Raw genomic sequence first — 230,686 nt, 5'->3', positions numbered from 1 at the left:
GCTAACGATGCCAAATTATACGTTCCGGTCTCCTCCCTGCATCTTATTAGCCGCTACGCCGGCGGAGCGGAAGAGAACGCGCCCCTGCACAAGCTGGGCGGCGATGCCTGGACCCGGGCGCGGCAAAAAGCGGCCGAGAAGGTACGCGACGTCGCGGCCGAATTGCTGGATATCTACGCCCAGCGCGCAGCGAAAGCCGGTTTTGCCTTTAAACACGACCGCGAACAGTATCAGCTGTTCTGCGACGGTTTCCCGTTTGAAACCACGCCGGATCAGGCGCAGGCGATCAACGCCGTCCTCAGCGATATGTGCCAGCCGCTGGCCATGGACCGCCTGGTGTGTGGCGATGTGGGCTTCGGCAAGACCGAAGTGGCCATGCGCGCCGCCTTCCTCGCTGTGGAGAACCACAAACAGGTGGCGGTACTGGTGCCGACCACCCTGCTGGCTCAGCAGCACTATGACAACTTCCGCGATCGTTTCGCCAACTGGCCGGTACGCATCGAAATGCTCTCCCGTTTCCGCAGCGCTAAGGAGCAGGCGCAGATCCTCGAGCAGGCCGCGGAAGGCAAAATCGATATCTTGATCGGCACCCACAAGCTGCTGCAGAGCGAGGTGAAGCTCCGCGATCTGGGGCTGCTGATCGTCGACGAAGAGCACCGGTTTGGCGTGCGGCATAAAGAGCGTATCAAAGCGATGCGCGCCGATGTCGATATCCTGACCCTCACCGCCACGCCGATCCCGCGAACGCTGAACATGGCGATGAGCGGGATGCGGGATCTGTCGATCATCGCCACGCCGCCGGCGCGCCGCCTGGCGGTAAAGACCTTCGTTCGCGAATACGATGCGCTGGTGGTGCGCGAGGCGATCCTGCGTGAAACGCTGCGCGGCGGCCAGGTTTACTACCTGTTTAATGACGTCGAGAACATCCAGAAAGCCGCCGACAAACTGGCGGAGCTGGTGCCTGAAGCGCGGATCGCCATCGGCCACGGTCAGATGCGGGAGCGTGAGCTGGAGCGGGTGATGAATGACTTCCATCACCAGCGCTTCAATGTGCTGGTGTGCACCACCATCATCGAAACCGGGATCGACATTCCCACCGCCAACACCATCATCATCGAACGCGCCGACCATTTTGGCCTCGCCCAGCTGCACCAGCTGCGCGGCCGCGTTGGCCGCTCCCATCACCAGGCCTATGCCTGGCTGCTGACGCCACATCCAAAGGCGATGACCACCGATGCGCAAAAGCGCCTTGAAGCCATTGCCTCGCTGGAAGATCTCGGTGCCGGCTTTGCGCTAGCTACCCACGATCTGGAGATCCGCGGCGCCGGGGAACTGCTGGGCGAAGATCAGAGCGGTCAGATGGAGACCATCGGCTTCTCCCTGTATATGGAGCTGCTGGAGAATGCGGTGGATGCGCTGAAAGCCGGGCGCGAGCCGTCGCTGGAGGATCTCACCAGCCAGCAGACGGAAGTCGAACTGCGCATGCCTTCCCTGCTGCCTGACGATTTCATCCCCGACGTCAATACCCGCCTGTCGTTCTATAAGCGCATTGCCAGCGCCAAAAACGAACAGGATCTGGAGGAGATCAAAGTCGAGCTGATCGATCGTTTTGGCCGCCTGCCCGACGCCGCCCGCAACCTGCTGGATATCGCCCGTCTGCGTCAGCAGGCGCAGAAGCTGGGGATCCGTAAACTGGAAAGTAACGAAAAAGGCGGAGTGATCGAATTTAACGAGAAAAACAACGTCAATCCGGTGTGGTTAATTGGCCTGCTGCAGAAGCAGCCGCAGCACTTCCGCCTGGACGGGCCGACGCGCCTGAAGTTCATGCAGGATCTCGAGGAGCGTAAGACGCGGATGGACTGGGTTCGCCAGTTCATCCGCCAGCTGGAAGAGAACGCCGTCGCCTGATCGCGGGGGGATATGGCCGTTACGCCGTATCCCCCTTTCCACATATCTGGCAATCTTTACAAACATTTTGCAATCCGCCTGGATTTCCCCACACAGACTCACGCCATAATCTCATCTCCTTTTTCATATAAAAATAACCACTTATATATTTTGGAGTTATGGTAATGAGAATCCGTTTCCCCTTGATGCTGGCGCTGGTCGCGCTGGTTGCTGCGCTGGCGCTGCCCGCGCGCGCTAACACCTGGCCCCTTCCCCCGCCGGGCAGCCGACTGGTGGGGCAGAATCAGTTCCATGTGGTGCAGGATAACGGCGGTTCGCTGGAGGCGATTGCCAAAAAGTACAATGTCGGCTTCCTGGCCCTGCTGCAGGCCAATCCCGGGGTGGACCCCTACGTTCCGCGCGCCGGCAGCGTGCTGACCATCCCCCTGCAGACGCTGCTGCCCGATGCGCCGCGCGAAGGGCTGGTGATTAACCTTGCCGAACTGCGCCTCTACTATTACCCGCCGGGCAAGAATGAAGTGACCGTCTACCCGATAGGCATCGGCCAGCTGGGCGGAACCACCATCACACCGACAATGGTTACCACCGTGTCCGACAAGCGGGCCAATCCGACCTGGACGCCAACCGCCAACATTCGCGCGCGCTACAAAGCGATGGGGATTGAGCTGCCGGCGGTGGTGCCTGCCGGTCCTGACAACCCGATGGGACATCACGCCATCCGCCTCGCCGCCTATGGCGGAGTCTATCTCCTGCACGGCACCAATGCCGATTTCGGCATTGGTATGCGCGTCAGCTCCGGCTGTATTCGTCTGCGCGACAACGATATCAAGGCGCTGTACAACGCCATCTCGCCGGGCACGAAGGTGAATATTATCAACACGCCGATCAAGGCGTCGGTAGAGCCGGACGGTCGCCGTCTGGTTGAGGTCCATCAGCCGCTGTCTGAGCATATCGATGACGACCCGCAGACCCTGCCTATTACGCTTAACGCGGCCATGAAGGCGTTCAAACAGGCGCCGCAGACCGACGGAACAGTGATGGAGCGCGCGATGAATTACCGCTCGGGCATGCCCATTGACGTCACCCGTCATGCGGACCCCGGCCCGCAGTCGCTGTAACCTCACACCGCAGAAAACAAAAAACCCGCCTGAAGGCGGGTTTTTTGTTGGCAAGGGTCAAACAGGGGTACAACAGGGTTTTACTCATCGCTGACCGGTGAAGGGGGCCGGGCAGCGACGCATCGGGTTTACTTGTAGATAACCGCGGTACCGTGAAGGGTATTCGGACCGGTTACCGAAGTAATACGGTATGAGGTGGCGCCCATCTCATCCGCTTTCTGCGCCAGCTGGTCTTCCAGCGAACCCAGGTTAGTCCCTGCGGAAGCTGAGATAGTACCCACTTTATGCTGGCCGGCTGGGGTGGACTGCACCTCAACAGCGGCAAAGCTGGCGAAAGAGAGGGAGCTAAGAACGGCGGCAATAGCCAGAGTATTAACGGTTTTCATGATTATTATACCTATGCAGATGAATTTTATAGTAGGGTCGTAAGCATTAACTTAACGATCGATAGGTAAATATTAATGTGATCTAAGTCACACGTCAACGCATTTTTATAACGATCGTTTAACTATTTATAAAATGCTTAATTTTCATACGCATATGAATTATTTATTTTTGAACCAACAGCGCTGGCCCCGGCGATCGTTTATTTTTATAATGACGATTCACCAAACCAACATAGGTACAACGGCATCATGACAACTGACGTTCAGAGTTGCGCCAAAAAAAGCCGTGGCCGACCGAAGGTGTTCGACAGGGATGCGGCGCTGGACAAAGCCATGACACTCTTCTGGCAGCACGGCTATGAGGCGACCTCGCTCGCCGATCTGGTCGAGGCGACAGGAGCAAAAGCCCCCACCCTGTATGCGGAATTTGTGAATAAAGAAGGACTGTTCCGCGCAGTATTGGACCGTTACATTTCGCGCTTTGCCGCGAAGCACGAAGCCGTGCTGTTTGCTGAGGGAAAATCCGTCGATCGGGCGTTGCGCGACTACTTCACCGCGGTCGCCACCTGTTTTACCAGCAAAGAGACACCGGCCGGCTGCTTTATCATCAATACCTCCGCCGCGCTGGCCGCCTCCTCGACGGATATCGCCAATACCATCAAATCCCGCCATGCGATGCAGGAGCAGGCGCTAACCCAGTTTCTGCAGCAGCGGCAAGCGCAGGGCGAACTGCCCGCGGGCCGCGACGTGGGGCAGCTGGCGCAGTTTCTCAACTGTGTCCTGCAGGGGATGTCCATCAGCGCACGGGAAGGCGCCGATTTTGACAAACTGATGCAAATCACTGACACCACCCTCCGTCTCTGGCCGCTGGTCCTCGAGTCCTGATGCGCCCCGCTTCCGGCGGTGTTCAACCGCCGGAACCGCCAGCCGTTTCGCTTTATCCCCACAAAATAGATTGATTTTTATTACCTTTTCTCGCGCAAGATAAACGCAAATGATATTGATTGCGATATTCATTATGTGCAAAATCCTTTTTTGAGTTTTTCCAGATGTTTCGCATTGTAACGAATACCGGCCCGACGCCGGCCCATAACAACGACAAAACAACTTGCTCATAAAAGGAATGGATATGAAAAAGCGCCTCTGGGTGCTCCACCCTCTGCTGCTGGCCAGCGCTCTGCCTGCGCTGGCGGCTCAGTCTGAAGAAGACAGCATCATCGTTAGCGCGAACCGCACCCATCGCACCGTAGCCGAAATGGCCCAAACCACCTGGGTCATTGAGGGCCAGGAAATTGAGCAGCAGGTCCAGGGCGGAAAAGAGTTCAAAGACGTGCTGGCGCAGCTGATCCCGGGCATCGACGTCAGCAGCCAGGGGCGCACCAACTATGGGATGAACATGCGCGGGCGCGCCATCGTCGTGCTGATTGACGGCGTCCGGCTCAACTCTTCACGCACCGACAGCCGCCAGCTCGACGCCATCGACCCGTTCAACATCGAGCATGTCGAAGTGATCTCCGGGGCAACCTCGCTGTACGGCGGCGGCAGTACCGGCGGACTTATCAACATCGTCACCAAAAAAGGGCAGCAGGATCGCCAGGTCGATCTTGAGGTGGGCAGCAAGAGCGGGTTTGCAAACAGCAACGATCATGATGAGCGTGTCGCGGCGGCGGTCAGCGGCGGGACAGACCACGCGTCCGGGCGTTTATCGGTAGCCTATCAGCGTTTCGGCGGTTGGTACGACGGCAATAACGATGCGCTGATCCTCGATAACACCCAAACGGGGCTCCAGCACTCTGATCGTCTGGACGTCATGGGGACGGGGACGATCGAGATCGACGACAACCGCCAGCTGCAGCTGGTCACCCAGTACTATAAAAGCCAGGGCGATGATGACTATGGCCTGTGGCTCGGGAAAAATATGTCCGCGGTCACCAGCGGCGGCAAAGCGTACACCACCGATGGGCTCAATTCCGATCGTATCCCCGGCACCGAGCGCCATCTGATCAGCCTCCAGTACTCCGATGCCGATTTCTTCGGCCAGAATCTGGTGAGCCAGGTGTACTATCGCGATGAGTCCCTCACCTTCTATCCATTCCCGACGCTCAGCAAAGGTCAGGTCAGCAGCTTCTCCTCGTCGCAGCAGGATACCGATCAGTACGGGGCAAAGCTGACTCTCAACAGCCAGCCGCTGGCGGGATGGGATCTCACCTGGGGTCTCGACGCCGATCATGAGACCTTCAATGCCAACCAGATGTTCTTCGATCTGCAACAATCGCTGGCGTCCGGCGGGCTGCACAACGAATCGATCTACACCACCGGTCGCTATCCGGGATACAGTATCTCCAACGTCGCGCCGTTCCTGCAGTCGAGCTATGATCTGAACGATATCTTTACCCTCAGCGGCGGGGTTCGCTACCAGTGGACCGAAAACCGGGTTGACGACTTTGTCGGCTACGCCCAGCAACAGGATATCGCGAACGGCAAAGCGCGCTCCGCCGACGCCATCAAAGGCGGCAAAACCGATTATGACAACTTCCTGTTTAACGCCGGGATCGTGGCCCATCTGACCGAGCGTCAGCAGACCTGGTTTAACTTCTCGCAGGGCGTTGAGCTGCCGGATCCGGGTAAATACTATGGCATCGGGAAATACGGCGCGGCGGTCAATGGTCATCTGCCGCTGCTCTCCAGCGTCAACGTCGATGACTCGCCGCTGCAGGGGATCAAGGTTAACTCGTATGAGCTGGGCTGGCGCTATACCGGCGATAACCTGCGCACTCAGCTGGCGGCGTATTACTCGACTTCGGATAAGACCATCGTCGTCAACCGTACCGATATGACCATCGATGTTCAGTCCGACAAACGGCGTATTTACGGCGTTGAGGGTGCGGTCGATTACTTTATTCCGGACAGCGACTGGAGCGTCGGCGGCAACTTCAACGTGCTGAAATCACAGGTGCAGACCGATGGCCGCTGGCAGAAGTGGGACGTCACCCTCGCCTCGCCGTCCAAAGCCACCGCCTGGGTGGGCTGGGCGCCGGATCCGTGGAGCCTGCGCGTGCAGAGCCAGCAGGTGTTTGACCTCAGCGACGCCGCCGGCAACAAGCTGGAAGGCTATAACACCGTCGATTTTATCGGCAGTTACGCGCTGCCGGTGGGAAAACTGACCTTCAGTATCGAAAACCTGCTTAACGAAGACTATATCACCATCTGGGGCCAGCGCGCGCCGCTGCTCTACAGCCCAACCTACTGCAGCTCGTCGCTGTATGAATACAAGGGCCGCGGCCGCACCTTCGGTCTGAATTACGCGTTAACCTTCTGATAAAAAAAGCCCCTCAGCCTGAGCGATTGAGGGGCTAATCAATACACAAATCTGTTTTTAGATTTTGTTGTTCAGGACCAGCTGGCCGTTGTTGTCCAGCGGGATCTGGCTGCCAGGATCGTGATCCATCCGGATTTTCCCCTGCTGATCGCCTATCTTATAGGTCACATCGTAACCCAGCATTTTGTCGGATTTGTCATACACCGTTTTGCAGCGCTGTTGCGTGGTGGTGTAGGTGTCGTTGTCCTGCATCGCGCCCTGGATCTGGTTACCGGCATAGCCGCCGCCCAGCGCGCCCACCACCGTCGCCACGCTGCGTCCGTGACCGCCGCCGAACTGGTGGCCAATCACCCCGCCCGCCACCGCGCCCAGCACGGAACCGGCGATGCGGTTTTCATCCTGTACCGGACGACGATGGGTCACGGTGACATTGCGGCATTCCTGGCGCGGGGTTTTCACGGTTTCTTTAATCGGTGTACTGGAGACCACTTGCGCATACTGCGGGCCGCGATCTAACACGTTGAGACCAGCGACAGCTGCAACGCCCAGCGCGGCAGCCACGCCTATCCCTATACCCGCCAACATAGATTTATTCACGGGAGATCCTCCTTTGTTGCTGTTGATACAATTTTGCAACCGGACCCGGGAAGGCGCAAATAAGATAGCGGATGAAAAGTGCGAGAATTCGCTGCAAATCAAAGGGATTCAGAGGATTCCGAGCGGGATTGCCGCCGGTTCAGCAGAAGAGCCCGGAGGCGCCGCCAGGGCGCGCTCCGGGTCGCAACAGCGATTAATGCAGCTTGAGGCGCGGGCGAATGATGCGGTTGATGCGCCCAACCAGCATCATCAGGCCGGTTTTGAAATAGCCGTGCAGGGCGATCTGGTGCATACGGTACAGGGAGATGTACACAAAGCGCGCAATGCGCCCTTCCACCATCATCGAGCCGCGCATCAGGTTGCCCATCAGGCTGCCGACGGTGGAGTAGTTGGATAGCGATACCAGCGAGCCATGGTCTTTATAGGTGTACGCCTTCAGCGGTTTGCCTTTCATCTGCGCGAGGATGTTATTCAGCGCGCAGGTGGCCATCTGGTGCGCCGCCTGTGCACGCGGTGGCACAAAGCCGCCTTCCGGACGGGCGCAGGAGGCGCAGTCGCCAATGGCGAAAATATCCGCGTCGCGGGTGGTCTGCAACGTCGGCTCAACCACCAGCTGATTGATACGGTTGGTTTCCAGGCCGCCGATCTCTTTCATGAAATCTGGCGCTTTGATCCCGGCCGCCCAGACCATCAGATCCGCTTCAATATATTCGCCATCTTTGGTGTGCAGGCCGCCCGCATCGGCGCTGGTGACCATGGTCTGCGTCAGCACCCGTACACCCAGCTTGGTCAGCTCATTATGCGCCGCCCCGGAAATGCGCGGCGGCAGCGCCGGCAGAATGCGTTCGCCCGCTTCGACCAGCGTAACGTTCAGCGCTTCGTTGGTCAGCCCTTTGTAGCCGTAGCTGTGCAGCTGTTTCACGGCATTATGCAACTCAGCGGAGAGTTCCACGCCGGTGGCGCCGCCGCCGACGATGGCAATGTTTACTTTACCGTTAGCGCCGAGGTTCGCGGAGTATTTAAGGAACAGGTTGAGCATTTCCTGATGGAAACGACGCGCCTGGTGCGGGTTGTCGAGGAAAATACAATTCTCTTTAACGCCAGGGGTGTTGAAGTCATTCGAGGTACTGCCCAGCGCCATCACCAGCGTGTCGTACGGCAGTTTACGCTCAGCCACCAGCAGCTCGCCTTTTTCATTGCGCAGCTCGCCGAGGGTGATGGTCTTCCCTTCGCGATTGATATCGACCACCGACCCCAGCTGGAACTGGAAGCCGTGGTTGCGGGCATGGGCCAGATAGCTCAGCGCATCGACACCTTCATCCAGAGAACCGGTGGCCACTTCGTGCAGCAGCGGCTTCCACAGATGGCTGTGGTTACGGTCCACCAGGGTGATTTTCGCTTTCTTATGGCGCCCTAACTTTTTCCCCAGCTGAGTTGCCAGTTCCAGTCCGCCTGCGCCGCCACCCACAATTACGATTTTTTTCAATGGCGTAGTCATGTGTACCCCTAAAATTATTAACCAATTGTTAAATAAAAGTTATTAAAATAGCCTTTATTTAACAACAAGTTACGTCAATGAAACCATTCAGCACTGTCGAGAATACCATGAACGGTGCATTGGTCATACCAAAATTGATGTGCATCAAGTTTTGTCGCGTATTTTTTCAACGAAACCAATAAGTGTAGACATGAAAAAACCCGCGCGGTGAACCCGGCGCGGGTTTGGAGACAGGGGAAAAGGCTTAACCGAGGGTTTTAAACGCTTTCAGCCGCTGCAGGTGCGGCGAAATGTTTTTAAACTTATGGGTCTGCTCTTCATCCCAGATAATTTCATAATAGTGGTGCAGAAGGTCGGCGGAACGCTGGCTGTCCAACGCTTCGTCCTGTCGGGAAAGCACCACCAGGCAGCGATCGCGGTTCTTTTCGCGGAAGTTGGTCACGCATTTGGTGGCGATGTCAGCATACTCTTCCGGTCGGTCGATTTTGCCTTCCATATTCTCATGCGGAAACAGGTTCGGATTGAACACCGCCTGACGGATATCGCACAGGAAACCAATCCGCTCCGCCCAGTAACCGCCGAGTCCAACGCCGCAGATCAGCGGCCGGTCATCGGCGGTAAGCTGCAGCATTTTATCAACCTCTTTCAGCAGATGCTGCATGTCGTGCTTGGGATGGCGCGTGCTGTAGCTTATCAACCGCACGTCAGGGTCAATAAACTGCAACTGCATCACCTTCTCGTGGTTACCGGGGCTGTTCGAGTCAAAACCGTGTAAATAGATAATCATCGCATCCTCACCAGACAACAACGCCCCGCAGAGCGTTACGCGGACTTCGCCTCTTGCCAGCGCGCATGAAGCTGCTCCAGCTGGGCACTCACCGTTTTCCAACGGGCTGAATCCCTTAACTCCTGACGGGAAAAGGAACCTTTATGATACAATTTCGTAACACGCTCTGCTTTGATCGGCGACAGGTTATCCAGCACACTGACCGCGCCCTTACGATTATTGCAGACGAGTATCATATCGCAACCGGCGTCGAGCGATGCCTGGCCGCGTTCGGCATAGCTGCCCATGATCGCCGCCCCTTCCATCGACAGATCGTCGGAGAAAATCACCCCATCGAAGCCCAGCTCGCCGCGCAGCACCGTTTTCAGCCAATAGGCCGAACCGCTCGCCGGACGCGGGTCGAGCTCCGGGTAAATCACATGCGCCGGCATAATGGCATCCAGACGCTGCTCGGCGATAAGGCTTTTGAATACCGCCATATCGTGGTCGCGGATAACCGATGCCGGACGCGGATCGAAGGGGGTTTCTTTGTGCGAATCGGCAGTCACCGCCCCGTGTCCCGGGAAGTGTTTGCCGGTGGTTTTCATGCCCGCGGCGTGCATGCCGTCAATGACGTGACGCGCCATCGTCAGCGCTTTCTGCGGATCTTCATGATAAGAACGTTCGCCGATTGCGGCACTGATATGGCCGATGTCCAGCACCGGCGCAAAGCTGATATCGATGTCCATGGCGATCATTTCGCTGGCCATCAGCCAGCCGGCCTCGGCGGCCAGTTTGCCCCCCTCTTCCATCCCCAGCAGCGCAGCGAAAGACTGGGCCGCCGGTAAACGGGTAAAGCCTTCGCGGAAACGCTGAACGCGTCCCCCTTCCTGATCGACCGCCACCACCAGATGGTTACGGGAGGCTTCGCGGATCTGGCGCACCAGCTCGCGCAGCTGCGCCGGATCGTGATAATTTCGGGTGAAGAGGATCAACCCTCCCACCAATGGATGCGCCAGAATCTCTCGCTCTTCCGCATCCAGTTCATACCCTTCAACATCCAACATCACTGGGCCCACACTGACCTCTCTTATCCTTTGCGTTCGTTGTCTAACTGACACCATGTTTCATCTGCCAGCATGATAAATTGCCGATCCCCGCTCTGCCGCCAGCGCATTTCATACCAGCCCGCCATGAGCAGCAGTACCCACGGACGCCAGCGCGCCACCTGCCGCCATAGCTGCTGCGCGTCGATAGCCGCCCGTCGGGCATATGCCGCCACCAGCTGGCGGCGCTCGTCCGGGGCGATCCACACGGCGGCCAGCTCCAGCGCGATATCGCCATCGCCGGCATATTCCCAGTCGATCAGCTTCAGTCCGGCGTCGCTGTGGATAATATTGCCGGCATGGACGTCCATATGCAGCGGCGCCAGCCGCAGAGGACGAGGCTCGCCCCGGCGGCACAGCCGCTGATACCAACGTAGCCAGCGCGGCGTGCGCCGGGCCGGATCGCTCCTCTGCCAGTACTGCGCCAGCAGCGGCCCGAGACTAACACGCCAGCCGAACCGCGGTTGCTGATGCAAATCATACAATAAGCCAGACAGTTGCGGGCAGTCAGGTAACTCGCTTTTCACCTCACCCGCGCAATACTCCACCACCATCCAGCAGGGCGAGTAAAACAGAGGATTGGGCGCCAGCCTGGCAGGCAGCCGGCGCAGCGCACGATACTGACGGCGAAAATAACAGGCAGCGGCAGACGGGTCGTGCGGCTGACGCAGCACTCGTCGCTGGTCGCCATCGCTGATAATCACACTGCCGCCGCTGAGGCCGGTCTGGCTCAGCGAGGCGACAGGATGATAGTGGGGAAAGAAGCGCGACAAGAGCTCGTCGCGCGTTAGCTTATTGTTGCTGAACCGCACCTTTACCTGACCAGATAATCTCGCCGGTTTGCACCAGCATCAACTGCATCTTCAGCTCGGGCGCGTTGACGTTGCCAGTGGCATTGGAATAAAGCACATACTGCGCGCCCACGTTGCGGGCGATGCCCATGGCTTTGCTGCGGCTGCCGAGGCTGTCCTGCGGCGACAGGCCCAGCTGCTGCTTGGCGACCGCCAGCTGCTGCGGTGAAACAAGGGTAAATTTGCCGTTGCCCGCCAGCGCGTTACGTAACGCGGTGGTGGCTTCTCCGGCATTCAGCGAACCGTTGGTGCGGTTGTTCACGCTGTCAACCAGCAGAATACTGCCGGCATTGACCCCGCCCGCCTGCAGCATCTGTCCCACCATCGGCTGCACCGCGCCGTTCCAGTCATAATGACGCACGCGCGGCGCCGGCTGACCCGACTGCTGATCCTGATGCTCAATCGGTCCTGGCTGCGACGGGACGGAGGGCACCGCCGGTACCGTCGGCACCGTGGGCTGTGGCTGCGCAGGCTGCTGCGGCTGCGGTTTGGCCTCTTCTACCGGCGCGGGCTGCTCACGCAGCCCCGCACAGCCTGCGAGGAATATCGCCAGTGCTGTGATTAACGCATAGCGACACATTTTCATCATTATAATTACCCCTTACAGATAAAGATAAAGGCGGGCCTTATGCGCCCCCAGGATATTGGCGCTGCCATACAACGTCACCGAGGAGCGAGCCGGGACTACGATGGTGCGCGGCGCCTCCAGGGGGTGCATCTCCAGCCCTCGGGCGTCATACCAGAAAAAACGATAATGCACGGTGACCGGCTGTTGGCGCTCGTTATACAGCGTAGAGGAGGCGGTGGCCTGGATCTCCGTCGCCACGACGACAGGCTCGCTGGCGCTGATCCCGGCGGCCAGCACGCTCGACTCCATCACCAGCGCCTGCTGGTCAGAAACCGGGATCTCCGGGTGTGAACTACATCCGGCCAGCAGCCCCGCCGCCAGACACGCGCCCAAAAGGGTCCTTAGCATGGCGTTAGCCTTTGTGCGCCAGCATCGGACCCAGCGGACGACCGCCCAGCAGATGCATATGGATATGGTAAACTTCCTGGCCGCCGTGGCGGTTGCAGTTGACGATCAACCGGTAGCCATCGTCGGCGAGGCCTTCATCGCGGGCAATCTTCGCCGCGACGGTCATCATCCGGCCCAGGGCCAGTTCATGTTCGGTGGTGACGTCATTTACGGTAGGAATCAGAACGTTCGGGACAATCAGAATGTGGGTGGGCGCCTGCGGGGAGATGTCGCGAAAAGCGGTCACAAGCTCATCCTGATAAACAATATCCGACGGGATCTCCCGGCGAATGATTTTGCTGAAAATCGTTTCTTCTGCCATGACTGATTCCTTATTAGTTTTATCCCGTACGCTGGCCTGCTTCTGCAGATAAACGCAGACGCACAGGTTCCGGTAAGAGTATGAGCGACATCCTCCCTCTCTTTCAACCTGAAAGCTCTTTTTCTTATTCAACTATAGACTTAGCTGCTGAGGGAATAAGCATTTGGCGGACAGTTAGCAGGGTTATCGCCTCTGGAAGGCCGATCTTGTCACGTAAAAAAGGCAGCCAGTTGGCTGCCTTAGTCTCCCCGATACTACGTCTTAACTGTTACGGATGTACTCATCCATTTCAGTTTTCAGGTTATCGGACTTGGTACCGAAGATGGCCTGTACGCCAGAACCTGCCACTACCACGCCAGCGGCGCCCAGTTTTTTCAGGCCAGCCTGGTCAACTTTCGCTACATCCGCCACGCTAACACGCAGACGAGTAATACATGCGTCGAGGTTGGTGATGTTCTCTTTACCGCCGAAAGCGGCGATCAGAGCCGGAGCCATCTCGCTGGTTGCACCAGCTTTGCTCTCTTCGGTGGTATCTTCACGACCCGGTGTTTTCAGATCCAGGGCTTTAATCAGCACGCGGAAAATGACGTAGTACACGATCGCATAGCAGATACCGACGATCGGGAACAGCCACAGCTTGCTGCTGTTACCGGACAGCACGATAAAGTCGATCAGGCCGTGAGAGAATGAAGTACCGTCACGCATACCCAGCAGGATACAGATCGGGAACGCCAGACCCGCCAGGATGGCATGGATAACGTACAGGATCGGCGCCACGAACATGAACGAGAACTCGATCGGCTCGGTGATACCGGTCAGGAACGAGGTCAGCGCGGCGGAGATCATGATACCGCCCACTTTGGCGCGGTTTTCCGGTTTAGCAGAGTGCCAAATCGCGATAGCCGCTGCCGGCAGACCGTACATTTTGAACAGGAAGCCGCCAGACAGTTTGCCCGCGGTCGGGTCGCCTGCCATGTAGCGCGGGATATCGCCGTGGAATACCTGACCAGCCGCGTTGGTGTATTCGCCGATCTGCATCTGGAAAGGAACGTTCCAGATGTGGTGCAGACCAAACGGCACCAGGCAACGCTCGATGAAACCGTAGATACCAAACGCCACCACCGGGTTCTGATAAGCAGCCCACTGGGAGAAGGTCTGGATCGCGGAACCGATCGGCGGCCAAATGAAGGAGAGGATCACGCCGGTGAAGATAGCGGCCAGACCAGAGATAATCGGTACAAAGCGCTTGCCCGCAAAGAAGCCGAGATATTCTGGCAGCTTAATGCGATAGAAGCGGTTAAACATGTACGCGGCGATAGCACCGGAGATAATACCGCCAAGCACGCCGGTATCAGCCAGGTGTTTTGCCGCAATCTCGTCAGCAGGTAAATGCAGCACCAGCGGCGCAACCACCGCCATGGTTTTCACCATGATGCCGTAAGCTACCACTGCAGCCAGTGCGGATACACCGTCGTTATTGGTGAAGCCGAGGGCCACACCGATAGCGAAGATCAGCGGCATGTTGGCGAAAACTGAACCGCCTGCTTCTGCCATAACGTGGGAGACCACGGCTGGCAGCCAGCTGAAGTTTGCGGAACCGACGCCCAGCAGGATACCTGCGATAGGCAGTACGGATACCGGCAGCATCAGCGATTTACCGACCTTCTGCAGGTTAGCAAATGCATTCTTAAACATAATTGAGAGTGCTCCTGAGTATTTGGTACTTTTTTACGTTTTCACGCATTGGCCCGGGGGGAGAACCGCGCCGTGGACAGGACATCTAAGCGCCCTTTATTTATTACACAGAGTAAAATAATTAACGGGATGATTGTTTGACGGCTATCACGTTTCAATCAGCCTTCCGGTAAAAATTTACATCAGCTTACATAAGTTGTATCCAGATGTTGCCAAAAAACCTTCACCGCCACTTTTGTGGCGGTGAACTTTACTCGCTTTGGCTATTAATTACGAGCCTTAAAATAATAAGCAGATCAAGCAGGTTGCAAGCGGGCGGGGTCAATGTGGAACAGCGTGGCAAAATTGTCGGTGGTCTGCTGAGCCAGTTGCTCCAGCGACACACCCTTCAGTACCGCCATGTATTCAGCAACGTCACGCACCAGCGCCGGCTGGTTCTCTTTGCCGCGATGGGGTACCGGCGCCAGGTATGGCGAATCGGTCTCCACCAGCAGACGATCCAGCGGAACATAGCGCGCCGCATCGCGCAGCTGCTCGGCGTTACGGAAAGTGACGATACCGGAAAACGAGATATAGAACCCCATGTCGAGCAGCTTACCCGCCGTCTCCCTGTCCTCAGTGAAACAGTGTAGTACGCCTCCGCAATCCGTCACCTTTTCTTCGCGTAAAATGGCCAGGGTATCGGCGCGAGCGTCGCGGGTATGCACGATCACGGGCTTGTTCAGCTCCCGGCCGATGCGGATATGGTCACGGAACGAAGTTTGCTGCTGGACTTTGGTTTCCGGGGTATAAAAATAGTCCAGTCCGGTCTCTCCCATCGCGACGACGCCCTCTTCCGCCGCCAGCGTGCGCAGCGTCTCCACCTCGTAGGGCTCATCCTGGTTTAACGGGTGCACGCCGCAGGAGAAGACGACGTTGTCACGCCTTCCTACCAGCTCGCGCATACTGCGGTAGCCAGGCAGCGTCGTGGCGACCGCCAGGCAAAATTTCACATCGCGTGCGGCCGCTTTTGCCAGTACGTCATCGACGTTTTTGTGCAGGGTTTGATAATCCAGACCATCAAGATGGCAGTGGGAGTCGACTAAAAACATAATGTCTCACTCAGAGGTGGGAGACGGGTAAAACCGTCCCGGGTTGCAGGTAATGTTCCCAGCGCAGCAGGCGCTCGGTAAGCAGCAGTTCGCGGTTGACGCCGACGACGTTCAGCAATTGCTCGCGGCAGGTACAGACGTCATGGGCAATCGTCTGCAGCCGAGAGGCGGGCAGACTGTGCGCCAGCTGCTCCAGCAGCGGCCAGACATCCGGGTTGCTCACCAGGGCAATTCCCTGCTGTCGTTTTTGCGCATCGACCAGCAGCGATGCCAGCCAGTGCAGGCGAACCGCCGCCTGTTCATGATTGAGTATCGGCAGCAGCGCCAGCCAGTCACCGCTCGCCAAAGTGGTCGCCAGCGCCTGACACAGCTGCTGTCGCGCCGTCCACTGCGGCTCTTTAAGCAGTTCGAGCGCGGCGGCCGGCGCGCTGGCGCACAGACGTAACGCGGTCAGCAGCGCCTCCTGCGGCAGGTTCACCTCACGCTCCAGCCAGGCCAGGGCATAAGATTCCGTCGGCGGCGACAGGTGGTGCAGGCGGCAGCGACTGCGCAGGGTGGTCAGCAGACGCGCCGGCTCCTCGCAGGCGAGGAAGAACCAGGTATTTTCCGGCGGCTCCTCCAGCGTTTTCAGCAACGCGTTGGCGGCAGCATCGGTCAGCAAGGCGGCATCGCTAATCCATACCACCTTCGCCCCACCGAGGCGCGCGCGCTCATAGAGCTTGTCGTTGACATCGCGCACCGCGTCAATACCCAGCGCGCTCTTGCCTTTCTCAGGGCTCAGCGGATAGTAATCGGGGTGCGTACCGGCCTGCATCAGCTGGCAGCTGTGGCAGTGACCGCAGCTTTTATGCCCTTCAGGCTGGCGGCACATCAGGAAGCGGCACAGCGCATAAATCAACGCCTCGCCGCCCATCCCGCTCAGAGACTGTAACAGTAAGGCGTGGTGGCCACGTCCGGCCTGATAGCTACCGACCAGTTGCTCGAACGAGGGGCGCAGCCACGGATACCATTTCATGCCGGTTGCTCCGCCATCCACTGGGCGATCGTGGCGCGAATATCGCGCGCGACGGCATCCAGCGGCTGCGTCGCGTCCACCGTGCGGATAGAAGGATCTGCCGCAGCCAGCTCAAGGTAGCGCGCGCGGGTACGATTGAAGAAGTTCATCGACTCCTGCTCAATGCGATCCAGTTCGCCGCGGGCGCGGGCGCGCTGCAGCCCCACTTCCGGCGTAACGTCGAGGTACAGCGTCAAATCGGGACGAAAATCGCCGAGAACGGCGTCGCGCAGCGTCGCCAGCATCGTGCGGTCAATGCCCCTGCCGCCGCCCTGATAGGCCTGGGTGGAGAGATCGTGACGATCGCCGATCACCCACTGGCCGCGAGCCAGAGCAGGCTTAATCACCGTCTCCACCAGCTGGACGCGCGCCGCGTAAAACATCAGCACTTCCGCTTTATCGTTAATCACTTCATCGCCCGTGGACTGGATATCCAGCACCAGGCTACGCAGTTTTTCAGCAAGGATTGTGCCCCCCGGCTCACGGGTAAACACCATATCGTGAATACCTGCCGACTGCAGCGTCTCCACCACCAGTTGACGTGCGGTGGTCTTCCCGGCGCCCTCCAGCCCCTCGATGACGATATAGTTACTGCGCATTTTTTTCCTTAAGTACTTTCAGATAGTCCTGCACCGCGCGGTTATGGCTGACCAGGTTTGTGGTAAACGTATGGCCCCCTTTCCCGTCGGCGACAAAATAGAGGTATGGTGTTTTCGCCGGATGGGCGGCCGCCTTAAGCGACGCTTCGCCCGGCACCGCGATAGGGCCTGGCGGCAGGCCGCTGATGGTATAGGTATTGTACGCGGTCGGCGTCTCCAGATCCTTACGCGTTAACTTTCCATTATACCCTTCGCCCATCCCGTAGATCACCGTTGGGTCGGTCTGTAAGCGCATGCCGATGCGCAGGCGGTTGATAAATACCGACGCGACGCGATCGCGCTCTTCCGCCACCGCGGTCTCTTTCTCAATAATCGAGGCCATGGTCAACAGCTGATTCTGATCGGCATAGGGCAGATTATCCATCCGTCCTTCCCAAATCTTCGCCACTTCAGTGACCATTTTCTGATGCGCGCGCTTGAGGATGGCGATGTCGCTAGTATTGGCGGTGTACATCCAGGTATCCGGCCAGAACCAGCCTTCCACCCAGTCGGCATGGTCAAGACCTAACGCCTTAGCCACCGTCGCGTAGCTATCGTCTTCAAGCGTGTGCTTCACGTAGGGAGCATCGCGCAGCTGACGAAGGTAGTCGCTGACGCGCATGCCTTCGACAAAGCGCAGCGGAAACTGCGCCTCTTTGCCACTGGCCAGCAGCTGCAGCATCTCGCGCACCGTCATTTGCGGCGTGAGGCGATAGGTCCCGGCCTTGAAGTGAGACAGCTCAGGCTCCATCCGCAGCAGCCACTGGAACACGCGCGGGCGATTGATCACCTTCTCGCGATAGAGATCCTGCCCCAGCGCCAGCCGGCCGGTGCCGGCTTCGAGGGTAAAGATGGTCTCTTCTTTAATCAGCAGCTTGCTGTCCGCCAGCTGGCGTACCTTCCACATTCCTGCCGCCGCGGCGATGCCCAACAGCACCACCAGCAACAGGATAAAACGTAACATTTTCTTCATACTAACCAGACAGCTCACACAAAGGGGCTAAAAAATGGTAAAGCTCGCGCGAGGACCAGACGGTCTCATCCCAGCGACGAACCGGCACCAGCGGCATCAGCGCATTGCAGATCAGCACTTCATCGGCCTCCCGCAACGCCTCGGGACGCGCTGTCACTTCGACAACGCGAAACGTCGATGGTGCCAGCTGCGCGATACAGCGCTGCCGCATTATGCCGTTGACCCCGGCATAATCGAGTCGCGGAGTAAATACATCCCGTCCCTGACGCCAGAATAAATTCGCGGCACAGCATTCCGTAAGCCACCCGTCACTGTCAAGGACCAGCGCCTCATCGGCGTCCGTCTGTTCAAGATGAGAGCGAATCAGCACCTGCTCCAGACGATTAAGATGCTTCAGGCCAGCCAGCCAGGGGTTGCGCCCCAGGGTCACCGGGCTCCGGGTCAGGGTAATGCCCTCCTCCCGCCAGCGCGTGTAGTGCGCCGGAAGCGGAGAGACGCTCAGAATACGGGTGGGCGACGCACAGCCCGCCGTGCTGTATCCCCTTCCCCCAACGCCGCGGGTAAGGGTCACCTTAAGCACGCCCTGCGCGTGCGGTCGAGCCAGACGCTGCATCTCGTCGCTTAGCGTCAGCCAGTCGTCAAACGGGATGCGTAATTTTTCGCAGGTTGTCTGCAAACGCTGCAGATGGGTGTCCAGTAACGCAACCTGTCCATGCTGTATACGGGCAGTGGTAAAACAACCGTCGCCAAACTGGACGGCGCGATCGTTCGCCGCCAGCGTGTCCTGTTCAACGCCATTTATCAAGAACATAAAGGACTCCTTTTCACTGGTCGGTGAGTGTCTCAGGACACGGAGCAGAGGACAAGCGGAGAAAGCCGAATAAAAAAGGCCCGACAATCGGGCCTTTTGTTAAAGCAGTACCGGGGCATGCCCTGTCACACTTTTTTGAAGATCAGCGAACCGTTAGTGCCGCCAAAGCCGAAGGAGTTGCACAGGGTGTACTCCATACCGGAAACCTGACGCGCTTCGTGCGGAACGAAGTCGAGGTCGCAGCCCTCATCCGGGTTGTCGAGGTTGATCGTCGGCGGAACCGCCTGATCGCGCAGCGCCAGGATAGAGTAAATCGACTCTACCGCCCCTGCCGCGCCCAGCAGATGCCCGGTCATGGATTTGGTGGAGCTCACCAGTACGCGGCTCGCCGCATCGCCGAAGACAGACTTAACCGCCTGCGCTTCCGCTTTATCGCCAGCCGGCGTCGAGGTGCCGTGGGCATTGACGTAGCCGATCTGGCCCGGTTCGATGCCCGCATCGCGAATGGCATTCACCATCGCCAGCGCGGCGCCCGCGCCATCTTCCGGCGGTGATGTCATATGGTAAGCATCGCTGCTCATGCCGAAGCCGACGATCTCGGCGTAGATTTTCGCGCCGCGTTTTTTTGCGTGCTCGTACTCTTCCAGCACCACCATGCCCGCGCCGTCGCCCAGCACGAAGCCGTCGCGATCTTTATCCCACGGACGGCTTGCCGCCTGCGGGTTGTCATTGCGCGTGGAGAGCGCCCGCGCTGCGCCAAAGCCGCCCACGCCAAGCGGGGTACTGGCTTTTTCCGCACCGCCTGCCACCATCGCATCGGCATCGCCATAGGCGATGATGCGCGCAGCCTGACCGATGTTGTGCACGCCTGAAGTACAGGCGGTCGCGATGGAGATACTTGGTCCACGCAGACCAAACATGATGGTCAGATGGCCGGCCACCATGTTAACAATTGTGGAGGGAACGAAGAATGGGCTGATCTTACGCGGTCCGCCGTTGACCAGCGAACTGTGGTTTTCTTCGATCAAGCCGAGACCGCCAATACCAGAGCCGATTGCGGCACCAATACGGGTAGCATTCTCTTCCGTCACTTCAAGGCCAGAATCCTGCATGGCCTGAACGCCAGCGACAATTCCATATTGAATGAAGGCATCCATCTTGCGCTGCTCTTTGCGCGAGATGATGTCATCACAGTTAAAATCCTTTACTAAGCCAGCAAATTTCGTTGCATAGGCGCTAGTATCGAAATGGTCGATCAGGCTGATGCCACTCTGACCGGCAAGGAGAGCTTTCCAGGTAGACTCTACGGTATTGCCGACAGGAGACAACATGCCCAGTCCGGTCACAACTACACGACGCTTAGACACGTTTGTCCTCCAGGGAGGGAAAATAGATTCTTGTGGGACAAATAAAGATAAAACTCAGGCGGTCGAATGACCGCCTGGAGATGTTCACTTACGCCTGGTGGCCGTTGATGTAATCAATGGCAGCCTGAACGGTGGTGATTTTCTCAGCTTCTTCGTCCGGAATCTCAGTATCAAACTCTTCTTCCAGAGCCATTACCAGCTCAACGGTGTCAAGAGAATCAGCGCCCAGGTCTTCAACGAAGGAAGCATTGTTGGTAACTTCTTCCTGCTTAACGCCCAGCTGCTCGCCGATAATTTTCTTAACGCGTTCTTCGATAGTGCTCATACTCTTAAATTTCCTATCAAAACTCGCTTTCGCGATGGTTTTCGTAGTGTATAAAATGTTGAAAAATTTGCAACTAAATCCCGGCAGGTCTTACCACGATTTTGCGCTATTTTGAGGCCGTTTGCCCTAAGAACGCAAATCTTTTCGCACAAAACCGCACAGAGAACCGTGCGAAGTGCGCGGTTCCTGAACGTTTTGCACAAATCTCGGTCAGACCATGTACATTCCGCCGTTGACGTGCAGGGTTTCACCAGTGATGTAACTTGCTTCGTCAGAGGCTAAAAATGCAACCGCGCTGGCGATTTCATTTGGGGTGCCAAGGCGCCCCGCAGGAACTGCCGCCAGCGTACCCGCACGCTGCTCATCGGTCAGCGCACGCGTCATGTCCGTTTCAATAAAGCCCGGAGCAACAACGTTTACAGTAATACCGCGGGACGCAACTTCACGCGCCAGTGATTTACTGAAGCCGATCAGACCCGCTTTCGCCGCAGCGTAGTTGGCCTGACCCGCATTTCCCATGGTACCAACCACAGAACCGATAGTGATAATACGTCCATGACGCTTTTTCATCATAGCGCGCATTACCGCTTTTGACAGACGGAAAACCGATGACAGGTTGGTTTCGATGATATCGTTCCACTCGTCATCTTTCATGCGCATTAACAGGTTGTCGCGAGTGATCCCGGCATTATTCACCAGGATATCCACTTCGCCAAACTCTGCGCGCACATTTTCCAGAACAGATTCAATAGATGCCGGGTCGGTCACATTCAACATCAGACCTTTACCGTTGGCGCCTAAATAGTCGCTGATCGCCTGCGCGCCGCTTTCGCTGGTCGCAGTACCGATAACTTTCGCGCCGCGGGCGACGAGCGTTTCAGCGATGGCGCGGCCAATACCGCGGCTTGCACCGGTAACCAGCGCGATTTTTCCTTCAAAACTCATGGTTTTCCTCTTTTATTGCTCAAGCGCCGCAGACATCGCCGCCGGCTCGTTAAGCGCGGAAGCGGTCAGGGTGTCAACAATACGTTTGGTCAGGCCGGTGAGGACTTTACCCGGGCCAACCTCATACAGATGCGTTACGCCCTGAGCAGCCATAAACTCAACGGTTTTAGTCCACTGAACCGGACTATACAGCTGGCGTACCAGCGCGTCGCGAATGGCGTCCGGCGCGGTTTCGCACTTCACGTCGACGTTATTTACCACCGGGATCGTCTGCGCGTTGAAAGTGATTTTCTGCAGCTCAAGCGCCAGTTTCTCCGCAGCTGGCTTCATCAGCGCACAGTGAGACGGCACGCTCACCGGCAACGGCAGCGCCCGTTTAGCGCCCGCGGCCTTACAGGCGGCACCTGCGCGTTCAACGGCCTCTTTGTGGCCGGCGATAACCACCTGGCCCGGGGAATTGTAGTTCACCGGAGAGACGACCTGCCCTTCGGCCGATTCTTCACAGGCTTTGGCAATAGCCGCGTCGTCCAGACCGATAATCGCTGACATGGCGCCAGTACCTTCCGGTACAGCTTCCTGCATGAATTTGCCGCGCAGTTCAACCAGGCGAACGGCATCAGCGAAAGCGATAACGCCCGCGCAAACCAGCGCGGAGTATTCGCCGAGGCTGTGGCCAGCCAGCAGCGCCGGCGCTTTGCCGCCCTGCTGCTGCCAGACGCGGTACAGCGCCACGGAGGCGGTTAGCAGCGCTGGCTGGGTCTGCCAGGTCTTATTCAGTTCTTCTGCCGGGCCCTGTTGCGTCAGCGCCCACAGATCGTAACCCAACGCTGCGGAAGCTTCACCGAAGGTCTCTTCAATGACCGGCCAGGTCGCCGCCATATCGGCCAGCATGCCTACGGCCTGCGAGCCCTGTCCCGGGAACACAAAAGCAAATTGCGTCATGTTTAAATCCTTATACTAAAAACGAACCAGCGCGGAACCCCAGGTGAAACCGCCACCAAAGGCTTCCAGCAAAATCAGCTGCCCACGTTGAATGCGGCCATCGCGGACGGCCTCATCCAGCGCGCAAGGGACTGACGCCGCGGAGGTGTTGCCATGGCGGTCGAGGGTCACTACGACGTTATCCATCGACATGCCCAGTTTCTTCGCCGTCGCGCTGATGATCCGCAGGTTTGCCTGGTGCGGCACCAGCCAGTCCAGCGCTGAACGTTCGAGATTATTCGCGGCCAGCGTCTCATCAACGATGTGCGCTAACTCGGTGACCGCCACTTTGAAGACTTCATTACCGGCCATCGTCAGATAGATCGGATTTTCCGGATCGACGCGATCGGCGTTCGGCAGGGTCAGCAGTTCGCCATAGCTACCGTCAGCATGCAGATGCGTCGAGATAATGCCAGGCTCTTCGGAGGCGCCCAGCACCACCGCCCCGGCGCCATCGCCGAAAATAATAATCGTCCCGCGATCGGCCGGATCGCAGGTGCGCGCCAGCACATCAGCGCCGACGACCAGCGCATAGTCCACCGCGCCGTTCTTGACATACTGATCGGCGACGCTCAGCGCATAGGTGAAACCGGCGCAGGCGGCCGCGACGTCAAACGCCGGGCAGCCCTTGACGCCCAGCATAGACTGAATCTGGCATGCCGAACTCGGAAACGCGTGCGTGCCGGAGGTGGTCGCAACGATGATCAGACCAATTTGCTCCGCGGACACGCCCGCCATCGCCAGCGCCTGCTTTGCGGCTTCAAAGCCCATCGTAGCAACTGTTTCATGCGCTGCGGCAATACGACGCTCACGGATACCTGTGCGGGTGACAATCCACTCGTCAGAGGTCTCTACCATTTTTTCCAGGTCGGCGTTTGTACGCACTTGCTCGGGCAGATAGCTGCCGGTACCAATAATCTTCGTATACATGTACGCTCAGTCACTCTTGGGTAATATACCCGCCTCGTTCAACCGCCGCGGCGTCAGTGGTGTCCATTCGTCCCGCTTTGCTGTCGGGCGTTCACGTCACTGTCGCTTTCCGGCAGCTCGAAACCAGCTGGGTATAAAGATTCCAGGCGCGCGGCGATCCGTTGGGGAATTTGCCGCTGCACCGCCTGCACTGCCTGCTCTATCGCGACGCTAAAGGCGCGTTGATTGGCAGCACCATGACTCTTGATCACGGAACCGCGCAATCCTAACAGACAGGCGCCATTATACTGGTCGGGGTTGAGGTGACTGAATCGCCTCGCCAGGCTTTTTTGTAACCAACGTTTTAGTAACAGCAGCCACCACGACCGTTTTTTGCCCTCTCCCTGAGATTTCAGCAGTGAAAGGAACATTCTGACAACACCTTCCATGGTTTTTAATGTGACGTTGCCCGTGAATCCATCACAAACCAGCACATCGGTTTTTCCGGTCAACAGTTCATTGGCTTCAAGATAGCCGATGTAGTTGAGGGAAGGCAGCGTTTTGAGCACTGCGGCAGCATCGCGGATGCTGCTGAGGCCTTTCATCTCTTCTTCGCCGATGTTCAGCAAGGCGACGCGAGGATTGGCAATGCCAACCACCTCTTCCGCCAGCACTGACCCCATCACCGCGAACTGCACCAGCATCGTGCTGTCGCAATCGACGTTGGCGCCGAGATCCAGCACCACGGTTTTGCCCTTCTGCTGGTGCGGCAGCACCGTCACCAGCGCCGGCCGCTCAATACCTTCAATCGGTTTGAGCAGCAGTTTCGCCAGGCCCATCAGCGCGCCGGTGTTGCCGGCGCTGACGCAGGCTTCCGCCCGCCCTTCTTTCACAAGCTCCAGCGCCACGCGCATTGAGCTTCCGCGACTGCTGCGGATAGCCTGTGCGGGTCGCGCATCACTGGCAATAACTGACTGCGCAGGAATAATCTGCAGACGCGAACGTTGTTCGAAGTCAGCTTTGGCGAGTAATGGCGTGATGGCGTCGGGATCGCCGACTAAAAGAAGTGTGAGTTGCGAATTAGAGTTCAGTGCCTGCAGTGCTGCAGGCACTGTCACGGATGGGCCGAAATCGCCCCCCATGACATCTAACGCCAGGGTTAGACGTGTCAAGGTATCGTCGCTGCCCGGTTCGGTGATTCCCCAGTTGCCCGGGGAGTCCTCACTAAGCTTCATCACGCTGGCACCCGCGAATTTTCACGCTGCAGACGCAACAATCCGGGCATTGACGCCTCTGGTTATCGGGTTAACCGAGTGCCCAGGTACGTACAAACCCGCCATGGCCTGCAACGGGAAATCCTGCGAGTATCGCGTGATTACTTAGCGATAACCTTGCGACCGCGGTAGAAACCGTCGGCAGTGATGTGGTGACGCAGGTGTTTCTCACCAGAAGTTTTGTCTACAGACAGGCTGGTGACTGCGGTCAGCGCGTCATGGGAACGACGCATGCCACGTTTGGAACGGGTTGGTTTATTCTGTTGTACGGCCATGGACCTTACTCCTCAATTACTTACGCTTTAAGCTGGCTAATACGGCAAATGGGTTTGGTTTTTGTGCCTCTTCAGGCAGTTCGCCAAAGACCATGTCCGCGTCGGACACTTCACAGTGTTCAGAATCATGCACCGGAACTACGGGCAGGGAGAGGATAATTTCATCCTCGACCATTGCCTGCAGGTCGATTTCACCGAATTCGTTAACCTCAATCGGCTCATACGCTTCCGGTAGTGCTTCGGCCTGTTCGTCATTTCTGACGGGGCTAAAACAATACGTGGTGTGGACGTGATGGGAGAACGGTTTCCCGCAACGCTGGCATTCGAGGGTTACCGTCACCTTCGCATCGCCTGTAATAACGGCGAGACGCTGGTTATCGATAGCGAACGACATGCTGCATTCCACATCGCTGTCCACGCTGACTACAGAATCGGCTACACGTTCAACCTGATCGCGGGCATAGATGCCTTCGTAATCAAGGCGTTTTTGAGCCGTGCGTACCGGATCAAGAGTCAGGGGTAATTTTACCTTTTGCATAGGGCGCGCATATTAACTTTGTAATGTCATAGAGTCAAAGAAAAAGGCAGCCTCAGGTTGCCTTTTGCCATTTATTCGCACACATTGCGGCGCATAGTTTAAGATGATGCTCTGCGAAGCGCTATATGTGGATGAAAAAATATGTCTCAACTTATCCTGGCGTCAACCTCTCCCTGGCGGCGCATGCTGCTGGAAAAACTGGGGTTACCATTTGAATGTGCGGCGCCTGACGTCGACGAAACGCCCCGCCCTGAAGAATCCGCGCGTCAGCTTGTCACCCGGCTGGCGCAGGCCAAAGCGCAGAGCCTGGCTTCGCGCTACCCCAATCACCTTATTATAGGCTCCGATCAGGTTTGCGTATTGGACGGTGAGATCACCGGCAAACCGCACACCGAGGAAAATGCCCGCAGGCAGTTGAGAAAGGCGAGCGGGTCGATCATTACCTTTTATACTGGCCTCGCGCTGTACAACTCCGCCAGCGGTCATCTGCAAACCGAATGCGAGCCCTTTGACGTCCACTTCCGGCATCTCAGCGATAAAGAGATCGAAGGCTATGTGCGTAAAGAGAACCCGCTGCAGTGCGCCGGGAGTTTTAAGAGCGAGGGGTTAGGTATTACGCTGTTCGAACGGCTGGAAGGCCGCGATCCGAATACGCTGGTCGGTTTACCCTTGATCGCGCTCTGTCAGATGCTGCGCCGCGAAAATTACAACCCGCTGTTAGGCTGAGGTAAAAAAAACGGCGGAACTGATTCCGCCGTTGCACTTATTTGCTCTTCCGTAGCACCTGTAGACAGTGCTTCAGCTGGTTATCCAGCGGCGCCTCAACGCGCATCACCTCCCCGCTCCCCGGGTGGGTAAACTTCAGCGCAGCAGCGTGGAGGAACAGGCGGTTTAAGCCGGTACCAGAGAGTTGCTTGTCAAATTCGCGGTCGCCATAGCGGTCGTCAAAGGCGATAGGATGGCCGGCATACTGGGTATGAACGCGAATCTGATGCGTGCGTCCGGTGACCGGACTGCAGCGCACCAGAGTGGCGAATTCATAACGCTCTTCCACTTTGAAGCGCGTCTCTGACGGCTTGCCTGCCTGACTCACGCGGACGATTCTCTCGCCGCTCTGCAGAATGTTCTTCAACAGCGGGGCCTGCACCACTTTTGTATGCGACTGCCACTGGCCGCGCACCAGCGCCAGATAGTCTTTCTGCATGCCTTTATCACGCAGCTGCTCGTGCAACGAACGCAGCGCCGAGCGCTTTTTCGCCACCAGCAGCACGCCAGAGGTATCGCGGTCGAGCCGATGCACCAGCTCAAGGAAGCGCGCCTCCGGGCGCAGGGCGCGCAGCCCTTCAATCACGCCGAAGCTCAGGCCGCTGCCGCCATGTACCGCGGTACCGGATGGCTTATTGAGGACCAGAATATGATCGTCTTCATAGAGGATCACCTCAGAGAGCGCCGCCACTTTCTGCAGATGCGGCGATACCGCCTCTTCTTCACGCTCCGCCACGCGCACCGGAGGGATACGGACTTCATCGCCCGCCTCCAGCTTATACTCCGGCTTCACGCGTTTTTTATTCACCCGCACCTCGCCTTTACGCAGGATGCGATAAATCATGCTCTTCGGTACGCCTTTCAATTGGGTACGCAAAAAGTTGTCGATACGTTGCCCCGCTTCATCAGCAGCAATGGCAACCATTTTTACGGTTGGGGTCTCAGTTTTCATGGTGCGCGATTCTAAATAGCCGGACGCATTAGCGCCACTCATTTTTATATGCTTATATTTATCATTATCCTGTTTTCACGGTTTGCCTGACCGCCATATTGTTTGTTATTAGAACAATCTGTATGGGCAGGTGATAAAACTGTGAGTAACCGGGTGATAAAAGGTGAAAGTCAACTTGCTATAACAAGGTTAGCAATGGAATAATGAGACCGTTTTCCGTATTGCATCTTGTTAGAACAAGACATTAGCGGAATGACCAGTTTTGTCTGACCGATCGCCCACGCAGCAATGGCGTAAGACGTTGTGATCTTTCAGACAGTTAGCGGGCTGCGGGTTGCAGTCCTTACCGGTACAGGCTCTATGGATTTCAAGTCGCAGGAAGGCGTCAACTCCGGGACTCCCGGGAGCTCATCTGGATCCGCTGATCGAGGTGAGCAGGTTAAGCCATCATGCCTGCAACGCGAAAGACGACGAGTATAAATGGAATATTCTCTGGTGATACATCCCAGGCTGTTCCCCTGAATAATTGCGCTGTGTTTCCGTTTGAAACACAGGCGACCGACACTCTGCGCCTCTTAAGCGCGCGACAACCGTGAGGTTGGCGACGTGAACCAGACACGAGGCCATCGGTTTTCCCCCGGAAAGGCATTACTCTGCCCGCAGCTTAGTCGTCAATGTAAGAATAATGAGTAAGTTACGATGAAAAGAATGTTAATCAACGCAACTCAGCAGGAAGAGTTGCGCGTCGCCCTTGTTGATGGGCAGCGCCTGTACGACCTGGATATCGAAAGCCCCGGGCACGAACAGAAAAAAGCGAACATCTACAAAGGCAAAATCACCCGCATTGAACCCAGCCTTGAAGCCGCGTTTGTTGATTACGGCGCCGAGCGTCATGGTTTCCTCCCCCTCAAAGAAATCGCCCGCGAATATTTCCCCGCCAACTACAATGCGCACGGCCGTCCTAATATCAAAGACGTACTGCGTGAAGGTCAGGAAGTTATCGTGCAGATTGATAAAGAAGAACGCGGCAACAAAGGCGCTGCGCTCACCACCTTTATCAGCCTTGCGGGCAGCTATCTGGTATTGATGCCGAACAACCCGCGCGCGGGGGGAATTTCCCGCCGTATCGAGGGCGACGACCGTACCGAACTGAAAGAAGCGCTGGCGAGCCTGGAGCTTCCGGACGGCATGGGCCTTATCGTTCGCACCGCTGGCGTCGGCAAATCTGCCGAAGCCCTGCAGTGGGACCTGAGCTTCCGTCTGAAACACTGGGAAGCGATTCAGAAAGCCGCGGAAAGCCGTCCGGCGCCGTTCCTTATCCACCAGGAAAGCAACGTCATTGTCCGCGCCTTCCGTGACTATCTGCGCCAGGATATCGGCGAAATCCTGATCGATAATCCGAAAGTGCTCGAGCTGGCGCGCCAGCATATCGCCGCGCTGGGTCGTCCTGATTTCAGCAGCAAAATCAAACTGTACACCGGTGAAATCCCGCTGTTCAGCCACTACCAGATCGAATCCCAGATTGAATCCGCCTTCCAGCGTGAAGTGCGTCTGCCGTCCGGTGGCTCTATCGTCATCGACAGCACTGAAGCGCTGACCGCGATCGATATCAACTCCGCCCGCGCCACCCGCGGCGGCGATATCGAAGAGACGGCGTTCAACACCAACCTCGAAGCGGCTGACGAGATTGCCCGCCAGCTGCGTCTGCGCGACCTCGGCGGCCTGATCGTTATCGACTTTATCGATATGACTCCGGTTCGCCACCAGCGCGCTGTGGAGAACCGTCTGCGCGAAGCCGTCCGTCAGGACCGGGCGCGCATTCAGATCAGCCATATCTCGCGCTTCGGCCTGCTGGAGATGTCCCGCCAGCGCCTGAGCCCGTCGCTGGGCGAATCCAGCCACCACGTCTGCCCGCGCTGCTCCGGCACCGGTACCGTCCGTGATAACGAATCGCTGTCGCTCTCTATTCTGCGTCTGATTGAAGAAGAAGCGCTGAAAGAGAACACCAAAGAAGTACACGCCATCGTTCCGGTACCGATCGCCTCCTATCTGCTGAACGAAAAACGTGCCGCGGTGAGCGCTATCGAATCCCGTCAGGGCGATGTGCGCGTTATTATCGTGCCAAACGACGAAATGCAGACGCCGCACTACTCCGTCCTGCGCGTGCGCAAAGGTGAAGAGACCTCAACGCTGAGCTACCTGCTGCCGAAGCTGCATGAAGAAGAGATGGCGCTGCCGGGCGACGATGAGCCGGCAGAACGGAAACGTCCGGAACAGCCGGCCCTGGCCGCTTTTGTCATGCCTGACGCGCCGCCGGCCCCGATGCTTGAAGAGCCTGTCGCCGCGCCTGTCGCCGCAGCGGCACCGGTCGCGGCCGCCGCACCGGCGCAGCCTGGCCTGCTCTCACGCTTCTTCAGCGCGCTGAAGAATATCTTCTCAGGCGCCGAAGAGGCCAAACCGGCTGAGGTTAAGGTCGAGAAGAAAGCGGAAGAAAAACCGGAGCGTCAGCAGGAGCGCCGTAAACCGCGCGCCAACAACCGCCGCGATCGCAACGACCGCCGCGACAATCGTGACAACCGCGATAACCGTGACAATCGTGATACTCGTGCGGACAATGCCGAGGGCCGTGAACCGCGCGAATCGCGTGAAGAGAACCGTCGCAACCGTCGCGAGAAGCCGTCGCAGAACGTGGAAGCCCGTGATGTTCGCCAGACCTCAGGCGACGACGCGGAGAAAGCGAAATCTCGTGACGAGCAGCAGCCGCGCCGCGAACGCACCCGCCGCCGCAATGACGACAAACGTCAGGCGCAGCAGGAAGCCAAAGCGCAGACTCGCGAAGAGCCGGTAGCGCAGGAGACGGAGCAGGAAGAGCGTGTGCAGACCCTGCCGCGTCGTAAACCGCGCCAGCTGGCACAGAAAGTACGCGTTGAGTCCGCTGTCGTTGAGCAGGTTGCCGAGATCGTGCCAGAAGCCGTAGTGGCGGAAGTTATCGCTCCGCGCAGCGAGCCGGTGAAAGGCGAGCTGCCAGCAGTAGTGGAGAGCGTGGCTGACCAGGACGAAAATGGCGAATCCCGTGAAGCGAACGGTATGCCGCGTCGCTCACGTCGTTCCCCGCGTCACCTGCGCGTCAGCGGTCAGCGTCGTCGTCGCTATCGTGACGAACGCTATCCGACCCAGTCGCCAATGCCGCTGACCGTGGCCTGCGCATCGCCGGAGATGGCTTCCGGTAAAGTCTGGATCCGCTACCCGGTGGTTCGTCCGCAGGATCAGCAGCCGGAAGAGGTTCAGGTTCAGAACGACAACCTTGTGGAAACCGTCGCGGCCGTCGCGACCCCGGTTGCCATCGTTGAAACCGTTACCGCTGCCCCGGTCACCGTCGAGCCGGCTACCATGGAGCCGGTTACCGCCGAGCCTGTGGTAGTCGAGCCGGTCGTAGCCGCCGAGCCGGTGGTGGTTGATGCTGCGGAGGGTGTCGCGCCAGCAGCCGTCGAGCCAGCGCCGCAGGAGCTGGTCACCGAAGCGCCGGCTGTCGAAGCGCCTCAGGCTATCGCGCCAGCGACGCTCGACGCCGAGCCGGTGGTGGTAGAACCTGAAGTGGTGGAAACGGCGCCTGTCGTTGAAGCGCCAGTGGAAGCCATCGCGCCGGCGGCGGAAACCGCAGTTGAAGCACCGGTTGTTGACGCACCGGTTGTCGAAGCCGCGCCTGTCGAGCCGGTCAAAGCCGAGCCTCCGGTGAGTAAGCCGGTAGTGGTGGCGGGTCATCGCCATGCCACCGCGCCAATGACCCGTGCGCCAGCGCCGGACTATGTCCCGGAAGCGCCGCGCCACAGCTCCTGGGTGCGCCCGCCATTCGCTTTTGAAGGCAAAGGCGCCGCCGGCGGTCATAGCGCCACCCATAAAGCCACCGCTGAACCGACCCGCCCACAGCCCGTCGAGTAAGCGTGCTAAATAAAAAACCGGCCTCCTGGCCGGTTTTTTTATGCGCTTTGCGGAGGCTGCATGCCGGCGAGGTCCGGCATGATCTCCCGCATCAGGTCGAGGAATTTACGCAGCCGCGTCGGATAATAGCGCGCCCAGGGATAGACCAGGTGGACCGGCAGCGAGGCGGGACGCCACTGCGGGAACAGCTCTGTCAACCTTCCGGCAGCAAGATCCTCCGCCACAGCCCAGCTGGACACCATCGCCACCCCCAGCCCCGCCAGCGCAGTGTTACGCGCGACGTAAAGGCTGTCGGTGCTCAGACAGGGGGTGATCGCCGTGGAGACGAGCTGCCCGCTGACCTGATGTCGGAGCCGCACCTCATGCTGATAAAAGGTGTTAATGGCGATCCACGGCAGGCCGGATAACGCCTCCAGCGAGGTTAACGGCGGGTACTTCGCCAGCAGTTCAGGGGAGGCCACCACGCAGCGCGGCACTTCCGCCAGCAGCACGGAGACCGTGGCCGGATCCACCTCCGCCCCCACGCGGATGGCGCAGTCGATATTATCGCTGAGAAAGTCGACAGTATTATCATTCAGCATCCACTCCACCGACAGTTGCGGGTGGCGCTGGAGAAAGGCGACCAGCGGCCCCAGCAGCTGCTGCTGGCCAAAAGCGTGCGGCGCCCTCACCCGCAGCACCCCCACCGGCCGATCGTCGGCAATACGCAGGTCATCTTCCAGCGCCAGCCAGGCATCCACCAGCTGGCGGGCGTGACGGTAGCAGCGTTCGCCATCGTCAGTGAGCTTCATCGCATGGGTGGTACGCAGGATCAGCTTGACTCCCAGCAGCCCTTCAAGGGACTGCAGGCGGCGGCTGACGGTCGCCTGGGTGGTCTCCATCTGCCCCGCCGCGGCGGAGAGCGACCCTGCCTCTATAATACGAATATAGGTGCGCATCAGCTCAATGCGATCTATACGCTCCTGTCTTTTCATTTTTCTTTTGCCTATACGTGCTACGTATAACCGTTTTACCACCAGCCCGGCTACCGCGCCAGCCGCATTCAGGGAAAAATAGCCCCATCGCATTCACGAGGTATTGATCATGACACCGACTTCCCTTTCCACCCGCGACGCAGGCTGGATTATCTTCATTCTCGCGCTCGGCGCTGGCTTTAGCGTCGCCTCTATCTACTACGCGCAGCCGCTGCTGCCGTTGATGGGCGCCAATCTCCACCTGACGGTAGAAGGTATGGGTCTGGTCCCTACTCTGACGCAGGCGGGTTATGCGCTCGGCATTCTGTTCCTGCTCCCGCTCGGCGACCGCCACGATCGCCGCCGGCTGATTTTGGTGAAAAGCGCGCTGCTGGCGCTCCTGCTGCTCCTGTGCAGCCTCACCGGCCAGCTCAGCTCACTGCTGGTGGTCAGTCTGCTGATCGGTATGGCGGCGACCATGGCGCAGGATATCGTCCCTGCGGCGGCGATCCTCGCCCCGGCGGGCAAGCAGGGCAAAATGGTGGGCACGGTGATGACCGGGCTGCTGCTGGGGATCCTGCTTTCCCGGACGGTCAGCGGCGTGGTGGGCGCAGTGTTCGGCTGGCGGGTGATGTATCAGGCGGCGGCGGTCAGCGTGGCGCTGATTGGCCTGGTGATGTGGCGGGTGCTGCCGCGCTTCGCCATTCACTCGACGCTGAGCTATCCGCAGCTGATGGCCTCAATGGCGCATCTGTGGCAGCGCTACCCGGCGCTACGCCGCGCTGCGCTGGCTCAGGGGGCGCTCTCTGTCGCCTTCAGCGCCTTCTGGTCGACGCTGGCGGTGATGCTCTCCGAACACTATCACATGGGCAGTGCGGTAGCGGGCGGCTTTGGTATCGCCGGGGCTGCCGGGGCGCTGGCCGCGCCGCTGGCCGGCGGACTGGCCGATAAATTTGGTGCCGGTAAAGTGACTCAAATGGGGGCGGCGCTGGTCACCGTCTCCTTCGCCCTGATGTTTATACTGCCGCTGCTGCCACTGCATGGCCAGCTGGCGCTGATTGCCCTGTCGGCGATTGGCTTCGACCTTGGCCTGCAGTCAAGCCTGGTGGCGCATCAGAACCTGGTGTATGGCCTCGAGCCGCAGGCCCGCGGCCGCCTTAACGCCCTGCTGTTTACCGTGGTCTTCATCGGGATGTCGCTGGGGTCGGTGCTGGGCAGCAAGCTGTACGTGCTGGCTGGCTGGAACGGGGTGGTTACCCTGGCGGTGGTCAGCGGGGCGATCGCCCTGGCAATCCGCCTGCTGGAGAATGCCCGTATCGTCGCTGCCGAACGCCGCGCATCATAAAAAAACCCGCTTCGCCTGAGGCGAAGCGGGTTCATCCATTCCCGCACAACCGCTTAGGCTGTACGTCGGGCAAACTCTTTCACGCGGAAGCCCAACAGCAGCAGTGTGGCGAAATAGGCCACCACCCCGGCGACAACCACCACCAGCAGGCGCATCAGACGGAACGGCATCGTCCCCAGCGACCACTCCGGCATGATATGCATGACGCCCAGCAGCGCCGCAGCCATAACCAGCACCGCAGCAATCAGACGCAGCAGGAAGGCCAGCCAGCCCGGTTGCGGGGTAAAGATCTTCTGTTTACGCAACTGCCAGTAAAGCAGCGCGGCGTTCAGGCAGGCCGCCAGGCCAATGGACAGCGACAGACCCGCATGCTTCAGCGGGCCGATAAACGCCAGGTTCATCACCTGGGTCATAATCAGGGTGACAATGGCAATCTTGACCGGGGTCTTGATGTCCTGGCGGGAATAGAAGCCCGGCGCCAGCACTTTCACCACGATAAGCCCCATTAGTCCCACGGAATAGGCCACCAGCGCGCGCTGGGTCATTGCCGCATCAAAAGCGCTAAATTTGCCGTACTGGAACAGGGCCACGGTCAGCGGTTTGGCGAGGATCCCCAGCGCCACCGCGCTCGGCAGCGCCAGCAGGAAGCAGAGACGCAGCCCCCAGTCCATCAGCCGGCAATACTCGTCATGATTACCGCTGGCGAAGCTTTTTGACAGCGATGGCAGCAGGATAGTGCCGAGCGCCACTCCCAGGACACCGGACGGAAACTCCATCAGACGGTCGGCGTAGTACATCCAAGACACCGATCCCGACACGAGAAACGAAGCGAAGATAGTATTGATAATAAGGGAGATCTGGCTTACCGACACGCCAAGGATCGCCGGCCCCATCTGCTTCACCACCCGCATCGCGCCGGCATCTTTCAGATTGATGCGCGGCAGGACCAGCATGCCAATTTTCTTCAGGTGCGGCAGCTGGTAGGCCAGCTGTAGCACGCCGCCGACCGTGACCGCCCAGGCCAGGGCCAGCACCGGCGGATGAAAGTACGGTGCGGCAAACAGCGCAAAGCCAATCATGCTGACGTTGAGGAACGTCGGCGCAAAGGCCGGCACCGAGAAGCGGTTCCAGGTATTAAGGATCGCCCCCACCAGCGAGGCGAGGGAGATCAGCAAAATATAGGGGAAGGTAATGCGCAGCAATTGGGTAGTCAGCGCAAATTTATCGGCGGTATCAGCAAACCCGGGGGCGGTGATGGTGATCACCCACGGCGCCGCCAGCATCCCGATAACGGTGACGATCGCCAGGGCCAGGGTCAGCAATCCGGAGACATACGAGACAAACACCCGGGTGGCATCTTCGCCCTGCTTGCTTTTATATTCGGCAAGGATCGGTACAAACGCCTGAGAGAAGGCGCCTTCGGCAAAAATACGCCGCAGCAGATTAGGCAGTTTAAAGGCGACGAAAAAGGCGTCGGTCGCCATCCCGGCGCCAAAAATGCGCGCCACAATCGCATCGCGGGCAAAGCCCAGCACGCGCGAAAACATGGTCATCGAACTGACGGCCGCCAGTGATTTTAAAAGGTTCATTACGCTGTTATTCCAAACCCTGGAGTAAAACGCCCGCAAATGCGGGCGCTGGAAAGTGGCGATAGTCTACCGGGTTCAACATGAATTACTACTGTCAGTTGTTACAACGGATTATTCGCTGATGGCGTCGCGCCAAAGTTTGTCGACCACCCGCTGAGCCAGCAGCGCCTGTTCGCCTGCGGTTTCAGGAACCGTCTGATTTTGCACGCATTCGATAAAATGGCGCGCGCAGCCGACAAAGCCGCGCTGCTCAAGGGTGGTTTGCCAGCTGGCGACCGGGCGCTGGACCACGCCGTGACCGCACTCCTCCTGCCATTCGCGCATCTCGCTGACGGCATATAGCCCGCCATCCGTAACCGCCTGCACCCACTCGCGCTGGCTGCCTGCGCGGCGGTGCATGCTGGTGGTGACCTGCAGCCGGGGCGAACTGAACTGGTGTTCGGCATACAGCATCTCGCCCTGCGGAGTGATCTGTAGCGCGCCACCGCGCAGACGCGCCTGACCGTCGGCCAGCCATAGCGCGGTATCCACCACGTGCAGATAGTCATCAAGCAGGGTAAAGCGCAGATCGTTGCCCACGCTATCGCTGCGGTGCTTATCCATCCGCAGCGAGGCCGCCTCGCCCAGCCGCCCCTTCAGCTCCCGATAGAGCGGTGCGAAGCGGCGATTGAAACCGACCATCAGCGTCAGACGCCGCCGCGCCGCCAGCTCGACCAGCGTCTCCGCCTCACTCAGCTTGTCCGCCAGCGGTTTATCCACGCACACATGAACCCCGGCATTCAGCAAATGATTCACCACTTCATAATGTGAAGCCGTCGACGTATGAACAAAGACCGCATCGCACTGCGCCGCCAGGGCATCCAGCGATTCAGCGTATGGCATCCGCCAGGTTTCGCAAACCCGCAGCGCCTTCTCTTTTCCCGGCGACCAGGCCGCCTGCAGCGTCCAGCTTTCCGCCGCCCCCAGAACCGGCAGCCACGCTTTCTGCGCAATACCGCCCAGGCCAACCACCCCGATGCGCAATCTTGTCCCCACGTTTAGTCCCCCAGATGGTGTAACAGCGAATCGAGGCGCGCTTTCAGCTCCGCCACCTCGCCTTCCAGCGCTTCAACCCTGGCACGCAGATCGTCTTCCTCTTCCAGGGGCGAGAGTGCTTCCACTGTCGTGATCAGTGTGTCCATGTCGTCGCAAAACAGATGCATATAGCGGCTTTCCCGTTTCCCCGGCTCCCGGGGCAGACGGGCGACAAAGGGACCATCTTCGCGGGTCGCCAGCCCTTCCAGCACGCTTTCCACTTCCGCCATATCGCTGAACTCATGCATCCGCTGCGCCCGACTGCGTAATTCACCCGGCGTCTGGGCGCCGCGCAGCAGCAGCGTCGTCACCACCGCCACCTCGCCGGCGCTGAGCTTCAGATCGCCAAATTCGGAGTTGCAAAAGCGCTGCTCATACTTGGTTACCCGATTGCCGAAGCCACTGACCGTACGCAGATAATGGCGTTTCACCAGGGTATCCAGCAGAGCCTGGACTTCGCCTTCGCTCAGCGACATCACCGGCTCGCGGTTGGTTTTCTGATTGCAGGCGGTCACTACGGCGTTCACCGACAGCGGATACTGCTCGGGCGTGGTGACCTGCTTTTCCAGCAGACAGCCAATGACGCGCGCTTCGTGCGCGGTTAACTGATATTTCATCCTCTCTCCTTAACGTCCCGCTGACCAGTCCGGCGTCGTTAGCGCCGTCAATACATGGTCACGCCACTGCCCGTCAATCAGCAGGTAATCTTTGGCGTAACCCTCTTTTTCAAACCCCAACCGCGCCAGCAGCGCGCCGCTGCGATGATTATGCGGCATATAGTTGGCCATAATGCGATGAATATGCTGCGTACGCTGCATATAGCGAATCGCCGACGTCAGCGCTTCAAACATCAGTCCCTGCCCCTGCCACTTCTCGCCAATAGAGTAGCCGAGATAACAGGCATGGAATGACCCGCGCACCACGTTGGAAAAATTCGCCACGCCGACGATCTCCTTTTCCTCCGGATCGAGCAGCGCGAAATAAAAAGCAGACCCCTGCTTATGAAACTCGGCGATCATCGACAGACGCGCCTGCCATCCGGAAGGATAGCAGTGGCTGTCGTCACGAACCGGCTCCCAGGGTTTTAAGAACGCCTTATTCTCGGCGTAATAATCGGCCAGACGCCAGGCGTCACGATCGTGAACCAGGCGCACCACCAGCCGGTCCGTCGTCAAACGCACCTTCGGCACGTTACTGCGATAGCCAAACATTTCCTTTTCAGTCCCCCTGACTTCATTCTTGCTGCCTTCACTATACCTGTCCTGCGCGACGGTGTGAAAACAGCAACATACCATTTTCTGCGCCATCTCCTCTTTTCGATGAATAGCCTCAATCGAACTTGCATTTTGATAAAAAAATATTGTCGCAAGGGCGCTGGGAAAAGCAGCAGATTGCCCGCAGAATATCCACGCTTATCTCTATTTTTCCCTGGAGGGGAAATGTCCCGCGTCTCGCAGGCAAGGAGCCTGGGTAAATATTTCCTGTTAGTCGATAACATGCTGGTCGTGCTGGGCTTTTTTGTCGTCTTCCCGCTGATTTCCATCCGCTTTGTCGATCAGATGGGCTGGGCGGCGCTGATGGTCGGCATCGCGCTCGGCCTGCGCCAGCTCGTGCAGCAGGGATTAGGTATCTTTGGCGGCGCCATCGCCGACCGCTTTGGCGCCAAACCGATGATCGTCACCGGTATGCTGATGCGCGCCGGCGGCTTCGCGGCGATGGCCGTCGCCCATGAGCCGTGGGTGCTGTGGTTCTCATGCATACTTTCCGGGCTCGGCGGCACGCTGTTCGACCCGCCGCGGGCGGCGCTGGTGGTTAAGCTGGTGCGCCCGCATCAGCGCGGCCGCTTTTTCTCCATCCTGATGATGCAGGATAGCGCCGGCGCGGTGATTGGCGCGCTGCTGGGCAGCTGGCTGCTGCAGTATGATTTCCGCCTGGTGTGCAGCGCCGGCGCCGCGCTGTTTATCGCCTGCGCGGCGTTTAACGCCTGGTATCTGCCGGCATGGAAGCTCTCGACGGTAAAAACGCCGATCCGCGAGGGGCTGGGCCGGGTGCTGCGGGACAAGCGCTTCGTCACCTATGTCCTGACGCTGACGGGCTATTACATGCTGGCGGTGCAGGTGATGCTGATGCTGCCGATCATGGTGAATGACATCGCCGGCTCGCCGGCCGCCGTAAAGTGGATGTACGCCATCGAAGCCACCATTTCGCTGACCCTGCTCTATCCCATTGCCCGCTGGAGCGAAAAACGTTTTCGCCTTGAGCACCGGCTGATGGCCGGTCTGCTGGTGATGACCCTGGCCATGCTCCCCATCGGCATGACCAGCAGTTTGCAGCAGCTGTTCACCCTGATCTGCCTGTTTTACATCGGTTCCATCATTGCCGAACCTGCCCGGGAGACGCTGGGCGCCTCGCTGGCGGACGCCCGGGCGCGCGGCAGCTATATGGGCTTCAGCCGCCTGGGGCTCGCCTTTGGCGGCGCGCTGGGATATGCGGGCGGCGGCTGGCTGTTTGATGCTGGTAAAGCCGCCGGCCAGCCCGAGCTGCCGTGGCTGATGCTCGGGGCCATCGGGGTTATCACCTTTCTGGCGCTGTGGTGGCAGTTTAGTCCGAAACGCTCTGCCTCCGGCATGCTGGAGCCGCGGACCTGATGCGCGCGGCGGCGGTTTCTCCTGCTTTCAGCCTATTCTGCTGGTATCGAGGATGCTGACAGGTCATGATGCTTTGTGTCAGGATGAATGAAGGTATGAGCCAGAGGAACCCCATGAAAAAGATTTTGATCGCCGCCGCGCTGATTGTCAGCGGCCTGCTGAGCGGCTGTAATCAGCTGACCCAATACACGGTAAGCGAGCAGGAGATTAACCAGGCCCTGCAGAAGCGAAACCATTTTGCCAAAGATATTGGTCTTAAAGGCGTTGCCGACGCCCATATCGAACTGCAGAACCTGACCAGCGCTATCGGGCGCGAGGAGCCGGGCAAAGTCACGCTGACCGGGATCGCTAACGTTGACCTGAACTCCCTGTTCGGCACGCAGAAAGCGACGATCGATCTGAAGCTCAAAGCGCTGCCAACCTTTGACAGAGAGAAAGGCGCCATCTTCCTGCAGGAAATGGAGGTGGTGGATGCCAAAGTGGCGCCCGAGAAGCTGCAGTCGGTCATTCAGGCCCTGCTCCCCTACCTGAATCAGTCGCTGCGCAGTTACTTCAGCCAGCAGCCGGCCTATGTCCTGCGTGAGGACGCCAGCACCGGTGAAGCGCTGGCGAAGAAATACGCCAAAGGCATTGAGGTGAAGCCGGGCGAGATTGTCATCCCCTTTACCAATTAATCTCCAGGGCGCCGCGGCGCCCTCAATTTTTTACGGAAATGAGTGCAAAGGAAAACGTTTACGCTTATCCTTAGTGCCCGGCAAAAAACAGCCCTGATGACTGAACCTATTAGCCGGAGCCTTCCATGACAGCACAATCCCAGGTATTGAAAATCCGCCGCCCAGACGACTGGCATATCCATCTACGTGATGACGATATGCTGAAAACCGTCGTGCCTTATACCAGTGAGTTTTATGGCCGGGCGATCGTGATGCCGAATCTGGTGCCGCCTGTCACCACCGTCGCGGCGGCTATCGCCTATCGCCAGCGCATTATGGACGCCGTCCCGGCCGGGCATGATTTTATCCCGCTGATGACCTGCTATCTGACAGACTCCCTCGACCCGGCGGAGCTGGAGCGCGGCTTTAACGAAGGCGTATTCACCGCCGCCAAGCTCTACCCGGCCAACGCCACCACCAACTCCAGCCACGGCGTCACCAGCACCGACGCCATTATGCCGGTGCTGGAGCGGATGGAAAAACTGGGGATGCCGCTGCTGGTACATGGGGAAGTCACCCACGCCGAGATTGATATATTCGATCGCGAAGCGCGCTTTATTGAAACCGTTATGGAGCCGCTGCGCCAGCGCCTGCCCGGACTGAAGGTGGTCTTTGAGCATATCACCACCAAAGATGCCGCCGAGTATGTGCGTGACGGCAATGAACTGCTGGCGGCCACTATCACCCCGCAGCATCTGATGTTCAACCGTAACCATATGCTGGTCGGCGGTATTCGTCCTCACTTATACTGCCTGCCGGTACTTAAACGCAATATTCATCAGCAGGCTCTGCGGGAGCTGGTCGCCAGCGGCTTCAGCCGCGCCTTCCTCGGCACCGACTCCGCACCGCATGCCCGCCACCGTAAGGAGGCCAGCTGCGGCTGCGCCGGCTGCTTCAACGCCCCGACCGCCCTCGGCAGCTACGCCACGGTGTTTGAAGAAATGAACGCTCTGCAGCACTTTGAGGCTTTCTGCTCGCTGAATGGCCCGCGCTTCTACGGTCTGCCGGTCAATGAGAGCTACGTTGAACTGGTGCGTGAAGAGACGACCGTTGTGGACAGCATTTCCCTGCCTAATGACACCCTGGTGCCCTTCCTGGCAGGTGAAACCGTTCGCTGGACCGTGAAGAAATAAAAACGTAGCCCCCTGTTGTCAACGCCAACCGGATACTGTATAAATAACCAGCATCGAACGCAGGGGGCAATTATGCGCATTGAAGTGTCTATCGCCAAAACTACCGCCTTACCCAACGGCGCGCTGGAAGCGCTGAATAACGAACTCTCTCGCCGTATCGCCGAGCAATTCCCGGCCATCGACAGCCAGGTGAGCGTCCGCTACGCCACCGGCAATCAGCTCTCGGTGTTTGGCGCCCTGAAAGAAGACAAAGACCGGATAAGCGAAATCCTGCAGGAAACATGGGAAAGCGCGGACGACTGGTTTGTCCACGATCTCTCCTGAAGCATGGCGGGATCCAGTTACGCTGGTTTGCTCCCTCATTGTGCTTTTTTTTGCCGGGTCGCCCCGGCTTTTTTTAGCCCCTCTTCTGTTCAGAATAGTCCTGATTATTCTGCTCAATATCGACTAAAGTGGCCATTTTACGCGCTTATCTTGAATAAAAAAGCGGCAAAAGAAGAAAATCATGCTGCCTTTCATTTAATTTCTCGAGTTTATTCTTGATCCCTGATATAATTAACTTGCTTCAAAAAATATGCATTAAACCTCGAGAATTGTTGTCTTTTAACATATGAATAAGGGGTTATGATGGAAAAAAATAATGAAGTCATTCAGACCCATCCCCTCGTTGGATGGGACATCAGCACCGTTGATAGCTACGATGCGCTGATGTTGCGCCTGCACTACCAGAACCCCACTCAAGAAAACAGTAATGATGCTGAGATCGGCCAGACGCTATGGCTAACGACGGACGTCGCACGTCAGTTTATTTCAATCCTGGAAGCAGGCATTGCGAAGATTGAATCTGGCGAATACCAGGAAAACGAGTACCGCCGACATTAACGCGGCTTGCGAATGACTTAACATTAAACTTAACAGGCACCTGCGGGTGCCTGAATTATTTTCGGGCTTGTATAAGCACAGGGAGTTAATTACCCTGCTAACAAGGCAATTACCCGGAACTCACCATGCAATACGATCTTATCATTATTGGCAGCGGCTCCGTCGGCGCCGCCGCTGGCTATTATGCGCGCCGTGCCGGACTCAATGTTCTGATGACCGACGCCCATCAACCTCCCCACCAGGAAGGCAGCCATCACGGCAGCAGCCGTCTTATCCGTCACGCCTATGGCGAAGGTGAGAAATATGTTCCGCTGGTGCTGCGTGCCCAGCAGCTATGGGATGAACTGGCAGAGATCAGTGGCGAAGCCGTGTTTGAACGCACCGGCGTCATTAACCTCGGCCCCGCCAGCTCCGCTTTTCTCGCCAACGTCGCCGCCAGCGCCCGTGCGTTCAAGCTTGAGGTGGAAGAGCTGGATGCCCAGGCCGTGATGCAGCGCTGGCCAGAGATACGCCTCCCCGAGGACTATCGGGCGATTTTCGAACCCGCTTCCGGCGTACTGCGCAGCGAGCTGGCCGTCGAAACCTGGATCCGTCTGGCGCGGGAAGCAGGCTGCGCGCAGCTATTCAACTGTCCGGTCTCGGCTATTCATCACCATGCTGACGGGATCACCATCGATACCCTCGACGGTGAATATCATGGTAAAAAGCTGCTGGTCAGCGCCGGGACCTGGGTCACCCGCCTGCTCCCGGACCTCCCCATCCAGCCGGTACGTAAGGTGTTTGCCTGGTACCAGGCCGATGGCCGTTACAGCAGCAAGAATCACTTTCCGGCCTTCACCGGCGAGTTGCCCAACGGAGATCAATACTACGGTTTCCCGGCAGAAGATAACGAGCTGAAGATTGGCAAGCATAACGGCGGTCAACCGATCTCCATGCCGCAGGAGCGAGTGGCATTTGGCGCTGTCGCCAGCGATGGCTCCGAATCGTTTCCTTTTTTGCGCAACGTCCTGCCAGGGATCGGCGGCTGCCTGCACGGCGCCTCCTGTACTTATGACAATACCGTCGATGAAGATTTTATTATCGATACGTTACCCGGCAGACCAGACACGTTGCTAATCACCGGTCTGAGCGGGCATGGCTTTAAGTTTGCCCCGGTGTTGGGGGAAATTGCCAGTCAGTTTGCTCAGGGCGAAGCATCGAGCTTCAACCTGGCGCCCTTCTCGCTGGCGCGCTTTAACGCGTAATGGAATGCGGCACTTTTGCCGTCGGGCAAAAAAAAAACGGCCTCTGTCGAGGCCGTTAGTCATTGAAAGCGATTATGCGTCGCCTGTTTAATTTGCTGGTCAATAACGTCCGCGAGCACTTTATGATCTACCTGGCGCTTTGGCTGCTGCTGGCGATCATCGATCTCGTCTGGTTATGGTTTTTCTGATGGCTCAGGATCGAGGATCCCGAGTTTGGTGTTCAGCCGACCACGCGATTTATTAAAGATTTTATTGCCGTTTTCACGCCCGGCGCGCAGCTTACGCTGCTCCTCTTCCGGTAGCTTATGCTCTTCCATGCAGGCTTCGCTACAGCAGCCGGCAAACTTCTCGGCGCAGCTCGGGCACTGGATAAACAGCAGATGGCAACCATCGTTCAGGCAGTTGGTATGGGTGTCGCACGGCACGCCGCACTGATGACAGTGCGCGATAACGTCATTGGAGATCCGCTCGCCCATCCGTTCATCAAAGACAAAGTTTTTGCCAATGAAACGCACAGGCAGCCCTTGCTCACGGGCGCGGCGGGCGTACTCGATGATGCCACCCTCGATGTGCCAGACCTTATTGAAGCCGTTATGCTTCATCCAGGCGCTGGCTTTTTCACAGCGAATACCGCCGGTGCAATACATGACAATTTTCTTGTCTTTATGGTCCTGCATCATTTCCACGGCTTTCGGCAACTGGTCGCGGAAGGTATCCGCCGGGATCTCCAGCGCGTTTTCGAAATGGCCCACCTCATATTCATAGTGGTTGCGCATATCGATAAACACGGCATTCGGATCGTCAAGCATCGCATTGACCTCAGCCGCCTTGAGATAGTCTCCGACGTTGGAGGCGTCGAAGGAGGGATCGTCGATGCCGTCGGCAACGATGCGGTCACGCACTTTCAGGCGCAGTACCCAGAACGATTTACCGTCGTCCTCGAGAGCGATATTGAAACGCAGCCCCGCCAGCGCAGGATCGAAGCCATAGAGAAACTCACGCAGGGCTTCAACGTTGCTTTGCGGCACGCTGATTTGCGCGTTGATCCCTTCCCGGGCCAGATAGATGCGGCCAAAGACTTTCAGCTGGGTTAAGGCAACCCACAGCGCATCGCGGGTCGCCTGCGGATCGACAATGGTGAAATATTTATAGAACGAGATCGTCGTGCGCGGCTCGGTTTCAGCCAGCATTTGCGCCTTTAACGTCTCATTTGAAATGCGGTTGTGTAACACTGGCATGGTGTACCTGCTCGACATAGAAATGAGGAAATAAACGGCGGGCATGATATAGCAAAGCTTATTAATTTACATCCCTACATTTTACGCTACATTTTTCTCACCCGGTCGCCCCCCACTTAACAAAACAATGTGGCTGTCGCCGCCTTTGGCTGGCCGGTAAAAAAATGCGATAATATAAGATGTTGCTTACTGATACGGGTATGAAATGACTCATTTGCCTAAATTTTCTCCGGCGCTGCTGCATCCGCGCTATTGGCTGCTGTGGCTGGGTATCGGCCTGCTGTGGCTGGTTGTCCAACTGCCCTACCCGCTGATCTACCGCATCGGGAACGCCATCGGCCGCCTGGCCATGCGCTTTATGAAGCGCCGGGCGAAGATCGCCTATCGCAACCTTGAGCTCTGCTTCCCCGAGAAAAGCGAGCAGGAACGTCACCGGATGGTGGTGATGAACTTCGAATCGGTTGGCATGGGGCTGATGGAGACCGGTATGGCCTGGTTCTGGCCAGTTCGCCGAATCGCCCGCTGGACCGACACCATCGGCTTTGAGCATATTCGCGATGTGCAGGCGCAGCAGCGCGGCATTCTGCTGATCGGCATTCATTTCCTGACACTGGAAATGGGCGCGCGAATGTTCGGCATGAACGAGCCGGGGATTGGCGTCTATCGTCCCAACGATAACCCGGTCATCGACTGGCTGCAGACCTGGGGCCGGCTGCGCTCCAACAAGGACATGATCGACCGCAAGGATCTGAAAGGTATGATCCGAGCGCTGAAAAAAGGTGAGGTGGTGTGGTACGCGCCGGATCATGATTACGGCCCGACCGCCAGCGTCTTTGCCCCACTGTTTGCCGTTGATCAGGCGGCGACCACCTCCGGCACCTGGATGCTGGCGAAAATGTCCAAAGCCTGCATCGTGCCCTTTGTTCCACGCCGTAAACCGGACGGTAAAGGTTATGAACTGATTATCCTGCCGCCAGAGTGCTCCCCGCCGCTGGACGACGCGGAAACCACCGCCGCGTGGATGAACAAGATCGTAGAGCAGTGCATTATGATGGCCCCGGAACAATATATGTGGCTCCATCGCCGCTTTAAAACCCGCCCCGAGGGGACGCCCTCCCGCTACTGATCCCCTTTCCCGGCCGCGCGCCTCCCGGCCGGGAATCCCCACCGCTCAGGCTTTACGCTCTGCTTTAGCTTTAAAAGCTCTCCTCCATTGCGGCATTTATTTCCCAGGCGCATAATTAGCAGGCTCATATTTTCTCTTAATTTGACCTGCTGCGCAGGCCAGTGGAACCCTATGTCGTCTGCTGATACCCCCATCAACTGGAAACGAAACCTGACCGTCACCTGGCTTGGCTGCTTTTTAACCGGCGCCGCCTTCAGCCTGGTCATGCCCTTTCTGCCGCTCTATGTCGAACAACTCGGCGTCACCGGCCATAGCGCCCTGAACATGTGGTCCGGGCTGGTCTTTAGCATTACCTTTCTCTTCTCCGCCATCGCCTCGCCGTTCTGGGGCGGACTTGCTGACCGCAAGGGACGTAAAATCATGCTGCTGCGTTCAGCCCTCGGGATGGCCATCGTCATGATGTTGATGGGGATGGCGCAGAATATCTGGCAGTTTCTGCTGCTGCGCGCGCTGCTCGGCCTGCTGGGCGGCTTTATTCCCAACGCCAACGCCCTGATCGCCACCCAGATCCCACGTCATAAAAGCGGCTGGGCGCTGGGCACGCTGTCAACCGGCGCGGTAAGCGGCGCCCTGCTCGGCCCGCTGGCGGGTGGTTTCCTGGCAGACCACTGGGGCCTGCGTACCGTCTTCTTTATGACCGCCGCAGTGCTGTTTATCTGCTTTCTGTTTACCCTGTTTTTAATCCGTGAAAATTTTGTCCCAATTGCTAAAAAAGAGATGCTCAGCGCGAAGGCGGTATTCTCCTCTCTGCAGAATCCGAAACTGGTGCTCAGCCTGTTTGTCACCTCGCTGATCATCCAGGTCGCCACCGGCTCCATTGCGCCGATCCTGACGCTTTACGTGCGCGATCTGGCGGGTAACGTCAGCAATATCGCCTTTATCAGCGGGATGATCGCCTCAGTGCCGGGCATTGCCGCCCTGATGAGCGCCCCCCGTCTGGGCAAACTGGGGGATCGTATCGGACCGGAAAAAATCCTCATCGTGGCGCTGATTATCTCGGTGCTGTTGCTGATCCCGATGGCGTTCGTCCAGACCCCGCTGCAGTTAGGTATCTTGCGGTTCCTGCTCGGCGCCGCGGACGGCGCGCTGCTGCCGGCTGTGCAAACCCTGCTGGTGTATAACTCCACCAGCCAGATCTCCGGGCGGATCTTCAGCTATAACCAGTCATTTCGTGATATTGGCAACGTCACCGGCCCCCTGATCGGCGCCTCGGTTTCCGCCAACTACGGCTTTCGCGCCGTCTTCCTTGTCACCGCAGGAGTGGTATTGTTTAACGCGATCTATTCGACCCTTAGCCTGCGCCGACCAGCCGCGGACGCCTCGCAGCCCGACCGCCATTCAGTAAATTAACGTCCAGAGGGGCTCAGCCCCTTGACGCCTTGCCAAGCGCCTTCTATAGATTGAATCGTGTTCAATTCATATTCTTCTCAGGAGATTCGCTATGCCAAAGGATTCGATGTTCTATGCCACGCTCGAAGAAGCTATTGATGCAGCACGTGAAGAATTTCTCGCCAACAACCCTGACAGCGATGAAGAGAGCGCTAACGTTGAGCAGCTCAATATTCAAAAGTATGTGCTGCAGGATGGCGATATCGCCTGGCAGGCCGAATTTTTTGCTGACGAAGAGGAACAAGGCGAATGCTTACCGATGCTTAGCGGCGAAGCCGCGCAGAGCGTCTTCGATGGGGATTATGATGAGATAGAGCTCCGTCAGGAGTGGCTGGAGGAAAATACGCTTCATGAGTGGGATGAAGGTGAATTCCAGCTCGAGCCCTCTCTGGACACCGAAGAGGGACAGACGGCGGCCGACGAGTGGGACGAGCGTTAATCAGTTATAGGGCCCGTGGCTGGCGTCCAGCGGCAGCAGAAGCGTATCGAATACCAGCGAGAACGGCAGGTCCAGAATGGTGAGATAGCGCCATCCTGAATCGCGAACGTCCCACTGCACGCCCGGGTAATATTGATTGCCATGCCCCTGCCCGGGCACCGTCCGGCTGATAATGCTGCCGCAGCCGCTGAGCAGCAGCGCCATGGCAATGATCGGTAGTATTCGCATCCACAACCTCGTCTTTCAGATAAAAAAATACCGGCATCGCTGCCGGTATTTTCATTAACGTACGGCTTATTTCGTTTTCAGCGCCAGCGGGTTAAGCGCCAGCTGCTGATAGGCGTTCACCCACGAGGAGTATTTCTCCGGCGCGGCCCATACGCGATAGTGCAGACGCGACATGGTTACCGGGTCGCTCAACAGCACCAGTCGACGATCGCGGTTCAGCTTATCCGGCGTTTCATTCAGCGCCTGCTCGACATGACGCTCGCGGGCGATCTCCAGGATATGACCCTGACGGTGCCGCGCGGTGGCCATCGCGGTGGCAAGGGCGTTAAACGACGGGTTAAACACCGCGTGCATAAAGCCATCGTCCAGCGAACGCTGACGGTTCAGCGTCAGGTACGCATCGGTATCCTTGAGCACCTGCGGCGGCGAATACTCTTCCGGAATCAGGAACAGCTTCCAGCGCTTGGTGCGCAGGCCCACGGTCGCCCGGCTGGAGATAGCCGACACGAACGGCGACAGAATCAGCGATACGACAATCGGCGCCAGCCAGAACAGGAAGCGCAGATCCAGCCATGCCATTCCGACCGCCCATACCAGCCCCAGCAGCAGCTGCGAGCCGTGACGCATAAAGGCTTCTCCCCACGGCGTGGAGTCATCATCACGCTGCGGCGAATTCCACACCACTTCCCAGCCGAGGAAGGCGCTGACCACGAAGACGGTGTGGAACAGCATGCGAACCGGCGCCAGCAGGACCGAGAACAGAACCTCCAGCAGCAGGGAAAGCGTCACGCGGATAAATCCACCGTACTCCTTCGGCCCCTTACACCACACCAGGATAATACTCAGCAGCTTCGGCAGGAACAGCAGCACCATGGTCGAGGCGAACAGCGCAATAGCCAGCTCCGGACGCCACTGCGGCCACACCGGGAACAGCTGACGAGGCTGCAGGAAGTACTGCGGCTCGGTCAGGGCATGCACCACCTGCAGCGCTGTCGACAGGGCAAGGAACATAAACCACAGCGGCGCTGACAGATAGGACATCACGCCGGTAAGGAACACCGCTCGGTGGACCGGGTGCATCCCTCTCACGAGGAACAGGCGGAAGTTCATCAGGTTGCCCTGGCACCAGCGGCGGTCGCGTTTCAGCTCGTCCAGCAGGTTCGGCGGCAGCTCTTCATAAGAGCCCGGCAGATCGTAGGCAATCCACACGCCCCAGCCGGCGCGACGCATCAGCGCGGCTTCAACAAAGTCGTGCGACAGAATTGACCCGGCAAAGTTGCCCTCGCCCGGCAGCGGCGCCAGCGCGCAGTGCTCAATGAACGGCTTCACGCGGATAATGGCGTTATGTCCCCAGTAGTGGGACTCCCCCAGCTGCCAGAAGTGCAGACCCGCCGTAAACAGCGGACCATACACCCGGGTGGCAAACTGCTGGCAACGCGCATACAGCGTGTCCATGCCCGAGGCGCGTGGGGATGACTGGATGATCCCGGCGTTCGGGTTCGCTTCCATCAGACGCACCAGGCTGCTCAGACACTCTCCGGTCATTACCGAGTCCGCGTCAAGCACCACCATGTAGCTATACTGGCTGCCCCAGCGGCGGCAGAAATCATCGATGTTGCCGCTCTTACGCTTCACGCGACGACGACGACGACGGTAGAAGATCTGCCCTTCGCCCTGCACTTCGGCAATCAGCTCCATCCACGCCTTTTGCTCAGCAACACAGATATCGGGGTTATAGCTGTCGCTGAGGATATAGACGTCGAAATGGGCGCCGTTGCCGGTGGCTTTCACCGACTCCCAGGTCGCCCGCAGCCCGGCGAACACGCGGTCAACGTCTTCGTTACAGATCGGCATAATAAGCGCTGTCCGGTGCGCCGGGTTCAACGGTTCGTCACCGACCGTCGAGGCGGAAATACTGTACTTATCGCGACCGATCAACAGCTGCAGGAAGCCCATTAACGCGGTCCAGAAGCCAGCGGAAACCCAGCAGAACAGCACCGCGAAGAGGATCAGAATGCCGCTCTGCAACACGTACGGCAGCAGCTGCATGAACGAGATCCACAGGTTCTGCCCCACCATGTCGGCCGGGTTGATCAGCGCCCAGCCCTGATAAGGCAGAATGGTTTTCATGTACCAGGTGGCCACCACGGTCTGCGACAGCGTCAGCAGCAGCAGGATGTAGCGACGAATGGTGCCGACGGTACGCCATTTTTGCTCGCTCTCGCGCTCTTCTTGCGTCAGGCGGGAGAGATAGCGCGGCGTGACATCGCGTCCGCGCAGACGGTCCCAGAAGCGGCCAACCGGGTTGGTACGCCACGGGTCCGGGATCATCGAGGAGCGCTTGGCTTTCGGCATCGCATGCAGCTGGGTGCGGCCTTCATCATCCTTCACCAGCTGATCGCCAGACAGCGAATCCGGCCAGCTGTGCGCCAGCCGCGCCTTGACCGACCCCAGCGGGGAGTCGTCTTCGCGGGCGAAGGTCTGATGTTCGTCATCCAGGGCCTGATGAACGGCCTGCAGGCTGGTGTCCGGCAGCGCCGATTTCTCGGCGTCCGACAGCGGCAATGCGTCAATGTACTTCGTTATCTTATTCATTGGCAGGCAGCTGATAGCTCCAGGTTTCGCTCAACGTGTCATCACCGTTAACCAGTGCGGCGCGCATTTCCGTCGTTTTCTTCGGATCTTTCACCTTCAAACGCAGGATCATACGCCAGCCTTTGGTCACCGGATTGTAACGCACGGTATTTTCAACGATTTCAGCGTTATCGCCGGTGCTCGCCTGGGCGGCGACCGGGGTATCCGCTGGCAGTTTTTTCATATCGGCGCCGGTGAAGTCGACAATGAAAGCAATGGTGCCGTCCGGCTGGCGGATCAGGTTCGACTGCTTCACGTCGCCGGTAGAGCGGCGGGTCTGCATAACGTACGCGTTATCCGGCGCATGCAGCTTGTCTTCATCGCGGCTGAAGGTGATGGTGTACTTGAAGTTCATCTCCTTGCCCGGCTCCGGCAGCTGATCCGGCGTCCAGTAAGTCACGATGTTATCGTTGGTTTCATCGTTGGTCGGGATTTCGACCAGTTCGATTTTCCCTTTGCCCCACTCCCCTTTCGGGGTGATCCAGGCGCTCGGGCGCAGGTCATAACGATCGTCAAGGTCCTCGAAGCGCGAGAACTGACGGCCGCGCTGCAGCAGGCCGAACCCTTGCGGGTTTTCCATCGCATAGCTGCTAACGGCCAGGTGTTTCGGGTTGTTCAGCGGACGCCAGATCCACTCGCCGTTGCCCGCCAGGATCGACAGACCATTGGAGTCGTGCAGCGCCGGACGATAGTTGAGCGCCGGAGAAGGCTGGTTGGAACCGAACAGGAACATGCTGGTCAGCGGCGCCACGCCCAGTTTGCCCACTTTGTCACGCAGGTAAACTTTGGACTGGACATCCACCACGGTGTCGCGTCCCGGCATGATCACAAAGCGATAGGCGCCGGTTGCCCGCGGCGAATCCAGCAGCGCATAGATAGTCAAACGCTTGTCGGTGGCTTTTGGTCGCTCGATCCAGAACTCACGAAAACGCGGGAACTCTTCGCCGGAAGGCAGCGCGGTATCGATAGCCAGACCGCGCGCGGACAGACCGTATACCTGACCCTGACCCAGCACGCGGAAGTAGCTGGCACCGAGCATGCTGACGATTTCATCGTTCTTATCTTTGCTGTTGATCGGATACAGTACTTTGAAGCCGGCGAAACCAAGGTCTTTCACCGTGTCTTTATCGTGCTGAACGTTACCAAAGTTAAAATAGTCCGGGCTATATTTAATTTTACGCACGCTGGTGGCCGTCACTTCATTGATGGTGACCGGCGTGTCGAAGTACATACCCTGATGGTAAAATTCAAGCTTGAATGGGGTTTTCTGGTTATTCCAGTAAGCTTTATCGTGATTAAACTGAATTTGCTGGTAGTCCGCGTATTTCATATCGCGGAAAGCGGAGGGCAGGTTACTCTTTGGCGCTTCATAGCCTTTCCCGGCTAACGTTTTGGCCTCTTTTGCAACGTCATCAATGCTAAATGCCCATGCAGATGAAGTACACAGGGACAACATTACGGCTGCGCTTAACCAACGCATTTTCATCATCTGTGGTTTATGTTTCATATAAGTAAGCACTTCCCCCTTTGTGTGCTTAAATCGATCCGATCTATTTTAATGGAAACTCAGGCAATCCGACAACATAATCCCTGCTTTGTTCAGCGTAGCGGCGCAGGGAATAAACAGTTCGCAGTCCCGTTTGCACTTTGCGTGCTTATCCTGGAGACAGGTACCCCGAGTTCATGTAGGGTTGCTGATAATGTAAGCGTTATCATCTTGAGTGATAAGACGAATTATCTGAGATTGTCGTGAATCGTATGAATAATACTCCGGTACAGCGTGAATATTTTTTCGACAGCATCCGCGCCTGGCTGATGCTGCTGGGGATCCCTTTTCACATTTCGCTGATTTATTCCAGCCACAGCTGGCATGTCAACAGCGCTGAGCCCTCGTGGTGGCTGACGCTGTTTAATGATTTCATTCATGCCTTCCGCATGCAGGTCTTCTTCGTCATCTCCGGCTATTTTTCCTATATGCTGTTCCTGCGCTACCCGCTGAAAAAGTGGTGGAAAGTGCGCGTCGAACGGGTCGGCATTCCGATGCTGACCGCCATCCCGCTGCTGACGCTGCCGCAGTTTATTATGCTGCAGTACGTCAACGGCAAGGCGGAAAACTGGCACACCCTTTCCGGGTACGACAAATTCAACACCCTGGCGTGGGAGCTCATTTCCCACCTGTGGTTTTTGCTGGTCCTGGTGGTGCTGACTTCGCTGGGCGTGGTGCTGTTCAAATGGCTGACGCGCCGCCCGGCAGGAGGTGCTCACGCTTTCGGTGACACTGTCACTATGGGCCAGCTGACGATGATTTTCCTTGCGCTAGGGGTGCTTTACGCGCTGATCCGTCGGTCATTGTTCGTGATCTATCCGCCCCTGCTAAGCAATGGTCTGTTTAACTTTGTGGTCATGCAGACGCTGTTCTATCTGCCCTTCTTTGTGCTGGGGGCGCAGACCTTTATTAATCCGCGCTTAAAGGCGATGTTCACCACGCCGTCGCCATGGTGCTGCGCGGCAGCGCTGCTGGGATTTATCGCCTATCGGCTGAACCAGCAGTACGGCTCCGGCGACGGCTGGATGTATGAAACGGAATCGGTGATCACCATGGTGCTGGGGCTGTGGATGGTCAATGTCGTCTTTTCGCTCGGCCATCGCCTGCTGAACTTCCAGTCGGCGCGGGTGACCTATTTCGTCAATGCTTCGCTGTTTATTTACCTGGTGCACCATCCGCTGACGCTGTTGTACGGGGCGTGGATCACCCCGGCCATCAAGTCAAATACCTTAGGCTTTATTGGCGGGTTGGTTTTTGTGGTGGGTATTGCCCTGATCCTGTATGAAATTCACCTGCGTATTCCGCTGCTGCGTTTCCTGTTCTCCGGTAAACCGATGAACAAACCGGCCAAAACCCCGGCCTCGGCCAGTTAACCTTTAGCTTTTGCGGCACGCCTGGCGTGCCGCGCTACGCTTGCTCATCAAACAGCCGGTCGAAGATCATGTTATACAGGGCTTCTAAATCCGCTTTATCGACCGGGGTGGATGCGCTCAGCTCACAGCGGTAGGCTGCCCCCTCCGTCAGAACGGCGATGAGCTCTGAAGCGGCATTGCGTCGCGCATCGCTGAGCCCGGGATGATAACGCTGCGACAAACGCCCGCCCTCCTCTTTCAACCGCCGGTCGGCCTGCACCAGGATCTCGCGCAAGCGTGGGTTGCGCGAGGCTTCGGCGTTAATTTCCATCAACAGATAATTGTCGCTTCTGGTGGCTGCCGAAGTCGGGATCCTGCCCGCCAGCACCGCCGCTTTTCGCGCCAGATTGTGGTTCTCATCGATCATCTCGCCGACTCTGGCGTTGACGATTTCGCTGACAATTGCTTCGATGATCGCTTCCTTGCTGGCAAAAATGCGATACAGCTGACCGACGCTCAGACCCGCCTCGCGGGCGATATCCGCGACAGAGGCGCCATGCAATCCCTTCGCCGCGAAACATCTTTGCGCAGCGGCAACGATCTCCGCGCGGCGCGCCTGCTGCTTCTGCTGTACTTTTCCTTCTGACACCCTGCTCCCTCCTGCTATCCATCATTCCTGTCAATATCGGCGGTTATCATAGCCTATTCTGCTGAATCAGGGGCATGCCGCCAGCAGGCGACGATAGATAGCTGCCGTTTCCTCGTCGAAACAGACGAACAGGACCCGTTCAAGCGGGTTATAGCGGGTGAGAAACGCGGTCACGGTGCGCACGGCGATCGCCGCCGCTTCCTCTTTCGGATAGCCATACACGCCGGTGCTGATCGCCGGAAACGCAATGGAGCGATAGTTGTTTGCCGCCGCCAGCTGCAGGCTGTTTTTGTAGGCATCGGCCAGGGTTTGCGCCTCCATGCGGTCGCCGCCGTGCCAGACCGGACCCACGGTATGGATCACCGCGCTGGCGGGAAGATCGCCCGCCATCGTGATCACCGCATGCCCAGGGGGACATTCGCCCTGCTGCTGCAACACCTGCTTGCAGGCCGCCAGCAGCGCGGGACCGGCCGCCCGGTGGATCGCGCCATCCACCCCGCCGCCGCCCAACAGCGAGGGGTTTGCCGCATTCACAATCACATCGACATCAAGCGTCGTAATATCGCCGAGAATTACTTCAGGTTGAACAGCCATTTCTCCTCCTGTCGGCATAGCGCGTGGGTACGGCTTTCTGCCGATACTAGGGCATACCCGCCCCCGGGAGCAAGATTATCCCGCAGCGCCGGCGACAAGATGGTAAAAAAAACAGGACCCTGAGGGTCCTGTTGATATCATCGTCCCGCCGTTCAGGCGTTGTCGTTGACGAACGATTTTTGCTTTTCCGCACGGGCCGCCAGCCACAGGCCACTATTCTTCATGACATAGCCAAAGACCAAGCCCAGCGCCAGGGAAGGGATCACCTGACGCCAGTCGCCATCTGCAGCGAAGGTCGCGCAGGCGCCGATAAAGGTGCCAGGGACAAACGACAGCAGCCTCTGTCGCGCCTGGATGCACATCAGAAAGGCCACGACGCCGGTCATCATATAGCTGAGGATCTGCAGCTGTGGGGCCAGCGCGCTACCGTGGATAATCACCAACGCCCAGACCACGCCGCTCATTACCGTGCAGGAGGAGATGGCCAGACCTTTCAGACCGCCCTGCGGGCAGGCGAAATAGGCCGTACAGCCGAGGAAACCGGCCCAGCTCAGCAGGCCGAGGGCGACGGCCACCCATCCCCAAATCCCGGAGAGAATGCCCGTCGTTAATGCGATTGCGAAGAGTATGTTCATGGCGCGTATCCTAGCAGATACGCACCGAAATAATGCGATCTAAAACACACTAAATGAATGAACCTGATTTCAGTTACATTAAATTAGTGACTTAAATCACATTTTATTGCTCATCTTCTTCCTGAAGCTCTTCCCACATCGCGGCGATGGCGTCGCGGGTTAACGGCGCCATGGTGCGCCAGAACGGTGTGTGCGCATGCGCTTCGACTTTCCCCAGCATCGTCCCGCACCACGGCAGGATATAGTCGGCAAACAGGAGCTCCAGCGTCTCGCTCTGCGCTTCTGTGGCATGATCCTCCAGCCAGGAGGCGGCCAGCAGCAGCGATCCGAGATGATCCACCGGACCTTCTCCTGTCGGGATGCCGTGATTGCTCAGAAAAGCCCGGACCTCCGCTTCAGAGGAACCCTCCACCCACGCGCTACGGTACGGCGGAACGCTGCAGGCTTCACCGACGAACAGCGCATTATAGTCCGTCGCCAGGGACTGCATTTCACAGCTTTTCTGCAGACGCGCCAGCAGCTCGTCCTGCTCCAGCGGCCAGCTGGCGGCCAGTTTGCCCTCGCGGATCAGGCTAAACAGCGGCACCAGCAGCGGGTCCTGCGGTTGACGGTAATACAGCGAACCCAGCACGCGGCAGAGGATTGAAAACTCGTTCATTCAGTTATTCCAGTTATACAAATTAAAGGTCAGCAAATTCCGGGATCGCCGGCATACCACGCGACTCGAGGAAGTCGAGCAGGCGACGCGGAGAAACGTTGAGGATCCTCTCCTCCGGGAAATCGACAGCATCGAGGATCTTGCGGCACTCGGTAAACTCTCCGAGGGTAAACGCCGTATGAGAGTCCGAGCCCAGCGCCACCCACCCTCCGGCGTCGCGCACCGCGGCGGCGATAGCACGGCAGTTATCTTCACTGCCCACGCGCGATGAAACGAAAGAGGAGTTATTGATCTCCAGCGCCACCTGGTAACGGGCCGCCGCTTCGGCTATGGCCGGAATATCCACCGGGAATTTCGGATTACCGGGATGGCTAATCATATGCACTTTACCGCTGGCCATCGCGGCAATCATCGCCTGCGTATGGGTGGCGCTATCCTGCGGCGGAAACACCGGCTCGTGGAATCCGGCGATGATCAAATCGAGCGACGTCAACATCGGCCCGGAGCAGTCGATCTCACCTTCGATATTTTTAATATTCGACTCAATACCGCGCAGGATCCCCACCCCGTCTACCAGGCGGGGCCAGATGCGCATATTAACGAAGTGCCAGTAGTGCGGGGCATCCGCCATATCCGGGCCATGGTCGGTGATGGCGAAGAGTTTGATCCCTTTACGCTTTGCTTCCGCAATATAATCGTGCAGGGTGCTGTAGGCGTGGGTGCTGGCGACGGTATGCATGTGCAGGTCAACGGGATACATCACATTCTCCTCTTCTGTTTGCCGCAAGAATAGCAGGAAACCGGGCTATTGATTAGCAAAAACCCCGCCGTGGCGGGGTTCGCTTATCTTAATAACCGCGCTGACGATCGACCTGACCGCTAACCGATTCCCCTCGCTCCAGCCGGCTAATGGTCCCGGCGATATAGGCAATTGCCTCCATCGGGCGGGTGACTGCCGCCACGTGGGGAGTCATAGCCACCCGCGGGTGCGCCCATAGCGGACTCTCCTGCGGCAGCGGTTCGCGACTGAAGACATCGAGCATCGCGCCTTTGAGCTTACCGTTGTTCAGCGCCGCCAGCAGATCCTCTTCTACGACATGCACGCCGCGGGCAAGGTTGAGGAGATAACTCTCATCAGGCAGCTGCGCCAAAAGCGTCTGGTTGATAATACCGACGGTTTCGGCGGTATTCGGCAGCAGGTTGATCAGGACGCGAGTCCCCTGCAGGAATCCACCCAGCTCGGCCTGGCCGGCAAAGCTCTGTACCTGCGGCCAGGATTTACGGCTACGGCTCCAGACGCGAAGCGGGAATCCCCAGGGTTGCAGGCTTTCCGCAACCTTCGCCCCCAGCACGCCGGCGCCCATAATCCCGATGGTGAATTCGTCGGCGCGGTACTCGGGCAGCGGCTGCCAGCGGGAAGCCAACTTCAACGCCTGATAGTCATCGAACCGGCGGAACCAGTGGAGCACCTTGCTCACGGCATACTCCTGCATCTGCCGTCCCATACCGGTATCTTCGAGACGAAACAGCGGGATCGACAAGGGCAACATATCCGGATGATCGCGCAGCTTACTAAGGATCGAATCCACCCCCGCCCCAAGGGCGAACACGGCCTTCAGCGCCCTGCCTTGCAGCATCTCTACCGGTGGATGCCAGACCAGGGCATAGTCCGCCGGCTGGTTATCGCCGGCTTTCCATTCGCGTACTCGCGCGCCGGGTAACTGCTTTTCCAGCTCTCGGATCCAGTATTGGGTATCAAAGGTCGGATGGTAAAAAATAATCTCCATAGGGGCTCCTGATAGCAGACGCCCGGAGCAGGTTAATGCAGGCGTCTTATTTTACTCATTGTTTTCTATTGGTTTGCCAGCATAACAAATTTCCCCTTGTCGCAAAGTGAAAAGGGAGTGGCGACAAAAAAAACGGATTTCGCACGTTTAAGGAGCAAGTTGTTCGAAGTTTGTCTAAACGCGCTGATTTTGCAAAAAGTTGATTGACGGGCGATACGTATTTCCCTACATTAGCGCCCGTTCCCGACAACAACGGGAAAGACAATATGGTGAGGTGTCCGAGTGGCTGAAGGAGCACGCCTGGAAAGTGTGTATACGGCAACGTATCGGGGGTTCGAATCCCCCCCTCACCGCCATATTTTAAGAAGAGCTCGTACGAAAGTACGGGCTTTTTTTTCGCATGTGGCACCCACCGGGGGGGATGAGAATCCCCGACCGGGGTTCGACAACTGGCGCAGCCAGTTGGACAGACCGTGAGCCCGCGAGCGGGCTGCCCCGCAGGGGCGAGCGAAGCGAGTCAATCCCCCCCTCACCGCCATATTTTAAGAAGAGCTCGTACGAAAGTACGGGCTTTTTTTTCGCATGTGGCACCCACCGGGGGGGGTAGAGAACCCCCGACTGGGGTTCGACAACTGGCAACGCCAGTTGGACAGACCGCGAGCCCGCGAGCGGGCTGCCCCGCAGGGGCGAGCGAAGCGAGTCAATCCCCCCCTCACCGCCATATTCGAGATGAGAGCCTGTACGCAAGTACGGGCTCTTTTCTTTTATATTCTCCGCCGGGGAGAGCCCCCCGAGAAAAGCCAATCCCGAAGCTAATCCTCTTCCATTCGCTGATACTCTTCGCTGAGGTAATCCACCAACGCCCTGACGGAGGGCAGCAGCCCGCGCCGTGAGGCAAATACCGCATGGATCACTTCCCGCCGCGGCTGCCACTCATCCAGTACCACCTCTAACTCCCCTGACGCCAGCTGATCGCGCACCATTAACAAAGGAAGCTGCACAACCCCTACGCCGGCCATCGCCGCCTCGCGCAGCGCCAGCATATCGGTGGTCACCATTCGCGGCGTGAAATACACCTCCGCCCTTGCCCCCTCAGGCCCGGTAAGCTGCCATTTATGCTGATGCTTGTTCGCCCCCAGGCTGAGCCCAGGCCAGGCGCTCAGCTCAGACGGCGCCTGCGGACGTCCGAGCCGGGAAATCAGCTCCGGACTGGCCACCAGCCGGTGCCCTCGGTCCGCCAGCACACGCATCACCAAATCGCTGTCCTCGATAGGCCGGGGCCGGACGCGGATCGCCACATCAATGCCCTCCCCGACCACATCCACCCGGCGGTTGGTCGCCTCAAGATGCAAAGTGACCCCGGGATAGCGCGCCATAAATCGCGCCAGCATCGGTCCGATATGGACATGCAGCAAGGTGACCGGACAGGTGATCCTGACGCTGCCGCGCGGCTCGGCGCGCAGCGTGTCGACCGCCTGCTGCGCCGCCTCGGCCTCTATCAGCATCGCTTTGCAATGCTGGTAAAAGGTCTGCCCGACCTCGGTAACCGCGAACTGGCGAGTGGTTCGCTGAATCAAACGCACGCCCAGCCGCTCCTCGAGTTGCGCAATGCGGCGGCTGAGCTTGGATTTCGGCTGGTCAAGCGCTCGCCCTGCCGCGGCGAAACCGCCATGGTCCACGACCTGGACAAACCAGGCGAAGTCATTGAGATCCTGCATCCTTCCTCCATTGTTCCATTTTTGGAACAGTATAGGCCATTTTTGCTTACTACCGCACATGTCGTCCCGGATATAAGCTTATTCACATCAGATACCGATACACAGGAGAAAGCCATGAAACAGATTACAGGAGTCTACACCGCGCCCGCGCAGCATTGGGTAGGCGACGGCTTCCCGGTTCGTTCGATGTTTTCCTATCAGACGCACGGCCAGCAGCTGAGCCCCTTCTTACTGCTCGACTATGCCGGGCCGTACACCTTCCCGGCGGGCAGCGATAAACGCGGCGTCGGTGAGCATCCGCATCGCGGATTCGAAACCGTCACCATCGTCTACGCCGGAGAGGTAGAACATCGTGACTCCACCGGCCGTGGCGGGGTGATTGGTCCAGGCGACGTGCAGTGGATGACGGCGGGCGCCGGGATCCTGCACGAAGAGTTCCACTCGGAGGCCTTCACCCGCAGCGGCGGCGAGCTGAAGATGATCCAGCTGTGGGTCAACCTGCCCGCCAAAGACAAAATGGCGCCCCCCGGCTACCAGAGCATTACCGCCGGGACGATCCCCACCGTCGCGCTGACGAATGGCGCCGGACAGGTTCGGGTTATTGCCGGCCAATATGACGACGTCAGCGGCCCGGCCCATACCTTCTCACCGCTTAACGTGTGGGATATGCAGCTGAATCAGGGGCGCGACCTCACGCTGCGCCAGCCGGAAGGCTGGAGTACCGCGCTGGTGGTACTGGAAGGGGAAGTGATCATCAACGGTTCCGAATCCGCCCGCGAAGGACAGCTCGCCGTCCTGAGCCAGGCAGGAGACGCACTGCATCTGGAGGCGACCGCCCAGGCAAAAGTTCTGCTGATGGCCGGCGAACCGCTGCAGGAGCCGATTGTGGGCTATGGCCCCTTTGTCATGAATAACAAAACGCAGATCGCAGAAGCCGTTCGCGATTTTAACAGCGGCCGCTTTGGCCAAATCTAACTGATTGAGGTGAATACTATGTCTACTCCCGCTAATTTTAACGGTGCTCGTCCGGTGATTGATGTCAACGATACCGCAATGCTGTTGATTGACCACCAGAGCGGCCTGTTCCAGACCGTCGGCGATATGCCGATGCCAGAGCTGCGCGCTCGCGCCGCCGCGCTGGCGAAGATGGCCTCGCTTGCCGGGATCCCGGTGATCACCACCGCCTCCGTGCCGCAGGGGCCGAACGGTCCGCTGATCCCGGAGATTCATGAGAACGCGCCGCATGCGCAATACATCGCCCGTAAAGGCGAGATCAACGCCTGGGATAACCCGGAATTCGTCGCCGCGGTGAAAGCGACCGGTCGCAAAACGCTGATTATCGCCGGGACCATCACCAGCGTCTGCATGGCCTTCCCGGCGATTGCCGCCGTCGCCGACGGTTATAAAGTGTTTGCCGTGATTGACGCTTCCGGCACCTACAGCAAAATGGCGCAGGAGATCACCCTGGCTCGCGTGGTACAAGCTGGCGTAGTGCCGATGGATACCGCCGCCGTCGCCTCTGAGCTGCAGCGCACCTGGAATCGCCCGGACGCAGCAGAATGGGCGGAGGTGTACACCAAAGTCTTCCCGGCCTACCAGCTGCTGATTGAAAGCTACAGCAAAGCGCAGGACGTGGTGAAGAATAACGAACAGCTTGATTCCCAGCGCTAAAACACCCGCCCCACTGCGTCGCAGCGGGGCATTGTTCATTGCGTGAGCGGTCGGTAAAGAAAGAAGAAAATATGCTTGACCGTTTTAACGCAACTCCCTATAGTAGCGCCCCGTTGCCCACCCAAGGTGAGCAGCAAGACAATATGGTGAGGTGTCCGAGTGGCTGAAGGAGCACGCCTGGAAAGTGTGTATACGGCAACGTATCGGGGGTTCGAATCCCCCCCTCACCGCCATATTCGAGATGAGAGCCTGTACGCAAGTACGGGCTCTTTTCTTTTATATTCTCCGCCGGGGGGGATGAGAACCCCCGACCGGGGTTCGACAACTGGCGCAGCCAGTTGGACAGACCGCGAGCCCGCGAGCGGGCTGCCCCGCAGGGGCGAGCGAAGCGAGTCAATCCCCCCTCACCGCCATATTTAAGATGAGAGCCTGTACGCAAGTACGGGCTCTTTTCTTTTATATTCTCCGCCGGGGGGATGAGAACCCCCGGCCGGGGTTCGACAACTGGCGCAGCCAGTTGGACAGACCGCGAGCCCGCGAGCGGGCTGCCCCGCAGGGGCGAGCGAAGCGAGTCAATCCCCCCCCTCACCGCCATATTTTAAGAAGAGCTCGTACGCAAGTACGGGCTTTTTTTCGCATGTGGCACCGCAGACATCCCCGGGGTCGGCATCAATGCCTCTCCCGGGCTACCAGACCGTATCCGCCAGGTAGCCCGCTATGCGCAGCGCCGCCGGGAGGCCCCCAAAAACAACAAAGCCCGGGCTCGCCCGGGCCTTGCTCACAGTATGACGATTAATAATAGGCTTTCAGCGTCCGCTGGCAGAGGGCCGAGCGCACGCAGTCATCGGTGGTGAAACGCACGATGCCGATCATCTCGTCTTCCTCAAAACGCGCCAGCGCATCGCTCAGGCCGGACCGCACCCCTGAGGGCAAGTCGCACTGGGTGATATCGCCATTGACGATGACCGTCACGTTCTCCCCGAGGCGGGTTAAAAACATCTTCATTTGCGCTGCGGTCACGTTCTGGGCCTCGTCCAGAATCACCACCGCATTTTCAAAAGTACGTCCGCGCATATAGGCGAACGGCGCGATTTCCACCTTGCCGATTTCCGGACGCAGGCAGTACTGCATAAAGGAAGCCCCCAACCTTTTCACCAGCACGTCGTAAACCGGTCGGAAATAGGGCGCGAACTTCTCGGCGATATCTCCCGGTAAGAAGCCGAGATCTTCGTCGGCCTGCAGAACGGGACGGGTAACAATAATTCTGTCCACATCCTTATGGATCAGCGCTTCAGCTGCCTTCGCCGCACTGATCCAGGTCTTGCCGCATCCGGCTTCGCCGGTGGCGAAAATCAGCTGTTTATTGTCGATGGCATTCAGATAATGCGCCTGAGCCTCATTGCGCGCCTCAATTGGGGAAGTATCACGGCTGTCCCGCGCCATGCCAATTGCTTCTACGCCACTCATTTGCACAAGCGATGTGACCGATTCTTCTTCACGCTGCTTATGGCTGCGTGAATCCCGTCTCAGCACACGTTTTGCTTCACGACGAGCTTTGATCACTGCTTTTTGTCTTCCCATGGATAGCACCTTGCGTTGTAGGTTTACATCACACGCGTCAACATCGACGCGACTATGCGCACGAACGATTGAGGTTTGGCTTCCTTGTAAGCCATTGCTTGCCGGTAGAACTGACAACGAGTCGCGGCTACGCGCACCGCGTACCCTGCCAAGGTGGTAATAATTCGAAGCGGAGGGAGAAAGAGTGAGAAAATCGCTGCCGGAAGCGGGGCTTCCGTGCTGAAGAGTACGGTCTGTGGTTTTACGTTGTCCGGTACGGGACCTTACCATTCGCGATCTCCATAGTGAAACGTCACACTGCCGGGAACTACCGCGTATGTAATAAGTACATCAAAAAAGATTCTTAATGCAACTTATTTTTCACAATGACGCAACAAATAGTTCTTAAGCAAGTGTAGGAGACTATCGGTCATTTGTATTACAGAAATATAACACATGGCAGGAAATATAATAAAAAAGAGAAAAACAGCAGAAAACGCCCTGCCCTTGCGGACAGGGTCGGTATCAAGCCTGCAGCAGCGTCTGTCCCAGGTAGTGCTTATCATCCACCACGCCGGGTAAAACAAAGAAGTAGCCCCCGCCGATGGGTTTGACGTACTCCTCCAGCGCCTCGCCGTTAAGCCGTTTCTGCACCGTCAGAAAACCCTTTTCCAGATCGTGCTGATAGCAAACGAACAACAGCCCCATATCCAGCTGCCCGGCATTAGTGACTCCCAGCGAATAACTGTAGCCGCGGCGCATCATCAGGCTGGACTGGGTTTCCGGCGTGCGAGGGTTGGCCAGACGAATATGGCTATCCAGCGCGATCGTCTCGCCGTTAGGATCTTTACTGTAATCCGGGGTATCGTGTTCGTTTTTCATCCCCAGCGGCGCACCGGTGTGCTTGTCGCGGCCGAAGATGGTCTGCTGCTCCTTGAGCGGCGTCCGGTCCCAGAACTCGACGTGGAACTGGATGATGCGCGCCGCCTGATAGCTGCCGCCCACCGCCCAGGCCGGCTCGTCCTGATCCGCCGTGACCCACACGACCTGATCCATCAGCGCGCTGTCATGGCTCGCCGGGTTAGCGGTACCGTCCTTGAAACCCAGCAGGTTGATGGGGGTCTCCTTGCCTTTGCTGCGCGCCGCGCTATCGGAGATAAACCCTTCCCGCTTCCAGCGCACGCTGAGCAAATCCGGCGTATGTTTGATGACATCGCGCAGGGCGTGGATCACCGTGTCCTGAGTATTGGCGCAGATCTGCAGCAGCAGGTCGCCATGGCACAGGGCGGCATCCAGTGAATCATTGGGGAAGCGAGTCATCGGCTGCAGCTTTTTCGGCGCTTTATCCGCGAGACCAAAGCGCTCATCAAACAGCGAATGGCCGACCGAGACGGTGATGGTCAGATTATCCGGGGCAATCCACGGCCCTAAGATGCCGGAATCCATCGGCGGCAGACGCGGATTAGGCGTATCCGGCGCCGGGCCGCCCTGGGTTAAAAAGGCGATACGCTGGGTCAGCAGCCGAAACAGACGCTCGAGGTCGGCTTTATCTGACGCCAGCACATCGAATGCCACCAGCATCATCGAGGCCTGCTGCGGCGTCAGAATACCCGCCTGATGCCGGCCATAGAATGGCTGTTTTTCCTGGCGCGCGTCAGGTGTGAGCGTCCCGGGGGAACTTTCCGCTTTTGCCGCGTGCGCCACCGGGCAGCCGCCGGTGATGGCCAGCGCGCCGCCAAGCGCGCCGATCCCTTTGAGTAAGCGACGACGTGACGGCTCGTTCACGTCGTGTGGTTTCTGTTGTGCCATCGACTTAGTCCAGACCCAGGATCCCGCGCAGCTGAGCCAGATCTTCCGCCAGGGTGGTGATCGGCCCTTTCAGCGCATTACGGTCAGCGGTGGTCAGCTTATCGTAAGTTTCGAAACCCTCTTTGGTGCGGTATTTGCTGAGGATACTGTCCACTTTCTTAAAGTTGGCGTCCACTTTAGCCAGCAGTGCGCTGTTCTCTTTTTGCAGCTGCAGGCGCAGCAGATCGACAATTTTCTGCGCGCCGTCAATATTGGCCTGGAAGTCCCACAGGTCGGTATGGCTGTAGCGATCTTCTTCACCGCTGATCTTGCTGGCTGCGACTTCTTCAATTAATCCTGCCGCCCCGCCCACGACTTTTGACGGTGGGAACGCCAGCTCGCTGATGCGCTTTTGCAGCTCCAGCACATCGCTATTCAGCTGATCGGCATATTTTTCCATGCCCTTGACGCTGTTATCGCCAAACAGCGCCTTTTCCAGACGGTGGAATCCGGTGAATTTCGGATCTTCCGCTTTTTTCTCGAAATCGTCTTCGCGGGCGTCGATGCTGCCGTCAAGGTCAGAGAACAGCTCAGCAATCGGCTCAATGCGCTCGTAATGCTGGCGCGTCGGGGCGTACAGCGCTTTCGCTTTTTCGATGTCACCAGCTTTCACCGCGTCGGTAAAGGCTTTGGTGCCGCTGACCAGCTGCGCGGTTTCCGCCGTCACATAGGCTTTATAAGCGGTGATCGCTTCGCCGAGGCTCAGCACCGCATCCGCTTTCGCCGCGTCTTTGGTGGCGGCGCCGGTGACGATCAGTTTGCCTTTCGGGTTGGTGAGCAGACCGCAGGTCATGTCATATTCGCCCGGCTGCAGGTTTGCGGTGAGCTTCTGGGTAAAGCCCGGCGCGATGTTTTCGCGCTCTTCCACCACCATCACCCCTTTCAAAATCTCCCACTCCAGCGCTTTCTGGCTGTGGTTCTGAATAATAAACTGGGTTTTACCCGCGTTAACGGTCACCTGCATCGGCTCGCACTGTTTGTCGTTGACGGTGACTTTGACCTGCGGGATATCCGCAGCCTGAGCACCGAATGCAGAGCTGAGCAGCGCGGCCACGGTCACCCGCAGCGCATTACGGCGAAAATGAATCATCATGATCATCCCTTTCGGTAAGTAGAGTGTCGCTTATAAGCTCGCAGCGCCCGATCAGGCAGCCCGCGAGGCAGTCGTATTATTTCGCGGCGGCAGCGCAAACAGCACCAGCGCCGGGATCAGATAAAGCAGATAGACAGCCACTTCGCTGACGCTTGGCGTCTCCTGGTAGCCGAAGATCCCTTCCAGCAGCGTGCCGAACAGCGTATGCGTCGACAGCACAGTGCTCAGATCGAAGGCGGTCTCCTGGAACAGGTTCCACAGGCCCGCCTCGTGAAAGGCGCGGATCGCCCCCGCCGCCAGGCCAGCGGCCACCAGCAGGATAAACAGGCTGGTCCATTTGAAGAACACGCCAAGGTTGAGACGGATACCGCCCCAGTAGAGGAGGAAACCCAGCACGATTGCCGTGGCCAGCCCCAGCATCGCCCCCAGCGGCGGCCAGATGCCAACGTCCTGCTGGAATGCCGCCAGCAGGAAGAAGACCGACTCAAGCCCCTCACGGGCGACCGCGAAAAAGACCATCATCACCAGCGCCCAGCCGTGGTGATTGCCGCGCTGTAGCGCCTTATCCACGGCCTGCTCCAGCTGCTGCTTGACGTTGCGTGAGACATTGCGCATCCAGAAGACCATCCACGTCAGGATCACCACCGCAATGACCGCGACGATCCCTTCGAACAGCTCCTGTTCGCGCTGAGGAAATTCCCCGGTGGTTTCGTTGATAAAGATGCCTAAGCCAAGACACAGCGCCGCTGCGAGGATCACGCCAATCCACATCACGCCAATCCAGTTGCCGCGCTGGGTGCGTTTCAGATAGCTGGCGATCAGGCTGACAATCAGCGCCGCCTCCAGGCCTTCGCGTAACATAATGAGAAATGGGACAAACATGCCAATACCCTTAAATGTAAAGCACCGTCAACGAATGCAAAAACAGGTAATATTTATGATAGTGATTATCATTACAATACTCAGAAACACAAGCGAAATGTTTAGAGAATGATGACTATCTGTAAATAAATCGCTGGCAAATAATGACTTATGAAAATATTCGCATGTTATGAGGGAAAAGAATAAGCAAAGGATTTTTTACGCCAGATATTTACCCGTCGCGGCGGCTATGGCTAAATGGCGGCCTTATTGACCTGCGAAAAGAACAACATGACTGCATTTTTTCATTTCCTGCTGGCGCTGGCGGTGATCCTCGCCCTGGCCTGGCTTGTCAGCTACGACAGACAAAAAATTCGTATTCGTTATATTCTCCAGTTGATTATTATAGAAATAGCGCTCGCTTTCTTTTTCCTGCACGCCGAAAGCGGCCTGTGGCTGGTAAAAAATATTTCCGGCTTTTTTGCTTCGCTGTTAGGCTTTGCCGCCGAGGGGACCAATTTCGTCTTTGGCGGCATGAGCGAAAAAGGCTTAGCCTTTATTTTTCTTGGCGTCCTGTGTCCGATTGTGTTTATTTCCGCGCTGATTGGTATTCTCCAGCACTGGCGGATCCTGCCGATTTTTATTCGCGTGATTGGCACCCTGCTGTCGAAGGTCAACGGCATGGGTAAGCTGGAATCTTTTAACGCCGTCAGCTCCCTGATCCTCGGCCAGTCGGAAAACTTCATCGCCTACAAAGGCGTACTGGGCGACCTCTCCTCACGGCGTCTGTTCACCATGGCGGCGACGGCCATGTCGACCGTATCGCTGTCGATCGTCGGCGCCTATATGACCATGCTGGACGCCAAATATGTCGTCGCGGCGCTGATCCTGAATATGTTCAGCACCTTTATCGTGCTGTCGGTGATTAACCCGACGCGGCCGGGCAGCGAGCAGGAAATAAAGCTGGAGAAGCTGCATGAATCACAGAGTTTCTTTGAAATGCTCGGGGAATATATTCTGGCCGGCTTTAAAGTGGCGATGATTATTCTGGCGATGCTGATCGGCTTTATCGCCCTGATCAGCGCCATTAACGCGCTGTTCGCTACCCTGTTTGGCCTCAGCTTCCAGCAGATCCTCGGCTACGTCTTCTATCCGTTAGCCTGGCTTATCGGCATTCCGCTGAGCGATGCGCTGAACGCCGGCAGCATCATGGCCACCAAGCTGGTCGCTAACGAATTTGTGGCGATGATTGAGCTGCAAAAGATTGCCGCCAGCATGACGCCGCGCGGGCTCGGCATTCTCTCGGTCTTCCTGGTGTCGTTTGCTAACTTTGCTTCAATCGGCATTATCGCCGGGGCGATCAAAGGCCTGAATGAACCGCAGGGCAATATCGTCTCCCGCTTCGGCCTGCGGCTGGTGTTTAGCGCCACGCTGGTGAGCCTGCTTTCCGCCAGCTTCGCCGGGCTGGTGCTGTAAGACAAACGGCGGGGCTGCCCCCGCCATTTACTCAGAACTGCACGCAGACCGGCTGGTCGACACGCATCACCGACTCCTGCGCGAAGCGCGATTTATAGCCCTCGCGCAGGGCCTCAATACCGGTCTCGCTCTGCGCGTCGTGGCCATGGATCACCATCAGCGCCTTGCTCTGCTCCCGCACCACCTGACCATTCTGGCCAAGCCACTGGCCGTGGGCATCAAACACCGTCAGCCCGTCGCGAAAGCGCGGCGTGACGTCGCGGTCGACAAACTGTTGCCACTCTTCAGCGGTGATGTCTTTCCCCGCCGGGCGGCTCAGACCGAAGTAAAGCGTGGTTTGCACCATGGACTGATCCGCCGGGCAGGCGCCGGGCTTCGGCGCGCTGGTCGATGAACTTCCACCCGCCGCGCAGCCGCTGAGTAACCCTGCCAGCACCAGCGCCATTACACCCTGTCTGAACGTCATCTTTGCTATCCTCATTGTTATTAGTCAGGAAATATCAGCGGATTTTCAAATAATTAGCAAGGGTTATAATATTCCGGCCCGGCAACAGGCAATAAAAAGCCCGCCAGCGGCGGGCTCGTGAGCGTCAGATGAGCTTACTCAGCCGTGGCGCGTACCGGCGGCGGCGTATGGTAGTGGGCATCCGCTTCAGCGAAGCGCTGCTGCATGCTGGCTGACGGCGCTTTATCCAGCAGGCTAAAGACCACAATCCCGATGCTGCCGAAGACAAAGCCCGGAATAATTTCATACAGGCCCAGCCAGCCAAACTGCTTCCAGACGATCACGGTCAGGGCGCCAATCACCATCCCGGCCAGCGCGCCGTTACGGGTCATACGCGACCACATCACCGAGAACAGCACCACCGGGCCAAAGGCGGCGCCGAAACCGGCCCAGGCATAGCTCACCAGACCCAGCACGCGGTTCTCCGGGTTGGCCGCCAGGGCAATGGCCACCAGGGCAACCACCAGCACCATCATACGGCCCACCCAGACCAGCTCTTTCTGACCGGCGTTTTTGCGCAGGAAGGCTTTATACAGATCTTCAGTAATCGCGCTGGAGCAAACCAGCAGCTGACAGCTCAGGGTGGACATCACCGCCGCCAGAATCGCCGACAGCAGGATCCCGGCAATCCACGGGTTAAACAGGATTTGCGCCAGCTCGATAAACACGCGTTCGGCGTTCTGGTTAACCGCGCCCGCCAGGCTCGGGTTGTTATTGAAGTAAGCGATGCCAAAGAAGCCGACGGCCACCGCCCCGCCGAGGCAGAGGATCATCCAGGTCATACTAATGCGACGCGCGTGGACGATGCTGTGGTGCGAATCCGCCGCCATAAAGCGCGCCAGAATATGCGGCTGACCGAAATAGCCCAGTCCCCAGCCCATCAGCGAAATAATCGCCACGAAGTTCAGCCCTTTCAGCATGTCGATATTTTCGATGCTCTTCTGCTTAATGACTTCCAGCGAATCGCCAAAACCGCCGACGGATATAATCACGATTACCGGGGTAAGGATCAGCGCGAAAATCATCAGGCTGGCCTGCACGGTATCCGTCCAGCTGACGGCGAGGAAGCCGCCGACAAAGGTATAGATAATTGTCGCCGCCGCGCCGGCCCACAGCGCGGTTTCATAACTCATGCCAAAGGTGCTTTCAAACAGACGCGCCCCCGCCACAATTCCCGAGGCGCAATAGATAGTAAAGAACAGCAGAATAACCAGCGCCGAAATAATTCTCAGCACCCGGCTTTTATCTTCAAAACGGCCGGTAAAATAATCAGGCAGCGTCAGGGCGTTATTATTCACCTCGGTATGCACGCGCAGGCGCCCGGCGACCAGCTTCCAGTTAATCCACGCCCCCAACGTTAAGCCGATGGCAATCCAGCTTTCGGAAATCCCGGAGAGGAAAATGGCACCCGGCAGGCCCATCAGCAGCCAACCGCTCATGTCCGAGGCGCCGGCGGAAAGCGCGGTCACAAATGGCCCCAGACTCCGCCCCCCGAGAATATAATCATCAAAGTTTTTGGTCGAACGCCAGGCAATAAACCCTATCAATACCATACCAAAAATATAAACAATAAATGTCACCAGCATCGGTGTGCTAATAGCCATGCAAAGTCTCCAGAATTTTTATCGACAGCGTCCAACTTCGTCGTTTTTTTCCACTACCGGAACGGGGTAATGGCGCATTGTTTAATTGGGCGACCGTATCCTGACGGAAGCTTCGGTTTTTCACAAACGATTTAACACAGCATTTACACGAAAATCCGACGGCGCAAAACGTCAATTTGCGAGAGGTTGCACTCTCTCACGTTTTTAAAGGTTGCACCAAACAAAAGTGTTAACTCACGCATACAAATACCCTATGAGCCCGGGGTTAAAATTCTGCTATTTTAGGCATTATTTTTAACAAATCCGCCATTTCACGGCTTTCGTCACAAGCCACAATTAACATGGTTGCACAAAGTTGCAACATAGTGGATATTTCCATGCAACCGCATAAGCTAACGATAAATGACAGGAGTTTTGAGCATGGGCACCACCACCATGGGTGTTAAGCTTGACGACGCAACCCGCGAGCGCATTAAGTCCGCCGCGAGCCGCATTGACCGCACGCCGCACTGGCTGATTAAGCAGGCCATCTTCAATTATCTGGAAAAACTGGAGAACGATGAGACGCTGCCCGAGCTACCGGCGCTGCTCTCCGGGGCCGCCAACGAAAGCGATGACGCCAGCGTATTAACGGAAGAGCCGTATCAGCCGTTCCTCGAATTCGCCGAGCAGATCCTGCCGCAGTCGGTAAGCCGCGCGGCGATCACCGCCGCCTGGCGTCGCCCGGAAACCGACGCGGTGCCGATGCTGCTGGAGCAGGCCCGACTGCCGCAGCCGCTGGGCGAGCAGGCGCATAAGCTGGCGTATCAACTGGCGGAAAAACTACGCAACCAGAAGACCGCCAGCGGCCGCGCCGGCATGGTGCAGAGTCTGCTGCAGGAGTTCTCCCTCTCCTCACAGGAAGGGGTGGCGCTGATGTGTCTGGCGGAAGCCCTGCTGCGTATTCCGGATAAAGCCACCCGCGATGCGCTAATCCGCGACAAAATCAGCAACGGCAACTGGCAGTCGCACATCGGCCGCAGCCCGTCGCTGTTCGTCAACGCCGCCACCTGGGGGCTGCTGTTCACCGGCAAACTGGTCTCCACCCACAACGAAACCAGCCTCTCCCGCTCGCTGAACCGCATCATCGGCAAGAGCGGCGAACCGCTGATCCGCAAGGGCGTGGATATGGCGATGCGACTGATGGGCGAACAGTTCGTCACCGGGGAAACCATCGCCGAAGCGCTGGCCAACGCCCGCAAGCTGGAAGATAAAGGTTTCCGTTACTCTTACGACATGCTAGGCGAAGCGGCCCTGACCGCCGCCGACGCCCAGGCCTATATGGTCTCTTATCAGCAGGCGATCCACGCCATCGGCAAAGCCTCTAACGGCCGCGGCATTTATGAAGGGCCGGGCATCTCCATTAAGCTGTCGGCTCTGCACCCACGCTACAGCCGCGCCCAGTATGACCGGGTGATGGAAGAGCTCTACCCGCGTCTGAAATCGCTGACCCTGCTGGCGCGCCAGTATGACATCGGCATTAACATCGACGCCGAAGAAGCGGACCGTCTGGAGATCTCTCTCGACCTGCTGGAAAAACTGTGCTTCGAGCCGGAGCTGGCGGGCTGGAACGGGATTGGCTTCGTGATTCAGGCCTACCAGAAGCGCTGTCCGTTTGTCATTGATTACCTGATTGACCTCGCCACCCGCAGCCGCCGTCGCCTGATGATCCGTCTGGTGAAAGGCGCCTACTGGGACAGCGAAATCAAACGCGCGCAGATGGAAGGTCTCGAAGGCTATCCGGTCTACACCCGCAAGGTTTACACCGACGTCTCCTATCTCGCCTGCGCGAAAAAGCTGCTGGCGGTGCCGAACCTGATTTATCCGCAGTTCGCCACCCACAACGCCCATACCCTGGCGGCTATCTACCAGCTGGCGGGCCAGAACTACTACCCTGGCCAGTATGAGTTCCAGTGCCTGCACGGCATGGGCGAACCGCTGTACGAGCAGGTGGTGGGCAAAGTCGCCGACGGCAAACTGAACCGGCCGTGCCGGATCTACGCCCCGGTGGGCACCCACGAGACGCTGCTGGCGTATCTGGTGCGTCGTCTGCTGGAGAACGGCGCCAATACCTCCTTCGTCAACCGTATTGCGGACAATACCCTGCCGCTGGACGAGCTGGTGGCCGACCCGGTCAGCGCGGTAGAAAAACTGGCGCAGCAGGAAGGCCAGGCCGGCCTGCCGCATCCGAAAATCCCGCTGCCGCGCGATCTCTACGGCAGCGGCCGGAGCAACTCCGCCGGTCTGGATCTGGCTAACGAGCATCGTCTGGCCTCCCTCTCCTCTTCCCTGCTCAACAGCGCCCTGCATAAATGGCAGGCATTGCCGATGCTGGAGCAGCCGGTAGCCGAAGGCGAGATGCAGCCGGTAGTCAACCCGGCTGAGCCAAAGGACATTGTCGGCTACGTCCGCGAAGCCAGCGATGACGAAGTGCAGCAGGCGCTGACCAGCGCTATCAACAACGCGCCAATCTGGTTCGCCACCCCGCCGCAGGAGCGCGCCGCCATTCTCGAGCGTGCCGCGGTGCTGATGGAAAGCCAGATGCCGACCCTGATGGGGATCCTGGTGCGCGAAGCGGGTAAAACCTTCAGCAACGCCATCGCCGAAGTGCGCGAAGCCGTTGACTTCCTCCACTACTATGCCGGCCAGGTGCGCGACGATTTCGATAATGAAACCCACCGTCCGCTGGGTCCGGTGGTCTGTATCAGCCCGTGGAACTTCCCGCTGGCGATCTTCACCGGGCAGATTGCCGCCGCGCTGGCGGCCGGCAACAGCGTGCTGGCGAAACCGGCCGAGCAGACGCCGCTGATCGCCGCCCAGGGCGTGGCGATCCTGCTGGAAGCCGGCGTGCCGCCAGGGGTGATCCAACTGCTGCCGGGCCGCGGGGAAACCGTCGGCGCCGCGCTGACATCCGATGAGCGCGTGCGCGGCGTGATGTTCACCGGCTCCACCGAAGTGGCCACCCTGCTGCAACGCAATATCGCCAGCCGCCTCGACGCTCAGGGACGCCCGACGCCGCTGATCGCCGAAACTGGCGGGATGAACGCGATGATCGTCGACTCGTCGGCGCTCACCGAGCAGGTGGTGATCGACGTCCTGGCCTCCGCATTCGACAGCGCCGGCCAGCGCTGCTCCGCCCTGCGCGTCCTCTGCCTGCAGGAAGAGGTAGCCGACCACACCTTAACCATGCTGCGCGGCGCGATGAGCGAGTGTCGCATGGGCAATCCGGGCCGCCTGACCACCGATATCGGTCCGGTTATCGATGCAGAAGCGAAAGAGAATATCGAACGCCATATTCAGACGATGCGCGCCAAAGGCCGCACCGTCTATCAGGCGGTGCGCGAGAATAGCGAAGACGCCCGCGAATGGAACCACGGGACCTTCGTGCCGCCGACGCTTATCGAACTCGACAGCTTTGACGAGCTAAAAAAAGAGGTTTTCGGCCCGGTGCTGCACGTGGTGCGCTATAACCGTAACGAGCTGGATAAACTGGTGGAGCAGATTAACGCCTCCGGTTACGGCCTGACCCTCGGCGTGCATACCCGCATCGACGAGACCATCGCCCAGGTCACCGGCAGCGCGAAGGTGGGCAACCTGTACGTCAACCGCAATATGGTTGGCGCCGTGGTCGGCGTGCAGCCGTTCGGCGGCGAAGGGTTGTCCGGTACCGGTCCGAAAGCCGGCGGCCCGCTGTACCTTTACCGTCTGCTTTCCAGCCGTCCGCAGGGCGCCGTTGGCGTGACCTTCGCCCGCCAGGATGCAGAGCGTCCGCTGGACGCCCAGCTGAAAACGCTGCTGGAAAAACCACTGCAGGCGCTGCAGCAGTGGGCGGCGGGCCGACCTGAGCTGCAGGCGCTGTGCCAGCAGTACAGCGAGCAGGCGCAAAGCGGCACCCAACGCCTGCTGCCGGGGCCAACCGGCGAGCGCAACACCCTGACGCTGATGCCCCGCGAGCGCGTGCTGTGCGTGGCGGATAATGAGCAGGATGCGCTGATCCAGCTGGCGGCTGTGCTGGCGGTCGGTTGTGAAGTGCTGTGGCCGGACAGCGCCCTGCAGCGCGATCTGGCGAAGAAACTGCCGCGGGACGTCAGCGAGCGGATCCGTTTTGCCAAAGCGGATCAGTTGCCCGGTCAGGCCTTCGACGCGGTTATCTATCACGGCGATTCCGACCAGCTGCGCGAGCTGTGCGAGCAGGTGGCGGCGCGCGACGGGGCGATTGTCTCCGTGCAGGGCTTCGCCCGCGGCGAAACCAATCTGCTGCTGGAGCGGCTGTATATTGAGCGTTCGCTGAGCGTCAACACCGCGGCGGCAGGCGGTAACGCCAGCCTGATGACCATCGGCTAACCCGGGCCCCCCGGTGGCGCTGTGTTACCGGGGCTACATAACACCGCAAAGGGTAGCCCGGATAAGGCGCTGTGCGCCGCCATTCGGGCAATCAATCTGCGATGCGATCAGCTAATGACAGCCGACGTCAGCTGTGCTTAATTAGGGCTCCCTGACGGGAGCCTTTTTTATGGGAGCAGAACAATGAAACGCATGTTATTTGCCGTGGCGGCCCTGCTGGCCAGCGGCGCGGCGCTGGCGGACGAGTGCAGCAACGCCAACACCCAAACCGAAATGAATCAGTGCGCGGCCGCGCAGTTTCAGGCAGCCGACAAAAAACTGAACGACACCTGGCAGCAGGCTCTGCAGCGGGCGGCGGGTAAACAGCAGACATTACTGAAACAGGCGCAGCAGGCATGGATTGCTCTGCGCGACGCCGACTGCGCCTTCCTCGCGTCCGGCGCCGAAGGCGGCAGCATGCAGCCGATGCTGCTGAGCCAGTGCATGACCGATAAGAGCGTGGAGCGGGAATCTTTCCTCGCCTCGCTGCTGCAGTGCGAGGACGGCGATCAAAGCTGCCCGCTGCCGCCGGCCAATTAACTAACGGACGCGAATGCCTTCGATAATCATCCGCTGGACATTATCGACCGTTTGTTCAAAAAAGGCCGCGTCCTGCAGCGTGGCGCCGGTGACCGCCTCTACCTGGGTGGCGAAGTCGGCGTAATGCTGGGTAGTGGCCCAGATCATAAAGATTAAATGCTGCGGATCGACCGGCGCCAGCTTGCCGCGGTCGATCCAGCCGGAGACAATCGCCGATTTCTCATCGACCAGCGCTTTCAGATCCCCGGTCAGCTCACCCATCAGCAGCGGCGCGCCCTGCAGCATCTCGAGACAGAAGAGCTTCGAGGCCTGGGGGTGATCGCGGGACACCTCCAGCTTCAGGCGAATATACTCGCGGATCGCCACCAGCGGGCTGATATCCTCGCGAAAGGCCTTCAGCGGCGCCAGCCAGATGGCGAGGATCTGCTGCAGAACGGCCACGTACAGCGCCTCTTTCGAAGGGTAGTAATAAAGCAGATTGGTTTTCGACACCCCGGCGCGCTCAGCTACCTGCTCCAGCCGCGTACCGTGAATACCAAATTGCGAAAATGCCTCCAGCGCGGCGGCCAGGATGGCCTCCTTTTTGGCGCTGACCGCTTGTGAACGTTTGCCGTTTTTCTTCACCGCGCCCTGTGCCATACATCCTCTCCTTCAGTTGACGCCACCAGCATAGCAAAAGCCCTTCGCCGACACGACCCCATGCACCCTGATTGCGCATGACTGCCGTTTTTTCGTGCACTGATTTTGACCATCCAGTCCACTTTTTTATCTTCCTTTTTAGCAACCCAATAGCAACACATTAATAACATTAGCATTTATAAAACTGGCATCGTGTTTGCTTTACCTGTTCTGCGAGGTGGTCCAGGGAGAGGCAGGATGCCGTACCACCGCAACCCATCTTCCATGACTGTAGAGAGGTAGGTATGAAAATTGGTGTTTTCGTTCCCATTGGCAACAACGGCTGGCTGATCTCCACCCATGCCCCGCAGTATATGCCGACCTTCGAACTGAATAAGGCTATCGTGCAGAAAGCCGAGCACTACCATTTCGACTTCGCGCTCTCCATGATCAAGCTGCGCGGCTTCGGCGGGAAAACAGAATTTTGGGATCACAACCTGGAGTCCTTCACCCTGATGGCCGGCCTGGCCGCGGTGACCTCGAAGATCCAGATCTACGCCACCGCCGCCACCCTTACGCTGCCGCCGGCGATCGTCGCCCGGATGGCCTCCACCATCGATTCCATCTCCGGCGGCCGGTTTGGCGTCAATCTGGTGACCGGCTGGCAAAAACCGGAATATGACCAGATGGGCATGTGGCCGGGGGATGACTATTTCGCCAGCCGCTATGACTATCTCACCGAATACGTTCAGGTGCTACGCGACCTGTGGGGCACCGGGCGCAGCGATTTCAAAGGCGATTACTTCACCATGAACGACTGCCGGGTCAGCCCGCGCCCTTCGCAGCCGATGAAGGTGATCTGCGCCGGGCAGAGCGACGCCGGCATGGCCTTCTCCGCCCAGCACGCGGACTACAACTTCTGCTTTGGCAAAGGGGTCAACACGCCGACGGCCTTCGCGCCGACCGCAGCGCGTATGATGCAGGCGGCGGAAAAAACCGGCCGTGACGTAGGCTCCTATGTGCTGTTCATGGTGATCGCCGACGAAACCGACGAAGCGGCGCGCGCCAAATGGGAGCACTACAAAGCGGGCGCCGATGAAGAAGCGCTGGCGTGGCTCACCGAGCAGAGTCAGAAAGACACCCGCTCCGGCAGCGATACCAACGTGCGCCAGATGGCCGACCCAACCTCGGCGATCAATATCAACATGGGCACCCTTGTCGGATCGTATGCCAGCGTCGCCCGTATGCTTGATGAAGTAGCGAGCGTGCCCGGCACCGACGGCGTGCTGCTGACCTTTGATGATTTTCTTGCCGGCATTGACGCCTTTGGCGAACGCATTCAGCCGCTGATGCGCTGCCGGGACCACATTGCTCCTGTTACCCGTGAGGTGGCCTGATGATTACCCTTCCCGCTCGCCCGGAATCCCTGACCTTCGCGCCGCAGCAGAGCGCGCTGATTGTTGTCGATATGCAGAACGCCTACGCCAGCCAGGGCGGTTATCTGGATCTCGCCGGCTTTGACGTCTCCGCTACCCGACCGGTTATCGACAATATTAATACCGCCGTCGCCGCCGCTCGCGCCGCGGGTATGCTGATTATCTGGTTCCAGAATGGCTGGGATGACCAGTATGTTGAAGCCGGCGGCCCGGGCTCGCCGAACTACCACAAGTCCAATGCGCTGAAAACGATGCGTCAGCGCCCGGAGCTGCAGGGCAAGCTGTTGGCGAAAGGCGGCTGGGACTATCAGCTGGTGGACGAACTGACGCCGCAGGAAGGTGACATCGTGTTGCCGAAACCGCGCTACAGCGGCTTCTTTAACACCCCGCTCGACAGCATTTTGCGCAGCCGCGGTATACGCCACCTGGTGTTCACCGGGATCGCCACCAACGTCTGCGTCGAATCGACGCTGCGCGATGGCTTCTTCCTCGAATACTTCGGCGTAGTGCTGGAGGATGCCACCCATCAGGCCGGCCCGGCCTTCGCCCAGCAGGCGGCGCTGTTCAATATTGAAACCTTTTTCGGCTGGGTCAGCGACGTCGAGAGCTTCTGCCGCGCGCTATCCCCTGCCACCCCGCTGTCTTTAGCCAAGGAGAAACGTTATGCCTAAACAGGTGATCATTCCGCCAGGCACCACCACGCCGATTGCCCCCTTTGTTCCGGGGACGCTCGCCGATGGCATGGTCTACGTCTCCGGCACTCTGCCGTTTGATAAGCAAAATAATGTGGTGCACATCGGCGACCCAAAGGCGCAAACCCGCCACGTGCTGGAGACCATCAAGAGCGTTATCGAAACGGCGGGCGGGAGTATGGCGGATGTGACTTTCAACAGCATCTTTATCACCGACTGGACAAATTACGCCGCGATTAACGAGGTTTACGCCGAGTTTTTCCCCGGCGATAAACCCGCGCGCTTCTGCATTCAGTGCGGTCTGGTGAAGCCCGATGCGCTGGTGGAAATCGCCAGCGTCGCCCATATCGGCACCCCGACATGATGAGGCTCAATATTGCTCCAGCCCCATGGCCCGGCGCGCCGGTGGTGGTCCTCAGCGCCGGTCTGGGCGGCGGCGGCGGCTACTGGCTGGCGCAGCGCGCGGCGCTGGAGGAACAGTATCAGCTGGTGAGTTATGACCATAACGGGACCGGGGAGAACGCCGGTCCGCTGCCCGCCGACTACAGCATGGCGACGATGGCCGGAGAGCTGTTCAGCGCTCTGCAGGCGGCGGGGATCGCCCGCTTCGCGCTGGTGGGCCACGCGCTGGGGGCGCTAATTGGCCTGCAGCTGGCGCTCGATCGCCCCGAGGCGGTGAGCGCCCTGGTGCTGGTCAACGGCTGGCTGTCGCTGTCGCCGCACACCCGCCGCTGCTTCCTGGTGCGCGAGCGTCTGCTGCATGCCGGCGGCGCGCAGGCGTGGGTCGAAGCACAGCCGCTGTTTCTCTACCCGGCGGAATGGATGGCCGCGCGCCTGCCGCGCCTCGAAGCGGAAGATGCGCTTGCCATCAGCCATTTTCAGGGCAAGGAGAACCTGCTGAAGCGGCTGCAGGCCCTGAAGCAGGCTGATTTTTCGCGTCGCGCGGCGGCCATCGCCTGCCCGACGCTGATTGTCAGCGCCGCTGACGACCTGCTGGTCCCGGCCTCCTGCTCCCGCGTGCTGCAGACGGCGATCCCCGACAGCCAGCACGTGGAAATGCCATGGGGCGGCCATGCCTGTAACGTCACCGACGCCGATACCTTTAATACCATTTTACGCGACGGGCTGGCCGCTATGCTGCCGGTCGCCACGGAGACCCGATGAACGACGCGATAAACCAGACGGCCTGCGAGACGCTGTTTACCCAGGCCCGAACCCACAACGGCTGGCTGGATAAGCCAGTGAGCGATGCGCAGCTGCAGGCAGTCTGGGACCTGATGAAAATGGGGCCGACTTCCGCCAACTGTTCGCCGGCGCGCATCGTGTTTGTGCGCAGCGCGGAAGGCAAAGAGAAACTTCGCCCGACGCTCTCCAGCGGCAATCTGCAAAAAACCATGCAGGCGCCGGTGACCGCCATCGTGGCGTGGGACAGCGCCTTTTACGACCGGCTACCGACCCTCTTTCCCCACGGTGACGCCCGCAGCTGGTTCACCTCCAGCCCGCAGCTGGCGGAGGAGACCGCGTTTCGCAACAGCTCCCTGCAGGCGGCATATCTGATTTTCGCCTGCCGGGCGCTGGGTCTCGACACCGGGCCAATGTCCGGCTTCGACCGGGAAAAAGTCGATGCGGCGTTTTTCGCCGACAACGGCTGGAAAAGCAACCTGCTGGTGAACATCGGCTATGGCGACCCCGGCAAACTGTACGGCCGCCTGCCGCGTCTGTCCTTTGATGAAGCCTGCCTGCTGGCATAAGGAGTTTACGATGGAGTTAGCGGACAAAGCGAGTTTCCGTGACGCCATGGCCCACGTCGGCGCCGCGGTTAACATTATTACCACCGATGGCCCAGCGGGCCGGGCGGGATTTACCGCCAGCGCGGTCTGCAGCGTTACCGACACGCCGCCGACCCTGCTGGTCTGCCTGAACCGCTCGGCCTCGGTGTGGCCGGTGTTCAGCGAACATCACACGCTGTGCGTCAATACCCTGGCGGCGGGACAGGAGGCGCTGTCGACGCTGTTTGGCGGAAAAACGGCGATGGACGAGCGCTTTGCTGCCGCCGACTGGCAGACCGGCGCCACCGGCTGCCCGCGGCTGGAGGCGGCGCTGGTCAGTTTTGACTGCCGCATCGACCAGCGCGTCAGCGTCGGCACGCACGACATCCTGTTTTGTCACGTCGTGGCCATTACCCGTCACCCGGAACCCCGGGGTCTGATGTGGTTTGACCGCGGCTATCACACGCTTATGCGACCCGCTTGTTAACCTCTAACCCGGGATATCATCATGGCACTCTTCGATTTTCCTCGCTGGAAGCTGACCTCCCCCGCCGCCGAATCCGGCGTCGTCGCGCCCGATGAACGCTTATCGGCCGGGCAAACGCTGGTGATGGGCGTGCAGCACGCCGTTGCGATGTTCGGCGCGACGGTGCTGATGCCGTTGCTGATGGGGCTCGACCCTAACCTGTCGATACTGATGTCGGGAGTCGGCACCCTGCTGTTCTTTGTCGTCACCGGCGGACGGGTGCCGAGCTATCTCGGCTCGAGCGCCGCCTTTGTCGGGGTGGTGATCGCCATTACCGGCTTTAATGGCCAGGGGCTGAACCCTCATCTAAGCGTCGCCCTTGGCGGGATCATCGCCTGCGGGCTGGTCTACACCCTGATCGGTCTGGTGGTGATGAAGATCGGCACCCGCTGGATCGAGCGCCTGATGCCGCCGGTGGTGACCGGGGCGGTGGTGATGGCTATCGGCCTGAACCTGGCGCCGATTGCTGTGCGCAGCGTGTCCGCCAGCGCCTTCGACAGCTGGATGGCGGTGTTGACCGTGCTCTGTATCGGCATAGTCGCGGTATTTACCCGCGGGATGCTGCAGCGTCTGCTGATCCTGGTCGGCCTGATCGTCGCCTGCGCGCTGTACGTCCTGCTGGCTAACGGCTTTGGCCTCGGCAAACCGCTGGACTTCTCCCCCCTCGCCCAGGCGGCGTGGTTCGGGCTGCCGCACTTTACCCCCCCATCCTTTAACGGCCAGGCGATGATGTTGATTGCCCCGGTCGCGGTGATCCTGGTGGCCGAGAACCTCGGGCACCTGAAAGCCGTCGCCGGGATGACCGGGCGCAATATGGACCCGTACATGGGGCGCGCCTTCGTCGGCGACGGTCTGGCGACCATGCTCTCCGGCTCGGTGGGCGGCAGCGGGGTCACGACCTATGCGGAGAACATCGGCGTCATGGCGGTGACCAAGGTCTACTCGACGCTGGTGTTTGTCGCCGCGGCGCTGATTGCCATGCTGCTGGGCTTCTCGCCTAAATTCGGCGCATTAATCCACACCATTCCCGGGCCGGTGATCGGCGGCGCCTCGATCGTGGTCTTTGGCCTGATCGCCGTCGCCGGGGCGCGGATCTGGGTGCAAAACCGCGTCGACCTCAGCCAGAACAGCAATCTGATCATGGTGTCTGTGACCCTGGTGCTGGGCGCCGGCGATTTCGCGCTGTCGCTGGGCGGCTTTACGCTGGGCGGGATTGGTACCGCCACCTTCGGGGCGATCCTGCTGCACGCGCTGCTTCATCGCGGGACGCGGGAGGCGAAGGAGGCCAGAGTAACGCCGGTTTAAGCCACATTAGCGCGGCGTTGGCGCAGGGAGCGGGTGGGCCGGATAAGGCATTTATACCGCCATCCGGCCTGCCGGGAACGTCTCAGCGATGTTGAGGCCGTCAGCACCGGCAGTTTCAGTCGCGCAAGTGGTTAAATTAATAACAGGTCGTACGAACGTAGGCCGGGTAAGGCGCAGCCGCCACCCGGCGAAATCATGGATACCGTGCCTGATATCTTGCCAGGCGGCGCTGCGCTTGCGCGGGCCTGGAGACGATCAGAGCCGGACGAGCAGGCCAGCCAGGATAAGCGCCGCTGTAGGATCAGAAGCGTAAAATTACGGCTCGCGACGATCGGCCAGGTCCGGGAGCGGCTGCGCATCGTCATTCGTTGACAACTTCGGCGGCGGTTTGCGCTTCCACTTCAGCTCGCTCACCAGCACTCCCGCGAGGATAAAGAAGCAGCCAAGGAGGGCCAGCAGCGGCAGACGCTCGCCGGCCAGCCGGCCAAAAATACCGGCCCATACCGGTTCGCCGGTATAGATCAGCGTGGCCCGCGTCGGCGAGACGCTGCGCTGCGCCCAGTTCATGGTCACCTGAATGATCGCGCTGAAAATGCCCAGCCCCAACGCCACGCCGAGCAGCGTCGGCGTCAACGGCGGCACCGACTCACCGGCCGGCTTCATGGCAGCGAAAGCCACCAGCGACGCGGTCGCCAGCTGCACCACCGTCACCCGTCGGACATCCACTTTTCCGGCCCAGGCGCTGATAAGGATAATCTCCGCGGCGATCGCCAGCGCACTCGCCAGAGTGATCATCTCCCCCACGCCAAGCGCCAACAGATTGTTTTCCGGCCCGGCCAGCAGGATCAAACCGATAAAGGCCAGCACAATCCCCACGCAGGACATCACCCCCGGCATACGCCCCAGGCACAGCCACTGCAGCAGCGGCACCAGCGGCACATACATCGCCGTGATAAAGGCAGACTTGCTGCTGGAGATCGACTGCAGCCCCCAGGTCTGCAGGCCATACCCCAGCGCAATCGCCACGCCAATTGCCACCCCCGCCTTCACCTCCAGCCACGTCAGGCCGCGCAGGGTGCGGAGCGAGAGCAGGCCCACCGCCAGCGCGGCGGTCGCGAAACGCAGGCCGACAAAAAACAGCGGCCCACTGAGGCTGACCGCATACTGCACGGCAAGGAACGTCCCTCCCCAGAACATGGTGATCATGATAAGGAGCGCTTCCTGGCGGCTAACGGAGAATTTTAACGAAGACATAAGACAGCCATGACGATAAACGGGCGACCAGTGTGCAATCGGCCCGGCGGGAGCGCAACCTCCGACAGCTAAAAAAAACCGCCGGCAGATGCCGGCGGCGAGGGCGATGCGGTTGGGTCGGGGAGATTAACACCGCATCAAAGTGAACAGTGCCAGTCGCGCGTTAACTCTCACGACTACCATGACTGTTTTTACCCCCTTTTTTGCCAGCCTCTGAGGCGCGCTGAGGGTCATTTTTAAAATTTCCCCCGCTATGCTGGCCACCTTTACGTCCTGCTTCTGATGCTCTTTCACGGTCTTCAGCAAAGTTGCCAGAACCGCCACGATGGTTTGCCATTACTGACCTCCATTAGGTTAGACATCATAGTGCATTACGCGGGAGCGGCGACGCCGCTGTTCTGCCGCGTATCTATAAGGTTAGTGAATGACTGCCGCTGACGATGGCAAATGTCACATTCAGAAACAAAGCCTGGCGAAAAAAATCCCCTCGCGCCGCCTGATGGCGCTAACCTGCTCTGCTGCCGAAGAAAAAATAGTCAGCAAAAAATGTATCCTGATGCTACATCCTCGCCGCACCGGCCAATATAGCGGAGGCATCGCTTCCCGCTTCTCAGCCGCTCAGGCCGCGCTGCGCAAGGAAAAGTAAATAATGTTTTGTCATTTTGTTATAAATCAAATAAATGCCCGTTGGATTTGCACTCTTCGGCAGAGGCTTTATCTTTAAAGGTACCAGCTATTTGGCTGGCTTATAATGCAACCGAGGAGTGATGGAAATGGCTAAAATTCTGGTGCTTTATTATTCCATGTATGGACACATTGAAACCATGGCTCACGCCGTCGCCGATGGGGCGAACCGGGTGGACGGCGTTGAGGTGGTTGTGAAGCGCGTGCCGGAAACCATGCAGGCAGAAGCGTTTGCCAAAGCAGGCGGGAAAACGCAAAACGCGCCTGTCGCCACGCCGCAGGAGCTGGCTGAGTATGACGCCATCATCTTTGGTACCCCGACTCGTTTCGGCAATATGTCCGGACAAATGCGCACCTTCCTCGATCAGACCGGCGGCCTGTGGGCATCCGGCGCGCTCTACGGCAAGATCGCCAGCGTATTCAGCTCAACCGGCACCGGTGGCGGCCAGGAACAAACCATTACCTCCACCTGGACGACGCTGGCCCACCACGGGATGATCATCGTCCCGATCGGCTACGGCGCACAGGAGCTGTTCGACATCTCCCAGGTCCGCGGCGGGACGCCTTATGGCGCCACCACTATTGCCGGCGGCGACGGTTCGCGTCAGCCAAGCGAGGAAGAGTTAGCCATCGCCCGCTATCAGGGTGAACATGTCGCCAAACTGGCCGTTAAACTGCACGGCTAATCTTCCGCAGGAGGAGCACTATGCCAACTCAAGAAGCAAAAGCACATCGCGTCGGCGAATGGGCAAGTTTACGTAACACCTCGCCGGAGATCGCCGAGGCGATTTTCGAAGTTGCCCACTACGATGAAAAACTGGCTGAGCAAATCTGGGAGGAAGGCAGCGACGAAGTGCTGGCGCTGGCCTTTGCCAAAACCGATAAAGATGCGCTGTTCTGGGGTGAACAGACGATTGAGCGTAAAAACGTATAGGGTGTTTATCCCTGCAGAGTCTCACCCTAACCTGCTAAAAACCCGGATTGCTCCGGGTTTTTTCATTATTTCGCTGCCTCGTTGATCACCTTTTTAAAGGTCTCCAGCGGGCAGAATCCCTGGTCATCGACCGGGCAGCCGTTAAGCGCCAGCGTGACCCGCTGTGGCGGGGTCTGTAACGTCAATGGGTCGGCATTACGCAGCTGCTCAGTGCTCTGATAGACATACTCAATCTTCATCAGATCGCGGTTGCTGCCGCTGTCGTGCCAGCGCTGAAACAGCAGTTTGCCGCCGATAGGCGTGCGCTCGTACTGGCCAGGAAGTTGATAGGGCTTAAAGTCCAGCGCCGTCAGCAGCGAGGCGATATTCGAGTCGTGTCCCACCAGCAGGGTGACTTTCGCCTTGCTGGCTCCCTCGCCCACCAGCGCGTTATCGATATATTTAACCAGCGGTTTGGCCACGTTTTGCGCCACTGCCGTCGAGGTGAACAGACTATCCTGGTAGCCGTTTTTCAGCTTCGACAGCACCTGCCACTGCTTATCGCTGGTGATCTCCCCCCACGCCACCTGATCTTTCGGGAAGCCTTCATAGTATTGCAGGGTGAAGGCGTCCACCAGCGAGTTGCCCACCTTCAGCGGCCCGGATACCCCCGGCTCCTGCTGATAACCGGCGCTAAAGGTATCTTTACCCTCGCTCAGGGAACAGACCTGCTTCTCTTTGCAGGAGGGCGAGTTGCGGTAATCGATCATTGTCTCCAGCAGCTTGTAGCTCTCGGTCAACTGCATCCCCTGGCGCTCTTTTTCCATCGCCTGCAGCGCTTTCTCGCGAAACGCCGGGGAGTCGTCGGTGATAACCGGGTTGAAGGTCGGGTCCATGGTGCCCATCTGCGGCTGATGATGCACCGCAATGCCGCAGCCCGGGAACGCGCCGGTGATAAAGAACTGCGCAGTGGCGACGGTGCGCTGCAGGCTGTTAGCGTAGGCGTAAACGGCGTTTTCCGGCGGGCACTCCCCGCTGGTCACCAGCTTCTGTTGCGCCAGCCATTCGCGCATATAGTGGCCCATATACACCTCCAGCACGCCTCCCTTGGTGGTCAGCTGGCCGCCCGGCACATCCCACTGCGGCCAGGCTTTGGCGGTGGACTGCTCCAGCACGCTGCCGTTATTGGCCAGCGGCGCGCGAAGGTTGTGACGACTCATGATCAGCACCTGCTGCAGCTGATACCCCTCTGGGGCGGCCGTGTCCTGCGCCTGGGCGCCAGCGGATAACATGACCGCGCCGGCTACGGCGGCGGCGAGTAGACATATTTTCATCCCTTCATCCTTAGTCATTTATTATCATCGGGTTAATTGTGACGGATTTAGGCCATTTTTCCTGGCATTCGCTCGCAAACTTAGACCGGAGCCGAAAATTTCCTCTGCCGACCAAATAGTTTTATAATGAAACAACTAACCTGGAGGCTTTCGTGAAACGTACCCGTCTGGAAAACAGCTGCTGTCCTGTCGCCCGCTCCCTCGACGTTATCGGCGACTGGTGGTCGCTGCTTATCGTCCGTGATGCCCTCCGCGGGGTACGCCGTTTTAGCGAATTCCAGAAAAACCTCGGCATTGCCAAAAATATGCTCGCCGGACGCCTGAAAATGCTGGTGGATGAAGGCATCCTGCATTTGCAGCCGGCCTCCGACGGCAGCGCCTGGCAGGAGTATGTCCTGACGGATAAGGGCCGCGCCCTGCAGACCGTGCTGGTCGCCCTCTCCCAGTGGGCGGACGACTATCTGTTCGACCCGGACGAACCGGCGACGCGGCTCATTGACCGCCAGCAGCGTCAGCCCCTGCGTAAACTGGTGCTGCAGGCGGCCGATGGCCGTGAGCTGTCCCCAGCGGATATCACCATCGCCCTCCCGCTGAACGACTAATCGCTCCCTGCGGCAGGCAGAAATAAAAAAAGCCCGGCAAAATGGTTGCATTATTAAACCAGATATCTCATGCTGAATTTGGTTTAATAATGCAACCTTTTAAGAGGCAATACTCATGTCCCAGTCATCGCACACTGCTTTTATCACCGGCGCTTCCTCAGGTATCGGCGCGATCTATGCCGAACGACTTGCCGCCCGCGGCTACGATCTGATCCTCGCCGCCCGTCGTGAAGATCGGCTGCAGGCGCTCGCCGGGCAACTGCAGGCGCGCTACGCCATCCGGGCCAGCATCCTCAAGGCCGACCTGAGCGAGGAGCAAGGCATTGAAGCCGTAGAGCAGCGTCTGCAGCAGGATCCCGCCGTTGACCTGTTCATCAACAACGCCGGAACGGCAAAAATGGCGGGCTTTCTCGCCAGCACGTCGCGCGAGCACCAGGCGATTCATACGCTCAACACCACCGCGCTTCTGCGCCTGAGCTATGCCGCACTGGCCGCTTTCGCTCCCCGGGGCCGCGGAACGCTGATCAATATTGCCTCTATTCTTGCGCTGCATACGCTGCCGGGCAGCGCGGTCTACAGCGCCAGCAAAGCCTGGGTGTTGAGCTTTACCCGTGGCCTGCAGGATGAGTTCGCCGACAGCGGCGTGCGTATTCAGGCAGTATTGCCGGCGGCGACCGCCACCGATCTGTGGCCGACCTCCGGCGTGGCGCTCGACGCCCTGCCCACCGGTACGGTAATGACCACCGAGGATCTGGTTGACGCCGCTCTCAGGGGACTCGAAATGGGGGAAAAGGTCACCTTACCGCCGGTGCATGATCTGGGACTGTGGGAGGCTTTCGAGCAGACGCGACTGGCGCTGTTTACCAGCGCGCGAACCGGGCAACCGGCGCCGCGGTATCGCTAACTCGCCCCGGCGGCGGGCATTATTCCGGCAGCGGAACCGCCGCCAGGGTACAGATCGCCTCGTGCTCCCCGCCGCGGCGATCGGTGATCACTACCTTATCGCCCGCTTTTTTGCCTTCACAGGGTTTCAGGACCTGCTCCACGATCCGCTCGCGGCTCGCCTGACGTTCATTTTCAGCCTGACTGGCGAAGGCCGTCAGCGCCAGCGCCACGCCCAGCAGGCTGAGGGTTGTCTTATACATGTCTTACTCTCAGATCATTCTTATTCGCGGTCAGCGTAACCCGTTGCTGGCCGCACTTCTGTAAAATCACTTAACGGAGTGTTACGCCATTTCAGCTGAAAGCCAGGCTGTCACATTCCTGCGGGAAATATTTTATCACAACCCCGACAGCAGATATTCTCGCGATGAGGCGTCATCTTTCAGACATATCCCGATGTTATCTTCACACAGAGCCCTGTATCTTTTTCCCTTTCTAAACAGAATATTAGGTTGGTCTATGTCGGGTCTTATTCTCTTTATCGTCGCGGTGGCGCTGCTGGGCGTCGCCATCTACAGCCTGGTGTCGTACCTCAAAGAGCGGCGCGCCAGTCAGTTACCTGTCCATAAAAAGAAGAAATAATACCTTCCGTTCTCCGCCGTTTTCTGCTGATTGCTTTACCATCCTGTACTGCCCCTTACCGAACCAAAAACAAAGGCAGGCCTGCGGGCCTGCCTTCGTTCGGTTTCAGCGTCAGGTTCTAGGACTCCCAGGCCTGCTCCGCCTTGGCGGCATCGAACTGCGGCGGCGGTTTACGGAAACGTTGGGTCAGATAAGCCAGATACAGCAGACCAAGCGCCGCCCACACCAGGCCGAGCGTCAGGGAAGTGGCCTCGAGGTTGATCCACAGCACCCCTACCGTCAACGCCCCGACCATCGGCAGCAGCAGATAGTGCAGTCGATCCTTCCAGGTTTTGTTGTACCCCTTGCGACGCCAGAAGTGGTTGAACACCGACAGGTTAACGAAGGTGAAGGCCACCAGCGCGCCGAAGTTAATTAACGCGGTGGCGGTCACCAGGTCGAAGAACAGCGCCGACAGCGCGACGATACCCACCATAATCACGTTCAACGCCGGGGTGCGCCATTTCGGATGCACATAGCCGAAAATGCGCTCCGGGAAGACGTTATCGCGACCCATCACGTACAGCAGACGGGAGACGCTGGCATGGGACGCCAGGCCGGACGCCAGGGTGTTAACAAAGGTGGTGCAGAGGAATATTGACTGGAACAGCTTGCCGCCCACGTACAGCGCAATCTCCGGCAGCGCGGCGTCCGGGTCTTTAAAGCGATGAATATCCGGGAAAAACAGCTGCATAAAGAACGACGCGACGATGAAAATAATGCCGCCGTACATCGCGGTGAGAAAAATAGCCTTCGGGATCACCCGCGCGGCGTCAGGCGTCTCTTCCGACAGTGTGGTCACGGCGTCGAAGCCGAGAAACGAGAAGCAGACGATGGTCGCCCCGGTAATAATCGGGATCAGATGCGCATTCTGACTGATAAACGGCTGCAGCGACCAGACGGTCCCTACCCCCTCGCCTTTGTGCAGCCCCTGAACCACCAGAATGACGAATACCACCATAATCGAGATCTGCACCAGCACGAACAGGGTGTTGAAGTTCGCCACCAGATTAACGCTTTTCAGGTTTGCGGCGGTCAGAATGGCGACAAAGGTCACCACCCACACCCATGGCGGCACCTCAGGGAACAGCGCCGAGAGATAGATCTTCGCCAACAGGACGTTGATCATCGGCAGGAACAGATAATCCAGTAGCGAGGACCAGCCGACCATAAAGCCGACGTGCGGACTGATGGATTTTTGCGCGTAGGTGTAGGCGGAGCCGGCTTCCGGGAACTGGCGCACCAGTTTGCCGTAGCTGATGGCGGTGAACAGCACGCCAGCCAGCGCCAGCAAATACGACGCCGGGACGTGGCCGTTGCTGATACCGGAGACGATGCCGAAGGTATCAAACACCGTCATCGGCGTCAGATAGGCCAGCCCCATCATCACCACTTGCCAGAGTTTGAGGGATTTACGCAGACGCGGTCTGCCCGCCTGAGCGGCGTTATGCGCAGGAAGATTAATAGCCATCGCCCATTCCCCCCTTGCGGATAACAGTTTGCGGACACAACGTTCGCGTAACAAACCTGCTTAGCAAGGGGATAAGGCATAAATAAAAGGGTAAGACGGACCGGTGAGCGGTTGCTGGCTGGCATCCAATGCGGCCTGAGCGGCCTCCCTCTCCCTGCGGATATTTGAACATCTGCATCATCTCATTTCCTCGTCACACACTGTGTCGTTAACTGAAGCCCCGTTGCCGCCTGCGCTCCTTAACGCGACATCCGGGAAATGGCTGGGCTCCCAGCAAAAAGGACGACCAGGCTCCGCTCAGGCCGTATGATGCTACTCATGACTCAACTCATGCGCCCCTTGCGGGGCGACCATCAGGCGTTTTTCAACATCCACTCAATTTCAGTTTCTGTGATAAGACGCTCAAACTGCAGTAATTCATCATGCTTGCAGGCATGGAAAACGTGGCAGAAACGCTCGCCGAGACGCTCACGCAGGTGATCGTTCTGCATAAACTCCCACAGCGCATCGCTCTGGCGGATCGGGAACGGCAGACCCTCTTGTTCCAGGCCGTTACCTTCCACCTCTTCCTGCAAAGGCAGCTGAGGGTTATCCAGCCCGTGCAGAATGCCGGCGAAAATCGCCGCCATCACCAGATACGGGTTGGCGTCCGCCCCCGCCACGCGATACTCCACGCGGTGGTTCTGCCGCTCGCCGCATGGGATCCGCAGCGCCACGGTACGGTTGTTATGCCCCCAGGAAGCCTGCGTCGGGACATACATCCCTGGCTGGAAGCGGCGATACGAGTTCACGTTCGGCGCCAGCAGCGCCATCGAGGCCGGCATCAGATCGATCATCCCGGCCAGCGCGCGTTTAAGCAGCGCGGAGTCTTCCCCGTCGCCGTCCACCAGCACGTTTTCCCCTTTATTGTTCAGCATGCTGATGTGGATATGCATTCCGCTGCCCGCATGCTCTTCATAAGGCTTAGCCATAAAAGTGGCGTGCATCTTATGCTTCTCCGCCATTAAACGCACGAGACGTTTTAACGCCAGCGCATCATCGCAGGCGTCCAGCACGTTATCGGTATGGTGGAGGTTGATTTCAAACTGGCCCGGCGAGGCTTCGGCCACCGCGCCGTCGGCGGGGATCAGCTGCAGTTTCGCCAGCTCGTCGATGTCGTTGAGCACGTCGGCAAAGTGGTTCAGGTTATCGACCGAGTAGACCTGGCTTTGGGTGTTGCGATCGTCGGTGCCCGGCGCGCACGGCGGCTGCAGGTAGCCTTCGGCATCGCGTTTGCGGTCCAGTAAATAGAACTCCAGCTCTACCGCTACCACGGGGAACAGCCCGCGCTGGCGCAACTGCTGCCAGAGGCGGTTGAGTACGTTCCGCGGCTCAACGTCAAAGGGAGCGCCATCTTCATCAACCATGGTCAACTGTACCTGGGCTATCGACTGCGGATCGGCCGCTGAAGGCGTTAAGGTGCCGGGCACCGGAATGCAGCTGCGATCCGGCTCGCCCATCTCCTGGCCCAGACCGGCCTCTTCCACGACGTTGCCGAGAATATCCATCGCAAACACCGAAGCCGGGAAATAACAGCCTTTCTCCAGCTTGCTCAGGCCGGCAACCGGGATGCGCTTGCCGCGGAAGCAGCCGTTCAGGTCAGTGAGGAGGACATCAACATATTGGGTATCAGGGTAGGTTTCGAGGTAGCGCTTCACTTCTTTCGCGAACGCGCTGACCCGTCTCTCTTCCGTTTGCTGAACAAAATTCTCAACTTCTACGATATTGGTTTCCATGATTCACCGCCGTTGGTTTGGTTTCGGTCCTGCACTCAGACCGTTAAATATAATGTCCACCCCATCGACTGTGTATGCAAATAAATTGTTTGTCAAATGTTAAATTAAGTTTGCAAAGGGCTATTTCCACTGCTAGATTGAGAAAATATTGAACGATATGGCCGTTAAACCCGCTATAGCGGTCATAATTTAGTCCACTTTGTGAGGGCGATCATGGAAAATATAATGTACAAGCCAGTTATTGGCGTCGTGATGTGTAGAAACAGGCTTAAGGGTCACCAGACCCAGACCTTGCAAGAAAAGTACCTGAATGCAATTGTTAACGCCGGCGGACTGCCGATCGCCCTGCCACATGCGCTGGCAGAGCCGGATCTGCTGAACGCGTTAGTTGATAAACTGGATGGGATATACCTGCCAGGCAGCCCCAGTAACGTGCAGCCGCACCTTTATGGTGAAAACGGCGATGAGCCTGACGCCGACCCCGGGCGTGATCTTCTGAGCATGGCGCTGATTAACGCCGCACTTGAAAGGCGCATCCCCATTTTCGCCATCTGTCGTGGACTGCAGGAACTGGTTGTCGCCACCGGTGGGACTCTGTATCGTCGTCTGTTCGAGCAGCCTGAGCTGCTGGAGCATCGCGAAGATCCTGAACTGCCCGTCGAGCAGCAGTATGCGCCGTCCCATCAGGTTGAGGTTCAGGAAGGAGGATTGCTGTCGCAATTGATACCGGGCTGCAACACGTTTTGGGTAAACTCGCTACATGGGCAAGGGGCAAAAACCCTCAGTCCGCAGCTGCGCGTGGAGGCGCGAGCGCCGGATGGACTGGTGGAAGCGGTCAGCGTGAACGATCACCCTTTCGCGCTGGGCGTACAGTGGCATCCTGAATGGAACAGTAGCGAATACGCCCTGTCGCGTATGTTGTTTGATGGTTTTATCACCGCCTGTCAGGGCCATCATGCTGAAAAGCGGCGGCGCTGACCACTACCGTTAAGGAAATGCAAATATGAGCGATGACGGACTGGCGCCAGGGAAACGTCTGTCAGAGATCCGCCAACAGCTGGGTCTTTCGCAGCGTCGTGCCGCCGAACTGTCTGGGTTAACACATAGTGCCATCAGCACCATAGAGCAGGACAAAGTCAGTCCTGCCATCAGTACGCTGCAAAAGCTGCTGAAAGTCTATGGGCTGTCGCTCTCGGAATTCTTTTCTGAACCCGAAAAGCCGGACGAACCCCAGGTGGTCATTAATCAGGATGACCTTATCGAAATGGGCAGTCAGGGCGTTTCCATGAAGCTGGTTCATAACGGAAATCCGAACCGTACGCTGGCGATGATTTTTGAAACTTACCAGCCTGGAACCACGACCGGGGAGAGGATTAAGCATCAGGGTGAGGAGATAGGCACCATACTGGAGGGTGAGATTGTGCTGACGATTAACGGTCAGTCGTACCACCTGGTGGCTGGACAGAGCTATGCCATTAATACCGGCATCCCGCACAGCTTCAGCAACACCTCGGCAGGCATCTGCCGCATCATCAGTGCCCACACCCCCACCACATTCTGAATATTTAGCCTGAACGAGCTTCAGGCTTTCTTCAGACCTGCGGCGGCGGAAATTTTATTTTCGTCGCCGCGAAAAACTCGCAGTCATAACGTTGGTGCCGGAAGGGAATCTTATTTTCTGCTGGCCCTGAAATAATTAACGCCGTGAATGGCGACTCACCCCTGAATTATTCGGCATGCAGACAACCTGTCGAAATTTAGGGTGATAAAACGGTATTCAACTCCGGGGATACACTATGCCCTGCGCCTGGCGCAGCGCCCCCGTGCAGCCTGAAAACGCCGATGTGATTAATTTGCCGATAATGTTTTTTAAGGAGTCATGATGAATTTTCAGCACCTGGCTTACTGGCAGGAAAAAGCGAAAAGCCTGGCCATTGAAACACGATTATTTATTAACGGCGAATATTGCGCCGCGGTCGATAATACCACCTTTGAAACCATTGACCCTGCCGCGCAGCACACGTTAGCCCATGTCGCTCGCGGCAAAAAAGCCGACGTTGAGCTGGCGGTGAAGGCCGCGCGTCGGGTCTTTGATAACGGCGACTGGTCACAGGCCGCTCCCACGCAGCGTAAAGCGGTTCTCACACGCTTTGCCGACCTGATGGAGGCCCACTGCGAAGAGCTGGCGCTGCTGGAAACGCTGGATACCGGCAAGCCGATTCGCCACAGCCTGCGCGACGATATTCCCGGCGCCGCCCGCGCCATCCGCTGGTATGCCGAAGCGCTGGATAAAGTCTATGGCGAAGTGGCTCCTACCGGCAGCAACGAGCTGGCGATGATCGTCCGCGAACCGATTGGCGTCATCGCCGCGGTGGTGCCGTGGAACTTCCCGCTGCTGCTGGCCTGCTGGAAGCTCGGCCCGGCGCTGGCGGCGGGCAACAGCGTGATCCTTAAGCCCTCGGAAAAATCGCCGCTCACCGCGCTGCGCCTCGCCGTGCTGGCGAAAGAGGCGGGCCTGCCGGACGGCGTGCTGAACGTGGTCAGCGGCTTTGGTCACGAAGCCGGACAGGCGCTGGCCCTGCATCCAGACGTGGAGGTCCTTACCTTTACCGGCTCCACCCGCACCGGCAAGCAGCTGCTGAAAGACGCCGGCGACAGCAATATGAAGCGCGTGTGGCTGGAAGCGGGCGGCAAGAGCGCCAACATCGTCTTCGCCGACTGCCCGGATCTGCAAAAAGCGGTCAGCGCCACCGCCGGCGGCATCTTCTACAACCAGGGGCAGGTGTGCATCGCCGGCACTCGCCTGCTGCTGGAGGAGAGCATCGCCGACGAGTTCCTGGCACGACTGAAAACCGAAGCGCAACACTGGCAGCCGGGCAACCCGCTCGACCCAAACACCACCATGGGCATGCTGATTGACAACACCCATGCCGACAGCGTGCACAGTTTTATTCGCGGCGGCGAAAGCAAAAGCACGCTGTTCCTCGACGGGCGGAAAAATCCGTGGCCTGCCGCCGTCGGCCCGACCATTTTTGTTGACGTCGACCCGGCCTCCACCCTCAGCCGGGAAGAGATCTTCGGCCCGGTGCTGGTGGTGACTCGCTTCAAAAGCGAAGACGAGGCGCTGCGGCTTGCCAACGACAGCGACTACGGCCTCGGCGCTGCGGTATGGACCCGCGATCTCTCACGCGCCCACCGCATGAGCCGCCGCCTGAAGGCCGGTTCGGTCTTCGTCAACAACTATAACGATGGTGATATGACCGTCCCCTTCGGCGGTTACAAACAGAGCGGCAACGGACGCGATAAGTCGCTGCACGCGCTGGAAAAATTCACCGAACTGAAAACCATCTGGATTGCCCTGGAGTCTTAATCATGACCGAACATACCACCAGCTATTACGCCGCCAGCGCCAACAAATATGAACCCTTTCCGACGCTGGACGAATCGATAAGCTGCGACGTCTGCGTCGTCGGCGGCGGCTACACCGGACTCTCGTCTGCCCTGCATCTGGCCGAAATGGGCTACGACGTGGTGGTGCTGGAAGGGGCGCGCATCGGCTTCGGCGCCAGCGGCCGCAATGGCGGTCAGCTGGTTAACTCCTATAGCCGCGATATCGACGTGATTGAAAAAAACTACGGCCCGGATGCCGCTAAAATGCTCGGCAGCATGATGTTCGAAGGCGGCGATATTATTCGCGAACGTATCCAGCGCTACCAGATCCAGTGCGATTATCGCCCGGGCGGCCTGTTCGTGGCGATGAATCACAAACAGCTGGAGACGCTGGAAGAACAGAAAGCCAACTGGGAGCGCTACGGCAACACGCAGCTGGAGCTGCTGGACAGAGAGGCGATTCGTCGCGAAGTGGACAGCGACCGCTACGTCGGCGCCCTGCTCGACCACAGCGGCGGCCATATTCATCCGCTCAACCTCGCCATCGGCGAAGCGGACGCCATTCGCCTGAACGGCGGCCGGGTCTATGAGCAGTCGCCGGTCACCCGCATTCAGCACTCCACTCCGGCAGTGGTCAGCACCGCCCGCGGCCAGGTCACTGCCCGCTATGTGATCGTCGCCGGCAACGCCTATCTCGGCGACAAACTGGAGCCGGAGCTGGCGAAGCGCAGCATGCCTTGCGGCACCCAGGTGGTCACCACCGCTCCGCTGTCGGAGGAGGTCGCTCGCTCGCTGATCCCGAAAAACTACTGTGTGGAAGACTGTAACTATCTGTTGGATTACTACCGCCTCACCGGCGACAACCGCCTGCTGTATGGCGGCGGCGTGGTCTACGGCGCCCGCGACCCGGACGATGTGGAACGGCTGATTATGCCGAAGCTGCTGAAAACCTTCCCGCAGCTGAAAGGGGTGAAAATCGACTACCGCTGGACCGGCAACTTCCTGTTGACCCTCTCAAGGATGCCGCAGTTTGGTCGCCTCGATACCAACATCTACTACATGCAGGGCTACAGCGGGCATGGGGTCACCTGTACCCACCTCGCCGGACGGTTGATTTCGGAACTGCTGCGCGGTGACGCTGAGCGTTTCGACGCCTTTGCCAAACTGCCGCACTACCCGTTCCCGGGCGGCCGCAGCCTGCGCATTCCCTTCACCGCCATGGGCGCCGCCTACTACAGTCTGCGCGACCGCCTGGGGGTTTAATCGCCTCTGCCGACGGCGCTGGCCGTCGGCTCATGCTGCGGATAGTGCTGCTGAAAGTAGTGGCGCAGAAACTCCACAGTGGTGCGAATTTTAGCCGACGTCGCCAGCCGGGAAACATAGACTGCCCAGACGTTGGCAGGCTGAAAGAATTCCGGCAGCACATGCACCAGATGGCCGCTGGCGATATTCTCCCGGACGTCCCACCATGAACGTAACGCAATTCCTTGCCCGTCCAGACACCACTGATGCACAATTTCACCATGGTTGGACGACAGCGGCCCGGTCACCTTGATCGCATGCTGCCCCTCTTTGCTGTGCAACTGCCAGATGCCAAACGGATGATCGCGTTCTTTAATCACCAGGCAGGGTAAGGCGGCCAGATCGCTCAGCTGTTTCGGCGGTGGATGGCGGGCAAGGAATTGCGGCGAGGCGCAGAGCACGCGGTGGTTGGCCGCCAGCTGGCGGGCAATCAGATTCGGCGCGATATCATCGCCCACACGAATATCGAGATCCACCCCTTCATTGACTAAATCCACCAGCCGGTCCTGGACATCGAAACGCAGTTCCAGCTGCGGGTACTGAAGGGCCAGCGCCGACAGCGCCGGGGCCACCACCCGGCGGCCAAAGCCGAAGCTACTGATAATACGCAGCGTTCCCTGCGGCACCTGGCGCACGTCGGAAAGCTCGTCCATCATCTCATCGACATCCTGCAAAATGCGCTGCGCCCATTCGTAGATCCGCTCCCCCTCCTCGGTAATGGTGACCCGGCGGGTGGTCCGGTGCAACAACACCACATTCAGGGTTTGCTCCAGCAGCGAAACCCGCTTGCTGACGAACGCCGGTGATACGCCAAGCTCTTCGGCGGCGGCGGCGAACCCGGCCCGGCGAGCGACCAGCATAAAGACGCGTAAATCATTTAGCAGCGGCAGATTATTCATGATCTGTGTTTTATGTTTCACCAGTTAGCGTGATTAATTATGAACCAGTCAATTATAGGATAGGCAGGTGGTCAAACATCATCGCTAAAAAGTGAGAACCGGAATGAAAAAAAACTATCGTATTGCCGCCATCCCGGGTGACGGAATTGGCAAAGAAGTTCTGCCTGAAGGGATTCGCGTGCTGCAAGCCGCCGCACAGCGTTGGGATCTGTCATTGAGCTTCGAGCAGATGGAGTGGGCAAGCTGCGAATATTATGCCCATCACGGCAAGATGATGCCGGACGACTGGCGCGAGCAGCTGCAGGGCTTCGATGCCATCTACTTCGGCGCCGTCGGCTGGCCGGATACCGTTCCCGACCACATTTCGCTGTGGGGGTCGCTGCTGAAGTTCCGCCGTGAGTTTGACCAATACGTCAACCTGCGTCCGGTGCGTCTGTTCCCCGGCGTCCCCTGCCCGCTGGCGGGCAAAAAGGCCGGCGATATCGATTTTTACGTGGTGCGCGAAAATACCGAAGGCGAATATTCCGCCCTCGGCGGGCGCGCCAATGAAGGCACCGAGCATGAAGTGGTGATTCAGGAGTCGGTCTTTACCCGCCGCGGCGTGGACCGGATCCTGCGCTACGCCTTCGAACTGGCGCAAAGCCGCCCACGCAAAACGCTGACCTCCGCAACCAAATCCAACGGTCTGGCGATCAGCATGCCCTACTGGGATGAGCGGGTGGAAGAGATGGCCAAAAACTATCCGGATATTCGCTGGGACAAGCAGCATATCGATATCCTGTGCGCCCGCTTCGTGCTGCAGCCGGAGCGTTTTGACGTGGTGGTCGGCTCCAATCTGTTCGGTGATATTCTCTCCGATCTCGGCCCGGCTTGTACCGGCACCATCGGTATTGCGCCATCGGCGAATCTCAACCCGGAGCGCACCTTCCCGTCGCTGTTCGAACCGGTTCACGGGTCGGCGCCGGATATCTATGGTAAAAATATCGCCAACCCGATCGCCACCATATGGGCCGGGGCGATGATGCTCGATTTTCTCGGCAACGGCGATGCGCGCTATCACGCCGCGCACAACGGCATTCTGGCGGCGATTGAGCAGGTGATTGCCAGCGGGCCGAAAACCCCGGATATGAAAGGCAGCGCGTCAACGCAACAGGTCAGCGACGCTATCTGCAAAGCCATTTTGGCGTAATTACCCAAGCCGCTCCCCGGTCGCGCGGCGCTTACCGGGGCTACAAAAGGCACAATAATGTAAAAACACGGCCCTCAGCCCGCATCCCTGCGGGCTGCCCCGACCTGCCGGGAACGTCTCAGCGATGTTGAGGCCACCAACACCGGCAGTTTCAGCAACAATGGTGAATACATTAAAGGCAGGCCGCACGGACCGTAGCCCGGGTAAGGCGCAGCCGCTACCCGGGAAGACCTGCGCCAACTTCCCTCTCTTTTCGCTATGCAGAATCCCCCACGATTGACAAGTGGACCGCATCACAGCGTCAAACTTTATTAATTCCTGAAAAGACAGAACCTGCGCCAATTCACCTTTTATTATTTCCGTTCCGTGTTTTATTGCTTCACGAAACGGCCAATTGTTTAATTCATGTAACGAAGAAATAATCCGATTGTTAATAGCTTTTGCTACGAACCTTGACCCTACAGCGTGATAACAACGACAGGCTAAAGCCACCGACGGGCAATCATGCCCAGGAGATCACCCATGTTGAGCAACGTAAAGAAAAAAGATGTGCCGCTGATTGCCATCAGCCTGGCGGCCATTGTTTTCATCGCCGCTACATTAAGTCTCTTCCCGCAGCAAACCGCGCAGGCGGCTGATTCGATTTTTAACGGCGTGACCCGCCTGCTGGGTTCCACGGTACAGGTACTGGTGCTGCTGGCGCTGGGACTGGTGCTCTATCTGGCGACCAGCAAATACGGCAATATCCGTCTCGGCGAAGGTAAAGTCGAATACAGTACCCTCTCATGGCTGTTTATGTTTATCTGCGCCGGGCTCGGCTCCTCCACGCTGTACTGGGGCGTCGCCGAATGGGCTTATTACTACCAGACCCCGGGCCTGAACATTGCCCCGCAATCGCCGAAAGCGCTGGAATACAGCATCCCTTATTCTTTCTTCCACTGGGGGGTTAGCGCCTGGGCGACCTACACTCTCGCCTCGCTGATCATGGCCTATCACTTCCACGTGCGGAAAAATAAAGGCCTCAGCCTCTCCGGGATCATTTCAGCGATCACCGGAGTGAGTCCGCAGGGCTTCTGGGGCCGTCTGGTCGATCTGATGTTCCTGATCGCTACCGTCGGCGCGTTAACCATTTCGCTGGTGGTCACTGCCGCCACCTTCACCCGCGGCCTGTCAGCGCTGACCGGGCTGCCGGATAACTTCACCGTGCAGGCGTTTGTGATCCTGCTCTCCGGCGGTATTTTCTGCATGAGTTCGTGGATTGGCATCAACAACGGCCTGCAGCGCCTGAGCAAAATGGTCGGCTGGGGGGCATTTCTGCTGCCGTTGGTGGTATTACTGGTTGGCCCAACCGAATTCATCACCAATAACATCATTAACGCCGTCGGCCTGACGACTCAGAACTTCCTGCAGATGAGCCTGTTTACCGATCCCCTCGGCGACGGCGCCTTTACCCGCAACTGGACCGTCTTCTACTGGCTGTGGTGGATCTCCTATACCCCGGGCGTGGCGATGTTCGTCACCCGCGTCTCCCGCGGGCGCAAAATCAAAGAGGTGATATGGGGACTGCTCCTTGGTAGCACCGCCGGCTGCTGGTTCTTCTTTGGGGTGATGGAAAGCTACGCCATGCACCAGTTCGTTAACGGCGTGATTAACGTACCGCAGGTGATGCAAACTCTTGGCGGCGAAACCGCCGTCCAGCAGGTCCTGATGTCGCTGCCGGCAGGTAAGCTGTTCCTCGCCGCCTATCTGTTCGTGATGATTGTTTTCCTCGCCTCGCATATGGATGCGGTGGCCTACACCATGGCGGCGACCAGCACCCGCAACCTGCGCGAAGGCGACGATCCGGATCGCGGCATGCGCCTGTTCTGGTGCGTGGTAATTACCCTCATCCCGCTATCGATTCTGTTTACCGGCGCTTCGCTTGAGACCATGAAAACCACCGTGGTGCTGACCGCCCTACCATTCCTGGCCATTTTACTGATTAAAACCGGCGGCTTCGTGCGCTGGCTAAAACAGGACTACGCCCACGTGCCGGTCAATCAGATAGAAACCCATACGCCCGAGCCAATGATTAAAGCCGAGACGCTACCGGTTGGCACGGTACTCAAAGGCGACGGCCAGTCGCTGTAAAACCTCTTACTGACAATAATCACAAGGTGACCTTACATGAGCAATTTGAGCCCTGACTTTACTCTGCCGATTAACTTTTGCGCCAATCCGCAGGATGCCTGGACCATTCCGGCCCGTTTTTATACCGACAGCCAGGCGTTTGAACACGAGAAAGAGCGCATCTTCGCCAATAGCTGGATTTGCGTCGCCCACGGCAGCGAGGTCGCCCGGCCGAACGACTACATCACCCGGGAGATCATTGGCGAAAATATCGTTATCGTCCGCGGCCGCGACAACATTCTGCGCGCTTTCTATAACGTCTGCCCGCACCGCGGCCACCAGCTGCTGAGCGGTGAAGGTAAAGCCAAAAACGTGATTACCTGCCCCTATCACGCCTGGGCCTTCAAGCTTGACGGCAATCTCGCCCACGCCCGCAACTGCGAAAACGTGGCGAATTTCGATAGCGAAAAGGCGCAGCTGGTGCCGGTTCGCCTGGAAGAGTATGCCGGCTTTGTGTTTATCAATATGAACCCGCAAGCAGAGAGCGTGGAAACGCAGCTGCCGGGCCTGCAGGACAAAGTGTTGGAAGCCTGCCCGGACGTGCATGATCTGAAACTGGCGGCGCGCTTTACCACTCTCACCCCGGCGAACTGGAAAAATATCGTCGATAACTATCTGGAATGTTACCACTGCGGCCCGGCGCACCCGGGCTTCTCGGATTCCGTACAGGTTGACCGTTACTGGCACACCATGCACGGCAAATGGACGCTGCAGTATGGCTTCGCCAAGCCGTCCGAGCAGTCATTTAAATTCGAAGAAGGTACCGACGCCGCGTTCCACGGTTTCTGGCTGTGGCCGTGCACCATGTTCAACGTGACGCCGATCAAGGGCATGATGACCGTGATCTATGAATTCCCGGTGGATGAAGAGACCACTCTGCAGAATTACGACATCTATTTCACCAACGAAAAGCTGACTGACGATCAGAAAGCGCTGATTGAGTGGTATCGCGACGTGTTCCGCCCGGAAGATTTACGCCTGGTGGAAAGCGTGCAGAAGGGGCTGAAGTCCCGCGGCTATCGCGGCCAGGGGCGCATTATGGCGGATAACAGCGGCAGCGGTATCTCCGAGCACGGTATCGCGCATTTCCACAATCTGGTGGCCCAGGTGTTCCAGCCGTAATCGTTGAAGGAGTTGGCTATGTCCGTGTTTCACTCAGATCTGTTTCGCCAGCAGGCGCTGATTGCCGGAAGCTGGCGCGACGCCGCCGACGGCACGACGCTTGCCGTCAGCAACCCTTCCACCGGCGCGACGCTCGGCCAGATCCCCAATATGGGTCGGGCGGAAGCGCAGCAGGCGGTGGATGCTGCCGCTGCCGCGCTGCCGGCATGGCGCGCGCTTACCGCCGCCCAGCGCGCCGCGTTATTGAAGAACTGGCACCGCCTGATCCTCGAAAACAAGACCGCGCTGGCGCAGATAATGACCGCCGAGCAGGGCAAGCCGCTGGCGGAAGCGGAAGGCGAAATCGCCTATGCCGCCTCATTTATCGAGTGGTTTGCCGAACAAGGGAAACGTGCCAACGGCGAGATAATCCCCTCCCCCGGCGCCGATAAACGCCTGATGGTGATCCGCCAGGGAGTGGGGGTCTGCGCGGCGATCACCCCGTGGAACTTCCCGGCGGCGATGATCACCCGTAAGGCCGGCCCGGCGCTGGCCGCGGGTTGTACGATGGTGATAAAGCCCGCCAACGAAACGCCGTTTACCGCGCTGGCGATGGCGGAACTGGCGAATCAGGCCGGGATCCCGCAGGGCGTTATTAACGTTGTCACCGGACAGTCGCGTGAGATTGGCGCGGTGTTCACCGGCGATGAACGGGTGCGTAAGCTCTCCTTTACCGGCTCGACCGAAGTTGGCCGCGTGCTGATGCGCCAGTGCGCGGAATCCATCAAAAAGCTCTCTTTAGAGCTCGGGGGTAACGCGCCGTTTATCGTCTTTGATGACGCCGATATCGATAAAGCGGTCGAGGGAGCGCTGATCGCCAAGTTCCGCAACGCCGGGCAAACCTGCGTCTGCGTCAATCGCTTCTATATTCATCGCGCCGTCTACGACCAATTCTGCGATAAATTCGTCGCCCGCGTCGCCGCCCTGAAAGTGGGCGATGGCAGCGAGTCCGATGTCCAGATTGGCCCGCTGATCAACGCCGACGCCGGGCGCAAAGTCCAGTCCCTGCTCGACGACGCCCTGAGCCGCGGCGCCACGCTGTTAACCGGCGGTAAAGCGCACCCACTGGGCGGTAATTTTTTCACCCCTACGGTGATCGGCGACGTACAACCGGGGTCACTGCTGCTGCAGGAAGAGATTTTCGGCCCGGTGGCGGCGCTGGTGAAATTTGACGATGAGCAGCAGGTCATCGAGCAGGCGAATAACACCATCTACGGTCTCGCCTCCTATTTTTACAGCAACGATGCCGCCCGTATCTGGCGCGTCTCCGAGCAGCTGGAATACGGCATGGTCGGCATCAATACCGGACTGATTTCCAACGAAGTCGCGCCATTTGGCGGGGTGAAACAGTCGGGTCTTGGCCGCGAAGGCTCGGAACACGGAATCGAAGATTACCTGGAGATGAAGTATCTCTGCCAGGGGTTATAAATGTATTCTCCCGGCGGCGGCTCTGGCCACGCCGGGATTTTTGATGGAGTTCAGCGATGTCTGATTATCAAATGTTTGAGACGATCGTTCGCGATGTTGAACAGATCACCGCCCAGGTGAAGCGTTTTACGCTGGTGTCGCCGACCGGCGCCCCGCTGCCGGGATTCAGCGGCGGTAGCCATATTATCGTCCAGATGCAGGATGGCGAGCAGCGCTACAGCAATGCTTATTCGCTGATGAGCTCGCCGCTGGATACCACCAGCTGGCAGATTGCGGTGCGTCTTGAGTCGCCTTCCAAAGGCGGCTCGCGCTTTATGCACCAGCAGGTGCGCCCGGGCGATACCCTGACGGTGTCCACGCCCAACAACCTGTTCGCCATCGAACCACAGGCGCGAAAACATCTGCTGATCGCCGGCGGTATCGGCATTACGCCATTCTTGTCGCATATTCCGGAACTGGAACAACAGCAGGCCGACTGGCAGCTGCACTACTGTTTCCACGACGCCGACAATAATGCTTTCGTCGATGCGCTCAGCGCCGCGCCGTGGCGCGATCGGGTCAATATTCATGTATCAGCGCTCGGCAGCCGTCTCGACCTGCCGCGCCTGTTCGCCGACCTCGAGCCCGGAACCCACGTGTATACCTGCGGCCCGGCGGCGCTTAACGAGGCGGTGAAAGCCGCCGCCGAACGCCATCAGGTGCCCGCCAGTCAGCTGCACTTTGAGCAGTTTATCGTTGAGGATAAAGGCGGAGAGGCGTTTACCCTGGTGCTGGCGCGTTCCGGCCGCGAATTTACCGTACCGCAGGACATGACCATTTTGCAGGTTATTGAGAATAACAAAGCGGCGAAGGTGGAATGTCTGTGCCGCGAAGGGGTCTGCGGCACCTGCGAAACGATGATTCTGGAAGGGGAAGCGGACCACCGCGATCAGTATTACAGCGAGGAAGAGAAAGCCAGCCAACAGAGTATGCTGATCTGCTGCTCGCGCGCCAAAGGCGGCCGGTTAGTGCTGGATTTATAGCTCGCTCTCCGGCCAGCGCCGCTGGCCGGAAAACCGATCATAGCTCCAGCTCGCGGCGCAGCAGTTGCGCGATATCTTCGCGGCTCTGCGCGGAGACCAGAGCTTGACGGAACTCCGCATGCATAATGCGTCGCGCCAGGCGCGAGAAGATGCGCATATGCTGGTCGCCCGCCGAGTGCTTATTCAGCGTCAGCATAATCACAAACTGCGCCTCTTCATCGCCCCACATCACCGGCTGCGCCAGCCGGGCGACGCTGATGGTCGACTGCTCAATATGCTCGGATTTACTGTGCGGTATGGCGAAGCTAAAGCCAAGCCCGGTGGAGAACACCGCCTCACGGGCCCACAGGTCAGCCTCCAGCTTGCGTGGGTAGCGGCAGCGACCGGCCAGCAGCAGGTTATCCGTCATCCCCTTCAGCACTTCTTCCTTACTACGCCAGTCGCTGTTGAGCGTAATGCACTCGGCGCTCACCAGCGGCACCTCCTGCTGGCGCATACGGAACTGGGCCAGCAGATGCTCCACCTCCAGCGAGGTACGGCACTGCATCGCCTGATTCAGCAGCTGACGGCAGGCGCGGCTGTCCAGCTGCGCCAGACGTGCTTTGGTCGCCGGGATCGCCGGCGCGCTCATACTCAGTTCATCCAGACCGAGACCGACCAGCAGCGGCAGCACCGAACCTTTGGCCCCCAGCTCGCCGCACAAGCCGATCCATTTCCCCTGCCGGTGCGCCGCCTGCACGGCATAGTCCAGCGCACGCAGGAAGGCCGGGTTGAGACTGTTGTAATGGCGCGTCACTTTCGCGTTATCGCGGTCGACCGCCAGCAGATACTGCGTTAAGTCATTGCTGCCGATGCTAAAGAAGTCCACCTCTTCGCAGCACTGATCGATGATGAACATCACCGACGGCACCTCCAGCATGATGCCCAGCGGGATTTTTTCATCAAACGGGATCTGTTCAACGCGCAGCGACTGTTTGGCCTCCGCCAGCCGCTCTTTCACCCACAGGATCTCTTCCATGGAGGAAATCATCGGGATCATGATCTTCAGCGCGCCGTGCGCCGAGGCACGTAGAATCGCCCGCAGCTGAGTATGAAACAGCGCCTGGTACTCTTCATAGATGCGCACCGCGCGGTAGCCGAGGAAGGGGTTATTTTCCGCAGGAATGTTGAGATAGGCCACCGGCTTATCACCGCCGATATCCATAGTCCGCACAATAATGCTGCGCCCGGCGGCAGGCTCCAGCGCCTGACAGAAGATGTTGTAAAGCTCATCTTCCGATGGCGCGCCGGGCCGGTCCATATACAGCATCTCTGTGCGGAACAGGCCAACCGACTGCGCACCATTGTTGAATGCCGCCACCGCCTCTACCGAATGGGCGATGTTCGCCGCGATCTCGACGCGGATACCGTCTTCCGTCTGCCCTGGCTTATCCAGCCATACCTGCTGCTGTTGCTGGATCTGCGCCTGAACCCACCCCTCCTGCTGATAGTAGCGCGCCACCGCCGGACTCGGATCCACCACCAGCAGTCCGGCGGTGCCGTCGATCTGCACCTGGGTACCCTCCCACGGCAACAGTGCGTCGAGGTCAACCCCCACCAGGGTCGGAATATTGAACGAGCGGGCGAGGATCACGGTGTGCGACGTGGTGCCGCCGCCGCGCAGCAGCAGCCCTTTGAGATGCGCTTTATCCAGTTCGAGAAACTGGCTGGGGGTCAGCTCGTCGGCAAGGCAAATGGTGGCCTCCCGCAGCTGGCCCGGGGGCGGAAAGCGGGCTTCGCCATAGATATGTTGCAACAGCTGGAAGCAGACATCGCGCACATCGAGCACCCGCTCCTGTAGATAAGTGTTGCCGGAGTCGCGGAACCGTGCGCAGAAGTGGTCGCTGGTGGCGACAATCGCCTGCGCGCAGCTGAGGCCGGTAAGAATGCCGTCGAGCAGGTGCTGGCGCAGCGAGGCATCCGTCGCCAGCGAGCGGTGGGCATCGAGGATTGCGCTGGCGGTACCGTCATTGTCCAGCAGCCGCAGCTCAATGTCTTTTACCAGCAGGCGCAGGCCATTATCCAGCGCCGCCTGCACCTGTTCGGGAGCGACGGCGCCCGGCAGTTCCCCCAGCGCATGCAGATCGCGGGATTTCAGGTGTATTAGCCTGCCCCCCGCGCTGCCGGCGCACACCGGATGGGCATGAAACAGCGTCGGGTTCAGCCGTGAAAGCGACTCTGGCACCGGCTGGATCTCCAGCGTATGCGCAGCGGGCAGCGGCGCGTCACAGTGAGGAAACTCATCGCGCATAAAGGCCGTTAACGCGGCGAATGCCTCAGCTTCATCTTCGCCGTGAATGACCAGCTGGCAGGCGTCGCCCTTCAGGGTATTGCTGCCGATGATCGCCAGCGCGCTCTTGGCATTTCCGCTGGTCTCGCGGCGCAGATTGCGCCACTCAATCGCCGATGAAAAACGGTTACACAGCGTTTCGACCAGACTGGCCGGACGCGCATGCACGCCGTTTGGCAAATCACATGTAAACTCAATGACCAGAGCCATCGCCTTCCTCCTGAGCAATCCATTATTTACCCAAAAGGTAATGAATGAAGGGGCCGGGGACTAGGTGATAAAACTGGCAATTACTGGACTATTGTACACACGATACTTTTTTATGCCCGCCATCACAATTCCATCCATTTAGCGCTCATCCTTCCTGCCATCATTAAGATTTGAGGTGGATCGCAATTCCTTTCTAACATTACAAATGTCCAGTAAATGCACTTTTTCTCTACTGTTTTATGCGGCGCCCTTTTTCTAATGTTGAGCCATCAATACTGTCACGGGCCCTACAGCGCTCAGGAGCAAACAATGAACGAACTGGTGCAAATACTAAAAAATACCCGCCAGCATCTGATGACCGGCGTGTCACACATGATCCCCTTTGTGGTCTCCGGTGGGATCCTGCTGGCGGTGTCCGTCATGTTGTATGGCAAAGGCGCAGTTCCCGATGCCGCCACCGATCCCAACCTGAAGAAGCTGTTTGACATCGGCGTCGCCGGGCTGACGCTGATGGTCCCTTTTCTCGCCGCCTACATCGGGTACTCCATCGCCGACCGCGCCGCGCTGGCGCCCTGCGCCATCGGCGCCTGGGTGGGCAACAGCTTCGGCGCCGGCTTCTTCGGCGCGCTGATCGCCGGCATGATCGGCGGCCTGGTGGTCTACTACCTGAAAAAAATACCGGTCCACAAGGTGCTGCGCTCGGTGATGCCGATTTTCATTATTCCCATCATCGGCACCTTTATTACCGCCGGGATCATGATGTGGGGGCTCGGCGAACCGGTGGGCGCGCTAACCGCTAACCTGACCGGCTGGCTGCAGGGTATGCGTGAAGGCAGCATCGTGGTGCTGGCCATCATTATGGGCCTGATGCTGGCCTTTGATATGGGCGGCCCGGTGAACAAAGTGGCCTACGCCTTCATGTTGATCTGCGTCTCGCAGGGGATCTACAGCGTGGTGGCTATCGCCGCCGTCGGCATCGCCGTGCCGCCGCTGGGGATGGGGTTGGCGACGCTGATCGGCCGTAAATATTTCACCGCCGAAGAGCGGGAAACCGGCAAAGCGGCGCTGGTGATGGGCTGCGTCGGGGTCACTGAAGGGGCGATTCCCTTTGCCGCTGCCGACCCGCTGCGCGTTATTCCGGCCAATATGATTGGCGCTGCCAGCGGCTGCGTCACCGCGGCGCTGTTGGGGGCCCAGTGTTACGCCGGCTGGGGCGGGCTCATCGTGCTGCCGGTGGTCCAGAGCAAACTTGGCTTTATCGCCGCGCTGTTGGTCGGTGCCTGCGTCAGCGCCGCCTGCGTCATTGTGCTGAAAGCGCTGGCTAAAAAGAAATCGTCTGACGCTAAAGCCGACGACGAATTAGATCTTGATTTCGAAATTAACTAACAGACTGGAAGGAACAGATTATGACCCACATTATCGCTGTCACCGCCTGCCCGTCGGGCGTGGCTCACACCTACATGGCCGCCGAGTCGCTGGAAAGCGCCGCCAAAGCCAAAGGCTGGCAGGTTAAAGTCGAAACCCAGGGCTCAATCGGCATTGAAAACGAACTGACCGCCGAAGAGATCGCCGCCGCCGATATGGTCATCCTGACCAAAGATATCGGTATCAAATTCGAAGAGCGTTTTGCCGGGAAAACTATCGTGCGCGTCAATATCAGCGATGCAGTCAAGCGCGCCGACGCCATCATGAACAAGATAGACAGCCATCTTTCTCAGCGTACCTGAAGCCTTACAAGGGGCGCCCTCGCGCCCTTCGCCACCACATGGAGTTTGTCATGACGAATCGTACTCAACGCCTGAAAGCCAGCCTGTTCGCCCAGCCGCGCGAAATCTCCCTGGAGCGCGCTCTGCTGTATACCGCCAGTCATCAGCAAACGGAGGGCGAACCGGTGATTATTCGCCGGGCGAAGGCCACAGCCTGGATCCTCGATAAGGTAGACATTTCGATTCGTGATGATGAACTGATTGCCGGCAACCGGACCATCAAACCGCGGGCAGGCATTATGTCGCCGGAGATGGATCCCTACTGGCTGCTCAACGAACTCGACGCCTTTCCGACCCGGCCGCAGGACCGCTTCGCGATAAGCGAAGAAGATAAGCAAATATACCGCGAAACGCTGTTCCCCTACTGGGAAAAGCGCTCAATGAAGGATTTTATCAACGGCCAGATGACCGACGAGGTCAAGGCCGCCGTCAGCACCCAGATATTCAGCGTGAACCAGACCGATAAGGGCCAGGGCCATATCATCATCGACTATCCGCGTCTGCTCAATCATGGCCTCGGGGCGCTGGTGGCGGAGCTAAAAGCCCACTGCGAGCAGCAACCCGGGAACCACTTTTATCAGGCGGTGCTGATCCTGCTGGAAGCCTCCCGGCGCCATATTCTGCGCTACGCCGCGCTGGCCGAGGAGATGGCTGGGCACTGTCAGGACCCGCAGCGTCAGCAGGAGCTGTTAACCATCGCCGCTATTTCGCGCCACAACGCGGAGCACCGGCCAACGGACTTCCCCCAGGCCTGCCAGCTGTTCTGGTTTATGAACATCATTCTGCAGTACGAATCCAACGCCAGCTCAATTTCACTGGGGCGTTTTGATCAGTATATGCTGCCGTTTTATCAGGCGTCGCTGAATCAGGGTCAGGATCCGGCGTATCTCAGGGAGCTCCTGGAGTCGCTGTGGGTGAAATGCAACGATATCGTGCTGCTGCGCTCCTCGAGCAGCGCGCGCTATTTCGCTGGTTTTCCCACCGGCTACACCGCTCTGCTCGGCGGACTGACGGAAACCGGACGCAGCGCGGTCAACGCGCTGTCGTTTTTATGCCTCGATGCCTATCAGAACGTGCAATTGCCGCAGCCGAATCTTGGCGTGCGGGTCAACGAGCTGATTGACCGCCCGTTCCTGCGTAAAACCGCTGAAACCATCCGCCTGGGCACCGGCATTCCACAGATTTTCAACGACGAGGTGGTGGTCCCCGCCTTCCTCAATCGCGGCGTGTCGCTGGAAGACGCCCGCGACTACGCGGTGGTCGGCTGCGTCGAGTTGTCGATCCCTGGCCGCACCTACGGCCTGCATGATATCGCCATGTTCAACTTGCTGAAGGTTATGGAACTGGTCCTGCAGGAAAATGAAGGGCAACCGGAGGTCAGCTGGGAAGGACTTATCAGTCAGATCCGTGACAAAATTCGTTATTACATCAAGCTGATGGTCGAGGGCAGCAATATCTGCGATATCGGCCATCGCGACTGGGCGCCGGTCCCCCTGCTCTCCTCGTTCATTGAAGATTGCGTCCGGCACGGCAAAGATATCACCGCCGGCGGCGCGCGCTATAACTTTTCCGGCGTCCAGGGCATCGGGATCGCCAACCTGAGCGATTCACTGCACGCCCTGAAGGGGATGGTTTTCGATCAGCAGCGTCTCAGTTTTGACCAACTGATGGCGGTCCTGAAGGCCAACTTCCGCACGCCGGAGGGGGAAAAGATCCGCGCCCGGTTGATTAACCGTTTTGAGAAGTACGGTAACGACATCGACGAAGTCGATAATATTAGCGCCGATCTGCTGCGCTTTTACTGCAAAGAGGTGGAGCAGTACCTGAACCCGCGCGGCGGCCATTTTACTCCCGGCTCCTATACCGTCTCGGCGCATGTGCCGCTGGGCTCGGTAGTGGGGGCTACCCCGGACGGGCGGCTGGCCGGCGAACAACTGGCGGACGGCGGCCTGTCGCCGATGGTCGGCCAGGATGCTCAGGGGCCGACGGCGGTGCTGAAATCGGTCAGCAAGCTGGATAACTATCTGCTGTCGAACGGTACGCTGCTTAACGTCAAATTCACCCCGGCAACGCTGGCCGGCGACGGCGGGCTGAACAAGCTGGCAGACTTTTTACAGGCTTTCTGCAAGCTCAAGCTGCAGCATATTCAGTTTAACGTGGTCAATGCCGACACCCTGCGTGAAGCGCAGCAGCGGCCGCAGGACTTTGCCGGCCTGGTGGTGCGCGTCGCGGGCTACAGCGCCTTCTTTGTTGAGCTGTCGAAGGAGATTCAGGATGACATCATCCGCCGCACCGCGCATCAGCTGTGAGGTGATGGAGACGCGCGCCGATCGGGCGCGTATTTTTAACCTGCAGCGCTACTCGCTCAACGATGGTCAGGGGATCCGCACGGTGGTCTTTTTCAAAGGCTGCCCCCACACCTGCCCGTGGTGCGCCAACCCGGAGTCAATGTCGCCGAAGATCCAGACCCTGCGCCGGCAGAGCAAATGTCTGGGCTGCACCCGCTGTCTGCAGGACGTCGCCGAGTGTCCCTCCGGGGCATGGGAGCAGATCGGTCGCGACGTGACGCTGGAGAACCTCCTTCAGGAGGTGCTCAAAGATGAAGTCTTCTTCCGCGCCTCCGGCGGCGGTGTCACCCTCTCCGGCGGGGAGGTGCTCATGCAGGCCGGGTTTGCCGCCCGTTTTCTTCAGCGCCTGCGCCAGTGGGGGATCCGCACCGCCATCGAGACCGCCGGCGACGGCGCCTTTGACCGTTTGCTGCCGGTGGCTGAATCCAGCGACGAAGTGCTGTTTGATTTTAAAATCATGGATCCTGAGCTGGCGCGGTCGCTGCTGCGAATGAATCAGCTGCGGGTACTGGACAATTTTCGCCAGCTGGCGACAAGAAACATCAATCTGATCCCGCGGGTGCCGCTGATCCCGGGTTACACCATGAGCGTGGATAATTTTCGCCAGATACTGGCGTTTCTCGCGCCGTTCGCGCTAAAAGAAATGCACCTGTTGCCGTTTCATCAATATGGCGAGCCAAAATACCGTCTGCAGGGCAAACCCTGGACGCTGGCCAGCGTGAAAGCGCCTGGCGAAGCGGACATTCAACCTTATCGGATAATGGCCGAAGCGGCCGGATTCCACGTCACTATCGGCGGTTAACGCCAGGAGGATGTTATGGACTTCAATATTGTCGCCGTCACCGCCTGCGTCAGCGGGGTGGCGCACACCTATATGGCTGCCGAACGGCTGGAAAAGGTCGGTCATCATGAAAAATGGCACCTGAAGGTGGAAACCCAGGGCGCGCTCGGCGTTGAAAATCGCATTACCGCAGAAGATATCGCCCGCGCCGAAGTGGTGCTGCTGGTGACGGATATCGAAATTGACGACGCCCAGCGCTTTAGCGGCCTGCGGACGATTAAAACCAGCATCAAGAGCTTCCTGCTGCAGCCGCAGCAGATCGTCGAGGCCGTGAAAAGCATCATGAAAAAGCCGGTCGTCTATGTAGAACTTCCCTGACCGGCGACGAGTCTTACTCTACATCCAGCAGCCACTTTTGCGCTGGCGTCAGGCGGCTTGCCGTTTCCGGCGTCAGCCAGCGCCGCTGGTCCTGCTGCGGCGTATCCGCGCGATCGATATATAACCCATGCAGCACGCGTCGTCGGCTACCCTCACGATTACGGGTACCGCCGTGCCAGGCGTGGGCGTTGTAGATCATCACGCTGCCGGCCGGCGCAGCAAACACAATCTCGTCTGGGTGGGCCTGTTCCGGGTCGTCCAAGACTTCTTCCGGCAACTCCGGCCGCAGGTGGGTTCCAGGGATAATCCGCGGCGCGCCGTTAGCGGCGCTTAAATCGTCTATTGCCCAGATGGTATTCACCAGGTGGACTTTGGGAAAATCCGGGCGCGGCTTTTTCCAGTCGGCGTGCAGCGGCTGGTGACCGCCGTTATACAGCGCCTCACGCGCATTAAGGCTGGAGACTTTAAAATCACCGTTGAAGATATAGCGGCAGGCGGAGAGGATCAGCGGGTGGGACCAGACTTTCTCCCAGATAACCCCCTTATTCACCAGGTTGGCGATCCGCGTCGCAGTCGCTTCCTGATGGTGTTCCATCGCCAGATTGTCGCCTTCACGCTCAACCAGGGTATCAATTAGCCGGCGCATTTCGCTCAGCCACTGGGCGTCAACGACGTTATGCACGACGGTGTAGCCGAGGGTGTCGAGTTCATGTTTCATTTGCGCACTAAGCGCCTGACTGGCGCCTAACGCATCGAGAAAACTAGCCGATGGTGAGTTCATTTTGCGTTCCTTTTTAACGTTCCGATAACACAAACAAACTCTACTGGTCCATCCGCGGCATGACAGGAGGCGAGCGCTACGAAAAACTGGACATACGTACGCGAGCCACCGAAGTGTGATGGGCATCAACAATCGCCTCTCCGGCGATGCATGCGCGGCGCCTGGCAGGGAATTCGCTGCGCAAATTGACGAAACAAACGCTGTCTGGGGATAAAAAATAGATTACCATCAACAGGATAATGCGCATGCTGAGGGCAAAGAATGATTGAAGATCTGCCAGATATTCTGCATCGGTTAATCAGTCAAAAAGATCATTTACAGGTGAGATTTCCTGAGCCGGATATCTCCGTCCCTGCCCTCGCCCTCAACGTGCCGTTTCCGCGTCTGGAAATAGTGCTGGAGGGCCAGCTCAGTGAACAGGGACTGCCGCTGGCCGCCTCGACGTTAACCACTTTACAGGTGCTGTACGTGCAGGCGGGAAAATGGACGCTGCCGCAGTGGACCGGCCCGGCCACCACCCTGAGTATTCTGTTTGGTCGACAGAAGCTGGGGTTCAGTATTCAGCGCTGGGACGGGAAAAGCCTGCACACGGAAAAGCAAAGCGTTGCCCGCCTTGGACCGCGCGTGGGCTCTTACCTGTTGCTGAGCCTGAACGAAGTCAGCCTGCAGCCCGATCCGCTGACCGCGCGGTTGGTGGTCGCCGCGCTGCTGAGTCACTGTCGCGAACAGCTGGTTGGGCTGGAAATGCGCGTCAGTCGCAGCCGGGATCTGTTTCTCGCCGTTCAGGACTACCTCGAGGAAAATCTTAGCCTGCCGCTGACGCGGGAATCGGTGGCCAGACGTTTTCACATCACGCCCAACTATCTTTCGCATATTTTTCAGAAATCAGGCTCGGTGGGATTTAACGAATATCTGACCCGGGTGCGTCTGGAAAAGGCAAAACAGCTGCTGCGCGGCTACGACCTGAAGGTGAAAGAGATCGCCCATAACTGCGGCTTTGTCGACAGCAACTATTTTTGCCGGGTCTTCAAACGCTACACCGAGCGTTCGCCGTCAGAGTATCGGCGACACTGCCGCAGCACGCAGCAGACCTAACCTGCCGTGTCGGAATATTACGCCCACTCCACGCGCCCACGCCCGTTGTGCTTGGCCTTGTACAGTGCCTCGTCGACTTTGCGGATAAACGTCTCCTGCGCTTCACCCGGCCGCCAGGTTCCCACGCCAATGCTGATCGACAGCGGCGCCTGATGATTGATCTGGATGGTGCGGGCATTGTCGAGGATCGACTGCGCCAGGGCGTGCAGTTCAGGCTCCGACAGGCCATCGACGATAATGGCAAACTCTTCCCCACCAATACGCGCCGGCAGGACCTGCTCGCTGGTCAGTTTCGCCAGCTGTTTCCCCAGGGAAAATAACACTTCATCCCCCACCAGGTGGCCCCAGGTATCATTGATTTTCTTGAAAAAATCGATATCCAGAATCATGAGCCCCAGCGCATGCCCGGACTTTTCGCGAATGGTATCGATGAAAAAACGGCGATTGGGCAACTGAGTAAGCTCGTCCTTCAGTGATTGCGAGCGCGCATCAACGTACAATAGGTTGATGCGCTCAATAATTTTGTAGACGCCCACCACGGTCAGCAGCATCCCGGAGAGGCGCAGCAGATCTTCGCAGTAATACCCCATCCAGCGCGGCTGAACCACTATCTCATCCATCACATCGAACGTGCCGCCAGCAATCCACAGCAGCAGCCCATAGCGCACCCAGTTGACGGCGATATGGCTCATCCGCACCTTTGCTGAGCTCCACAGCATAAACACCAGAAACAACAGCGCCAGCAAATCGATATAGAGCCCGGGGTTGGCCAGGATCTCACGCCACGTGCCGATCGGCGGCGACACCAGCGCACAGCCGACAGCGACGGCGACGATGACCAGCAGCGCAGGCAGCAACGTACCCCGCGCCAAAGCGGATGGAATGGAGCGATTCGCAGGAGTATGGCATTCAGGCATAACGATGTCTCACGGTAACAGCAGGGCCGATCGCGGGACAGGATAGCAGTTAAGCGCAGCGGGACGAATGAAAAAGCGACGCGCCGACAAACGGCGGTGAGGTAGACTGACCTCGCGGAATTGTTCCAACGTACTACCACTCCATGGCGACGAGGTCAGTGGCGCGGATACTATCGGCTAAATCCGTCAGCTGATTAGCTTTCCGTGCGGCGCCACCGTTATCCGGCGGCGCCTGCTCAGAGATTAGCCGCTGAACACGCGCGCCTTGCCGCTGACCGTCAGTCGCACCGTCGCGCCGGGCTGCCACGCCGGCTGGCTTACGGTTCGCAGGACAATCGGCCGATCGTGCCCGGACATCGACAGCGTCAGCGTGGAGAGCTGGCCGGAGAAATCAACATCGCGGATGGTGGCGGTACTTTCCTGTGGTCCGCTCACGCTGACGCTCAGTTGCTCCGGACGCAACATCACCTTACCTTCACCAGCAGGATGCGCTGCGTCTGTCGCCAGGTCGCCCAGCGCGCAGCTGGCCCGCCCGGGGCTCAGCCGTGCGGGGAGGATCAGGGCATCGCCGAGAAACAGCGCCGTCTCTTCGTCCACCGGCTGCGAGTAAACCGTCAGCGGGGTACCCACCTGGGCGAAACGTCCCTGGCGCATCACCGCCACCTGTGTGGCGAACGACAGCGCTTCGGTCTGGTCATGAGTCACCAGAATCGAGGCGATGCCGGTCTCCGCCAGCAGATCGGCGGTCGCTTTGCGTGTGCTGGCGCGCAGTCCGGTGTCCAGGGCAGAAAAGGGCTCATCGAGCAGCATCAGCGCCGGCTGCTGGGCCAGGGCGCGAGCCAGGGCCACACGCTGCTGCTGGCCGCCGGAGATCTCATGCGGCCAGTGGCGCGCCAGGCTATGGTCAAGGGCGACCATCTCCATCAGCGAGCCCACCCGGCGACGTTTTTCCTCGCGGCTGGCGTCCAGCCCCCAGGCGATATTATCCGCGACATTGAGGTGAGGAAATAGCGCCCCCTCCTGCGGAACGTAGCCGATCCGTCGCTGGTGGGCAGGAACAAACACGCCCTCGGCAAACAGAGGCGCGCCGTGCATCACGATGCGTCCGCTGTCGGGCGTTTCGAAACCGGCAAGGATGCGCAGCAGCGTGGTTTTTCCCGAACCCGACGGACCCACAATTGCCGTCCGGCTACCCGGAGCCACCTGAAGATGAATATTATCGAGGACCTGCGCATCGGCGAAGGATTTCGAAACAGAAGACAATTCCAGCATGTTACAACCCTGCCATTTTTTTCGACTGCATATAGAGAACCGCCGTCAGCGGCAGCGAAATGATGATCATCAACAGCGCGTAGGGCGCCGCCGCCACATAGTCGATCTCGCTGGTTAACGCCCAGAAGCCGGTCGACAACGTGCGGGTGCCTAACGGCGAGAGCAGCAGCGTGGCGGTAAGCTCATTGCTGACGCCAAGGAACACCAGCGCGGCGCCGGCGGCCGCCCCCGGGGCGGCAAGTCGCATGGTGATACTCCACAGGGCGCGGGCCGGGCTGCGTCCGAGACTGCGGGCGACGTTTTCCAGCTCCACCGGCGCCTGGGCGATACCGGCGCGCAGGTTAATCAGCGCCCGCGGCATAAACATTAACAAATAGGCCAGAAACAGCGTCACTTCGGTCTGGTACACCGGACGGGCATAGTGGATGGTGACGGTGACCAGCGCCAGCGCGGTCACAATGCCGGGCAGCGAGCTGGTGATGTAATTACACCCCTCCAGCAGGCGGAACAGCGGACGCGGATAGCGCACGCCGAGCCAGGCGATGGGGATCGCGCAGACCGTCGTCAGCAGCGCCCCGCCCGCCCCCAGCAACAGAGTCTGGCGCAGGGAATGCCACAGATCGGCATGTAGCCAGTTATCGATACCGCCCAGCCACAGCCAGCGCCCCAGGACCAGCAACGGCACCCCCATCGCCAGCAGCACCAGCAGCAGAAGCAGCAGCTGCGCGCCGAAGGCGGCCCCTTTCCCCAGCACCAGGCGCTTCTGCTCGCGCGCCGCCCCGGCGCCGATACGCGCATAGCGCGCTTTACCACGCGAAGCGCTCTCCAGCAGCAGGATCGCCAGACAGCACAGAGCCAGCACGCCCGCCAGCATATTGGCGGCCGGACCGCTGAAGGTCGACTGGAACTGATCGTAAATGGCGGTAGTGAAAGTATCGAAGCGGATCATCACATACAGACCATATTCCGCCAGCAGATGCAGGGCCACCAGCAGCGCACCGCCGCAGACGGCCAGCCGCAGCTGCGGAAGCACCACCCGGAAAAACACTTTCCACGGCGGCGTGCCCAGCGACGCGGCGACATCCTCAAGGGTGGGATCGAGTCGGCGCAGCACGGCCGCCACCGGCATATAGATAAACGGATAGTAGGCCAGCACCGAGAGAAACACCCCAGCGCCCAGGCCATGCAGCGAGGGTACAGCGCTGATCCAGGCGTAGCTCTGGACAAAGGCCGGAATGGCCAGCGGGGCCACCGCCAGCGCCGACCACAGCTGCCGCCCGGCAAGCGCGGTACGTTCCGTCAGCCAGGCCAGCGTCACGCCAAGCACAATGCTGATGGGGACAGTCAGCACCGTCAGCCACAGGGTATTGCTGAGCAGTTCGCCTACCCGCGGGCGAAAGACCAGCGCTTTGATTGTCGGCCAGCCGGTATCGAATCCGACCGCCACCACAAACCCTAACGGCAACAGCGCCAGCAATGAAAACAGGAGCGCTAAGGCAACCATCGGAAATGCAGGACGCCTGCGCTCAGGCAGGCGTCCTGTTTTCTTTCCGAGCGACAGACTCAGAACAGACATAGCAACATCACTTCCTCAGGATCAGAGCAGGCCAGCCTGCGTCATCAGTTCAATGACCTTTTTACTGTTCAGCGAGGAAGGCTCCACCTTCGGGGCATCCAAATCTTTCAGCGGGGTCAGTTTCGGGTTAGAGGCCGCGTCTACCCCCACCGCATATTCGAAGGCGTTATTGGTGCGCAGCGCATCCTGTCCCTGCTTACCGGTGATCCATTTAATAAAGGCCTGCGCCTGTGCTTTATGTTTGCTGGAGGCCAGCACGCCGCCGCCGGAAATGCTGACGAAGGCCCCCGGATCCTGGTGTTTGAAGTAATACAGTTGGGTGTTTTTGCTGTTCTCGCCGGTTTTTGACTGGTCAACGAAGCGATAGTAATGGTAGATCACTCCGCCGTCGATCTGCCCGGCGTTGACCGCTTTCATCACCGTGCTGTTGCCTTTATAGGCGACAAAGTTGGTTTTCATCGCCTTCAGCCAGTCGAGGGTCGCCTGCTCACCCTTCAGCGCCAGCATCGCGCTGACGATAGCCTGGAAATCAGCCCCCGATGGCGAAGCCGCCCAGCGGCCCTTCCACTCCGGTTTTGCCAGATCCATCAGCGAGTGCGGCAGCTGCGCCTCGCTGATTTTGGCCGGGTTATAGACGAACACGGTACTACGCGCGGCGATGCCAATCCAGCGACCGTGCTGAGGGCGATATTGTGCCGGAACCTGCTGCAGGGTGGCCGCATCCAGCGGGGCAAAAAGTTTGGCGTTATCAACCAGCACCATCGACGGTGAGTTCTCGGTCAGAAACACATCGGCTGGCGACGCGGCGCCTTCCTGAACCAGCTGATTACCCAGCTCGCTGTCATCGCCATTGCGCAGCGTGACTTTAATACCGGTCTCTTTCGTAAATCCATCCACCCACGACTTCACCAGATTTTCGTGTTGGGCGTTGTAGACCACAATCCCGTCCTGACCGTCAGCCGCCATCCCCTGCGGCGCCAGAAACAGAGAAGCGGCAACCAGCGCTGCCTTACAGAGGGGCGATAAGCGAGATTTCATGAACGCATCCTTAATGAACCAGGGAAATTAATGGTAAATAGCCTGAGCGGAGAGGATTAAATCACAGCAAAAAAAGAATGATAATGAAAACAATTATCATAAACTTAAAAAAGCAAAAAATAGCGCAAGCACGCCACTACGGACTGGAAAATGCTAATAACCAGCCGGCCCAGAAAAATATATTAAGAAAACATTAATTTTTTATTTTTATTACCGGCAGAAGAAGTACATAGCGTCAACGCGATATAACCGGCCTTTGTCGGCAGGTATTGTGATAGCGATCATATTTTTATGATGCGCCGTCATCGCGGAAGTTATCTCCCTTCTACGATCATAGAAAAGCCTTTACTGCCAGAGAGATGGTTCACTTTATGCACAAACACCATTGCATGCCCAACAAATGAAAGAGATAAAGCGACGAAACGCATGGATTGCCTTTTCCCTGGCGCTGGTGGTATTTCTGGCTGGCGTGTTCGTTATCAACTGGCAACTGTGGCATTCCGATCAGGCCTCGCATGTCGCCACCGCCCGTCAGGCGGCAAAGAAAATCGCCGTTATTCTGGATGAGGCCCGCGCAGCAACGATGACGGCGATGAACGTTAGCCGCGGCGGTTGCTCCGTGCAGGGCCAGTTTCAGCTCGGGACCGAGGCCGCCCTGCAGCCGCATCTGCGCACGATCGTGCTGGTAAAAGATGGCCAGGTGTGGTGCTCGTCGCTGCCGGGCAATCGGGTACTGACGCTCCATCCTGAGTCTTTACCCGATGAGCCACTGCAGCTGCTGCCCGCCAGAATGATGGTGAATAAGCGGCCAGTGCTGATCTATCACACTCGTTCGGCGCAGGTAAGAGTCATTGTCAGCATCAGCGATATCCATTTGCGCGATGCCTTGTATAGCGATGAGGATAACGGCGGGCTGGCACTTTTGGTTCAAAATCAAATGATTGCCAGATATGGCGATGTGAAGCCACTCAACGCTGGTCCGAACCAGGATATTTTTAGCTCACCAGACTATCCATTTCATATTGCCTATCCTGAGTCGCCTTTTTTTAGCCCCGGCCGCTTATTTCATAATGGGTCCGGGCTGCTGATTTTTATTTTCTCTGTTTCGTTGCTGTTTTATTTTCTGTTGCGCAAATACCTCAATGTCTATACCTCAGAAGAGGAGAGGCTGCGCTACGCCATCGCTCAGGGCGCTATCGTTCCCTACTATCAACCGCTGGTGAACGGCAAAACCGGAGAGATCTATGGCGTGGAAATCCTCGCCCGCTGGCCAAACACCACGGCGCAGTGGCGTTCGCCCGCTGAATTTATTCCGCTGGCCGAGCGTACTGGGTTGATTATCCCACTCACTTGTAGCCTGATGGCGCAGGTCGCCGCCCAGATGAGGCCGATCTTCAGTAAGCTGCCGGACGGGTTTCATATCGGCGTCAATATCAGCGCATCACATATCAACGCTCCGTCGTTTATCGATGACTGCCTGCACTTTCAGCGCGGCTTTGAGGGCACAGCGGTGAAGCTGATGCTGGAGATCACCGAACAGGAGCCGCTGTTGCTCAACGAGGCGGTTGTCGACAAGCTCAACGCGTTACACTCCCGCGGGTTTTCCATCGCGCTGGACGACTTTGGCACCGGCTATTCCGGGCTTTCCTATTTGCATGAGCTGGTTTTCGACTATATCAAAATCGATCAGAGCTTTGTCGGCCGGGTGACTGACGAGGCGCCGTCAAGCAAACTGCTGGACTGCGTGATAGAGATGGCGCGGACGTTGTCACTGCGCATCATTGCCGAGGGGGTCGAAACTCAGGCTCAGCTAGAGTATCTCAATCGCCAGAATATTCATCTGTTGCAGGGCTACTTTTTCTGGAAGCCGATGCCCTACGTCGCGCTGGTGATGCTTCTGCTGAGCAAACCAAAGGCGCGGATTATCGAAGAATGAACGGGCGATCGATAATCCGCGGCCTTCCAGGCCTGCCTGAGCGTCATTTCGCAGTCAACAGGTTCAGTGCATCCTGACGAGTCTCTTTAATCGAAAAGACGCGATCCATGCGGGTGAGCTTGAACAGGTTTTGGATTGTCCCATTGACCGAGCAGAGCACCAGCTCTCCCTGCCCACTGACGCTCTTGAGAATGGATACCAGGGCGCCCAGGCAGCTACTGTCGATGAAATCGACGTGGCTCAGGTCCAGCACCAGGTTTTTCGTCTGACCGTCAAGGGCCACAAGAACCTGCTGCTTAAACGCTGATGCGACGGAAGCATCCAGCCGGCGAACCAGGGGGACAATGACCTTGACGCCCTGCTCAGTATGTAATTCAACGTTCATGTTCATCCTCAATGTTGGCTGATAACCGTCGACGCGTCCCTGCTCTGTTCGGCATGTGCTCTCTTTAGCACCTGATACCCCAAATATCCCTGGCGTAGCCGCGGATGGTTCGGTCGCTGGAAAATTCCCCCATCCGGCAAATATTGAGCAAGGCCCGGCGATGCCACTGATCCGGCTGTTCAAAATCGGCCATTGCCTGCCGTTGCACCAGACAATAACTGTCGAAATCCAGCAGATGGCAGTAATGATCGGCCCCTGTCAGCATCTGATGCAGCGGCGCAAACAGCTCGCGATCGGCTGAAAACAGCCCGGACACCAGGCTATCGACAACACGCGCGATAGCCGGGTTGTCATGATAGAACCCATGATGCCGCCCAAGGCGTCGGCTCTCTTCAATCTCTTCCGCCACCGCGCCAAACAGATAAAAATTCTCGCTCCCCACCGCCTCGCGGATTTCGATGTTCGCCCCATCATAAGTGCCAATAGTTAACGCCCCGTTCATGGCAAACTTCATATTGCTGGTGCCGGACGCCTCGGTGCCGGCGGTGGAAATTTGCTCAGAGAGATCCGTGGCGGGAATGATTTTCTCCGCCAGCGAGACTTTATAATCTTCGAGGAATACCACTTTAAGCTGCCCGGCAACCTGCGGGTCACTGTTAATTTTTCGGGCAACGGTATTAATCAACTGAATAATCAGCTTTGCCATCCGATAGCCTGGCGCCGCTTTACCCGCAAACAGATGCACCTTTGGCGCGATAGTGCGCCCGTTCTCTTTGATATCCAGATACAGCGCGATCACGTGCAGAATATTGAGCAACTGGCGCTTGTATTCATGAATACGTTTGACCTGACAGTCAAACATCGCCAGCGGATCCAGCGCGATGCCGTAGCGTTGAGCCACCAGCTCGCTGAGTGCGGTTTTATTGGCAAATTTTATGGCCCGGATACGCTCAATCACGGCTGGCTCGCTGGCCAGATCTTCCAGGCGGGAAAGCAGGGGTAAATCAGTTGGCCACCCTTCCCCCAGTTGTTGCTGTAAAAATTCTGCCAGGCCCGGGTTAGCCTGCTGCACCCAACGACGCGGCGTGACGCCGTTGGTCTGATTAATGAATTTCTCCGGGGTCATAAAATAGAAGTCGGGCACCAACTGTTTTTTGACCAGTTCCGAATGCAGCCACGCTACTCCGTTGACGCGGTGGCTACCGACAATGGCCAGATTAGCCATGCGAATTTGCTTATCGTGATGCTCGTCAATTAAAGACAGTGAAGATAACAGATGAGGTTTATCCGGCCAGCGCCGGGCTACTTCTTCAAGGAAACGATGGTTAATCTCAAAGATAATCTGCAAATGACGCGGCAGTAGTTTCTCAAACAACGACACCGGCCAGGTCTCCAGCGCTTCCGGCATCAGCGTATGATTGGTATAGGCGCAGGTATTTTGCGTTATCTCCCACGCCTGCTCCCATGGCAGTCGGTATTCATCGACCAGGATCCGCATCAGCTCCACCACCGCTAATGCCGGATGGGTGTCATTAAGCTGTATAGCCACATGCTGCGCTAGCAAAGTAATGTCGTCATTAACCTCGGCATAGTCACGAAAAATATCCCGTAGCGTACAGGCCACCAAAAAATACTCCTGCGTCAGACGCAGCTCTTTTCCGGTCAGGACCTCATCGGAAGGATAGAGTATTTTTGAAATATTCTCCGAGGCGATTTTCTCACTTACTGCCTTAATATAATCCCCGCGATTAAAAATATGGATATTAAAGGAGTCAGAGGCCACCGCGCTGTAAAGGCGCAGCGTGTTAGTTGATGTATCCCGGTAGCCGGAAACAAAATAATCATGGGGAATACCGATGATGGTTTTCCAACCGAGCCACATCGGATTGTAGTTGCCATCATTATCTTCGCTGTGCTCAATATATCCCCCCAGCGGGATCAGAATTTGCTGAGCGTGATGCTCCACCAGCCATGGGGAATGCATGGAGTGCCAGTCATCAGGATGCTCGACCTGCTGATCGTTTTGAAAGGACTGGCGAAAAAGCCCATATTCGTATTTGATGCCATGCCCGGATGCGGCAATATCAAGGGTGGCCATCGAGTCGATAAAGCAAGCGGCTAAACGGCCTAACCCGCCGTTACCCAGCGCGGCGTCAGGCTCCTCGTCAAGGATCAGTTCAAGATCAAACCCCAGGTCATTGACCACCTGGCGCATCTCGTCCAGTAAATTCATATTCACCAGGTTATTACGCAGCGACTGGCCGAGTAAAAATTCCATCGACAGGTAGTAAACGCGCTTTTTTCGCTCTTCGCGCTGCCGCGCCTGGCTCGTCAGAAAATGGTCCTGCTGAAAATGACGAATGGCTAGCGCCACCGCGTTAAAAATATCGCCATTTGTCGCTTTATTTAAGTTAACACACAGCGTGTATTTTAATTTCTGTTCAACCAACGCCCGTAATGCTTTGATATCTTGCGGGTTAATGACAGGCATGCTGACCTCACTGGTCTCTGTTTCTGCGAAAGCACCATGGCAGGTAAATCATCGTTTTCCAAGTATAGACGAAGATATTTTGCACCAGGTATTTTATTCCTGAGCACCATTTCCGTTTATAATGTGAGACTGAATAATTAAAATAACAACAATTTGAAATGGATTAATCGTCACATTTTCACCAGCGATAACGCTGCAGGCAGGGTGGGTTTGCGCAGTCGTGACGTGAAGATGACGCGCCGTCAGAACGGCCAGGGGAAAAGTAAAAAGGGGTTACCTTTCGGTAACCCCTTCTTTTATATGGCGGAAGCGCAGAGATTCGAACTCTGGAACCCTTTCGGGTCGCCGGTTTTCAAGACCGGTGCCTTCAACCGCTCGGCCACACTTCCGGTGTGAGGCGCACTATAAACACCTCGGCGGATGCTGTAAAGCACCATTTTGTTCAACTGCCTTAAAAACAAACAATTTTGTGTTATTCGTCTGAATTTCAGGCAGTTCGCGCAGAAAATCAGCGCCCGTCGCCGCTAGCGGATGGGTGTTTTTTAATGTACATGTCTTTGGTGTAGTAATACCCCAGCTTATCCGGCGTGAAGCCTCCCACCCAGGGTTTCACTAAATGGGTACGCACATAGTGATAGACCGGAATGGCGGGAACATCCTGCGCCAGCAGATCTTCCGCCTGTTGATAGTATTTGCCCCGGCTCGCCACGTCGGAGGCTTTCGCCGCATTGCGCAGCGCCTCATCGTAAGCCGGGTTGCTGTACTGACTGGTGTTCTCGCTATCCCCGGTACGGAAAGTGTTGAGGAAGGTGGCGGCATCGTCGTAGTCGGCGGTCCAGGCATAGCGGACAGCGTCAAAGTTATGCGTATGCATGGTATCCAGCATCGTCTTCCACTCCTGGTTCTGCAGCTTCACCTCGACGCCGAGGTTTTTCTTCCACATAGAGCTGGCGGCGATGGCGATACGCTGGTGCGACTCATAGGTGTTATACAGCAGGGTAAAGACCAATGGGTGACTGTCATCGTACCCCGCCTGCGCCAGCAGTTTTTTCGCCTCGGCAATCCGCTTCTCGCGCGGCCAGCTGGCGTAATCCGGGTTGTGCAGCGTCACACCGCCGATATCCGGCTGGCTGATCACCCAGGCCGGGCGCTGCCCCTGGCCAAGTACTTTTCCGGCAATGATATCTTTATCAAGCGCCATATTCAGCGCGCGACGCACTCGGGCGTCGTTAAACGGCGGCCGGGTAGTATTGAATTCGTAGTAATAGGTCGCCAGCTGCGGCGAAACGTCCAGCTGGTCGCCCATGGTTTTCTGCAACTGCGCAAACTGATTGATCGGCACCGTATAAACAATATCGATCTCCCCCGCTTTGTAGCGGTTGACATCGGCAGCCTCCGAAGAGATGGGCAGGTAAGTCACTTTATTAATAACGGTGTGCGCATTATCCCAGTACTTCGCATTACGTTCAGCCACCAACCGCTCATTCACCACCCATTGGGTCAGCTTATACGGGCCGCTGGTGACGATATGCTCTGGGCGGGTCCATTTATCGGCAAAACGCTCCACCAGCACTTTGTCGATCGGTACCAGCGAAGGGTGCGCCAGCATCGCCAGGAAGGCGGCATTCGGCTGGTTCAGAGTGACCTGCAGCGTGGCGTCGTTCAGCGCTTTCACCCCCAGCGTCTCCGGTCCCTTTTGCCCCAGGGCAATTTCACGGGCGTTGGCGATATGCATATTGCCGGGATAGCTCGCATAGGGGGAGGCGGTGGTTGGCGAGACCAGCCGTTGCCAGCTCCAGACGATATCCTGCGCCGTGATGGCCGTGCCGTCGGACCAGGTCAGACCAGGGCGTAAATGGAAGGTCCATAACAGGTTGTCCTTGTTTTCCCAGCGTTCCGCCAGCCGGGGCTGGATCGCCCCCGCAGGCGTCACGCTGACCAGCCCTTCAAAGAGATCGCTAATGATGTTGAATTCAATGTCGCTCTCGACTTTATGCGGATCGAGTGAGGCAGGTTCACTGCCGTTATTTCTGACCAGTTCCTGCTTTTCTGCCAGCTGAGTCCCCGGCGGCACCTGCGCCGCCTGCGCCCCGCCGAACATTGCTATCATACTTACGGCCAGGAGCGTTCGCGTGATGTGATTGTTTTTATGTAATGTCATTTCCCTTTGCCTTTAACGTACGGAGTTATTCCCCCTTCCACACTTAGTCGCAGAATTTCAATAAAGCAATATTTTTCAGCAACCTATAAGATTTCGATCGGCTCACCGAAGCGAAACGCGAAAACATATCGCTTTTTCCAATCCATGTAGAATTTTATGCTAGTCAAACGCGGCAAAAACTAAGTAAAGATGGGTAAAAGCATTAGGGCTTCACGCTTGTTTTTCTTATTCTTTATCCCTAATTACATCTGTCATAAGAGAGTGACTCATGGATCGCATAATTACATCATCGCGTGACCGTTCCTCGCTGCTCAGCACGCACAAGGTTCTGCGTAACACCTACTTCCTGCTCAGCCTGACGCTGGCGTTTTCCGCCATCACCGCTACCGCCAGCACGGTGCTGATGCTGCCTTCCCCGGGGCTGATTTTGACCCTCGTGGGGATGTACGGTCTGATGTTCCTGACCTATAAAACGGCGAATAAGCCCACCGGGATTATTTCCGCCTTCGCCTTCACCGGCTTTCTCGGCTATATCCTTGGGCCGATGCTGAACGCATACCTTTCTGCCGGCATGGGCGATTTAATCGGCCTGGCGCTGGGCGGTACGGCGCTGGTCTTCTTCTGCTGCTCGGCCTACGTGCTGACGACGCGCAAAGACATGTCTTTCCTCGGCGGTATACTGATGGCCGGCGTCGTGGTGGTGCTGATTGGTATGGTCGCTAACCTGTTCCTGCAGCTGCCGGCGCTGCACCTGGCGATTAGCGCGGTGTTCATCCTGATCTCTTCGGGCGCCATCCTGTTCGAGACCAGCAACATCATCCGCGGTGGTGAAACCAACTACATTCGCGCCACGGTCAGCCTGTATGTCTCGCTGTACAACATCTTTGTCAGCCTGCTGAGCATCCTGGGCTTCGCCAGCCGGGACTAACCGCTCCCCTGCTACCAGAGGCCTCGCTTATGCGGGGCCTTTTTTTTTGCTACACTGCGGCCAGTTTCAGGCGGTATGTGAAAAATTATGTTTATTTTTGAAGGCAACGAAATTGAGACGGATAGCGAAGGCTATCTGAAGGATACTACCCAGTGGAGCGAGGCGATGGCCGACGTTATCGCCGCGCAGGAAGGGATAACGCTCGCCGTTGAGCACTGGGAAGTGGTGCGCTTTGTGCGCGAGTTTTACCTTGAATTCAACACCTCACCGGCGATCCGCATGCTGGTCAAGGCGATGGCCAACAAGTTTGGTGAAGAGAAAGGCAACAGCCGCTATCTCTATCGCCTGTTCCCGAAAGGCCCCGCCAAACAGGCGACCAAAATCGCCGGGCTGCCGAAGCCGGTGAAGTGCATCTAATAGAGGATCGCGAATTTGTCCCAGCTGCGGGTGGGTTGATGGGGTTCAGTCAACACTCGGTCAACCCGCGCGCTGCGCGGCCCGCCGGCTTTCAGCCAGGCGATGAGTTTCTCCACCTGCTCCGCCTCGCCGCAGGCAAGGACTTCTACGCCGCCGTCGTCCAGATTGCGGGCATAGCCGGTCAACCCCAGCTGCAGCGCTTCCCGCTGCGTGGAATAGCGAAACCCTACGCCCTGAACGGAACCGTATACCCATGCCATGGTGCAGATACTGGCCATTAACCTCTCCTTTTGACTTACCCTTTACGCTGAGGATAGCAAATTCGCTCAGCGTACGTGCTTTGGTAGTAAACCATAGTGCTGGCGAAAGCGCGCGGTAAAGCGCGATCCCGACTGATATCCGCTGTTCTGCGCGATTTCGCCTATTGGCCGCGAGGTGGTCTGCAGCTGTCCCAGGGCGTGGGCCATCCGCACCTCCTCGACGATCTGGCGAAAACTCTGCGATTCCTGCTGCAGACGACGGCGCAGTGTGGACTCTCCGAGAAAGAGCATTTTCGCCACCCGCGACACGCTCCATGCCTGCGCCGGCGATAGCATGACCAGCTGCCGAACCTGCGCCGACAGATCCTGCTGCCGCTCGACGAGCAGCGGGCCGGCATACCCCGCCTCGTGGAGCGCCAGCAGCAGGCCCATGGTCTGGTGCTGCTGCAAAGCAGTGGATAATCCTTCCCGCACCGCCTGGAGAACGCTTTGCCACATAAAAGCCAGCTCACTGGTCACCGGGGCGCAGAGCGAAGTCAGACGCCCCGGTGGTTTTTCGCTGAGATAGCGGGTCTTAAACGCCGTCAGCAGCTCAGGCGTCAGCGACAGCAGATCGGAGCAAAAGAGGCCGTTGTCCGGCTGGTTAATCACTTCCAGCTCAACGTCAGCCGGCAACACAATCAGCTGTTGCGGTGTCGCCAGCACACGGCTCTCCCCTTGCACAATCACTTTGCTGCCGCGTTTCACCCGACAGAGCGCCGGGGAAAACAGACGCACGCGGTGCAGCCTGCACAGCCGTCGGGTGGTAATCTCCGCGGCGGTCAGGGCGTTATGCTGAAAATGGATACTCTCCATCCGACCACCCTTTTGTTTTAGCGCCCGGCCGTCGCCGTCAATTGCGCGCTGGCGAGAGCATGGCTGTGTAACAGATACCCGACCAGCGCCCCGCTGGCCTCGGCATTCACCGGCAGCGTGGGGACATCCAGCGCCCACACCGTAAAACGGTAGCGGTGCGGTTTATCTCCCGCCGGCGGGCAGGCGCCGCCGAAGCCGGCATAGCCAAAATCATTGCGCCCCTGCACCGCTCCGTCCGGCAGTGTAGCGCTGTTTTTATCTCCCGCACCAGCGGGTAACGAAAAGACGCTGCTGGCGATATTGACCACCGTCCAGTGCCACCAGCCGCTGCCGGTAGGCGCATCAGGATCCCGGACGGTGACCGCGAAGCTGCGCGTCCCCGCCGGGGCATTTTTCCATGCCAGCTGCGGAGAGACATTGCCTCCGGTACAGCCGAAACCGGCAAACCAGTGCTGCTGGGCCAGCGCTTGCCCGTCATGCATATCATCGCTGCTCACGCTAAACGGCGCGGCCATCGCGCCACTGCTCACTGCCGCGACCATCGCCACGGCCATCCGCATTCCTGTTTTCATCGTCTTCTCCTCCTGGGGGTGAGAAGACAGGGTATGACAGCCCATGCACGGTGAATGTGCCGATGCGCCTGCGTTTTGTGCCGAAACGCTCACCTGCGCCTGCCGGAGGAAAGATGCTTGCGTGCGCCAGGTGTGCTAATCTACGCGCCATTTTTCGGTGCCGACATTCCCGTTGCTTAAAGGTAGCTCCATGACAGATTCCCTATTCCCCCGCTTAATGTTAGCCAAAGGACGCGAGAAATCCCTGCTGCGTCGCCATCCGTGGATTTTCTCCGGCGGCGTCGCCCGTATGGAAGGTAAAGCCCGCAGCGGTGAAACCATCGATATCGTTGACCATCAGGGAAAATGGCTGGCCCGCGGCGCTTACTCGCCCTCGTCACAGATCCGTGCCCGCGTGTGGACATTCGACCGCAACGAAGCCATCGATAACGCCTTCTTTGAACGCCGCCTGCAGCAAGCGCAAACCTGGCGTGCCTGGCTGGCCGAGCGCGATGGCCTCGACAGCTACCGTCTGATCGCCGGCGAGTCCGATGGGCTGCCGGGCGTGACGATCGACCGCTTTGGCAACTTTTTCGTGCTGCAGCTCCTCAGCGCAGGCGCCGAATACCAGCGCGCCGCCATCATCAACGCCCTGCAGACCCTGTTCCCGGACTGCGCCATTTACGACCGCAGCGATGTCGCGGTGCGTAAAAAAGAGGGTCTGGAGCTGGCCCAGGGGCCGGTGGTGGGAGAACTGCCGCCAGCGCTGCTGCCGATTACCGAGCACGGTATGAAGCTGTTGGTTGATATTCAGGGCGGGCACAAAACCGGCTACTACCTCGACCAGCGCGACAGTCGCCTGGCGACCCGTCGCTACGTGGCGGACAAACGGGTATTGAACTGCTTCTCCTACACCGGCGGCTTTGCGGTGTCGGCGCTGATGGGCGGCTGCCGCAAGGTCACCAGCGTGGATACCTCGCAGGAGGCGCTCGACGTTGCGCGCCAGAACGTGGAGCTCAACGGGCTGGATCTGTCCAAAGCGGAGTTTGTGCGCGACGACGTATTCAAACTGCTGCGTAAGTACCGGGATCAGGGAGAGAAATTCGACGTCATCGTGATGGATCCGCCGAAGTTCGTGGAAAACAAAAGCCAGCTGATGGGCGCATGCCGCGGCTATAAAGACATCAATATGCTGGCGATCCAGCTGCTGAACCCCGGCGGCGTGCTGCTGACCTTCTCCTGTTCCGGCCTGATGACCACCGATTTATTTCAGAAAATCATCGCAGATGCCGCAATTGATGCCGGGCGTGATGTACAATTTATAGAACAGTTCCGTCAGGCTGCCGACCACCCGGTGATCGCAACCTACCCGGAAGGGCTGTATCTGAAGGGGTTTGCCTGTCGCGTCATGTAACTTGAAAAACGAAACATGAGCCTCATATAGGGAGTATTCATGTTTCCCAGGAGGTGCCTATGATAGCCAGCAAATTCGGTATCGGCCAACAGGTCCGCCATACGCTCTTGGGCTACCTGGGCGTCATCGTCGATGTCGATCCCGAGTACTCGCTCGCGGAGCCGGAAGAGGATGAAATTGCCGCTAATGACGAACTGCGTGCGGCGCCCTGGTACCATGTAGTGATGGAAGATGATGACGGTCAGCCGATCCACACCTATCTGGCTGAAGCGCAACTGAGCAGCGAACTCCGCGACGAACACCCGGAGCAGCCGTCCCTTGACGAACTGGCCAAAACGATTCGCCAGCAGCTGCAGGCTCCGCGCCTTCGCAACTAAACAAAACCCCGCCTGGCGGGGTTTTTTGTTATTTTGCTAATCCCAGTCTCGGCAGCTCTATGGCCGGGCAGCGATCCATCACCACGTTTAACCCGGCTTCTCTGGCCAGCACTGCGGCCTGCTCATTGATCACTCCCAGCTGCAGCCACAGCGTTTTCGCGCCGATAGCAATCGCCTCCTGCGCCACGCCCCATGCCGCTTCTGAATTACGGAAGACATCAACCATGTCGACCTTTTCCGGAACATCGGCAAGCGTTCCATATCCCTGTTGCCCCAGCAGCGTCTTGCCCGCCACCTTCGGCGAAACCGGGATAACGTGATACCCCTGATCCAGCAGATACTTCATGACCCGGTAGCTCGGACGGTCAGGTTTGTCGCTGGCTCCGACCAGCGCAATCGTCCGTGTCGAGGTCAGGATGTCAGCAATATCATTCTCTTTCATGGTTTCCTCCTGCTATTTCACCTAAGTGTATGCTAATCCGCAGCAGGGGGCCATCCAGGCTAACCCACAGATCCAGCAAAATTTTCATCCGCGATGCTTGCAGCGACAGCCACATTCAGTAATCTGTCAACAGGTCAAAATGTGGAATGAAAATATGGAACTGACAACACGTACCCTGCCCGCGCAAAAACATATCGCGCTGGTGGCTCACGATCACTGCAAAGATATGCTGATGAAATGGGTTGCTCGCCATCAGGCGCTGCTGGCGCAACATGTTTTGTACGCCACCGGCACTACCGGCAACCTGGTCTCCCGGGCTACCGGGCTGGAGGTCAATGCCATGCTGAGCGGCCCGATGGGCGGCGACCAGCAGGTGGGCGCCCTCATTTCAGAAGGCAAAATCGACGTACTGATCTTCTTCTGGGATCCGCTGAACGCGGTTCCTCACGACCCGGATGTCAAAGCCTTGCTGCGCCTGGCTACGGTCTGGAACATTCCGGTCGCCACTAACGTCTCCACCGCTGACTTTATTATCCAGTCGCCGCACTTCGCTCAACCGCTCGATATTCTGATCCCGGATTATCCACGCTATCTTGCCGAGCGCCTGAAATAATCGAGCCGCGATTACGGCTTCCTGGCCACAGGCACATCCAGCGCCTGCAGGATCTCAACAAACGGCGACGGTTGCGCCTTGTTAAATAACAGCCACACCCGGTGACGGGCGCGGGTTATGGCCACGTACAGCAGTCGACGCTCCTCCGCATCCGGAAAATCTTCCGGCTGCGGCAGGAGCGCCTCCTCGATGATCGACTCGCGCGCCGGGGCCGGAAACGCATCCACGCCCTCCTGCAGTCCCAGCACAATGACATAGTCGGCCTGCTGACCTTTGCTGGCATGAATGGTCATAAAATCAAGCTGCAGGTGCGGCCAACGCGTCGCCGCCTTATCGAGCGCCTCGGGCTTAAGATGGTGATAGCGGGCAAGCAGCAGGATCCGCTGCTCGGGCTTAACGTAACCGCTCAGCTTATCCAGAAGATCGTCCAGCTTATCGTCGGCTAACAGCGTGACGGCCTTTTTATCTCCCGCCGTCAGGCTATTCAGCGGTTTGCTTAACTGATGCGGATTCTGCTGGATAAAACCATTGGCTATTTCGCCGATTCGCCCGTTAAAGCGATAGGTGGTATCCAGCGCACAGCAGTCCCCTTCGCCAAAGTAGTGGTTGAACGCGGTGGTCAGGGAGAGCTGCGCCCCGCTGAACCGATAAATCGCCTGCCAGTCATCGCCAACGGCAAAGAGCGTAGTTTGGCTATTTTGCCGGCGTAGCGCGGCCAGCAGCGAGGCTCGCTGCGGCGAAATATCCTGAAATTCATCCACCAGAATGTGTTTCCACGGGCTGACAAAGCGGCCTTTATCGAGAATATTGACCGCCTGATGGATCAGGCCGGAAAAATCGACCGCATTCTCCGCCTTCAGCGCCGCTTTCCACTCTTTCAGTAGCGGTGACATCAGCTTCACCCGTTTACTGAACAGATCGCGTACCGTTTCCGGCGCGCCGGCGATCATCTCCGCCTGGGAGCCGCCGTGCATGCGCATCAGGCTGATCCAGCGGTCAAGCCGGCTGGCCATCCGCCGCTGCACTTTTTTATCCTGCCAGAAGTCCCCCTCCGGCAGTTGCCAGCCCATCTCCTCTTCCAGCCACAGACGCCAGCCTTTCGCCTGCGCTTTTTTCTCATGGCACTGCTTTTGCCAGCTTTTCAGCAGCAATGCGTGACGGGCCGCAGTATCACTTTCCAGCTTACTGATGGTGGGCACTTTTTTGCTGCCCTGCTGGATAATATGCAGCGCCAGCGAGTGGAAGGTGCGAGCGGTAATATCGTCTGAAGCCAGACGCTCGCGGATCCGCTCATCCATCTCCTGCGCCGCCTGGCGGCCGAACGCCAGCAGCAGAATTTGCTCTGCCGCCGCTTCTCCCCGCGCCAGCAGCCAGCCCGCTCGCGCCACCAGCACCGAGGTTTTACCACTGCCCGCTCCCGCCAGCACCAGCAGGGAGCGCTCGCCGTTCACCACCGCTCGCGCCTGCGACGGATTGAGCGGGGAGGATTCCACGCCGTCAAAAAAGCCGCGATACTGTTCCAGCATCGCCTCGGTAAAGGCCTGGTTATGGGCCTGACGCGCCGCTTCAATATCCCCTAACCAGCGCTGACACTCCCGCCACAGTTCCCGGCAGTTATCAAAGGCGTCAAGCCGGCTGGTGGGCATCGGCAGCCCGGTTAACGCATGGCGAATATTATCCTGAACGTTCGCTACCTGCTGACGCGTCAGCCACTTACCTTCTGCCCGGGTGCGTTCGATGGCTGCCAGCTGCTGCTTCAGCACCCCGGCGGCGATATCGCTCATTTCCGTGCTCCACTGCTGCCAGAGCGTATGTAAATGGTGATAAAAGCGCTGCGTTTCGCTCCATTCGGTACCGTGCAAACGCACGACTTTATCGTCCGGCAGCACAAACTCCAGTTCGCCCCAGACCAGACCGCGCTTACAATGCACTGACAATAACTGATTGAAAGGGATAAGATACTCATGACGATCGCCGGAAACCTTTACCCCGGCGTTCAGTAACTGCACCCTGTCATAAGGATGCTGAGCCATGCGTTTGCCCAATGTTGTCGCTTTAAGTTCCATATAATGTCGATTTTCAATCAGGGTGGATTGTTTTTCAGTTTAACCGCCCCGGACCAGGTGCTCCAGCGCAAAAAAACGTTACAATTGTCAGGTCTTCTTATCCACAGGGCAAAACCGAGGGTTTATGCGTACCATTCTGAATATTCTGAACTTTATTCTTGGCGGTTTCGCCACCACTTTAGGCTGGCTGCTCGCCACCCTGGTCAGCATTATGCTGATCGTCACGCTGCCGCTGACTCGTTCCTGCTGGGAAATCACTCGCCTTTCGTTATTCCCCTACGGTAACGAGGCGATTCATGTTGATGAGCTCGAGCCTGGTCGACAAAACAGTCTGCTGAACGCCGGCGGCACCATCCTGAACATTTTGTGGTTTATTTTTTTCGGCTGGTGGTTGTGCCTGATGCATATTTTCAGCGGCATCGCCCAGTGCCTGACTATCATAGGCATCCCGGTGGGGATCGCTAATTTTAAAATCGCCGCCATCGCCCTCTGGCCAGTGGGGCGCCGGGTCGTCTCTGTGGAAACCGCGCGCGCCGCGCGTGAAGCCAATGCGCGTCGTCGCTTTCAGTAACCGAACGGAACACGGACATGATTAGCCCCCTGCTACGCCGCTACACCTGGAACAGCGCCTGGCTTTATAACGTACGCATTTTTATCGCGCTCTGCGGCACGACGCTGTTTCCCTGGTGGATCGGCGAAGTCAAACTGACCATCCCCCTCACCCTCGGCGTCGTGGCCGCGGCGCTGACCGACCTTGACGACCGTCTGGCGGGCCGTCTGCGCAACCTCGCCATTACTCTGGTTTGCTTTTTCATCGCCTCCGCCTCTGTGGAGCTGCTGTTTCCGTGGCCGCCGCTGTTTGCCCTTGGTCTGACCGTGTCTACGATCGGCTTTATTTTGCTCGGCGGCCTCGGCCAGCGCTATGCGACCATTGCCTTCGGCGCCCTGCTTATCGCCATCTACACCATGCTTGGCGTTACGCTGTACGATCACTGGTATCTGCAGCCGTTGTTCCTGCTGGCGGGTGCCGTGTGGTACAACCTGCTGACGCTGTCCGGCCACCTGATCTTTCCGATTCGTCCACTGCAGGACAACCTGGCGCGTAGCTATGAGCAACTGGCCCGCTATCTGGAGCTCAAATCACGGCTGTTTGATCCAGACCTTGAGGATGAGAGCCAGGCGCCGCTGTACGATCTGGCCCTCGCCAACGGCCAGCTGGTGGCGACCCTTAACCAAACCAAGGTTTCACTGTTGACCCGTCTACGAGGCGACCGTGGGCAGCGCGGTACTCGTCGCACGCTGCAGTATTACTTTGTGGCCCAGGATATTCATGAACGCGCCAGCTCATCGCATATCCAATATCAGACTCTGCGCGATCAATTCCGCTACAGCGATGTGATGTTCCGTTTCCAGCGCATGCTGTCGATGCAGGCGCAGGCCTGTCAGAAACTCTCGCGGGCGATTCTGCTGCGCGAACCCTATCAGCATGATGCCCATTTCGAACGGGCGTTTATGCATCTCGATGCAGCACTCGAGCGCGTGCGCGCCGGCGGCGCATCCGACGAGCAGCTCAACGCCCTCGGCTATTTACTCAATAACCTGCGCGCCATTGATGCGCAACTGGCCACCATTGAATCGGTGCAAACCACGGCGCCCGCCGGGAGTAATACCGAGACGCTACTGGCCGACGACAGGCTCGGCGGGCTGAACGATATCTGGCTGCGCCTGCAGCGCAATATGTCGCCAGAGTCAGCCCTCTTTCGCCACGCGGTGCGTATGTCGCTGGTGCTTTGCGCCGGCTACGCTTTTATCCAGTTTACCGGGCTTCAGCACGGCTACTGGATCCTGCTGACCAGCTTGTTCGTCTGTCAGCCGAACTATAACGCCACCCGCCATCGCCTGGCGTTGCGGATCATCGGCACCCTGGTCGGGGTGGCGATCGGCCTGCCGGTCCTCCTGCTGGTACCGTCGGTTGAAGGACAGCTGCTGCTGATCGTTCTCACCGGCGTGCTGTTCTTTGCCTTCCGTAACGTGCAGTACGCCCATGCCACGATGTTTATTACGCTGCTGGTGCTACTGTGCTTTAACCTGCTTGGCGAAGGTTTTGAAGTCGCCCTGCCGCGCATCATTGATACGCTGATCGGCTGCGCCATCGCCTGGGCGGCGGTGAGCTTCATCTGGCCGGACTGGAAATTCCGCAACCTGCCACGGGTGTTGGATCGCGCGATGAACGCGAACTGCCGTTATCTGGATGCCATCCTGGAGCAGTACCACCAGGGCCGCGACAACCGGCTGGCCTACCGTGTCGCACGCCGTGACGCCTACAACCGCGATGCTGAGCTGGCTTCCGTCGTCTCGAACTTGTCGACGGAACCACGGGCGGATGCCGCACAGCGCGAGACCGCCTTTCGCCTGCTGTGTCTCAATCATACCTTCACCAGCTACATCTCCGCCCTCGGCGCGCATCGGGAAAAACTGTCCACGCCGGACATCCTCGCCCTGCTGGATGATGCGGTCTGCTATGTGGATGATGCCTTACATCATACCCCAGCGGATGAACAGCGAGTGCAGAAGGCGTTGGCCAGCCTGCAAGACCGGATCCACCATCTGGAGCCGCGCGCGGACAGTAAAGAGCCCCTTGTGTTACAACAGATTGGCCTACTGCTGGCGCTGTTGCCTGAAATCTGCCGCCTGCAGCAGCGGGTACACGCTCAAACGGAATAACCGTTGTCCACTAGCGGGCAGCCGCCCATTCCAGAAGCTCCTGACGCCGTGGCGTCGGGAGCGCGGCGGCATGGACGCCAACGATAGCCCCCTCCAGCGCCAGCAAGACGTTGTGTGATAGGGAAGCATTGTTCTCACGCAGCTTTAGCCAGGCCTGGCGGGCGCCCACCTCCCGTAGTGCTAACACATCGGGTATGCCCGAGTGAATCAGCTGCAATTCCATATGAAAGCTGATATTAGGTAAATCCTTCAGGCGTCCCGACGACCGGCGGCGACATTTTTCACGCTGGGCGCTCTGCCACGACATCAGCGATAAGCGGAAAAGCTGTTTCTCATCGCGCCACAAGGCATCGTCAATTTGATAATACTTTAGCGGCACGATGCGCCCATGTCGGCGCAGCATCAATAAAGGATTATGGTGTTCTACCCGATAGGCAGCGCTCTGCTCGCAGGCTTTCAGATAAATATTTCCCTCTGCCACCATCGCAAACACGGTATCTTCGATAGCCAGGCTGTAGCCGCCAAACAGGGGGCGAGAATGAAGTTGACCCAGCGGTGAGACGCAGGCCTGAAATTGCGGGAGCCGCGGACATACAAGTTTTTTCATGATCATTCCTTTGTGAATCATGTAATTAAACTTAAGTTGTTAACGGATCCGCTAAGAGAAAACATAAGGGACTTCCCTGACAGCAGCAAGATGATTTTTGCCTGCTTTTCCACCAGAGTGCGGTTTTGCGAGACGCTTTCAGAAAATTGCAGCTGTTGCTGCAACTGGAAGACAGGAGAGAAAGGATTAGCCGGCGTTAAGGATAGTGTTGAGGTCAGCCGCAAAGCCGGATAGTCAGGGTGGCTGAAAGTGATTAAATTTCCATCAGCAAAATGACAAATTGCGGTTGATCTTTTCCCCTGGTGGATATACTGTATATGCATACAGTAACTACAGGCGGGATAGACTATGTTTACTTCAGCTCACGCAAACCGTTCAGCACAGGCTTCTGCTCCGGCAGGCCACTACGCTCATCGTTCTGGCGAACAGGCCGCCAATGGGCTGATCAGTGAAATTGTCTATCGTGAAGATCAACCCATGATGACACAGTTGTTGTTGCTACCTTTATTACAGCAGCTGGGTCAACAGTCTCGCTGGCAGCTGTGGCTTACGCCGCAACAAAAGCTTAGCCGCGAGTGGGTTCAGTCTGCCGGTCTGCCGCTGTCTAAAGTCATGCAAATTAACCAGCTCTCTCCTTGCCATACCGTAGACTCTATGATCCGCGCCCTGCGCACCGGTAATTATAGTGTGGTTATCTGCTGGCTGGCGGAGGAGTTAACCGCTGACGAACATGAGCGTCTGGTCAATGCCGCCCAGGAAGGCTGCGCGATGGGGTTCATCATGCGCCCGGTCCGAAATCAGGGCACGCTCGGCAGACAACTCAGCGGGCTAAAAATTCACTCAAATTTGTATCATTGAGTGAAATTAGGATTATTCCTGGAATTTTTTTTACCGGTGGTAAAGGCGTTGTGTTTTTTAGGGTCTTTTTCGCGGAATGCCTGCCACACGGGGATTTGTGCCTTTTTTTCGTGTACGAAAATCAACCATATTTGTTAAATATTGTGTACACAACCCTTTTTTTTCATATGCCTGACAGAGTTCACACTTGTAAGTTTTGAACTAAGTTGTAGACTTTACATCGCCAGGGGTGATCGGCTTACGCTGCATGTATCAGCATAGTTAACAACAAGTCACGCCCCCGGTGAAGGATTTAACCGTGAGGTCTTTTGTAACTTCATGGCGAATTTTGGATGATAATGAGGCGCAAAAAATGAAAAAGACAGCTATCGCGATTGCAGTGGCACTGGCTGGCTTCGCTACCGTAGCGCAGGCCGCTCCGAAAGATAACACCTGGTATGCAGGTGGTAAACTGGGTTGGTCCCAGTATCACGACACCGGTTTCTACGGTAACGGTTTCCAGAACAACAATGGTCCGACCCGTAACGATCAGCTTGGTGCTGGTGCGTTCGGTGGTTACCAGGTTAACCCGTACCTCGGTTTCGAAATGGGTTATGACTGGCTGGGCCGTATGGCATATAAAGGCAGCGTTGATAACGGTGCTTTCAAAGCTCAGGGCGTTCAGCTGACCGCTAAACTGGGTTACCCGATCACTGACGATCTGGATATCTACACCCGTCTGGGCGGCATGGTTTGGCGCGCTGACTCCAAAGGCAACTACGCTTCCACCGGCGTTTCCCGTAGCGAACACGACACTGGCGTTTCCCCAGTATTTGCTGGCGGCGTAGAGTGGGCTGTTACTCGTGACATCGCTACCCGTCTGGAATACCAGTGGGTTAACAACATCGGCGACGCTGGCACTGTTGGTACCCGTCCTGATAACGGCATGCTGAGCCTGGGTGTTTCCTACCGTTTCGGTCAGGAAGATGCTGCACCGGTTGTAGCTCCGGCTCCGGCTCCGGCTCCGGAAGTGGCTACCAAGCACTTCACCCTGAAGTCTGACGTACTGTTCAACTTCAACAAAGCGACCCTGAAACCGGAAGGTCAGCAGGCTCTGGATCAGCTGTACACCCAGCTGAGCAACATGGATCCGAAAGACGGTTCCGCAGTTGTTATGGGCTTCACCGACCGTATCGGTTCCGAAGCTTACAACCAGCAGCTGTCTGAGAAACGTGCTCAGTCCGTTGTTGACTACCTGGTTGCTAAAGGCATCCCGGCTGGCAAAATCTCCGCTCGCGGCATGGGTAAATCCAATCCGGTTACTGGCAACACCTGTGACAACGTGAAAGCTCGCGCTGCCCTGATCGACTGCCTGGCTCCGGATCGTCGTGTAGAGATCGAAGTTAAAGGCTACAAAGAAGTTGTAACTCAGCCTGCGGCTTAAGTTATCACTGATGAAAAAACCCGCTTCGGCGGGTTTTTTTATGCCTTCTCGCTCGCTTTAGCGGCTGAAGGCTGATAGCTGATAGCTGATAGCTGATAGCTAAAGACCGTGAGCGATGGATTGTGCATTGTCGACCGTGCGCTGCGACCTGCGCCTTAGCAACCGCTGAGCGGGCATGCCGGTTACTCTTTACCCAGCAGTACCTGCAGATCGTGCTTCAGGCTCGACATTTTACTGGCATATTTCTCTTTATGCTCAGCATCCTCAATCAGCTGGACAATGGTTTCGGACAAGGTTTTCCCCCGCCGCTGCGCCAGACCGGCAAGGCGCTGCCAGACGACAAACTCAAGGTCGATTGACTTCTTGCGCGTATGCTGATGCTCGGCGTTAAAATGGCGTTTCCGTCGCGCGCGGATAGTCTGCTTCATGCGGTTCATCAGCGCCGGATTCATATGCTGCTCAATCCAGGCATGCACCAGCACAGGTTCATTCTCGAGCGTCAGCAAGTCATCTACCGCAGCTTGCGCAGCGCTGGCCTCAATGTAGCGGGTAATCAGCTCACCTTCCCGGTGCTTCTTTACCAGATATTTCCATTTCCAGCCGCTTTCAAGATTTTCCAGTTGTTGATATTTCATTGCGATCTCAATGTGACCGTGTAACTCATTTCAGGATATCAGTTTTTTCCTGATGTGCTGAATATAAATCATTATTCGTGATGTGGATGGCCGGGTAATCATCGGGGTACTCATAATCCTCCGTGTGCTCTGACGCGGCATCAGGTATAATTGCGCGCTTTACATCTAACTAAAAAACAGCGACTTTGACCATTACGAAACTGACCCGAACCGACCTTGCGCCTGATCTGGAACCTTACCAGGCGCTGTTTGCTCAAGCGGAACTCTCTCATCCGGCCCCCTCCCTCTCGGGCGATCTGCAGCCGCGTTTGTTCTATGCGCTTGAGCAGCTGCTGTGCACCCCGGCAGTCTCCTCCTTCATGCTGGTGAAAGCCCCTGAGGAGCCGGAATATCTGCAATGGCTGGCGGCTGAAACTCGTACGCTGCACGAACCTGCCGCACCGCTTCACGGAGTCCGCTATGAGGTTAACGGCGCTCACGTGACGCTCGCGCCGGCGCAACGCGCTGAAGATAATTTTGCCAGTACCGCTCCGGTCGTGGCGGCCGATTGGCTGGAGGCAGAACAGCTGTTTGGCTGCGTACGCCAGTTTAACGGTGAAATCACACTTCAGCCTGGCCTGGTCCATCAGGCCAACGGCGGCGTGCTGGTGCTTTCACTACGCACACTACTGGCACAACCGCTACTGTGGGTGCGCCTGAAAAATATGGTGACCCGTCAACGCTTTGACTGGCTCTCCATCGATGAATCACGGCCGCTGCCGGTCAGCATCCCTTCCATGCCGCTGAGCCTGAAAGTCATGCTGGTGGGCGAACGCGAATCTCTGGCCGATTTTCAGGAAATGGAGCCAGAGCTCTCTGCCCAGGCCATCTATAGTGAGTATGAAGACACCCTGCAGTTTGCAGACGCCGATACGCTGAAGGCCTGGTGCCAGTGGGTATGGCAGAATGCACAGCAGCTGGAACTACCGGGCCCGGCGAGCGATGCCTGGCCACTGCTGATCGATGAAGGGACGCGCTACACCGGCGACCAGGAGACCCTGCCGCTCAGCCCGCTATGGATAGCCCGCCAGCTGCGTGAGTCTGCCGCCTTCTGCGAAGGCGAAGAGATTACCGGCGAAGCGATGCAGACGATGCTGGCGCGCCGTGAGTGGCGTGAGGGCTACCTGGCGGAGCGTATGCAGGAGGAAATCCTGCAGGAACAGATCCTGATTGAAACCGAAGGCGAATGCGTCGGGCAGATTAACGCCCTCTCGGTCATTGAATTCCCCGGTCATCCACGCGCCTTCGGCGAACCTTCGCGCATCAGCTGCGTCGTGCACATTGGCGACGGCGAGTTTATCGACGTCGAGCGTAAAGCCGAGCTGGGCGGCAACATTCATGCGAAAGGCATGATGATCATGCAGGCTTTTCTGATGTCCGAGCTGGAGCTGGAGCAACAACTCCCCTTCTCCGCTTCGCTGACCTTTGAGCAGTCCTACAGTGAAGTGGATGGCGACAGCGCCTCCATGGCTGAACTCTGCGCCTTAATCAGCGCTCTGGCCAACGTGCCGATTAATCAAAGCATCGCGATCACCGGCTCTGTCGACCAGTTTGGTCGTGTGCAGCCGGTCGGCGGTCTGAACGAGAAAATTGAAGGCTTCTTCACTATTTGCCAGCAGCGCGGTTTAACCGGCAAACAGGGAGTGATTATCCCTGCCGCCAACGTTCGTCATCTCAGCCTGAGCCACGAACTACGTCAGGCCGTTGCCGACAACCAGTTTGCTATCTGGGCAATAGACGATATTAGCGAAGCGCTGCCGATGTTGACCCAGCTGATGTGGGACGGTGAAGGACAGACGCTGCGACAAACCATTCAGGAGCGGATAGCGCAGGCGACCCAGCAGGAGACTCGCCATCGTTTTCCGTGGCCGCTACGCTGGTTAGGTGGGACAAGTTCTAACTGATCGGACTTGTTCAGCTTACACGTGTTAGCTATCCTGCGTCCCGAACTTAAAATAAGGCTTACTGAAAACATGGTAGATAAACGCGAATCCTATACAAAAGAAGATCTTCTTGCCTCTGGTCGTGGTGAACTGTTCGGTGCGAAAGGCCCGCAGTTGCCGGCGCCAAACATGCTGATGATGGACCGCGTCATCAAAATGACCGAAACCGGTGGTAACTACGACAAAGGTTATGTTGAGGCCGAACTCGACATCAACCCGGACCTGTGGTTCTTCGGTTGCCACTTTATCGGCGATCCGGTGATGCCGGGCTGCCTGGGCCTGGATGCCATGTGGCAGCTGGTGGGTTTCTATCTCGGCTGGCTCGGTGGCGAAGGCAAAGGCCGCGCGCTGGGCGTTGGCGAAGTGAAATTCACGGGTCAGGTTCTGCCGACCGCGAAAAAAGTGACCTACCGCATCCACTTCAAGCGCATCGTTAACCGTCGTCTGATTATGGGCCTTGCGGATGGTGAAGTGCTGGTTGACGATCGCCTGATCTACACCGCAAGCGATCTGAAAGTGGGTCTGTTCCAGGATACTTCCGCTTTCTGATAACGTTCAGCAGCGATTAAAAGGCGAAGCCCCCGCTATGCGGAGGCTTCTTTTTTAAAGAGACAGTGTCAGGCCGTTAGTACCCTGTCCTCCATGGCTTCTCGCCAGCCTCCCAGCCACCATGAGCGTTGATTAAGGCTCTGGTATGGACACATTTCTTTCGATCTTCCTGCGATACCCGCCTGATATCCGCGTTGATGTGCCCGTTCCAGGCGATCTCGTTTTTGTCTCTTCATGCCTCGTTTCCCTCATTCTTTGATCTGGTGGAAAAGAAAACAGTGGTCGCAAATTATGCAGCCACGGGTTACGAATACCGCGAAATGAAGGCAACGTCAATGCGCAAAATTCACGCCATTGTCATATTTGTGACCTATATAAGAGTTCATTTTTTGTTCATCTGACACATCGGCCGGTAACGAACTGACCTGACAAAAAAAAGCCGTGCGGCTCAGATGAACCGCACGGCAGATCAGCGTGATGAATTTTACTTATGGCAGACGGTTAAGCTCGCTGGCAATGGCCGCCGCCTCCTGGCTCCACGCCTGCGCCAGGGTCTTGACCATCGCGTCATAACCATCCTGATCCTGCTTAAGCACGATGTTGAACGGGCGCTTGATCAGCTGTCCCTGATGCTTCAGCAGCCACTCACCGCTGACGATAACCCGCCCGTCGTAGCGTCCGTGAAAGCCATTGACCGCGACGTTGAGCGTATCCTGCTCGCTACCCAGCGGCTGGGATGACACCACCCAGCCCGGCAGCTGTTGGCTCAGGTTCGCCACCAGCGTGGTGCGCAGCTGCTGGTCCAGTGGGCTGGCCCACAGATTATTATTGGCGATCACATACTGCACGTCGGTGGTCTGATAGACCACCCCGTTACCCGCCAGGTAATCCGGGATGCTGACCTGCTCAACCCACAGCAGACGCGCCCCCTGGCTGGCGGCGCTCTGTGCGCCGCCCTGCGCCACCGGCAGCTGGTAATACGTTTTGCTTTCGCCGCCGCTACTGCACGCCGTCAGCACGCATACGGCTGCCGCCAGTAACCATTTTTTCATTATTTCGCTCCCTTCGGCTGTGGGTCTTTTTTATCCTTCGCCTCAAATACCAGCGCATTGCTCTTATCATTGAGCGTTTTCAGGACCGGCTGCAATTCACGCAGCACCTGATCCAGACGCTGCATATCGGCCACCATCTTATTGTAGGCCGCGGAGCCCGGCTGGAAGCCCTGCATGCTGCGGTTCAGCTCGCGCAGCGTCGTCTGCATATCCGCAGGTAACTGCTGCATCGACTGGCTGGAGGTGATCTTATTCAGACTATCCAGCGTGGTCTGCACGTGCTGCATGGTCTTCTCGCTCTGCGCCAGGGTGCTGGTCGCCTGCTCCAGTAACGGATTGAGCGGCAGGTTATTAATCTTATCCAGCGCATCCATCAGACGCTGCTGGATCTGCGCCAGACCACCGCTGATGGTCGGGATAATCGGATAGCCGTTAAACTCCTGAATTTTCCCGCGCGGCGGCGCCTTCGGATAGAAGTCGAGATCGATATACAGCGCGCCGGTCACCAGGTTACCGGTTTTCAGCGAGCCGCGCAGTCCGCGGTTGATCAGATCGTCAATGTGGGCACGAATATTCGGATCGCCGCCCAGCTGGTTAATCAGACGTTGCGGTTCCACCCGCACTTCCACCGGAATGCGATAATCGTCGTTCAAACGCTGCTTCAGACCGGGAATGAAGAACGGCACTTTGCCGACGGTTCCCAGACGGATGCCGCGGAACTCCACCGGCGCGCCCGGCTGCAGGCCGCGAACCGAGTCTTTGAAGAACATGACATAATCGATATGCTCGGTAAAGACCGAATCCTGGATGCTCTTCTGATCGTCAAATAAATGGTATTCCGTTTTATTTGCCACCGGCTCGCCGAGATCCAATCCTTCAGGAATATCGAAGCTCACGCCGCCGCCAAACAGCGTCGACAGCGAACCCATCTCGACGCGCATCCCCGCCGAAGTCAAATCTACAGCGATGCCGCTGTCCTTCCAGAAGCGGACATTGGTGGTCACCAGGCGGTCATTGGGCGCATTGATAAACAACTGATAAGTGATACGACGTTTCTGGGTGTCGAAGGTGCTGGTTTCCACCGACCCCACGCGATAGCCGCGGAACAGCACCGGATCGCCCGGCGACAGCTGCCCCGCCTTGCTGCTTTCCAGCAGAATACGGATCCCCTTGGCATCCGGCGAGGCCAGCGGCGGAGAATCCAATAGCGGATACTGCGCTGGCACCGAACCTTTCGTCCCAGGCTGCAGTTCAATATAGGCCCCGGACAACAATGTCCCAAGACCGCTGATCCCCTCGCGCCCTACCTGCGGTTTCACCACCCAGAAGACGGAATCGTTGTGCAGTAATTTCTGCATCCCTGAGTTGAGGCGGGCTTTGATTTCCACGTGGGTTAAATCGTCGGTCAGCGTCGCGCTCTCCACTACCCCAACGTCCACGCTGCGGCTCTTGATGCGGGTTTTTCCCCCTTCAATGCCTTCCGCGTTGGTGGTGATCAGCGTGACCTCAGGGCCCTGATGGCTGTAATGATAGAACAGGATCCACGCCCCGATCAGCGCAGTGACGATAGGAAAGATCCACACCGGTGACCAGTTCTTCACCTTCTGCACTTTCGCTTCTCCGCTCTTATTTTCCATGTTGTTGTATTTCCTCATGGCTTGAATCTGGCTCACGATCCCACAGTAAACGGGGATCAAACGTCATGGCTGAAAACATGGTCATCACCACCACCAGCGCAAACATCACCGCGCCGATAGCGGGATAGATATTCATCAACCCTCCCATGCGCACCAGCGCAGAGAGTACGGCGATGACAAAAACATCAATCATTGACCAGCGGCCAACAAATTCCACCACTTCATAGATCAGATGCATACGTTCCGAATCGCGCTCACCGTTGCCATTGGCGTTCCAGCACAGCCAGGCAATAGCGATCATTTTTAGCGTCGGCACCATAATACTGGCGATAAAGATCACCAGCGCCACCGGATAAGACCCCTCGCTCCACAGTAAAACTACCCCAGCCATAATGGTCGACGGCATTTTATCGCCCAACAGATCGGTGATCATGATCGGCATAATATTGGCAGGAAGATAAAGGATAAATGAGGTCACCAGCAGCGCCAGCGTCCACTGCAGGCTGTTTTTACGCCGCGCCGTTCCTTTACTGTGACAGCGCGGGCAGATCGTCAGATCGGCCGGCAACACCGCCGTGCAGCACGCGCAGGAGCGCAGCCCCTGGCGGATACCGGCTACACCGACCTTCAGCGGTTGGGTAATGGCCGGCATGGGGGCGATATCATCCCACAGCCAGCGGCGGTCGACGCACTGAAAAGTACGTAACTGCAGCAGGCAAAACATACACCACGGCACAAAACTCAGACCGATGCCGATATCGCCGTAGGCCATCAGCTTGACGAAGCTCACCAGCACGCCGGCAAGAAAGATCTCCGCCATGCCCCAGGTTTTCAGGTGGAACAGAATACGCGCAAGGAACGCCTTGAGACCGGCGGGCATTCTGACCCGATTGACCAGCAGCAGAATGGTGACCAGGCAAAACGCCGGTACCAGCTGCACAAAGAGTAAAAAGAAAGTGCCGAGGCTGGCGTAATCCTCGGTAAATAACACATTGGGAATTTCCAGTAGCTCTATTTCGCTGCTGATCCCGCCCACTTTCATATAGATGAACGGAAAGAGGTTGGCCAACAGCAGCATAAACAGCGCAACCAGCGCATACGCCGTGGGACGCTGGCGAGGCGCGTCCCACGTGGTGGTTAATGTTGTACCGCAGCGCGGACAAGCGGCTTTCTGGCGATGCTCAAGCTGCGGCAAAGCCACCAGCAAATCACATTGGGGACATAAAATATGTCGCGCAGCATGATGATGATCGCACATGACAACTCCTCGGCTCAGGCGCCGTTCTTTAATCCTTCGAGATATTCCCAGCGTTCAAAGGCCGCTTCCAGCGCCTGTTCCGCTTCGGCCAGCTTTGCCAGCACCTGCTGCGTGCGATCGTGCGGTTGTCCAAAGAAGTCGGGATCGGCCACCTGCTCCTGCAGCGTCTGAAGTTCGGCCTCGAGGGCTTCCAGCTTCTGCGGCAGCTGTTCCAGCTCGCGCTGCAGGTTATAGCTTAGTTTGTTCCCGCCGCGTTTGACAGTTTCTGCTTTTGGCTGAGCGACTTCCAACGTTTTTTTCGCTGCCGGCTGCTTCTGAGCCAACGACTGGGCCTGCTGTCCGCGGGCGTCGTGATAGCCGCCGATATACTGGCCGATGCGACCGCCGCCTTCGAAGATCCAGCATTCGGTTACGGTGTTATCCACGAACTGACGATCGTGGCTCACCAGCATCACGGTGCCCTGATAGCCATCGATCAGCTCTTCCAGCAGCTCCAGCGTTTCGACATCCAGGTCGTTTGTCGGTTCATCGAGAATCAACAAGTTGCTGGGTTTCAAAAACAGCCGCGCCAGCAGCAGGCGGTTACGTTCCCCGCCAGAGAGCGCCCGCACCGGGGTCATCGCCCGTTTCGGATGGAACAGGAAGTCCTGCAGATAGCCCAGCACATGGCGCGGCTTACCGTTAACCATCACCTCCTGCTTACCTTCCGCAAGGTTATCCATCACCGTCCGGTCCGGATCCAGCTCTGCGCGGTGCTGGTCGAAGTAGGCGACTTCCAGTTTGGTACCGACGTGGATCCGCCCGCTGTCGGCCTGCAGCTGGCCAAGCATCAGCTTCAGCAGCGTGGTTTTCCCACAGCCGTTGGGGCCAATCAGGGCAATCTTGTCGCCGCGCTGGATCTGCGCGGAGAAATCTTTCACCAGCACTTTGCCATCAACCTGATAGTTGACGTTCTCCATTTCGAAAACGATTTTGCCGGAGCGCGAAGCCTCTTCAACCTGCATCCTGGCACTGCCCATCACTTCCCGGCGCTCGCCGCGCTCACGACGCATCGCCTTCAGGGCGCGAACGCGGCCTTCGTTACGCGTGCGGCGCGCTTTGATCCCCTGACGGATCCACACTTCTTCCTGAGCGAGCTTGCGGTCGAATTCCGCATTCTGCAGTTCTTCAACCCGCAGGGCTTCTTCTTTATCCAGCAGATACTGATCGTAATCGCCCGGGTAGGTCACCAGCTTGCCGCGATCGAGGTCGACGATGCGCGTCGCCATATTGCGGATAAAGGAGCGGTCGTGCGAAATAAAGATAATGGTGCCTTTAAAGGTTTTCAGGAACCCTTCCAGCCAGTCGATGGTTTCGATATCCAGGTGGTTGGTAGGTTCATCGAGCAGCAGCACGCGCGGCCCGCTGACCAGCGCGCGGCCCAGCGCCGCTTTACGCAGCCAGCCGCCGGACAGGGATGCCAGTTGGGCATTGGCATCAAGGCCAAGCTGCTCAATCACTTCGTTAATGCGGCTGTCCAGCTGCCACAGCCCCAGGTTATCGAGCTGCTCCTGCAGGCGCGCCAGTTCATTTAAATTTTTGTCGCTCGGATCGGTCATGACCTGATGTGATACGTCATGGTAGGCCTTCAGGTAGGCCGCCTGCTCGGCGATGCCTTCCGCGACAAAATCGTACACCGTACCGGCGACATTACGCGGCGGATCCTGCTGCAGACGCGCCACAATCAGATCCTGTTCATAAATAATGCGCCCGTCATCCAGCCCCTGCTCGCGGTTGAGGATCTTCATCAGGGTCGATTTACCGGCGCCGTTGCGTCCGACGAGGCAGACGCGTTCGTTATCTTCGATATGCAGCTCGGCATTATCCAGCAGCGGCGCATCGCTGAAGGAAAGCCAGGCGCCATGCATACTAATCAGTGACATTCTTTATTCCTTTCAGGCTGCGGTAATCAGCCAGCAGTTGTGGATCTGACGGTTGCGGGCAAAATCCTGCGACAGCGTTTTTTGCGAAATCTCTTGTGCCTTCAGGCCAAGCGCCGCCAGCCCGTCATGATCCATACGGAAACCGCGTTTGTTATTCGAGAACATAATGGTGCCGCCTTTACGCAGCAGACGTTTCAGATCGGTCATCAGGCGAATGTGATCGCGCTGGACGTCGAAAGCATCTTCCATTCGTTTGGAGTTGGAGAAGGTCGGCGGATCGATAAAGATCAGATCGAACTGCTCGGTGCTCTCCCGCAGCCAGCCCAGGACGTCCGCCTGCATCAGGCGATGCGCGCGGCCGGTCAGGCCATTGAGACGCAGGTTGCGTTCCGCCCACTCCAGATAGGTGCGCGACATATCCACCGTGGTGGTGGAGCGAGCGCCGCCGAGGCCGGCGTGGACGCTGGCGCTGCCGGTATAGGAGAACAGGTTGAGGAAATCCTTGCCTTTGCTCATCTGGCCAAGCATACGGCGGGCGATCCGGTGGTCGAGGAACAGACCGGTATCCAGGTAGTCGGTGAGGTTGACCCACAGACGCGCGTTGTACTCCTGCACCTCGATAAAGTCGCCTTTCTCCGCCATCTTCTGATACTGATTTTTCCCCTTTTGCCGCTCGCGGGTCTTCAGCACCAGCTTGTTCGGCGCGATTCCTAACACCGCGATAGTCGCGGCGATAATATCGAACAGGCGCTGGCGCGCTTTATGCGCGTCGACAGTTTTCGGCGGGGCATACTCCTGGACCACCACCCAGTCGGCGTAGCGATCGATGGCCACGTTGTATTCCGGCAGGTCAGCATCGTACAGGCGATAGCATTCAATGCCTTCCTGACGGGCCCATTTTTCAAACTTCTTCAGGTTCTTACGCAGACGGTTAGCAAAATCTTCCGCCAGCATCGCCGGCTTGCCGCCTTCGCTCTCCGCCAGGTGATAATTCTTCTGCACGCAGTCCAGCGGGCCGTTCTTGGCTTTAAACTGTTTGTCGGCGCGCAGCTGCAGGCAGCTTAACAGCTCCGGCGAGGCGCTGAACACCGACAGGTTCCAGCCGCCAAACTGACTTTTCATGATCCGGCCCAGCAAGCTGTGCAGGGCGATCAGCGCCGGCTCGCTTTCCAGACGCTCGCCGTACGGCGGGTTGCTGATCACGGTGCCGTACGGGCCTTTCGGCAGCGGATTATTCAGCTGGGCGACGTCTTTGACTTCAAAATCGATCAGCTCGCCGATGCCGGCCCGACGGGCGTTGCGGCGGGCGCGGTCAATGACGCGTGCGTCGACATCGGATCCATAGAAGCGTGAACCATATGCCGCCAGCCCCTGACGGGCGCGGGTTTGCGCTTCCGCTTTCACTTCTTTCCAGATGACGTCGTCGTGCTGTGCCCAGCCGCCAAAGCCCCAGTGGCCGCGGTGCAGGCCCGGCGCGCGGTCGGTCGCCAGCATCGCCGCCTCAATCAGCAGGGTACCGGAGCCGCACATCGGATCGAGCAGCGGGGTGCCCGGCACCCAGCCGGAGCGCATCACGATCGCCGCCGCGAGGTTTTCTTTGATCGGCGCCATACCGGTGCCATCGCGGTAGCCGCGCAGGTGCAGGCCTTCGCCGCTCAGATCCAGCGAGATGTGCGCCGTCTCTTTGTTCAGCCAGACGTTGATCCGCAGATCGGGCGACTCACGATCGACGTTCGGGCGCGGCAGATTCTTACGGGTGAAGCTGTCGACAATAGCGTCTTTGACCTTCAGCGCGCCGTACTGGCTGTTGCGGATCTCCTCATTGAGACCGCTAAAATGCACCGCGAAGGTGGCGCCAGGGTTAAACATCTCCGTCCACGGAATGGCCTGTACGCCGAGGTACAGATCCAGATCGCTGTATACGCGACACTCGCCCAGCGGCAGCATGATGCGCGAAGCCAGCCGGCTCCACATCAGGCTCTGATACAGCAGGCGCGTATCCCCCTGAAAATGGACCCCGCCCTGGACTACCTGGCAGTCCGTCGCGCCAAGCCCTTCCAGTTCAGTTTTTAACAGCTCTTCCAGCCCACGAGCCGTACTGGCAAACAGAGAATTCATATCGTCACTTTTACTTAAAGAAAATTGGTGCGCATTATAGCCAATATGTGCCCTATGTCATAAAGTTATAGGCTTATTTTTGGAACCCGGAGGCAGCGTATGGTAACGCTCTCGCGTCTTTTTATTCATCCCGTTAAATCCATGCGCGGCATGGGCCTGACCCACGCCTTTGCCGATATCAGCGGCCTGGCCTTCGATCGCCTGTTTATGGTCACCGAAACCGACGGCACCTTTATTACCGCCCGTCAGTTTCCGCAAATGGTGAAATTTATTCCGGCGCCGCTGCATGATGGCCTTCACCTGACCGCACCGGACGGCAGCAGCGCCGTGGTGCGTTTTAACGATTTCGCCCCTCAGGCCGAACCGACAGAAGTCTGGGGCAACCATTTTACCGCCCTTATCGCGCCCGCAGCGGTTAATCAGTGGCTCAGCGGCTTTTTCAATCGCGACGTCCAGCTGCGCTGGCTGGGGCCACAGTTAACCCGCCGGGTGAAGCGCCACGATGCGGTACCGCTCTCCTTCGCCGACGGCTACCCTTACCTGCTGGCGAACGAGGCCTCCCTGCGCGATCTGCAGCAGCGCTGCCCGGCCAGCGTAAGCATAGAACAGTTTCGCCCTAATCTCGTGGTCACCGGCGCGGCGGCCTGGGATGAAGACAGCTGGAAAGTGATCCGCGTCGGCGAGGTGGTATTTGACGTCGCCAAACCGTGCAGCCGCTGCATTTTTACCACCGTCAGTCCGGAGCGCGGGCAGAAGCATCCCAGCGGAGAGCCGCTGGAAACCTTAAAGCGCTTCCGCACCGCGCAGGATAATGGCGAAGTCGACTTTGGTCAGAACCTGATTGCCCGTAACAGCGGCGTGATCCGGGTGGGAGATGAAGTGGAAATCCTCGCCCGCGGCCCCGCGAAAGCCTACGGCGCCGGCGAAAGCGACGATACCCCGGCTCCCGAGGCGCAGCTGCAGGCCACGGTTGCCATTGAATGGCAGGGTCAACAATTTACCGGCAATAACCAGCAGGTGCTGCTGGAACAACTGGAGCAACAGGGCATTCGCGTACCCTACTCGTGTCGGGCGGGGATCTGCGGCAGCTGCCGCATCCGTCTTGAAGAGGGGGAAGTGAGTCCGTTAAAGAAAAACGCGGTCGCCGGAGATGGCACCATTCTCGCCTGCAGCTGCGTGCCGAAAACGGCCCTGCGCCTGGCGCCTTAAACCGCCTGCCCCAGGCTGTAGCTGACCGCGCTCTGCGCCGGCTGCAGCCTGTCGTTCATGATTTTAATGACATCGCCCAGCTGCATAACCCGGCCGGCAAGCGTAAGACCCGGCTGAGCCAACAGACAGAGCGCGGCGTTATCGCCCGGCTCCACCACCAGTAAATTCACCTGCTCGCCGGTATCACTCAGCCAGACGCAGGCCGCGTCGCCGCCGCTCGGCTGCCAGTGATGGGTATGGGCGATAAAGTGCCAGCTTTTCGGCATCTGCGGTTTGAGAAAACGGATGGCGGTGAGCGCGTTAAGGACTAATTCCGCCCGCTGCTCTTTCGATAGCTCGAGATCGCGACATTTTTCTTCAAAAGAGAAATAGAGCGCGGCGTCATCAACGCAGAATCCCGATGGGGCAAAGGCGTCCGGCGTCAGCATGCGCCGGGCGAAGCGCGAGCGAAATAACATGCCATTGGCCAGATCGAGCATCATGCGGTCGTGCTCTTCATCGTAATACCAACGCCAGTTATCGTCAGGTTTAATCCGCATTTTTCCCCCTGTCCCCTTTCATACGCCTCTGCAAAGCTGTTGCGACTTACCGCAGAATATTTTCTAAAATTAAGAAAAGTCTAAAATGTTTAAATAAGCAACAGTGAGGGAATATAAAACAACCAGGGCCGGAAATAAAGCCCTGGGGGGATTCAAAGGAGGAAAAGATTAGATGTGGGTAACAATTTCTTTAATCAGCGGCGGACCTTTAAAAATAAATCCGGAATAAATCTGCACCAGCGATGCCCCAGCGGCCATCTTTTCCCGCGCGGCAATCACGGAATCAATACCGCCCACGCCAATGATAGGCAAACGGCCATTCAACTCTGCGGAGAGCATGCGAATAATTTCGGTACTCTTTAATTGTAATGGACGACCGCTAAGCCCGCCGGTCTCATCGCAATGTTTCATTCCCTGGACCAGAGAACGATCGAGAGTAGTATTGGTGGCAATCACCCCATCAATATTATGACGCACGAGGCTATCGGCAACCTGGATCAATTCCTCAGGCAAAAGATCCGGCGCGATCTTCACGGCGACCGGAACATATTTTTGATGCTTCTGCTGCAGCTCAAGCTGCTTATTTTTAATACCGGAGAGTAAATCGTCGAGCGCTTCGCCGTATTGCAGCGTGCGCAGCCCCGGGGTGTTCGGCGAGGAGATATTAATGGCGATATAGCCAGCGTAGGGATAGACTTTTTCCATACAAATCAGGTAATCATCTTTCCCGTGCTCAACCGGCGTATCTTTATTTTTACCGATATTGATGCCCAGCACGCCGTCAAAATGCGCCTTTTTCACGTTCTCGACCAGGTTATCGACGCCATGGTTATTAAAGCCCATGCGGTTGATCAACCCCTCAGCATCCACCAGACGGAAGATCCTTGGCTTATCGTTGCCCGGTTGCGGACGCGGCGTCACGGTGCCGATCTCAATGGAGCCAAAACCCATCGCGCCCAGCGCGTCAATGCATTCCCCGTTTTTATCCAGCCCGGCCGCCAGACCCAGCGGGTTTTTAAAGGTCAGCCCCATGCAGGTGACAGGCCTGGCCGGCACCTTCTGGCGAACCAGGATTTCCAGCGGCGTCCCGGTGACACGGCGTAATTGTTGAAAAGTAACTTCATGAGCGCGCTCAGGATCGAGCTGAAAAAGGGCTTTACGAACGAAGGGGTAGTACATGAACTCTCCTGGATTCCCGGTGTGCAAACCGGGGGCGTATTATGTGCGATCTGTTGCGGAAAGGGAATTGACCTGCGACAAAAAATCCCCCATCAGCGCAAACGATTACCTCCCCGCGCGCCGTTATGCGCTTTTCGGCTATCTAACGGTGGATAAATCATTTAGGGAAATAATGGCCCTCTGTCACACTCACTATAAATGTTATCAATTATAGATAAATGCAAACATTTAGTTATAAGGAGAGAGAGATGCGCGTCATTACGCTTGCGGGCAGCCCGCGTTACCCTTCCCGTTCCAGCGCCCTGCTGGAATATGCCAGAGAGACGCTCACCGCCGCCGATATCGAAGTCTGCCACTGGCATCTGCAGAACTTTGCCCCGGAAGACCTTCTCTACGCTCGCTTTGACAACCCGGCGCTGCAGACGCTCAATGAGCAGCTGGCCGGGGCTGACGGCTTGATCATCGCCACGCCGGTGTATAAAGCCTCGTTTTCCGGCGCCCTGAAAACGCTGCTCGACCTGCTTCCTGAGCGGGCGCTGGAGGGCAAAATCGTACTGCCGCTGGCCACCGGCGGCACCATCGCCCACATGCTGGCGGTGGACTACGCCCTGAAGCCGGTGCTGAATGCCCTCAAGGCTCAGGAGATCCTCCACGGCGTCTTCGCCGACGACAGCCAGGTGACCGATTACCAGCACAAGCCGCAGTTTACCCCGAACCTGCAGCGGCGCCTCGATGAAGCCCTCGAGACCTTCTGGCAGGCGCTGCACCGCCCCAGCAGCCGCGCGCCGTCATTAACGTCTCTGCGTGGGGTGGAACATGCTTAATCCTCTCCGCGCTCTGACCCTCGGCGGACTGCTGCTCTTTTCCACCCTGGGCCACGCCGCCCCGGCGGCGCCTGACGCCCTGCGCATCGGTTATCAGAAAGGCAGCGTCAGCATGGTGCTGGCGAAAAGCCATCAGCTGCTGGAGCAGCGCTACCCAAAGACCCATATCTCGTGGATAGAATTCCCGGCCGGTCCGCAGATGCTGGAGGCGCTGAACGTTGGCAGCATCGATATCGGCAGCACTGGCGACATTCCGCCTATCTTTGCGCAGGCGGCGGGCGCCGATCTGGTGTATATCGGTTCGGAACCGCCCAAGCCCAAAGCGGAAGTGATTCTGGTGGCGCAGGGCAGCCCGATTCATAACGTTGCTGAGCTGAAAGGAAAAAAGGTCGCTTTTCAGAAAGGCTCCAGCTCCCACAATCTGCTACTGCGCGCCCTGCAGCTGGCAGGTTTGAAGTTTAGCGACATTCAGCCGGTCTATCTCGCCCCCGCCGATGCGCGCGCCGCCTTCCAGCAGGGCAATGTCGACGCCTGGGCGATCTGGGATCCGTATTACTCCGCCGCGCTGCTGCAGGGCGGCGCCCGGGTGCTAACCGACGGAACCGACCTGAAACAGACAGGATCCTTCTATCTCGCTTCCCGCCCTTACGCTGAACGCAATGGCGCCTTTATTGAGGGTGTACTCGATACCTTTACGCAGGCCGATGCCCTGACCCATAGCCAGCGCGCGCAAAGCATTACGCTGCTGGCGAAAACGATGGGGTTACCGGAGGCGGTGATCGCCAGCTACTTGGACCATCGTCCCCCCACCTCGGTTACCCCGGTGAGCGCCGAAACCGCCGCTCGCCAGCAGCAGACGGCCGACCTGTTCTATGAGAACAAGCTGGTGCCGAAAAAAGTTGATATCCGGGCCCGCATCTGGCAGCCCGCCGCCGCACAAGGAGCGAAATCATGAGTCTGAATATGTTCTGGTTTTTACCGACCCATGGTGATGGTCGTTATCTGGGTACCGAAGAGGGAGCCCGTCCGGTCGATTATGGCTATCTGCAGCAAATCGCGCAGACGGCGGATCGGCTGGGGTTCACCGGCGTGCTGATCCCGACCGGGCGCTCATGTGAAGATGCCTGGCTGGTTGCGGCCTCAATGATCCCGGTAACGCAGCGGCTGAAATTTCTTGTCGCCCTCAGGCCAAGCGTGGTGTCGCCGACGGTGGCCGCGCGCCAGGCGGCGACCCTGGACCGACTGTCAAACGGCCGGGCGCTGTTCAATCTGGTCACCGGCAGCGATCCCGCCGAGCTGGCTGGCGACGGTGTCTTCCTCGACCACACCGAGCGCTATGAGGCCTCGGCTGAATTTACCCACATCTGGCGCAAGCTGATGGAAGGGGAAACTGTCACCTTTAACGGTAAGCATCAGCGCGTTCGCGACGCTAAACTGCTGTTTCCGCCGCTCCAGCAGCCGCGTCCGCCGCTCTATTTCGGCGGCTCGTCTGAGGTGGCGCAGGATCTGGCCGCTGAGCAGGTCGATCTCTATCTTACATGGGGGGAACCACCGGCCCAGGTGGCAGAGAAAATTGCTCAGGTGCGGGAGAAAGCCGCCCGGCACGGTCGCCGGGTGCGTTTCGGCATCCGCCTGCATGTGATCGTGCGGGAAACCAATGAGGAAGCCTGGCAGGCAGCGGACAGCCTTATCTCTCATCTTGATGATGAGACTATCGCCCGCGCCCAGGCAGCCTTCGCCAGAACCGACTCCGTCGGCCAGCAGCGGATGGCGGCCCTGCACAATGGCCGACGCGATAAGCTGGAAATCAGCCCCAACCTGTGGGCTGGCGTCGGTTTAGCGCGCGGCGGCGCCGGGACCGCGCTGGTGGGCGATGCCGCCACCGTGGCCGAACGGATCAATGAGTACGCCGCGCTGGGTATCGATAGCTTTATCTTCTCCGGTTATCCGCATCTGGAAGAGGCGTATCGGGTCGGCGAGCTGCTGTTCCCGCTGCTCGACGTCGCGGTGCCGTCTGTCCCGCAGCCGCAAAGCCTGCGCCTGCAGGGAGAAGCCGTCGCTAACGAGTTTATCCCGCGTAAAGTGGCGCAGAGCTGAGGAGGTCGTGATGGCAAAATCAACCCATCCCCTGTTATTACGCCTCGCCCCCTGGCTGCTGCCGGTGGGAACGGTCATTGTCTGGCAGCTGGCCTCGTCCGTCGGCTGGCTGTCGACGCGGGTGCTGCCCTCGCCGGAGGGCGTATTGAAAGCGTTCTGGACCCTCTCGGCCAGCGGTGAGCTGTGGCAGCATCTGGCCATTAGCTCGTGGCGGGCGCTGGTCGGCTTCGCCATCGGCGGCTCCATAGGGCTGGTGCTAGGCCTGATCAGCGGTCTGTCACGCTGGGGCGAGCGCCTGCTGGACACGTCGATCCAGATGCTGCGCAATGTGCCGCATCTGGCGCTGATCCCGCTGGTGATCTTGTGGTTCGGCATCGATGAGACCGCCAAGATCTTCCTCGTATCGCTGGGCACCCTGTTCCCGATCTATATCAACACCTGGCACGGGATCCGCAATATCGACCGTGGACTGGTGGAGATGGCGCGCAGCTATGGTTTATCCGGCTTTGCTCTTTTCCGTCACGTGATTTTGCCCGGCGCCCTACCCTCGATTATGGTCGGCGTGCGTTTCGCCCTCGGTCTGATGTGGCTGACGCTTATTGTCGCCGAAACCATCTCGGCGAACGCCGGTATCGGCTACCTGGCGATGAATGCGCGTGAATTTCTGCAAACCGACGTGGTGGTGGTCGCCATCATTCTTTACGCCATTCTTGGCAAACTGGCCGACGTCAGCGCCCAGCTGCTGGAGCGGCTCTGGCTGCGCTGGAACCCGGCGTATCATCTTCAGGAGGCGAACGCATGAACACTGCCCGTCTAAACCCAGGTATCCCGCTGCTGCTGAACGGGGTGACTAAACGCTATGGCGACAACACCATTCTTAACGAGCTGGATCTGCATATCCCCAGCGGCCAGTTTGTGGCGGTGGTGGGCCGCAGCGGCGGCGGCAAAAGTACCCTGCTGCGCCTGCTGGCGGGCCTGGAAAACCCGAACGCCGGCGAGCTGCTGGCGGGCGCAACGCCGCTGGCGGCGATCCAGGACGACACCCGGATGATGTTTCAGGATGCACGCCTGCTGCCGTGGAAAACGGTGATTGATAACGTGGGGCTGGGGTTAAAAGGCGCCTGGCGCGAAGCCGCCCTGCAGGCACTGGCCAGCGTCGGACTCGAGAGTCGCGCGCAGGAGTGGCCGGCGGCGCTGTCGGGCGGGCAAAAGCAGCGCGTTGCGCTGGCCCGCGCCCTGATCCATCGCCCGCGCCTGCTATTGCTGGACGAGCCGCTGGGGGCGCTGGACGCCCTCACCCGTCTGGAGATGCAGGAGCTGATCGTCTCCCTGTGGCAGGAGCATGGCTTCACGGTCCTGCTGGTGACCCACGACGTCAGCGAAGCGGTGGCGATGGCCGACCGGGTGCTGTTAATTGAAGAGAAGAAGATCGGTCTCGATTTGAACGTGGATATTCCGCGACCGCGGCGCACCGGTTCGGCGAAGCTGGCCGAGCTGGAGGCGGAGGTACTGGATCGGGTGATGAAGCGCGGCAAGAGCGAGAGCGTGCCGCGTTTATTTAGTCATGGCTGACCGGAGTAACGGTCTGCTGTCAGAACGGGGGCATATCGTCATCCGACATGTCCCCGGCTCGCGCTTTGCTCAGCCGGGCGACCAACGACAAATCTGCCGCGTATTCCAGACCGGGTAAGCATCGCGCCACCCGACAACATCACCGCGGCACCAGGTAACCCGGACAGGGCGCAATGTGCGCCGCAATCCGGGTTTACGCCACGGTTACGCCAGCGCCTTACTGATTTTCTCGTACAGATCGCCTGAGAGATCCTTCAGACCCTTCAGCTGCTCCAGCGCGGCGCGCATCAGCGCCTGGCGTTTCTCATCGTAACGCTTCAGGCGAATCAACGGCTCAATCAGTCGCGATGCGACCTGCGGGTTGCGCTGGTTAAGCTCGGTCAGCATCTCCACCAGGAACTGGTAGCCGCTGCCGTCTTCCGCATGGAACGCCGCCGGGTTGCTGCTGGCGAAAGCGCCGATGAGCGACCGCACGCGGTTCGGGTTGCTCATGCTGAACGAACGATGGTTCAGCAGACCGCGTACCGTTTCGACCACATTGGCCGCCGGGCTGGTGGACTGCAGGATAAACCACTTGTCCATCACCAGGCCGTCCTGATGCCATTTGTCGTCATACTCCTGCATCAGCGCATCGCGGCACGGCAGCTCAGCGGCAACCGCCGCCGACAGCGCGGCCAGCGCGTCGGTCATGTTATCCGCCTGGTGATACTGCGCCGCCACCAGCTTATCGCCCAGCGTCGGTTCTGCGAATGCCAGATAGCGCAGGCAGGTATTGCGCAGGGCGCGCTTACCGATATCGGCATGCTCCACCCGGTAGCTGTCGAGCTTATTGGCGTTATATACCGCGAGGAATTCGTCCGCCAGCTCGTTCGCCAGGGTGCGGGTGAGCGCCTCGCGCACAGTGGCGATGGCGATAGGATCGATAATGGCGAACATCTCGGCGATTTCGTTGGCCGACGGCAGGGTTAAGATCTCGGCGGCCAGCGCCGGGTCAATCTTCTCGTCGAGCAGAATCGCGCGGAAGGCGTCCGCCACGTGCACCGGCAGCGACAGCGGCTGTCCCTGCTGATGACGGTTAACGTTCAGCTTGATGTAGGTCGCCAGCAGACTCTGCGCCGCATCCCAGCGCGAGAAATCATTCCGCGCATGGCGCATCAGGAAGGTGAGCTGCTGATCGCTCCACTTGTATTCCAGTTTCACCGGTGCTGAAAACTCGCACAGCAGGGCCGGTACCGGCTGGAAATAGACATTATCAAAGACGAAGGTCTGCTCAGCCTGAGTCACATTAAGCACCGGGTGCAGCGGATGGCCGCCCTTCTGCAGGGGGATCACCTTACCTTCGTTATCGTACAGCTCGATGGCAAACGGGATATGCAGCGGCTGCTTCTCGGCCTGCTCGGCGGTCGGCGGCGTACGCTGGCTGATGGTGAGCGTATACTGCTCGGTTTCCGGGTTATAGTCGTCATGGACGGTGACGATCGGCGTACCGGACTGGCTGTACCAGCGGCGGAAGTGCGACAGATCGACGTTCGAGGCATCTTCCATCGCCTGGACGAAATCGTCGCAGGTGGCGGCGCTGCCGTCATGACGTTCAAAATAGAGCTGCATCCCTTTCTGGAAGTTTTCTTCACCCAGCAGGGTGTGCAGCATGCGGATCACTTCGGCCCCCTTTTCATAGACCGTCAGGGTATAGAAGTTGTTCATCTCGATAACCATATCCGGACGGATCGGGTGCGCCATCGGGCTGGCGTCTTCGGCAAACTGCAGCCCGCGCATAGTGCGCACGTTGTTGATGCGGTTCACCGCCCGCGAGCCGAGGTCGGAGCTGAACTCCTGATCGCGGAACACGGTCAGCCCCTCTTTCAGGCTTAGCTGGAACCAGTCGCGGCAGGTAACGCGGTTGCCGGTCCAGTTATGGAAATACTCATGACCAATTACCCGCTCAATATCAAGGTAGTCTTTATCGGTGGCGGTATCGGTCCGCGCCAGGACATATTTGGAGTTAAAGACGTTGAGTCCTTTGTTCTCCATGGCACCCATATTAAAGAAGTCGACGGCGACAATCATATAGATGTCGAGGTCATACTCGAGGCCAAAGCGCTCCTCATCCCATTTCATGGAGTTTTTCAGCGACGTCATCGCCCACGGCGCGCGGTCGAGATTGCCGCGATCGACGTACAGCTCCAGCGCCACTTCACGCCCGGAGCGGGTGGTAAAAGTGTCGCGCAGGACGTCGAAATCACCGGCCACCAGCGCAAACAGGTAGCACGGTTTCGGGAATGGATCCTGCCACTGTACCCAGTGACGACCGTTCTCCAGTTCCCCTTCCGCCATACGGTTGCCGTTGGAGAGCAGGAACGGATATTTGGCTTTATCGGCGATAATTTTGGTGGTAAAGCGCGCCAGCACGTCCGGACGGTCCAGATACCAGGTGATGTGGCGGAAACCTTCCGCTTCACACTGGGTGCACAGCGCTTCGCCTGACTGATACAGGCCTTCCAGCGCGGTGTTCGCCGCCGGGCTGATCTCATTGACGATGGTCAGGGTGAAATGCTCCGGCAGGCCGCCGATCACCAGCTGATTGTTTTCTTCTTTATAGTCGCTCCACGGCTGTCCGTTCACCTGCAGCGAAATCAGAGTCAGATCTTCGCCGTCCAGGCGCAATGGCACATCAGACGCTGCCGCGTGGCGGGAGACCTTGCTCTCGGCCGTAACAACGGTTTTTGCGGCATCCAGGTCAAAGGTCAAATCGATATCGCTAATCAGATACTCCGGCGCACGATAGTCGTGGCGGTATTTGGCTTGGGGCTGTTGTGTCATAAAAAACCTTTCGCATCTTCGGTAAAGTGTCGTCCCAGTCTATTCCCGTTGTGTCAATCGCGCTATGCAGAATCTTCATCTTTTCAACGTGAAACACGGAAATCGCTACATTTTGTTAACACTCGCGGCACGAAATGCCCTCGACCCGACGCAAAGCTTGTGGTGTGATCCATGTTCAATATATTAAACTAGGCCTCGCAAATGACCGTCAGCGTCGCCATTGCTCGCCATCGCGGGACAGAGCCGGGTAATAAAGGTATACTCCGCCTCCTTTTTCCGCGTTGGTTTCGATGGAACGCTCCAGTGAGAGGATGCTACTGCGCACCATGACACAATTCACTTCTCCTGTACTGCACTCTCTGCTTGATACGGATGCCTACAAGCTGCACATGCAGCAGGCTGTCTTCCACCGCTACGGCGATGTACATGTGGCGGCGGAGTTTCGCTGCCGCGGAGACGACCTGCTCGGCATCTATGCCGACGCGATCCGCGAGCAGGTGGAGTCCATGCGCGACCTGAGGCTGCGGGATGATGAATATCGCTGGCTGTCCACCCTTCCTTTTTTTCGCCAGGATTACCTCGACTGGCTGCGCGATTTTCGCTATGACCCACGCCAGGTCACGGTCACCAATGACAACGGCAAGCTGAACATTCGCCTTACCGGCCCATGGCGGGAAGCCATCATGTGGGAAGTCCCGCTGCTGGCGGTGATAAGCGAGCTGGTCCATCGCTACCGTTCACCCGAGACGGGCGTGGAACAAGCGCTAAACGCGCTGGAACATAAGCTAGGCGACTTCGCCACCATGACCGCTGGCCTCGACATGAGCGCCTTCCGTCTGATGGATTTCGGCACCCGCCGTCGTTTTTCACGCGAGGTGCAGGAAGCTATTGTGCAACGCCTGCAGCAGGAGCCATGGTTTGTTGGCACCAGCAACTACGATCTGGCGCGCCGTCTCAACTTAACCCCGATGGGCACCCAAGCCCATGAGTGGTTCCAGGCTCATCAGCAGATCAGCCCGAACCTGGCCAGCAGCCAGCGGGCGGCCCTCGCCGCCTGGCTGGAAGAGTATCCTGACCAACTGGGCATCGCACTGACCGACTGCATCACCATGGATGCGTTCCTGCGCGATTTCGGTCCGGAGTTCGCCACCCGCTATCAGGGTTTGCGCCACGACTCCGGCGACCCGGTGGAATGGGGTGAAAAAGCCATCGCCCATTATCAGAAGCTGGGCATCGATCCGCTGAGCAAAGTGCTGGTCTTCTCCGATAATCTCGATCTGGCGAAAGCCGTCGACCTGTATCGCCACTTCGCCTCGCGGGTGAAGCTGAGCTTTGGGATCGGCACCCGTTTAACCTGCGATCTGCCGCAGGTTAAACCGCTCAATATCGTGATTAAGCTGGTGGAATGTAACGGCAAGCCGGTGGCGAAACTCTCCGACAGCCCGGGGAAAACCATCTGCCACGATAAGGCCTTCGTCCGCGCCCTGCGCGAAGCGTTCGACCTGCCGCCGATTAAAAAAGCGAGCTAATTTTCTTAAGGAGCCTTTCAGGCTCCTTTTTCTTTATTATTTATTGCCGAATTATCCGCTTATGATGCGAAATCTACTTGTCTGATGGAAGATGACAGGTAACATAGATATCCCCCCGCTGTAGGGGGAAGAGACTTTTTTATTGGACTATATAGAGAGATTATTATGAGCGTTGTGCCTGTAGCCGACGTACTCCAGGGCCGCGTTGCCGTTGACAGCGAAGTCACGGTCCGCGGATGGGTGCGTACCCGCCGAGATTCAAAAGCTGGCTTTTCATTCCTCGCCGTCTATGACGGTTCCTGCTTTGATCCTGTACAGGCCGTTATTAATAATTCTCTGCCCAATTACAATCAGGAAGTGCTGCGTCTGACCACCGGTTGCTCGGTGATTGTCACCGGTAAAGTCGTGGCTTCCCAGGGCCAGGGTCAGAGCTTTGAGATCCAGGCGACCAACGTGGAAGTGACCGGCTGGGTGGAAGACCCGGACACTTACCCGATGGCGGCCAAGCGCCACAGCATCGAGTATCTGCGTGAAGTGGCCCACCTGCGTCCGCGCACCAACCTGATCGGCGCGGTTGCCCGCGTGCGTCACACCCTGGCGCAGGCGCTGCATCGCTTCTTTGATGAGCAGGGCTTCTTCTGGGTCTCCACCCCGCTGATCACCGCCTCCGATACCGAAGGCGCTGGCGAAATGTTCCGCGTGTCGACGCTGGATCTGGAAAACCTGCCGCGTAACGATCAGGGCAAAGTCGATTTCGACAAAGACTTCTTCGGTAAAGAGTCGTTCCTGACCGTTTCCGGCCAGCTGAATGGCGAGACCTATGCCTGCGCGCTGTCGAAGATTTACACCTTCGGCCCGACCTTCCGCGCGGAAAACTCCAACACCAGCCGCCACCTGGCGGAGTTCTGGATGCTGGAGCCGGAAGTGGCCTTCGCCAATCTGAACGATGTTGCCGGCCTGGCGGAAGCGATGCTCAAGTACGTCTTTAAAGCGGTACTGGAAGAGCGCGCGGACGACATGCAGTTCTTCGCCGAGCGCGTTGATAAAGACGCTATCGACCGTCTGCAGCGCTTTATCACCGCTGATTTTGCGCAGGTGGATTATACCGACGCCGTCACCATTCTGGAAAACTGCGGCAAGCAATTCGAGAACCCGGTGTACTGGGGCGTGGATCTCTCCTCCGAGCACGAACGTTACCTGGCTGAAGAACACTTCAAAGCGCCGGTGGTGGTGAAAAACTACCCGAAAGATATTAAGGCGTTCTACATGCGCCTTAACGAAGACGGTAAAACCGTCGCGGCAATGGACGTCCTGGCGCCGGGTATTGGCGAGATCATCGGTGGTTCCCAACGTGAAGAGCGCCTCGACGTGCTTGACGCGCGTATGGCCGAGATGGGCCTGAATAAAGAAGACTACTGGTGGTATCGCGATCTGCGCCGCTATGGCACCGTTCCACACTCCGGCTTTGGCCTGGGCTTCGAGCGTCTGATCGCCTACGTGACCGGCGTGCAGAACGTCCGCGATGTCATTCCGTTCCCGCGGACCCCGCGCAACGCGACATTCTAAATTTTTCTGACATAAACCTGAAAGGCCAGCGCAAGCTGGCCTTTTTTTATGTCAATTACTGTTATCAAAATTCAACAAACTTAAACATCAAGGCCTCGAATTCACATTTATGTTACGCACTGTTTCGGTGCATCCTGGTGATACAGATCGCACTTTTTGTTCATAACAGAGCAAAACCCCTGATTAATTTGCTCATTTTTTAACCATACGCCGCACATCTTGCCAAGACAAAGGCTGAATAAAAAGAAGGCGAATTCAACACATAAAATGAGCAAATTTACCTTTATCCAAATTAATCATAAATATTTCATATAGATAGATATGGAAGGGCGATTTACCTCACCATGTGGAACGGAATTTTGATTAAGTTCACAAAGTTCCCAAAAATACATATTTAGTTACATGTTATTTCGTTTTGTTACTCATATGAGATATTAGTAGCATTTTCCGGCTAGCGAAACGTTGTCGCGGATGGAAAGATGCCTTCAGACACCAAACTCTCATCAATGGTTCTGTAAGTTTTTATTGACAGAACTTATTGACGGCAGTGGCACGTGTTCATATAAAAAATATTAATGAGGGTAATAAATAATGATGAAGCGCAATATTCTGGCAGTGGTGATCCCTGCCCTGCTGGTAGCCGGTGCAGCTAACGCTGCAGAAATCTATAACAAAAACGGCAACAAACTGGACTTCTATGGAAAAATGGTCGGCGAGCACGTCTGGACCACCAATGGCGACACCAGCAGCGACGATACCACCTACGCCCGTATCGGCCTGAAAGGCGAAACTCAGATCAACGATCAGCTGACCGGCTACGGTCAGTGGGAATACAACATGGACGCCTCCAACGTTGAAGGTTCCCAGCCGACCAAAACCCGTCTGGCGTTCGCAGGTCTGAAAGCGGGCGAGTATGGTTCATTCGACTACGGCCGTAACTACGGCGCAATCTACGACGTCGAAGCAGCAACCGATATGCTGGTTGAATGGGGCGGCGACGGCTGGAACTACACCGACAACTACATGACCGGCCGTACCAACGGCGTGGCAACCTACCGTAACTCTGACTTCTTCGGTCTGGTTGACGGCCTGAGCTTCGCGCTGCAGTACCAGGGTAAAAACGACCACGACCGTTCGATTCACAAGCAGAATGGCGACGGCTTCAGCACCGCGGCGACCTACGCGTTCGACAACGGTATTGCGCTGTCTGCTGGCTACTCCGGTTCCAACCGTAGCGTAGATCAGAAAGCTGACGGCAATGGCGACAAAGCCGAAGCCTGGGCAACCTCTGCAAAATATGACGCCAACAACGTTTACGCGGCCGTCATGTACTCCCAGACTTACAACATGACCCCGGAAAACCAGGGTAACTACTTCGCGGGCAAAACCCAGAACTTCGAAGCCGTTGTACAGTATCAGTTCGACTTCGGCCTGCGTCCGTCCATCGGCTACGTACAGACCAAAGGCAAAGACCTGCAGGCGCGCGGCGGCTTCTCCGGCGGCGATGCGGATCTGGTTAAATACGTCGAAGTGGGTACCTGGTACTACTTCAACAAGAACATGAACGTCTATGCGGCGTACAAGTTCAACCAACTGGACGACAACGCTTATACGCGTGAAGCTGGCGTAGCGACCGACGACCAGGCGGCCGTGGGTATCGTTTACCAGTTCTAATTTGCAGTACACCCCTTCGTGATATGCCTTCAGAGCAGGACTTCGGTCCTGCTTTTCTCTATTCGTGAGGCAAAGATCGTATCTTTCGAAAACCTTCGCGCTTTTTGTCGCAAACGGTTGGCAATTCGTTGTTCTCCCGTTAACCTGATAGCGGATTTCCCTTCAGTAATCACAATGGAACCTCGTCATGTTTGAGAACATTACCGCCGCCCCAGCCGACCCGATTTTAGGTCTGGCCGATCTGTTTCGTGCCGATGACCGCCCTGAAAAGATTAACCTCGGAATTGGTGTTTACAAGGATGAAACTGGTAAAACCCCCGTTCTGACCAGCGTCAAAAAAGCAGAGCAGTACCTGCTGGAAAATGAAACGACTAAAAACTATCTGGGCATCGATGGTATTCCTGAATTTGGTCGCTGCACCCAGGAGCTGCTGTTCGGTAAAGGCAATGCGATTATCGCCGATAAACGCGCCCGCACCGCGCAGACCCCGGGCGGTACCGGTGCACTGCGCGTCGCCGCAGACTTCCTCGCCAAAAACACCGACGTGAAACGCGTGTGGGTAAGCAACCCGAGCTGGCCAAACCATAAGAGTGTGTTTACCTCCGCCGGGCTGGAAGTGCGTGAATATGCCTACTACGACGCGGCTAACCACGCGCTGGACTTTGATGGTCTGCTTGCCAGCCTGAACGAAGCCCAGGCGGGCGACGTGGTACTGTTCCACGGCTGCTGCCACAACCCGACCGGTATCGATCCCACGCTCGATCAGTGGCAGACGCTGGCGCAGCTGTCGGTCGAGAAAGGCTGGCTGCCGCTGTTCGATTTCGCCTATCAGGGCTTCGCCCGCGGCCTGGAAGAAGATGCTGAAGGGTTGCGCGCCTTTGCTGCTCTGCATAAAGAGCTGCTGGTCGCCAGCTCCTACTCGAAAAACTTTGGCCTGTACAACGAGCGCGTCGGCGCCTGCACTCTGGTCGCCGCCGATCAGGAGACTGTAGACCGCGCATTCAGCCAGATGAAGTCGGTGATCCGCGCTAACTACTCCAACCCGCCTGCGCACGGCGCGTCCGTGGTCGCGACCATTCTGAGCAACGATGCGCTGAGGGCGATCTGGGAGCAGGAGCTGACCGATATGCGCCAGCGCATTCAGCGCATGCGACTGCTGTTCGTCAACACCCTGCAGGAGAAAGGCGCGAGCCGCGACTTCAGCTTTATCAGCAAACAGAACGGTATGTTCTCGTTCAGCGGCCTGACGAAAGAGCAGGTGCTGCGTCTGCGTGAAGAGTTCGCCATCTATGCGGTCGCGTCCGGCCGTATCAACGTGGCCGGCATGACGCCTGACAACATGGCGCCGCTGTGCGAAGCCATCGTCGCCGTGCTGTAAGCAATATTATTCGATATCAAGAAAAAGGCCGCGAATGCGGCCTTTTTTATGTTCGCGTCAGGTGGGTTACCAGACCGGCATCTCATCCTGCAGGAACGGGTTGTTGCGGCGTTCCTCACCCAGCGTCGACAGCGGACCATGGCCGGGAATAAAGGTCACGTCATCGCCCAACGGCAACAGCTTATCCTTAATGGCCGCGATCAGCTGCCCATGGTCGCCGCGTGGAAAATCACTGCGCCCCACCCCGCCTTTGAAAATCACATCCCCGGAAATAAGCAGTCGGGAAGCGTCATCAAAGAAGACCACATGACCAGGAGTATGGCCTGGGCAGTGCAGCACCCGCAGCGCCACATTCCCCACATTAACCACGTCGCCTTCATTAAGCCAGCGATCCGGACGCAGCGGCTGGCAATCCTCCAGGCCGAACATCCGGCTTTGCGCCGGTAAGCCTTCCAGCCAGAACTCATCTTCTTTTTCCGGACCAATAACCGGCACGCCATAATGCTCCGCCAGTTCCGCAGCGGCGCCGACGTGATCGAGGTGGCCATGCGTCAGCAGAATCTGCATCAGCGTGACGCCAGCCTCCGTCACCACCGCTTTGATACGTTCAGCATCGCCGCCAGGATCGACCAGCGCCGCCAGCCGGGTTTGTTCGCACCAGATAAGAGAACAGTTCTGCGCGAACGCGGTAACCGGAATAATACGATAGTTCATGACGCTCCTTTCGTTACCAGTGCCTTACGGGACCGGTATCAATATGCACAAAGTTACTACGTGGGTAATATCCTACACCACCTGCGCGCATAGATAACGCCGCTTTGCGAATATTGCTTAACGAAATACCTTCAATATGGAAATCCATTGCCTGCCCCTTGGTGTGATAGCTGTGTTTTGCTACACCACGGCTTCGTGCGCGAAGCTCATCATTGGTATCGAGGGAACGATAGCCAGAGATAAGCTGGACAGGTTTGTTGGTGCCAAGTAGTCCCTGCAACCGATAAAGATGATCGAACAGATTTGGATCGATGGACTTAATTTTATTCGCGCGGTAATCACGGAAAAAATGGTTAAGTCTTGCTAATTCATCCTGAATATAGCCTCTGCCATCGAAAAACTCCGCCTTGAGTGATTCACCAGTATGCAGGTTATTCAGCGTCAAAATACGCGGACGGGGGGTCGAGAGGGTGGCAAATGCCGGCGCAGGGAGAATGGCGGCAGCACCCAGCGCAGCACCACCCAACGCCAGCAATCTGCGGCGATTAGCGTCAAATTTGTCCATGATAATCAGGTCTACAGTCAATGAATCGTTATATACTTTTTCCGCCTTGCGCGATGCAGAACCTCAGCACGCCATCGCTCGCCACAGCCTTGATGCAGCCCGGCAAAAGAGAGCGTTCGCGCTGACCGCGCCACGCATTGAGCGGAATGATATGTATATGCACTTCTGGCGCACGAAAGGCACCTTACCGGGCATTATTGCCAACGTCAAGGCAGCCTCACCCCAGGAAAATCGGGCGCTGCAGAGGAGCAGCGCCCTTTTTTACCCAGTGCTAGGACAACAAAATCCATTGAACTACTTCATTTACCTGATTAATTGTTCAGCTTTCGTCAGAATTTGTGCGCTGGATCGCGCGGTGATATCGTAATTGTAAATATCTGTTCGATATTGTGTACGTCCATCAGCGTCCACAAACGCCGTTAAGTAATATAAATTCACCGGTATATTTTGCCGAATATTGACATAGCGCGTGTCCCCTTGCTTCAGGGCATCAGAAATACGCGAGTCATTCCAGCCCGCATCCTGCAGCAGCATATTGGCCAGCTCCGAAGCCTTATTCACCCTCACACAGCCGGAACTGAGCGCACGAACATCCTTCTGGAACAGATTATGGTTCGGCGTATCGTGCAGGTAGATGGCATCGGAGCTCGGCATATTGAACTTGTAGCGTCCGAGCGAGTTACGCGCCCCGGGCGCCTGCTGGAAGCGGAACGGTAAGTTGTTCTCGGTGATGGTCGACCAGTCAACCCGATAAGGATCGATGGTCTCTTTACTATTCCAGCCGCGCATCACGGTGTAGCCATGCTGCTCCAGATAGCCTGGATTGTTACGCACCTTCGGCAGGATATCTTTGCGCGCCAGGGTTGGCGGCACGTTCCACGGCGGATTGACCACCACGTTATTCAGCGCGCTGCTCATCATTGGCGTTTTGCGGTCCGGACGCCCCACAATCACCCGCGAGGCCAGCACCTGGCTGCCGTCCTGGTAATAGACCAGCGAGAACGCCGGAATATTGACCATAATGCCGGTGGATAGTTTGCCCGGCAGTAAGCGTAAACGCTGAATGTTCAGGGCCAGCACCCCTGCGCGCTGCGCGGAAGAGACGTTGAGCCAGTCGCGAGTCGACTGGCCGATGACGCCATCCGCCCCCAGCCCCTGCATCGCCTGGAAGCGCTTAACCCCCTCCACCAACTGGCGATCGTACACGCCGCGCGCCGCGGGTTTGCTCTTTTTCTTCGCCGACGGGCTCACCACATCGCCAGGCAGAACGATATTGGCGGTATTGTCCAGCATCCCGGTACGCTGGAGGATCTCGCGCAGGGCACCGATATCATTGCTCCATTCGCCGGGGCGCAGCGAGCCGCTGCCGGTCATCTGCGGCCACGGGCGAGAATCAGCCACCAGCGCAAGCAGCGACTGATGCATGGCTTCATACTGCGGATGATGCGGCGCCAGGCCGGCGATAAACGCCGGCAGGGAGCCATTGTCCAGCGCCAGCTGCCACTGGTTAATCACCGACAGCGGCGGGGTCGCCATCTTGTACGGCGTTGAACTGTACAACCAGCGGGTCCCCTGGGTGGGGATGCCGCTGATAAAGTGCAGATAGCCCATCATGGCGTCCGACAGCACCACATCGCGCGCCATGCCGCTGACGGCGGGATCGGTCAGCAGACTGACCCAGGTGGTAAATTGCGGCTGAAAACCGGCGATGGCGATCTCCGCCAGCTGCTGCTGGAACGCCTGCACCGCCTCGCGGTTTTCCCACATCGGTTTCATATCCCTGGCGGCGTACAGCGACACCAGCGGATTCATAAAGACGGGTTTATACCCTGCCGGCAACAGCGCCTCGATCTGGGCGCGACTGTTTGCCGCCGTCGCCATCGACAGCGGCTGCTCACCGGCCAGCTTCGCGACCGCCGGCGATTGCCCATCGCTTTGCGCCAGCGCGACAGAGACCTCAGCGGGCGTCGCGGAACTGTCGCCGGGTACGACTTCAGGCTCTTCGGCCTGGACATTGAACAGCGGAGCAAATGCCAGTGCCAGGCTCAGGCTGAGCGCTGACAATGGACGACCATACCGTTTCTTTAGCAACATCCCTTGCCCCCTGTTGTCACACATTGCAGCCCACAAAATTGGGGCTCTTTTTCAGTATATAAAGACGAAAAGGCTTTTGCCTTACCTAATGTAAAGAAGTTTAAAGATTATACCACCCTGGCATAACGGGCTGGATAGAAAAAAAGGGCAACTTAACGTTGCCCTCTTCACCGCTTAGCCGCCAGAATGTTGCCGCAGCCTCAGGAGGCGTCGGCCGTTCCCGGCAGCGCTTCCGGCAGCGGCGCGGCAAACCCGCGCAGCCCCACCACGTGGACGTGTTCGTGATTATTGAACACTTTACGCACCAGTTTATAGGTGGTGCCTTTCTCCGGACTGATGTTCTCCGGCGCCGCGATAATCAGCTGCATCTCCAGACGTTCGCACAGCTCGAACAGCGTGGCGATGGAGCGGGCATCGAGACGCGCCGCTTCATCGAGGAACAGCAGACGGCAAGGCGAGATATCCTTGCCGCGCAGCCGGCGGGATTCATCTTCCCAGCTCTGGACGACCATCACCAGAATCGACATCCCGGTACCGATCGCTTCCCCGGTGGACAGCGCGCCGGACTCCGCGCGTAGCCAGCCGTCGGAGCCGCGGTTAACTTCCACTTCCATCTCCAGATAGTTGCGGTAGTCGAGCAGCTCTTCACCGATGGTTTGCGGCGTGCGCTGCCCCATGTCGATCTGCGGATTCAGGCGCTGATAGAGCTTAGCCAGCGCTTCCGAGAAGGTCAGGCGGTTGCTGTTGAAGAGATCCTGATGCTGTTCATGCTGCTCGGAGAGCACATCGAGCAGCATCGAATGGGTCTCACGCACATTGACGTTCAGACGCACGCTGTTGACCTGGCCGAAGGAGACGCTCTGCAATCCCTGATTGAGCATCCGGATACGATTCTGCTCGCGCTGAATGGTTTTGCGAATAATGTTGGCCACGCTGCGGGAGCTGATGGCCAGCTTCTGTTCGCGGTTTGTTAGCTCTTCGGTCAGGCGGCTGAGCTCAATCTCCATCTGCTCGATCGCTTCCACCGGATCATCGGTGCGGATAATATCCTGGCGGATACGCTCGCGCAGATGCTGGTAGACGGCAACGAAGAACTGAATTTTGCGCTCCGGACGCTTCGGATCTTCCGAGATACGCAGCACGTCGCGCAGATGTTCGTTATCAGCGACCGCCAGACGCAGCGCACCGAGCGCCTTATCCGACATGGAGCGCAGCTCGTCGGCGGAAAGATAGGCCAGCTCGCGGCGGTGCAGACGACGCTCGACGCCGTTGTCTTTCACCAGGCGCATCACCGCGCACCAGCCCGCCTTGGCGGTCACCACCTGCTCGCGCATTTCGCAATAATCGCGCTCTAACTTGCGCAGTTTGCGGGTCAGGTTGTCCATTTCCGCTTCGCAGAAGGTCAACGCTTTCTCCAGCTGATTGCGACGGGAGCGGTTATTGCTCAGCTGCATGTGCAGCTCATCGCGACGCGCACGGGCCCGCTCTTCCGCGCCGGCATCGGCGCGTACGCCAATGTCCTGCAGCTCTTTATACAGATCGTTAAGCAGCTCTTTCTTGGTGTCATACGAGCTCTTCAGCGAGGCCAGCACCTGATTGTACTGGCTAAGCTGCGCCGCATGGGCACGCATCGCGTCGCGCGCGCGGCTGCGTTCGGTTTCCGCCTGCTCCAGACGCTGGCGCAGCTTCTCGTTGAGATCGCTGTTGCCGCTGAGCATTTCCGCCGAATCGGAGTAACTGAAGTGGGCCCGGCGCTGGACGACCTCCGCCAGGGCAAAAGCCTGCTGGCGCGCATCGCGCTGGGTCTGCTGCGCATAGGCGTAATCTTCTTTCAGCTGCTCAAACTGCTCCGGATCGCTCTGCAGCACCGAAACAATAGGCTCCAGCTTCGCCAACTGATTGCCGTGCTGCTGAATAAAGCGCGCGGCCTCCTGCGCTTCATCCAGACGTTCCTGGATCTCGTCCACGCGGTCGGCCAGCGTATCATCCGCCAGCAGATTCAGGCGCGGCAGCAGGCGGTTAAGCGCCGACACGCCCTCTTTCGCCTGCTCATACTGCACGCGGTTCTGTTGGTTATCGCTTTCATGGGCGCTCAGCGCGCGCTCCAGCTCGCCGCGGCGGCTGTTGAGTTTGCGGATCTCTTCTTCTGGATCGTCCTCGAAGGCCACCGCCAGATGGCTGCCGATGAAGCGGCTAAAAGCCTGATGCAAACGCTGTGTTTTCTGCACGTCAAACGACAGGGTCGCAAAACGCTCGGACAGCGATTCACGCTCGGCATGCAGGGTTTCAATGCGGTTTTCACGCGCGGCGCGGCCAAACAGCGGCAGCGACGGAAAGCGCGAATAACGCCACTGGCGGTCGGCAATCTTCACCACCACCGCTTTTTCCAGCTCGTCCACGCTGAATACGCTATCGTCAAAGGACTGCGGATCGCCTTCGATCAGATAGAGATCTTCCGGACAATCCTCCAGCCCTTCAAGCTGCTCGGCAACCTGCGACAGATCCGGCACCACGATGGCATGGCGCGACGGACCGTACAGCGCGGAGAAGTACGGCGCATCGTCAAGGCTAACATCATCGTAGATCTCGGACAGCAGAACGCCGCCGAACCGTTCCGCCAGCGCGTTGAGGCGCGGATCTTCCGAACCGCCCGGCTGGCTGAGACGCTCGATTTCTTCGTCGATGGCGCGCTTGCGGGCGCCGACCTCGTCACGTTCAACGATAGCTTCGCGCTCGCGCTCCAGCAGCTGCTGCAGGTATTCGGTAACCTCCTGGCCGGACTCAAACTGCTCGCCGCTCTGCTCGCACAGCTGGTTAAGGCTATTCTGCGCCGCCAGCCAGACCGGCGCCCGGCGCATCAGCGTCTGAGTGCGCGACTGCAGCTGCTCCAGCTCCTGGCGCAGGGTCATGCGCTGTTCCTGAGCGTTAGAAACGCTGTCGGCCAGCGAAGCGATGCGCGCTTCCAGCTCCTGATGCAGCGTTTCCAGATCGTCGATATCGTAGCGTTTGCCCTGGCGTTTGCAGAACTCAGCCAGCTGGCGCTCGGCGTCCTGCTGCTCGCGCAGGCGCTGCTCCAGCTCGTTGAGGCGGCTGCGCAGCCCCTGCGCCTGCTCGGCCTGGTGGCGCTGGTTCACGCCGTCGCGCAGCAATTCGCGCGCCACGTCCCAGGCTTCATTGCGCGCCAGCGGGCCGTTAATCGCCGCCACCAGCTGGTAGGCCTGTTCAAACTGGCTGTGCGCGGTTTGCGCCACGCTCATTTTCTGTTCCAGCGACAGCATTTTCTCCGTCGCTTCCTGCTCTTTCGCCTGGAAAGTTTCCAGCCACTCGTCGGCGCTCTCCGGCGTCAGGTCCGGCAGATGGCACAGCGCCTTCGCGCGCTCCAGCGCCTGCAGCGCCTGGTGATACTGAATGGCTCGGGTCTGCTGCACGTCAAGCGCCTGCTGATAGTCGGCGAGCTGGTTTTTCAGCTCATCCACTTCCAGCTCGGCGGCCTCGGCGCGGGCTTCGTTCTCTTCCTGGCGATCGATGGCTTCCGCCACCACTTCGTTCTGCTCTTCCAGACGGATCTGCAGCTCGTCGAGATCCGCTTCGTAGCGCTCGATTTTTTCCTGCTGACGCAGCGCGGTCTGCACCAGGTTCAGGTGATCGCTGGCGGCCTGGTAATCCGCTTCCAGATCGCCTTCTGCGCCGTTATGCTCCTGCAGCTCGCGCGCCATGTCGACGTGCTTATACTGCTCCGCCGCCAGTTGCGAACGCGAGGTAAAGAGATCGCGACGATACTCCAGCGCCTTATCAAGATGAATACGCCGCTCGTTGGCGTGACGCATATAGTCCGCCGCCACGTAGTTGGTGGCTTCGCTAATCAGATGTTTGAACAGATCGCGATCGGACTGGGTGACGCGGATCGCCTCGAGAGTCATGCGGTTTTCTCGCAGCGCCGCTTCCATATCCTGGAATGCCTTACGCACGCCGCTGTTTTCCGGCAACAGGTAGTCGCGCAGCGAGCGGGTAATGGTGCTGGAGATCCCGCCGTAGAGCGAGGCCTCGATCAGGCGATAATATTTACTTCGATCGGAGGCGGAACGCAGACGGCGCGCCACCACGCCCAGATCGAACATCAGCGAATGATACTCGGTGATCGAGTTGAACTGCTTAAACTGGACCCCTTCCATCGCCTCGAGCTTGTCTTTCAGCTCATTGAGACTGACTACGCGCGCCTGGCGATCGTTCAGCGTTTCGGTTAACAGCTGGGTCGGCAGGATAGAGGTGGGCAGCCCCTGAATGGCGAAAGGCTTGATATCGACTTTGCGATCGCGCCCGGCAACCTGCTGCAGGCGCACGCCGACCACCACGCGCTGATGGCGGGAGTTGATAACGTCGAGCACTGAGTAACAGACGCCGGCGCGCAGCTTACCGTGCAGGCCTTTATCGCGTGAGCCGCTGGTGGCCCCCGCTTCGGTGGTGTTACGGAAGTGCAGCAGGGTTAAATCGGGGATCAGCGCCGTGACGAAGGCCGCCATGGTCGTCGACTTACCGGCGCCGTTCCCCCCGGAGAGGGTGGTGACCAGTTCATCAAGATCAAAGGTCCGGGCAAAGAAGCCGTTCCAGTTAACCAGCGTCAGCGAGCGAAACTTACCGCGTTCAATCATTACTCTTCCTCCCCGCTATCCGGCTGGTTCTCTTCATTCTCATCATTGAGCTGCAGGTGATTTTCCAGGGCCATCGCTTCCCCGTCGCGGATCAGGCGGCGCTGCGCCTCGCGCGGGTCGTCGCCGGCGCGTACATCGGCGCCAAAGCGGAATACCGATTCGGTAATGCGGAACTTACTGCTGTCGTGGCCCATAAACCACACCATCCCCAGACGGCGCAGGCGGTTTAGCGACGCGCGCATTTTTTCCTGCAGCTTCTGACGGTCCAGATCCGAACCGGTGGAACGGTTGTTGACCAGCTTCAGCAGCCTGGATTCATCCGCCAGGGTCAGCAGCTCGTCATACAGCTCCTGCTGGGTGAAAATTCCTTCGTTTGCCAGGCGCTCCGGGCTGAGATAGAGATAGCAAAGAATTTTGCCCACCATCATATCCAGTTCGGACAGCACCGAGCGTGAAATCAGGGTTGTGGAACGCGGGCGCAGGTAGAAAAACCCCTCCGGCGCGCGGATCAGCTCGACGTTATAGCGAGCGTAAAACTCTTCCAGATAATCCTGGAAGTCCATCAAAAATGCGTGATTATCCAGCTCGTCGAGGCCGATATGTCGGCCCGCGCGCAAGGCGCTGTCCAGCGCCGGAAATAACGGATTGGCCAACGCCTGCGCCAACTTAACCGGCATCACTTGTTCAATATTTGTCAATGACATGCGCCTGTACCTTGGCTCCGTAATCATTAATCGGCTGCCATTTGGCTGGCAGTCCGGTGAAATCTGCCTGGGCGACGCCCAGCTGTACCGCCTGATCCACGACGATCCGCGCCACGTCGAAGTGACGCCCGCGCGGATACTGCGCCAGGAACTCCCGCGCCACCAGGCCGAGATCCAGCGGTATTCCTTTCTCTTTATAGACCGCCAGCTGCGCTTCGATCAGCGCCGCCAGCTGCTCGCGAATTTCGTTAAACTCTTCAAATTCGAGGTCCGCCGGCAGCTCGCCGGTGACCTCTTCATCGCGCAGGGCCATCTCCTCGTCGCGCATATCCAGCAGACGGTCGGCGTTGGCGTAAGTCAGCGCCCACGGCTCATCAAAATAGGTCTGTACCGACTGGCGCAGACGCTGGGCGAAGACGCGGTTCTTATCCATATCGATAGCGGTACGGATAAACTTGTGCACGTGGCGGTCATAGCCGATCCACAGGTCAATCGCCTGTTGGCCCCAGCTGACGATGCGGTCCAGCTTGCTTTGCAGGTCGAACACCAGCCGGTCGACAAAATGGAGATCGTCGCGCGCCATGGTCGAATCCTGAATGCGCAGCAGATTCGCCTGCAGCTTATCCCCCGCCGCATCCAGCGTATCCTGCAGTTCACGCAGGGTGCCGGAGGTTTCCGACAGCAACAGTTCACAGCTGGAAATCGCCGCGCGCCAGTCTTTGTTCAACAGCTGCGCGATATCGTCTTTCACCAGCTGCTGCTGCTCATCCATGATGCGCTGCGTCAGGTCGATGCTGTCGAAAATTTCCGCTACCGAATACTTCAGCGGGGCAAAAACGTTGCGATGCCAGTGAAACTCATCGCCGCCCTCTTCCGCAGCATCCGCCGCGCGCTTCAGCTCGCCGGCGACGATCGACAACTGCATCGAGAGACGCAGCGTCGAAAATTCGCGCTGCCGGATATAATAATCGGTGATCCCGATCCCCAACGGCGTCAGACGATAGATTGCATTGCCTTCGGTAATTTCGCTGGTAAAGCGGTTCAGCAGACGCTGGCGCACCAAATCGTTGATGGCGTTATTGGCGCGCTGGCTGATGGTTTCGCTGGTCTGCTCAAACGCATCACTCACGTGGCGGAACGCATCCACCAGTTCTCCCTCGCTCATTTCCCCTTCCAGCCGTTCGCCATTCAGGGTGGCGATCGCCAGCAGGAAAGAGAGTCTGTCGACCGGCAGCGAGATAGAAAAATCATTTTTCCTGGCCCAGGCAACCAGTTCGGGGACTGTCTGGGAAAATTCACTCATACTTTATCCTTGCATCTGCGGCTATGAGCCTGGCTCTTAAGCGCGGTGACATGAATATAACGGCCCAGGCTGAGGTACGGCTCCTGACGACAGTAGCGCGTCTCCAGCTCCAGCAGCGCCGCATAGCTGTCATGCTGTTGGCGTTTTTCACGCAGATAATCATGAAACACCCGCACGCCGGTTTTGCTGACAATCTGCCAGCCAATCTCTTCCAGCCAGTGATAAACCTGCTGCGGCTCACGCGGATAGTCCGGCGACAGCGTGCGTTTTTTCTTTTTTGGCATGCCCAGTTGTACGTAATCGAAATTACCGGCAACCATATTGTGCATCAGCAGGCCGTTAGCATTGTAGAACATCAACGACAAGCCGCCGCCAGGACGCAGCGTCGACCACAGGGTACGCAGCACCGCTTGGGGCTCCGCCACCCACTCCAGCACCGCATGAAACAGTACCAGATCGACCGGGCTTTCCAAGTGCTGCGCAATATCCTGAGCCGCGCATTGTACAAAATGCATGTTGTCGATCACACCTTTATCGACAGCAGCCTGGCGGGCGCGGGCCACCATTTCAGCGGAGAGATCGCACAGCGTCACGTGATGACCCAGTTGCGCCACTTTAATGGCCGTTTGCCCTTCGCCGCCGCCGGCATCCAGTACCCTCAGCGGCCCCGGCCCCAGCTGCGCCAGCAGCGGCTCCAGATCCTGCCAGAGGATCGCCTGGCGCAGCTGGCCTTTTGTGGTGCCGTAAATATTGCGCGAAAACTTTTCAGCAATGTCATCGAAATTGCGATCCTGCACGGGCGACTCCACAAGCCAACACAAAACCGCTATTTTGTCATACCCACGCCGAGAATGAAGCGATCTGTTATAAGATCCGAACATAACTTTGGTTATATGGTTAAAAAAGGAACCATCTGGCATGCTTTTCACGCTAAAAAAGATCGTCGGCGGTCTGCTGCTACCGCTTCCTGCCCTGCTGTTGCTGATCGGTATCGGGATCGCCCTGTTATGGTTCAGCCGCTTTCAACGTACCGGGAAGTTTTGCGTGAGCCTCGGCTGGCTGCTGCTGACGCTGCTGAGCCTGCAGCCCGTGGCAGACAGCCTGCTTAAACCGATAGAAGATCGCTATCCCACCTGGCGCGGCGAGCAGCCGGTGAGCTACGTGGTGGTGCTGGGCGGCGGCTATACCTGGAACCCGGAGTGGGCGCCTAGCTCTAACCTTATCAGCAACAGCCTGCCGCGCCTGACGGAGGGCATTCGCCTGTGGCAGGAGAATCCGGGATCGAAAATGATCTTTACCGGCGCGGCGGCAAAAACCAACCCCGTCAGCACGGCGGAGGCCGGGGCGAGAGTGGCGGAGAGCCTCGGCGTACCGCGCAGCGATATCATCGTGCTCGATAAGCCGAAAGATACGGAAGAGGAAGCGCTGGCGGTGAAGGGCGCCATCGGCGACGCCCCCTTCCTGCTGGTCACCTCGGCGTCGCATCTTCCGCGGGCGATGATCTTCTTTCGCCATGCCGGTCTGGATCCGCTGCCCGCGCCGGCTAATCAGATGGCGGTCACATCACCGCTCAATCCGTGGGAGCGGGTCATTCCTTCACCGGTGTGGCTGATGCACAGCGACCGGGTCGGCTATGAAACGCTTGGTCGCGTCTGGCAATGGCTGAAAGGCAGCTCAGGCGAGCCAGGGCAGGAGTGATTTTGCGGCGAGGTCGAAACGGGCGCGGTCAAAGCGCCCGGTATTGACCAGGCTATCCACCTCATCCCACAGCAGATAAAGCCAGCGCCGCCAGACAAAGGCCTCGGAGACCGGCGCCTGCTGCAGGTAACGCCATAGCAGCTGCTCGGCCTGGCCCCCCTCCGCGAGACGGAACAGTTCGTACTCCCGCGGCGCCCACAGCATCATCCCCGGACCAACCATCGCCAGCAGCTGATCGCTGCGCGGATCTTTCAGCATGCTGCGCAGGGTGAAATTGCCGTGCACCAGTACGGCATTATCATTGAAATCGCGGAACAGCTCCGGCAGACACTCGCGGGAGCGGAACAAAACCCGCTTATCCTGCATGGTCAGACCGGTGTCCTGATACAGGTTCAGGGTGCTCCACAACATCGCCACCCGCTGCCGGTACCAGTTCGGCCACAGATTGTCCTGGGTATTATCGACCATCCCCACGCAGCCGCCGCTGTCCTGACGATGCCAGGCCAGCAGCGCCTCGACGATCTGCTCCTGCAGCTGCTCCCAGCGCGCCGGGGTGCGGGTGGGCGCCTCCACCGGGACGCCGCGCAGACGCTCAAGCAGCAGCACGTCCGGCCCGGGATGCTCTTCATGCGTCATCACGCCATAGACCACCGGCATGCGCACCGTACCGCTGCGCGCCAGAGTGGAGATCTTCCAGGCCAGCTGCCGCGCCACGCCGGGGGTGGTGAAACTTCGCGCCAGCAGCGGCATCGGATTTCCCTGCGCGTCATACAGGGACCACAGCGCCGTAGCGGCTTTTTCACTGACACACTCCACCCGGCTCAGCTTTTCGCCAAGCAGGTGACTCAGTTCGGTTCGCAACTGTTCCATTGTCGATTACCCCTATGAACACTACTGATTTCATAATGAGCGCCCGCACCTGGGTTGTCATCGGATAAGATCAAAAATGGGCAAAAAAAGCATAAAACCGGTGGGGATATCCCCTCCTGCAAGGAGGGGACAGAGGACTAACGCAGTTCAGCGCGGACGCGCGCCAGATCTTCAGGGGTATCGACGCCGGTGCCGGGCACTTCGGCCGCCACGGCGACATGGATCTTCTCGCCATACCACAGCACCCGCAGCTGCTCGAGCATTTCTATCTGCTCCAGCGGGCTTGGCGCCCAGCTGACATAGCGGCGAATAAAGCCGGCGCGATAGCCATAGATGCCGATGTGGCGCAGCAGAGAATCACCAATGGCGTCGCGGGAGTGGGCAAAGCGATCGCGATCCCAGGGAATGGTGGCACGGGAGAAATAGAGCGCATAGCCCTGCGCATCCATCACCACTTTGACCGCATTTGGATTAAACGCCTCTTCCGCATCGTGGATCGGTACCGCCAGCGTCGCCATTCCGCTGGTGCTGGCAGCCAGATTCTCCGCCACCTGGCGGACGATAGCCGGGGGGATCATCGGCTCATCGCCCTGGATATTGACGATGATGGTGTCATCGCTGAACGCGCACTTCTCCACCACCTCCGCCAGCCGTTCGGTGCCGGATTGATGGTCGGCGCGGGTCATGCAGACCTCGCCGCCGGCGGCTTCAACCGCCCGGGCGACCTCTTCGTGATCGGTGGCGACAATAATGCGATCCGCGCCGGATTCGCGGGCGCGCTCCAGCACATGGACAATCATCGGCTTGCCGTTAATGTCCTGCAGTGGTTTTCCCGGCAGGCGCGTGGAGGCGAAACGCGCAGGAATAATGACCACGAAACTCATGAGTGACTCTCTTCTACCGCCAGCGGACGCGCTTCTGTCTCCAGCAGCACAGGGATACCGTCGCGCAGTGGAAACGCCAGACTATCAAGTTTGCAAATAAGTTCTTGCTTATCCTGACTGTAATACAGCTTACCGTTACAGACCGGGCAGGCGATGATTTCAAGTAAACGGTGATCCATGTTTCCTCCTGATGGACCGGATAGATTTCTCAGCAGCATAACACAGGAAGGTCGGCGCCGGGATCAATCGGCATCGATTTCCCATCCTCGCTCCTGGCCGACAAACAGCCCTTCCGGCAGGCGTCGACACAGGATCCGGTCTGCCGATTGCCAGCGTGCGAAGTCGTTGATCGCCCGGCGCAGCCCCTGCTCCAGACCACGGGTGATCTTCACCTCATCCTCCAGCCACAGGGCGAAGATCTCCAGCTCCCGGCTTTTGCGATGTATTTTACTGTCCATCCGCCCGACCAGTTTCCCCTGGTGCAGCAGAGGCAGTACGAAGTAGCCATACTGACGCTTCGGCGCCGGGGTATAGCACTCCAGGCGATAGCTGAAGTTGAACAGTTGCTCAGCGCGCTTCCGATCCCAGACCACCGGGTCGAAGGGCGAGAGCACGGCGCTATGGCTGGCGGTAAGTTTACCGCCGGGCGCGGACTCCAGCTGCGCCAGCGCGTCGCGATGCAGCCACATCTCGCCAAGCGCCTCCACGTCGACTGGCACAACCAGGCCCTCTTCCTGCCAGGCCGCCAGCAAACCCGGTAGCGCCGGCTGACGTAAACGATAGTAATCCGCCAGCCACTGGGGGCGAAAGATGCCGAGGCTGCGGGCGCTGTTGCGCAGCATGATGGCCTCCGCAGCGTCGCGGGGCAGCGCATCGCGCTCGTCGTCCCAGTGCGGCATCACCCGCCGGGTTAAATCATACACGCGGTGAAAGTTGCGCCGCTCCACCACCATCACTTCACCGGCGGTAAACAGCCCTTCCAGGTGGCGCTTATGCGGTTTCCACTCCCACCAGCCGCTGGCGCCTTTGCGTGTGTGGGCAAAATCCGCCGAGCGAACCGGTCCGTTTTGTCCGATATGCGCCACCAGCTCTGCAATACTTCCGGCATGCTCCTCCATCCACGCGCGATGATATTTCCAGCCCATCTTGTCGGGGTTCAACATTCGGTGGCGCACAAGGGCGAAATCGCTGCGCGGTAGAAAACAGGCTTCATGCGCCCAGTATTCCATCAGCTCGCCGCTGCGCAATGACTCATCCAGCCAGTGCTGCGGATAGCTGCCGAGGCGGCTGAACAACACCAGGTAGGGGCTGCGGGCCACCACGTTGATGGTATCGATTTGCAGCAGCGACATTTGCTGGATGGTGGAAAGGATGTCATTCGGGCGAGCGCGACGCCGGGGCTTTTTTAATAACCCCTGCGCCGCGAGATGGAGGTGGCGCGCCTCATTAATCGATAGTTGCAATACCGACATGCAGGTTCTCCGTCAGGAATTCCAGCACAGCGGCGAGCAAAGCCGGCGCGTCGGTTAACGTTGCGCCAACGCCGCTAAGTCCGCAAGCAACCGCTGTGCGCGTTCATCGGCCATTATGGCGTCGACCGGTAAATACCACCAGTTCGCAGCGGCGAAATCGCGACATTTCACGGCGTCTTTCTCGGTCATCAGCAGCATCTGCCCGGCGGTTACCAGAGCGGTGACATCGGCCTGGCTCAGCGCCTGATGGTCCGCCAGCGCCACGGTTTTGACCGGCTGGACGCCACAGCTTTCGAGGGTGGCGAAAAAGCGCGGCGGATGGCCGATGCCGGCCATTGCCACTACGTTAGTGAAGGTAGAGACATCGCGACGTTCGCCGGTAAGCAGGTTGACCGCCATCCCGGGACGCAGCTGCATCGGGATCTCTCCCGGACGCGACACGCCGCCGTTGACGATAATCGCATCAACGCTTTGCAAGCGCGATGCCCGCTCACGCATCGGCCCGGCAGGCAGCCACCAGCCGTTGCCAAAGCGGCGCACGCCGTCGATGACGACAATTTCCCGGTCCCGCGCCAGCTTATAGTGCTGCAACCCATCGTCGGTCACGATAATCTGCAGCTCGTGCGCGCTGAGCAGCGCTTTCACCGCGTCGCTGCGCAGCGGAGAGACCGCCACCGGCGCGCCGGTGCGCTGATGGATGAGCACCGGTTCATCGCCTGCCTGCGCCGTACTGGTCCGGTCAGTTAATACCAGCGGGTAGCGTTCGGCTTTACCGCCGTAGCCGCGAGAGACCACCCCAACGCGAATGCCGCGCTGCTGCAGTTGCTCCACCAGCCAGATCACCACCGGCGTTTTACCGTTGCCGCCGGCGGTCAGGTTACCGACCACCACCACCGGCACCGGCGCGCGCCAGGCTTTTTTCCACCCCAGCTGATAGCTGAGGCGAATCAACGCGCTCACCAGGCCATACAGCCAGGAGAGCGGCAGCAGCAGGCGCCACAGCGGCGACTCACCGGACCAGATGCGCGCGATCATTCGCCGAATTGCATCTTATGCAGCTGGGCGTATACGCCTTTATGCTCCAGCAGGTCGTGGTGCGTTCCGCGCTCCACGATCCGCCCGTCTTCAACCACCACAATCTCATCAGCCTGCTCAATGGTTGACAGACGGTGGGCAATAACCAGCGAGGTGCGGTTTTTCTGCAGCTCATCCAGCGCCGCCTGAATCGCACGCTCGGACTCGGTATCCAGCGCCGAGGTGGCTTCATCGAGGATCAGGATCGGGCTGTTACGCAGTAGCGCACGGGCGATAGCAATACGCTGGCGCTGGCCGCCGGACAGCATCACGCCATTTTCGCCGATGATGGTATCCAGGCCATTGTCCATCTTGTTGATGAAGTCCATGGCGTAGGCCATTCGCGCAGCCTCTTCAATCTGCTCGCGGCTGTACTCTTCAGTACGGGCATAGGCGATGTTATTGGCGACGGTATCATTGAACAGGTGCACGTTCTGTGAAACCAGCGCTACCTGGTCGCGCAGCGAGCTCAGCTTGTACTCGCGCAAGTCATGGCCATCCAGCAGGATCTGCCCATCGTCGACATCGTAGAAGCGCGTGATCAGGCTGGCGATGGTCGATTTACCCGAACCGGAGCGTCCCACCAGCGCCACAGTTTTCCCTTCCGGGATATCGAGATTGATATTGCGCAGCGCGGCCACTTCGCGACCCGGATAGGTAAAGGTGACGTTCTCGAACTTGAGATTGCCTTTCGCCCGCTCAATGACGCGGGTACCTTCGTCTTTCTCCTGCTCGGAATCGAGGATCGCAAACAGCGTCTGGCATGCCGCCATCCCGCGCTGGAACTGGGCATTGACGTTGGTCAGAGACTTCAGCGGACGCATCAGCGCAATCATGGAGGAGAAGACCACGGTAATGGTCCCAGCGGTCAGGGTGTCCATCACGCTCGGGAAGCTGGCGGCATACAGGACAAAGGCCAGCGCCAGGGAGGCGATAAGCTGAATGATCGGGTCGGAGATAGACGAGGCGGAAACCATTTTCATCCCCTGCAGGCGCATTTTATTGCTGACCTTATCAAAACGTTTGGTTTCCACTTCCTGGCCGCCAAACATCAGCACCTCTTTGTGCCCTTTCAGCATCTGCTCAGCGCTGGTGGTGACCTGCCCCATCGTGTTCTGCATATTCTTACTGATATTGCGAAAACGCTTGGAGACCACGCGGATTGCTACCGACACGATCGGCGCCAGTACAATTAGGATCAACGACAGCTGCCAGCTGTAATAGAACATCATCACGAACAGGCCGATAATCGATGCCCCTTCGCGGACCACGGTGATCAGCGCGCTGGAAGAGGAGGAAGCGACCTGTTCAGAATCATAGGTGATACGTGACAGCAGCGTCCCGGTAGACTGCTTGTCAAAGAAAGCCACCGGCATGCCCATCATGTGGCCGAACAGGCGACGACGCATGGTCATCACCACTTTGCCGGAAACCCAGGAGATACAATAGCTCGAGATGTAGCTGGTGATCCCACGCAGCACCATCAGCCCGATAACCACCAGCGGCATCCATAGCAGCACTGAGCGATCCGTTTTACCAAAACCATCATCCAATAACGGTTTAAGAAGCGATAACATGAAGGTGTCACTGCCCGCGTTAAGCACTAACGCCACCGCCGCTACGATTAGCCCGGCTTTAAACGGTGCAATAATCGGCCAAAGTCGGCGGAAGGTCTGCCACGTGGAGAGATCTTTATCGTTCTGCATTCAATAAACCAGCTTGTGTTGAAATAGCCGCATATTCTACCCGTTATCGGCGGGCGCGCCAAACCACTGATGATACCAACGAGGTAAAACTTGATCCCGTAAGCTATGGATTTGCCACCCTTCTGCAGAAAAAACCACCGTTATCTGCCCCTGCTGCGGCGTGGCGAACCAGCGATACCCCCGCTGGCGATAGCGCTGAACGACCTTGTGCGAGGGCATCCGCCACGCATTGTAGCGCGAAGCGGAAACCAGCGCGGCCGCGCCATCCACCCACCGGACCAGCAGTTCGCTGGAGGAGGTGTTGCTGCCGTGATGGGGAACCTGGATAAGTGTAGACGCCAGATGCTGCCAGTAGCGGCTGATCATCGCCTGCTCCGCCTGACGTTCTATATCGCCGGTCAGCAGGATGCTGGAGCGACCGTCATCGATTCGCACCACGCAGGAGTGATTGTTTCCCTTTGCCGCGCTGCCCGGCAGCGGCCACAGCGCCTGGAAAGTGAGTCCCTGCCACTGCCAGCGTTCGCCGCGATGGCACGGCAGATGACGCGCCCAGCCTAAAGGGCTGCGCACCCACGCCTGCGGCCATGCCTGCAGCACGGATTCGAGGCCGCCGCGATGGTCAAGATGCTCGTGGCTCAGCATAATCCCCTGCAGCTGCAGATGGTGCCAGCGCAGCCAAGGGATAATCACCTGTCGACCGCTGTTGCCCTGCGGCCATGCCGGCCCGGTATCGTACAATAACGCCTTGCCGTGACGTTCGATCACCATCGCCAGCCCCTGCCCGACATCCAGCATCGTCACCCGCCATTGGTCCGCGGGCGGTTGCCGGCTGAATGGCCGCGCCAGCAAAAACAGCACACTCAGGCACAGCGCCGGAGTATACCGCCAGCTCTGAAAACGCCAGCCCATCACCAGCAGCCACGGCAGGCTACTGATCCAGAGCCAGCGGGCATCCAGCGTCAGCCAGCCGTCCGGTAAACGTCGTAACCCCCAGAACAACACCGCCAGCACGCGATCGGCTGCCAGCCAGATCAGCGACGCCACCACTTCCGGTCCAGTGAGATGCAGGAGCATTCCGGCGAGAATGAGCGGCACCGCCAGCAGGGTCACTAACGGTACCGCCAGCAAATTAGCGGCCATCGACGTCAGGCTTATGCCATGGAAGAGCAGCAGCTGCAGTGGCATCAGCAGCAGCGTCACGCCAGCCTGCAAATGCACGAGGGCGAACAGCGCTTTCCACGGCCAGCGCCAGCGACTGTCAGGCAGCGGTAAACACTGGAACCAGAAGATCAGCCCCGCCACCGCGAAGGCGGATAGCCACAGGCTTTGCGACAACACCGCCAGCGGATCGGCAACAAGAATCGCTCCCAGACAGCAGAGCCACACCTGCCACGCCGTCCAGCGTTGACCCGACAAACGTAAAGCACAACAGACTGCAAGCCCTACGCAAGTGCGCAGGGCCGGTGGCTGCATACCGGTCAGCCAGGCATAGCCGACTGCGCCCGCCAGCCCAGCCAGCAGCGGTAGCCGCCAGCCGATCCAGCGCCCCGGGAAAAGGGACTGTAAACCGCGCAGCAGGAGCACGATCAGGGAAGCCGCAAGAGCAATATGCAAACCGGAGATAGCCATCAGGTGGGAGGTGCCTGTGTTCTGCATCAGGACTTTGATCTCCGCCGGCAGCACCAGCCGCTCCCCCATCCCCAGGCCCAGCATCACCGGATGCCAGGGATAAGTCTGCAATCGCCGGGTCAGCGACGCCAGGTAGCGGGCGCGCAGACTGCAGCGGGTATCCAACGCGGAAGCGGCGACGATCCCCCCGCTCAGCGGCCGATGCTGGGCCAGCGCATAGCGCTGGCTGTCGAAGCCTCCGTCATTGAGCTGCCCATGCACCGGCCGCAGGCGCAGCGTCATCATCCAGCGCTGCCCCGCACAGACGGGGGCTGGTGCAAGTTCCCCGTATAACGTCACGCCAACCGGGGGGAACAGGAAGCGGTCCGCCAGGCGCACAATCTGTCCGCGGTGCAGAGTCTGGCCATCCGTCTCGTGGAGGAACACTTCCGCCTGCCGGGCGGCGCCGGTGAGGTGCTGCGTTGGCCACAGCGCCTGATATGCGCTCAATACTCCCCAGACCATCAGCAGAAGCGTCATCGCCACAACGGCGATGACCGTCCCGCGCAGACGGGTCAGCAACAGCGCCAGTACGCCGGCGAACGCCAGAATGCCCGGGCCCGGCAACGCGGGTAGCCAGAGTAGCGGCAGTATCGCGATGATGGCGCATCCGGCAAGCCATGGTAGACGCATAAACACCTCCCTGTGAGCGGGCAGTGTTACGCAAAGCGAAGCTGACGTCCTCGGGCAGAATTCAGGCGCGCGTGCAGCGTTCCAGACAATCGTCACGTTTGCAGTCAGGCGCTTTTTTTTTGCGAAGCGGGACGTAAATGGCGGGCACAAAAAAAGCACCCGAAGGTGCTTTTATCGTCAGGCCGGTTGCACGTCGTGCAACTCACCCTTCATAAATATTGGCGCGGTCACGTAATTCTTTCCCGGGCTTAAAGTGCGGAACGTACTTACCTTCCAGTTCGACTTTATCACCAGTTTTCGGGTTACGTCCGGTGCGAGGTGCACGATAGTGCAGAGAGAAGCTGCCGAAACCGCGGATTTCAATGCGCTCACCTTGAGCAAGCGTTGAGGCCATATGTTCCAGCATTTCTTTAACAGCATCTTCCACCGCTTTCGCCGGAATGTGAGATTGCTGGCTGGCAAGTCTTTCAATCAATTCTGACTTGGTCATTATTCCTCCGGTTTCCTTCAAGGCAAAAATTAGCTAACAGCTTAAACAAGGGCGGCCGTAGCCGCCCTTTGTGCTTGATTACAGGACGAATCCTGCAATCTGTCAAGTAAACTCGTCACTATTCAGGTTGTTATTACCTGAATGACAAAGATTACTCGCCTTTCGCTGCTTTGAACGCTTCAGCCATGGCGTTGTTGGAGAAGTTCGCGTCTTCCTGCTTGTTCACGGTAGCGATAGCGTCTTTTTCTTCCGCTTCGTCTTTCGCACGTACAGACAGGCTCACTACGCGGTTCTTACGATCCACGCCAGTGAATTTCGCTTCAACTTCGTCGCCAACGCTCAGAACCAGAGTTGCGTCTTCAACGCGGTCACGGGATGCTTCAGAAGCACGCAGGTAACCTTCTACGCCGTCAGCCAGTTCTACGGTTGCGCCTTTAGCGTCAACTGCAGTGACTTTACCAACAACGATAGCGCCTTTCTTGTTCAGAGCAACGTAGTTGTTGAACGGATCTTCCGCCAGCTGTTTAACGCCCAGGGAGATACGCTCACGCTCTGCGTCAACCTGCAGAACAACTGCTGCGATTTCGTCGCCTTTTTTGTATTCACGAACTGCTTCTTCGCCTGCAACGTTCCAGGAGATGTCAGACAGGTGAACCAGGCCATCGATGCCGCCGTCCAAGCCGATGAAGATACCGAAGTCAGTGATAGACTTGATTTTACCTTCAACACGGTCGCCCTTGTTGTGGGTTTCCGCGAACTGCTGCCATGGGTTAGATTTGCACTGCTTCAGACCCAGGGAGATACGACGACGTTCTTCGTCGATATCCAGAACCATCACTTCCACTACGTCGCCAACGTTAACAACTTTGGACGGGTGGATGTTTTTGTTGGTCCAATCCATTTCGGAAACGTGAACCAGGCCTTCAACGCCTTCTTCGATTTCAACGAAGCAGCCGTAGTCGGTCAGGTTGGTCACGCGACCGGTCAGTTTGGTACCTTCCGGATAACGTTTAGCGATAGCTACCCACGGATCTTCGCCCAGCTGTTTCAGGCCCAGGGATACACGGGTACGCTCGCGGTCGAACTTCAGCACTTTAACAGTGATTTCGTCGCCAACGTTTACGATTTCGCTCGGATGCTTAACGCGTTTCCAGGCCATATCGGTGATGTGCAGCAGGCCGTCAACGCCGCCCAGATCAACGAATGCACCGTAGTCAGTGAGGTTCTTAACGATACCTTTGACTTCCATGCCTTCCTGCAGGTTTTCCAGCAGCTGATCGCGCTCTGCGCTGTTTTCGGATTCGATAACGGCACGACGAGAAACAACAACGTTGTTACGCTTCTGGTCCAGCTTGATGACTTTGAACTCAAGCTCTTTGCCTTCCAGGTGCAGCGTGTCGCGCACCGGACGAACGTCTACCAGGGAACCCGGCAGGAACGCACGAATACCGTTCAGCTCAACAGTGAAGCCACCTTTAACTTTGCCGTTGATAACACCGGTAACAGTTTCAGCGTCTTCGTAAGCTTTTTCCAGCGTGATCCAAGCTTCGTGACGTTTAGCTTTCTCACGGGACAGCAGAGTTTCACCGAAGCCGTCTTCTACTGCATCCAGAGCAACGTCAACTTCGTCACCAACCTGGATTTCCAGCTCGCCCTGGGCGTTTTTGAACTGCTCAGCCGGGATGGCGGACTCAGATTTCAGACCGGCGTCAACCAGTACTACGTCTTTGTCGATAGCAACAACAACACCACGAACGATGGAACCCGGGCGGGTTTCGATTTCTTTTAAGGATTCTTCAAACAGTTGAGCAAAAGATTCAGTCATGTTTAATCTTCAGGTTAATATTAACGTCCACCTGGCTCCGTGCCGGATGGGGTTGTTTCACATACCCGCTGACCATCCATTGCCGCGGGGTACTGCTATAATTCGGAGGCTTCGGCGCGTTACCGGTTAAGGCTTACGCAACGGCCAATTTTTCGCGCGCATATTGTAGCGCTTTTTCAATCACTTGCTCAATGTTTAGTTCGGTTGAATCGAGAACTAATGCATCGGCAGCCGGGACAAGCGGCGCCACGGCGCGATTTCTATCGCGATCGTCACGCTCTTTTATCTCGGACAAAAGACGTTCAAAGTTAACATCAAAGCCCTTTTCCTGCAACTGCCGCATGCGGCGATGCGCTCGCTCATCGGCCGAGGCATCGAGGAAAATTTTCACCGGCGCGTCCGGGAAAACCACCGTGCCCATATCGCGCCCGTCGGCGATAAGCCCCGGCAGTTCACGGAAGGCGCGCTGGCGGCGCAGCAGCGCTTCGCGAACGCGAGGGAAAGCCGCCACCTTCGAGGCGGCGTTCGCGACCTCCTGGGTGCGAATTTCGCCGCTGACATCTTCCCCTTCCAGCACCACTTCCAGGTTGCCGTCAGTAGAAATAAAGCGCACGTCAAGATGGGCAGCCAGGGGTACCAGCGCCTCTTCGGACTCCACGTCAACATGATGATGCAGCGCCGCCAGCGCCAGAACGCGGTAGATCGCGCCTGAATCTAACAGATGCCAGCCCAGCGCTTCCGCCATTGCCTTGCACAACGTACCTTTACCCGCACCGCCAGGCCCATCAATGGTGATTACCGGAATATTCGCCGTCATCTTTTTCTCCTTCAGCAAGGCGCATGGAATATAAACGCCGCGCATTATACGCATCAATACGCCGGAAAGTGAGCATTGCTTGTAAATTACGGACTACAGGAAATGAAAAGCAGAAGTTTTGCGCAATTATAGCGGGCTGACAGGACATCAGCCCGCGGGATGACAAAGTTTTACTCAGGCGAGGGTACTAATCCGCGCCAGTTGCTCAAAATAGTCGGGGAACGTTTTCGCCGTACATTTGGGATCAAGGATAGTCACCGGTGTATCAGAAAGCGCCACCAGCGAGAAGCACATCGCCATCCGGTGGTCGTTATAGGTGCCGATTTCAGCAAACTTCAGCGTCGCCGGCGGGGTGATGCGAATATAATCTTCACCCTCTTCCACCTCGGCGCCTACTTTACGCAGTTCTGTCGCCATGGCGAACAGACGGTCCGTCTCCTTGACCCGCCAGTTGTAGATATTGCGCAGCGTGGTAGTGCCTTGCGCGAACAGCGCGGCGGTGGCGATGGTCATCGCGGCGTCCGGAATATGGTTCATATCCATATCGATAGCCTTGAGCTCGCCACGGGTGCAGGCGATGAAATCGTCGCCCCAGGTGACGGTGGCACCCATTTTTTCCAGTACGTCGGCGAAACGAATGTCGCCCTGTACGCTGCCGCGGCCGATACCGGTAACCTTCACCGTGCCGCCCTTAATGGCGCCAGCGGCGAGGAAATACGAGGCCGATGAAGCATCTCCTTCCACCAGGTAATCCCCCGGTGACTGATACTGTTGCTTGCCGCGCACCACAAAGCGCTGATAAGACTGGTTGTCCACCTCAACCCCGAAGGTTTTCATCAGGTGCAGGGTGATGTCGATATAGGGTTTCGACACCAGATCGCCCTTAATGGCGATAACGGTATCCTGCGGCGCCAGCGGCGCGGCCATCAGCAGCGCGGTCAGGAACTGGCTGGAGACACTGCCGTCAACGTCGACGTTGCCCCCCTGGAACCCCCCGCGCAGGCGCAGCGGCGGATAATTGTCCTGCTCCAGATAGTCGATCTGAGCGCCGCCCTGACGCAGGGCATCCACCAGATGGCCAATCGGGCGCTCTTTCATTCGCGGCTCGCCGGTCAGCACGATATCGTTGCTGCCAAGGCACAGAGCTGCCGCCAGCGGGCGCATCGCGGTACCGGCGTTGCCGAGGAACAGCTCCAGCGCCGCTGCGGCATGCAGCGGGCCGCCGTTGCCGGTCACTTCACAGCGGGTACGGTCAGCAGACAGGGTATATTGAACCCCCAGCGCACTCAGGGCATTCAGCATATGGCGCACATCGTCGCTGTCCAGCAGGTTGGTCAGCACCGTCGTGCCGCGGGCCAGGGCGGCCAGCAGCAGCGCGCGGTTGGAGACGCTTTTCGAACCTGGCAGGTTCACGGTGCCCTCTACGCGTGCGATGGGTTGTAACGTCAGGGATTCCATCAAACTTCACTCTCAAACAAACAGAATAAAAACCCCGCAGACAGGCCGCGGGGAGGAAGAAAGAAACGGGCGATTAACCGTGGCGGCGTTCGAAGTCCAGCATAAAATCGGTTAACGCCTTCACGCCGTCCAGCGGCATCGCGTTGTAGATGGAGGCACGCATGCCGCCCACCACCCGGTGGCCCTTCAGCGCGTGCAGCCCGGCGGCAAACGACTCTTCAAGGAACAGTTTATCCAGCGCGCTGTCCGCCAGCTGGAACGGCACGTTCATGCGGGAGCGGTTGGCTTGCGCCACATCGTTACGATAGAAGCCGCTGTTATCGATCACGCCATACAGCAGTTCGGCTTTCTGCTGGTTGATCTTGTCCATCGCGGCGACGCCGCCCTGCTGTTTCAGCCACTTAAACACCAGACCGGCCAGATACCAGGCGAACGTCGGCGGCGTGTTAAACATCGAGTCATTCTCGCTTAACACGGTGTAGTCGAGGATTGACGGGCAGGCCACGCTGGCTTTACCCAGCAGATCTTCACGCACGATAACCAGCGTCAACCCTGCCGGGCCGATATTCTTCTGCGCGCCAGCGTAGATCACGCCGTAGCGGTTGACGTCAATTTCGCGAGACAGAATAGTGGAGGAGAAATCGGCGGTCACGATGACGTCGTCGCCGAAGTTCGGCGTATCGTCAATCGCGATACCGTCAATGGTTTCGTTCGGGCAGTAGTGCAGATACGCCGCGCCCGGCGTCAGCTGCCACTCGCTCATTGGCTTGACCGCGCGCTTGCCGTCGACGGTGATTTTCGCGTCGATGACGTTAGGCGTGCAGTATTTCTTCGCCTCTTTGACCGCGCTGGCCGCCCAATAGCCGGCGTCCACATAGTCAGCGACGTTTTTATCGCCGAGGATGTTCAGCGGGATCCCGGCGAACTGGCCGCGGCCGCCGCCATGGCAGAACAACACTTTATAGTTGGAAGGGATGTTCAGCAGAGAACGGAAGTCCTGTTCTGCCTCTTCTGCCACCTGGATGAATTCCTTACCACGGTGACTGATTTCCATGACCGACGTACCCAGACCGTGCCAGTCGCACAGTTCCTGCTGAGCCAGTTTGAGTACTTCCGCCGGCAGCATTGCCGGGCCCGAACTGAAGTTATAGACCTGAGCCATTTCCCCTCACCACGTTGCTATGTTGTTTTGCCCGCGAACCGCCGCGGGCATAAGTTATTCCTGTGGCTATCGGTTTTATCATTCAGTGACACGGTCCGCAATGGCTAAAACTCGCCGACGGCAAAACGCGGCAGCCGTCACACAACAGAATCTATCGGCTTGACGTAATAAAACCGACATATTTGCTGTCAGGTGAGCCGTTTCGCCCGGCTGGCCTTCGACCATTCTGCATTTGCGCAGCGGGGACATATTCGCTTTTCTCCCGCCTGCATCGCCATCACGATGCTGCAGCGTACGCAGGCGTAGATCCCTTCCTGAGGAATAGTGGTATAGCGCGTGGTGCAGTGCGTCGGGAGGATCGACAACCCGGCCCTCACCTCGTCATCGGGATAATAAAACACGCTGATCTGGCCGTTGGTTTCAAGGATCGCCAGCCGCACCTGGCCGAGCTGCTCGACGCTGTTGACCCGCAGCTCCATAAAAAATTCAAATTCGGTCATATTTTCCGCATGCAGTTTCTCCCAGGCCAACTGCCCCTCCTCCACCACCACGATAGGTTTCCCCTCCAGCAGATCCTCCAGCTTTTCGCTATGCCCCATCAGCCACATGATGCCGCGATAAAGCAGCGCCAGCGTGACGAAGACCACCAGCACCGGCAACAGCGGGACATCGTCATAAAACGCCACGTCTCCCGCCGCCGAACCGAGGGTCAAAATAATCAGCACCTCAAACAGCGACATCTGCCGCACGCCGCGCCGTCCGGTAATTTTGAGGAAAATAAAGACCAGAACGAAGGTGTAGAGGCTGCGCAGCGCCACCTCGCCGAGAAATTCCACCGGCACTTTATCGAGCGCCATCCGCTGCCAGTCAAAGGCTTTCATTATCATCTCCCTGAGCATTAAAAGATGTCTCTAAGCATAGCCAGATGATGGAGATAGCACCTGTCAGATAAAAGCCGTATCATTGCGCGCTTTCCGTACGACAAAAGTGATCGCCATGACCCAAACGTTTATTCCCGGCAAAGATGCCGCCCTGGAAGATTCCATCGCTCGCTTCCAGCAAAAATTGCTCGACCTCGGATTTGATATCGAAGAGGCCTCGTGGCTGAACCCGGTGCCGCACGTGTGGTCCGTTCACATTCGCGATAAGGAATGCGCGCTGTGCTTTACTAATGGTAAAGGCGCCACCAAAAAGGCAGCCCTCGCCTCCGCGCTGGGCGAATATTTCGAGCGCCTGTCCACCAACTATTTTTTCGCTGACTTCTGGTTAGGCGACACTATCGCTAATGGCCCGTTCGTTCACTACCCGAACGAAAAGTGGTTCCCGCTGACCGAAGACGACGAGGTCCCGGAAGGCCTGCTGGATGCTCGTCTGCGCGCGTTCTACGATCCGGACGATGAGCTGACGGCCAGCATGCTGGTGGATCTGCAATCCGGTAATGATGAGCGCGGCGTGTGCGGCCTGCCCTTTACCCGCCAGTCCGACGGCGAAACGGTCTATATTCCTATGAATATCGTCGGCAACCTGTATGTCTCCAACGGCATGTCCGCCGGCAACACCCGTAATGAAGCTCGCGTGCAGGGCCTGTCCGAAGTCTTTGAGCGCCACATCAAAAATCGCATCATCGCCGAAAGCATCAGCCTGCCGGAGATCCCGGCGGAGGTCATGGCGCGCTATCCGGGCGTCGTGGAGTCGATCGCCAAACTGGAAGCCGAAGGTTTCCCGATCTTTGCCTATGATGGCTCGCTGGGCGGCAAGTATCCGGTTATCTGCGTCGTGCTGTTTAACCCGGCAAACGGCACCTGCTTCGCCTCTTTCGGCGCCCACCCGGACTTCGGCGTGGCGCTGGAGCGTACGGTCACCGAACTGCTGCAGGGCCGTAGCCTGAAAGATCTCGACGTCTTCACGCCGCCGACCTTCGACGATGAAGAAGTCGCCGAGCACGCTAACCTCGAAACCCACTTTATCGACTCCAGCGGCCTGATTTCCTGGGATATGTTCAAGCAGGATGCCGACTATCCGTTCGTGGACTGGAGCTTCTCCGGCACCACAGAAGAAGAGTTCGCCACCCTGATGGCCATCTTCAAGGCCGAAGATAAAGAAGTATATATCGCCGACTACGAGCACCTGGGCGTTTACGCCTGCCGTATCATCGTCCCGGGGATGTCGGATATTTACCCAGCGGAAGATCTGTGGCTGGCGAACAACAGCATGGGCGCTCATCTGCGCGACACCATTCTGTCCCTGCCGGGCAGCGAGTGGGAAAAAGAAGATTACCTGGCGCTGATCGAGCAGATGGACGATGAGGGTCTGGATGATTTCACCCGCGTTCGCGAACTGCTGGGCCTCGCCACCGGCAAAGACAACGGCTGGTATACCCTGCGCGTCGGGGAGCTGAAAGCCATGCTGGCCCTGGCCGGCGGCGATCTGGAGCAGGCGCTGATCTGGACCGAGTGGACCATGGAGTTCAACGCTTCGGTCTTCAGCGCCGAACGTGCTAACTACTATCGCTGCCTGCAGACCCTGCTGCTGCTGAGCCAGGAAGAGGAGCGTCAGCCGCTGCAATACCTGAACGCCTTCATCCGTATGTACGGCGCCGAGGCGGTCGAAGCCGCCAGCGCGGCGCTGAGCGGGGAAGCGCCGTTCTATGGCCTCCAGGCTGTCGACAGCGATCTGCAGGCCTTCCCGGCCCATCAGTCGCTACTGAAGGCTTATGAAAAACTGCAGCGGGCGAAGGCGGCGTTCTGGGCAAAATAAGCCCTAAGCGCGCCATCGTGGTTGCCAACAACGGAGCCCAATGTGGCTCCGTTGATTTCACCAGACGAGGTGGCCACTATAGTTTGTAGTTGTAAAGTTAATTAATAGTAAATAACGCGCTTATAACATTTACCATTCGTTAATTTTAAATAAAATACTCCATATTAATTAACTCAAGAAATGGCGTGAAAACGAAAAAATTCAACATAATTTATAAATTTTAAAATTTATTTTCCTAATAATATTCAATCACTTAATTCAATAAATCACAAAAACCACACACTAAAAAGGCATATAGTTCCGGTGAGATATGATCTATATCAATTTCCCTTCTATAATGCTTTGTTAGTATCTCACCGCCAACTTATATAAAGAGAGAGTTAGTGTGAAAGCTGACAACCCTTTTGATCTTTTGCTCCCTGCCGCGATGGCGAAAGTCGCCGAAGAAGCAGGTGTCTATAAAGCAACGAAGCATCCGATGAAGACCTTTTATCTGGCGATCACCGCTGGCGTTTTCATCTCCATCGCTTTCGTATTCTATATCACCGCGACCACCGGCACTGCCGCGATGCCTTATGGGATTGCCAAGCTTATCGGTGGGGTCTGTTTTTCCCTGGGTCTGATTCTGTGCGTTATCTGCGGCGCTGACCTCTTTACCTCTACGGTATTGATCGTGGTGGCGAAAGCCAGCGGTCGAATTACCTGGGGGCAACTGGCAAAAAACTGGCTCAACGTCTATTTTGGTAACCTGGTGGGCGCACTGCTGTTTGTGCTGCTGATGTGGTTATCAGGCGAATATATGACTGCCAACGGCGGTTGGGGGCTTAATGTCCTGCAGACCGCTGACCACAAAATGCACCATACTTTTGTGGAGGCCGTGAGCCTGGGTATCCTCGCTAACCTGATGGTTTGTCTCGCCGTATGGATGAGCTATTCCGGTCGTAGCCTGATGGATAAAGCGATGATCATGGTCCTGCCGGTAGCGATGTTCGTTGCCAGCGGCTTTGAGCACAGCATCGCCAACATGTTTATGATCCCGATGGGTATCGTAATCCGCAACTTTGCAAGCCCGGAATTCTGGACCGCAATCGGTTCGACTCCGGAAAGTTTCTCTCACTTGACCGTTATGAACTTCATCACTGATAACCTGATTCCGGTAACTATCGGGAACATTATCGGCGGGGGTCTGCTGGTCGGGTTGACATACTGGGTCATTTACCTGCGTGGCAACGACCATCACTAAGGGTTGTTTCAGGCAGTAAATAAAAAATCCACTTAAGAAGGTAGGTGTTACATGTCCGAGCTTAATGAAAAGTTAGCCACAGCCTGGGAAGGTTTTGCGAAAGGTGACTGGCAGAATGAAGTCAACGTCCGTGACTTTATTCAGAAAAACTACACCCCATATGAAGGCGACGAATCCTTCCTGGCTGGCGCGACTGAAGCGACCACCAAGCTGTGGGACACCGTAATGGAAGGTGTAAAACAGGAAAACCGCACTCACGCGCCTGTTGATTTTGACACTGCCCTGGCTTCCACCATCACCTCTCACGACGCAGGCTATATCGAGAAAGGTCTGGAAAAAATCGTTGGTCTGCAGACCGAAGCGCCGCTGAAACGTGCGATCATCCCGTTTGGTGGTATTAAAATGGTTGAAGGTTCCTGCAAAGCGTACAATCGCGAACTGGACCCGATGCTGAAAAAAATCTTCACCGAGTACCGTAAAACTCACAACCAGGGCGTTTTCGACGTCTATACTCCGGACATCCTGCGCTGCCGTAAATCCGGCGTACTGACCGGTCTGCCGGATGCTTACGGCCGTGGTCGTATCATCGGTGACTACCGTCGCGTTGCGCTGTACGGTATCGACTTCCTGATGAAAGACAAATTCGCCCAGTTCAACTCTCTGCAAGCGAAACTGGAAAGCGGCGAAGATCTGGAAGCGACCATCCGTCTGCGTGAAGAAATTGCTGAACAGCACCGTGCGCTGGGCCAAATCAAAGAGATGGCGGCTAAATATGGCTACGACATCTCCGGTCCGGCAACCACCGCTCAGGAAGCTATCCAGTGGACCTACTTCGGTTACCTGGCTGCCGTGAAATCTCAGAACGGCGCGGCAATGTCCTTCGGTCGTACCTCCAGCTTCCTGGATATCTACATCGAACGTGACCTGCAGGCGGGTAAAATCACCGAGCAAGACGCGCAGGAAATGGTTGACCACCTGGTCATGAAACTGCGTATGGTTCGCTTCCTGCGTACCCCGGAATACGATGAACTGTTCTCCGGCGACCCGATTTGGGCAACGGAATCCATCGGCGGTATGGGCGTTGACGGCCGTACTCTGGTGACCAAAAACAGCTTCCGCTTCCTGAACACCCTGTACACCATGGGGCCGTCTCCGGAGCCGAACATCACTATCCTGTGGTCTGAAAAACTGCCGCTGAGCTTCAAGAAATTCGCGGCTAAAGTGTCCATCGATACCTCTTCTCTGCAGTATGAGAACGATGACCTGATGCGTCCGGACTTCAATAACGACGACTACGCTATCGCATGCTGCGTAAGCCCGATGGTTGTTGGTAAGCAAATGCAGTTCTTCGGTGCTCGCGCCAACCTCGCGAAAACCATGCTGTACGCTATCAACGGCGGCGTGGATGAAAAACTGAAAATGCAGGTGGGTCCGAAATCTGAACCGATCAAAGGCGACGTCCTGAACTTCGACGAAGTCATGGAGCGCATGGATCACTTCATGGACTGGCTGGCTAAACAGTACGTCACTGCGCTGAACATCATCCACTACATGCACGACAAGTACAGCTACGAAGCCTCTCTGATGGCGCTGCACGACCGTGACGTTATCCGCACCATGGCGTGTGGTATCGCGGGTCTGTCCGTTGCTGCTGACTCCCTGTCTGCTATCAAATATGCGAAAGTTAAACCGATTCGTGACGAAGACGGTCTGGCTGTTGACTTCGAAATCGAAGGCGAATATCCGCAGTTTGGTAACAACGATGCTCGCGTCGATGATATGGCCGTTGACCTGGTTGAACGTTTCATGAAGAAAATTCAGAAACTGCACACCTACCGCAACGCGATCCCGACTCAGTCTGTTCTGACCATCACCTCTAACGTGGTATATGGTAAGAAAACCGGTAACACCCCAGACGGTCGTCGCGCTGGCGCGCCGTTCGGACCAGGTGCTAACCCGATGCACGGTCGTGACCAGAAAGGCGCTGTTGCCTCTCTGACCTCCGTAGCGAAACTGCCGTTTGCTTACGCGAAAGATGGTATCTCTTACACCTTCTCTATCGTACCGAACGCACTGGGTAAAGATGACGAAGTTCGTAAGACCAACCTGGCGGGTCTGATGGATGGTTACTTCCACCACGAAGCGTCCATCGAAGGTGGTCAGCACCTGAACGTGAACGTGATGAACCGCGAAATGCTGCTCGACGCGATGGAAAACCCGGAAAAATATCCGCAGCTGACCATCCGCGTATCTGGCTACGCTGTACGTTTTAACTCCCTGACTAAAGAACAGCAGCAGGACGTTATTACCCGTACCTTCACTCAGACCATGTAATTCCCTGTCTGACTGAAAAAGCGTACAATAAAGGCCCCACATCAGTGGGGCCTTTTTAACAAGCAATCCCCGCCCTAGCCTGCTTTGCCAGTTATCTATACTTTGGGTATCTGTCAAAACAGACTCGACACAGCCGCTGAGCTGTGCACCAACACGGCCCCGGATGGGCCACATCTGGAGAAAACACCGCAATGTCAGTTATTGGTCGCATTCACTCCTTTGAATCCTGTGGCACCGTTGATGGCCCGGGCATCCGCTTTATTACCTTTTTCCAGGGCTGCCTGATGCGTTGCCTGTACTGCCATAACCGTGATACATGGGATACCCACGGCGGCAAAGAAATCACCGTTGAAGAGCTCATGAAAGAGGTGGTGACCTATCGTCACTTTATGAATGCTTCCGGCGGCGGCGTCACCGCATCCGGCGGTGAGGCGATCCTGCAGGCGGAGTTTGTTCGCGACTGGTTCCGCGCCTGTAAGAAAGAAGGTATTCATACCTGTCTCGATACCAACGGCTTTGTCCGTCGCTACGATCCGGTTATCGACGAACTGCTGGAGGTAACAGACCTGGTGATGCTGGATCTCAAGCAGATGAATGATGAGATTCACCAGAACCTGGTCGGCGTCTCTAACCATCGTACGCTGGAATTCGCCCAGTATCTGGCGAAGAAGAATATCAATGTCTGGATCCGCTACGTGGTGGTTCCGGGCTGGTCAGACGATGATGACTCCGCACACCGCCTGGGCGAATTTACCCGCGATATGGGCAATGTCGAAAAAATCGAGCTGCTGCCCTACCATGAGCTGGGCAAACACAAATGGGTAGCGATGGGCGAAGAATACAAGCTGGACGGCGTCCATCCGCCGAAGAAAGAGACCATGGAGCGGGTAAAAGGCATCCTTGAGCAGTATGGTCATAAAGTGATGTACTAATCCCACCCGGGCCGGTGAAGCACCTATGCCGGCCTGCAACGGAGTGGGAAGCCGTGTCCGTCCAGCCGTTTCTCATGCAAAGCGGCAGGTTGGCTGTGCAGCAGCAAGCTTAGGTAATTGAAGCGGATGACGCGCAGCATGCGCTGCGCGTTACAGGATCAGGCGTGCGCCACCGGCGTTGGATGATGCCCGGCTTTGCGCAGCAGGGTCAGCAGATAGATAAACGACACGCTGGCGATCATGATAAACAGCAGGTTATCCGAGAAGTTCTGCATCAGCATCGCCGTCAGCGTCGGGCCCAGCAGGCTGCCGATGGTATAGCTCATCAGCAGCGCCTGGTTCATCGCTACCAGCTGATGGTGCTCCACTTTCTCACAGGCCCAGGCCATCGCCACCGGATACAGCGTGAAACCGGATGCCCCAAGCACAAACAGCGCCGGCGCCATTGCCGCCTGGCTGAGCATCGCCAGACATCCCAGAATCACCACAAAAACCTGCACCCGCAGCACCAGCAGGCGACCGTAGCGGTCTGCCAGCCGCCCTACCGGCCACTGGCCGAGGATCCCCGCGCTCACCATCACCGCCATCCAGAAGCCAATGCCGGCGTCGCTGACGCCCTGATGGTTTAGCCACAGCGGCATAAGACCATAAAGCGAGCCGAGGACAATCCCCGAGATAATACAGCCATTGACCCCGTGGCGCGCCTGGCGCAGCTTAAGCATCGGCCAGATCCGTACCGTTTCATGCGGCTCTTCGGCCTGCCCCATAATGCGGGTAAACAGCAGCGGCAGGATCGCCGCCAGCGCCAGGCCCGTCACCCACGGCAGGACGCTCATTAAATCAGTGGGTAGTTTACTGACCATCAGTTGGCCGAGTACGGTACCAACGTAATAAACCATCATGTACGCCGCCAGCAGACGACCGCGGCTGCGAGAAGTGCCGCTGCAGACCAGCGCACTTTCCACTACCACCCAAATCATCGCGCAGCCTACGCCGGCGATAAACCGCCAGCTCAGCCACGTCCAGAAGCCCACGGTGATCCCCAGCCCTACGCAGCCGACGGCAAAGATTATCGACGCGAGATAATAGCTGCGGTTAAACCCCAGGCGCTTGATCACCCAGCCGGCAAGCAACGTACCGGCCAGGTTGCCGGTAAAATAAGATGACCCCACCATGCCGACCTGCCAGGTTGGCATATTTTCATGAGCGAGCCACAGCGGGACGAGCGTATTCAGCACCGCTATCGCCAGGGTCAGTAAAAGCAGGCCACAGAGCAGCATTTGCACTGGCCGGGTGTAGATGGTCATGGGTAAAAACCGTGAGGAATGTTCAGATCGCGAGCGCATCATGCCACCGCTAAAAACATTGTCAATCCACCTGAAATCAGGCCTGACGCGGTTTTGCAGGGCACGATAGAAGTTTTTTATCCACAGAAGGGGGAAAGGTGAGGCAACAAATAATACGCTATTGTTTTTCTTAATTTATTAATAAATCCCGGCGTTAATTTCAGTCGAAAAATTTCATCTATCAACAGCACGTTTTCATCATGCCGGCACGCCTGCGCCGGCATGATGACGCTGATTAACTGGCGATAGCCATCCCGACGGTCATATGCAGACCATAGAATACGCCGCGGCCAATCATCTCTCCCGCCAGCACCAGAACAAACGCCAGGCCGAGCAGCGAGACCGCCGGCTTGCGGCCGCGAATCTGCGGCACGCACCAGCAGGCCAGGGCAAGCGCCAGCAGCACCACGCGCCAGGCCATAAGCAGCCCATAATCCGGCACCAGGGCGGAGGCCTGCTGAATTGAGCTGCGGATAGTGGCGAGTTCACTCCCCTGCATCAGGACCACCACAATACTCGCCAGCAGCGCCAGCAAAGTGACCACCGGCAGCAGGCGCAGCGCCCAACCGTCGACGTCTGCGACGCGCAGCAGCAGGTAGCCCAGCAGCGGGCCGCCGATAAACAGCGTCAGGAAGAAGCTCAGCGGCGTCCAGACGGTATACCAGGTCGGCACCGTGTCGATGGTGTTATAGACCCGCACCATCATCCAGACGAAGATCACCCCCAACGCCATGGTCACTACCAGCCACAGGCTACGCAGTCCGGCAGGCAGCTTTTTGCACACGGCCAGCAGCCAGCCAATCCCGCCAATGGCGAAGAAGATCGCCCCGCTGGCTATCTCATTACTCAGCGACGAGGCCCCCACGCGATTGAGCGAGTTAAAGGCCCGCAGCGGCGAACCGAGGTGCATTGTCGAGGCGATAAACCCGATCCCCATCAATACCCACAGGCCGAACATGCTGCCCACCACGCGCTGCTCCTGCTCACGGGGAAGCTTACCCGTCATCAGCGTCAGCGCCAGGACGATGAAGCCGCCCGCGACGCACTGGCCGAAGACCGTAAAGATCATCAGCGGCCATTCATGCCATCCGTTTCCCATCTCACACCTCCTTCGGGTTCGCCAGGTAACCGGTGGTATCGCCACACGGCCGGGCATTGGCGTTAGGTTTGATCACGATGCTCGGCCGGGTAAAGTGCGCCGAAGGCAGCGGCGCCACCGCCGCCAGCTGGCCGTGCTTAGCGCGCAGTTCGGCAATCGGCCCGAAATCCAGCGCCCGCAGCGGGCAGGACTCGACGCAGATCGGCTTTTTCCCTTCGGCGACGCGCTCGTGGCAGCCGTCGCACTTAGTCATATGGCCTTTATCGGCGTTATACTGCGGCGCGCCGTACGGACAGGCCATATGGCAGTAACGGCAGCCAATGCAGACCTCTTCGTTGACCACCACAAAACCGTCTTCGCGCTTGTGCATCGCACCGCTCGGGCAGACCTTGGTGCAGGCCGGATCTTCGCAGTGGTTACAGGCGATGGAGAGGTAATAGGCGAACACGTTCTGATTCCAGACGCCGTTATCCTCCTGCCAGTCGCCGCCGACATATTCATAGATGCGGCGGAAGCTGACCTCCGGGGTCAGATTTTTGTAGTCCTTACAGGCCAGTTCGCAGGTCTTGCAACCGGTGCAACGGGCGGAATCAATAAAAAATCCATACTGAGTTGTCATCGGTTACTCCTTACAGCTTCTCAACCTGGACGAGGTTGGTATGCGACGGGTTCCCCTTCGCCAGCGGCGAGGGGCGCTGGGTGGTCAGCACGTTAATGCTGCCCGCCTGATCCACGCGCGAGGCGTCCGGGTTATACCAGGCCCCTTCCCCCAGCGCGACCACGCCCGGCATCATGCGCGGGGTCACCTTCGCTTCGATATGCACTTCCCCACGGTCGTTGAAGATGCGAATGCGATCGCCGTTGGCAATGCCGCGCTGGCGGGCATCGATCGGGTTAATCCACATCTCCTGCCGACAGGCAGCCTTCAGTACATCGACGTTGCCGTAGGTTGAATGGACGCGCGATTTATAGTGGAAGCCGGTCAGCTGTAGCGGGTATTTCGCCGTCAGCGGATCGTTGTAGTTTTCGAAGCCCGGGGTGTAGATCGGCAGCGGATCGATGACATCCCCTTCCGGCAGCTCCCAGGTGGCGGCGATTTTCGCCAGATCCTGCGAGTAAATTTCGATCTTGCCCGAAGGCGTGGTCAGCGGATTAGCCTGCGGATCCTCACGGAAGGCTTTGTAGGCCACATGATGACCTTGCGGATCGCGCTGCTTATAGATGCCCTGCTGACGGAAGGTGTCGAAATCCGGCAGGTCGGGAATCGCTTTGCGCGACTGCTCATACAGATAGCGCATCCAGCCTTCCTGGGTACGGCCTTCGGTAAATTTCTCCTCGACGCCAAGGCGCTTCGCCAGCTCGCTGGTCATCTCATAGATGGTTTTACATTCGAAACGCGGCTTAATGGCCTGGTCGGCAAAGATGACGTAGGACATGTTGCCGCAGGAGGCATCTAGCGCGAAATCCATCTGCTCAGAGGCGGTGCAGTCCGGCAGCAGAATATCGGCGTATTTCGCTGACGAGGTCATATGACAGTCGATGACCACAATCATCTCGCACTTCTTATCGTCCTGCAGGATCTCGTGGGTGCGGTTGATCTCAGAGTGCTGGTTGATCAGGCAGTTGCCCGCATAATTCCAGATCATTTTGATCGGCACATCGAGCTTATCTTTGCCACGCACCCCATCGCGCAGGGCGGTCATTTCCGGACCACGCTCAATCGCATCGGTCCACATAAACATCGAGATGCTGGTCTGAACAGGATTCTCCAGCGTCGGCATACGTTCAAACGGCAGGCTGTAGGAGCCCTCGCGCGCGCCGCTATTGCCGCCGTTGATCCCGACGTTACCGGTCAGAATGGCGAGCATCGCGATAGCCCGGGTGGCGATTTCGCCGTTGGCATGACGCTGCGGCCCCCAGCCCTGGCTGATATAGGCCGGTTTAGCGGTGGCAATTTCCCGCGCCAGTTTAACAATGCGTTCGCGCGGAATACCGGTAATGGTCGAGGCCCACTCCGGCGTTTTGGCGATACCGTCAGTGCCCTCGCCAAGAATGTAAGCTTTGTAATGACCATTGGCTGGCGCACCGGCGGGCAGCGTTTTCTCGTCGTATCCCACGCAGTATTTATCGAGGAACGGCTGATCGACCAGATTCTCGGTGATCATCACCCACGCCAGACCCGATACCAGCGCCGCATCGGTGCCGGGGCGAATCGGGATCCATTCATCTTCGCGTCCGGCGCCGGTGTCGGTATAGCGCGGATCGATAATGATCATCCGGGCATTGGATTTCTGGCGCGCCTGCTCAAGATAGTAGGTCACCCCGCCGCCGCTCATCCGCGTTTCCCCGGAGTTGTTGCCGAACAGCACTACCAGCTGGCTGTTTTCAATATCCGACGGGCTGTTGCCATCTGCCCAACCGCCGTAGGTGTAATTCAACCCGGCAGCAATCTGCGCGGATGAATAGTCGCCGTAATGATTGAGATACCCGCCGCAGCAGTTCATCAGACGGGCAATCAGGGTTTTCCCCGGCGGCCAGGAGCGGGTCAGCGTGCCACCCAGCGTGCCGGTGCCGTAGTTCAGATAGATGGACTCGTTGCCGTAATCTTTAATCAGCCGCTGCGTCGTGCTGGCGATGATATCGAAAGCCTCTTCCCAGCTGATTTGCTCGAATTTACCCTCACCGCGTTTACCTACGCGCTTCATGGGGTATTTCAGCCGATCGGGGTTATAAACCCGGCGGCGCATAGAACGTCCGCGCAGGCAGGCGCGCACCTGATGCAGGCCGTCATAGTTATCGTCACCGGTATTATCGGTTTCAACGTATTTAATCGCGCCATCCACCACGTGCATGCGCAGCGGGCAGCGGCTACCGCAGTTGACGGTGCATGCGCTCCAGACCACCTTCTCACTGGCCGGGGCTGGCGTGTCGGCGGCATGGGCCATACGGGAAAAGGGTAACGTTAGTGCGTTGCTGGCCAGCGCCAGGCCGCCTATTGCCGTGGTTTTCATCAGACCACGGCGGCTTACCTCAGCAGCCAGTAAAGCATCGGGGGCTTTAATTTTCATGGATACTCGCTTTGGTTGCTCACAATAAACTGATAAGCGCTATATAGTCATATATATAATGCTTTGAAATATTATTGGTTTTTTATGCTGATTTAATCCAAAGGGAGTATCACTGCATTCGCGGAAGGGATTATTGCCCGGTATCAATAAGGGTGTAAAAAAAGCGCCCGCAGGCGCTTTTAAGGGAGATGGTAAAAATTAACCGATATATTCGAGGCCGCGCATATACGGGCGCAGGATTTCCGGGATCTCGATACGGCCATCGGCCTGCTGATAGTTTTCCATCAGCGCCACCAGCGTACGACCAACCGCCAGGCCAGAACCATTCAGGGTATGAACGAGACGGGTCTTCTTGTCGGACTTGCTACGGCAGCGAGCCTGCATACGACGCGCCTGGAAATCCCAGACGTTAGAGCAGGAAGAGATCTCACGGTAGGTGTTCTGCGCCGGGACCCACACTTCGAGGTCATAGGTTTTGCAGGCGCTGAAGCCCATATCGCCGGTGCACAGCGCGACCTTACGGTACGGAAGGCCCAGCAGCTGCAGCACTTTCTCGGCGTGTCCGGTCATCTCTTCCAGCGCCGCCATGGATTCTTCCGGACGGACAATCTGCACCATCTCAACTTTATCGAACTGGTGCATACGGATCAGACCGCGGGTGTCGCGACCATAAGAACCCGCTTCGGAACGGAAGCACGGCGTATGGGCGGTCATTTTGATCGGCAGATCGTCTTCATCGATAATTTCATCACGCACCAGGTTGGTCAGCGGCACTTCCGCCGTCGGGATCAGCGCGTAGTTGCTGCTGTCAGCCTCTTCTTCCAGCGGGCGAGTATGGAACAGGTCGCCGGCGAATTTCGGCAGCTGGCCGGTGCCATACAGGGTGTCCTGGTTTACCAGGTACGGGACATAGTTTTCGCTATAGCCATGCTGTTCAGTGTGCAGATCCAGCATGAACTGCGCCAGGGCGCGGTGCAGACGGGCCAGCTGGCCTTTCATCACCACGAAGCGCGAACCGGTGAGCTTAACGGCGGCGGCAAAATCCAGCCCGCCGTGCATTTCACCCAGCGTCACGTGATCGCGCACGTCAAAATCGAACTGGCGCGGCGTGCCCCAGCGGCTGACTTCAACGTTGTCGTTTTCGTCACGGCCAACCGGCACGTCATCGTGAGGAATATTCGGGATCGCCAGCGCGATATCGCGGATTTCCGCCAGCAGCGCTTCCAGCTCGGATTTTGCGGCATCCAGCTGTTCGCCGAGTTTGTTCACTTCCAGGCGTAATGGCTCGATGTCTTCCCCGCGCGCTTTCGCCTGGCCAATGGATTTCGATCGGGAGTTGCGCTCCGCCTGCAGGTTTTCCGTTTGCACCTGCAGAACTTTACGACGCTCTTCAAGCGCGCGAAGTTTATCTACATCCAGCTTAAAGCCCCGGCGTGCCAGTTTTTCTGCGACTGCGTCTGGCTCGGTACGCAGCAGATTGGGATCGAGCATGCTTATCCTGTGCTTATCGAATTAAAAAAAGAAAAGTGGCCGCAGGCTACGGCCACGGAAATAGTGTAATAACCTTACCGCAACGCCTCAATTAGCGGTAGCGTTTTATCGGGCTATTTTGATCCTGTTCAGCGAGCCAGGCGAGCTTTTCGCCAATTTTGCCCTCAAGCCCCCGGTTTGTCGGGTGATAATAGCGCGTTTGCGCCATTTCCTGCGGGAAGTACTGCTCGCCGGCGGCGTAGGCGTTAGGTTCGTCATGAGCGTAGCGATACTCCTGCCCGTAGCCCATCTCTTTCATCAGCTTCGTCGGCGCATTGCGCAGATGCACCGGAACGTCATAGTCCGGACGGTCTCGCGCATCGGCCAGCGCCGCTTTAAAGGCGGTGTAGACCGCATTGCTCTTCGGCGCGCAGGCCAGATAGACAATAGCCTGGGCAATCGCCCGTTCGCCTTCCGCCGGCCCGACGCGGGTGAAGCAGTCCCACGCCGATATGGCCACCTGCATCGCCCGCGGATCGGCGTTGCCGACGTCTTCCGAGGCAATCGCCAGACAACGGCGGGCAACATACAGCGGATCGCCCCCGGCGGTGATGATCCGCGCGTACCAGTAAAGCGCCGCGTCCGGCGCGCTACCGCGCACCGACTTATGCAGGGCGGAAATCAAATCGTAGAAACGGTCGCCTTTATTATCAAAGCGCGCGCTGCGCTCGCCGGCGATCTCGGTCAGCAGTTCCGCCTTCAGCACCCGCTTGCCCGCATCATCGCTCTCGGCCATATCGGCCATCATTTCCAGGGTATTCAGCGCTCGCCGCGCGTCGCCGTTCACCAGTTCGGCGATGGCCCTGCGGGTCTCATCCGGCAAAACGATATCCTGGCCGCCGTAGCCGCGGGTTTTATCGTTCATCGCCTGGTCAAGCACCCGCTCGATATCGTCGGTAGTGAGCGATTTCAGTAAATAGACGCGGGCGCGGGAGAGCAGCGCTGAGTTAAGCTCAAAGGAAGGGTTTTCGGTGGTCGCGCCAATAAAAGTGATAGTGCCATCTTCAATATGCGGCAGAAAGGCATCCTGCTGGCTTTTATTGAAGCGATGCACTTCGTCAACAAACAGAATCGTTCGTCGGCCGGCGTTGCGATTCTGCCGCGCGCGCTCAATGGCCTCGCGGATCTCTTTCACCCCGGAGGTCACCGCCGAGATCCTTTCGACATCGGCGCTGGCATAACGGGCGATAACTTCCGCCAGGGTAGTCTTGCCGGTACCCGGCGGCCCCCAGAGGATCATCGAATGCAGGTGCCCGGCTTCGATCGCCCGCGGCAGGGGTTTGCCCGGCGCCAGCAGGTGCTGCTGGCCAATATACTGCGCTAAATTTTCTGGCCGCATGCGAGCGGCCAGAGGTTGAAACGCGTTGTCGGAAAAATCGAGCGACAGATTGCTCACTTTCGCCTCTACTTACGTTGATCGTCCACCGTCACCCCTTTCGGCGGCGTAAAGGTGAACTTAGATGCGTCGACGGCGCCGTTCTGCTGCGATTTCAGCTGATAGCTGCTGCGCTGATCGTCCTGCTCGACGGCGCTGAACTGATGGATGGTGCCGTCCCGACCGACGTTGATCGTGAACTGCTTCAGGTTGCCGCTGCCGCTTTTCGGCGTCAGCACAAAATCATCGCCGTTTTGTTTGATATTGTACTGCTGCCAGTCGCTGGACTGGTTGCGGGCAATCAGCATAAACGGCGTGTTGCTGGTGGCGTCTTTCAGCCAGGTCGCCGTGGCCTGCTCGACGAACGGGTTATAGAACCACAGGGTTTTACCATCCGAAACGAGGACGCTCTCATCCGGCTGGGTCATATGCCAGTTAAACAGATTCGGGCGTTTTACCCACAGGTCGCCCTGTCCGTCCTGCACGGCGTTGCCGCTGCCGTCGGTGACTTTTTGCGTGAAGCTGGCATGGAAGCTGCTCACTTTATCAAGACGGCTTTTTAAGTCACTGGCCGCATCTGCCCAGACCTGGCTGACGACCATACCAGACAGTAATGCACAGGTGATTGCGAGTTTTTTCATTGTTCTTCCTTAATGTGCGTCACTCCCGACGCGGGAGCCTCTTCTGCCCCTAATGTAGGACCGCCGACGGCGGCGGGACAGAAGAATTGGCTGATTTTGCGCTTATTTACCCAACTTTGCACTCATTCAAAGGGCGGCGGCGCCAGTACTTCGCGGTTACCGTTATGGCCCTGCTCGCTGACAATGCCCTGCGCTTCCATCTGTTCGATGATACGCGCGGCACGGTTATAGCCAATGCGGAACTGGCGCTGCACCCCGGAAATCGACGCTTTACGCTTCTCGGTCACAAAGCTGACCGCCTGATCGAACAGCGGATCCAGCTCTTCACCGCCGTCGAAACCGCCGCCGCCGCCTTCGCTTTCGCTGTCGGAGGTAATGCCGTCAACATACTGCGGACGACCGCGGGCTTTCCAGTCCTGAACCACAGCGTGGACTTCCTGGTCGCGAACAAACGCCCCATGGACGCGCACCGGCGTGGTGGAGTTCGGCCCGGAGTAGAGCATATCCCCCATCCCGAGCAGCGATTCCGCACCGCCCTGATCGAGAATGGTACGCGAGTCAATTTTACTCGACACGGTAAAGGCGATACGCGTCGGAATGTTGGCCTTAATCAGACCGGTAATGACATCCACCGACGGACGCTGCGTCGCCAGCACCAGGTGGATCCCCGCCGCACGCGCTTTCTGCGCCAGGCGAGCGATCAGCTCTTCCACCTTCTTACCGACGGTCATCATCAGGTCGGCGAATTCGTCCACCAGCACCACTATGTACGGTAGCTTTTCCAGTACCGGGTGCACGGCGTCCATACTGTCGCCTGGCTTCCAGTATGGATCCGGGATCGGACGGCCCATGCGTGCCGCTTCAGCAATCTTCTCGTTATAGCCCGCCAGATTACGTACGCCCAGCGCCGACATTAGCTTGTAGCGACGCTCCATCTCGTTGACGCTCCAGCGCAGCGCATTGGCGGCGTCTTTCATGTCGGTGACCACTTCCGTCAGCAGATGCGGAATACCTTCGTAGACCGACAGCTCGAGCATTTTCGGGTCGATCATAATGAAACGCACATCTTCCGGCTGCGCTTTGTAGAGCATGCTGAGGATCATGGCGTTGACGCCGACTGACTTACCGGAACCGGTGGTACCGGCCACCAGCAGGTGCGGCATTTTCGCCAGATCGGCCACCACCGGATCGCCGGCGATGTCTTTACCCAGCACCACGGTCAGCGGCGACGGGTTATCACGGAACTTGCTGTTGTCGAGCACTTCACGCAGGTAGACGGTCTGGCGCTTTTTATTCGGCAGCTCAAGCCCGACATACGGTTTACCCGGGATCACTTCCACCACGCGCACGGCGACCGTGGACAGCGAACGCGCCAGATCCCGTGACAGGTTAGAGATTCGCGCCGCTTTGACGCCAGGCGCCAGATTCAGTTCGAAGCGGGTGATCACCGGCCCCGGCGAGTAGTTCACCACATCCGCTTTAATGCGGAAATCGGCGAGTCGCGCTTCCACCAGTCGTGCCATCTGCTCAAGAGCAAAGGTATCGACCGGCTCGACTTCACTGGGCGGCGGCGTGAGCAGATCCAGCGACGGCAGCGGCGTTGTCGGCTTTTGCAGCGGTCGACTATCGCCATTGCGCATCAGCAGCGGGTGGATCAGGCTCTCCTGCGGCGCAGGCGCGGCAGGCTGGTGCCCCTGTGGGGCAACCGGCTGTTGCTGCTGCACGGGCTGCGGCGCAGTCTGGTAAGGCTGCTGCGGCACTGGCTGAGGGTGTACCGGCTGGTGCTGCGCAGGTTGATAACCCTGCTGCGGAGCGGCGGTCGGTTGTTGATAGTGCTGGGCTGGCTGCTGCGGCTGTACTTCCGGTGTCGGCGTAAACAGCGGCTCGCTCGGACCCTCATTGACCAGCGTTTTCATCGGCGAGAATTCATAATCCGCCGGCGAGAACGGATTAGCGCCCGGCGGCTGCTCGGAGGCGTAGCGCTGCTGCTGGGTGGCGGCAAACTGGCGCGCCAGCTCCGCTTCCGCCGCGGCATCGGCGTCATCGTCATCAGTCGCGTTATCGTCTTCCCAGCGATGGCCATAGCGCTGCTGTTGAGTGGCGGCGAACTGGCGAGCCAGCTCATCCTGCTCCATAGCATCCGCTTCCTCATCCGAGAGCAGCTCATCATCATAATGGGGGTCGCGCTCGGCCTGCCGCGCGCGCTGTTCAGCTTCCCGCTGCGACGGTAGCTTGATGCCGTAGGAGGCCAGTTCCCGACGCGTCGGGACGCGAACGCGATTTGGCCGCGGTAGTTTTGGACCAATGCCCTCTTTCACCTGGACCCGAGGTCCGCTGGAGGCCGGGCTGAACAATGGCGCTGTCGCTGCGGACGCGGCGGTCGCCGTCTTCGCAGCGGCTGCGCCGCCGCTGGCAGCCGTTGCCTGATGCACTCCTGCCGCCACCGCAGAAACTACGGTTGACTCCACGGGCGGTTTGGACGGCGAGGCGGGCGGCGTCAGCGGTTTGGTGGCGATCGGACTTTCCGGCTCCGGAATAGGCTGATACCAGGAAGCCAGCAGCTCGCGTTCGCGCGCCCGCTTCTCTTCCACTTCCTCGAAATAATAGAGCGGCGGACGTTTCACTTCTTCCTGCACGACCTCAGGCTCTGGCTGCGCGGCAGGTACCGGCGCGGGCTCAGGCTGATACGCCTGCGGCGCAGGCTGACCGGCATGCGGATCGTAAGCCGGCTGCTGATACGGCGCAGGCTCGGGTTGATACCCCTGCGGCGCAGGCTGGACAGCATGCGGATCGTAAACCGGCTGCTGATACGGCGCCGGCTCAGGCTGATACCCCTGCGGCGCAGGCTGAGCAACATGTGGATCGTAAACCGACTGCTGATACGGCGCCGGCTCTGGCTGATACCCCTGCGGCGCAGGCTGGACGGCATGCGGATCGTAAACCGGCTGCTGATACGGCGCAGGCTCAGGCTGATACGCCTGCGGCGCAGGCTGACCGGCATGCGGATCGTAAGTCGGCTGCTGATACGGCGCAGGCTCGGGTTGATACCCCTGCGGAGCCGGCTGACCGGCATACGGATCGTAAACCGGCTGCTGATACGGCGCAGGCTCGGGTTGATACCCCTGCGGCGCAGGCTGGCCGGCATACGGATCGTAAACCGGCTGCTGATACTGCACTGGCTCAGGCTGATACGCCTGCGGTGCCGGCTGACCGGCATGAGGAGCATAAGCAGGCTGCTGATACGGTGCCGGCTCTGGCTGGTAGGGCTGCGGCGGGTAACCAGCTTCCGGCTGATAAACCGGCGCAGCGCCCTGATGACCAGCCGGTGATTCGGCCCACGGCTGCGGCGCGGCAGTGGCCGCCGCCGCCGCGCCCACCGGCTCAGCGATACTCTGGCCGTTCAGCAACGGATCGTAAGGGTCGAAATCGCCCGGGCGAGCGGCGCTGGCGCCGGAGAACAACACATCATTCTCTGCGGGACGCGCGGCGCTGGCGCCGGAAAACAGTACATCGTCGGCGGCAACAGGCGCACCGCTGGCGCTGTACTGCACTGCCTCTTCCCCGTCATCCATCCGTTTGCCGGAGAAAAGCGCCGCGTCGGTTTTACGCCCCATGGGGTTGGTAAACTTCTCAGCGAGACGTTTACGCCGCGCCAGTGCGCTGCGCAAGATACGGGCGCGACGCGACTCCTGGGGGGTTGCCGCCTCTTCGTCGTCGTACTCTTCATCGTCGTCTTCGTATTCGCCTTCATCGACCCAGGTATCATCCCGACGGGTACGATTGCTGGCAAAGGTGAGCACGGACAGGATGCCGCCGCCCAGTTTTTCCGCAATGCTGACCCACGACCAGCCGGTAAACAGCGTCAGGCCGGCTGCCCAGATGCACAACAGCGCGATGGTGCCGCCGCTGCTGTGCAGCAGCGGTTGCAGGGTGGTGCTCAGCAGGCTGCCAATCACCCCGCCAGAGGCGAAGTACCAGATATCATCGGCGTTAATCGCCGCCAGACCGCAGGAGGTCAGGATCAGGGCTAACGCACCGATGAGGCGCAGCGAAACGGCGAAATAATCAATATATTCGTCATTTTCCTGATGCCGCCAGGCAAACCAGCATCCGCCGATGATGATCACCGGGATGGTGTAGGCCATGACGCCAAAAATGAAAAAGAGGGTATCGGCAAGCCACGCGCCGGGGGCGCCGCCTAAATTATGGATAGGCTCATGCCATGCCGTTTGCGACCAGCTTGGGTCCGAGGGGTTAAAGCTCAGTAATGCCGCCATCAGCCAGATGGCGAAGAGGGAGCAAAGGATGAGCATCGCCTCGAGGAGTCGGCGCCCGCTGCTGAGTTTGGTAAGTTTGACTTCTTTGTCTTCGGTGTATTCCTGGCTCAAGAAAGGCTCTCCAGGTATCAGGCTGTTTCCTGCCTGCTGCTAAAACGGACAACAGCGCCGGGTCTCCCCGGCACTGTTGCTGTATGGATTAACAGGAGTGTAATCAAACTACGTCGAGTTTGCACCTGTTCCGTGTTAGCGCGTCTTAATAACCAGACGATTACTTTGCTTGACTTCTTCCATTACCACATAGGTACGGGTGTCGTTAACGCCCGGCAGGCGCAGCAAGGTCTCGCCCAGTAATTTACGATACGCTGACATATCCGGTACGCGGGTTTTCAACAGATAGTCGAAATCACCGGAAACCAGATGACACTCTTGAATTTCTTCAAGTTTTTGCACTGCGGCGTTAAATTGCTCAAACACATCCGGTGCGCCACGATTCAGAGTAATCTCAACAAATACCAGAAGTGATGCATCCAGATAATGCGGGTTGAGCAGCGCCGTATAGCCCTGAATAAAACCCTGTCTTTCAAGACGACGCACACGCTCAAGGCAAGGCGTCGGAGAAAGTCCCACCCGTTTAGAAAGCTCGACGTTAGAAATTCGCCCATCTTTTTGCAATTCATTCAGGATGTTACGATCAATGCGGTCGAGATCTTTGCCAGGGCGCTTCTTGCTATCTACCATTATTATTGTCTCTCTGTATTCCTTCCCTACTCCTGTTCCGGCTCTGTGCCTTCACTGCCAGAGCCCATCCTGTTATTACCCGTACGACATTGGGTAACCCAGGGGTACGTGAGAAGCCCGTTGCCTGACGGCAGTCACCGACATCACGCATGGCGTCTGTCCACACCATGCGTAGATTTCGTTAACCCGGATAAAAATGGCATTTGCGTGCATGAAAATTCGCCGCACGCCAAATACTGCTTTTCTTCTTCCTTGAATGTTTTCGCAAAAGCACAGGGGATTGTCAAAGCAAAACATCGATTTTTAGTACAAGATGCCAGATATTCATCATCTACCCTGGTTGATTCTCATTTTTTCGTCTTATAATTGTCCCGCCAACAGTAGAAATAGTTATATTCCTTGCCGGGAAAATCGCCAATTCATCGGCCGCTTCTATTGCACACATCGTTAACAAAATCGCTGCGCTCTTTTTTTACGACAACAAATTCCCTACAATCCCAGCCCAATGTATGCCAATTATTATGGGGATCTCATGGGCACAGCCAAACACAGTAAACTGCTTATCCTTGGTTCTGGACCTGCGGGATACACCGCGGCGGTCTATGCCGCACGCGCCAACCTGCAGCCGGTGCTGATCACCGGGATGGAAAAAGGCGGTCAGCTGACCACCACGACGGAAGTGGAAAACTGGCCAGGCGATCCGAACGATTTGACCGGTCCGCTGCTGATGGAGCGCATGCACGAGCATGCCGCGAAATTTGAAACCGAGATTATTTTCGACCATATCAGCCGCGTCGATCTGCAAAACCGGCCGTTCCGTCTGACCGGCGACAGCGGCGAATACACCTGTGACGCGTTGATTATCGCCACCGGCGCTTCCGCCCGTTACCTGGGCCTGCCTTCCGAAGAAGCCTTCAAGGGCCGCGGCGTTTCCGCCTGCGCCACCTGTGACGGATTCTTCTATCGCAACCAGAAAGTGGCGGTGATCGGCGGCGGCAACACCGCGGTTGAAGAGGCTCTGTATCTGTCAAACATCGCCTCTGAGGTACACCTTATCCACCGTCGCGATTCCTTCCGTGCGGAAAAAATCCTCATCAAACGCCTGATGGACAAAGTGGAAAGCGGCAACATCGTGCTGCATACCGATCGCACCCTCGAAGAGGTGACCGGCGACCAGATGGGCGTCAGCGGCCTGCGTCTGCGCGATACCAAAAACAGCGACAACGTCGAGTCCCTGGAAGTAGCCGGTCTGTTTGTCGCCATCGGCCACAGCCCGAACACCGCCATCTTTGAAGGACAGCTGGAGCTGGAGAACGGCTACATCAAAGTGCAGTCCGGTATCCATGGCAATGCGACCCAGACCAGCATCCCGGGCGTGTTCGCCGCCGGCGATGTCATGGACCATATTTATCGTCAGGCTATCACCTCCGCCGGCACCGGCTGCATGGCAGCGCTGGACGCTGAACGTTACCTCGACGGTCTGGCTGACGCCTGCAAATAATCTTTACAAGTCAGTAACAAAGGTAAAGAAGGCGACGAAAAGTCGCCTTTATTTTTGCCGCGATGTAACATTGCCGTGCCCAATATTCCGATAACGACACCTGCAAAGCGCGCAATGAATAAAACCCGTCAACAAGAGTTAACCCGCTGGTTAAAACAGCAAAGCATTATCTCCCGTCGCTGGTTGATGATTTCCCGCCTCCTTGGCGTGGCGAGCGGTCTGCTGATCGTGGCGCAGGCCTGGTTCCTGGCGCGGATCCTGCATCGAATGGTGATGGAGAATATTCCTGCGACCGCCCTGCTGCTGCCGCTAACCCTGCTGGTGCTGACCTTTGTGCTGCGCGCCTGGGTGGTCTGGCTGCGTGAACGGGTCGGCTTTCAGGCCGGGCAGCATATTCGCTATGAAATTCGCCGCCAGGTGCTCGACCGCCTCCAGCAGGCGGGCCCGGCGTGGATCCAGGGCAAACCGGCCGGCAGTTGGGCAACGCTTATCCTCGAGCAGATCGATGATATGCACGATTATTATGCCCGCTACCTGCCGCAAATGACGCTGGCGGCCTGCGTGCCGCTGCTGATCGTCATCACTATTTTCCCGATAAACTGGGCCGCCGCGCTGATCCTCCTCGGCACTGCGCCGCTGATCCCCTTGTTCATGGCCCTGGTTGGGATGGGCGCCGCCGATGCCAACCGGCGTAATTTCCAGGCGCTGGCCCGCCTCAGCGGCCACTTCCTCGACCGCCTGCGCGGCATGGAAACCTTGCGTATTTTTCACCGCGGTCAGGCCGAAACGGATAATATTCGCGACGCCTCGCAGGATTTTCGCCAACGCACCATGGAAGTCCTGCGCCTGGCGTTCCTCTCCTCCGGGGTACTGGAATTTTTCACCTCGCTCTCCATTGCGCTGGTAGCGGTTTATTTCGGCTTCTCATACCTTGGCGAGCTTAACTTCGGCCACTATGGCGCGGGCGTCACGCTGATGGCGGGCTTCCTGACGCTGATCCTCGCCCCGGAGTTTTTCCAGCCATTACGTGACCTGGGCACCTTCTACCATGCCAAAGCCCAGGCCGTCGGCGCTGCGGACAGTCTGAAAACGTTTATGGAAACCCCGCTGACCCAGGTGGAGCGTGGCGAAAAAACCTTAAATGACAACGATCTGATTGGCGTGGAAGCGCGCGATCTGCTGATTAAATCTCCCGAAGGGAAAGTCCTCGCCGGGCCGCTGACCTTTTCACTGCCTGCAGGCGCGCGGGTGGTGCTGGTGGGGCAGAGCGGCTCAGGGAAAAGTTCACTGCTGAACGCCCTGCTCGGCTTTTTGCCCTATGAGGGTTCGCTGAAGGTCAATGGCGTGGAGCTGCGAGAGCTGGACGCCGATCGCTGGCGTCGCCTGTTAAGCTGGGTGGGGCAGAATCCCCAGCTTCCTGCCGCCACGCTGCGGGAAAATGTGCTGCTGGCGTGGCCGGAAGCCAGCGATGCCCAGCTTCGACTGGCGCTGGACAAGGCCTGGGTGAGCGAGTTTATCGCTCTGCTGCCGGATGGGATCCATACCGCCGTGGGCGATCAGGCGGGCCGTCTGTCGGTCGGCCAGGCGCAGCGTATCGCGGTCGCCCGCGCGCTGTTGGTGCCGTGCCGCCTGCTGCTGCTGGATGAACCCGCCGCCAGCCTCGACGCCCATAGCGAACAACGGGTCATGCAGGCATTGACCCACGCCTCGACCCAGCAAACCACGCTGCTGGTTACCCATCAGCTTGAGGGACTGGCGGACTGGGATGCCGTCTGGGTTATGCAGGACGGACAGATTATCGAACAAGGCGACTACGCCACGCTGGCCCGCGCCGGCGGAGTCTTCTCGGCGCTGCTGGCCCATCGTCAGGAGGAGATTTAAATGCGCGCGCTCTTACCCTATCTGGCACTGTACAAACGCCACAAATGGATGCTGCTGCTCGGCATCGTACTGGCTATTGTGACCCTGCTGGCCAGTATCGGCCTGCTGACGCTCTCCGGCTGGTTTCTCTCCGCCTCTGCGGTGGTGGGCGTCGCCGGGATCTACAGTTTTAACTATATGCTGCCCGCCGCGGGCGTCCGCGGCGCAGCGATTATCCGGACCGCCGGACGCTACTTCGAGCGTCTGGTCAGCCACGACGCCACCTTCCGCGTGCTACAGCACCTGCGCGTCTTCACCTTCAGCAAACTACTCCCCCTCTCTCCGGCGGGGCTGGCGCGCTTTCGCCAGGGTGAACTGCTCAACCGCGTGGTAGCCGACGTCGACACCCTGGATCATCTCTACCTGCGGGTCATTTCGCCGCTGGTCGGCGCGCTGGTGGTGATTGTGGTGGTGACCTGCGGATTAAGCCTGCTCGATGTCACCCTCGCGCTAACGCTCGGCGGTATCATGCTGGTGACACTGCTGGTTATGCCGCCGCTGTTCTATCGCGCCGGTAAACCGGCCGGAGAGAGTATGACCCAGCTGCGCGGCCAGTATCGGCAACAGCTTACCGCCTGGCTGCAGGGCCAGGCGGAGCTGATGGTGTTTAACGCCAGCGACCGCTATCGCGCGCAAATGGAAAAGACCGAGCTCAGTTGGCAGGAGGCGCAGCGTCGCCAGGCCGAGCTGACCGCGCTTTCGCAGGCGCTGATGCTGTTGATCGGCGGTATCGCCGTGGTGGCCATGCTCTGGCTGGCCTCAGATGGCGTCGGCGGCAACAGTCAGCCCGGGGCGCTGATCGCCCTGTTCGTCTTCTGCGCCCTGGCGGCTTTCGAAGCCCTGGCGCCCGTCACCGGCGCTTTCCAGCATTTAGGTCAGGTGATCGCCTCCGCGCTGCGGATCTCGCAGATCACTGACCAGCAGCCGGAAGTCTCCTTCGTCGAGGGCGAGGCCAGCAAGCCTGCGCAGGTGGCCTTAGCTTTCAGGCAGGTCACCTTCCGCTACCCGCAGCAGCCCTCCCCCGCTCTGGAGAACATCTCCCTGCAGATTGCCGCCGGGGAACATATTGCTATTCTTGGCCGAACCGGCTGCGGAAAGTCGACGCTGTTGCAGTTACTCACCCGCGCATGGGATCCGACACAGGGTGAAATATTGCTCAACGATCAGCCGCTGTCCGGGCTCAGCGAAGCCACCCTGCGGCAGTCAATGAGCGTGGTACCGCAGCGCGTGCACCTGTTCAGCGCCACCCTGCGCGACAACCTGCTGCTGGCGGCGCCTGAGGCTGATGACACTCTGCTCTGCGCCACCCTTGAGAAGGTAGGCCTGGAAAAACTGCTGGAAGATGGCGGACTCAACGGCTGGCTGGGCGAAGGCGGACGCCAGCTTTCCGGCGGCGAACTGCGCCGGCTGGCCATTGCCCGCGCGCTGCTCCACGATGCGCCGCTGATGCTGCTGGACGAACCGACAGAAGGTCTGGATGCGGCCACCGAAAGCCAGATCCTGCATCTGCTGGCGGAAGTCTTACGCGAGAAAACCGTGCTGATGGTCACCCACCGCCTGCGAGGCCTGGCGCGTTTTAATCAGATAATAGTCATGGACAACGGCCAGATAATTGAGCAAGGTAGTCACGCGGAGCTGCTCGCTAAACAGGGCCGGTACTTCCAGTTTAAACAGCGTCTGTAGGCTATTATCTAATTTTTGCTGATGCGTATTGAGGTTAAAATGCGTCTGGTTCAGCTCTCCCGGCATTCTATCGCCTTCCCTTCTCCGGAAGGCGCCCTGCGTGAACCTAACGGCCTGCTGGCGCTCGGCGGCGATCTGAGCCCCGCGCGCCTGCTGATGGCCTATCAGCGTGGTATTTTTCCCTGGTTTTCCCCCGGCGACCCGATCCTCTGGTGGTCGCCCGATCCCCGCGCGGTGCTCTGGCCGGAACAGTTCCATCTCAGCCGCAGCATGAAGCGCTTTCATCAGCGTTCGCCCTACCGCGTCACGCTCAACCACGCCTTTGGCGAGGTGATTGAGGGCTGCGCCAGCGATCGTGACGAAGGCACCTGGATAACCAGCAGCATCGTTCGCGCCTACCACCAGCTGCATGAGCTGGGGCATGCCCACTCCATTGAAGTCTGGCAGGAGAATACTCTGGTGGGGGGAATGTACGGCGTGGCACAGGGGGCGCTGTTTTGCGGTGAGTCGATGTTCAGCCGGGCGGAAAATGCCTCCAAAACCGCGCTGCTGGTATTTTGCCAGGACTTTGCGCAGAGCGGCGGTAAATTAATTGACTGTCAGGTGCTGAACAACCATACCGCATCATTAGGCGCGGTGGATATTCCCCGCCGCGATTATCTGGACTATCTGTCAGTATTACGCAGCTACCGTCTGCCCGAGCGATTTTGGGTACCGCGGGTGCTATTTCCGGGCGGACAATAAAATGTTTTCAGCACATTTTGCGTCAGGATGGTATAATTGCGCGGTAGAGTAGCTTCTGCCTGTTGCCCCGCCGCCGTTTGGGAATAATAAGAGTCAGATAACGCCCATCGTTCTGTCACTCCCCTTTACGTTTGCGCCTGTCACGCGGCATGGCCGTGTGTGTCCCGGGCAATGCGCCAAAACTACTTCGGCGATTCATACCCGTCATATTTCCATTGCCGGCGTGCTGACTGCGCGCCTTGCGGCAAGGTGAATGATTCAGGGTAGACACGTAAAACTTTACTTACATGATGAACTTCGGCATTATCTTGCCGGTTCAAAACTACGGTAGTGATACCCCAGAGGACTAGATGGCCAAAGAAGACAATATTGAAATGCAGGGCACCGTACTTGAAACGTTGCCTAACACTATGTTCCGCGTAGAACTGGAAAACGGTCACGTGGTAACCGCGCATATCTCCGGTAAAATGCGTAAAAACTACATCCGCATTCTGACGGGCGACAAAGTGACTGTTGAGCTGACCCCGTACGACCTGAGCAAAGGCCGCATTGTCTTCCGTAGTCGCTGATTGTTTTCGCCCTTAAGGCGTCAGATGCTGAAGGCCGGGATAATTCCCGGTCTTTTCATTTCTACCGCCAGTTGGCAAAAAAAAACCGGCCCCTGGCCGGTTTTTTACATTGAAGATATCGCCTTAATGGGCGGCTTCCGGTTTGTGCTTCGGCGCGCTCTGGAAGTCGTAGGTCAGCGTATTTTTCGCGCTGTCCAGAGAGACCGTCACCTGCCCGCCGTCGACCAGCGAGCCAAACAGCAGCTCGTTCGCCAGCGGTTTTTTCAGGTTGTCCTGAATGACGCGTCCCATTGGACGTGCCCCCATTGCCCGGTCGTAGCCTTTTTCCGCCAGCCAGTCGCGCGCTTCCTGGCTGACTTCCAGGGAGACACCTTTCTGATCCAGCTGAACCTGCAGCTCGACGATAAACTTGTCGACAACCTGATGGATCACCGTGGTGGAGAGGTGATCGAACCAGATGATGTTGTCGAGACGGTTACGGAACTCCGGCGTAAAGATCTTCTTGATCTCATCCATTGCGTCCGGACTGTTGTCCTGCTGGATAAGGCCAATCGATTTACGCTCGGTTTCCCGCACCCCGGCGTTGGTAGTCATCACCAGCACCACGTTGCGGAAGTCCGCTTTACGTCCGTTGTTATCGGTCAGCGTGCCGTTGTCCATCACCTGCAGCAGCAGGTTGAACACGTCCGGATGCGCTTTTTCGATCTCATCGAGCAGCAGCACCGCGTGCGGATGTTTTATCACCGCATCGGTCAGCAGCCCGCCCTGGTCGAAGCCGACGTAGCCCGGAGGCGCCCCGATTAAACGACTGACGGTATGACGTTCCATATATTCGGACATATCAAAACGCAGCAGCTCAATACCCAGCGCCTTCGCCAGCTGCACGGTCACTTCGGTTTTCCCCACCCCGGTCGGCCCGGCGAACAGGAATGAACCCACCGGCTTGTGCTCATGGCCCAGCCCGGCGCGCGCCATCTTGATGGCTTCCGTCAGCGCCTCGATGGCCTTATCCTGACCAAAGACCAGCATTTTCAGTCGATCGCCAAGGTTTTTCAGCGTATCGCGATCGCTGCGGGAGACGCTCTTCTCAGGGATCCGCGCAATGCGCGCCACCACGGACTCGATATCCGCCACATTGACCGTTTTCTTACGCTTGCTGACCGGCATTAAGCGCGCCCGCGCCCCCGCCTCGTCAATTACGTCAATCGCCTTATCCGGCAGATGGCGATCGTTAATGTATTTCACCGCCAGCTCAACCGCCGCACGCACCGCCTTGGCGGTATAACGCACATCGTGGTGCGCTTCGTACTTCGGCTTCAGGCCGTTGATAATCTGGACGGTCTCTTCCACCGACGGTTCGGTAATATCGATTTTCTGGAAACGGCGGGCCAGCGCACGATCTTTTTCAAAGATGTTGCTGAACTCCTGGTAAGTGGTGGAGCCAATCACCCGGATCTTGCCGCTGGAAAGCAGCGGTTTGATCAGGTTAGCCGCATCGACCTGGCCGCCAGACGCCGCTCCCGCACCGATGATGGTGTGGATCTCATCAATGAACAGGATGCTGTTGGTATCCTGCTCCAGCTGTTTCAGCAACGCTTTAAAGCGTTTTTCAAAATCGCCACGGTATTTCGTCCCGGCCAGCAGAGAACCAATATCAAGCGAGTAGATGGTGCAGTCAGCCATGACTTCCGGCACATCGCCCTGCACAATACGCCAGGCAAGGCCTTCGGCGATGGCGGTTTTACCGACGCCGGATTCCCCCACCAGCAGCGGGTTATTTTTACGCCGACGGCACAGCACCTGAATGGCGCGCTCCAGCTCTTTTTCACGGCCGATCAGGGGATCGATGCCGCCAACGCGAGCAAGCTGATTGAGGTTGGTGGTGAAGTTTTCCATACGTTCCTCCCCGCCGGCTTGCTCTTCATTGCCAGGCTGGCTTCCGCTGTTATCGGAAGACTGGCTCGGCTCATCTTTGCGTGTACCATGAGAAATGAAGTTCACCACATCGAGTCGGCTCACTTCATGTTTACGCAGCAGGTAGGCGGCCTGCGACTCCTGCTCGCTGAAAATGGCCACCAGCACGTTGGCGCCGGTCACTTCGCTGCGGCCAGAAGATTGCACGTGGAAAACGGCGCGCTGCAGCACACGCTGGAAGCTCAGCGTCGGCTGGGTGTCGCGCTCTTCTTCCGTGGCTGGCAGGACGGGTGTGGTTTGTTCGATGAAGGCTTCAAGTTCCTGACGCAATGCCACCAGGTCCACTGAACACGCTTCCAGGGCCTCACGGGCCGAGGGGTTGCTTAGCAGAGCCAGCAGCAAGTGCTCGACGGTCATAAACTCATGACGGTGCTCGCGCGCTCTGGCGAAAGCCATATTTAAACTGAGTTCCAGTTCTTGATTGAGCATAGGCACCTCCCCCAATTTTCATGCCTGAATTCAGGCTTTTTCCAGCGTACACAGCAATGGATGCTCGTTCTCCCTCGCGTACTGATTCACCATAGCGACTTTGGTCTCCGCCACTTCCGCGGTAAACACGCCACAAATCGCCTTACCTTCATAGTGAACCGTGAGCATCAGTTGCGTTGCACGTTCAACATCATAAGAAAAGAATTTTTGTAACACGTCAATAACAAACTCCATTGGAGTGTAGTCATCATTGACCAATATCACTTTATACATAGATGGCGGTTTAATCGCATCACGAACTTCGTCGTCAACCAGGTGCTCGAAGTCCAGCCAATCTCTCTTACTCATCGTCAGTGTTCATCATCGGTTGCTGTTGCCAACAGGCGGAGGCCTGTCGATGACCAGAGGTTATGCTCATCACAAATCTACAACAGATCATAGATAACTATCATCTATCGCTTCTATCCGCGACGGCTGTCACATTCCCCGGCAATAGCGTTAACTGCTTCAAATTTTGACGCATTTTTCGCCGTTCCCCCTCCTCAATCGCTTGACGCGTTTTCGTATTTCTCTAAATTGTAGTGGCGAGAGTTGGCGAGCAATTGAACAACTCGTCACTCCACCACCGGTTCATTCCATCTTACTAATAAAGATTTACGAAGGATGTCGAAGTATGGAAATGGGTACTGTTAAGTGGTTCAACAATGCCAAAGGGTTCGGTTTTATCTGCCCTGAGGGCGGCGGCGAAGACATTTTCGCCCATTACTCCACCATCCAGATGGATGGTTACAGAACGCTAAAAGCCGGACAAGCCGTTCGGTTTGATGTTCACCAGGGGCCAAAAGGCAACCACGCCAGCGTGATCGTCCCTGTGGAAGCGGAAACGGCTGCATAACTCTTTTGCTTCATTGTGTACATCCTGCTAATAAAATGCCAGTCCTTCTGACTGGCATTTTTATTTCTCATCCCGACTACTCCCGCGCCAGGGCATCCACCGGATCGAGCCGCGCCGCATTGCGCGCCGGCAGCCAGCCAAACAGCACCCCGGTTAACGTCGAACAGAGAAACGCCGTCACCAGCGCCAGCGGCGAAAAACCGATCTCCCAGCCCGGGAGAAACAGCTGAAGAATAAACGCGATCATCAGCGACAACGTTACCCCCAGCGCGCCGCCGACCAGGCAAACCAGCACCGCCTCGATGAGGAACTGCTGCAGCACATCGCTGGCCCGCGCGCCAACCGCCATGCGGATGCCGATCTCCCGCGTCCGTTCGGTCACCGACACCAGCATAATATTCATTACGCCAATCCCGCCGACCACCAGGGCAATCACCGCCACCAATGTCAGGAACAGCTGTAAGGTATGTGTGGTCCTTTCGGCGGTTTTCAAGACGCTGTCCATATTCCAGGTGAAGACATCTTTTTTACCATGCCGCAGCTCCAGCAGACGCAGCAGCTGTTTCTCTGCGGTTTCACTGTCGTAGCCTTCATGAACGCGCACAGTGATGGAGTTCAGCCACGACTGGCCCATCACTCTTCCCGCAATGGTGGTGTAAGGCAACCAGACGCGGAGAATTTTACTGCTGCCGAACATCGACTGCTTTTCATCCGCAACGCCAATCACCGTGGCCGGCATATTACCCACCAGGATCACCTCGCCCACCACTTTCGCTTTATTGGGAAACAGCTGGCGACGGGTATTGCTGTCGAGCACCACCACCTGAGCCCGGCTGTTGAGCTGCAGTTCATTGAAGGTATTGCCCTCGCTGAAGGTCATGCCGTAAACATTAAAGTACTGCGGCCCGACCCCTTCCGCGCTGGCGGCAACGTCAATATTGTTGGCGCGCAGGCGCAGGCTTTTTGACACCGCCGGCGTAGCGGAACGCACCCACGGCTGTTTCTGGATCGCCAGCAAGTCGTCATACTTCAGCGCCTGTTGATAGCGCGGGTCGTCATCGCCAAAATCCTTGCCAGGGTAGACGTCAATGGTATTGGTGCCTATCGCGCGAATATCCGCCAGCACCATTTGTTTGGCGGCATCGCCCACCACCACGATCGACACCACCGAGGCAATCCCGATAATAATGCCGAGCATGGTCAGCAGGGTGCGCATTTTATTCGCCGCCATCGCCCGCCAGGCCATGACCAGCGCCTCGCGAAAGCCGCTGGTAAACTGACGCCACGCCGAGGGCTCCCCATGCTGACGGGCGCGCAGCCCGCCGCCCTGGCGGCTGGCGGGCGGGTTGCGGACGATCTCGCCATCGCGGATCTCAACGATCCGCTCCGCCTGAGCGGCAACCTGCGGATCGTGGGTAACAATGATAACCGTATGGCCCTGCGCTTTCAGTTGATGCAGGATCGCCATCACCTCTTCGCCGGAATGGCTGTCCAGCGCGCCGGTCGGCTCATCGGCGAGGATCACTTCCCCACCATTCATCAGGGCGCGGGCGATACTGACCCGCTGCTGTTGGCCGCCGGACAGCTGCGACGGCTGATAGTCGGCGCGATCGCCAAGCCCCAGGCGCGCCAGGAGCTCATGCGCGCGCGCCAGGCGCGCCCGCCGTTCACTGCCGGCATACACCGCCGGCACTTCGACGTTCTGCGCGGCGGTCAGATGCGACAGCAGGTGATAGCGTTGAAAGATAAAACCAAAGTGCTCCCGCCGCAGACGGGCCAGCGCATCGCCATCCAGCTGTGCAATATCGGTTCCCGCCACCCGATAGGTGCCGCTGGTGGGTTTATCAAGGCAGCCAAGGATGTTCATCAGCGTTGATTTACCCGAGCCGGAGGCGCCCACGATCGCCACCATCTCCCCGGCATGGATACTGAGGGTGATCCCCTTGAGGACCTCAACGCTGCCGTCGCCGGAAGGATAGCTGCGACGAATATCACGCAGCTCGAGCAGGGCCGTCATTTTGCCGCCCCGCTCGCGCTCTCGCCGACGATTACCTCATCCCCTTCTTCAAGACCCTGTACCACCGCGACGTCGGTATCATTGCGCGCGCCAATGACAATCTCACGCTCTTTGACCTCACCGGTACGCAACAGCCGGACGTGGTAGCGGTTATCACCGACCGCATCACCCAGGGCGCTCAGCGGGATGGTGATCACGTTCTTCACCTCGGCCAGTTGGATATGCACCTGCGCGGTCATGTCGAGGCGCAGAATTCCCTGCGGGTTCGGGACCTCGAAGCGGGCATAATAGAAGATGGCGTCGTTGACTTTTTCCGGCGTCGGCAGAATGTCCTTCAGCTTGCCTTCATAGCGAGTTAGCGGGTCGCCCAGCACGGTAAACCACGCCTTTTGTCCCGGTCTGAGGTGGATGACATCCGCTTCGGAGACCTGCGCTTTCACCAGCATGGTGCTGAGGTCCGCCAGGGTCAGAATGTTCGGCGCCTGCTGGGCAGCGATCACCGTCTGTCCCTGCAGGGTAGTAATTTGCGTCACTTCACCAGCCATCGGCGCCAGGATCCGCGTGTAGTCGAGGTTGGTCTTCGCCGTGTCGAGCGTTGCCTGGTTGCGCTTAATTTGCGCTTCAATGGTGCCGATTTGCGCCTGTTTCACCGCCAGGTCGGTGGCCGCGGTATCGAGGTCTTGTCGCGAGACCAGCTGGCGCTGCGCCAGCTGCTGCTGACGGGCCAGGGTCACCTGCGCCAGCTTACTCTCCGCGCGCGCCTGATTGAGCTGGGCGCGCAGCTCCATCAACGTCGCCTCCACCTCTTTGATCTGGTTTTGCGCCTGCTCAGGATCGATAACCCCCAGCAGTTGGTCCTTTTTGACCTTATCGCCGATATTCACGTGCAGCGTCTTCAGCTGTCCGCTGACCTGGGCGCCGACGTCAACTTTTCGCAGGGCATCCAGCTTGCCGGTGGCCAGCACGCTCTGCTGGAGATCGCCTTTGCGCACCACCAGCGTCTGGTAGTGCGGTAGCGGCGCATTGAGGATCCGCCATCCCCAGACAGCCAGACCCAGCACAACGATCGCCAACAGCCACCAGACGGTCCTGCGTTTTCCCTTAACTTTCATATTCCGATTCCTGCTGTTTCCCTGCCGCTCCAGGCGGTGATTCTATCGAAACCCGTCGGCAACAGGACACCCATTTTTCGCGCCAATGATGTTTTGTTTAGCTGCCGGAGAGCTTTGCGCCGCCGAAATTCCCGACGGCGAAGAGATTAATCAGCGCGACCGCGGGCCAGCCACAGTACCCGCGAGAACATTTTTTTCAGCAGCGTCGGCACAGCGTCCACCCCACGGCGGCCGGCTTCCATTGCCACCTCAATCGCCAGGTCCGGCTTGGATGAGCGATGGATGGCCTTGGTGATCACCCGCCGCATATTCATGGGCACATTATCCGGGATCTGCGCCACCCGGTGGTAAACGTCATCAAATCCCTGACGATACATAAAGTGTTCCATATCCAGCGCCGGCAGAGCGGTCAGATGGTCGCGCTCCAGCTCGCGATCGTTATTCAGCAGACCGCGTACGGTCGCGGCATATTTTTTTCCTGCCTCATCGCCATCCACCAGCACGTGCCACTGGATCCCCATCCGGCGGGCGAATTTGATCAATGGCTTCAGGCCCGACTGGGCGAATTCAATCACTTTCACCCCTTCAGCATCAAAATGATGGCCGCACTGGCGGGCCAGCTCGTTGATAACCCAGGTTTCCGTCTCCCCCTCCACCAGCAGCCAACAGCGGGCGAAGAGCGATGAGGCGCGATTGAAGCGGATGTGAAAGGCAATGCGTCGACTCTCTTCGGCATTCATTCCGCCCGGCCCCAGCCGCCATGCCGACACCCGCGCCGATTCACGCACCAGCCGACAAACCTGCTCCACCGGCGTCAGGGACAGCAGCTCTCCGGAGTTGGTGGTGGTCACACGCTGCAACGGCAGCAAATTCAGCAGATGCCAGGCGACGGAGAGCATGATCGGGTGCAGGCGGGTCTCGGGATCCTCAATCAACAGCAGCGGCCGCGCGTCGCGATCGAGGCGCACCGTCCCTTTCGCCTGCAGCAGGGTAGCAAACAGCCCCAGCAGGATCACCCGATGGCTGCGCCCGCCGGGCTTGTCGATCATGCGGTTGATAATATCCAGGTAACGCCAGCTACGCTGCTCATCATGGGAACGTCGACGCATCAGGCGATGTCGCGTCTGGGCGCTGCTTTGCTCGGCAAAGTAATGCTCCAGCAGCTGCACCATGGCCGACAACCCCTGACGGATCTGACCGTCGGATAAATTTTGCGGGTGGCTGACCAGTTCGCGGGACAGAAAATCCAGCTGGCGGGCGGTGATCTCAATCTGCGGCGAGTGCGGTACCGTTCCGTTATGAATGCGCCGCATAAAGCGCGCGTCGCGCAGGCGCAGCACCGGCATCAAACGCACCAGGTGTCTGGCCAGCTCATCGATATCCTCCAGCACCAGCGCTTCGCCTTCGCCATCGATAAAACTGCGCAGGGTCATCACGCTATCGTCATCGGCGAGTTCGCCTTCCAGGCGGTAGAAGACCCGGTGATACCCGTCATCACAGGGCACCCAACAGCGCTGAAGCGGACGGAAACGCCGCACCCGATGGCGCCCCGGCTCGGTTTCACGAAAGGTCAGAATAATATGCAAATGGTGCTCGCGCCCCTGGATGTCGCCTGCGGGAAACCAGAAGTCATCGCGGACAAAGTGATAAAGATCGAACTCTGGCGACAAAAGCAGGGTCAGCGCATCAAGCAGACTGGACTTCCCCCACGCGTTCTCCCCGATCAGGACGTTATTTTGCTCCAGCATCAACGACAGACGATTGATACCGCGAAAACCGACGATTTCTACGCGCTCAAGAAGCATATCCCCTCCGCTACACCACCACTCTCCTTCAGTAATCAACAGTATAGCGAGGGCGGCGGCAAGATGACACTCCGCTTAATCACCTCTGCGCATCCTATTCGGGAGATTAAATATATTCATAAAATTACGCACTTATCGTCTATTAACGGCTATTGATTATTCATCAAACAAAATAGTTTTATTTCAGACGTTATGTTCTACACTATTGATAATCTTGGATGGATATAGGAAGAGTTAAACTGGCAAACGCAATCCCTTCACCTTGCCCTAAATCAAATAATATCAATATATTTAACTGGCTCTGGGATGGCGATTATCTCTAGAATAACGCCGCTTTATTTTTATCGTCGTCCCTTATCACGATAAATAAAGACCGGCACGGTCCGCTCGTGCGCGTATACATTTAAATTGAGGTGGTTATGTTCAGAAAATTAGCAGCCGAATGCTTCGGCACCTTCTGGCTTGTATTTGGCGGCTGCGGTAGCGCCGTACTTGCCGCAGCATTTCCCGAGTTGGGTATCGGTTTTGCCGGCGTGGCGCTGGCATTTGGTTTAACCGTATTAACCATGGCGTATGCGGTTGGCCATATTTCCGGCGGTCATTTCAACCCGGCGGTAACCTTAGGCCTGTGGGCCGGTGGTCGTTTCCCGGCGAAAGAGGTCATTGGCTATATTATCGCCCAGGTGGTCGGCGGAATTATTGCCGCCGCGGTGCTGTACGTGGTGGCCAGCGGTAAAGCCGGATTTGATGCCGCCGCCAGCGGCTTTGCCTCAAACGGCTATGGCGAACACTCCCCGGGCGGCTTCTCTATGCTGTCGGCTATCGTTATTGAAATCGTACTGACCTGCGGCTTCCTGCTGGTTATCCATGGCGCTACCGATAAACACGCGCCTGCGGGCTTCGCGCCGATCGCTATCGGCCTGGCGCTGACTCTCATCCATTTAATCAGCATTCCGGTCACCAACACTTCCGTCAACCCGGCGCGCAGCACCGCGGTGGCGATTTTCCAGGGCGGTTGGGCGCTGCAGCAGCTGTGGCTGTTCTGGGTCATGCCGATCGTCGGCGGGATCCTTGGCGGCGTGCTGTACCGCACTCTGCTGGAAAAACGCGATTAATCCTTTCTAAGCCCGGGTCTCCGGGCTTTTTCTTTCTGGCGACAGCTTTACTCGGCCCGGCTATTTGGGTAGTGTCATGAGCGCTATTCTCATCATGCAAGGGCTGCATCGTTCATGTTCTCGGGACTGTTCATCATTCTGTTGCCGCTGGTCGTCGGCTATTTACTGCCTCTTCGTCACTCCTCTGCGCTAAAACTGATTCACCGGATGCTGAGCTGGATTGTCTATGTGATCCTCTTTTTTATGGGTATCAGCCTGGCGTTTCTCGACAATCTGGCCAGCAATCTGCTGGCGATATTGCATTACGCCGCGGTGAGCGTGGTCATCATTTTACTGTGTAATATTACCGCTCTGCTGTGGCTGGAAAGAAAAATGCCCTGGCGCAGTCTGCATCGTCAGGAGAAATTACCCTCGCGCCTGGCCATGGCCCTGGAATCACTCCAGCTGTGCGGGGTGGTGGTCCTCGGTTTTTTGCTTGGCCTGACCGGCCTGCCTTTTTTACAACACGCCACCGAAGCCAGCGAATATACGCTGATCTTTCTCCTGTTCCTCGTCGGTATTCAATTACGCAATAATGGAATGAGTCTGCGACAAATAGTCCTTAACCGCCGGGGAATGATCGTCGCCGTGGTGGTCACGATCAGTTCATTACTCGGCGGCATCCTCAACGCCTTTATTCTGGATTTGCCGCTAAAGACCGGTCTGGCGATGGCCAGCGGCTTCGGCTGGTATTCACTCTCCGGTATTTTACTGACCGAATCCTTTGGCCCGGTAATCGGCAGCGCGGCGTTCTTCAACGACCTGTGCCGCGAGCTGCTGGCCATCATGTTAATTCCGGGCCTGATTCGCCGTAGCCGCTCCACGGCGCTGGGTCTGTGCGGCGCCACTTCCATGGACTTCACCCTACCGGTGCTGCAGCGTTCCGGCGGCGTGGAGATCGTCCCTGCCGCTATCGTGCACGGTTTTCTGCTGAGCCTGCTGGTCCCGATCCTGATCGCCTTTTTTGCCGCCTGAGTAGGCGCTGGCGGCAGACTTCCTGCCGCCAATTTTGCGCTAAATCAATCTCCCTTTAAGTTGTATCAGAAATACCTTTTCTCCTCACGCGCTCGGGCATAACCTTAAACATGTATATCAAATATAACTTTAAAGGTGTGACCATGTTTTGTGTGCAATGTGAACAAACCATTCGTACCCCGGCCGGCAACGGCTGCTCTTACGCGCAGGGGTTGTGCGGTAAAACAGCGGAAACCTCCGATCTACAGGATCTGCTGATTGCGTCACTGCAAGGCCTCTCCGCCTGGGCGCTTAAGGCCCGCGAATATGGCATTATCGATCATGAGGTCGACAGCTTCGCCCCCCGCGCCTTCTTCTCTACGCTAACTAACGTCAATTTCGATTCTCCGCGCATCGTCGGCTATGCCCGTCAGGCGATTGCCATGCGTGAGGCGCTGAAAGCGCAGTGCCTGGACCTTGATGCCAGCGCCAAAGTTGACAGCCCGGTGGCCGACCTGCAGCTGGTCGGCGACGATCTGGGTGGCCTGCAGCGTCAGGCGGCAGACTATGCCCCGAATAAAGATAAAGCCGCTATCGGCGAGAATATCCTCGGCCTGCGCCTGCTGTGCCTGTATGGTCTGAAAGGCGCTGCGGCTTATATGGAACACGCCCACGTGCTCGGCCAGTACGACAACGCCATTTACGCCCAGTACCACAAGATCATGGCGTGGCTGGGCACCTGGCCTGCGGATATGAATGCGCTGCTCGAATGTTCGATGGAAATCGGCCAGATGAACTTCAAAGTGATGAGCATCCTTGACGCCGGCGAAACCACGAAATATGGCCACCCAACGCCGACTCAGGTCAACGTAAAAGCCACCGCAGGTAAATGTATCCTGATCTCTGGCCACGACCTGAAAGATCTCTACAACCTGCTGGAGCAGACGGAAGGCACCGGCGTCAACGTCTATACCCACGGCGAAATGCTGCCGGCGCACGGCTATCCGGAGCTGCGTAAATTCAAACATCTGATCGGCAACTACGGCAGCGGCTGGCAGAACCAGCAGGTGGAATTCGCCCGCTTCCCGGGCCCCATCGTGATGACCTCTAACTGCATCATCGATCCC

General features: G+C 58.1%; 204 protein-coding genes, 3 tRNA genes, 1 other RNA gene and 1 pseudogene (2 of these 209 only partly in view). 92 read left to right on the top strand and 117 right to left on the bottom strand.

Features of this window, described 5'->3' with window-relative positions; all coding sequences use genetic code 11:
• Both mfd and ldtC read left to right on the top strand, forming a co-directional pair.
• Positions 1 to 1,908 carry the 3' portion of a transcription-repair coupling factor gene (gene mfd, locus ACQUTP_RS12845; RefSeq protein WP_285756226.1) on the top strand. Its footprint begins 1,539 nt before the window's first position, so the window shows 1,908 of its 3,447 coding nt (coding positions 1,540-3,447); its start codon lies off the left edge, out of view; the stop codon is at positions 1,906 to 1,908.
• 164 nt (positions 1,909 to 2,072) lie between these two features.
• Entirely contained in the window at positions 2,073 to 3,026 is a 954-nt protein-coding gene (gene ldtC / locus ACQUTP_RS12840; protein ID WP_017898955.1) for a L,D-transpeptidase LdtC, read from the top strand.
• Positions 3,027 to 3,154: 128 nt separating this feature from the next.
• On the opposite strand, the gene bhsA is transcribed toward ldtC, so the two are convergent.
• Positions 3,155 to 3,412: a multiple stress resistance protein BhsA gene (gene bhsA, locus ACQUTP_RS12835; protein ID WP_002900788.1), complete on the bottom strand. Its 258-nt coding sequence runs from the start codon at positions 3,410 to 3,412 to the stop codon at positions 3,155 to 3,157.
• 133 nt (positions 3,413 to 3,545) lie between these two features.
• On the opposite strand from bhsA, the gene ACQUTP_RS12830 reads away from it, so the two are divergent.
• Positions 3,546 to 3,665, top strand: a complete 120-nt coding sequence (locus ACQUTP_RS12830; RefSeq protein ID WP_048294479.1) for a hypothetical protein — start codon at positions 3,546 to 3,548, stop codon at positions 3,663 to 3,665.
• Positions 3,662 to 4,297, top strand: coding sequence for a TetR/AcrR family transcriptional regulator (locus ACQUTP_RS12825; protein WP_004204579.1), 636 nt, complete (start codon positions 3,662 to 3,664; stop codon positions 4,295 to 4,297). The genes ACQUTP_RS12830 and ACQUTP_RS12825 overlap by 4 nt, the downstream gene beginning before the upstream one ends.
• Positions 4,298 to 4,349: 52 nt before the next feature.
• Here the strand turns inward: ACQUTP_RS12825 and ACQUTP_RS12820 are convergent, their stop codons facing one another.
• A complete protein-coding gene (locus tag ACQUTP_RS12820; RefSeq protein WP_004140642.1) occupies positions 4,350 to 4,472 on the bottom strand; it encodes a hypothetical protein in 123 nt (40 codons plus the stop codon).
• A gap of 69 nt (positions 4,473 to 4,541) precedes the next feature.
• On the opposite strand from ACQUTP_RS12820, the gene ACQUTP_RS12815 reads away from it, so the two are divergent.
• Entirely contained in the window at positions 4,542 to 6,731 is a 2,190-nt protein-coding gene (locus ACQUTP_RS12815) for a TonB-dependent siderophore receptor (RefSeq protein WP_428902463.1), read from the top strand.
• Positions 6,732 to 6,788: 57 nt separating this feature from the next.
• Here ACQUTP_RS12815 and ACQUTP_RS12810 read toward each other — a convergent pair whose 3' ends face one another.
• The 22 genes from ACQUTP_RS12810 to yceD all read right to left on the bottom strand — a co-directional run bounded on the left by ACQUTP_RS12810 (position 6,789) and on the right by yceD (position 25,762).
• Positions 6,789 to 7,328 (bottom strand): glycine zipper 2TM domain-containing protein, encoded by a 540-nt coding sequence (locus ACQUTP_RS12810; RefSeq protein WP_002900781.1) that lies wholly within the window; start codon positions 7,326 to 7,328, stop codon positions 6,789 to 6,791.
• Between the two features lie 193 nt (positions 7,329 to 7,521).
• Positions 7,522 to 8,826 carry an NAD(P)/FAD-dependent oxidoreductase gene (locus tag ACQUTP_RS12805; RefSeq protein WP_008805997.1) on the bottom strand — a complete coding sequence of 435 codons (1,305 nt, stop codon included), beginning with the start codon at positions 8,824 to 8,826 and terminating at the stop codon, positions 7,522 to 7,524.
• Between the two features lie 244 nt (positions 8,827 to 9,070).
• The gene (ycfP, locus tag ACQUTP_RS12800) at positions 9,071 to 9,613 is read right to left on the bottom strand and encodes an alpha/beta hydrolase YcfP (RefSeq protein ID WP_002900775.1); all 543 of its coding nucleotides are present in this window, start codon (positions 9,611 to 9,613) and stop codon (positions 9,071 to 9,073) included.
• Between the two features lie 35 nt (positions 9,614 to 9,648).
• Entirely contained in the window at positions 9,649 to 10,659 is a 1,011-nt protein-coding gene (nagZ, locus tag ACQUTP_RS12795; protein WP_169735269.1) for a beta-N-acetylhexosaminidase, read from the bottom strand.
• 23 nt (positions 10,660 to 10,682) lie between these two features.
• Entirely contained in the window at positions 10,683 to 11,510 is an 828-nt protein-coding gene (gene thiK / locus ACQUTP_RS12790; protein WP_032455826.1) for a thiamine kinase, read from the bottom strand.
• The gene (gene lpoB, locus ACQUTP_RS12785; protein WP_072096711.1) at positions 11,491 to 12,129 is read right to left on the bottom strand and encodes a penicillin-binding protein activator LpoB; all 639 of its coding nucleotides are present in this window, start codon (positions 12,127 to 12,129) and stop codon (positions 11,491 to 11,493) included. The genes thiK and lpoB overlap by 20 nt, the downstream gene beginning before the upstream one ends.
• A gap of 21 nt (positions 12,130 to 12,150) precedes the next feature.
• The gene (locus ACQUTP_RS12780; RefSeq protein WP_004204572.1) at positions 12,151 to 12,525 is read right to left on the bottom strand and encodes a YcfL family protein; all 375 of its coding nucleotides are present in this window, start codon (positions 12,523 to 12,525) and stop codon (positions 12,151 to 12,153) included.
• A gap of 4 nt (positions 12,526 to 12,529) precedes the next feature.
• Positions 12,530 to 12,886, bottom strand: coding sequence for a purine nucleoside phosphoramidase (gene hinT / locus ACQUTP_RS12775; protein ID WP_004204571.1), 357 nt, complete (start codon positions 12,884 to 12,886; stop codon positions 12,530 to 12,532).
• A gap of 261 nt (positions 12,887 to 13,147) precedes the next feature.
• A complete protein-coding gene (gene ptsG / locus ACQUTP_RS12770; RefSeq protein WP_004204570.1) occupies positions 13,148 to 14,581 on the bottom strand; it encodes a PTS glucose transporter subunit IIBC in 1,434 nt (477 codons plus the stop codon).
• A 296-nt stretch (positions 14,582 to 14,877) separates the two neighbouring features.
• Positions 14,878 to 15,672, bottom strand: a complete 795-nt coding sequence (locus tag ACQUTP_RS12765) for a metal-dependent hydrolase (RefSeq protein WP_004204569.1) — start codon at positions 15,670 to 15,672, stop codon at positions 14,878 to 14,880.
• Between the two features lie 10 nt (positions 15,673 to 15,682).
• Positions 15,683 to 16,687 carry a DNA polymerase III subunit delta' gene (gene holB / locus ACQUTP_RS12760; RefSeq protein ID WP_080847016.1) on the bottom strand — a complete coding sequence of 335 codons (1,005 nt, stop codon included), beginning with the start codon at positions 16,685 to 16,687 and terminating at the stop codon, positions 15,683 to 15,685.
• The gene (gene tmk / locus ACQUTP_RS12755; protein ID WP_004204566.1) at positions 16,684 to 17,325 is read right to left on the bottom strand and encodes a dTMP kinase; all 642 of its coding nucleotides are present in this window, start codon (positions 17,323 to 17,325) and stop codon (positions 16,684 to 16,686) included. Before tmk ends, holB begins: the two co-directional genes overlap by 4 nt.
• Complete coding sequence (yceG, locus tag ACQUTP_RS12750; RefSeq protein ID WP_004204565.1) at positions 17,315 to 18,337, bottom strand: cell division protein YceG; 1,023 nt, start codon at positions 18,335 to 18,337, stop codon at positions 17,315 to 17,317. The genes tmk and yceG overlap by 11 nt, the downstream gene beginning before the upstream one ends.
• 1 nt (position 18,338) lies before the next feature.
• Positions 18,339 to 19,148, bottom strand: coding sequence for an aminodeoxychorismate lyase (gene pabC, locus ACQUTP_RS12745; RefSeq protein WP_032455825.1), 810 nt, complete (start codon positions 19,146 to 19,148; stop codon positions 18,339 to 18,341).
• Positions 19,149 to 19,273: 125 nt separating this feature from the next.
• Positions 19,274 to 20,515 (bottom strand): beta-ketoacyl-ACP synthase II, encoded by a 1,242-nt coding sequence (gene fabF / locus ACQUTP_RS12740; RefSeq protein ID WP_002900666.1) that lies wholly within the window; start codon positions 20,513 to 20,515, stop codon positions 19,274 to 19,276.
• 88 nt (positions 20,516 to 20,603) lie between these two features.
• Positions 20,604 to 20,840: an acyl carrier protein gene (gene acpP, locus ACQUTP_RS12735; RefSeq protein ID WP_000103754.1), complete on the bottom strand. Its 237-nt coding sequence runs from the start codon at positions 20,838 to 20,840 to the stop codon at positions 20,604 to 20,606.
• A 210-nt stretch (positions 20,841 to 21,050) separates the two neighbouring features.
• Positions 21,051 to 21,785 (bottom strand): 3-oxoacyl-ACP reductase FabG, encoded by a 735-nt coding sequence (gene fabG / locus ACQUTP_RS12730; RefSeq protein ID WP_002899294.1) that lies wholly within the window; start codon positions 21,783 to 21,785, stop codon positions 21,051 to 21,053.
• Between the two features lie 12 nt (positions 21,786 to 21,797).
• Positions 21,798 to 22,727 carry an ACP S-malonyltransferase gene (gene fabD / locus ACQUTP_RS12725; protein WP_080847018.1) on the bottom strand — a complete coding sequence of 310 codons (930 nt, stop codon included), beginning with the start codon at positions 22,725 to 22,727 and terminating at the stop codon, positions 21,798 to 21,800.
• A gap of 15 nt (positions 22,728 to 22,742) precedes the next feature.
• Complete coding sequence (locus tag ACQUTP_RS12720) at positions 22,743 to 23,696, bottom strand: beta-ketoacyl-ACP synthase III (protein WP_002899288.1); 954 nt, start codon at positions 23,694 to 23,696, stop codon at positions 22,743 to 22,745.
• A gap of 53 nt (positions 23,697 to 23,749) precedes the next feature.
• The gene (gene plsX / locus ACQUTP_RS12715; protein WP_202821001.1) at positions 23,750 to 24,847 is read right to left on the bottom strand and encodes a phosphate acyltransferase PlsX; all 1,098 of its coding nucleotides are present in this window, start codon (positions 24,845 to 24,847) and stop codon (positions 23,750 to 23,752) included.
• 203 nt (positions 24,848 to 25,050) lie between these two features.
• Complete coding sequence (gene rpmF, locus ACQUTP_RS12710) at positions 25,051 to 25,224, bottom strand: 50S ribosomal protein L32 (protein ID WP_000290724.1); 174 nt, start codon at positions 25,222 to 25,224, stop codon at positions 25,051 to 25,053.
• 16 nt (positions 25,225 to 25,240) lie between these two features.
• On the bottom strand, positions 25,241 to 25,762 hold the full coding sequence (gene yceD, locus ACQUTP_RS12705; protein WP_017900733.1) for a 23S rRNA accumulation protein YceD: 522 nt from the start codon (positions 25,760 to 25,762) through the stop codon (positions 25,241 to 25,243).
• A gap of 141 nt (positions 25,763 to 25,903) precedes the next feature.
• Here yceD and ACQUTP_RS12700 point away from each other — a divergent pair, with 141 nt between their 5' ends.
• A complete protein-coding gene (locus tag ACQUTP_RS12700; RefSeq protein WP_004204559.1) occupies positions 25,904 to 26,488 on the top strand; it encodes a Maf family protein in 585 nt (194 codons plus the stop codon).
• A gap of 37 nt (positions 26,489 to 26,525) precedes the next feature.
• Here the strand turns inward: ACQUTP_RS12700 and rluC are convergent, their stop codons facing one another.
• Positions 26,526 to 27,479 carry a 23S rRNA pseudouridine(955/2504/2580) synthase RluC gene (gene rluC / locus ACQUTP_RS12695; protein WP_100098382.1) on the bottom strand — a complete coding sequence of 318 codons (954 nt, stop codon included), beginning with the start codon at positions 27,477 to 27,479 and terminating at the stop codon, positions 26,526 to 26,528.
• A gap of 699 nt (positions 27,480 to 28,178) precedes the next feature.
• On the opposite strand from rluC, the gene rne reads away from it, so the two are divergent.
• Positions 28,179 to 31,418 carry a ribonuclease E gene (gene rne / locus ACQUTP_RS12690; protein WP_032455822.1) on the top strand — a complete coding sequence of 1,080 codons (3,240 nt, stop codon included), beginning with the start codon at positions 28,179 to 28,181 and terminating at the stop codon, positions 31,416 to 31,418.
• 38 nt (positions 31,419 to 31,456) lie between these two features.
• Here rne and ACQUTP_RS12685 read toward each other — a convergent pair whose 3' ends face one another.
• The gene (locus ACQUTP_RS12685) at positions 31,457 to 32,485 is read right to left on the bottom strand and encodes a LysR family transcriptional regulator (RefSeq protein ID WP_072140423.1); all 1,029 of its coding nucleotides are present in this window, start codon (positions 32,483 to 32,485) and stop codon (positions 31,457 to 31,459) included.
• 16 nt (positions 32,486 to 32,501) lie between these two features.
• On the opposite strand from ACQUTP_RS12685, the gene ACQUTP_RS12680 reads away from it, so the two are divergent.
• On the top strand, positions 32,502 to 33,716 hold the full coding sequence (locus tag ACQUTP_RS12680) for an MFS transporter (protein WP_004204552.1): 1,215 nt from the start codon (positions 32,502 to 32,504) through the stop codon (positions 33,714 to 33,716).
• A gap of 53 nt (positions 33,717 to 33,769) precedes the next feature.
• Here ACQUTP_RS12680 and murJ read toward each other — a convergent pair whose 3' ends face one another.
• From murJ to rimJ, 4 genes are all read right to left on the bottom strand, one after another.
• On the bottom strand, positions 33,770 to 35,305 hold the full coding sequence (gene murJ, locus ACQUTP_RS12675) for a murein biosynthesis integral membrane protein MurJ (RefSeq protein ID WP_004204551.1): 1,536 nt from the start codon (positions 35,303 to 35,305) through the stop codon (positions 33,770 to 33,772).
• 111 nt (positions 35,306 to 35,416) lie between these two features.
• Positions 35,417 to 36,328, bottom strand: a complete 912-nt coding sequence (locus tag ACQUTP_RS12670; RefSeq protein WP_072140422.1) for a Gfo/Idh/MocA family protein — start codon at positions 36,326 to 36,328, stop codon at positions 35,417 to 35,419.
• Positions 36,329 to 36,342: 14 nt separating this feature from the next.
• Positions 36,343 to 36,996: a YceH family protein gene (locus ACQUTP_RS12665; protein WP_004204549.1), complete on the bottom strand. Its 654-nt coding sequence runs from the start codon at positions 36,994 to 36,996 to the stop codon at positions 36,343 to 36,345.
• A gap of 9 nt (positions 36,997 to 37,005) precedes the next feature.
• Positions 37,006 to 37,590, bottom strand: coding sequence for a ribosomal protein S5-alanine N-acetyltransferase (gene rimJ, locus ACQUTP_RS12660; RefSeq protein WP_428902464.1), 585 nt, complete (start codon positions 37,588 to 37,590; stop codon positions 37,006 to 37,008).
• A gap of 228 nt (positions 37,591 to 37,818) precedes the next feature.
• Between rimJ and mdtH the strand changes: the two genes are divergently transcribed.
• From mdtH to ACQUTP_RS12625, 7 genes are all read left to right on the top strand, one after another.
• Positions 37,819 to 39,027, top strand: a complete 1,209-nt coding sequence (mdtH, locus tag ACQUTP_RS12655) for a multidrug efflux MFS transporter MdtH (protein WP_023289127.1) — start codon at positions 37,819 to 37,821, stop codon at positions 39,025 to 39,027.
• A gap of 113 nt (positions 39,028 to 39,140) precedes the next feature.
• Entirely contained in the window at positions 39,141 to 39,701 is a 561-nt protein-coding gene (locus tag ACQUTP_RS12650) for a lipoprotein (RefSeq protein WP_004204546.1), read from the top strand.
• Positions 39,702 to 39,826: 125 nt separating this feature from the next.
• Positions 39,827 to 40,873 carry a dihydroorotase gene (pyrC, locus tag ACQUTP_RS12645; RefSeq protein WP_080847023.1) on the top strand — a complete coding sequence of 349 codons (1,047 nt, stop codon included), beginning with the start codon at positions 39,827 to 39,829 and terminating at the stop codon, positions 40,871 to 40,873.
• A 72-nt stretch (positions 40,874 to 40,945) separates the two neighbouring features.
• Entirely contained in the window at positions 40,946 to 41,197 is a 252-nt protein-coding gene (gene dinI / locus ACQUTP_RS12640) for a DNA damage-inducible protein I (protein ID WP_002898994.1), read from the top strand.
• Between the two features lie 303 nt (positions 41,198 to 41,500).
• A complete protein-coding gene (gene bssS, locus ACQUTP_RS12635; protein WP_002898992.1) occupies positions 41,501 to 41,755 on the top strand; it encodes a biofilm formation regulator BssS in 255 nt (84 codons plus the stop codon).
• A 125-nt stretch (positions 41,756 to 41,880) separates the two neighbouring features.
• Positions 41,881 to 42,999, top strand: coding sequence for an N-methyl-L-tryptophan oxidase (gene solA, locus ACQUTP_RS12630; RefSeq protein ID WP_004204542.1), 1,119 nt, complete (start codon positions 41,881 to 41,883; stop codon positions 42,997 to 42,999).
• 74 nt (positions 43,000 to 43,073) lie between these two features.
• A complete protein-coding gene (locus ACQUTP_RS12625; RefSeq protein WP_004204539.1) occupies positions 43,074 to 43,187 on the top strand; it encodes a DUF2770 family protein in 114 nt (37 codons plus the stop codon).
• Here the strand turns inward: ACQUTP_RS12625 and ACQUTP_RS12620 are convergent.
• Positions 43,173 to 44,237: a rhodanese-related sulfurtransferase gene (locus ACQUTP_RS12620; RefSeq protein ID WP_065802220.1), complete on the bottom strand. Its 1,065-nt coding sequence runs from the start codon at positions 44,235 to 44,237 to the stop codon at positions 43,173 to 43,175. The two genes, ACQUTP_RS12625 and ACQUTP_RS12620, sit on opposite strands and share 15 nt — an antisense overlap.
• 205 nt (positions 44,238 to 44,442) lie before the next feature.
• Here ACQUTP_RS12620 and ACQUTP_RS12615 point away from each other — a divergent pair, with 205 nt between their 5' ends.
• The 3 genes from ACQUTP_RS12615 to ACQUTP_RS12605 all read left to right on the top strand — a co-directional run bounded on the left by ACQUTP_RS12615 (position 44,443) and on the right by ACQUTP_RS12605 (position 47,251).
• On the top strand, positions 44,443 to 45,363 hold the full coding sequence (locus tag ACQUTP_RS12615; protein WP_023317908.1) for a Kdo(2)-lipid IV(A) acyltransferase: 921 nt from the start codon (positions 44,443 to 44,445) through the stop codon (positions 45,361 to 45,363).
• Between the two features lie 171 nt (positions 45,364 to 45,534).
• Entirely contained in the window at positions 45,535 to 46,773 is a 1,239-nt protein-coding gene (gene mdtG / locus ACQUTP_RS12610; RefSeq protein WP_004204535.1) for a multidrug efflux MFS transporter MdtG, read from the top strand.
• Positions 46,774 to 46,864: 91 nt separating this feature from the next.
• Positions 46,865 to 47,251, top strand: coding sequence for a MysB family protein (locus ACQUTP_RS12605; RefSeq protein ID WP_002898981.1), 387 nt, complete (start codon positions 46,865 to 46,867; stop codon positions 47,249 to 47,251).
• Here the strand turns inward: ACQUTP_RS12605 and ACQUTP_RS12600 are convergent, their stop codons facing one another.
• The 3 genes from ACQUTP_RS12600 to mdoG form a co-directional block, all read right to left on the bottom strand.
• Entirely contained in the window at positions 47,252 to 47,479 is a 228-nt protein-coding gene (locus ACQUTP_RS12600) for a YceK/YidQ family lipoprotein (RefSeq protein WP_004204534.1), read from the bottom strand.
• Positions 47,480 to 47,545: 66 nt separating this feature from the next.
• A complete protein-coding gene (gene mdoH, locus ACQUTP_RS12595) occupies positions 47,546 to 50,074 on the bottom strand; it encodes a glucans biosynthesis glucosyltransferase MdoH (protein ID WP_017900745.1) in 2,529 nt (842 codons plus the stop codon).
• Positions 50,067 to 51,620, bottom strand: a complete 1,554-nt coding sequence (gene mdoG, locus ACQUTP_RS12590; protein ID WP_004140751.1) for a glucans biosynthesis protein MdoG — start codon at positions 51,618 to 51,620, stop codon at positions 50,067 to 50,069. Before mdoG ends, mdoH begins: the two co-directional genes overlap by 8 nt.
• A 251-nt stretch (positions 51,621 to 51,871) precedes the next feature.
• On the opposite strand from mdoG, the gene mdoC reads away from it, so the two are divergent.
• Entirely contained in the window at positions 51,872 to 53,032 is a 1,161-nt protein-coding gene (gene mdoC, locus ACQUTP_RS12585) for a glucans biosynthesis protein MdoC (RefSeq protein WP_004204532.1), read from the top strand.
• Positions 53,033 to 53,066: 34 nt separating this feature from the next.
• Here mdoC and ACQUTP_RS12580 read toward each other — a convergent pair whose 3' ends face one another.
• The 6 genes from ACQUTP_RS12580 to ghrA form a co-directional block, all read right to left on the bottom strand.
• A complete protein-coding gene (locus ACQUTP_RS12580) occupies positions 53,067 to 53,660 on the bottom strand; it encodes a TetR/AcrR family transcriptional regulator (RefSeq protein WP_017900746.1) in 594 nt (197 codons plus the stop codon).
• A gap of 66 nt (positions 53,661 to 53,726) precedes the next feature.
• The gene (gene ymdB, locus ACQUTP_RS12575; RefSeq protein ID WP_004204529.1) at positions 53,727 to 54,254 is read right to left on the bottom strand and encodes an O-acetyl-ADP-ribose deacetylase; all 528 of its coding nucleotides are present in this window, start codon (positions 54,252 to 54,254) and stop codon (positions 53,727 to 53,729) included.
• Positions 54,255 to 54,406: 152 nt separating this feature from the next.
• Positions 54,407 to 54,889: a DUF1097 domain-containing protein gene (locus ACQUTP_RS12570; RefSeq protein ID WP_222690185.1), complete on the bottom strand. Its 483-nt coding sequence runs from the start codon at positions 54,887 to 54,889 to the stop codon at positions 54,407 to 54,409.
• Positions 54,890 to 54,992: 103 nt separating this feature from the next.
• On the bottom strand, positions 54,993 to 55,547 hold the full coding sequence (locus ACQUTP_RS12565; protein WP_222690186.1) for a TorD/DmsD family molecular chaperone: 555 nt from the start codon (positions 55,545 to 55,547) through the stop codon (positions 54,993 to 54,995).
• Between the two features lie 22 nt (positions 55,548 to 55,569).
• A complete protein-coding gene (locus tag ACQUTP_RS12560) occupies positions 55,570 to 56,307 on the bottom strand; it encodes a phosphatase (RefSeq protein WP_004204525.1) in 738 nt (245 codons plus the stop codon).
• A gap of 88 nt (positions 56,308 to 56,395) precedes the next feature.
• Positions 56,396 to 57,334 (bottom strand): glyoxylate/hydroxypyruvate reductase GhrA, encoded by a 939-nt coding sequence (gene ghrA / locus ACQUTP_RS12555; protein ID WP_117263666.1) that lies wholly within the window; start codon positions 57,332 to 57,334, stop codon positions 56,396 to 56,398.
• Positions 57,335 to 57,602: 268 nt separating this feature from the next.
• Here ghrA and ACQUTP_RS12550 point away from each other — a divergent pair.
• Positions 57,603 to 57,690, top strand: a tRNA-Ser gene (locus ACQUTP_RS12550).
• A gap of 456 nt (positions 57,691 to 58,146) precedes the next feature.
• Here the strand turns inward: ACQUTP_RS12550 and ACQUTP_RS12545 are convergent.
• The gene (locus ACQUTP_RS12545; protein WP_004204523.1) at positions 58,147 to 59,052 is read right to left on the bottom strand and encodes a LysR family transcriptional regulator; all 906 of its coding nucleotides are present in this window, start codon (positions 59,050 to 59,052) and stop codon (positions 58,147 to 58,149) included.
• A 114-nt stretch (positions 59,053 to 59,166) separates the two neighbouring features.
• Here ACQUTP_RS12545 and ACQUTP_RS12540 point away from each other — a divergent pair, with 114 nt between their 5' ends.
• The 4 genes from ACQUTP_RS12540 to ACQUTP_RS12525 all read left to right on the top strand — a co-directional run bounded on the left by ACQUTP_RS12540 (position 59,167) and on the right by ACQUTP_RS12525 (position 61,136).
• Positions 59,167 to 60,027, top strand: coding sequence for a pirin family protein (locus ACQUTP_RS12540; protein ID WP_043523224.1), 861 nt, complete (start codon positions 59,167 to 59,169; stop codon positions 60,025 to 60,027).
• An 18-nt stretch (positions 60,028 to 60,045) separates the two neighbouring features.
• Complete coding sequence (locus ACQUTP_RS12535) at positions 60,046 to 60,723, top strand: isochorismatase family protein (RefSeq protein WP_004204521.1); 678 nt, start codon at positions 60,046 to 60,048, stop codon at positions 60,721 to 60,723.
• A gap of 145 nt (positions 60,724 to 60,868) precedes the next feature.
• Positions 60,869 to 60,956: transfer RNA gene (locus ACQUTP_RS12530), tRNA-Ser, on the top strand.
• Between the two features lie 43 nt (positions 60,957 to 60,999).
• Positions 61,000 to 61,136, top strand: a non-coding RNA gene (locus ACQUTP_RS12525) — RtT sRNA.
• 379 nt (positions 61,137 to 61,515) lie between these two features.
• Here ACQUTP_RS12525 and phoH read toward each other — a convergent pair.
• The 4 genes from phoH to efeU all read right to left on the bottom strand — a co-directional run bounded on the left by phoH (position 61,516) and on the right by efeU (position 66,106).
• Positions 61,516 to 62,304, bottom strand: coding sequence for a phosphate starvation-inducible protein PhoH (gene phoH, locus ACQUTP_RS12520; RefSeq protein ID WP_002898923.1), 789 nt, complete (start codon positions 62,302 to 62,304; stop codon positions 61,516 to 61,518).
• A gap of 504 nt (positions 62,305 to 62,808) precedes the next feature.
• Complete coding sequence (efeB, locus tag ACQUTP_RS12515) at positions 62,809 to 64,092, bottom strand: iron uptake transporter deferrochelatase/peroxidase subunit (RefSeq protein ID WP_064150327.1); 1,284 nt, start codon at positions 64,090 to 64,092, stop codon at positions 62,809 to 62,811.
• A gap of 4 nt (positions 64,093 to 64,096) precedes the next feature.
• Positions 64,097 to 65,224 (bottom strand): iron uptake system protein EfeO, encoded by a 1,128-nt coding sequence (gene efeO / locus ACQUTP_RS12510; RefSeq protein WP_285756218.1) that lies wholly within the window; start codon positions 65,222 to 65,224, stop codon positions 64,097 to 64,099.
• A gap of 51 nt (positions 65,225 to 65,275) precedes the next feature.
• Positions 65,276 to 66,106: an iron uptake transporter permease EfeU gene (gene efeU, locus ACQUTP_RS12505; protein ID WP_004204515.1), complete on the bottom strand. Its 831-nt coding sequence runs from the start codon at positions 66,104 to 66,106 to the stop codon at positions 65,276 to 65,278.
• 270 nt (positions 66,107 to 66,376) lie between these two features.
• On the opposite strand from efeU, the gene ACQUTP_RS12500 reads away from it, so the two are divergent.
• Positions 66,377 to 67,561 (top strand): NupC/NupG family nucleoside CNT transporter, encoded by a 1,185-nt coding sequence (locus ACQUTP_RS12500; RefSeq protein WP_004204514.1) that lies wholly within the window; start codon positions 66,377 to 66,379, stop codon positions 67,559 to 67,561.
• A gap of 31 nt (positions 67,562 to 67,592) precedes the next feature.
• Here ACQUTP_RS12500 and ACQUTP_RS12495 read toward each other — a convergent pair whose 3' ends face one another.
• Both ACQUTP_RS12495 and putP read right to left on the bottom strand, forming a co-directional pair.
• Positions 67,593 to 68,027 (bottom strand): DUF3574 domain-containing protein, encoded by a 435-nt coding sequence (locus ACQUTP_RS12495; RefSeq protein WP_004204513.1) that lies wholly within the window; start codon positions 68,025 to 68,027, stop codon positions 67,593 to 67,595.
• A 134-nt stretch (positions 68,028 to 68,161) separates the two neighbouring features.
• Entirely contained in the window at positions 68,162 to 69,670 is a 1,509-nt protein-coding gene (putP, locus tag ACQUTP_RS12490) for a sodium/proline symporter PutP (protein WP_004147889.1), read from the bottom strand.
• Positions 69,671 to 70,090: 420 nt separating this feature from the next.
• On the opposite strand from putP, the gene putA reads away from it, so the two are divergent.
• Entirely contained in the window at positions 70,091 to 74,053 is a 3,963-nt protein-coding gene (gene putA / locus ACQUTP_RS12485) for a trifunctional transcriptional regulator/proline dehydrogenase/L-glutamate gamma-semialdehyde dehydrogenase (protein WP_049116747.1), read from the top strand.
• Positions 74,054 to 74,236: 183 nt separating this feature from the next.
• Entirely contained in the window at positions 74,237 to 74,632 is a 396-nt protein-coding gene (locus tag ACQUTP_RS12480) for a lysozyme inhibitor LprI family protein (protein ID WP_023317894.1), read from the top strand.
• Here the strand turns inward: ACQUTP_RS12480 and rutR are convergent, their stop codons facing one another.
• Positions 74,633 to 75,271, bottom strand: coding sequence for an HTH-type transcriptional regulator RutR (gene rutR / locus ACQUTP_RS12475; RefSeq protein ID WP_004204508.1), 639 nt, complete (start codon positions 75,269 to 75,271; stop codon positions 74,633 to 74,635).
• A gap of 284 nt (positions 75,272 to 75,555) precedes the next feature.
• On the opposite strand from rutR, the gene rutA reads away from it, so the two are divergent.
• Genes rutA through rutG form a run of 7 tightly spaced genes read left to right on the top strand, consistent with a single transcriptional unit; the run spans position 75,556 to position 80,978 of the window.
• Positions 75,556 to 76,647 carry a pyrimidine utilization protein A gene (gene rutA / locus ACQUTP_RS12470; protein WP_285756217.1) on the top strand — a complete coding sequence of 364 codons (1,092 nt, stop codon included), beginning with the start codon at positions 75,556 to 75,558 and terminating at the stop codon, positions 76,645 to 76,647.
• Positions 76,647 to 77,357 carry a pyrimidine utilization protein B gene (gene rutB, locus ACQUTP_RS12465; RefSeq protein ID WP_004204506.1) on the top strand — a complete coding sequence of 237 codons (711 nt, stop codon included), beginning with the start codon at positions 76,647 to 76,649 and terminating at the stop codon, positions 77,355 to 77,357. The genes rutA and rutB overlap by 1 nt, the downstream gene beginning before the upstream one ends.
• A complete protein-coding gene (gene rutC / locus ACQUTP_RS12460; protein WP_117263668.1) occupies positions 77,350 to 77,742 on the top strand; it encodes a pyrimidine utilization protein C in 393 nt (130 codons plus the stop codon). Before rutB ends, rutC begins: the two co-directional genes overlap by 8 nt.
• Positions 77,739 to 78,542 carry a pyrimidine utilization protein D gene (gene rutD / locus ACQUTP_RS12455; protein WP_117263669.1) on the top strand — a complete coding sequence of 268 codons (804 nt, stop codon included), beginning with the start codon at positions 77,739 to 77,741 and terminating at the stop codon, positions 78,540 to 78,542. Before rutC ends, rutD begins: the two co-directional genes overlap by 4 nt.
• Positions 78,539 to 79,129, top strand: a complete 591-nt coding sequence (locus ACQUTP_RS12450; protein WP_017901103.1) for a malonic semialdehyde reductase — start codon at positions 78,539 to 78,541, stop codon at positions 79,127 to 79,129. The genes rutD and ACQUTP_RS12450 overlap by 4 nt, the downstream gene beginning before the upstream one ends.
• 10 nt (positions 79,130 to 79,139) lie before the next feature.
• Positions 79,140 to 79,634, top strand: a complete 495-nt coding sequence (rutF, locus tag ACQUTP_RS12445) for an NADH-dependent FMN reductase RutF (protein ID WP_012968592.1) — start codon at positions 79,140 to 79,142, stop codon at positions 79,632 to 79,634.
• Positions 79,635 to 79,655: 21 nt separating this feature from the next.
• Complete coding sequence (rutG, locus tag ACQUTP_RS12440; protein WP_428902367.1) at positions 79,656 to 80,978, top strand: pyrimidine utilization transport protein G; 1,323 nt, start codon at positions 79,656 to 79,658, stop codon at positions 80,976 to 80,978.
• 315 nt (positions 80,979 to 81,293) lie between these two features.
• Here rutG and ACQUTP_RS12435 read toward each other — a convergent pair whose 3' ends face one another.
• Positions 81,294 to 82,232 carry a DMT family transporter gene (locus tag ACQUTP_RS12435; RefSeq protein ID WP_032455806.1) on the bottom strand — a complete coding sequence of 313 codons (939 nt, stop codon included), beginning with the start codon at positions 82,230 to 82,232 and terminating at the stop codon, positions 81,294 to 81,296.
• A gap of 163 nt (positions 82,233 to 82,395) precedes the next feature.
• Positions 82,396 to 82,569 (bottom strand): general stress protein, encoded by a 174-nt coding sequence (locus ACQUTP_RS12430; RefSeq protein WP_002898708.1) that lies wholly within the window; start codon positions 82,567 to 82,569, stop codon positions 82,396 to 82,398.
• Positions 82,570 to 82,656: 87 nt separating this feature from the next.
• On the opposite strand from ACQUTP_RS12430, the gene ACQUTP_RS12425 reads away from it, so the two are divergent.
• From ACQUTP_RS12425 to ACQUTP_RS12415, 3 genes are all read left to right on the top strand, one after another.
• Positions 82,657 to 82,878, top strand: a complete 222-nt coding sequence (locus ACQUTP_RS12425) for a hypothetical protein (RefSeq protein WP_032455805.1) — start codon at positions 82,657 to 82,659, stop codon at positions 82,876 to 82,878.
• Between the two features lie 127 nt (positions 82,879 to 83,005).
• A complete protein-coding gene (wrbA, locus tag ACQUTP_RS12420) occupies positions 83,006 to 83,602 on the top strand; it encodes an NAD(P)H:quinone oxidoreductase (protein ID WP_002898704.1) in 597 nt (198 codons plus the stop codon).
• Between the two features lie 20 nt (positions 83,603 to 83,622).
• Positions 83,623 to 83,850, top strand: a complete 228-nt coding sequence (locus ACQUTP_RS12415) for a YccJ family protein (RefSeq protein WP_008805934.1) — start codon at positions 83,623 to 83,625, stop codon at positions 83,848 to 83,850.
• A gap of 65 nt (positions 83,851 to 83,915) precedes the next feature.
• On the opposite strand, the gene agp is transcribed toward ACQUTP_RS12415, so the two are convergent.
• Entirely contained in the window at positions 83,916 to 85,163 is a 1,248-nt protein-coding gene (agp, locus tag ACQUTP_RS12410) for a bifunctional glucose-1-phosphatase/inositol phosphatase (RefSeq protein ID WP_017899485.1), read from the bottom strand.
• Between the two features lie 152 nt (positions 85,164 to 85,315).
• Between agp and ACQUTP_RS12405 the strand changes: the two genes are divergently transcribed.
• Together ACQUTP_RS12405 and ACQUTP_RS12400 are read left to right on the top strand one after the other, a co-directional pair.
• Complete coding sequence (locus ACQUTP_RS12405; protein WP_004201482.1) at positions 85,316 to 85,765, top strand: winged helix-turn-helix transcriptional regulator; 450 nt, start codon at positions 85,316 to 85,318, stop codon at positions 85,763 to 85,765.
• A 115-nt stretch (positions 85,766 to 85,880) separates the two neighbouring features.
• Entirely contained in the window at positions 85,881 to 86,669 is a 789-nt protein-coding gene (locus ACQUTP_RS12400) for an SDR family NAD(P)-dependent oxidoreductase (protein WP_004201480.1), read from the top strand.
• A 19-nt stretch (positions 86,670 to 86,688) separates the two neighbouring features.
• Here ACQUTP_RS12400 and ACQUTP_RS12395 read toward each other — a convergent pair whose 3' ends face one another.
• Entirely contained in the window at positions 86,689 to 86,910 is a 222-nt protein-coding gene (locus tag ACQUTP_RS12395) for a hypothetical protein (RefSeq protein ID WP_004201478.1), read from the bottom strand.
• A 256-nt stretch (positions 86,911 to 87,166) separates the two neighbouring features.
• On the opposite strand from ACQUTP_RS12395, the gene ACQUTP_RS12390 reads away from it, so the two are divergent.
• The gene (locus tag ACQUTP_RS12390; RefSeq protein ID WP_002898600.1) at positions 87,167 to 87,289 is read left to right on the top strand and encodes a small membrane protein; all 123 of its coding nucleotides are present in this window, start codon (positions 87,167 to 87,169) and stop codon (positions 87,287 to 87,289) included.
• Between the two features lie 118 nt (positions 87,290 to 87,407).
• Here the strand turns inward: ACQUTP_RS12390 and ACQUTP_RS12385 are convergent, their stop codons facing one another.
• From ACQUTP_RS12385 to ACQUTP_RS12375, 3 genes are all read right to left on the bottom strand, one after another.
• On the bottom strand, positions 87,408 to 88,799 hold the full coding sequence (locus ACQUTP_RS12385) for an APC family permease (RefSeq protein ID WP_004201476.1): 1,392 nt from the start codon (positions 88,797 to 88,799) through the stop codon (positions 87,408 to 87,410).
• Complete coding sequence (locus ACQUTP_RS12380) at positions 88,789 to 88,971, bottom strand: hypothetical protein (protein WP_418268722.1); 183 nt, start codon at positions 88,969 to 88,971, stop codon at positions 88,789 to 88,791. The genes ACQUTP_RS12385 and ACQUTP_RS12380 overlap by 11 nt, the downstream gene beginning before the upstream one ends.
• A 181-nt stretch (positions 88,972 to 89,152) precedes the next feature.
• Positions 89,153 to 90,574 (bottom strand): glutamine synthetase family protein, encoded by a 1,422-nt coding sequence (locus ACQUTP_RS12375; RefSeq protein WP_002898595.1) that lies wholly within the window; start codon positions 90,572 to 90,574, stop codon positions 89,153 to 89,155.
• A gap of 225 nt (positions 90,575 to 90,799) precedes the next feature.
• On the opposite strand from ACQUTP_RS12375, the gene puuD reads away from it, so the two are divergent.
• From puuD to ACQUTP_RS12355, 4 genes are all read left to right on the top strand, one after another.
• The gene (gene puuD, locus ACQUTP_RS12370) at positions 90,800 to 91,552 is read left to right on the top strand and encodes a gamma-glutamyl-gamma-aminobutyrate hydrolase (protein WP_025999163.1); all 753 of its coding nucleotides are present in this window, start codon (positions 90,800 to 90,802) and stop codon (positions 91,550 to 91,552) included.
• Positions 91,553 to 91,577: 25 nt separating this feature from the next.
• Positions 91,578 to 92,135: an HTH-type transcriptional regulator PuuR gene (gene puuR, locus ACQUTP_RS12365; protein WP_002898590.1), complete on the top strand. Its 558-nt coding sequence runs from the start codon at positions 91,578 to 91,580 to the stop codon at positions 92,133 to 92,135.
• 321 nt (positions 92,136 to 92,456) lie between these two features.
• Positions 92,457 to 93,944 carry an aldehyde dehydrogenase PuuC gene (gene puuC, locus ACQUTP_RS12360; RefSeq protein WP_285756230.1) on the top strand — a complete coding sequence of 496 codons (1,488 nt, stop codon included), beginning with the start codon at positions 92,457 to 92,459 and terminating at the stop codon, positions 93,942 to 93,944.
• Between the two features lie 2 nt (positions 93,945 to 93,946).
• On the top strand, positions 93,947 to 95,227 hold the full coding sequence (locus ACQUTP_RS12355; RefSeq protein ID WP_004201473.1) for an NAD(P)/FAD-dependent oxidoreductase: 1,281 nt from the start codon (positions 93,947 to 93,949) through the stop codon (positions 95,225 to 95,227).
• Here the strand turns inward: ACQUTP_RS12355 and ACQUTP_RS12350 are convergent.
• On the bottom strand, positions 95,224 to 96,186 hold the full coding sequence (locus ACQUTP_RS12350; protein WP_008805923.1) for a LysR substrate-binding domain-containing protein: 963 nt from the start codon (positions 96,184 to 96,186) through the stop codon (positions 95,224 to 95,226). The two genes, ACQUTP_RS12355 and ACQUTP_RS12350, sit on opposite strands and share 4 nt — an antisense overlap.
• 82 nt (positions 96,187 to 96,268) lie before the next feature.
• Here ACQUTP_RS12350 and ACQUTP_RS12345 point away from each other — a divergent pair, with 82 nt between their 5' ends.
• The 5 genes from ACQUTP_RS12345 to ACQUTP_RS12325 all read left to right on the top strand — a co-directional run bounded on the left by ACQUTP_RS12345 (position 96,269) and on the right by ACQUTP_RS12325 (position 103,134).
• Entirely contained in the window at positions 96,269 to 97,354 is a 1,086-nt protein-coding gene (locus ACQUTP_RS12345) for a tartrate dehydrogenase (RefSeq protein ID WP_094309336.1), read from the top strand.
• A gap of 522 nt (positions 97,355 to 97,876) precedes the next feature.
• Positions 97,877 to 99,484, top strand: a complete 1,608-nt coding sequence (locus tag ACQUTP_RS12340; RefSeq protein WP_004201469.1) for a BCCT family transporter — start codon at positions 97,877 to 97,879, stop codon at positions 99,482 to 99,484.
• Between the two features lie 36 nt (positions 99,485 to 99,520).
• On the top strand, positions 99,521 to 100,645 hold the full coding sequence (yeaW, locus tag ACQUTP_RS12335) for a carnitine monooxygenase, oxygenase subunit YeaW (RefSeq protein ID WP_094309339.1): 1,125 nt from the start codon (positions 99,521 to 99,523) through the stop codon (positions 100,643 to 100,645).
• 18 nt (positions 100,646 to 100,663) lie between these two features.
• Positions 100,664 to 102,112: an NAD-dependent succinate-semialdehyde dehydrogenase gene (locus ACQUTP_RS12330; protein WP_004201467.1), complete on the top strand. Its 1,449-nt coding sequence runs from the start codon at positions 100,664 to 100,666 to the stop codon at positions 102,110 to 102,112.
• A 56-nt stretch (positions 102,113 to 102,168) separates the two neighbouring features.
• A complete protein-coding gene (locus tag ACQUTP_RS12325) occupies positions 102,169 to 103,134 on the top strand; it encodes a PDR/VanB family oxidoreductase (protein WP_017899478.1) in 966 nt (321 codons plus the stop codon).
• Between the two features lie 37 nt (positions 103,135 to 103,171).
• On the opposite strand, the gene ptsP is transcribed toward ACQUTP_RS12325, so the two are convergent.
• Positions 103,172 to 105,673, bottom strand: a complete 2,502-nt coding sequence (ptsP, locus tag ACQUTP_RS12320) for a phosphoenolpyruvate--protein phosphotransferase (protein WP_285756210.1) — start codon at positions 105,671 to 105,673, stop codon at positions 103,172 to 103,174.
• 309 nt (positions 105,674 to 105,982) lie between these two features.
• Here ptsP and ACQUTP_RS12315 point away from each other — a divergent pair, with 309 nt between their 5' ends.
• The 5 genes from ACQUTP_RS12315 to ACQUTP_RS12295 are packed head-to-tail and all read left to right on the top strand — an operon-like array spanning position 105,983 to position 110,946.
• A complete protein-coding gene (locus ACQUTP_RS12315) occupies positions 105,983 to 107,059 on the top strand; it encodes a PTS fructose transporter subunit EIIC (protein WP_428902368.1) in 1,077 nt (358 codons plus the stop codon).
• A 20-nt stretch (positions 107,060 to 107,079) separates the two neighbouring features.
• Positions 107,080 to 107,400, top strand: coding sequence for a PTS fructose-like transporter subunit IIB (locus tag ACQUTP_RS12310; protein ID WP_004201463.1), 321 nt, complete (start codon positions 107,080 to 107,082; stop codon positions 107,398 to 107,400).
• A 50-nt stretch (positions 107,401 to 107,450) separates the two neighbouring features.
• Positions 107,451 to 109,748, top strand: coding sequence for a formate C-acetyltransferase (locus ACQUTP_RS12305; RefSeq protein ID WP_048323621.1), 2,298 nt, complete (start codon positions 107,451 to 107,453; stop codon positions 109,746 to 109,748).
• Complete coding sequence (locus ACQUTP_RS12300) at positions 109,714 to 110,589, top strand: [formate-C-acetyltransferase]-activating enzyme (protein ID WP_285756208.1); 876 nt, start codon at positions 109,714 to 109,716, stop codon at positions 110,587 to 110,589. The genes ACQUTP_RS12305 and ACQUTP_RS12300 overlap by 35 nt, the downstream gene beginning before the upstream one ends.
• Before the next feature lie 15 nt (positions 110,590 to 110,604).
• On the top strand, positions 110,605 to 110,946 hold the full coding sequence (locus ACQUTP_RS12295) for a PTS fructose-like transporter subunit IIB (protein ID WP_004201460.1): 342 nt from the start codon (positions 110,605 to 110,607) through the stop codon (positions 110,944 to 110,946).
• A gap of 13 nt (positions 110,947 to 110,959) precedes the next feature.
• Here ACQUTP_RS12295 and ACQUTP_RS12290 read toward each other — a convergent pair whose 3' ends face one another.
• Positions 110,960 to 111,727 carry a phytanoyl-CoA dioxygenase family protein gene (locus ACQUTP_RS12290; protein WP_017899475.1) on the bottom strand — a complete coding sequence of 256 codons (768 nt, stop codon included), beginning with the start codon at positions 111,725 to 111,727 and terminating at the stop codon, positions 110,960 to 110,962.
• Positions 111,728 to 111,988: 261 nt separating this feature from the next.
• On the opposite strand from ACQUTP_RS12290, the gene ACQUTP_RS12285 reads away from it, so the two are divergent.
• Entirely contained in the window at positions 111,989 to 112,822 is an 834-nt protein-coding gene (locus ACQUTP_RS12285; protein WP_032455802.1) for a helix-turn-helix transcriptional regulator, read from the top strand.
• 17 nt (positions 112,823 to 112,839) lie between these two features.
• On the opposite strand, the gene ACQUTP_RS12280 is transcribed toward ACQUTP_RS12285, so the two are convergent.
• The 4 genes from ACQUTP_RS12280 to ACQUTP_RS12265 form a co-directional block, all read right to left on the bottom strand.
• Positions 112,840 to 113,739 (bottom strand): GGDEF domain-containing protein, encoded by a 900-nt coding sequence (locus tag ACQUTP_RS12280; RefSeq protein WP_306738350.1) that lies wholly within the window; start codon positions 113,737 to 113,739, stop codon positions 112,840 to 112,842.
• A 243-nt stretch (positions 113,740 to 113,982) separates the two neighbouring features.
• The gene (locus ACQUTP_RS12275; RefSeq protein ID WP_064178128.1) at positions 113,983 to 115,011 is read right to left on the bottom strand and encodes an ABC transporter ATP-binding protein; all 1,029 of its coding nucleotides are present in this window, start codon (positions 115,009 to 115,011) and stop codon (positions 113,983 to 113,985) included.
• Between the two features lies 1 nt (position 115,012).
• Positions 115,013 to 116,587 carry an ABC transporter permease gene (locus tag ACQUTP_RS12270; RefSeq protein ID WP_023317876.1) on the bottom strand — a complete coding sequence of 525 codons (1,575 nt, stop codon included), beginning with the start codon at positions 116,585 to 116,587 and terminating at the stop codon, positions 115,013 to 115,015.
• Between the two features lie 21 nt (positions 116,588 to 116,608).
• Positions 116,609 to 117,625: an iron ABC transporter substrate-binding protein gene (locus ACQUTP_RS12265; protein WP_004201453.1), complete on the bottom strand. Its 1,017-nt coding sequence runs from the start codon at positions 117,623 to 117,625 to the stop codon at positions 116,609 to 116,611.
• A gap of 400 nt (positions 117,626 to 118,025) precedes the next feature.
• Between ACQUTP_RS12265 and ACQUTP_RS12260 the strand changes: the two are divergent.
• Both ACQUTP_RS12260 and ACQUTP_RS12255 read left to right on the top strand, forming a co-directional pair.
• Positions 118,026 to 118,637, top strand: a pseudogene (locus tag ACQUTP_RS12260) (CSS-motif domain-containing protein); the annotation flags it as partial.
• 96 nt (positions 118,638 to 118,733) lie between these two features.
• The gene (locus ACQUTP_RS12255) at positions 118,734 to 119,561 is read left to right on the top strand and encodes an EAL domain-containing protein (protein WP_170923573.1); all 828 of its coding nucleotides are present in this window, start codon (positions 118,734 to 118,736) and stop codon (positions 119,559 to 119,561) included.
• Positions 119,562 to 119,604: 43 nt separating this feature from the next.
• On the opposite strand, the gene ACQUTP_RS12250 is transcribed toward ACQUTP_RS12255, so the two are convergent.
• From ACQUTP_RS12250 to ACQUTP_RS12235, 4 genes are all read right to left on the bottom strand, one after another.
• A complete protein-coding gene (locus ACQUTP_RS12250; RefSeq protein ID WP_048295782.1) occupies positions 119,605 to 119,946 on the bottom strand; it encodes an STAS domain-containing protein in 342 nt (113 codons plus the stop codon).
• Between the two features lie 64 nt (positions 119,947 to 120,010).
• Positions 120,011 to 122,437: a glycogen/starch/alpha-glucan phosphorylase gene (locus ACQUTP_RS12245; protein WP_032455799.1), complete on the bottom strand. Its 2,427-nt coding sequence runs from the start codon at positions 122,435 to 122,437 to the stop codon at positions 120,011 to 120,013.
• Between the two features lie 301 nt (positions 122,438 to 122,738).
• Positions 122,739 to 122,826 (bottom strand) — tRNA-Ser (locus ACQUTP_RS12240).
• 119 nt (positions 122,827 to 122,945) lie between these two features.
• Positions 122,946 to 124,598 carry an ABC transporter substrate-binding protein gene (locus ACQUTP_RS12235; RefSeq protein ID WP_069135044.1) on the bottom strand — a complete coding sequence of 551 codons (1,653 nt, stop codon included), beginning with the start codon at positions 124,596 to 124,598 and terminating at the stop codon, positions 122,946 to 122,948.
• Positions 124,599 to 124,866: 268 nt separating this feature from the next.
• On the opposite strand from ACQUTP_RS12235, the gene yccA reads away from it, so the two are divergent.
• The gene (gene yccA / locus ACQUTP_RS12230) at positions 124,867 to 125,526 is read left to right on the top strand and encodes an FtsH protease modulator YccA (RefSeq protein WP_428902369.1); all 660 of its coding nucleotides are present in this window, start codon (positions 124,867 to 124,869) and stop codon (positions 125,524 to 125,526) included.
• An 87-nt stretch (positions 125,527 to 125,613) separates the two neighbouring features.
• Positions 125,614 to 125,943: a sulfurtransferase TusE gene (gene tusE / locus ACQUTP_RS12225; RefSeq protein WP_004201447.1), complete on the top strand. Its 330-nt coding sequence runs from the start codon at positions 125,614 to 125,616 to the stop codon at positions 125,941 to 125,943.
• Here tusE and yccX read toward each other — a convergent pair.
• Genes yccX through ACQUTP_RS12210 form a run of 3 tightly spaced genes read right to left on the bottom strand, consistent with a single transcriptional unit; the run spans position 125,940 to position 127,630 of the window.
• A complete protein-coding gene (gene yccX / locus ACQUTP_RS12220) occupies positions 125,940 to 126,221 on the bottom strand; it encodes an acylphosphatase (RefSeq protein WP_004201446.1) in 282 nt (93 codons plus the stop codon). The genes tusE and yccX overlap by 4 nt on opposite strands.
• Before the next feature lie 48 nt (positions 126,222 to 126,269).
• Positions 126,270 to 127,058, bottom strand: a complete 789-nt coding sequence (locus tag ACQUTP_RS12215; RefSeq protein WP_004201445.1) for an AraC family transcriptional regulator — start codon at positions 127,056 to 127,058, stop codon at positions 126,270 to 126,272.
• Positions 127,059 to 127,075: 17 nt separating this feature from the next.
• Positions 127,076 to 127,630, bottom strand: a complete 555-nt coding sequence (locus tag ACQUTP_RS12210) for a YbhB/YbcL family Raf kinase inhibitor-like protein (protein ID WP_048295781.1) — start codon at positions 127,628 to 127,630, stop codon at positions 127,076 to 127,078.
• Positions 127,631 to 127,847: 217 nt separating this feature from the next.
• Between ACQUTP_RS12210 and rlmI the strand changes: the two genes are divergently transcribed.
• Both rlmI and hspQ read left to right on the top strand, forming a co-directional pair.
• Positions 127,848 to 129,023, top strand: coding sequence for a 23S rRNA (cytosine(1962)-C(5))-methyltransferase RlmI (rlmI, locus tag ACQUTP_RS12205; RefSeq protein ID WP_371320654.1), 1,176 nt, complete (start codon positions 127,848 to 127,850; stop codon positions 129,021 to 129,023).
• A 59-nt stretch (positions 129,024 to 129,082) separates the two neighbouring features.
• Entirely contained in the window at positions 129,083 to 129,400 is a 318-nt protein-coding gene (gene hspQ, locus ACQUTP_RS12200) for a heat shock protein HspQ (protein WP_017899464.1), read from the top strand.
• 28 nt (positions 129,401 to 129,428) lie between these two features.
• Here the strand turns inward: hspQ and ACQUTP_RS12195 are convergent, their stop codons facing one another.
• Positions 129,429 to 129,842 (bottom strand): CoA-binding protein, encoded by a 414-nt coding sequence (locus tag ACQUTP_RS12195; protein ID WP_004201441.1) that lies wholly within the window; start codon positions 129,840 to 129,842, stop codon positions 129,429 to 129,431.
• Between the two features lie 154 nt (positions 129,843 to 129,996).
• Here ACQUTP_RS12195 and mgsA point away from each other — a divergent pair, with 154 nt between their 5' ends.
• Positions 129,997 to 130,455 carry a methylglyoxal synthase gene (mgsA, locus tag ACQUTP_RS12190; protein WP_004201439.1) on the top strand — a complete coding sequence of 153 codons (459 nt, stop codon included), beginning with the start codon at positions 129,997 to 129,999 and terminating at the stop codon, positions 130,453 to 130,455.
• A gap of 11 nt (positions 130,456 to 130,466) precedes the next feature.
• On the opposite strand, the gene helD is transcribed toward mgsA, so the two are convergent.
• On the bottom strand, positions 130,467 to 132,521 hold the full coding sequence (helD, locus tag ACQUTP_RS12185; RefSeq protein WP_004201438.1) for a DNA helicase IV: 2,055 nt from the start codon (positions 132,519 to 132,521) through the stop codon (positions 130,467 to 130,469).
• Positions 132,522 to 132,645: 124 nt separating this feature from the next.
• Here helD and ACQUTP_RS12180 point away from each other — a divergent pair, with 124 nt between their 5' ends.
• Positions 132,646 to 133,092, top strand: coding sequence for a YccF domain-containing protein (locus tag ACQUTP_RS12180; protein WP_004201437.1), 447 nt, complete (start codon positions 132,646 to 132,648; stop codon positions 133,090 to 133,092).
• Positions 133,093 to 133,109: 17 nt separating this feature from the next.
• On the top strand, positions 133,110 to 135,245 hold the full coding sequence (gene yccS / locus ACQUTP_RS12175) for a YccS family putative transporter (protein WP_004201435.1): 2,136 nt from the start codon (positions 133,110 to 133,112) through the stop codon (positions 135,243 to 135,245).
• 10 nt (positions 135,246 to 135,255) lie between these two features.
• Here the strand turns inward: yccS and ACQUTP_RS12170 are convergent, their stop codons facing one another.
• Together ACQUTP_RS12170 and ACQUTP_RS12165 are read right to left on the bottom strand one after the other, a co-directional pair.
• The gene (locus tag ACQUTP_RS12170; protein ID WP_004201433.1) at positions 135,256 to 135,852 is read right to left on the bottom strand and encodes a TfoX/Sxy family DNA transformation protein; all 597 of its coding nucleotides are present in this window, start codon (positions 135,850 to 135,852) and stop codon (positions 135,256 to 135,258) included.
• Between the two features lie 17 nt (positions 135,853 to 135,869).
• Entirely contained in the window at positions 135,870 to 136,175 is a 306-nt protein-coding gene (locus ACQUTP_RS12165) for a hypothetical protein (protein ID WP_153650437.1), read from the bottom strand.
• Positions 136,176 to 136,200: 25 nt separating this feature from the next.
• Here ACQUTP_RS12165 and sulA point away from each other — a divergent pair, with 25 nt between their 5' ends.
• Positions 136,201 to 136,710 (top strand): SOS-induced cell division inhibitor SulA, encoded by a 510-nt coding sequence (gene sulA, locus ACQUTP_RS12160; protein ID WP_004201431.1) that lies wholly within the window; start codon positions 136,201 to 136,203, stop codon positions 136,708 to 136,710.
• 352 nt (positions 136,711 to 137,062) lie between these two features.
• A complete protein-coding gene (gene ompA / locus ACQUTP_RS12155) occupies positions 137,063 to 138,133 on the top strand; it encodes a porin OmpA (protein WP_004201430.1) in 1,071 nt (356 codons plus the stop codon).
• Positions 138,134 to 138,315: 182 nt separating this feature from the next.
• Here the strand turns inward: ompA and matP are convergent, their stop codons facing one another.
• The gene (gene matP, locus ACQUTP_RS12150) at positions 138,316 to 138,768 is read right to left on the bottom strand and encodes a macrodomain Ter protein MatP (RefSeq protein WP_002898404.1); all 453 of its coding nucleotides are present in this window, start codon (positions 138,766 to 138,768) and stop codon (positions 138,316 to 138,318) included.
• A gap of 185 nt (positions 138,769 to 138,953) precedes the next feature.
• On the opposite strand from matP, the gene ACQUTP_RS12145 reads away from it, so the two are divergent.
• Together ACQUTP_RS12145 and fabA are read left to right on the top strand one after the other, a co-directional pair.
• Complete coding sequence (locus ACQUTP_RS12145; protein ID WP_017899459.1) at positions 138,954 to 140,711, top strand: AAA family ATPase; 1,758 nt, start codon at positions 138,954 to 138,956, stop codon at positions 140,709 to 140,711.
• A 69-nt stretch (positions 140,712 to 140,780) separates the two neighbouring features.
• Positions 140,781 to 141,299 carry a bifunctional 3-hydroxydecanoyl-ACP dehydratase/trans-2-decenoyl-ACP isomerase gene (gene fabA / locus ACQUTP_RS12140; RefSeq protein WP_004201428.1) on the top strand — a complete coding sequence of 173 codons (519 nt, stop codon included), beginning with the start codon at positions 140,781 to 140,783 and terminating at the stop codon, positions 141,297 to 141,299.
• Positions 141,300 to 141,367: 68 nt separating this feature from the next.
• On the opposite strand, the gene rmf is transcribed toward fabA, so the two are convergent.
• The 6 genes from rmf to rlmKL form a co-directional block, all read right to left on the bottom strand.
• Positions 141,368 to 141,535 (bottom strand): ribosome modulation factor, encoded by a 168-nt coding sequence (gene rmf, locus ACQUTP_RS12135; protein WP_002898396.1) that lies wholly within the window; start codon positions 141,533 to 141,535, stop codon positions 141,368 to 141,370.
• A 252-nt stretch (positions 141,536 to 141,787) separates the two neighbouring features.
• Complete coding sequence (gene pqiC, locus ACQUTP_RS12130; protein WP_004201425.1) at positions 141,788 to 142,351, bottom strand: membrane integrity-associated transporter subunit PqiC; 564 nt, start codon at positions 142,349 to 142,351, stop codon at positions 141,788 to 141,790.
• Entirely contained in the window at positions 142,351 to 143,988 is a 1,638-nt protein-coding gene (gene pqiB, locus ACQUTP_RS12125; protein ID WP_004201423.1) for an intermembrane transport protein PqiB, read from the bottom strand. Before pqiB ends, pqiC begins: the two co-directional genes overlap by 1 nt.
• Complete coding sequence (pqiA, locus tag ACQUTP_RS12120; protein WP_004201422.1) at positions 143,978 to 145,246, bottom strand: membrane integrity-associated transporter subunit PqiA; 1,269 nt, start codon at positions 145,244 to 145,246, stop codon at positions 143,978 to 143,980. The genes pqiB and pqiA overlap by 11 nt, the downstream gene beginning before the upstream one ends.
• A 14-nt stretch (positions 145,247 to 145,260) precedes the next feature.
• Positions 145,261 to 147,168, bottom strand: a complete 1,908-nt coding sequence (locus ACQUTP_RS12115; RefSeq protein WP_004201421.1) for an ABC transporter ATP-binding protein — start codon at positions 147,166 to 147,168, stop codon at positions 145,261 to 145,263.
• 12 nt (positions 147,169 to 147,180) lie between these two features.
• Positions 147,181 to 149,286, bottom strand: coding sequence for a bifunctional 23S rRNA (guanine(2069)-N(7))-methyltransferase RlmK/23S rRNA (guanine(2445)-N(2))-methyltransferase RlmL (rlmKL, locus tag ACQUTP_RS12110; RefSeq protein ID WP_004201420.1), 2,106 nt, complete (start codon positions 149,284 to 149,286; stop codon positions 147,181 to 147,183).
• A gap of 99 nt (positions 149,287 to 149,385) precedes the next feature.
• On the opposite strand from rlmKL, the gene ACQUTP_RS12105 reads away from it, so the two are divergent.
• On the top strand, positions 149,386 to 150,495 hold the full coding sequence (locus ACQUTP_RS12105; RefSeq protein WP_004201419.1) for a YcbX family protein: 1,110 nt from the start codon (positions 149,386 to 149,388) through the stop codon (positions 150,493 to 150,495).
• Here the strand turns inward: ACQUTP_RS12105 and zapC are convergent.
• Both zapC and pyrD read right to left on the bottom strand, forming a co-directional pair.
• Positions 150,492 to 151,034 carry a cell division protein ZapC gene (gene zapC, locus ACQUTP_RS12100; protein ID WP_002898308.1) on the bottom strand — a complete coding sequence of 181 codons (543 nt, stop codon included), beginning with the start codon at positions 151,032 to 151,034 and terminating at the stop codon, positions 150,492 to 150,494. The genes ACQUTP_RS12105 and zapC overlap by 4 nt on opposite strands.
• Before the next feature lie 168 nt (positions 151,035 to 151,202).
• Positions 151,203 to 152,213, bottom strand: coding sequence for a quinone-dependent dihydroorotate dehydrogenase (gene pyrD, locus ACQUTP_RS12095; RefSeq protein WP_004201417.1), 1,011 nt, complete (start codon positions 152,211 to 152,213; stop codon positions 151,203 to 151,205).
• 248 nt (positions 152,214 to 152,461) lie between these two features.
• Between pyrD and ssuE the strand changes: the two genes are divergently transcribed.
• From ssuE to ssuB, 5 genes are read left to right on the top strand one after another with little or no spacing between them, the layout of a single operon-like run.
• Positions 152,462 to 153,037 carry an NADPH-dependent FMN reductase gene (ssuE, locus tag ACQUTP_RS12090; protein WP_004201416.1) on the top strand — a complete coding sequence of 192 codons (576 nt, stop codon included), beginning with the start codon at positions 152,462 to 152,464 and terminating at the stop codon, positions 153,035 to 153,037.
• On the top strand, positions 153,030 to 153,992 hold the full coding sequence (locus tag ACQUTP_RS12085) for a sulfonate ABC transporter substrate-binding protein (protein WP_004201415.1): 963 nt from the start codon (positions 153,030 to 153,032) through the stop codon (positions 153,990 to 153,992). The genes ssuE and ACQUTP_RS12085 overlap by 8 nt, the downstream gene beginning before the upstream one ends.
• Entirely contained in the window at positions 153,989 to 155,134 is a 1,146-nt protein-coding gene (ssuD, locus tag ACQUTP_RS12080; protein WP_004201414.1) for an FMNH2-dependent alkanesulfonate monooxygenase, read from the top strand. Before ACQUTP_RS12085 ends, ssuD begins: the two co-directional genes overlap by 4 nt.
• Before the next feature lie 10 nt (positions 155,135 to 155,144).
• Positions 155,145 to 155,936 (top strand): aliphatic sulfonate ABC transporter permease SsuC, encoded by a 792-nt coding sequence (gene ssuC, locus ACQUTP_RS12075; RefSeq protein WP_004201413.1) that lies wholly within the window; start codon positions 155,145 to 155,147, stop codon positions 155,934 to 155,936.
• Entirely contained in the window at positions 155,933 to 156,706 is a 774-nt protein-coding gene (ssuB, locus tag ACQUTP_RS12070; RefSeq protein WP_017899455.1) for an aliphatic sulfonates ABC transporter ATP-binding protein, read from the top strand. The genes ssuC and ssuB overlap by 4 nt, the downstream gene beginning before the upstream one ends.
• A gap of 204 nt (positions 156,707 to 156,910) precedes the next feature.
• Here ssuB and pepN read toward each other — a convergent pair whose 3' ends face one another.
• On the bottom strand, positions 156,911 to 159,526 hold the full coding sequence (gene pepN / locus ACQUTP_RS12065) for an aminopeptidase N (protein WP_017899454.1): 2,616 nt from the start codon (positions 159,524 to 159,526) through the stop codon (positions 156,911 to 156,913).
• Between the two features lie 326 nt (positions 159,527 to 159,852).
• Between pepN and pncB the strand changes: the two genes are divergently transcribed.
• The 4 genes from pncB to ACQUTP_RS12045 all read left to right on the top strand — a co-directional run bounded on the left by pncB (position 159,853) and on the right by ACQUTP_RS12045 (position 165,673).
• Complete coding sequence (gene pncB / locus ACQUTP_RS12060) at positions 159,853 to 161,055, top strand: nicotinate phosphoribosyltransferase (RefSeq protein WP_043521086.1); 1,203 nt, start codon at positions 159,853 to 159,855, stop codon at positions 161,053 to 161,055.
• A gap of 165 nt (positions 161,056 to 161,220) precedes the next feature.
• A complete protein-coding gene (asnS, locus tag ACQUTP_RS12055; protein WP_017899452.1) occupies positions 161,221 to 162,621 on the top strand; it encodes an asparagine--tRNA ligase in 1,401 nt (466 codons plus the stop codon).
• Between the two features lie 591 nt (positions 162,622 to 163,212).
• Positions 163,213 to 164,295: a porin OmpK35 gene (gene ompK35 / locus ACQUTP_RS12050; RefSeq protein WP_004201406.1), complete on the top strand. Its 1,083-nt coding sequence runs from the start codon at positions 163,213 to 163,215 to the stop codon at positions 164,293 to 164,295.
• 187 nt (positions 164,296 to 164,482) lie between these two features.
• A complete protein-coding gene (locus ACQUTP_RS12045; RefSeq protein WP_017899450.1) occupies positions 164,483 to 165,673 on the top strand; it encodes an amino acid aminotransferase in 1,191 nt (396 codons plus the stop codon).
• A gap of 66 nt (positions 165,674 to 165,739) precedes the next feature.
• Here ACQUTP_RS12045 and ACQUTP_RS12040 read toward each other — a convergent pair whose 3' ends face one another.
• From ACQUTP_RS12040 to cmoM, 7 genes are all read right to left on the bottom strand, one after another.
• Positions 165,740 to 166,387 (bottom strand): MBL fold metallo-hydrolase, encoded by a 648-nt coding sequence (locus tag ACQUTP_RS12040; protein WP_004201404.1) that lies wholly within the window; start codon positions 166,385 to 166,387, stop codon positions 165,740 to 165,742.
• A 13-nt stretch (positions 166,388 to 166,400) separates the two neighbouring features.
• On the bottom strand, positions 166,401 to 166,952 hold the full coding sequence (locus ACQUTP_RS12035; protein ID WP_004201403.1) for a YcbK family protein: 552 nt from the start codon (positions 166,950 to 166,952) through the stop codon (positions 166,401 to 166,403).
• A 303-nt stretch (positions 166,953 to 167,255) separates the two neighbouring features.
• Positions 167,256 to 169,046, bottom strand: a complete 1,791-nt coding sequence (gene ldtD / locus ACQUTP_RS12030; protein WP_004201402.1) for a L,D-transpeptidase — start codon at positions 169,044 to 169,046, stop codon at positions 167,256 to 167,258.
• 200 nt (positions 169,047 to 169,246) lie between these two features.
• Complete coding sequence (mukB, locus tag ACQUTP_RS12025) at positions 169,247 to 173,695, bottom strand: chromosome partition protein MukB (RefSeq protein WP_023320073.1); 4,449 nt, start codon at positions 173,693 to 173,695, stop codon at positions 169,247 to 169,249.
• Positions 173,695 to 174,399 carry a chromosome partition protein MukE gene (mukE, locus tag ACQUTP_RS12020; RefSeq protein WP_004150840.1) on the bottom strand — a complete coding sequence of 235 codons (705 nt, stop codon included), beginning with the start codon at positions 174,397 to 174,399 and terminating at the stop codon, positions 173,695 to 173,697. Before mukE ends, mukB begins: the two co-directional genes overlap by 1 nt.
• Positions 174,380 to 175,702, bottom strand: a complete 1,323-nt coding sequence (mukF, locus tag ACQUTP_RS12015; RefSeq protein ID WP_002898189.1) for a chromosome partition protein MukF — start codon at positions 175,700 to 175,702, stop codon at positions 174,380 to 174,382. Before mukF ends, mukE begins: the two co-directional genes overlap by 20 nt.
• The gene (cmoM, locus tag ACQUTP_RS12010) at positions 175,699 to 176,499 is read right to left on the bottom strand and encodes a tRNA uridine 5-oxyacetic acid(34) methyltransferase CmoM (protein ID WP_017899447.1); all 801 of its coding nucleotides are present in this window, start codon (positions 176,497 to 176,499) and stop codon (positions 175,699 to 175,701) included. Before cmoM ends, mukF begins: the two co-directional genes overlap by 4 nt.
• A 121-nt stretch (positions 176,500 to 176,620) precedes the next feature.
• On the opposite strand from cmoM, the gene elyC reads away from it, so the two are divergent.
• On the top strand, positions 176,621 to 177,400 hold the full coding sequence (elyC, locus tag ACQUTP_RS12005; protein ID WP_004201396.1) for an envelope biogenesis factor ElyC: 780 nt from the start codon (positions 176,621 to 176,623) through the stop codon (positions 177,398 to 177,400).
• On the opposite strand, the gene ACQUTP_RS12000 is transcribed toward elyC, so the two are convergent.
• From ACQUTP_RS12000 to ACQUTP_RS11940, 13 genes are all read right to left on the bottom strand, one after another.
• Positions 177,377 to 178,270: a YcbJ family phosphotransferase gene (locus ACQUTP_RS12000; protein WP_004201393.1), complete on the bottom strand. Its 894-nt coding sequence runs from the start codon at positions 178,268 to 178,270 to the stop codon at positions 177,377 to 177,379. The two genes, elyC and ACQUTP_RS12000, sit on opposite strands and share 24 nt — an antisense overlap.
• A 137-nt stretch (positions 178,271 to 178,407) precedes the next feature.
• On the bottom strand, positions 178,408 to 179,154 hold the full coding sequence (kdsB, locus tag ACQUTP_RS11995; protein WP_004201392.1) for a 3-deoxy-manno-octulosonate cytidylyltransferase: 747 nt from the start codon (positions 179,152 to 179,154) through the stop codon (positions 178,408 to 178,410).
• Positions 179,151 to 179,333, bottom strand: coding sequence for a protein YcaR (gene ycaR / locus ACQUTP_RS11990; RefSeq protein ID WP_004201390.1), 183 nt, complete (start codon positions 179,331 to 179,333; stop codon positions 179,151 to 179,153). The genes kdsB and ycaR overlap by 4 nt, the downstream gene beginning before the upstream one ends.
• A gap of 63 nt (positions 179,334 to 179,396) precedes the next feature.
• Positions 179,397 to 180,626, bottom strand: coding sequence for a winged helix-turn-helix domain-containing protein (locus tag ACQUTP_RS11985; protein ID WP_122543113.1), 1,230 nt, complete (start codon positions 180,624 to 180,626; stop codon positions 179,397 to 179,399).
• Positions 180,627 to 180,680: 54 nt separating this feature from the next.
• Entirely contained in the window at positions 180,681 to 181,661 is a 981-nt protein-coding gene (lpxK, locus tag ACQUTP_RS11980) for a tetraacyldisaccharide 4'-kinase (protein ID WP_285756196.1), read from the bottom strand.
• A complete protein-coding gene (gene msbA, locus ACQUTP_RS11975) occupies positions 181,658 to 183,406 on the bottom strand; it encodes a lipid A ABC transporter ATP-binding protein/permease MsbA (protein WP_004201387.1) in 1,749 nt (582 codons plus the stop codon). The genes lpxK and msbA overlap by 4 nt, the downstream gene beginning before the upstream one ends.
• Positions 183,407 to 183,442: 36 nt before the next feature.
• On the bottom strand, positions 183,443 to 185,707 hold the full coding sequence (locus ACQUTP_RS11970; protein WP_285756194.1) for a ComEC family protein: 2,265 nt from the start codon (positions 185,705 to 185,707) through the stop codon (positions 183,443 to 183,445).
• A gap of 202 nt (positions 185,708 to 185,909) precedes the next feature.
• Positions 185,910 to 186,197 (bottom strand): integration host factor subunit beta, encoded by a 288-nt coding sequence (ihfB, locus tag ACQUTP_RS11965; RefSeq protein WP_002898165.1) that lies wholly within the window; start codon positions 186,195 to 186,197, stop codon positions 185,910 to 185,912.
• Positions 186,198 to 186,348: 151 nt separating this feature from the next.
• Positions 186,349 to 188,022 (bottom strand): 30S ribosomal protein S1, encoded by a 1,674-nt coding sequence (rpsA, locus tag ACQUTP_RS11960; RefSeq protein ID WP_002898162.1) that lies wholly within the window; start codon positions 188,020 to 188,022, stop codon positions 186,349 to 186,351.
• A gap of 133 nt (positions 188,023 to 188,155) precedes the next feature.
• Positions 188,156 to 188,839 carry a (d)CMP kinase gene (cmk, locus tag ACQUTP_RS11955; RefSeq protein ID WP_004201385.1) on the bottom strand — a complete coding sequence of 228 codons (684 nt, stop codon included), beginning with the start codon at positions 188,837 to 188,839 and terminating at the stop codon, positions 188,156 to 188,158.
• Between the two features lie 174 nt (positions 188,840 to 189,013).
• A complete protein-coding gene (gene aroA / locus ACQUTP_RS11950) occupies positions 189,014 to 190,297 on the bottom strand; it encodes a 3-phosphoshikimate 1-carboxyvinyltransferase (RefSeq protein ID WP_004201384.1) in 1,284 nt (427 codons plus the stop codon).
• 73 nt (positions 190,298 to 190,370) lie between these two features.
• Complete coding sequence (serC, locus tag ACQUTP_RS11945) at positions 190,371 to 191,459, bottom strand: 3-phosphoserine/phosphohydroxythreonine transaminase (protein WP_004201383.1); 1,089 nt, start codon at positions 191,457 to 191,459, stop codon at positions 190,371 to 190,373.
• A 188-nt stretch (positions 191,460 to 191,647) separates the two neighbouring features.
• On the bottom strand, positions 191,648 to 192,340 hold the full coding sequence (locus ACQUTP_RS11940) for a DUF421 domain-containing protein (RefSeq protein ID WP_004201382.1): 693 nt from the start codon (positions 192,338 to 192,340) through the stop codon (positions 191,648 to 191,650).
• 115 nt (positions 192,341 to 192,455) lie between these two features.
• On the opposite strand from ACQUTP_RS11940, the gene ycaO reads away from it, so the two are divergent.
• The 4 genes from ycaO (at position 192,456) to pflA (ending at position 198,725) form a co-directional block, all read left to right on the top strand.
• The gene (gene ycaO / locus ACQUTP_RS11935; protein ID WP_096833582.1) at positions 192,456 to 194,216 is read left to right on the top strand and encodes a 30S ribosomal protein S12 methylthiotransferase accessory factor YcaO; all 1,761 of its coding nucleotides are present in this window, start codon (positions 192,456 to 192,458) and stop codon (positions 194,214 to 194,216) included.
• A 385-nt stretch (positions 194,217 to 194,601) separates the two neighbouring features.
• Positions 194,602 to 195,459 (top strand): formate transporter FocA, encoded by an 858-nt coding sequence (gene focA / locus ACQUTP_RS11930; protein WP_004201380.1) that lies wholly within the window; start codon positions 194,602 to 194,604, stop codon positions 195,457 to 195,459.
• Positions 195,460 to 195,510: 51 nt separating this feature from the next.
• On the top strand, positions 195,511 to 197,793 hold the full coding sequence (gene pflB / locus ACQUTP_RS11925) for a formate C-acetyltransferase (RefSeq protein WP_004201379.1): 2,283 nt from the start codon (positions 195,511 to 195,513) through the stop codon (positions 197,791 to 197,793).
• 191 nt (positions 197,794 to 197,984) lie between these two features.
• Positions 197,985 to 198,725, top strand: a complete 741-nt coding sequence (gene pflA, locus ACQUTP_RS11920) for a pyruvate formate lyase 1-activating protein (protein ID WP_002898145.1) — start codon at positions 197,985 to 197,987, stop codon at positions 198,723 to 198,725.
• Positions 198,726 to 198,883: 158 nt separating this feature from the next.
• Here pflA and ACQUTP_RS11915 read toward each other — a convergent pair whose 3' ends face one another.
• The 9 genes from ACQUTP_RS11915 to lrp form a co-directional block, all read right to left on the bottom strand.
• Positions 198,884 to 200,032, bottom strand: coding sequence for an MFS transporter (locus ACQUTP_RS11915; RefSeq protein ID WP_080935882.1), 1,149 nt, complete (start codon positions 200,030 to 200,032; stop codon positions 198,884 to 198,886).
• Between the two features lie 274 nt (positions 200,033 to 200,306).
• Positions 200,307 to 201,170: a dimethyl sulfoxide reductase anchor subunit family protein gene (locus tag ACQUTP_RS11910; RefSeq protein WP_096833560.1), complete on the bottom strand. Its 864-nt coding sequence runs from the start codon at positions 201,168 to 201,170 to the stop codon at positions 200,307 to 200,309.
• 1 nt (position 201,171) lies between these two features.
• Positions 201,172 to 201,789, bottom strand: a complete 618-nt coding sequence (locus ACQUTP_RS11905) for a DMSO/selenate family reductase complex B subunit (protein ID WP_064794444.1) — start codon at positions 201,787 to 201,789, stop codon at positions 201,172 to 201,174.
• Positions 201,790 to 201,799: 10 nt separating this feature from the next.
• Positions 201,800 to 204,238, bottom strand: a complete 2,439-nt coding sequence (gene dmsA / locus ACQUTP_RS11900) for a dimethylsulfoxide reductase subunit A (protein WP_285756191.1) — start codon at positions 204,236 to 204,238, stop codon at positions 201,800 to 201,802.
• A 198-nt stretch (positions 204,239 to 204,436) separates the two neighbouring features.
• On the bottom strand, positions 204,437 to 205,729 hold the full coding sequence (gene serS / locus ACQUTP_RS11895) for a serine--tRNA ligase (RefSeq protein ID WP_048323537.1): 1,293 nt from the start codon (positions 205,727 to 205,729) through the stop codon (positions 204,437 to 204,439).
• Between the two features lie 91 nt (positions 205,730 to 205,820).
• Positions 205,821 to 207,164: a replication-associated recombination protein RarA gene (rarA, locus tag ACQUTP_RS11890; protein ID WP_004201370.1), complete on the bottom strand. Its 1,344-nt coding sequence runs from the start codon at positions 207,162 to 207,164 to the stop codon at positions 205,821 to 205,823.
• Positions 207,165 to 207,172: 8 nt separating this feature from the next.
• Positions 207,173 to 207,784, bottom strand: a complete 612-nt coding sequence (lolA, locus tag ACQUTP_RS11885) for an outer membrane lipoprotein chaperone LolA (RefSeq protein ID WP_004201368.1) — start codon at positions 207,782 to 207,784, stop codon at positions 207,173 to 207,175.
• 122 nt (positions 207,785 to 207,906) lie between these two features.
• Positions 207,907 to 212,172: a DNA translocase FtsK gene (ftsK, locus tag ACQUTP_RS11880; RefSeq protein ID WP_080935883.1), complete on the bottom strand. Its 4,266-nt coding sequence runs from the start codon at positions 212,170 to 212,172 to the stop codon at positions 207,907 to 207,909.
• Positions 212,173 to 212,307: 135 nt separating this feature from the next.
• Positions 212,308 to 212,802 (bottom strand): leucine-responsive transcriptional regulator Lrp, encoded by a 495-nt coding sequence (gene lrp / locus ACQUTP_RS11875; RefSeq protein ID WP_000228469.1) that lies wholly within the window; start codon positions 212,800 to 212,802, stop codon positions 212,308 to 212,310.
• 532 nt (positions 212,803 to 213,334) lie between these two features.
• Here lrp and trxB point away from each other — a divergent pair.
• From trxB to infA, 5 genes are all read left to right on the top strand, one after another.
• Positions 213,335 to 214,303 carry a thioredoxin-disulfide reductase gene (gene trxB, locus ACQUTP_RS11870; RefSeq protein WP_043522138.1) on the top strand — a complete coding sequence of 323 codons (969 nt, stop codon included), beginning with the start codon at positions 213,335 to 213,337 and terminating at the stop codon, positions 214,301 to 214,303.
• A 114-nt stretch (positions 214,304 to 214,417) separates the two neighbouring features.
• On the top strand, positions 214,418 to 216,184 hold the full coding sequence (gene cydD / locus ACQUTP_RS11865; protein ID WP_048323530.1) for a heme ABC transporter permease/ATP-binding protein CydD: 1,767 nt from the start codon (positions 214,418 to 214,420) through the stop codon (positions 216,182 to 216,184).
• Positions 216,185 to 217,906 carry a heme ABC transporter ATP-binding protein/permease CydC gene (gene cydC / locus ACQUTP_RS11860; protein ID WP_048323528.1) on the top strand — a complete coding sequence of 574 codons (1,722 nt, stop codon included), beginning with the start codon at positions 216,185 to 216,187 and terminating at the stop codon, positions 217,904 to 217,906. It begins immediately after the preceding gene.
• A 39-nt stretch (positions 217,907 to 217,945) separates the two neighbouring features.
• Complete coding sequence (gene aat / locus ACQUTP_RS11855; RefSeq protein WP_053810603.1) at positions 217,946 to 218,650, top strand: leucyl/phenylalanyl-tRNA--protein transferase; 705 nt, start codon at positions 217,946 to 217,948, stop codon at positions 218,648 to 218,650.
• A gap of 350 nt (positions 218,651 to 219,000) precedes the next feature.
• The gene (gene infA, locus ACQUTP_RS11850; RefSeq protein ID WP_001040187.1) at positions 219,001 to 219,219 is read left to right on the top strand and encodes a translation initiation factor IF-1; all 219 of its coding nucleotides are present in this window, start codon (positions 219,001 to 219,003) and stop codon (positions 219,217 to 219,219) included.
• Between the two features lie 123 nt (positions 219,220 to 219,342).
• On the opposite strand, the gene clpA is transcribed toward infA, so the two are convergent.
• Together clpA and clpS are read right to left on the bottom strand one after the other, a co-directional pair.
• Positions 219,343 to 221,622: an ATP-dependent Clp protease ATP-binding subunit ClpA gene (gene clpA, locus ACQUTP_RS11845; RefSeq protein WP_004201360.1), complete on the bottom strand. Its 2,280-nt coding sequence runs from the start codon at positions 221,620 to 221,622 to the stop codon at positions 219,343 to 219,345.
• 30 nt (positions 221,623 to 221,652) lie between these two features.
• Positions 221,653 to 221,970 (bottom strand): ATP-dependent Clp protease adapter ClpS, encoded by a 318-nt coding sequence (gene clpS, locus ACQUTP_RS11840; protein ID WP_002896520.1) that lies wholly within the window; start codon positions 221,968 to 221,970, stop codon positions 221,653 to 221,655.
• 325 nt (positions 221,971 to 222,295) lie between these two features.
• Here clpS and cspD point away from each other — a divergent pair, with 325 nt between their 5' ends.
• Positions 222,296 to 222,517: a cold shock-like protein CspD gene (gene cspD / locus ACQUTP_RS11835; RefSeq protein ID WP_002896516.1), complete on the top strand. Its 222-nt coding sequence runs from the start codon at positions 222,296 to 222,298 to the stop codon at positions 222,515 to 222,517.
• A 76-nt stretch (positions 222,518 to 222,593) separates the two neighbouring features.
• Here cspD and macB read toward each other — a convergent pair whose 3' ends face one another.
• The 3 genes from macB to ACQUTP_RS11820 form a co-directional block, all read right to left on the bottom strand.
• Positions 222,594 to 224,534, bottom strand: a complete 1,941-nt coding sequence (macB, locus tag ACQUTP_RS11830) for a macrolide ABC transporter ATP-binding protein/permease MacB (RefSeq protein ID WP_080935884.1) — start codon at positions 224,532 to 224,534, stop codon at positions 222,594 to 222,596.
• The gene (gene macA, locus ACQUTP_RS11825; RefSeq protein ID WP_004201357.1) at positions 224,531 to 225,646 is read right to left on the bottom strand and encodes a macrolide transporter subunit MacA; all 1,116 of its coding nucleotides are present in this window, start codon (positions 225,644 to 225,646) and stop codon (positions 224,531 to 224,533) included. The genes macB and macA overlap by 4 nt, the downstream gene beginning before the upstream one ends.
• Positions 225,647 to 225,792: 146 nt before the next feature.
• Complete coding sequence (locus ACQUTP_RS11820; protein WP_048323524.1) at positions 225,793 to 227,451, bottom strand: ATP-dependent endonuclease; 1,659 nt, start codon at positions 227,449 to 227,451, stop codon at positions 225,793 to 225,795.
• A 419-nt stretch (positions 227,452 to 227,870) separates the two neighbouring features.
• Between ACQUTP_RS11820 and aqpZ the strand changes: the two genes are divergently transcribed.
• From aqpZ to hcp, 3 genes are all read left to right on the top strand, one after another.
• A complete protein-coding gene (aqpZ, locus tag ACQUTP_RS11815) occupies positions 227,871 to 228,566 on the top strand; it encodes an aquaporin Z (protein WP_004201355.1) in 696 nt (231 codons plus the stop codon).
• A 114-nt stretch (positions 228,567 to 228,680) separates the two neighbouring features.
• Positions 228,681 to 229,580: a lysine exporter LysO family protein gene (locus ACQUTP_RS11810; RefSeq protein ID WP_004201354.1), complete on the top strand. Its 900-nt coding sequence runs from the start codon at positions 228,681 to 228,683 to the stop codon at positions 229,578 to 229,580.
• A 143-nt stretch (positions 229,581 to 229,723) separates the two neighbouring features.
• On the top strand, positions 229,724 to 230,686 hold the 5' portion of the coding sequence (gene hcp, locus ACQUTP_RS11805; RefSeq protein WP_428902370.1) for a hydroxylamine reductase. Its footprint extends 690 nt past the window's final position; 963 of the gene's 1,653 nt are visible here — the first part of the coding sequence; the start codon lies at positions 229,724 to 229,726; the stop codon falls past the right edge of the window.

The sequence above is a fragment of the Klebsiella sp. 2-CIP_Kleb. genome (assembly GCF_050378715.1).
GTDB lineage: Bacteria > Pseudomonadota > Gammaproteobacteria > Enterobacterales > Enterobacteriaceae > Klebsiella > Klebsiella quasipneumoniae.
The sequence above is the reverse complement of the archived record's forward strand: the minus strand, read 5'-3'. Positions and strand labels throughout refer to the sequence as shown.

Coding starts and splice junctions, on each gene's coding strand:
- ldtC (WP_017898955.1), top strand. CDS start 2,073: ATGAGAATCCGTTTCCCCTTGATGCTGGCGCTGGTCGCGCTGGTTGCT.
- bhsA (WP_002900788.1), bottom strand. CDS start 3,412: ATGAAAACCGTTAATACTCTGGCTATTGCCGCCGTTCTTAGCTCCCTC.
- ACQUTP_RS12830 (WP_048294479.1), top strand. CDS start 3,546: ATGCTTAATTTTCATACGCATATGAATTATTTATTTTTGAACCAACAG.
- ACQUTP_RS12825 (WP_004204579.1), top strand. CDS start 3,662: ATGACAACTGACGTTCAGAGTTGCGCCAAAAAAAGCCGTGGCCGACCG.
- ACQUTP_RS12820 (WP_004140642.1), bottom strand. CDS start 4,472: ATGCGAAACATCTGGAAAAACTCAAAAAAGGATTTTGCACATAATGAA.
- ACQUTP_RS12815 (WP_428902463.1), top strand. CDS start 4,542: ATGAAAAAGCGCCTCTGGGTGCTCCACCCTCTGCTGCTGGCCAGCGCT.
- ACQUTP_RS12805 (WP_008805997.1), bottom strand. CDS start 8,826: ATGACTACGCCATTGAAAAAAATCGTAATTGTGGGTGGCGGCGCAGGC.
- ycfP (WP_002900775.1), bottom strand. CDS start 9,613: ATGATTATCTATTTACACGGTTTTGACTCGAACAGCCCCGGTAACCAC.
- nagZ (WP_169735269.1), bottom strand. CDS start 10,659: ATGTTGGATGTTGAAGGGTATGAACTGGATGCGGAAGAGCGAGAGATT.
- lpoB (WP_072096711.1), bottom strand. CDS start 12,129: ATGTGTCGCTATGCGTTAATCACAGCACTGGCGATATTCCTCGCAGGC.
- ACQUTP_RS12780 (WP_004204572.1), bottom strand. CDS start 12,525: ATGCTAAGGACCCTTTTGGGCGCGTGTCTGGCGGCGGGGCTGCTGGCC.
- hinT (WP_004204571.1), bottom strand. CDS start 12,886: ATGGCAGAAGAAACGATTTTCAGCAAAATCATTCGCCGGGAGATCCCG.
- ptsG (WP_004204570.1), bottom strand. CDS start 14,581: ATGTTTAAGAATGCATTTGCTAACCTGCAGAAGGTCGGTAAATCGCTG.
- ACQUTP_RS12765 (WP_004204569.1), bottom strand. CDS start 15,672: ATGTTTTTAGTCGACTCCCACTGCCATCTTGATGGTCTGGATTATCAA.
- holB (WP_080847016.1), bottom strand. CDS start 16,687: ATGAAATGGTATCCGTGGCTGCGCCCCTCGTTCGAGCAACTGGTCGGT.
- tmk (WP_004204566.1), bottom strand. CDS start 17,325: ATGCGCAGTAACTATATCGTCATCGAGGGGCTGGAGGGCGCCGGGAAG.
- yceG (WP_004204565.1), bottom strand. CDS start 18,337: ATGAAGAAAATGTTACGTTTTATCCTGTTGCTGGTGGTGCTGTTGGGC.
- pabC (WP_032455825.1), bottom strand. CDS start 19,148: ATGTTCTTGATAAATGGCGTTGAACAGGACACGCTGGCGGCGAACGAT.
- acpP (WP_000103754.1), bottom strand. CDS start 20,840: ATGAGCACTATCGAAGAACGCGTTAAGAAAATTATCGGCGAGCAGCTG.
- fabG (WP_002899294.1), bottom strand. CDS start 21,785: ATGAGTTTTGAAGGAAAAATCGCGCTGGTTACCGGTGCAAGCCGCGGT.
- fabD (WP_080847018.1), bottom strand. CDS start 22,727: ATGACGCAATTTGCTTTTGTGTTCCCGGGACAGGGCTCGCAGGCCGTA.
- ACQUTP_RS12720 (WP_002899288.1), bottom strand. CDS start 23,696: ATGTATACGAAGATTATTGGTACCGGCAGCTATCTGCCCGAGCAAGTG.
- rpmF (WP_000290724.1), bottom strand. CDS start 25,224: ATGGCCGTACAACAGAATAAACCAACCCGTTCCAAACGTGGCATGCGT.
- yceD (WP_017900733.1), bottom strand. CDS start 25,762: ATGCAAAAGGTAAAATTACCCCTGACTCTTGATCCGGTACGCACGGCT.
- ACQUTP_RS12700 (WP_004204559.1), top strand. CDS start 25,904: ATGTCTCAACTTATCCTGGCGTCAACCTCTCCCTGGCGGCGCATGCTG.
- rluC (WP_100098382.1), bottom strand. CDS start 27,479: ATGAAAACTGAGACCCCAACCGTAAAAATGGTTGCCATTGCTGCTGAT.
- rne (WP_032455822.1), top strand. CDS start 28,179: ATGAAAAGAATGTTAATCAACGCAACTCAGCAGGAAGAGTTGCGCGTC.
- ACQUTP_RS12685 (WP_072140423.1), bottom strand. CDS start 32,485: ATGCGATGGGGCTATTTTTCCCTGAATGCGGCTGGCGCGGTAGCCGGG.
- ACQUTP_RS12680 (WP_004204552.1), top strand. CDS start 32,502: ATGACACCGACTTCCCTTTCCACCCGCGACGCAGGCTGGATTATCTTC.
- murJ (WP_004204551.1), bottom strand. CDS start 35,305: ATGAACCTTTTAAAATCACTGGCGGCCGTCAGTTCGATGACCATGTTT.
- ACQUTP_RS12665 (WP_004204549.1), bottom strand. CDS start 36,996: ATGAAATATCAGTTAACCGCGCACGAAGCGCGCGTCATTGGCTGTCTG.
- rimJ (WP_428902464.1), bottom strand. CDS start 37,590: ATGTTTGGCTATCGCAGTAACGTGCCGAAGGTGCGTTTGACGACGGAC.
- mdtH (WP_023289127.1), top strand. CDS start 37,819: ATGTCCCGCGTCTCGCAGGCAAGGAGCCTGGGTAAATATTTCCTGTTA.
- ACQUTP_RS12650 (WP_004204546.1), top strand. CDS start 39,141: ATGAAAAAGATTTTGATCGCCGCCGCGCTGATTGTCAGCGGCCTGCTG.
- pyrC (WP_080847023.1), top strand. CDS start 39,827: ATGACAGCACAATCCCAGGTATTGAAAATCCGCCGCCCAGACGACTGG.
- dinI (WP_002898994.1), top strand. CDS start 40,946: ATGCGCATTGAAGTGTCTATCGCCAAAACTACCGCCTTACCCAACGGC.
- bssS (WP_002898992.1), top strand. CDS start 41,501: ATGGAAAAAAATAATGAAGTCATTCAGACCCATCCCCTCGTTGGATGG.
- solA (WP_004204542.1), top strand. CDS start 41,881: ATGCAATACGATCTTATCATTATTGGCAGCGGCTCCGTCGGCGCCGCC.
- ACQUTP_RS12625 (WP_004204539.1), top strand. CDS start 43,074: ATGCGTCGCCTGTTTAATTTGCTGGTCAATAACGTCCGCGAGCACTTT.
- ACQUTP_RS12620 (WP_065802220.1), bottom strand. CDS start 44,237: ATGCCAGTGTTACACAACCGCATTTCAAATGAGACGTTAAAGGCGCAA.
- ACQUTP_RS12615 (WP_023317908.1), top strand. CDS start 44,443: ATGACTCATTTGCCTAAATTTTCTCCGGCGCTGCTGCATCCGCGCTAT.
- mdtG (WP_004204535.1), top strand. CDS start 45,535: ATGTCGTCTGCTGATACCCCCATCAACTGGAAACGAAACCTGACCGTC.
- ACQUTP_RS12605 (WP_002898981.1), top strand. CDS start 46,865: ATGCCAAAGGATTCGATGTTCTATGCCACGCTCGAAGAAGCTATTGAT.
- ACQUTP_RS12600 (WP_004204534.1), bottom strand. CDS start 47,479: ATGCGAATACTACCGATCATTGCCATGGCGCTGCTGCTCAGCGGCTGC.
- mdoH (WP_017900745.1), bottom strand. CDS start 50,074: ATGAATAAGATAACGAAGTACATTGACGCATTGCCGCTGTCGGACGCC.
- mdoG (WP_004140751.1), bottom strand. CDS start 51,620: ATGAAACATAAACCACAGATGATGAAAATGCGTTGGTTAAGCGCAGCC.
- mdoC (WP_004204532.1), top strand. CDS start 51,872: ATGAATAATACTCCGGTACAGCGTGAATATTTTTTCGACAGCATCCGC.
- ymdB (WP_004204529.1), bottom strand. CDS start 54,254: ATGGCTGTTCAACCTGAAGTAATTCTCGGCGATATTACGACGCTTGAT.
- ACQUTP_RS12570 (WP_222690185.1), bottom strand. CDS start 54,889: ATGAACATACTCTTCGCAATCGCATTAACGACGGGCATTCTCTCCGGG.
- ACQUTP_RS12565 (WP_222690186.1), bottom strand. CDS start 55,547: ATGAACGAGTTTTCAATCCTCTGCCGCGTGCTGGGTTCGCTGTATTAC.
- ACQUTP_RS12560 (WP_004204525.1), bottom strand. CDS start 56,307: ATGTATCCCGTTGACCTGCACATGCATACCGTCGCCAGCACCCACGCC.
- ghrA (WP_117263666.1), bottom strand. CDS start 57,334: ATGGAGATTATTTTTTACCATCCGACCTTTGATACCCAATACTGGATC.
- ACQUTP_RS12545 (WP_004204523.1), bottom strand. CDS start 59,052: ATGCAGGATCTCAATGACTTCGCCTGGTTTGTCCAGGTCGTGGACCAT.
- ACQUTP_RS12540 (WP_043523224.1), top strand. CDS start 59,167: ATGAAACAGATTACAGGAGTCTACACCGCGCCCGCGCAGCATTGGGTA.
- ACQUTP_RS12535 (WP_004204521.1), top strand. CDS start 60,046: ATGTCTACTCCCGCTAATTTTAACGGTGCTCGTCCGGTGATTGATGTC.
- phoH (WP_002898923.1), bottom strand. CDS start 62,304: ATGGGAAGACAAAAAGCAGTGATCAAAGCTCGTCGTGAAGCAAAACGT.
- efeB (WP_064150327.1), bottom strand. CDS start 64,092: ATGGCACAACAGAAACCACACGACGTGAACGAGCCGTCACGTCGTCGC.
- efeO (WP_285756218.1), bottom strand. CDS start 65,224: ATGATGATTCATTTTCGCCGTAATGCGCTGCGGGTGACCGTGGCCGCG.
- efeU (WP_004204515.1), bottom strand. CDS start 66,106: ATGTTTGTCCCATTTCTCATTATGTTACGCGAAGGCCTGGAGGCGGCG.
- ACQUTP_RS12500 (WP_004204514.1), top strand. CDS start 66,377: ATGACTGCATTTTTTCATTTCCTGCTGGCGCTGGCGGTGATCCTCGCC.
- ACQUTP_RS12495 (WP_004204513.1), bottom strand. CDS start 68,027: ATGACGTTCAGACAGGGTGTAATGGCGCTGGTGCTGGCAGGGTTACTC.
- putP (WP_004147889.1), bottom strand. CDS start 69,670: ATGGCTATTAGCACACCGATGCTGGTGACATTTATTGTTTATATTTTT.
- putA (WP_049116747.1), top strand. CDS start 70,091: ATGGGCACCACCACCATGGGTGTTAAGCTTGACGACGCAACCCGCGAG.
- ACQUTP_RS12480 (WP_023317894.1), top strand. CDS start 74,237: ATGAAACGCATGTTATTTGCCGTGGCGGCCCTGCTGGCCAGCGGCGCG.
- rutR (WP_004204508.1), bottom strand. CDS start 75,271: ATGGCACAGGGCGCGGTGAAGAAAAACGGCAAACGTTCACAAGCGGTC.
- rutA (WP_285756217.1), top strand. CDS start 75,556: ATGAAAATTGGTGTTTTCGTTCCCATTGGCAACAACGGCTGGCTGATC.
- rutB (WP_004204506.1), top strand. CDS start 76,647: ATGATTACCCTTCCCGCTCGCCCGGAATCCCTGACCTTCGCGCCGCAG.
- rutC (WP_117263668.1), top strand. CDS start 77,350: ATGCCTAAACAGGTGATCATTCCGCCAGGCACCACCACGCCGATTGCC.
- rutD (WP_117263669.1), top strand. CDS start 77,739: ATGATGAGGCTCAATATTGCTCCAGCCCCATGGCCCGGCGCGCCGGTG.
- ACQUTP_RS12450 (WP_017901103.1), top strand. CDS start 78,539: ATGAACGACGCGATAAACCAGACGGCCTGCGAGACGCTGTTTACCCAG.
- rutF (WP_012968592.1), top strand. CDS start 79,140: ATGGAGTTAGCGGACAAAGCGAGTTTCCGTGACGCCATGGCCCACGTC.
- rutG (WP_428902367.1), top strand. CDS start 79,656: ATGGCACTCTTCGATTTTCCTCGCTGGAAGCTGACCTCCCCCGCCGCC.
- ACQUTP_RS12435 (WP_032455806.1), bottom strand. CDS start 82,232: ATGTCTTCGTTAAAATTCTCCGTTAGCCGCCAGGAAGCGCTCCTTATC.
- ACQUTP_RS12430 (WP_002898708.1), bottom strand. CDS start 82,569: ATGGCAAACCATCGTGGCGGTTCTGGCAACTTTGCTGAAGACCGTGAA.
- ACQUTP_RS12425 (WP_032455805.1), top strand. CDS start 82,657: ATGACTGCCGCTGACGATGGCAAATGTCACATTCAGAAACAAAGCCTG.
- wrbA (WP_002898704.1), top strand. CDS start 83,006: ATGGCTAAAATTCTGGTGCTTTATTATTCCATGTATGGACACATTGAA.
- ACQUTP_RS12415 (WP_008805934.1), top strand. CDS start 83,623: ATGCCAACTCAAGAAGCAAAAGCACATCGCGTCGGCGAATGGGCAAGT.
- agp (WP_017899485.1), bottom strand. CDS start 85,163: ATGAAAATATGTCTACTCGCCGCCGCCGTAGCCGGCGCGGTCATGTTA.
- ACQUTP_RS12400 (WP_004201480.1), top strand. CDS start 85,881: ATGTCCCAGTCATCGCACACTGCTTTTATCACCGGCGCTTCCTCAGGT.
- ACQUTP_RS12395 (WP_004201478.1), bottom strand. CDS start 86,910: ATGTATAAGACAACCCTCAGCCTGCTGGGCGTGGCGCTGGCGCTGACG.
- ACQUTP_RS12390 (WP_002898600.1), top strand. CDS start 87,167: ATGTCGGGTCTTATTCTCTTTATCGTCGCGGTGGCGCTGCTGGGCGTC.
- ACQUTP_RS12385 (WP_004201476.1), bottom strand. CDS start 88,799: ATGGCTATTAATCTTCCTGCGCATAACGCCGCTCAGGCGGGCAGACCG.
- ACQUTP_RS12380 (WP_418268722.1), bottom strand. CDS start 88,971: ATGTTCAAATATCCGCAGGGAGAGGGAGGCCGCTCAGGCCGCATTGGA.
- ACQUTP_RS12375 (WP_002898595.1), bottom strand. CDS start 90,574: ATGGAAACCAATATCGTAGAAGTTGAGAATTTTGTTCAGCAAACGGAA.
- puuD (WP_025999163.1), top strand. CDS start 90,800: ATGTACAAGCCAGTTATTGGCGTCGTGATGTGTAGAAACAGGCTTAAG.
- puuR (WP_002898590.1), top strand. CDS start 91,578: ATGAGCGATGACGGACTGGCGCCAGGGAAACGTCTGTCAGAGATCCGC.
- puuC (WP_285756230.1), top strand. CDS start 92,457: ATGAATTTTCAGCACCTGGCTTACTGGCAGGAAAAAGCGAAAAGCCTG.
- ACQUTP_RS12355 (WP_004201473.1), top strand. CDS start 93,947: ATGACCGAACATACCACCAGCTATTACGCCGCCAGCGCCAACAAATAT.
- ACQUTP_RS12345 (WP_094309336.1), top strand. CDS start 96,269: ATGAAAAAAAACTATCGTATTGCCGCCATCCCGGGTGACGGAATTGGC.
- ACQUTP_RS12340 (WP_004201469.1), top strand. CDS start 97,877: ATGTTGAGCAACGTAAAGAAAAAAGATGTGCCGCTGATTGCCATCAGC.
- yeaW (WP_094309339.1), top strand. CDS start 99,521: ATGAGCAATTTGAGCCCTGACTTTACTCTGCCGATTAACTTTTGCGCC.
- ACQUTP_RS12330 (WP_004201467.1), top strand. CDS start 100,664: ATGTCCGTGTTTCACTCAGATCTGTTTCGCCAGCAGGCGCTGATTGCC.
- ACQUTP_RS12325 (WP_017899478.1), top strand. CDS start 102,169: ATGTCTGATTATCAAATGTTTGAGACGATCGTTCGCGATGTTGAACAG.
- ptsP (WP_285756210.1), bottom strand. CDS start 105,673: ATGGCTCTGGTCATTGAGTTTACATGTGATTTGCCAAACGGCGTGCAT.
- ACQUTP_RS12315 (WP_428902368.1), top strand. CDS start 105,983: ATGAACGAACTGGTGCAAATACTAAAAAATACCCGCCAGCATCTGATG.
- ACQUTP_RS12310 (WP_004201463.1), top strand. CDS start 107,080: ATGACCCACATTATCGCTGTCACCGCCTGCCCGTCGGGCGTGGCTCAC.
- ACQUTP_RS12305 (WP_048323621.1), top strand. CDS start 107,451: ATGACGAATCGTACTCAACGCCTGAAAGCCAGCCTGTTCGCCCAGCCG.
- ACQUTP_RS12300 (WP_285756208.1), top strand. CDS start 109,714: ATGACATCATCCGCCGCACCGCGCATCAGCTGTGAGGTGATGGAGACG.
- ACQUTP_RS12295 (WP_004201460.1), top strand. CDS start 110,605: ATGGACTTCAATATTGTCGCCGTCACCGCCTGCGTCAGCGGGGTGGCG.
- ACQUTP_RS12290 (WP_017899475.1), bottom strand. CDS start 111,727: ATGAACTCACCATCGGCTAGTTTTCTCGATGCGTTAGGCGCCAGTCAG.
- ACQUTP_RS12285 (WP_032455802.1), top strand. CDS start 111,989: ATGATTGAAGATCTGCCAGATATTCTGCATCGGTTAATCAGTCAAAAA.
- ACQUTP_RS12280 (WP_306738350.1), bottom strand. CDS start 113,739: ATGCCTGAATGCCATACTCCTGCGAATCGCTCCATTCCATCCGCTTTG.
- ACQUTP_RS12275 (WP_064178128.1), bottom strand. CDS start 115,011: ATGCTGGAATTGTCTTCTGTTTCGAAATCCTTCGCCGATGCGCAGGTC.
- ACQUTP_RS12270 (WP_023317876.1), bottom strand. CDS start 116,587: ATGTCTGTTCTGAGTCTGTCGCTCGGAAAGAAAACAGGACGCCTGCCT.
- ACQUTP_RS12265 (WP_004201453.1), bottom strand. CDS start 117,625: ATGAAATCTCGCTTATCGCCCCTCTGTAAGGCAGCGCTGGTTGCCGCT.
- ACQUTP_RS12250 (WP_048295782.1), bottom strand. CDS start 119,946: ATGAACGTTGAATTACATACTGAGCAGGGCGTCAAGGTCATTGTCCCC.
- ACQUTP_RS12245 (WP_032455799.1), bottom strand. CDS start 122,437: ATGCCTGTCATTAACCCGCAAGATATCAAAGCATTACGGGCGTTGGTT.
- ACQUTP_RS12235 (WP_069135044.1), bottom strand. CDS start 124,598: ATGACATTACATAAAAACAATCACATCACGCGAACGCTCCTGGCCGTA.
- yccA (WP_428902369.1), top strand. CDS start 124,867: ATGGATCGCATAATTACATCATCGCGTGACCGTTCCTCGCTGCTCAGC.
- tusE (WP_004201447.1), top strand. CDS start 125,614: ATGTTTATTTTTGAAGGCAACGAAATTGAGACGGATAGCGAAGGCTAT.
- yccX (WP_004201446.1), bottom strand. CDS start 126,221: ATGGCCAGTATCTGCACCATGGCATGGGTATACGGTTCCGTTCAGGGC.
- ACQUTP_RS12215 (WP_004201445.1), bottom strand. CDS start 127,058: ATGGAGAGTATCCATTTTCAGCATAACGCCCTGACCGCCGCGGAGATT.
- ACQUTP_RS12210 (WP_048295781.1), bottom strand. CDS start 127,630: ATGAAAACAGGAATGCGGATGGCCGTGGCGATGGTCGCGGCAGTGAGC.
- rlmI (WP_371320654.1), top strand. CDS start 127,848: ATGTTAGCCAAAGGACGCGAGAAATCCCTGCTGCGTCGCCATCCGTGG.
- hspQ (WP_017899464.1), top strand. CDS start 129,083: ATGATAGCCAGCAAATTCGGTATCGGCCAACAGGTCCGCCATACGCTC.
- ACQUTP_RS12195 (WP_004201441.1), bottom strand. CDS start 129,842: ATGAAAGAGAATGATATTGCTGACATCCTGACCTCGACACGGACGATT.
- mgsA (WP_004201439.1), top strand. CDS start 129,997: ATGGAACTGACAACACGTACCCTGCCCGCGCAAAAACATATCGCGCTG.
- helD (WP_004201438.1), bottom strand. CDS start 132,521: ATGGAACTTAAAGCGACAACATTGGGCAAACGCATGGCTCAGCATCCT.
- ACQUTP_RS12180 (WP_004201437.1), top strand. CDS start 132,646: ATGCGTACCATTCTGAATATTCTGAACTTTATTCTTGGCGGTTTCGCC.
- yccS (WP_004201435.1), top strand. CDS start 133,110: ATGATTAGCCCCCTGCTACGCCGCTACACCTGGAACAGCGCCTGGCTT.
- ACQUTP_RS12170 (WP_004201433.1), bottom strand. CDS start 135,852: ATGAAAAAACTTGTATGTCCGCGGCTCCCGCAATTTCAGGCCTGCGTC.
- ACQUTP_RS12165 (WP_153650437.1), bottom strand. CDS start 136,175: ATGCATATACAGTATATCCACCAGGGGAAAAGATCAACCGCAATTTGT.
- sulA (WP_004201431.1), top strand. CDS start 136,201: ATGTTTACTTCAGCTCACGCAAACCGTTCAGCACAGGCTTCTGCTCCG.
- ompA (WP_004201430.1), top strand. CDS start 137,063: ATGAAAAAGACAGCTATCGCGATTGCAGTGGCACTGGCTGGCTTCGCT.
- matP (WP_002898404.1), bottom strand. CDS start 138,768: ATGAAATATCAACAACTGGAAAATCTTGAAAGCGGCTGGAAATGGAAA.
- fabA (WP_004201428.1), top strand. CDS start 140,781: ATGGTAGATAAACGCGAATCCTATACAAAAGAAGATCTTCTTGCCTCT.
- rmf (WP_002898396.1), bottom strand. CDS start 141,535: ATGAAGAGACAAAAACGAGATCGCCTGGAACGGGCACATCAACGCGGA.
- pqiC (WP_004201425.1), bottom strand. CDS start 142,351: ATGAAAAAATGGTTACTGGCGGCAGCCGTATGCGTGCTGACGGCGTGC.
- pqiB (WP_004201423.1), bottom strand. CDS start 143,988: ATGGAAAATAAGAGCGGAGAAGCGAAAGTGCAGAAGGTGAAGAACTGG.
- pqiA (WP_004201422.1), bottom strand. CDS start 145,246: ATGTGCGATCATCATCATGCTGCGCGACATATTTTATGTCCCCAATGT.
- ACQUTP_RS12115 (WP_004201421.1), bottom strand. CDS start 147,168: ATGTCACTGATTAGTATGCATGGCGCCTGGCTTTCCTTCAGCGATGCG.
- rlmKL (WP_004201420.1), bottom strand. CDS start 149,286: ATGAATTCTCTGTTTGCCAGTACGGCTCGTGGGCTGGAAGAGCTGTTA.
- ACQUTP_RS12105 (WP_004201419.1), top strand. CDS start 149,386: ATGGTAACGCTCTCGCGTCTTTTTATTCATCCCGTTAAATCCATGCGC.
- zapC (WP_002898308.1), bottom strand. CDS start 151,034: ATGCGGATTAAACCTGACGATAACTGGCGTTGGTATTACGATGAAGAG.
- pyrD (WP_004201417.1), bottom strand. CDS start 152,213: ATGTACTACCCCTTCGTTCGTAAAGCCCTTTTTCAGCTCGATCCTGAG.
- ssuE (WP_004201416.1), top strand. CDS start 152,462: ATGCGCGTCATTACGCTTGCGGGCAGCCCGCGTTACCCTTCCCGTTCC.
- ACQUTP_RS12085 (WP_004201415.1), top strand. CDS start 153,030: ATGCTTAATCCTCTCCGCGCTCTGACCCTCGGCGGACTGCTGCTCTTT.
- ssuD (WP_004201414.1), top strand. CDS start 153,989: ATGAGTCTGAATATGTTCTGGTTTTTACCGACCCATGGTGATGGTCGT.
- ssuC (WP_004201413.1), top strand. CDS start 155,145: ATGGCAAAATCAACCCATCCCCTGTTATTACGCCTCGCCCCCTGGCTG.
- ssuB (WP_017899455.1), top strand. CDS start 155,933: ATGAACACTGCCCGTCTAAACCCAGGTATCCCGCTGCTGCTGAACGGG.
- pepN (WP_017899454.1), bottom strand. CDS start 159,526: ATGACACAACAGCCCCAAGCCAAATACCGCCACGACTATCGTGCGCCG.
- pncB (WP_043521086.1), top strand. CDS start 159,853: ATGACACAATTCACTTCTCCTGTACTGCACTCTCTGCTTGATACGGAT.
- asnS (WP_017899452.1), top strand. CDS start 161,221: ATGAGCGTTGTGCCTGTAGCCGACGTACTCCAGGGCCGCGTTGCCGTT.
- ompK35 (WP_004201406.1), top strand. CDS start 163,213: ATGATGAAGCGCAATATTCTGGCAGTGGTGATCCCTGCCCTGCTGGTA.
- ACQUTP_RS12045 (WP_017899450.1), top strand. CDS start 164,483: ATGTTTGAGAACATTACCGCCGCCCCAGCCGACCCGATTTTAGGTCTG.
- ACQUTP_RS12040 (WP_004201404.1), bottom strand. CDS start 166,387: ATGAACTATCGTATTATTCCGGTTACCGCGTTCGCGCAGAACTGTTCT.
- ACQUTP_RS12035 (WP_004201403.1), bottom strand. CDS start 166,952: ATGGACAAATTTGACGCTAATCGCCGCAGATTGCTGGCGTTGGGTGGT.
- ldtD (WP_004201402.1), bottom strand. CDS start 169,046: ATGTTGCTAAAGAAACGGTATGGTCGTCCATTGTCAGCGCTCAGCCTG.
- mukB (WP_023320073.1), bottom strand. CDS start 173,695: ATGATTGAACGCGGTAAGTTTCGCTCGCTGACGCTGGTTAACTGGAAC.
- mukE (WP_004150840.1), bottom strand. CDS start 174,399: ATGTCATTGACAAATATTGAACAAGTGATGCCGGTTAAGTTGGCGCAG.
- mukF (WP_002898189.1), bottom strand. CDS start 175,702: ATGAGTGAATTTTCCCAGACAGTCCCCGAACTGGTTGCCTGGGCCAGG.
- elyC (WP_004201396.1), top strand. CDS start 176,621: ATGCTTTTCACGCTAAAAAAGATCGTCGGCGGTCTGCTGCTACCGCTT.
- ACQUTP_RS12000 (WP_004201393.1), bottom strand. CDS start 178,270: ATGGAACAGTTGCGAACCGAACTGAGTCACCTGCTTGGCGAAAAGCTG.
- kdsB (WP_004201392.1), bottom strand. CDS start 179,154: ATGAGTTTCGTGGTCATTATTCCTGCGCGTTTCGCCTCCACGCGCCTG.
- ycaR (WP_004201390.1), bottom strand. CDS start 179,333: ATGGATCACCGTTTACTTGAAATCATCGCCTGCCCGGTCTGTAACGGT.
- ACQUTP_RS11985 (WP_122543113.1), bottom strand. CDS start 180,626: ATGTCGGTATTGCAACTATCGATTAATGAGGCGCGCCACCTCCATCTC.
- lpxK (WP_285756196.1), bottom strand. CDS start 181,661: ATGATCGCGCGCATCTGGTCCGGTGAGTCGCCGCTGTGGCGCCTGCTG.
- msbA (WP_004201387.1), bottom strand. CDS start 183,406: ATGCAGAACGATAAAGATCTCTCCACGTGGCAGACCTTCCGCCGACTT.
- ACQUTP_RS11970 (WP_285756194.1), bottom strand. CDS start 185,707: ATGCGTCTACCATGGCTTGCCGGATGCGCCATCATCGCGATACTGCCG.
- ihfB (WP_002898165.1), bottom strand. CDS start 186,197: ATGACCAAGTCAGAATTGATTGAAAGACTTGCCAGCCAGCAATCTCAC.
- rpsA (WP_002898162.1), bottom strand. CDS start 188,022: ATGACTGAATCTTTTGCTCAACTGTTTGAAGAATCCTTAAAAGAAATC.
- cmk (WP_004201385.1), bottom strand. CDS start 188,839: ATGACGGCGAATATTCCGGTAATCACCATTGATGGGCCTGGCGGTGCG.
- aroA (WP_004201384.1), bottom strand. CDS start 190,297: ATGGAATCCCTGACGTTACAACCCATCGCACGCGTAGAGGGCACCGTG.
- serC (WP_004201383.1), bottom strand. CDS start 191,459: ATGGCTCAGGTCTATAACTTCAGTTCGGGCCCGGCAATGCTGCCGGCG.
- ACQUTP_RS11940 (WP_004201382.1), bottom strand. CDS start 192,340: ATGAAAGCCTTTGACTGGCAGCGGATGGCGCTCGATAAAGTGCCGGTG.
- ycaO (WP_096833582.1), top strand. CDS start 192,456: ATGACCCAAACGTTTATTCCCGGCAAAGATGCCGCCCTGGAAGATTCC.
- pflB (WP_004201379.1), top strand. CDS start 195,511: ATGTCCGAGCTTAATGAAAAGTTAGCCACAGCCTGGGAAGGTTTTGCG.
- pflA (WP_002898145.1), top strand. CDS start 197,985: ATGTCAGTTATTGGTCGCATTCACTCCTTTGAATCCTGTGGCACCGTT.
- ACQUTP_RS11915 (WP_080935882.1), bottom strand. CDS start 200,032: ATGACCATCTACACCCGGCCAGTGCAAATGCTGCTCTGTGGCCTGCTT.
- ACQUTP_RS11910 (WP_096833560.1), bottom strand. CDS start 201,170: ATGGGAAACGGATGGCATGAATGGCCGCTGATGATCTTTACGGTCTTC.
- ACQUTP_RS11905 (WP_064794444.1), bottom strand. CDS start 201,789: ATGACAACTCAGTATGGATTTTTTATTGATTCCGCCCGTTGCACCGGT.
- dmsA (WP_285756191.1), bottom strand. CDS start 204,238: ATGAAAATTAAAGCCCCCGATGCTTTACTGGCTGCTGAGGTAAGCCGC.
- serS (WP_048323537.1), bottom strand. CDS start 205,729: ATGCTCGATCCCAATCTGCTGCGTACCGAGCCAGACGCAGTCGCAGAA.
- lolA (WP_004201368.1), bottom strand. CDS start 207,784: ATGAAAAAACTCGCAATCACCTGTGCATTACTGTCTGGTATGGTCGTC.
- lrp (WP_000228469.1), bottom strand. CDS start 212,802: ATGGTAGATAGCAAGAAGCGCCCTGGCAAAGATCTCGACCGCATTGAT.
- trxB (WP_043522138.1), top strand. CDS start 213,335: ATGGGCACAGCCAAACACAGTAAACTGCTTATCCTTGGTTCTGGACCT.
- cydD (WP_048323530.1), top strand. CDS start 214,418: ATGAATAAAACCCGTCAACAAGAGTTAACCCGCTGGTTAAAACAGCAA.
- cydC (WP_048323528.1), top strand. CDS start 216,185: ATGCGCGCGCTCTTACCCTATCTGGCACTGTACAAACGCCACAAATGG.
- aat (WP_053810603.1), top strand. CDS start 217,946: ATGCGTCTGGTTCAGCTCTCCCGGCATTCTATCGCCTTCCCTTCTCCG.
- infA (WP_001040187.1), top strand. CDS start 219,001: ATGGCCAAAGAAGACAATATTGAAATGCAGGGCACCGTACTTGAAACG.
- clpA (WP_004201360.1), bottom strand. CDS start 221,622: ATGCTCAATCAAGAACTGGAACTCAGTTTAAATATGGCTTTCGCCAGA.
- clpS (WP_002896520.1), bottom strand. CDS start 221,970: ATGAGTAAGAGAGATTGGCTGGACTTCGAGCACCTGGTTGACGACGAA.
- cspD (WP_002896516.1), top strand. CDS start 222,296: ATGGAAATGGGTACTGTTAAGTGGTTCAACAATGCCAAAGGGTTCGGT.
- macB (WP_080935884.1), bottom strand. CDS start 224,534: ATGACGGCCCTGCTCGAGCTGCGTGATATTCGTCGCAGCTATCCTTCC.
- macA (WP_004201357.1), bottom strand. CDS start 225,646: ATGAAAGTTAAGGGAAAACGCAGGACCGTCTGGTGGCTGTTGGCGATC.
- ACQUTP_RS11820 (WP_048323524.1), bottom strand. CDS start 227,451: ATGCTTCTTGAGCGCGTAGAAATCGTCGGTTTTCGCGGTATCAATCGT.
- aqpZ (WP_004201355.1), top strand. CDS start 227,871: ATGTTCAGAAAATTAGCAGCCGAATGCTTCGGCACCTTCTGGCTTGTA.
- ACQUTP_RS11810 (WP_004201354.1), top strand. CDS start 228,681: ATGTTCTCGGGACTGTTCATCATTCTGTTGCCGCTGGTCGTCGGCTAT.